Here is a 230686-nt window from a genome sequence, read left to right on the forward strand (position 1 = left end):
AGAAGTACAAAAACATAAAGAATGTCCACACTGCAGAGCTTGGGCCAAATACTCCGCGTATTGCCGTATGCTCATCTTCCATTTCCACCCTTAAGGCGAGGCAGGGCTTCCAGTAATTATCATTTTCTGTTTTCACCCAGATGGTAGCAACCTCCTTGTTGATATTTCCTGAAAACTCATCTTTATGCTCTTCCATATATTTTTTCAGGTTTTCAGCATACTCTTCTTTGGTAAGATGAGTAAACATTTTAAATCTGGGTCTGGTTCTGATTCTGTCTAAGGTGCTTTCTTCAGTATTCATATTTTATTCTTGATAAGGAATTGGGTCTTCAAGCATGAAGCGGAATGTAAGTTCTTCATTTTTCCTCTGAATGATCATGGTAATATTTCTGCCTTCGCTGGACTTCATAAGTTCCATGATCTTTTCGAGAGTCATGTCTGCAGTGCGTTCTCCGTTAATGCTCAGAACTTTGTCATCTTTTTTAAGGCCTGCTTCATAGGCTGGAGAGTCTTTTCTTACGCCTGCAATGGAGAATATAGGTTTCAGACTGAATTTATATTGAAAAGCATCCTTATAAACTTCATTTACTGCCGTAGCAGATTTTTGGGTCTCAATATTTATCTTGTCCTGATGCCATTCCAATCCGTCTTGTCTGAAATCCAGTCCGCTCATATTAAAATGAAAAGGATCGTCAAAGTTTCTGTTCTTCTTAAGATATAACTTTTGATTGGGATAATCAAAAACTACGGTAAATCTACGCATAATCTCGCTGCCTATGGAACCTTTTCTGTTTTCTACCAAATTAACATGCTGTATAGAAAATTCATCCGGCATAGCAGTAAGTGGCTTTTCAAATTTAAAATCTCCGAGATAAAAATTATGAATTCTGCTTCTTTTGCCGTAGATGTCTCCATTGAAACCGCGGCCAAGGAAATCATCAATATTAGGCCTGTTGTAAACGAAATTTTTAATAAGAGTAGGGAAGAGCCAGATCGCATCACTGTTTCCAAGGTCAATCAGTAATTTTGAATCTTTCTTTTCATTGGTCATTTCTACATCGGCATGCAGATAAGGCTTATTCTTTTCAATAGTAATGGGAAACTCTTCAAACCGTCTGATTTTCTTTTCCAGGAGGGCCGTATTTTCATAAATGGTTATTTTCTTTGATGAATAATCTATATAAATAGGATGATCTTTAAAAAAATGATACCCGATCACTCCATTTACAGGAATTCCTACATGAGGCGAAATATTAAATTCTTCATCAATAATAATGTAAAGAGACATAGAGGTATTGATAATTGCATCTCCTATTTTGCCAATATTGCGTTCCGATTTCAGGCCATCAATACTTAAACTTCCTCCAAGACCTGAGAACTTTACTTTTTCAACATTGCTGAGTTTGACCTCCTTATTTTCCAGGCTAAAAAGTATGGTTTCCGAAACTCCGGTATCCAGCAGAAAGGTAAGCTCAGCACCATTAACATTGACAGGGATAAAGATAAGATTGTTGATAAACTTAAATGGGATAACCGCTTTTTTAGTATTGATCAGTTCAAAAGTATTCTGGGCACTTACAAAAATGCTAAGCAATAATCCCAGTAAAAACAATCTAAATTTCATTTACTGAATTTACTGAATTTATCTATATGATAATAAAAAAACATTCCAAAAGCTGGAATGTTTATATAAACTACAATAATGTAGGTTTTTTTGTTGAATTTATTTCAAAACAGTCTTTGTTTATTTTGAAAAAAAGTCCATCAAATCCATATAATTTTTCTGATTGACGCCATGTCCGCTCATATACTCTCTGAACGTAAAGTAACAGCTGAGATCATAAAGCAGATCTGCGGCTTTTCTTCCCCACTCAAGCGGGATCACAGCATCATCCGTACCATGAGAAATGAAGAAACGAAGTCCTTCCAGTTTCTTTTTATCTTTTACAATACCGTCAAGAATTTTTTCTTCAGGATAACTGCTCATACAGGCAACACGATTGAAAAGTTCAGGATGTTTTAAAGCCAGAGCGTAGCACAGTATTCCTCCCTGGCTGAAGCCGCACAGGTGAGCTTTGCTTTCCGTAAGTCCATAGTGGTTAATAATCTTTAACATGCTTTCCAGAACTGCATGTAAAGATTCATTGGCCTGTGGGACATCGATAAAATTTTCGGGATCATTAAAATTGATGTCATACCATGAGTATCCTTCAAACTGAGTATCACGAGGAGCTCTGAAACTTACAATGATCCAGTCATTGGGAAGCGTTTCTCTAAAACTGAAAAGATCCTGCTCATTGCTGCCATAGCCATGAAGCATAAAAAGAATGGGAGTTTGGGAAGTAATATTTTCCGGCTCTCTTACTAGGTAATCTAAATTCATACAGCAAAGATAATTAAATTACATACAGAATCTTAACTTTTATTATTCATACAATGAACTTCTGCTGCATGATGATGTATGTGCAATGATTAATTATCTGAAGTATATTTTTGAACTTTTCTGTAATTTTTTATTTTTTATTGATTTGATATTATTTGGAAATCTTTATTGGAAAATTTTCATAAAAGTTATTTTTATATTAATAAAAAACTTATATTTGAAACATTAAAAAATCTATTTGGAGAAATGAAGCAATTTTACAATTCAAAAAGTTTACTTAGACTTTCTTTTTTATTCGTTTTATTATTTTCTGTAATCACCGTTGTTAATTCTTGTAAAAAAGATGATGATGATGAATTTCAGGATCACGTGGTTCAATTCGAAGTGAAGACAACTTCCGGAGGAGAAATAATAAGTGTTGTAACACAGGTAGGTACCACTCAGAACACCATATACAATACTCCGCAGTCTCCGGTAACTTCGCCTTGGACAAGTGGAGAATTCTTTGTAAATTCCAGCCAGGCACAGCTGAACCTTGATGCCAACGCATCAATGCCGGATGATAACTCTGAATTAACAATCAATCTATACATCGATGGAGAAGTAGTAAGAACTGTTAAGAAAAAAGGTAAAGGTGTATTAGTTGCTTCTATTGATTACAGCTTCTTGGAACCGTAAATTATTTTAAACATTATATAAAAGAAACCGCTTTCAAAGCGGTTTTTTTATTCTTCAATCATGCCTTGCTGTACAGCCAGACTGATCAATTCTGTTGAGTTCTTTGCATGAAATTTCTGCAGCAGATTCTTGCGGTGGGTGTCTACGGTAAGAGGACTTAAAAAAAGTTCTTCAGCAATTACATTACTTGTTTTCCCCTGTGCTACCATCTGTAGAATTTGTTTCTCCCTTTTAGTGAGCCTCGGAACAGGAAGGATATTCTGAGAAGGAAGGCTGATTATCTGCTTGGTTTCATTGCAGAAAACAATATCCCCGGAAAGCGCCCCTCTTATAGATATCACAAGATCATCAATGGACGTATTTTTGAGAAGATAGCCGCTTGCTCCGTTTTGTATAGACTGCATAATAATACTTCTTTCCGAACGGTTGCTGAACATAATGACAGAGGTATTGGGTGATATTTTTTTTATTTCTCTGCAGAGATCTGTACCGTTGGAATCAGGGAGCGAAATGTCCAGAAGAACAATATCTACCATTTCCGACCGGATAAAACCCAGTGTTTCTGCCCCGGATGCAAAACTTCCTGCTATATTAAAGAAAGGCTGGCTTTTCAGCATCATTCTTAATCCTTCAATGACAATAGGATGATCATCTACAATGACAATATTTATTTTTTCATTCTCCATGGATATTGAGTTCTATATTAATTACTGTTCCCTGATCATCAGAATTGATTTCCATTTTTCCTTTCAGGTAATTGACTCTGTTTTTCAGATTACGAAGCCCCATACTTTTGGTAGTGTTTTCTATATTTTTATCAAATCCTTTTCCGTTATCTTCAATCGTGATCAGAAAATTTTCGCCGGATTGTGAACATTGTAGCAGAATACTGCTGGCTTCAGCATGTTTTACAGCATTGGCCAATAACTCCTGTACAATCCTGTAAATATTAAGCTGGATATTTAAAGGTAATGATTTGTCAATATCAATAGCCTGAAAATCAATTTCAAGATTTTTTCTGCTGTAAAATTCACACAAATCATGTATGGCGGTTTCCAAACCAAAATTAAGCAATGATTCAGGCATTAAATTTCTCGCTACATGACGAAGTTCACTTACAGAGCTGTCCAACTGACCTAATATTTTATAAAATTCCTGATCTTTTTCAGGGTTTAAATGACTGGAAGACCAGGTAGAAAAATTGATTTTCACACCCGCAAGCATTCCTCCAAGGCCATCATGAAGATCCCTTGCAATACGTTCTCTTTCTCTTTCTTCGCCATCAAGAATGGCTTTGGTTAATGATAATTCTTCTATTTGCTTTATTTCATTGAGCTTCTGCTCGTTTATTTTTTTATTTTTTCTGAAAATAATAAACAGGAAGATCAGAAGGCTTAAGGCTAGCAATAAAACCAGCCCCATTCCCCATAAATAAGAATTTTTCTTGTTGACTTCCAGGTCTTTTTGATTCTTTTCAGCATTTAAGGTTGCTATTTTTCTTTCTTTTTCAGCGGTATTGAATTTAGTTTCGAGTTTGTTGATTTCAAGCTTTACATTTTCTGTATTCAAACTATCGTTGAGTTTGGAATATCTTTGTTCCCATAGGAGCGCTTCTTTAGTATCTCCCAATTCTTCATTAAGCAGGGAAAGCTGCTTATAAAAAGTTTTTCTGTTATTAAGATCAATAGCCAGGGATTTTTCCGTTAAAACATCTTCCAGGGTAGTCTTAGCTTCCTTATATCTTTTAAGTTTCTTTAAAATGTCAAACTTGTTGAAATAAAACATTTGTGCCAGGAGATTCTGATTGTACTTTCTGGTGTAAAAAATTCCTTTTTCTATTACAGGAAGAGCTTCCTCATTTTTCTGCCGGGTAATATACAGCAGGGTTTTGCTGTAATAATAAAAAGCATTGGATGAAGATTCAGGATATGCCCTGATAAGCTTTTCGGCTTTATTCAAATACTTTTCAGCCTGGTCTCCATTGGCCTGATAACAGAAATTGTTGGCAGAATTGAGATAGGTAAAAAATAGCTCAGCAGAATTCGGATATTGTTTTTCAAGAATTTCCAGGGCTTTGGTATTATAACCTTCAGCTTTTTTAAACTGGGCATTATAAGTAAGAATCACTGCAAGCTGAGTATACAGGAACCCCAGGTTTCTGCTGTTCTTATATTTTTCAACCAGCGGGATACTCTTTTCAAGCATGATTTTAACCAAAGGAATATAACCCTCTTTATCCTTTTGCGAAACTCCGTAGCTGTACCAGGCAAGAGCCTGAAGAAAATCGGATTCTTCATTTTTGAATTTTGATAAAGACTGAATAGCCTGCTGATAAGAAACAGCAGCTTTCTTTTTATTCCTGTCCAGATTATACTGTCCTTCGTAATAATAATATTTGGCAGAAATAAAAGGGCTTTGCGCCAGTAATTTTCCGTTGGAAAGATATTTCCTGCTCAAAACAGAATCATTGTTCCTGTAATAATTGGATAATAGGAAAAAGGCCGTTGCTTTTGAAGTATCAGGATGATTTCCCTTTGTAATACTTTGTAAGCTGTCTATATAAGATTTCTCATTAAGCGGAATGATTTGCTGGGATTGTAATGCTAAAGACAAAAACAGGCTTAACAGGACAAGTAATCTCTTCATTATGGATCAATTCTGTAAAATATTTTTTTAAACGCTCAATTTAATTAAAAATTTTAGCATAAAAAATACCGGAATTTAGGTAGAAAAAATTACTGGTTTTTCAGGATTGATAAACGTAGGTGATGCTCCTAGCTTTGCAGATATCAAATCATGGATCATAGAATATTCAATATAGTAACTAAAATTTAAACAAAAGATTATGAAAAAAATGAGTATGAATAAGCTGTTAAGAGGGGCATTCGTTGCCGTACTAGCAGCAATGCTTATTGGATTTACAGCGTCATGCAGTAACGATGATGACGACAACAATGTGAATGGAGCAGGGAAAAGTCATAAAGTGGTCTTTAAAGCAATCGCTTCTTCAGGCAGTAATATTGAAGTAGCGGTGTACGGAATTGATGGTAACCCTACCACTGCAACAAGTCTTAGCGGAACAACATGGAGCAGCCCTGAGGTAACATCAGAACCGGGAGCATACAATGCCACTGTTGGAGTAAACGCTGTCGGACCGGATGCTTCTGCAACTTTGAAAGTTCAGATCTGGGTAGACGGAGAACTGAAGAAAGAAGGAACTTCCAGCGGACAGTATTTGTCGGCTACTACAAGCTATACATTTTAATATTAAATTTATTTAGGAAATGAAACCGGCGCTGAGATTCATCTCAGCGCCGGTTTTTTATGTATTTTCTACTAGTTTGCTCTTACAATAAAGTAGCTTTTCTTACCTTTTTGAAGCAATAAAAATTTACCATCAATAAGATCTGTTTCATTGGCTGTAAAAGTATCATTTACTTTTTGTTTGTTGACAGAAATTGAATTTCCTTTAATCTCTCTTTGTGCTTCACTTTTAGATTTCAAGAACCCTGATTTTTCAGAAAGAAGATCAATAATATTTACTCCTAAAACATCAGATTTTGCAATTTCTTTTTGAGGAACACCATCAAAAACTTCCAGGAAAGTTTCCTCATCAAGGCTTACAAGATCTTCAGCAGTAGAACGTCCGAAAAGAATTTCAGAAGCTTTCAATGCTTTTTCATACTCTTCTCTTCCATGTACCCAAACGGTAACTTCTTCTGCAAGTTTCTTCTGAAGCTTTCTTTCGTGTGGAGCTGTTTTGTGTTCTTCAATTAAAACTTCAATTTCTTCTTTTCCTAAGAAAGTATAGAATTTGATGAATCTTTCAGCATCCTCATCCGTAGCATTCAGCCAGAACTGGTAGAACTTGTAAGGAGAAGTTTTCTTTTTATCCAGCCAGTAATTTTCCCCGCTTTCAGACTTTCCGAATTTGGAACCGTCTGCTTTCGTAATTAAAGGAACTGTTAAAGCAAAAGCTTCACCCTGAGCTTTTCTACGGATCAATTCTGTTCCTGTAGTGATGTTTCCCCACTGGTCAGAACCTCCCATTTGAAGCTTCACATTATTGTTTTGGTATAAATGAAGGAAATCATATCCCTGGATGAGCTGGTATGTGAATTCTGTAAAGCTCATTCCGTCTGCACCGGATTCTCCTGAGAATCTTTTCTTTACAGAATCTTTTGCCATCATATAATTGACCGTGATATTCTTTCCGACATTTTTAGCAAAATCAAGGAAAGAAATATTCTTCATCCAGTCGTAGTTGTTCACCAGCTCAGCTTTGTTTGGCTCATTTCCTTCAAAATTAAGGAACTTTGAAAGCTGTTTCTTTAAACAGTCTACATAATGTAAAAGAGTTTCCTCATCCAGAAGGTTTCTTTCGGCAGATTTCCCGGATGGATCCCCGATCATTCCTGTAGCGCCTCCTACCAGAGCAATAGGCTTGTGGCCATGCAGCTGGAAGTGAGCCAGGATTTTTATCTGGATAAGACTTCCGATATGTAAAGAATCGGCAGTAGGATCAAAACCAATATATGCAGTAGTTACCTCTTTATTCAGTTGTTCATCGGTTCCTGGCATCATATCGGCAAACAGACCACGCCATTTCAGTTCTTCTATAAAGGAATTCATTGATTTTTAACTTTAAAATTTTAAGATGCAAAGATAATAAATTCCGAAGTATTAAGGGAAAGCCTTTTTACCATTTTAGCTTTCCTATACTTTGTTTTTCAGCCCAAATAATCTATATTTGTTATTAATGAACGACGAACAGCTATTCCTGCTCATCCAGAAGGCCAAGGATAAAGACCAGAAGGCCCAGACTAAACTCATCAATGTTTTTTGGGTGGATGTTTTCTCCTTTGTTATGAAGAAAGTGAGAGATGAAAATGATGCCGATGAAATTACTGTCAATGTTTTTTCAAAAGTACTGTCAAAACTGGATATGTTCGATCCTCATTTTCAGTTTAAAACCTGGGTACTGACCATTGCCCAGAATACCGTTATTGATTTCTGGAGAAAGAAAAACCGCGACAACGAAGACGCTGTTGAAAATCTTGATGAGGTCAAAAACCAATACGCAAAATCACCGGAAGAACTGCTTATTTCCGAAGAAGAACAGAAGAAAATCATCAAAACCATAGAATCCCTGGATGCCAATTATCAGGACATTATCAGATTGAGATTTTTTGAAGAAAAAAGCATCAAAGAAATTGCTGATGAATTGGGAATTTCAGTCGCCAATACCAAAGTAAGAGTCATGCGGGCCAAAAAAGTCCTGGCAGAACTGTTGAAGAATAATGAATTTGATGATCATTAAATTCAATAATATTATTCAATAGAAACGGACTTGTCATTCTGAACGAAATGAAATGGAGTGAAGAATCTCTTACATCCCACGACTTTTATTTAGAAATAAACCTCTTCTTTTGTTTTTGGAAGAATTATTTTCTGCTGCTTTTCCTGATTCCTGTTTTGCAAATTAATTTTCAGCCCTTTTTTAATATAAGTTTCCTTTAAGGATTTACCATATTCAGCTGTATTTTCTACTTCTTTGGAATAGTTCAGCTGTCCTGTTGAAAGGTTAAAATCTATATCTTTCCAGTAATCGCCCGGTCTTCCGGAAGTAGAGGAGGTTCCTATCAGTTCAAAATGTCCGTTCTGAAATCTGTATTTGTCTGTAACATCCCATTTCCAGCTGCTTCCGCCGTTTTGAGAAATAATCAGAATTCCTTTTTCTATTTTCGTTTCTCCATAAGGATCACCCATCATCCCTCCGCCATTGCTTTCCATAACAGCGTTTCTGGATTTTTCAAGGATTGTCCATGCTCCGCCAACCTTTTTCAGAATCTGAATTTCACGGATGTTTCCCATATCAGTCGTATCCTTTGTATTGTAAATAATTACTTTCTCAGGAATTTTATCACCATCAAGATCTCCGTCTACAGTTTCAATAACCGTGGAACCTGCAGGCTGAAATTGTTTTTGGGCAAGAGAAAACGTTCCGTATATTGCGAATAAAAGGAAGAATATTTTTTTCATAAGAATATTTTGAGGATATAAATATACAAATGATATTTTGAATGATCAGTTTCATCAATATATCCGGTTGATGGTTTCCATTAAAAAATCCTTAACTTTGAACTTCAATTTTAGAAATGGAAAATTCAGTTCAAGACACTACCGTTCAAAAACCAAAATGGATCCGCGTAAAACTTCCTACCGGAAAGAATTACAGAGAGCTGAGAACTTTGGTTGATAAATATAAATTAAACACCATTTGCCAAAGCGGAAGCTGCCCGAACATGGGAGAATGTTGGGGTGAAGGTACAGCTACTTTCATGATTTTAGGAAATATCTGTACGAGAAGCTGTGGATTCTGTGGCGTAAAAACAGGAAAACCCCTTGATGTAAACTGGGATGAGCCTGAAAAAGTAGCAAGATCTATCAAGTTAATGAAGATCAAACATGCCGTGCTTACTTCCGTAGACCGCGATGATCTGAAAGATATGGGATCTATTCTTTGGGGAGAAACAGTGAATGCCGTAAGAAGAATTTCCCCGGGAACCACAATGGAAACATTGATTCCTGATTTTCAGGGTATCACAAAACACCTTGACAGATTAGTAGAAGTTGCTCCTGAAGTAATCTCTCATAACATGGAAACCGTAAAACGTCTGACCAGAGAAGTAAGAATTCAGGCAAAATATGAAAGAAGTCTTGATGTATTAAGATATCTGAAAGAAGCCGGACAAAGAAGAACCAAAACAGGAGTAATGCTTGGATTGGGAGAAACTAAAGAAGAGGTCTTCCAGACCATCGAAGATATCAGAAATGCCAATGTAGATGTCATCACCCTTGGACAATATCTGCAGCCGACTAAAAAGCATCTTCCGGTAAAGAAATTTATCACACCTGAAGAATTTGATGAGTTTGGGGATTTTGCAAGAAGCTTAGGTTTCAGACACGTTGAAAGTTCTCCTCTTGTAAGAAGTTCTTACCACGCAGAAAAACATATTCACTAAAATACAGACCGTTCAGCAATGAGCGGTTTTTTGTTTTTTTAGGTAGCAGATTATAGGTGATAGGCTGCAGGTATCAGATGTTAAGCATTAGCTAAGGAATGTGGCAATCTTTACAATAACGGTCGCCATCATTCCCATCCTTTGGAGGGGTGTTAAAAATTCAAAGAATTTTTGACGGGGTGGTTCATAAAACACTCACAAAAGCATCCACAGCAGTGGACTTTAGTCCGCAACCACAAAAGTCACTTAACAAGTCGTATCCTTCTTAATCACTCCAATCTTCCCATTAATTTCAATCGGTCTGAAATGTTTCTTCTTAAACTCAGAAGGCGTTTCTCCCGTATGCTGCTTAAACAGTTTATTAAAATAAGAAAGACTTTCAAAGCCTACCTGAAAACAGACTTCCGTTACAGACTGATCTTTCAGCAGGAATATTTTAGCCTGATTGATCCTGTAATTGTTAACAAAATCAGTAAAAGTCATGTTCGTCTGCTTTTTAAAATACCGGCAGAAAGCAGGAGTACTCAAGCTGACAACCTGGGCCACTTCGTTTACGTTGGGTTTTCTGTCATAATTTTCGTGGATATAATCGTAGATGGTTCCCATTCTGATTTTATCATTCAAAAACCATTTGATCCGGGTATCTTCCTTATTCAGTTCTTTCACTTCGGCGGAATGGGCCAGGATTTGCAGAATTTCAATCAGCCCAACCAGGGATTCAAAAGAGTTTTTATCTTTAATAGCCTGTAGTTTTTCAACAACTGTAATTTTGGTTTCTCCGGAAAATGAAAGTCCGAGATAGGACCGTTCCAAAAGGTTCTTAATATTTTCAAATTCCGGAACAGGAAGAATAATGTCCTGAAGGAAGCTTTCCCGCATCTGTAATACAAGCTGCCTGCATTCCGTCTGAATACCATAGTCAAAATTAAGGTGAGGAACGTTGGAACCAATCAGTAAAAGATCACTGTCTGTAAAGCCGGAAATGTTTTTACCAACGTGGCGGATTCCGTTCACAGCTTCTACATATACCAGCTCAATTTCCGGATGATAATGCCAGAAAAAACAGTTTTTCAGAGAAGGAGAAAATAGCTTGAAGGATTTCCCTTTTTCAAACTCAATAATTTCTTTCTGGATCTTCATTTTGTTCTTATTTGATTGTTTCTGAATTTAAAATTAATTAAAAAGGTTAATATGGAGCAAATTTTTATCATTCAAGTAGGAGTGAAATTCAAACTTTCTTGCGATTTTTGCACTTTCAAAATAAAGATACTCAGGTGATCCTTTAACTTGAACGAAATTAATTCAGAAAAAGATTTAGAGACAATGAAGATTGATAAAAGAATAATACCACTGGCAATTGGTGGTTTAGGGATAGGAACAACGGAATTTACCGTTATGGGACTGCTGCCGGATATTGCCAAAACATTACAGATTACGATTCCGCAAGCCGGACATTTGATTTCAGCATATGCCATGGGCGTGGTTATCGGAGCTCCAATCCTGATTGGATATTCTGTAAAATTCCCTCCGAAAAAAGTCCTGATGGCTTTTATGATCCTTTTTACATTATTTAATGCCCTTTCTGCTATTGCTCCGGGATACAACAGTATGCTGGTTATCCGTTTTATGTCGGGGCTTCCGCATGGAGCCTTTTTCGGTGTAGGAACAGTAGTGGCTTCAAGAATGGCAGGAAAAGGAAAAGAAGCATTTTATATATCGATGATGTTTACGGGGCTTACGGTTGCCAATCTCGCAATGGTGCCGCTGGTAACCTATATCGGACATACTTTCCATTGGAGACTGTACTTTGCGATTGTAGCAATGATTGGTCTTTTTGCCATTTTATTTTTAAAAATGTGGCTTCCCAATCTGGAATCCAACCAGAATACCCATTTCATGGAAGAACTGAAATTCCTTAAAAATAAACAGTCGTGGCTGGTATTGGCTATTACAGCCATTGGATTTGGAGGATTGTTCACATGGCTGAGCTATATTACTCCTTTAATGACTGTTGTTGCCGGGATCAAAAGCAGCCAGATGGCTTATGTAATGGTACTTGCCGGAGCCGGAATGGTAGTTGGAAATCTTGTGGGAGGAGTTGTTTCAGATAAATTAGGTCCTGAAAAAACCTGTGTACTCCTGATCTTCCTGATGATGATTTCTCTTGGGGGTGTTTTCTTCCTTGCAGAATATAAAAATATTGCTTTGGTACTGACGTTTATGTGTGGCGCGCTATCCATGTCTATTGCATCACCTATCAATATTATGATGATGAAAGCAGCCCCGAAAAGTGAAATGATGGCCGCAGCTTTTATGCAGGCCGGTTTCAATATTGCCAATGCAATGGGAGCTTTCCTTGGAGGAATTCCTTTGGAATATGGGTACTCATTCAACTATCCATCGTTGGTGGGAGTAGGGATGACCTTTATCGGACTGGTTATAAGTGTAAGATATATGTATCTGTATGGTTCAAAAACTGAGAAAGAAGAAATGGCTGCAAAATGCGTATCATGTGATAAATAAAAAAGGAGTCACCGTTAAAAATAACATCGCCTGTTTCAGTAAGAAACAGGCGATTTTTTATCAAATAAATGTTATGCCTCTACCTCATCTCCGTTTTTACACCAGTAGAGGGCATTGTATAAATTTTCTTTGGGGAAAGATTTGAACTCTCCCGGCATCAGAACACTGAAAACACTGGTGAAATTCCGTATCCCTTCTTTATCCGTAACAATGGCTGAGCGGTTCCAGTTGGTAAGATTTTTCAGTCCCAACAATAAATCTTCAAGCCATGCACCCATGGTAAAATTATCCAGATCGGTATCCAAATACAATAAATAATTCAGCTCACCGAACTGCTCTACCTTCTCTTTTACACGCGGAATTACCAGTTTTTCAAAATCCTCTTTCGTTACTTCACCCGTCGCATTGAATGCCGCAACATTCTCCGGGGCTTCTGGAATAATTGTTATCATAATAAATATTTTATGGTGGTTCAGTTTAAAAGAATAACAATAATTACACCATAATTTAGTGGAAAATTGTTAAAAAAGGTATAAATGTTGTTAGTTTCAGTGTAAAATATTAATATGAATCTCAAATCAAATGAACCTTTCTGGCTTATAAAAAACGGATTGTTAGCATCTTATCCATCGTTAAAATCAAATGAAGAATGTGATGTTCTCGTCATAGGAGGTGGGATTACGGGAAGCCTGATTGCTCATCAGATGATAAAAGACGGGTACAAAACCATCCTGATTGATAAACGCGAACTTTGCAATGGAAGTACTTCCGCCACCACTTCAATGTTACAGTACGAAATAGATGTTCCTCTGTATGAGCTGATAGATCAGATAGGGAAAAAAGGAGCGGTCTTAAGCTATAAAGCGTGTAGTGATGCTATTGATACTCTGGAAAAAATCACAAAAACCATCAGATCCAAAGCAGGTTTCAAACGCAAAAAATCATTGTATTATGTCTCGAAAAAGAAAGATCTGGAATGGCTGACAAAAGAATACGAGGCGAGAAAGGCTGCCGGATTTGAAGTAAAGTGGCTGTCTTCAGATCGTGTTCTGAAACAGTTCGGCTTTGAAAATACGTATGGCGGAATCTTATCAAAACAAGGTGCAAGCATTGATGCTTTTCAATTCGCTCATGAGCTTTTCATGTATAATGTAAAGAAAGGATTGAAGGTATTTGATAAAACTGAAATGGTAAAAGTGGAGGAGCATAAAGGATTTAATCTTGTTACCACAGACAGCGGATATCAGATCAAAGCAAAAAAAATGATCTACTGTATAGGGTATGAAAGTAAAAACCTGATCAAAGAAAACTTTGTCAACCTGAAAAGTACCTACGCGGCCGTTTCTGAAATTGATAAAGACAAATTCAAAAACATCAGCAGGACATTAGTATGGAATACCGATACTCCTTATCTCTATATGCGGACTACCGATGACGGAAGGCTTTTGATAGGAGGCGAAGATGAGGATTTTTATAATGCAGAAAAGCGTGATGCTATTTTAGATCAAAAAGAACAAAAGATCATCAAAACATTAAAGAAAATAAAACCTGATTACCATTTCTATACAGACTTTGTATGGGCAGGAACTTTTGGTGAAACAAAAGACGGTTTACCCTATATCAGCGAGCATAAAAAATTTAAAAATTCTTATTTTGTGTTGGGCTTCGGAGGAAACGGAATTACTTTTTCGGTAGCAGGAATGGAAATGGCCTCTCTGTTTATGAAAGGCAAAAAGCATCCTTTGTCAAGGTATTTTAAATTTGGGCGGTAAATTTTCAAGCTTTGTCTTACATGACAAATACTCCAATTGTTGTGCTCAATTCCCTTCCTGTGGAGGGGTGGCAAAAATTCAAAGAATTTTTGACGGGGTGGTTTAAAAAAGCAGGCAGTTACAAAAAGACTGCCTGTTCAACTACAAACTATACCTATTCTTTTTCGCAAGTTCAACAATAGAACTCTCAATGGCTTTTCCCAAATCGTCAGAATCATCATTTCCTCTTTTTTTCATTTCGGAATCAATATAAGTCTGGCGTTTTTTGGAAAGTTCTTCTATTTCCTTTTGAATTGTATCACGTGCTGCTGATTTGGCAGCAATCGTTTTTTGAATTTCTTCCTTACTTTTTCCTTTTAATTCAGCAGGAAGTTCGCTTTCTTTTACAGAGGCAATAAATCCGGCATCTTTTTCAGCTTTATCTACCAGATCCCAGTGATCATTTTTGTAAGCGTTCTTTTTGGATTTGGCAACTGTTCTTTCCACCAGGTTGGATGCCGATTGTGCTTCTGCATTTTTATCCTGTGTGATCTGTTTAAGCCTGTATTCTGAGCCATGATTTCCGTAGTAGATATAAGTATCATTTAACCTGGCATTGCATTCGGAAATTCTTTTGTCGTAAGGGGTTTCAATATACATCACTTTTCTGTCGCTGTCGATATTGAAATATTTTCCTCCTCCCAGGGATGCTCCGTTTTGCCAGAAGGTCTGGATTCCCTCTTCGCGGCTTCCACAGAAAATGGTGTTGGTGTAAATATTTTTAGCTTTTGCTTTTGAAACAACCTCTTTATAATTTATTTTTCCCTGATCAAATGCTTCGTTACCGGCAATATAAATCAGTTTCATACTTTTTTCATTCCCATCCCAGTTAAGGTTGGCAGAGGCATCACGGATCACTGCACCGCAATATTCACTGCCTCCATTGGTTCTTAAGGCAAATAACTTTTCAGAAACAAGATCCAGATCCTGAGTGAGAGGCGTTACCTGGCGGATGTAATTTTCATCACGGATTCCGTCGTTGCCATATTCATAAAGGGCAATTTCGATTTCGGGAGCCTTTCCGTTGTACTTAAGAGTAGTCAGCGTATTCACAATATTCCACAGCCTGGATTTTGCCTGATCAATCAATCCGTCCATACTATTGGAAGTATCCAGGAGAAGAGCAACCTGAATTTTATTGTCTTTTACCGTTGAGGTTACCGGAATTAATGTTGTTTTTTGTAACGGTAAATGATTGTCAGTATTACTATTTGCAGAACGGTTTCCCTGAATGTTTCCGGAGCTTAACAAAGCTGTACCGGCTGCAAGTGCTAAGATTTTTAACGTTGTCATATTGTTGTTTTTTTATTGGTTATTTGTTGTAATCGGAAATCTTTAAATCCTTATTATTTTAAATTCCTGAAGTAAAATTATCTTTATTTAAGGCTGGAAATCGGGAAACTTGGTGAACGGAAGGTTTCACTTGGTGGATATTAAAAACGGAAGGATCTGATTATATGTTATAGTAATAATCTAATGTGTCATTTCAATACTGTCCGGCTGAGCGGAGTCGAAGCCTTTACCATTCGAAAAACTTTAATAGATCGACAGGTATTTTTCTTCAGTCAAAAACGAAATGACCCAATAGTACAAAACAAAAAAACTGCCCAAAAGGCAGCTTTCTTAAATCTGTTATTTTAAAGGATTTCGTATTTTGTTTTAATGCTGTATTTCAGCTTGATGTTTTCAATATTATCAAAAGAAAAATCTACCGTAGCATCAGCCATTTCCAACTGGATATTGCTTGCTCTTCCTTTGTAGGCTACCGGCATAATCATATCGCTGGTGTAATCTTCTATCTCTACAATTTCAAGGGCATTTCCTGTCTTTTTACCCATACTTTCCAGTAAGTAGTCTGCTTTCTCTTTGGCTGCTTTCAAAGCGTTGATCTTCACTGCTTTTCTGAAATCTGCAATTTTGGTATTCTTTACCTCCGCGATATTCAGGCTGCTTACCCACTTTTGATTCAGGTCTTCAAAGATTTTGCTGAGGTTTGATTTTGTACCGGCTTTAAAGTGATAGTTTTTAGAAAACTTAGCGGTTTTAGAGTAAATATTCTGATACATGGATTTGAATTTGATATCCTCGTTCTTTACCCCTGCATTTTTCAAAATATCAAATAATTTCTTTTCATTATCTGCCAGATCGTTTTTATTATCAGCTTTTATCCCGATACTGAAGATAATTTCATCCGGCTCCACTTCCATTTCTGCCACTCCTGTTACTTCAATTGCATTTTTCTTGACTTCCTGAGCGTTTACAAAACTTCCAAGAGTTAAAATTCCGATTAATAAAAAATGTTTCAATTTCATAATTTCCTGTTTTTAAATTTTTAATTCTGATGTAAAATTACACAGATCAGTAACCGAAATCCGGTAGACTTGGTGAAATGGAACTTTCACTTGGTGAATAGTTTTTGAGCAGACTATATATATGTATATCTTTGTTTTATGAAAATGCTTAAACTCTTTACTCTATTCTTACTGGTGCTTTCGGGAAATACAATCTTTTCCCAAACCACTACTAACAGCAGTTCTGCTGTGGAAGAAGTGCAGGTAGAAACAAAGAAGCTGAAAAGAGCAATGGACACCAAAAATGAACCTGCCCAGGCAGATTCTTATTATAACATCGGTGAAACATTTTTCAATAGCGGAAACTTTCCCAAAAGTGAAGAGTATTATACAAAAGCGAAAAAGCTGTATGAAAAACTCAATGATAAGCCCAATATCGAGAAAGCAACCCGAAGATTAGCCCAGTCACAGGAGAAGCAGAATAAAATAACTCCTGCCATCAGTAATTACAGCATGGCAGCACAGGTAAGTTACAGCGAAAAAAGTAAAGCTGTGAATTCTAATGATGCGGCAAGACTTTCTTCTCCTACCCCCGAGCTGAAAGCAGAAGCGATTCAGAATAATATCAATCTGACTAAAAAAGAAAATGAGCAAGGCGATCTTGCAGAAAGCTACAGTCAGCTGGCAGATGTTAACCTGAAACAGAAAGATGTTTCCAGTGCTGAAGAAAACCTGAATACAGCCTATAAAATTTCTAAAAAAGAAGCTCCTCAACAGGCGCTTGCCATCAATCAGAAGCTGGCAGACCTGTATGTGGAAAACAAAAACTTCGAAAAAGCTATTGAAGCCAAGAAGAAAGTTTTGAAAGAAGACTTTGTAAAAGAAAACTCGCAGGAAAAAGTCAATCAGATTCAGGAACTGGCAGATATCTATATTAAAAAAAATGATCCGGAGGAAGCCGTAGATCTTTTAAAAAATGCCTATGGAATTGCGCTGGACAAAGGTCATACACTGGAAGCACAAAAAAGTGTAAAAAAGCTGGACAGCCTTTATGCGATCTCAGGAAATATTGATGCCTCTGTTCAGTTATACAGAGACTTTTTGGGAAAACTTCCGAATCTTGTTTCCAAAGACAGAAGCCTGGTTGATAATAAAATTCTGGAAGATACAGAACAGCGGATTTCACAGCTGGAAAAAGAAAAAGAGTTGAAAGATGAACTGATCAGAAAGAAAAACGTCTTTAATTACAGTCTGATCGGAGCGTTGATTGTACTCACCGGACTCATTATTTTCATTTTCAGAATGCTGAAAAAAGTTCAGATTAAAAATAAGAAAATAGCTCTTCAGTCGCTGCGAAGAGAGATGAATCCTCATTTTATTTTTAACAGTTTAAATAGTGTCAACCATTTTATAGCCACCAATAATGAGCTTGAAGCGAATCAGTATCTTACAAAATTTTCGAAGCTGATGCGCGGTGTAATGGAAAATTCTACCGAAGATTTTATTCCTTTTCAGCAGGAGCTTGACCTTTTGCAAAATTATCTGGCGCTTGAAAAGACCCGTTTTGCAGATAAATTCGATTACGAAATTGAAGTAGATGAAAATCTGAATATGCAAAACCTTCAGGTTCCGGGAATGCTGATACAGCCGTTTCTGGAAAATGCTGTCTGGCACGGACTCCGTTACAGAACCGAAAAAGGATTTTTAACATTAAGCTTTGAAAAAAGTGAATCGCACCTTAAAATCCTTATTGAGGACAATGGAATAGGGATTGAAGAAAGTAAAAAGCAGAAAACAGAACATCAGAAAACAAGAGAGGGCAGGGGAATGAAAAATACGCTGGAAAGAATTCAGCTCCTGAATGATCTGTACAAAAAAGACATCACCTGCTCTATAAAGGATAAAGAAAATAACAGTGGAGTTTTGGTGACTATCCGGATGAATCTTGCTTAGCAGGATTAAGGCGGACTGTAAGTTTTGGACCGATTGTACGATTGGTTAAATATTACTAATTTGCATCTGAAATCTGTTACCAGCCACCTAAAATCTTTTCAAATGAAAATAAAAGCTGTCATTGTTGACGATGAACTTATAGCAAGAGAAGTTTTACGAAGCTATCTTACCAAATACTGTCCGCAGGTGGAAATTCTGGGTGAAGCTGAAAATATCAAAGAAGCAGTTCCGTTAATTGCTGAAAAGCAGCCTCAACTGGTCTTTCTGGATGTAGAAATGCCTTTCGGAAATGCCTTTGATGTACTGGAAGCTACCAAAGATTTCTCATACGAAACTATTTTTATTACCGCATTTTCACAATATTCATTACAGGCTTTAAATAAATCAGCAAGCTATTATATTTTAAAACCTATCGATATTCAGGAACTGATTCTGGCAGTAAATAAAGTAGCGGAAAGTCTTGAGAAAAAAGAGGAACTCAACCGGAATAAGATTCTTCTTGAGAATCTGAAATTAAAACCTGAAAAACAGCAGCTGATTTTGCCGACTTTACAGGGATTTGACGTTGTAAAAACGGAAGATATTGTAAGACTCCAGGCGGATGGAAATTTTACTCAGGTATATCTTACCGATGGTTCAAAGAAGATGGTGTGCCGTTTTCTGAAGCATTTTGATGATCTTCTGGAAAACCCGTTTGTGAGGGTTCACCGTTCACACATCATCAATACGGGGTTTGTAAAATCCTATCATAAAAGCGGAACCGTGATGCTGTCAGATGATACGGAAATAGAGGTTTCAGGAAGCTTTAAAGATAATTTCCTGAAAGTATTTTCATAGAATTTATGGGTCCTTAACAGACCAAAGGCATTATTTTTGACGTTCTATCATAACCACATAAAATATTCCTGTCATGAAAACCATTCATAAAATTATACTTCCCGTTTCATTGGGAGCACTGGGGCTTATCATTTTCAATTCCTGTTCTGTAAGAATTCCCAGGGGAGCATCTGCGGTAAAGAATTTTAATCTTAAAAAATATCTGGGCAAGTGGTATGAGGTCGCCCGTTTCGATTACAGATTCGAGAAAAACATGGACAATGTTACAGCAGAGTATACAGAAAATCCGGATGGTACTGTTCAGGTAAGAAATAAAGGCTATGATTACACAAAAAAAGTATGGAATGAATCTATCGGGGAAGCAAAATTCGTAAAAGACCCTGCAGAAGCCCGTTTGAAAGTTTCATTTTTTAAGCCGATCTGGGCCGGTTACAACGTCATAGATATTGATGAAGACTATCAATATGCTCTTGTAGCAGGAAGCAGTTTAAAATATCTGTGGATCCTTTCCCGTACGACCAGCATTCCGGAAAGCATCCGTCAGCGTTTCCTCCAGAAAGCAAAAAAAATCGGCTATAACACCGATGAACTGATCTGGGTAAGGCATAATCAATAAAGAATAATCCAAATCGCAAAATAGCGGAAGGGCAAAAATGCAGATAAGTATATTATGTACAGTTTTGCCCTTTTATCTATTAGCTGTTAATATATTCTTTCCATTCTTCAAAACGGTGATCTATCACCTGTTTCATCAGATCATAATTTTCATAGGTATCTTCGATGTGATAAAAAGTTTCGTATTCGTAGTCACTTTCTTCTGCTTTAGCATCAAAAATATTCACATAATCATCAGCGAATGAGCTGTATCTGTTTCCAAAATCGGTGTCATCAGCATAATAATCTTTTGCAAAAAGATTTCCCAGTTCATTCAGGTCATATTCTGAGAATTTTCCGTCGCAGGAATCCATAATGAATTCAGCACCGGTTATTTCTCTTCGCTTTACTTTTTCTATTTCCTCTTCACCATCTTCCTTCAGTTCATCAGAGATCAGATCGTTATGGATACACCAGTTCAGGAACATTCCTGTATGGGTAGCCCCGTTTTTCTGAGGAAGGCCTTCCGGAAAATCACCGCCATAATGCCATGAAGCATCATCATATTTAGACATAATTTGTATTGTAGTTTTAGATAATTTCTTCAAAAATAGAAAAAATCAATTTATATTGCCGCTGCCACAGAATTTTCCGTCATTTGCATAGAATTTTTTTCAACAAAAAAATATATGGAAAAAGCTGTTCTGATTACTATCGGTGATGAAATCCTTTCCGGAAATACGGTAGATACCAACTCTAATTTTATTGCGACTGAACTTAAAAATATAGGAATAAAAGTCATTCAGATTCTTACGATCTCAGACGAAATTGAAACCATTAAAAATGCATTGAACACCGCCTTTGAAACCGGCGATTTAGTCATTACAACAGGAGGCCTCGGGCCAACCCGTGATGATAAAACCAAAAAGGCCCTGGCTGAATATTTTGATGATGAAATTGCTTTGGATGAGGTGACATTCAATCATTTGAAAGGCTATATGGAACGACGTGGAAGAGCAGATATTCTCGAAAGAAACCGCGAACAGGCATTTGTCCCTACCAAATCCATCGTTTTTCAGAACCATTACGGAACGGCACCATGTATGATGATGGAACAGGACGGAAAATTGTGCTACAGCCTTCCGGGCGTTCCCTATGAGGTGAAACCGCTTATTAAAGATCAGATTATTCCTTATTTACAGCAAAGATTCAGTCTTCATTATATCCATACCCGGATTGTTTCTGTGGTCGGAATTCCTGAAAGTATCCTGGCTGATAAAATTGAAGACTGGGAACTGGCACTTCCGGGAAATATTGCACTGTCTTATCTTCCGGTGGGAACCCGTGTAAAGCTTCGTCTGACTGCTTCCGGTGATAACGAAGAGCAGTTGAAACAAATAACAGAAGAAGAAATCCAGAAATTGCTTCCTTTGGTAGAAGGTCATGTTATTGCAGTATCTGAGGATAAAATTGAAAATATTCTGGCAGAAATGCTTACCGAAAGAAACATGACAATCTCCACAGCAGAGAGTTGTACCGGAGGTGAACTGGCAAAAATGATTACTTCAGTTTCCGGCAGCTCGAAATATTTCCTGGGTGGAGTGGTTGCCTATGCCACAGAGAAAAAGATTAAAATTTTAAATGTTTCCAAAGATACTGTAGAACAGTTTAAGGTTGTAAGTGAGCAGGTGGCCCAGGAAATGGCAAAAGGCTGTCAGGAATTGTTCGAGACTCATATTTCCCTTTCTACAACCGGTGTTGCGGGTCCGGGGAAAGGAGAAGACGGTAAGGATGTTGGAACAGTTTATTATACGATCAGAATCAATGATCAGGAAGTAACCTCAAAATTATACATGCCGCATCTGGAAAGATTAGATTTTATGAATTTTGTCTCCCAAAAAGTGATTCAGGATGTTGTAAGCCTGCTTGTAAACAGCTAGATAGGGAATTATTTTTTAATTTTTTTTTAATTAATTTTTATACAGTTTTTCACGCTTTTTGACTGCCATTCAATAAATTTCAAAATCGTGGAAAATTCCAAACAGATTTTTCAGACCAGCAGCAAAAAACGCTGGAAAAGTGTGCAATGGGGAAGCCGTGTCTTTATTTTTATAGGAGTACTGCTTCTTCTTGCTTTAGGTCTGATGATGACCCTGGACAAAAGTCCTAAAATTCCTTTTAAAGAAGATTATAAAGCAGTAATTACAGCCAATAAACCTTATCTTCAGGAGAATAAAATTTCTAAAGAATATAAAGGTTTCAGAAGCTTTATTTCTGAAAAAACAATTCACACCAATCTCGACAAAATTGAGAAAGCAAGAGCAGAAAGATATAAAAATCAAAACAGAAACTGGGCTCAGTTTCCGGGAGGAATCCGTTCTGCATTTTATGTAGCCTGGGATCCTCAGTCTCTGATGTCTCTGAAAAGAAATATCAGACACGTGAATCTTGTTTTCCCGGAATGGTTTTTCCTTGATCCTAAAACCGGAGATCTGAAAACCAATGTGGATCCGGAAGGCTACAAAGTGATCAAGAGAACAGGTGTGGCTGCCATGCCGATGCTGAGTAATAACTTTGACAGGGAATTCCGTTCAGAAGGGCTGGCAAAAGTTCTTAATGATCCTCAGAAAAGAACCCGTCTGATCCAAAAAATCACTCAGCAATGTAAAAAATACCACTTCAAAGGAATTAATATTGACTTTGAAGATATGAACCTTAATTCTGATGAAAATCTGATTGCTTTTATGAAAGAGCTTTCAGAGACTTTCAAAAAAAATCAGTTACTGGTTACCATGGATATCATGACGGACAATGATGATTACAACATTCCAGGACTGAATCCTTATGTAGATTATTTTGTGCTGATGGCTTATGATGAGTATTCTGCAGGAAGTGATGCCGGCCCGGTTTCTTCTCAGAAATGGATCGAAGAACAGACAGGTAAAATTGTAAAACAAACCTCTCCGCAAAAAATAATTCTGGGCCTTGGAGCTTATGGCTATGACTGGAGCTCCAATCCGGATGACAATACTTCTGTTACTTATATGCAGGCAATTACGAAAGCCAGCGCCAGTAAAGCGGTTATAGATTTTAATGACAATACGTTTAATTTAAATTTTTCTTACACGGATTCCAAAAATCTTACCCACACTGTATTTTTCAATGATGCGGCTTCTATCTTCAACACAATGCGTTTCTCTTCAGAATATCCTTTGGCAGGAACTGCACTCTGGAGACTGGGAAGTGAAGACAGCAGAGTGTGGAACTTCTATGATAAAGATCTTACGTTTGCAGGGCTATCCAAACTGAACTTAAAAACATTGGAAAATGTAAAAGGGCAGACCATGGTGGATTATATCGGTGACGGGGAAGTACTGGATGTTCTGAATACGCCTCATGACGGAAAGATTGCATTGGAAGTGGATCCGAAAGAGAAAATTATCACAGACGAAAACTATGTTACCTATCCAAGTTCTTATGAAGTGAAGAAATATGGCAGTGCTCCTCAGAAAGAACTTGTGCTTACTTTTGATGATGGTCCGGATGAAACCTATACGCCACAGGTTTTGGATGTATTGTCCAGATATCATGTTCCGGCAGCTTTCTTTCTGGTAGGATTAAATGCAGAAAAGAACCTTCCGCTTGTTAAAAGAATTTATAGAGAAGGACATGAAATAGGAAATCACACCTTTACCCATGAAAATGTCGCAAAAGTAAGTCCGGAAAGAGCTTTGCTTGAAATGAAACTTACCCGTTTGCTCATAGAGTGTGTGACGGGACACAGTACAATCCTGTTCAGAGCACCATACAACGCAGACTCTGAACCTACCACTTCGGAAGAGATTATTCCGGTAGCTTTGGCCAGACAGCAGAATTATCTTGATATTGGAGAAAATATAGATCCTGAAGACTGGCAGCCGGGAATAAAAGCAGATGAAATTGTAAAAAGGGTATTAGCCGGTGTCAAACAGGAGCGAGGGAACATTATTCTTCTTCACGATGCAGGAGGAGATACCAGAGAAGAAACGGTAAAAGCTTTAAAGGTTCTGATTCCGACGCTTCAGAAACAGGGTTATCATTTTACGAACCTGACCAATATCTTACACAAAAGCAGAAGCGAACTGATGCCTGAAGTGCCTAAAACGAAGTCATATTACATTATGCAGCTGAACCTTGTTTTGGCTACCATTATCTATGGAGTAAGTCATTTTCTCGTGGCATTATTTACTATTTTCATTGTATTAGGATTGATCAGATTATTGCTGATGGCATACTGGGCTTTTAAAGAAAGAAACAAAGAAAGAAAGCTGGGCGAGTTTCCGGTTCCGAAATCTTATCCGAAAGTTTCCATCATAGTTCCTGCTTATAATGAAGAAGTGAATATTGTGTCTTCCCTGCAGAACTTATTGAAACAGACTTATCCCAACTTTGATATCATTATGGTAGATGACGGCAGTAAAGATTCTACTTATGAAAAAGCAAAAGCGGCATTTCCTGATCATCCGAAGCTGAAAATTTTCACCAAAAGAAACGGTGGAAAAGCAACTGCTTTAAATTTCGGAATATCACAGACCGATGCCGAATATGTAGTATGTATTGATGCCGATACCAAACTGCAGCAGGATGCCGTGAAATATCTTATTGCAAGATTTTTAAATTCTGATCCTGAAGAAAAGATTGCTGCAGTAGCAGGAAATGTAAAAGTCGGAAACAGAGTCAACTGGCTTACCAGATGGCAGGCTATAGAATATACAACGAGTCAGAACTTCGACAGACTGGCGTATGCTCACATTAATGCCATTACTGTAATTCCGGGTGCTATCGGGGCATTTAAAAGAGCAGTGGTTATTGAAACTGGAGGCTATTCATCCGATACGCTGGCAGAAGATTGTGATATAACCGTAAAAATTTTAAAAGCCGGATATACGGTGGCTAACGAGAATAGAGCAATTGCCGTCACGGAAGCTCCGGAAACCGCCAATCAGTTTTTAAAACAGCGTTTCCGATGGACCTACGGAATCATGCAGATGTTCTGGAAGCAAAGACAGACTTTCCTTAACCCCGGATATAAAGGATTGGGACTTTGGGCAATGCCGAATATTTTATTATTCCAATACATCATCCCATTTTTCTCGCCGATGGCAGATGTGATTATGTTCTTTGGAATTCTTTCCGGAAACGGAGACAAAATATTCACCTATTATCTGATCTTCCTTTTGGTGGATGCTTCCCTGGCTTTAGTGGCATTTATCATGCAGCGGGAAAAATTAACCAATCTGCTGTATATCATTCCACAGAGATTCGGGTATAGATGGCTGATGTATATTGTATTATTTAAAAGTTTAAGAAAAGCACTGAAAGGCGAAATGCAGTCCTGGGGAGTTCTGAAAAGAACCGGAAATGTAAAAGAGATAGCAACTTCATGATAACTGATAAAGGCTGGAAGCTGGAAGAATGAGGCTGGAAGTTCCGGATTTTCATAACTTCCAGCTCCCAACTCCCAACTTCCCACTTAAGATACTTTCATGTTATTTATTTAAATTTGTTTTTATAAAAAGTAACAAATTCAAAATAAATCATACATATTCTATAAATTGTTATCATAATGAAAAAAATAACGCTTTCTTTGTTTTTAATAGCAGGGATCTGTACTCAGACGACTATGAGCGCACAAGCAAAAGCTGCTAAAGTAGCAGTGAATAACACAGATAAAGGCTTAGACCTTAGCCTGATGGACACTTCTGTACGTCCTCAGGATGACTTTTACAACTATGTGAGTGGAACATGGATGAAAACAGCCAAAATTCCATCTGACAAACCAACATGGGGAAGCTTCAACAAACTGGCGGAGGATACGGATAACAATTCCATGACCATCCTGAATTCTCTTCTGAAAGATAAATTTGCTGACGGAAGTGAAGGGAAAAAGATTCAGGATCTGTATGCTACATACATGAACATGGAGAAAAGAAATGCAGACGGAATTAAACCAATCCAGGAAAACCTGAATAAGATTGATGCTATTAAAAACATGGCTGATCTTCAGAACTACCTTACTTCTGTAACGAAAGAAGGAGAGAACATTCTTTACGGATGGGGAGTGGATGCAGATCTTAAAGATTCTAAAATGAATGCTGTTTATTTAGGAAATGCCACTTTAGGTTTAGGAAGAGACTACTATCAGAAAGTAAACGAAAAAAATACAGAAGCTATTGCTGAATATCAGAAATATGTAGCTTCAATGCTAAAAGAATTAGGATATAAAAATGCTGATGAGGCTGCAAAAGGTATTGTAAACTTTGAAAAAAGTGTTGCAAATACCTATCTGACAAATGAACAGAGCCGTGACAACACCCTTCAGTACAATCCTAAAACAATGGCTGAACTTTCAGCATTGGTGAAAGGAGTAGACATCCCTGGTTACCTTAAAAAAGTAGGAGTAAATACGGATAAGGTCATTATCAGCGAATTGGGATTCTATAAAAATTTTGATAAATTGATCAATGCTCAGGACCTTCCTGTGATCAAAGATTATCTTAAATTCCATATGATCCACGGAAGTGCTTCTTACTTAAGCGAAAACTTAGGAAATATGAAGTTTGCTTTCTATGGCAAATACCTTAGAGGCCAGCAGGAACAGAGAGCTCTTAACAAGAGAGGATTTGAATTGATCAACGGTACTTTGGGAGAAGCTTTCGGAAAACTATATGTTGAGAAATATTTCCCTGCTGAAGCAAAAGCTCAGATGGTAGAACTGATTGACTATTTAAAGAAAAGTTTCGCTGTTCATATCAATAACTTAGCATGGATGTCTTCAACAACAAAGGAAAAAGCAATGCAGAAGCTGAACAAGTTCACTGTAAAAGTTGCTTATCCGGATAAATGGAAAGACTATTCAAAATTAAATATCGTTTCTGAAGCTAAAGGAGGAAACCTATATCAGAACCTTCAGAACATTACGGAATGGCAATACAACAAAGATTTAGCTAAAATTGGCAAGCCGGTGGATAAAACAGAATGGGGAATGACTCCGCAGACTGTAAATGCATATTATAACCCGGTAAATAACGAGATTGTATTCCCTGCTGCCATCCTTCAGCCGCCATTCTTTAACCCTAAAGCTGATGCTGCTGTAAACTTCGGAGGTATCGGTGCAGTTATCGGTCACGAAATGAGCCACGGATTTGATGATTCAGGTGCACAGTTCGATGCAGATGGTAACCTGGTAGACTGGTGGACTCCGGAAGATAAAGCCAACTTCGAAAAAGCAACAAAAGCCCTTGCTTCTCAGTATGACAAATATGAGCCTGTAAAAGGAACTTTTGTAAACGGTACTTTCACAAACGGTGAAAATATCGCTGACTTGGGAGGTGTAAACATCGCTTATGATGCTCTTCAGATGTATTTAAAAGACAAAGGAAACCCAGGAAAAATCAGCGGGTTCACTCAGGATCAGAGATTCTTCCTAAGCTGGGCAACCGTTTGGAGAACATTATCAAGTGAGAAATATATGGTGAATCAGGTGAAAACTGACCCGCATTCTCCGGGATATTTCAGAAGTTTTGGTCCACTTATCAACGTTGACGCTTTCTATAAAGCATTCGATGTGAAAAAAGGAGACAAATTATACAAAGCTCCGGAAGACAGAATCAAAATCTGGTAATAATAACAACCGCTCAGCAATGAGCGGTTTTGTTTTTTTAGGTAGCAGATGATAGGTTGCAGGTAGCAGGTTTTAGGGATTAGGGATTAGGGATTAGGGATTAGGCAAAATAGGTGATAAGTAATAAGTAATAAGTAATAAGTAATCGAAGGGAACAATTTTTACAATAACGGCTTCCATCATTCCCCTCCCACGGACTATCGTGTGGACACATCTTTAAATATTTTGTAAGCTTTGGCTATATCTTTAAAACATTTGAGTCCAATCCACAGGGTTGTAATACCCGGATGCCTGTTGCTTTCGTATCCTTTCCATCCTCCTAAGCGGGCAATGACCCATACATATCTTTTAAGATCGGTCTTTGAATAATTATTTTTTTGCTTTTGGGTACTGCCTTCCAGATCTTTCATGTATTCTTCCATCAGCTGCTGTTCTTCAGGATGAAAACAGGAGCCGGGAGTAATTTCTATCTCCGGCTCAGCATAGGCAAGGCGCATTAAGAACAGCTTAATGGTAACTTCCATAATCATTAAGCTTTGTTTTCGGACCGAAGAAGCATATTCCAGTTCTGAGGATTCAATGTCATAGCCTTCCTTTTTCAGAATTTTAAATATCTCTTCGATTCTCCAACGCCAGCTATACCACTCGATACAGTTCATGGCCATCTCCATATTATCTATAGATAGGGTAGTTAACAAACGCCAGCAGACCGCATCGCTGCCTTCATATTCAACCTCCCTGGCTTCTATAAAATATATTTTTAAGCTTTTAGGCGTATTTTCATTTATTCTTTTAGGGCTCTTTATTTCTACTTGTTTATAGCGGACTTCTACCTTGGCTGTTCTCTTTTTCCTCCCATTTCTGGCATCAATAAAAACCGAATAAACAGCAGGTATCTGCTCCTTGTCGATGCTGGAAAATAATTTTGTCCCATCTGGAAGTGAACGGTCTGCCCTTGCCCTGACCAATAAATCTACACCTTCTTGGGGAATCCTGGCAAACTGCTCATAAATATCACCCTCCCGATCTTGCACAATAAGCATGCCCGGAACTTGCGCCTTCAAAGCAGAGATGGTTTGCTCAGATACTTCGATCCATTTGTAGGATTCTTTTTCTTCGATAGGAAGATCACGGTAGTTTCTTTCATGTTTATTCGCAAAATTTTGCGAACGACTCCATAGCTTAACATTAGCAAAGCCATAGGGGGTACCGTTGGAAGCATCAAGAACAACCGATGGATGGATATAGAAACCCAGACCCAGATCCTTTTTGGAGGTGGTCGTGCCAATAAAGTGGTCTTTTTTTATCCTCCCTTTATGACTATAAAGATTAATTTCAGTAGTGTCCTGAATGCAGATCACATATTTGCCTTGACAGGCTTCAATACAGTTATAAGACATATTGCGGATCAGGTCTTCTTCACTGACACGATCATTCTGAAGAAAACGGTAATATCCCTTGGCGGAAGCTTCATCATCACTTAAACGGCGAATCGAATGAACGCTTTTGGAAAATAAATCATCTAAAATTTTATTGCCACGTTTAAGTAAACGTTTATCGGCTAATTCCCTGAAATTTCTTGTCATAATACTAAATAACAATAAATGTATAAAACTAGGAATAATTGTGTCCACACGATAGTCCCACGGAGGGGTGGCAAAAATTCAAAGAATTTTTGACGGGGTGGTTTTATACCTAATAACATCAAACATTAAACATTGAATTTTCACTTTTCACCATATATCAATTATCATTCACTACATATCATTAAAGTTTGTATATTTGGTAAGTTTGTGTAAAATCAAAAATTATCTTTAATGAAAAAGCTAAATATTGGAATACTTGCCCTTTCAGGTATTGTATTTCTTAATTCGTGTGGTACAGCTAAGACTGCAGGGACAGAGAATAAAACTGAAGCTACGGCAAAAGTAGCCGAACCGGTAAAAGAAGAAGCAAAAGAAGAGGGGATTAATTTATCATATATGGATACAAGTGTCCGTCCACAGGATGACTTTTTTAGCTATGTGAACGGAAACTGGGTGAAAACGACTCAGATTCCTGCCGATAAAGCAAACTGGGGATCTTTCAATGCTTTGAGAGAAAATGTAGATGATGCGTCATTAGATATTTTGAACAAAATTCTTACAGAATCATATCCTGCAGGATCAGAAGGACAGAAAATCCAGAATCTGTATGCCTCTTTTATGGATACAAATAAGAGAAATGCGGAAGGTCTGGCACCTATCAAAGCTGATCTTGCCAAAGTAGATGCTATTAAAACCCTTGGAGATCTTCAGAAATACCTTTTGGAAGCTACAAGATTAGGAGATAACTCTTTCTACGGATGGAGAGTAGGTGCTGATATGAAGAATTCCAAGATGAATGCGGTGTATCTTGGTGGTCCGGATCTTGGTTTGGGGAGAGACTATTACCAGAAAGTAAATGATGCCAATACTAAAACACTGGCTGAATATCAGACATATGTTGGAAAATTATTTGGAGTTTTAGGATATAAAAATACAACTCAGGCTGCACAGAATGTGGTAGACTTTGAAAAACAGCTTGCCAATTACTTGCTGACACTTGAGCAGAACAGGGATGCCAACTTAAGATACAATCCTAAAAATGTATCTGAATTATCAGGTCTTGTGAAAAACGTTGATCTTGCCAAATACCTGAAAGATGCAGGCGTAAACACAGACAGAGTGATCATTGGAGAACTGAAATATTACCAGAATATGGATCAGTTCATTACCCAGAAAAACCTTCCTTTACTTAAAGATTATCTGAAATACCATATCATCAACGGAAATGCAAGCAACCTGGATGACAATTTAGAGCAGATCAGATTTGATTTCTATGCGAAATATTTACAGGGGCAAAAAGAACAGCGTCCGATGAACAAGAGAGGGCTTACCCTTGTCAATGGTGTTCTTGGTGAAGCTTTCGGAAAACTGTATGTAGACAAATACTTCACTCCAGAAGCTAAAAAGCAGATGGAAACGTATATTGATTATCTTTTAAAATCATTCAAAACACATATTGCCAATATAGACTGGATGTCTCCGGAAACCAAAGTAAAAGCTCAGGAAAAACTATCCAAGTTTACTGTAAAAATTGCTTATCCGGATAAATGGAAAGATTATACACAGTTGAAAGTAGAATCTCCAAAAGAAGGAGCTACGCTTTATTCAAACCTTCAGAATGTTGCTGCATGGCAGTATCAGAGAAGTTTAGATAAAGTAGGAAAACCGGTTGACAAAACAGAATGGGGAATGTCTCCACAAACTGTAAATGCTTACTACAGCGGATCAAACAACGAAATTGTATTCCCGGCAGCTATTCTTCAGCCTCCTTTCTACAATCCTAAAGCGGATGCTGCAGTGAACTTCGGAGGAATCGGAGCCGTAATCGGTCACGAAATTTCTCACGGATTTGACGACAGTGGTTCCCGTTTCGATGGAGATGGTAACCTGAATAACTGGTGGACGGATGCAGACCGTAAAAATTTTGATGCAAAAGTAGGCCAGTTAGCCGCTCAGTACAGTGCTTACGAACCTGTAAAAGGAAGCTTCGTGAACGGTAAATTTACAAGCGGTGAGAACATCGGTGACTTAGGTGGAGTAGCAGTGGCTTATGATGCCCTTCAGATGTACTTAAAAGATAAAGGAAACCCTGGAAAGATCAGTGGATTTACTCAGGATCAGAGATTTTTCATGAGCTGGGCAACGGTTTGGAGAACGAAAGCTACCGATCAGTATATGATCAACCAGGTGAAAACCGATCCACACTCTCCGGGAATGTTCAGAGCATTTGGTCCGTTGGTCAATCAGGACTCATTCATCAAAGCATTTGATATCAAACCGGGAGACAAAATGTATAAAGCTCCTCAGGACAGAATAAAAATCTGGTAATTTTACCTTAAATTGTTAGACAAGAAAGAATCCGCCTCAAGTGAGGCGGATTCTCTTTTTAATATTCTTTCTTATAGTTCCGGAGCACAAACTTTATTCCGGTTTCCATAATATCTCCCATGGTTTTACAATACTTGAAATTGACATCGTAGGTCAGTTTTTGTAAGGCTGTCCTTAGTTCTATGACATTGGCTTCCGGCGCAATATTGTCTTTTTTCATAATAGAAATGAGCTCATAAAACCTGTTTTGGCTGCTCGTAACTCTTTTTACGATCTGCGAACGCACTTCCTTGCGGTACTGTTCTATAGAACTTGGCTTCAGCTTTTCCAGAACCATATTCACCATCTGATTGTTTTCCTTGAAATACTGGGGAAGATATACTTTCAGGTTTCCCTCATAAGTCTGCTGATCAAAATCGATGGGGCGGATTCTGTAAATCACCTGGTCGAAATCATGGATGGGAATCACCACATAATTATAAGAACGCATGTCCCCAAGAAGTCCGATAAGGCAGCGTTCATTGAATTTCACGAATTCCTTGGAGATCTGTGCTTTTTCCAGCTCTGTACAGTTGGGCAGATGTTTCTGAATAAAGACATCCCCGGGAATCCCTAAGATATGCTCTTCAATCAGAGTGTTTTTATAGACCAGAAAGTTAATCCGGTTAGGAGAAAGCAGATCTTCAAGTTCCAGTCCGAATATCCGGGAAGCATCAGCCTGTTTAATATAAAAATAGGTATAATTATCATTCAGTACATTTCTCACCCGGATCCGGAAAGGTTTTGAATTTCCGAAAGTACAAAAATCGATGGTATCCACTGTCAGATAAGGTAGCGTTGCGGTATCTCCATCAGAATGAAGGAGGGTGTAAATTTTATTTAAATTAGCTTCTATTTCTTTAAACTCATATTCAGAATACAGTACTCCAAGCCATAAGGTATCTTTTCCTTCCTTATCCAGAATACTTACACTGTCATTAAATCTCAAAAGATCTTCATACAGAAACTTAATTTTGGTGGTTCTGTTGTATTTTTCCAAATATTGCTGTAATGCTTCTGAAACTGGAAATATCGGTTTTCTGAACGCTATTTTTACATCTTTCATAACACGGTTCACTTTCTTTAAATATAAAGAATATTTTCTTGTAAAGTCTGAGGATTTCTTATTTTAACATTCATTTTACCATTTTGTACAGAGTACGGAGAACGAAAAATTATTTAATTTTTCTTGAAAGACTTTATTTATTTTTTCATAGCTTAGTGATATCGTAATACGGTGATTTTATGTTGAATAAATGCAGGAGAATTTTGATGATCCAAGAAAAATCTTAGTAAAATTTTGTATGTTAGAGTTTTTTTTTAAATTTAAACATTGGATTGGTAATTTATTTGATTCATCGGTAAATTACTCAAGGACAGATCCAAACCAAAATAGTAAATCTCAAAATAACAATAATATGGCAATGTTTAATTATGGTGTTGGCGGAAACGAGGTAAAAGTAGACGCTAATGAAGCTATTCAGGAAATACAGGAAAATAAATCACTGATAGTAAGCCAGCTTACAACAGAAGAGTCTTATACCCCTGAAATCGTAACAGGATTAAAAACAGTGGAAGACGTTTTCAGACATTTCCAGCCTTCAGTATCGGTACAGCACGAAACAGAAGATGGTGGAGTGGTAGAAGAAGAATTCCGTTTTCAAAACCTTGGAGACTTTACCCCTAAAAGCCTTACTCAGAAGTCTGATTATCTGCAGCAATTGAGCATGGAACAGGAGCAGTACAATAAAATAGTACGTCAGCTGAAAACAAACAAAATTCTACGCAATATGCTGGAGAACGATCAGACAAGAGCGGCGTTCATAGAGGTATTGAAAGAAGTGGCACAAGAACTTGAAAAATAATTAAAGACTTACATTAAATCATGGATAGCAAATTACAGGCACAAGAAAGCCAGCAGCAGGGTCAGCAGCAACACGCAGGGCAGCCGAAGGGCAACCCGCTTGCAGAGCTCAATAAAATGGGAGGATTTGGCTTTGTTGAATCCGTTGTAGACGGTATTGCCAATATGAACCCAACAAGAAAGGCAAGAAAAGAAATCTTCCTGAACGACAGCAATAAAGCAGAAGAAAGAAAAGAACTTCTTCAGAAGATCAACCTTTGGGTAAACCTTTTAGAAGGTAGCGAATCTGCTGATAAAATGGCTGATACGTGCAAAAGTAAAGCACAACAGGCCGACGAGAATTTAAAGAAAAACTTAAAAAATACACTGGATGCTGTTCGTATGCTGGAAACCAACTACAGAACAGTAGCTCAATTCTATAAAAATACAGAATTGGATAAAGTGGATAACGTAAGTATCGTCAATGCAAGCCTTGAGCAGGTTTCCGATCTGGATAATCCTCTGTTCATTGATGCTATTTCAGAAGAATTCAAAAATTATTATGACCGTCTTGACCTTAGAGATAACTACTCAATCCTTGCCATACCTGGATATTTAGGATCAAACAAGGTCATCGAGAAGTGGGCAAAAATCTGTAACGAAAACAAAGTAATGATGGTTACAGACTTCGCCAACCTTGATAAGCCGGATGATGTAGTAGACTTATTCCACTCTGCAAACCTTACAGGAGGTGAGCTTCACAGAAGTAACGTTATTATGACGTGTAACTGGCTGGTAGGACGTGGTAAAGCTGAAGAAGTAGGGGAAGAAGAAAACGTAGAGCTTCCGCCTTCCACTTCATTAGCCGGAAAAATCCATAAAACACTGATGTCTCAGGTGGCAGCAGGTAAAAAGCATGGTAACATCAACGAAGTAGACGCCGTAAAATTCGAACTGAAGAAAAGTGAAATTTCTCAGCTGGAAAAAATGGGTCTTGTACCAATGGTTAACGAGTACGGAAAAATTATGGCTTTCTCAGCGAAGACCTTATTTACAGGAGACAATATCGGTCTTCAGACGTATTCCGTAGTTCGTGTATTCGACTATGTAACTAAAGTATTACTTGATTTCCTTAACAGGAGAGCCTTCGAAAACTGGAATGCTAAGAATGAGGATGATTTGAGAAGACAGATTGTAACGTTCCTTGACAATATCAAAGGACCGGACAAGCTGATCGAGAAATTTAAAATTGTTCGTTTCGAGCAGGACAGAGTAAACAAAGACAGAGTATGGCTGGATATCCGCATGACCCCTTATTTCCCTACAAAAAGTTTCGTTATTAAACTGGACGGACATAAAGGAGATGATGGTAACGAATGGGATGCAGAATATACTCAGGAGTAACATAAACATACTTTACATAACAAAAACCGATGCAATATTACATCGGTTTTTTTTTAACCAACACCTATGAAATTGAATATGAATAAGAAACTTATCATTGGTTTACCAATGTTATCAATGGTTCTTTTGATAAGTTGTGAAAAAAAATACCAAAGTCCGGGCACTTACGAAAATGATCTTTTCGCACAGGAACGCCAGGAAGGAAAAGCATACATCATGAATGAAGATGAATGTTTTGATGGAAGTGAACTCGTACTTGCAAGTTCGGATGTAAAACTTTCAGACAGTTCAAAAGGCCGTGGAAAATCATTCTATCTTTATAAAGTGAAATCCGGAAAAGTATTGAAAACAGTAAGAGATTCTACGGTAGATATGCCGATGCTGTTTTTATCTCAATACAAATTAAAGATCAAAAATACAGATTCTATGTATGTGTATCTGAAGAAGCTTGAAGGGTATCGTTTTATAGCCAAAGACAGAAACCTTAAGTATCAGTGGTTAAAAGCGGCTCCGGTATATTCTGTTGAGAAAAATTAACTTTAAATTCAAGTTTTTTATATCACTATATCATGATTTTTTTTACTTTTGTTTTTGAACAAACACAAAAACAAAATGAAAAAGAATGTAACCCTGTATGAGGATATAATCCCTCATCCTCTCCTACAATTTAATCTGAAAAGTAATACCTGTCTCTATGGCTTTCAGCTGAAAGCTATTTAAATTCTATCAGCCATGACAGGGAATATTGCCGGGGATCAGAATCCTCGGGTTGGGATAGTGTGTTCCTACGAAATAAAGCCTTCAGGACTTTCATTCGTACTGAATGGGAACTATGAATGGTATCTTTTTAAGAAACAAAAGAACGGAAGCTGGAAAGACATCACCGGAAAACCAAAAACCGGTAAAAAAGTGACTTACAACTTTGGGGAAATAGCGCTGGGAGTAGAGTTTCAAATAAAAGCCTATGAGATTAAAAAAGGGATTTTACCCGGCCTTCCAGCCACCAGAAAACTGGTTGGCAGTCTTACAATAGTTCCTATCAGCAACAAGGTTCCGAAGATTGATAAAGTAGTCCTCTTTAACAGAGGAGCAAAAAATTTCAATACAGCCAGCTACCGTGATACCCTTATTGCGCAGGCTCACTGCATCGCGATGTTTAATAAAGAAATTGAGTTTCACCTTTGGGAAGATGACGCTCCTGGGAAAGGGCACGATGCCAGTATTAACAAAAACAACCGTCACACACGCAGCTACAAGGCTCGTGTCAATGAAAAAGGAATTGCGGAAGTCGCTATTCCTCTTATGTCTGATGAAAAAATCCTTCGTCAGATGGCCAATCGGTTTCTGATGAAAGGAGACAGAAATGAAGGCGCGAATCATGAATATTATGTTACGGCCACCTACTCCGGAAAAATTCAGGGAGCCAGCCAGGTGAATGTAGAGGTAGCCAACCCTGATTATAAGGGCCAGCCTCAACCCAAACTTAAGCCGCAGCCTGAGAAACACACACCAAAATTTCCTGTCAGACCAGAAGGTGGTCCCAAACAGCCGGATCCTAAAGGTAATATTATAGAAGCTGTTTTCATAGATGATACAGGAAAAGAGCTTTCCAAAGTAGCTTTAGGAGATAAAGTTAGGGTAAGAATTCACTCCAAAAATATGGTGGGAAAACACATTCAGTATGTCATCTGGAAATATGTTTCCACATCCACCCATGAAGTTTATAGAAGTGCAATGATTAAAATTCCTGCCGATGTATATGATACCCCAGGATTTATCATTACAAAAGTTAGTTCTGAAAAAGAAATAGGCTTTCCTATCGGCAATTCGAATTTCTATACACAAAACTATTTTATAGAAATTATCTCCACAGATCTTTCTGCAGAATCTCAGAAATTTGGGGTAAATTCGGATGGACTGATGGAAATGGAGAAGGTGAAGAGTGCGGTGGGGGTGGATAAGACACAGCTTTCTAATAAATCAACAGATGAAAAAGTATGTGAATGCGAAGCAAGAGTAAGAGCATTTATCAGAATGTTAAGAGTAAAAGAAGGTACAGATACAGAAAATGGCTACACTACTCAATATAGCGGAAAACAGTTCTCAGATTTAAGTAAGCATCCTGAAGAAGTAATTACATCTGGTAAATATTCATCTTCAGCTGCAGGTGCATATCAAATAATGACGGATACATGGAAAAATTTGACAGGATATTATCAGGACAAAAATAAAAATTGGCATTATTCTGAAAAGTTGGACTACTCAAAAAAATATAATATCACTAGCTTTGATCAAGAATCTCAAGATAAATTCTGCTTAGTAATTATGAAACACAATTATATCCAAGACCGTTCGGATAGCTTCTATAATCCTGTTGTGTGGAAAGATAAGAAAAAGAAGATTCGTGATACAGTAAAAGAAGAGAAATTAAAAGAATGGAGAAAAAGATTTAAAGGGAAACAAGGAGATATCATCCAAATGATTATTAATAATGATATTAAAAAAGCTGCTCTTATTTCTAGTTTATGTTGGGCAAGTTTACCAGACTCCCCATATGGGCAACAAAGTTCATCATATACTTTTGATATGGTAAAGGCCATTTACGAGAAAAACCTTAAAGAAGAATTAATTGAACCAAGTAAAGAATTACATTTAAAAAAAGGTTTTTTAAAAGAATTTGGATATGGATGTTGTGAATCAAATGATAATAAAGAACCTCAATCTAAAAATGAATGTCCAGAAGATTGTTCACAATGTTTTCATTATGCTGATGTATGGGAAAATCCCGAGATAAGTTCAGATAATGGAGGAAAAAATAATAATAGATTTGGATATAATTCTGCAAGAGGGCATAAAGGAATAGATATTCTTTCAGGTCCAACATATAAAGATGTACATTCTCTAATGTGTGGCGAAGTTACAGCTATAGTAAATACTTTTAAGACGAACGAATATAGATATAAAAGTTTAGGTAATACTTTAATGATAAAATCTAAAGATAAAGATGGGAAAACTGTATTTATCTTATATTGTCATCTTAATAAAATATATGTTAAAAAAGGGGAAAAAGTAAAACATGGTCAAAAAATAGCCCAATCAGGATCGACAGGAAATGCTTCAAGCAGTGAATTTCTAAATGGAGTAAAAGGCTCTGGAATTAACAAGAAATACTGGCATTGTCACATTGAAGCAGCAACAAAAGGTGATGGATATCTTAATTTCCGTGACCTAGGATCATACAGAGTAAAAGCAGAAGATTATATGAAAACAAAATTTGATAAAAATGGTAATCCGATTAAATAGTATAGTAACAATAATAAGTTTTTTATGTTTATTAGTATCATGTAGAAATGATGCAAAAGAAAAAAATATAACGACCAAAGTCATTAATAAAGAAATCACTCAGGTTGATTTTCTTAATAAGAAATATTTCAAAAGATATTCAATGTCTGTTGATGAATCAACACCAGCTGACCATCCTCATTACAATTATTTAGATTGTGAAAAAGAAGGCTATTTTTCTGTTCATTTCATTCCCCAGGATAAAACACTCATTTCTTTTTGGAAAGATCAATATTTTAAGGAAAATAAATATGAATATGATGATTGGGAAACTGAAAATAAAATTGTTTCTAAGCTTTTAAATGGTAAGTATGAATTATATAATATTTTTTGTTTTCAAATAACAAAAAAATACTTAGATACATCTTCGGGCTGCACAGAAGAAAGTATTAATATAAAAGAAGAAAATATTGCTGACTTATACCTTTATAATTTAAGAACAAAGAAATGGGATCTTTTAAAAAGCCTAAAAGTATCAATTTTACCACCTTTTGCAGATAATAATTTTTTCATAAAAAACTTTCCAGATCTTATTCATCAAATTGAAAATCAACCATCAACAGTAATAAAAGATTCTATAACAATTCCTAAATCTTCCATTTGGTCAACTGACTGTAAAGCTGATAAATTCATTAGTATTAAAACAGACATTAACAATATACAGTTTACAATACCTAACAGGTTTTCAATGAATGCTCAATTAAAAAAAGTGAGTAATAATAAATATGAATTTTATTTTACCGACTTTCCTTCAATCATTCCACTTCCTGATGAAATGCAAAACTGGGAAAATTTAGACAATAAAAAGGCTGTTGGTCATATTCAAATAATTGATGAATCTAAAATAAACTTAACATGGTTTGGTTTTTATAGTAAAAAAGCTAAAAAAAATATACAAACCGAAAATCCTTTCATTAAAGAACATAATGTTCCAGCAAGTCTCATAAAATGTCCTGAGTAATACAAAAGTCATGAAATATGCTTTAATCTTAGTATTAATATTTTTTTCTTTCTTTAGCAGCAAAAAGAAAATAGAAAATCCAAAACAAACACAAAACATTTCAAATTCTCAAAAGACAAATGTAGAAAATAGTAAATCTTTTGTTATTAGTTGTGGCTCCGGTTGTGCAATGACTTATATTGCTGAAAATATTCTAAAGAATGATGCTGCTTCATTAAAAGTTAAATTCAAAGTGAAAATGTATATTGACGAACAGCTAACTGATACCTATTATGAAACTTATCTTTTTTCCTACGATAAAAATAAAGAAATTGAAAAAATAACTATTGAAGGGAAGAATGAAAACATTCTAAGCAATCTTATGCCTGGTGCACAAGATTCTTTTAGAGAGTTTGCTACTGAAATTATTAATAAAAAACATTCATTTTTCAAAACAAAAAAAAACATAAATAAAACCTGTCAGCCAAGTACTAAATCATGTGAGTTTAAAAACCTGTCAAATAAGTATAAATTTATTTTAGAAGCCGAAGAATATAAAAATGAGAAGGAACAAAAATATCCAACTTCAGCGTGGATTATTGTAACAAATAAAAAGAACGGTAAATCCAAGGAGATTCATTATGAACCAAATTCATGGACATCTTATCAAGATTTGCCGTGTACCAACTTTTTTGTAAAAGATTTTAATTTTGACGGCTTAGAAGATTTTGCAATTGTTTGGGATCAGGGAGGCGTCGAAAAGTTGTATGAATATTATCTTCAAGATAAAAACGGAAATTTTTCTGCTTTAGCATCTTTCCCTTTACAGCATGGAATTTTAGCAGAAAATATTGATTTAGCAAACAAAACAATTACAACACAAAGTATTGTAGGATGTTGTCATATTAATATAAATAAATATAAACTTAATTCTAATACTACTTGGGAAAGTTCTTCGGAACAGCACGAACTAAAGAAAAAATAATTTATAATAGATGAAATATGATTAGTAACTGATGAAATCCTTTTTAACCTCATGATGATTTATATTTTTTTTGATATTCAAGTAAGTAGGAGGAGATAAGAGAAAAAAAATAAATTTATACAATAACAGATTCACAAAAAAACTCCTTCAACATCAAAAACAGGAAAAATAAAATAAACCTATCTTTGCAGCATAGAAACAATGTTCAGGATGAAGAGAAAATCATCTCTTCAATGATTTAAAATAAGATTGGTTTTTGGAAAAAAATAAAACAGATTCAGACTTCCTTCATATAGGAAACAGGCTTTTGGAGTGGTACAGAAATAATGCAAGAGATCTGCCTTTCAGACAGACAAAAGATCCGTACAAAATCTGGATCTGTGAAATTGTATTTCAGCAGACGAGAATCAATCAGGGATTGAATCATTATAATAACTTTATTAAACGATTTCCTGATGTAAAAACATTGGCAGAAGCTGAAGAAAACGAAGTTTTACTTTATTGGAAAGGATTGGGATATTATTCAAGAGCCATCAATATTCATAAAGCGGCCCAGCAGATCATGAACGATTATCAGGGTGTCTTTCCTCATGAATATGAAGAAATTTTAAAACTGAAAGGAGTAGGGAAATATACTGCAGCAGCTGTTTCAAGCATTTGTTTCGGTGGAAGAATGCCTGCGGTTGACGGGAATTTCTACCGTGTTCTGAGCCGTCTTTTTGCCGATGATTTTGATATTTCAAATTCAAGAGCGTTTACCTATTTTTCTGAACTGGCCGCCCTGGTAATGCCGGAAAATGTAGGAGACTTTAATCAGGCTATGATGGATATCGGCTCGGAAATCTGTAAACCCAAAAATCCGTTGTGCGGAGAATGCCCTGTAAATGAAGATTGTCTGGCACTTTCCATGCAAAAAATTTCAGATTATCCTGTAAAAACGAAAAAAGTAAAAGCAGAAGATCTTGCTTTGACTTATTATTTTGTTCATAGAAAAGGACAGTTTCTGATCCGTCAGAGAGCAGATGACTTCATATGGAAGAAATTATTTGAATTTCCAACAGCTATTCCTTCCGATATGGAATCCTTCATTACAGGTTCAAAAACAGTTACTCATAAACTGACTCATAAGAATTTAAGCATTGAAATTTGGAATGTCGAAGTTACTTCAGAAAGACAATGGAATGATTTTATCGCTGAAAATCAATACCTGATTACAGATCTTGAAGGCTCTCATGAAAAATCCTTTCCGAAACCTTTGGAAATTTACATTCAAAACGCACTGAAAGACTGAAATTTGTCTTCCGAAATCTGAAATCTAATTTGTACTTTTGCAAAATGATTAAAAAAGTCATTTTTATTTTTGTATCGCTGCTTTTAATTTCATGTGGAAAAGACCCTTCACCCAAACCTTATGGAGAACTGCGTCTTGAATATCCCGCACCGAAATACCAGAAGTTTGAAAACGATTGCGCCTATACCTTTGAGTATTCGGACTTTGCTTCCATAACGCCAGCCAAAAAACCTTGCTGGTTTTATCTGAACTATCCGAAAATGAAAGCTAAGCTTTTCGTTACTTATTATCCGATACAAAACGACTTTGCTGACCATATCAAGGAAGCTGAAAAAATGGTGTATGAACATACCATCAAAGCCAGTTCTATAGATACAAAATCCTTCGAATACCCTGAAAAGAAAGTATACGGGAACTTCTATGAACTGAAAGGGCAGAGCGCTTCCAATCTTCAGTTTTACATTACAGACAGTACGAAACACTTCGTAACTGCTTACTTATACTTTAATACGAGACCGAAACCGGACTCTCTTGCTCCTGCAGTAAATTATATCAAAAATGATATGAAACATCTGCTGGACACTTTTGAATGGAAAAAATAATTTACTTTTAATATACATTGAAAAATATATGAAACTTTTAGTTGTAGGAAGTGTTGCATTTGATGCAATTGAAACACCATTTGGTAAAACGGACAAAATTTTAGGAGGTGCAGCCACTTATATCGGGATCACTTCATCAATTTTAGGCGTTAAATCCGGAATTGTTTCTGTAGTAGGAGGAGACTTTCCACAGGAACATCTGGACATGTTCACAGACAGAGAGGTAAACATTGAAGGAATTGAAATCGTGAAAGAAGGAAAAACATTCTTCTGGTCCGGAAAATACCACAACGATCTGAATACAAGAGATACTTTGGCTACAGAAGTAAACGTATTGGAGAACTTTGATCCGAAAATCCCGGATTCAATGCAGGATGCCGAAATTTTACTACTTGGAAACCTACATCCTGGAGTTCAGTTATCTGTACTTGAAAAAATGAACAACCGTCCTAAGCTGGTTATCCTTGATACCATGAACTTCTGGATGGATTCTGCATGGGATATTTTAATGGATATGATTGCTAAAACAGATGTTATTACCATCAATGATGAAGAGGCAAGACAGCTTTCAGGAGAATATTCTTTAGTGAAAGCAGCTAAAAAGATCCACACTATGGGTCCTGAATATGTAATTATCAAAAAAGGAGAGCACGGAGCTTTACTTTTCCATGATAATAAAGTATTTGCAATCCCGGCACTTCCGTTAGAAGATGTTTTCGATCCTACAGGAGCCGGAGATACTTTCGCAGGAGGTTTCGCGGCATATCTTGCTAAAAAAGGAAAAATTGATTTCGAAACGATGAAGTCTGCTCTTATCGTAGGATCTGCAATGGCTTCATTCACCGTAGAGAAATTCGGAACAGAAAGGATAGAGGAAGTAAACGAAGCGGATATGTTCAGCAGATTGAGACAATTCAAAGAATTGACAACATTTGATGTTGAACTGCAATAAATAAGTCTTTTTAAGAAATATTTATAATAAAAAATTGAGTGAAATTCGTTAAGAATTCTAAATTTGCAACTTGTTAAAATAGTAAAATGACAAATAAACTAAAAATCACTTTTCTTCTTGGGATTTTCATCATGATATTCTCTTCAAATATGATGAATGCCCAGCTAAAACAAGGAGATTTGGTGGATGGTATTGCCGCTGTTATCGGGGATGAGATTGTATTGGAATCTGATGTAATCGAGCAGATGAATTATGGTAAACAACAGGGAGCTGCCAACACAGACAAATGTGAATTCCTGGAAAACCTTATCAGCAATAAACTTCTCGTATACGAAGCCAAAAAAGATACGTTAATTGAAAACCGTTCTGCAGCAATCAAAGAACAAGCTAATGCAAAATACCGTCAGATGCTTTCTCAGTTTCCGGATGAAAAAACAATGCTTGCAGCCTATAAGTTCAGAAATTCTTATGAACTGAAAAATGCTATTGAAAAAATAGATACAGACCAGTATTACGGACAGGCGAAGTACCAGAGAGTTACTGATAAAGCAGACGTAACTCCAAATGAGGTAACTGATTTCTACAATATGTATAAAACACAGCTGCCACAGGTAAAGGATGAAGTTACTTTAGCTCAGATTATGATCTATCCGTCACTTACAGAAGCTCACAAACAAGACCTTATCAACAGACTGAAAAAAATCAAGCAGGATATTATCGGAGGGGAAACTTTCGAAAGCCAGGCAAGAATTTATTCTGAAGATGAAGGGTCAGCAGCCAACGGAGGATTATATAAGAATATCAATAAAGGGCAGATGGTGAAGCCATTCGAAGCTGCTGCATTGAACCTTCAGGAAAATGAAATCTCAGATCCTGTTGAATCTGAATTCGGATTCCACATTATTCAGTTGGTGAAAAGATCCGGTAAAGTATATGATGCAAGACACATCTTGTTGAAAGCTGTTCCTACTGATGATGAGATCAAAACTGCAAAAGCAAAATTAGACAGTATCAGAGGTCTTATTATCGATGGTAAAATGACATTCAAAGATGCCGCTTTTAAATTCTCAGATGATAAAAGAACAAAGTTCAACGCAGGGATCATTCCTGGAGCTGATGGTTCTGATAAAATTGAAAGAGAAAGTATCCCTGGAACAATCAGCTACGAATTGGCAGGTTTAAACAAAGGTGATATCACTACTGCTTTTGAAGATGAAGAGAACAAGAGAAAACAAATCAAGATCATCAAAGTGGAAGATGTGATTCCTTCTCACCAGATTACGCTGGAAACAGATTTCAGCAGAATCAAGCAGATGGCACTGAATAAAAAGAAAAGTGAAATGGTTGAAAAGTTTGTCAACTCCAAGTTGCCGACAACCTTTATTTCAATTGACGGACGTTACGACAGCTGTAACTTTAAGTCTAACTGGAAGAAACAATCCTTAACAAAATAAAATCAAAACCTTCAGAATTTCTGAAGGTTTTTTTTATCATCGAAATTTATAAAGACGAAAATCCACGATGGAAAATATGGACAGATATTTCCCGGAAAACCATTGTTTTTAGTATTTTTACGCATGAGCAATTTTATAGATTTTAACGCTGCAAAAAAACTTCATGACATGGAGGCCACACACAATAGAATTTCACACCTTTTTACTATTAAATATCCCATTATCCAGGCTGGTATGATCTGGCATTCAGGATGGAGACTTGCTTCTGCCGTTTCCAACTGTGGAGGATTGGGAATAATAGGAGCAGGAAGTATGTATCCTGATATCCTGAGAGAAAATATCCGGAAATGTAAACTGGCAACAGATAAGCCATTCGGGGTAAATGTACCGATGTTATATCCTAATATTGAGGAAATCATTCAGATCATCCTTGAAGAAGGAGTGAAAATTGTATTTACATCAGCCGGTAACCCGAAAACCTATACGGAAACCCTTCAGAAAGAAGGAATAAAAGTAGCTCACGTTGTTTCTTCCACCAAATTCGCTGTAAAATGTGAAGATGCCGGGGTAGATGCCATTGTTGCAGAAGGTTTCGAAGCAGGAGGCCACAACGGAAGAGATGAAACCACCACATTCTGTCTTATTCCGAATGTAAAGAAACATATTTCTAAACCGTTAATCGCTGCCGGAGGAATTGCTTTAGGTTCACAAATTAAGGCTGCAATGATTCTCGGTGCAGATGGTGTACAGATCGGTTCCCGTTTTGCTGCTACCCACGAAGCAAGTGCCCATGAAAACTGGAAAAAGAAAATCACGGAACTGCAGGAAGGAGATACCCATCTTACGTTGAAAGAGCTGGCGCCTGTAAGAATGGTTAAAAATAAATTCTTCAATGAGCTGGAAGATATTTATGTGAACGGAAGAAATAAAGACGCTTTAATTGCCTCTTTAGGAAGAGCCAGAGCAAAAAAAGGAATGTTTGAAGGAGATATGGAAGAGGGAGAACTTGAAATAGGCCAGGTTTCTGCTTTAATTGATGAAGTTCTTCCGGTGGAAACTGTTTTCAGCCATCTTTTAAAAGAATTTGAAGAAACGAAAATGCCAACTTTTTAAATATAATTTTATTCAATGGCGGGAAGAATAATAGATGTAAAGGGACAAAAATTATATATCGAACACAATAATCAACTTCGAGACAGGCCTACCATTGTTTTTCTGCATGATTCATTAGGATCTGTGCAGCTTTGGAGGGATTTTCCGGCTAAGCTGGCTGAGATCACACAATGCAATACCCTTGCTTATGACCGGTTAGGATACGGAAAATCATTCCCCATGCCTACTCATGTAAGACCCGTAAATTATATGGAACTGGAAGCAGATCTGTTGAGTAATGTATTGGCTGAAATGAATATTGATAACGTTGTCCTGTTCGGGCACAGTGATGGGGGAACAATAGCCTTGATCACCGCTGCAAAAGATCCCGAAAGAATAAAAGCCGTTATCTGTGAAGCTGGTCATATTTTTGTGGAAGAGGTAACTTTAAAAGGAATTTACGACGCCTGGGAAGCTTACAAAACAACCAATCTTCCCGAACGTTTACAGAAATATCATGGTGATAAAGTAGAAATGCTTTTCAGAGCCTGGACAGAAACCTGGACACGGGATGATTACAGAACCTGGAATATAGAGTATTTACTAAAAGATATTACAGCTCCATTGTTATTTATTCAGGGAGAGGCTGATGAATACGGAACACTGGATCAGGTAGAAAAAACAGTGACTCAGGTCAGTGGAAGGTCGGAAAAATATATCATTCCCGGTATAGGCCATACACCGCATAAAGAAGTACCTGAACTTGTATTGGAGAAAGCGGCCGGATTTATCAGCAATTATTTCTAATATACAATATCAGACAAGGCACCTGTTAACGGGTGTCTTTGTCTTGTTAAATAAACAGATTGATCTATTTTTATTTCAATAACTGAAGTTCAGCCACAATATTTTCCTTTGCCCGGGCTTCATATCTTTCTTTAAAATATTCTGTTTTAAAGATACTTTCAAGTTCAAGGAAATGTTTGAGTACTTTTTTTCGTCCCGGTTTATACAGAAAATCAGGGTAGATGGAATACTCTTTTCTTATATTCTGAGTGTATTCCAGATAGGTTTTTAAATCCTTTCCCAATACAGAAAGATCAGCATCCAGAAGATAATTGGTATCGTCATCATCAGAGCGTTGGTGAGATTTTGTTGCCAGAATCTGCGAAGAAATGAGTGAAATTTTATTTCTATCTATATCAAGTTCTCCAAGCCTTTTTTCTGCTTTGGCCGCACTTTTTTCCTCATTAGACTTAGAAGAAGCATCGTAGATAACGTCATGGTAAAACACGGAGAAAGAAATGGCTGTAAAATCTGAAATATCGCTTTTCACAGCTTCAAGTTCACTGAACATATTTTCAAGATGAAGAAGATTGTGGTAGTGCCTGCCTTTTTCAGAATATCTGGTTTCAACTTCGTTCCACAGGCTGTCGATCAGCTGTTTGTTTTCGGTGAATGAAGAACAAAGCGTTTCAAAATAGTTTTTCAGATTCATAGAAATAAGATATAAAAAAAGGAACTTTTAAAAAGTTCCCTGATTTGCTTCCAGAACAGCCTTCAGCTCAGCCCAGCCTCCGCCGTTGTAACCGTCCTTTAATCCTTGACCGTTAAGATAATCCAATGCTTTTCCGCTTCTGTTTCCACTTCTGCAGAATAAGATAACAGGCTTTTCAATAGATAGGATCTCATCCTGTCTGTCTTCTACTTCGCCTAAAGGAATATTCTTGGCACCATCTATATTACCGTCCATTTCAAGCTCCATTGGCTCACGAACGTCGATTAATTCATAGTTTCCTGATTGTATTACTTCTATTAAAGACATAGTTGTTGGTTTAAACATTAAATTAGAAACGAAATTACGTATTTTTTTTTTGAAAAAAATCCTAATTAAAACATAATTTTTTCAGAAAAGAACCATCAGTGGGATGTACTTTCGCAGAAATCTGAAGATTGATAAAATAATCTTAATTTTGCAGTGTGAAATTAATGAATGCAGACGCTGAAAAATATTCCCAACTCATAAAATCCAGGGCAAAAAGTTTTGGATTCCAGAGTTGTGGCATTTCCAAAGCTGATTTTCTGGAGGAAGAAGCTCCCCATCTTGAAAAATGGCTGAAGAATAATTATAACGGCGAAATGAAGTATATGGAAAATCATTTCGACAAAAGACTTGATCCGAGACTATTGGTAGAAGGTTCAAAATCTGTAATTTCACTTTCTTACAATTACTTTCCTGAAGAAAAAATTTCTACGCTGGAGAACTTTAAAATCTCAAAATATGCTTATGCAGAAGACTATCATGAAGTAATCAAAGAAATACTCCGTGAAATGGTTGCAGAGCTGCAGGAAGAAATAGGGGAATTTGGATTCCGTGTCTTTGTAGATTCTGCACCGGTTCTGGAAAGAGCCTGGGCTAAGAAGTCAGGAATAGGCTGGGTAGGGAAAAATGCCAACCTTATTACCAAACAAAGCGGTTCTTTTTATTTTCTGGCCGAAATCATCTGCGATCTGGAGCTGATTCCTGACCACGCCACTACAGATCATTGCGGAAGCTGCAGAAAATGTATAGATGCGTGTCCTACAGATGCCATTGTTTCTGAGAAAATTATAGATGGAAGCCGATGCATTTCTTATGCAACCATAGAACTCAAAAATGAAATTCCGGATTATTTTAAGGATAAAATGGAAGACTGGATGTTTGGCTGCGATATCTGTCAGGATGTCTGCCCCTGGAACAGATTCTCAGCGCCCAATAAACAGAGCCGTTTCCAGCCCAATGAAGCCTTGAAAGACTTTAAAAAAGGAGAATGGAAAGAACTTACCCAGGAAATTTTCTCAGAAATCTTTAGAAAATCTCCCGTAAAAAGAACCAAGTTTGCCGGTCTCAAGAGAAATATTGAGTTTTTACAGAAGACTTCCGACTGATTTTTCTCTGAACTTTCGGTGACAATTCCTCTTTTGGAATTTTTTGAAGTTCCAAACCAGAGCTGATAATTGACCATTCCTTAAATTTTTCGCTTCAAGGAGGTGAAGATTTATATCAATAAGTTTCTTAAAAAGCCTTTCCTATAAAGAAAAATTGATTTTCAGGAGATCAGAATCTCACCGAAAATCAACGTCTTTTTTGTATTCTTTTAGGAGCAGTTTTTACTCTTATTTTAAACCTTTTTTGGGATTTAGTATTTTTACGCATATTTATGAATATTTCGTAACTAAATATAGCCATTTTTTCGATTAAAACAAATACTTTTACTAAAAATTAAAGATTAAATTTTATTAAAAAACATGACTATGAAAACGATATTAATGTATATCCTGAAAGTGCTAGGAATTATTTTAGGAATTGTGATTATTTACGTAATCCTTGGGCTGCTGATTCCCTATATTCCCGTTTCAGCAAAAGATGACGGACAGAAGAAAGAAATCCCAATCTATATTTATACCAACGGAGTGCATACCGATATCGTAATGCCCGTAAAAAATGACCTTCAGGACTGGAGCCGGAAAATTCCTTTTGCCAATACCAGATCAAAAAAGACAGATTATCAGTATATAGGAATAGGATGGGGAGACAAAGGGTTTTATCTTGATACTCCTACTTGGGCAGATCTGAAATTTTCAACAGCCATAAAAGCAGCATTCTGGCTAAGTGATTCCGCAATGCACTGTACCTATTATAATACGATGAAAGAAGGCGACGACTGTAAAATGATTATGATTAGCAGAAATCAATATCAGAATCTGGTAAAATTTGTAGAAGATAAATTTGACAGAGACCAGAACGGAAACTTCATGTTGATTCCAACAGATGCCGTGTACGGTGATAATGATGCCTTTTACGATGCAAAAGGAACTTACAGCTTTCTTTATACCTGCAATACCTGGAGCAATAACGCTTTAAAAGCTGCAGGACAAAAGGCCGCACTTTGGACCCCTTCAGATTTCGGAATTTTTCAACACTATAAATAATACATGAAGAGGATTTATCTGTTGTTCATTATCTTTTTGGTGGGTTCATGTTCCCAGGAAAGGAAAAGCAATACAATAATAACCAATAGACCTCTGGCGGCAGAAAAGAAACCTGAAGCCGATCTTTCCAAAATAAAAAGTAAAGCGAAAGAAGCATTGAAATTCTGTGATTCAAAGAATCTCAGCAAAGACTTCTGCATTCTTATTGATATGAGCCTTCATTCCGGTGTTAACCGTTTTTTTATCTGGGATTTTAAAAATAATAAGATTTCGAAACAATATCTGGTAGGACATGGCTGCGGTTCCAATTCATGGAGTAAAGATGATTCTAAAGCCAATCCGGCTTTCAGTAATGAAGACGGAAGCCATCTATCCTCTTTAGGGAAATATAAGCTTGAAGGAAGAGGCTACAGCGACTGGGGAATCAATATCAAATACCTGATGCACGGTCTCGAAGAAACCAACAATAATGCTTTAAAAAGATTTATTGTCTTTCATTCATGGGATATGATGAGCGATAATGAAGTTTTCCCAAACGGATCTCCCGAAGGATGGGGATGCCCGACTGTTTCCAACAACGCCATGAAAGAAATTGATCCGATGATTCAGAAATCGGGAAAACCTGTACTGATGTGGATCTATAATTAAATCTTTACCTTTGTTTCATAACAATCGTGTTAACTGATTCCACCTTATGAAACATACCCTTTTCCGCGAACAACAGCTCAATTGTGATATAGAAACGGCCTGGAAGTTCTTTTCCTCAGCCAACAATCTTTCAGAAATTACTCCGAAGGACATGGGCTTCATTGTATTGACAAAAATGGAAAACGATGAAATCTACGAAGGAATGCTCATCGATTATTATGTGTCACCATTGTTCGGTATCAAAATGAAGTGGCAGACCGAGATCACCCACGTTGATTTCCAGAAAAGCTTTATTGATTTTCAGAAAAAAGGACCGTACAAATTATGGAACCATCATCATGAATTTATTCCCAATGAAGAAGGTGTTCTGATGAGAGACACCATAGATTATGAACTTCCCATGGGATTTTTAGGTGAAATTGCCCATCGCCTTTTCGTCAGAAAGAAACTGGAACATATCTTTGATTACCGTTTTAGAATACTGAGCAAATTGTTCTAAATACTCAATAGAAATGGGCTTTAGCCCGTTTGGATAAAAAAAACAAAATTTAGAGTCAAAACTTAAAAGAGTCAATAATCAGATATATTACATCGCTTATTTTATTCTGAATTGCAGAGTATATTCTCTGCGGAATGGCAGACTGCATGAATAAACTTCGCGGTCAATTGCCATTCCGCAGGAATTCAAATACGAATGAGTAGAATTATTCACTAATTGTTTAAGTTTTTTTAACAATTCCATGGCCGGATTTTCCAGGAGAAATGCCTATTTTTGCACAACTATCGTTTTTACTGAAAAACTAAAGTATTCTGATTGACATGGCAGGTCTGAGGTCATTTTTCTTATTCTATATCATACTGGTTTTTTCCCTTTTCAATTCGAATTGGGCGGAAAAATCATTGAGAAATATCCCTCATGTTCCTCCTGTAACCAATATTCATGTTCTGGATGTTTACGAGGAAGCAGATATGAACACGCATGCGCTGCCTGCTGCCTCAAAAATTGTAAAACATTCAGTTAAAAAAAATGATTCTGCCATTGCAGACTTTTCAGGAATATTAAAAGTTATTCCAAAAATTTCCCTTCCTGAGATTGCGGTTTCCACTATTTGTGGTGTTAAATCCTTTCTCCATCTCCTCCAGCTGTATTAGGTTTAAGTTTCTGAATGCCAAATCATTTTAACGGAAATCTTATAACTTAAACATTTAAAAATGTATTTTAAAACTGTAATAATTTGCATTCTTGCAACATTATTCGCTGTGTCATGCAGTAAAGACAAGAAAAAAAACAATCAAAAAGATAAAGAAGTTCCCGTACTGGAAATCAAGGAAAAAGATACATTGGTGAGCAACCAGTTTGTCACTGATATCCAGGCTAAAAAAAACGTTGAAATGCGTTCCAGAATCGGAGGTATTATCCAGCATATCTATGTTAACGAGGGACAGTTTGTTCAGCAGGGACAGGCTTTATTCAAAATTAATGATGCTGAGCTGCAGATGGAACTTCTGAAAGCCAATGCAGCATTAAAACAGACTGAGGCAGACGTTCGTATTGCAGAAGTAGAGCTGAAGCAGATTCAGAGTCTTCATGCCAAGAAATTTGTAGCCAATAACGAGCTGGAAATGGTAAAGGCAAAACTGTCTTCAGCAAAGGCAAAACATGCCTTTGCCGATGCAGAAAAAAGAACCGTTCTTCAGAAAATAAGTTTTACAAGAATTACAGCACCTTTTGATGGAGTGATTGATGTGATTCCTCATAAAGACGGAAGTTTAGTGGAAAACGGAACTTTATTAACCACCCTTTCACAACTGAACGAGGTGTATGCTTATTTCTCCATTCCTGAAAACCTATACTTTGAACTTTTAGCTAACGATAAAATCGGAAATCATCAAAAAATTGAATTGACGCTGCCTAATGGAGTCAATTACCAGTTCAACGGAGCTTTGAAAACAGCCGAAGGGGAAATCGACAGAACCACTGGTTCTATTCGATATAAAGTGCTTTTCCCGAATCCGGACCGTTTGATCAAACACGGTACTTCCGGGAAGCTTATCATTTCCGAACAGCAGGATAATGCGATCCTTATTCCACAAAAATCGACCTTCTCCATTCAGGATAAGACCTATGTTTTTGTTGTGGATAAACAGAATAAAGTGAAAATGACCAATATTAAGATCGGAACTACCCTGAGAGATTCTTATATGGTGGAAAGTGGTCTTAAAAAAGGAGATTTAATCATTTATGAAGGAACTCAGTCTTTGAAAGATGGAGATATCATCAAAATCAAAAAGAAGTATTAACCTTTCATAATCTTTAAATCAATCAACTATGGTAGAAATGTTTATAAGACGAAAGGTTCTTTCGTTGGTTATTTCCATATTATTTGTATTGCTGGGAATTATGGCATTGCTGAAAATGCCGATCACCCAGTTTCCCGATATTGTACCGCCTTCAGTAACCGTTACAGCAAAATATACAGGAGCGAATGCCGAAGTGTCTGCCAATGCGGTGGCTCTTCCTTTGGAACGTGCGATCAATGGAGTGCCGGGGATGACGTACATGTCCACGGTAACCTCCAATGACGGTCTTACCCTTATCCAGGTGTTCTTTGAAGTAGGAACAGATCCTGATGTGGCAGCAGTAAACGTTCAGAACAGGGTAACCACTATTCTTGATGAACTTCCTGAAGAGGTAATCAGAGCCGGGGTAACTACTGAAAAAGAGGTGAACAGTATGCTGATGTACCTTAATATCACAAGTACAGATCCGAGCCAGGATGAACAGTTTATCTATAACTTTACGGATATCAACGTCCTTCAGGAATTGAAACGTATTGATGGAGTAGGACGTGCTGAAATTATGGGACAGAAAGAATATTCGATGAGAGTATGGCTGGATCCTCAGAAAATGGCAGCGTACAATATTTCTGCAGATGAGGTAATCACTTCCCTGCAAAAACAGAATATTTCAGCTGCCCCTGGAAAAGTAGGGGAAACCTCTGGTAAAACCTCAAGCCAGCTTCAGTATGTTATCAAATATAAAGGAAAGTTTTTTGAGCCCAAACAATATGAAGAAGTTCCCATCAGATCTGATGTGGACGGAACCATTTTAAAGCTTAAAGATATTGCGAAAGTGGAATTCGGAGCCATGAACTACGGAATGGTTTCCAAAACAGACGGAAGACCTTCTGCATCCATTATGATGAAGCAGCGTCCCGGTTCCAACGCATCTGAAGTGATTGAAAGCGTAAAGGCAAAAATGGAAGAATTAAAAGTCACTTCCTTCCCTCCCGGAATGGAATATAACATGGCTTATGATGTTTCCCGATTCCTTGATGCTTCGATCAGTGCGGTACTGACAACCCTTATTGAAGCCTTTATTCTGGTAGGAATTGTAGTATTCATCTTCCTGCAGGACTGGCGTTCCACATTAATTCCTGTACTGGCTGTACCGGTAGCATTGGTCGGAACTTTTGCATTCATGAATATGCTGGATTTCTCTGTCAACCTTTTAACCCTTTTTGCGTTGGTTCTGGCCATCGGAATTGTCGTTGACAATGCTATTGTCGTCGTTGAAGCCGTCCACGTGAAAATGGAAGAAGGAATGAATGCGATGGATGCCACCATCAGTGCCACCAAAGAAATTGCAGGAGCGGTAGTAGCGATTACGATCGTTATGTCTGCGGTATTTATTCCTGTGGCTTTCCTGGATGGTCCGGTGGGAGTATTTTACCGTCAGTTTTCATTAACGCTGGCCATCAGTATTGTCATTTCAGGGGTGAATGCATTGACACTTACTCCGGCACTTTGTGCTATTATTTTAAAACCTCATGACCACAATAAGAAGAAAACGATTATCGACAGGGCTTTCCAGAGTTTCAATACCGGATTTGAAAGACTGACGAATGGTTATGTAGGTATTTTATCAAAATTTGCCACAAGAACTACAGTAACTTTCGGACTGTTATTTCTATTTGTAGGACTTACTTTTGTGACCAGCAAATTCCTGCCGACAGGATTTATCCCAATGGAAGACCAGGGAATGGTATATGTAAGTGTTACCACTCCGCAAGGCGCTACAGTGGAAAGAACAGAAAAAGTACTCGATGAAGTAACGGTTATTGCCAAAAAAATTAAAGGAGTAGAAAACGTGACCACGCTTGCGGGGTACAGTATCGTAACTGAAATTGCAGGCTCTTCTTACGGAATGGCGATGATCAACCTGAAAGACTGGAAAGAAAGAAGTATTTCAGTAAATGATCTCATTGCAGAACTTTCTGATAAAACAAAAGGTATTGCTGATGCCCAGATAGAAATCTTTGCACCGCCAACCGTTCCCGGATTCGGGAATACCAGTGGTTTTGAGTTGCGTTTGCTGGACAGAACCGGAGGGACAATTGAAAATACAGATAAGATCACCAAGGATTTTGTTAAAAAACTCAATGAAGCGCCCGAACTGCAGAACAGTTTTACCAGTTTTGATGCCACTTTCCCGCAGTACATGATCAATGTGGATTATGATATGGCAGCGAAGAAAGGTGTTTCGGTAGACAATGCGATGTCTACGCTGCAGACGATGCTGGGATCTTACTATGCTACGAACTTTATCCGTTTCAGCCAGATGTATAAAGTGATGGTGCAGGCGAGTCCGGAACACAGGGATACACCTGAAAGTATTCTGAATTTATATTTAAAAAATGATAAAGGCGAGATGGTTCCTTTTTCCACTTTCATTACTATCGAAAGAGTATACGGTCCTGAAGTGCTTACAAGGTACAATATGTATATGTCGGCCATGATCAATGGAGAACCCGCAGACGGTTACAGCTCCGGGGATGCCATTGCTGCTGTGGAACGTGTAGCCAAAGAATCTTTGCCAAGAGGATTCGATATTGAATGGTCAGGAATGACAAGAGAAGAAATCCTATCAGGAAACCAGACCGTTTATATCTTCGCGATCTGTCTTTTATTCGTGTACCTTTTATTAGCGGCACAGTATGAAAGTTTCCTTCTTCCAATGCCGGTATTATTAAGCCTTCCGACAGGAATTTTCGGTTCCTATATCGCTTTGGTAATAATGGGCCTTGATAATAATATTTACGCCCAGGTGGCGTTGGTCATGCTGATCGGACTTCTGGCCAAAAATGCCATTCTGATTGTAGAATTTGCCGTGGCAAGAAATAAGCAGGGATTTGATATCATTCCTGCAGCTATTGAAGGGGCAAGGCAGCGTCTGAGACCGATTCTGATGACCTCTTTTGCATTCGTAGCAGGACTTATTCCTTTGTGTATTGCATCAGGAGCCGGAGCCATTGGTAACCGTTCCATTGGTACGGCAGCAGCAGGAGGAATGCTGATTGGAACCATCTTCGGACTGGTGGTGATTCCGGGACTGTATATATTCTTTGCAAAACTTGAAAATAAGAAGAAAAATGAAAAGATTAAATCATAGAAATATATTGTACGGAATAGCATCACTGAGCCTTGTTTCGTGTGCTGTTCCCAAAGTAACGGAGCTGAAAAAGGCTCAGCAATTACCAGAAGAGATTATTAAAGCAGATCAAAATAAAAACCCTGATGAGTTCCGGCAGATCAACCTGAAAGCTTACTTTACGGATCCGCAGCTGCTTGAGCTTTTTGATAAAGTAGTTCAGGCAAATCCCGATTTTCAGATTGCCCGGCAAAGGGTGGAAATTGCCAACAGCTTCCTTCAGAGATCAAAGATGGATCTGCTGCCATCCCTTGAAGTGGGAGCAGAGGTTTCCGGTAATCATTATGGAAAATATACAATGGAAGGTGTGGGAAACTATGATACCAATCTTTCGCCTAATATTACGGAAGACCAGAAAATCAATAGGGATTTTACTCCTAACTATTGGCTGGGAGCAAGAAGCAGCTGGGAAATTGATGCCTGGGGAAAGCTGAAAAATAAGAAGATTGCTGCGCAGAAGAAATATCTCGCTTCAACGGAAGGATTAAGATTATTGCAGGTAGAGCTTTTCACCGATATTGCGAATCTCTATTATCAGCTGGTTGCTTTAGATAACCGTCTTGCGATTTATCAGAAAAACTATAAACTTCAGCAAAGAGCCTTTGAAATTGTTCTGGCCCAGCGTGAAGTGGGAAAAGCTACGGAATTGGCAGTTCAGCAGTTTAAAGCCCAGAATAACAACTGGCTGGCAGAGATTGAACACATCAAAGTGGAAATCGTTACAGTAGAGCAGGCGATCACAACATTAACGGGAAGCTATGGCGGAGAGGTGAAGCGTGGTAAAATACTGATGCCTACCAATATGGAAGTATTAAATAAAACCATTAATGTAGAAAATGTGATCCATTCCAGACCGGATGTAGCTGCCAATTATTATGTTTTAGAAGCTTCTCAGGCTGATGCAAAGGCTGCAAGAGCTGCTTTTTATCCCAAGATTGATCTGGGGGCCGGTTTCGGACTGAATTCTTTTTCCGTTGAAACCCTGTTTAAACCAAGTTCACTGGCCGGACAATTGTTGGGAGGATTAATGGTTCCTGTTTTCAATAAAGGGCAGCTGAAATATGAATTTAAGGTAGCGAGCAAAGAGCAGGAAATTGCCTTTTTAAACTATCAGAAAAGTATCACAACAGCTTTTAATGAACTGCAGTCCATCCTGAAACAGACCAAGATCTATGAACGTGTTCTGAAACTGAAATCAGAAGAAGTAGGCTTTCTCGACCGTGGTGTTGAGGTTTCCAATGATCTGTACCTTACAGGATACGCCAACTATTTTGAACTGATCAATTCACAGAAGAGCAAATTAACTGCTGAACTGGATTTACTGCAGTTCCAGCATCAGAATACCAGAAATAACGTCCTGCTGTTTAAAGCACTGGGAGGGAAACTGGATTAATTTTACTTTTTTTACGATGAAGGAAGCTGTCTTTTCAGGCAGCTTCTTTTATAATGTAATCAAAGGTTACGGATTCCCGTAATGATCATTGAGATAATTCCGGCATATTGCGTTACAATCTAACTTTTTATAAGTTAACTTTTTTTTATATGTCCCTAAAAAAAGAGACTGTCCTAACGGGCAGTCTCTTTGTGTATGGTTTAAAATGAATCTGTTGTCAGAACAAAATCACTTTTAGTACATATTATTTAACAAGCTGAATTTCAACAGCAGAAAATCCTTTAGGAGATTTCTCTTTTTCGAAAGATACTTTGTTTCCTTTTTTTACAGGTTCTGCACAGTTGTTATTGTGGAAGAAGATGTTTTCTTTGGAATTATCTTCCGTAATGAAACCATATCCTTTTTCGCTCAGGAAAGTAACAATTCCTGTTTTTCTTGGGTCTTCTTCAATAATAGGTGCTGCACCCAACTGAATATCATCAAGATTTACTTCCTGTCTTTGTTCAGGGGGAGTAGATGTTAATCTTCCGAATTCATCCACGTACATGAATACATCCTCCATGTCCTTCCCTTTGTTGTTGTTCGTTTTACGTTCTTCGCGTCTTAGCGCCTTTTCTTTTTGCTTTTGAATTTTTTTCTTGAAATTTTCCTTTTTAGAAAAAGAATCTGCCATAAATTATTTTTAGTATTTAGTTTCTATAAATTAATTGGTTCAATCTGGTCTGCATCAGACCTATAAAGCCTGCCGATGTTTCCTGTCTTGGATATTTCCAATCATACAGAGCTTTAAAATTCCGACAAGTATTGTTCTTTAATAGAAGAATAAAAGTTAAAAAGATGGCTGCTCAAAAGGCAAAGACTGAATAAAAAATATTCGGGTCGTTACAGAAAACAAAGTAATGACTTGGTTTATTAATATGCAAATATACAACAATAAAATGAATAATCAGGTTTTAAATGATTGATTATCAGAAATGGTTTTAATTGATGCTTGTGTTCTGTATGAAGCAGTACATAAAATTGTAATAATAGCATAAAAAAATCCTCAGAAGTCTGAGGATTATAAAAAAATATATTAAAAATGAAGTGGTGGTGCGTGATACGGGAGGAAGGTATCAAATGTTATGCCTAAAATTGAGTCAGGTTTGGGAATTATATAGAAGTGTTTAACTGAAAAGACCTGTCCCGAAGTGTATCTGGTTGGTAAATAGCATTCTATTAAAAACTATTGTTTACATAAAATAATAAACATTTTTTATTCGGTTTAAATGAATAAATAAAAATTCCCGAAAATTTCACCATGTTGAGGCCATTTTTATTATTGACCTTTGTTTTATTAACATTTAAATATAAAAACATGTCAACACAAAATGTACAGGGAAAAGTGGTTTTAATTGCCGGAGGAGGTAAGAACTTAGGAGGATTATTAAGCAGAGATTTTGCCACAAAAGGAGCAAAGCTGGCTATCCACTACAACAGCGAAAGCTCAAGGGCTGAAAGTGAAAAAACATTGGCTGAGGTACAGGCATTAGGAGCGGAAGCATTCTTATTTCAGGGAGACCTTACCAAAGTAGATAATATCACGAAGTTTTTCGATGAAACTATTTCCCGTTTCGGAGGAGTGGATATTGCCATCAATACTGTTGGGATGGTATTGAAAAAGCCATTTTCCGAAACAACGGAAGCTGAATATGACACCATGTTCAATGTAAACTCGAAATCTGCGTATTTCTTTTTACAGGAAGCGGGTAAAAAACTAAACGATCACGGAAAAATCTGTACGATTGTTACTTCATTGCTGGCAGCATACACCGGGTTGTATTCTACGTATGCCGGAGCAAAAGCACCGGTAGAGCATTTTACAAGAGCGGCTTCCAAGGAATTTGGGGCAAGAGGTATCTCTGTAACGGCAGTAGCGCCTGGTCCGATGGATACTCCTTTCTTCTACGGGCAGGAAACTGACGATGCAGTCGCTTATCATAAGTCTGCATCCGCATTGGGTGGGCTTACCGATATTAAAGACATCGCTCCGCTGGTAGAATTCCTGGTAACAGAAGGCTGGTGGATTACCGGGCAGACGATATTTGCCAACGGCGGATACACAACAAGATAGTATTTGTAAATCCATTTAAAAAAAAGAAACTCACTGAAAACAACTTTCAGTGAGTTTTTTTATGGCAAAGAAATAAGGAAATTAAGTGGTTTTAACCTTTCCTTTCTCCAGTATACTTTTGATCATAAAGAATAATCCGAGAAGAACAAACGGAATGCTCAGAAGCTGTCCCATATTTAAGGTCATTCCATGTTCGAATTCTACCTGATCCACCTTGATAAATTCAATCAGGATTCTCATCATGAAGATCAGCAGAATGCTTATTCCGAAATAAAACCCTTTTCCGATCTTAAAAATATTCTTCCTGTAGATCAAATAAACAGAAAGGAAAATGATAAAATAAGAGATGGCCTCGTAAAGCTGGGCCGGATGTCTCGGAAGATCATCAACCTGACGGAAGATAAAAGCCCATGGAACATCGGTAGGAGTTCCTATAATTTCAGAATTCATAAGATTGGCCAGCCTGATAAAAGTACCACCCAGCGGAAGTACAATCGCTATGGCATCCAGAACGGTCATGAATGGGATAGAATATTTTCTTGCATAGATAAGAAGCATAATCACCAGACCAATACCGCCGCCATGGCTGGCAAGACCTGCAAATCCCGTAAAATGATAGACACCATCCGGCCCTTTCTGAATCGGTAAAAATATTTCAAGTGGATGTTGTGAATAATAATCAAAATCGTAAAAAAGGCAGTGTCCCAGTCTTGCACCCACCAGAATTCCTATTAATGCATAAGAGAATAAAGCTTCGTGAGCTTGTGAACTAAGGCCTTCTTTTTTATAAATTCTTTTTAAAATATTAAGTGATAAAACAAGTCCCGCAAGGAATAATAATCCGTAATATTTTATGGGAAGTCCAAAGATATTGACGATTTCGGGATTAATATCCCAGTTGATATATAATAAATTCATTGCTGCAAAGATAAGAAAATAGGATTTTCCGGGGAGAATGGTACTGCTCAGGAGTTCTATGATCTGAGTCATAAAGCGTTAGCGTGATGTTGTCTACATTTGATACTACACACACCACAAAATTTAATAGTATGAAATTCATTGTATTTGCCGGCTTTTTTGTCGTCAGCTGCAGCAAAAAAGAACCTCAGACACAACAGACCCATACAGATACCATTATGGCATCTGACAGCCTTGTTTCAGGCTCTGCCCGGATTTCACCGGATTCAGCAGATCAAACACCAACGGTGGACAGCTCTGCGTATGACGTAGATTCTATTAAAAAAAGTAAATAATCATATTTACAGCCACTGACGTTTTAAAAGACGGGACTGATCTCTGTTAAAAAAGGATCAGTAAAGAATTCTATTAAGAAAATAAACCAGAAAAGCATGATTCATTAACCCATAATAATACTGTTATGGCTGATATCTCATTATTTAAAGAAACCGGGATTCAGATTACCCTACTGCTTACTTTAATGGTCATTGTAGCGGGCCTTGTCATCGTTGTTCTTAAGTTTTTATCCATCTATGCTAAAATATTAAGACGGAAAGAATCTGCCGAGGCCAAAAAAGAAATAGAGAATCTTACCCCGGAAGAAGTAGCCAAATATGAGCAAAGGGAAAAAGAACTCAGCTTCAGGCTGCCGGAAAATGAGCTTTCCGGTACTTTACCTCCTGCAGATACAAAAGGCGTTGTACAAAATATCAATTCTGTAGAAGAGCTGAGGGTATTTCCTGACAAAAGAAGAACATCCTCTTTTCAGAAATATATTTCCCCTGAGTTGAGCCGTCTGATTCTTTATTTCCTGGGGACCGCTATTTTTTGGCTTGTATTGGGAACAACTTTCGGCTTGTATGCAGGGATAAAGCTTGTGGCTCCGGATATAGAGCATACCAGCTGGTTCAGCTATGGGAGACTCAGGCCGGGACATACCAATGCCGTATTCTGGGGTTGGGCATCTTTGGCCATGCTGGGGTTTGCACATTATGTCATACCTCGGGTAAGTAATGTGGAAAAATATAATATAAAACAAGGTTATCTCTCTCTTATTCTGGTTAATGCAGCTGTTCTTGCCGGGACAATATCTGTTCTTGCCGGGGTAAATAACGGAGGTGGTGAATACCGGGAATATATCTGGCCGATTATGATCACTTTCGGAATAGGAGTAGCCCTTTCCCTGCATAATTTCTTTAAACCTATCGCACACAGAAAAACCAAAGAAATTTATTTGTCTAACTGGTATATCGTATCAGGAACAATGTTTATTGTTATTGTGATTGTCATTGCTTACATTCCTATCTGGCAGGACGGGGTAGGAGAGACCATTATTCAGGGATATTATATGCATCAGGCTATCGGAATGTGGTTTATGATGATCAATCTGGGATTGATGTATTATTTTTTGCCGCAACAGCTCAATAAGCCTATTTATTCCTATAGCTTAGGGATTTTGGCTTTCTGGACCCATACGTTCTTTTATACCCTGATAGGAACCCATCATTTTATTTTCAGTGCGATTCCCTGGCGCCTGCAGACAACGGCTATCATTGCAAGTGCAGGAATGCTGATTCCGGTGGCTGCAGGTACAGCCAACTTTCTATTGACATTTAATGGCGCATGGTATCAGCTTAGAACAAGCTATACGCTTCCGTTTTATTTTATGTCTATCATATTTTATTTTACAGGATCATTCCAGGGAACAGTAGAAGCGTTCAGGTATACGAATCTTCTCTGGCATTTTACAGATTTCACTGTAGCGCATTCACATCTTACCATGTACGGGATCATCACATTTATGCTTTGGGGATTTTTTTATACGCTGGTTCCGCGGCTTACAGGAAAAGAACCTCCGAAACTTTTAGTGGGAATTCATTTCTGGTTTGCACTGATTGGATTGCTGTTTTATGTTATTGCTTTAATGATTGGCGGAACACAGACGGGAGAACTCTGGATCAGGAAAAAACCTTTTATTGAAGGAGTGATTAATATGGCTCCTTTCTGGCTATGGCGGGCTATCGGAGGAACATTGATGTGGGTGTCACATTTGATCTTTGCTTATAACTTCTATAGAATGGTAAGAAAAGAAGATCAGGTCAGAATTCCCGGAACGCCTGCAGAAATTCTTGCAGCGAAGAGACAATACGGAAACACAGAGTTTAATATGTAAAGACCAGCATCATGATATTTTTAAATGACCATCGAATCCTTTTCGGCTCTGCACTTTTACTTTTTGTTTCGCTTACGCTTTATATTGCCATATTGCCTGCTTTGGATAATCAAAGGATTAATAAACCTTTGCCAAGACAGTCGAAAATTCTGACAAAAGAGGAACAGGCGGGTAAAAGAGTTTATATAGACAACGGCTGTATTGCCTGCCATACCCAGCAGGTAAGAAATGTAGAAATGGATAATGTCTTTGGGAAAAGACCAAGCATACCTGCAGATTTTGCCATCAATACCCGTACAGATTTCTGGAGAAATACAGCCAATCTGATGGGAACCCAGAGGACAGGGCCGGATCTTACCAGTATCGGGGAAAGACAGCCCAGTGCAGAATGGCATCTGATTCATCTCTATCAGCCGAGAGCAGCCGTTGAAGAATCGGTGATGCCTGCCTATCCCTGGCTTTTTATAGAGAGGGATTATCTTCAGCCCGGAGATGTTGAGGTGAAAGTTCCTGAAAAATTCCGTCCCAGATATAAAAAAATTGTAGCGGGCCCGGAAGCCCTGTTGCTTGTTGCCTATCTGAAGTCCCTGAAACAAACAGATTATACAGATAAATCTATTGTTCCGGCTTTTCTCTATAAACAGAAAAAAGAAGAAGCTGCCCAGGGAGGCAATGCCGGTTTACCGGATGGAGAAGCACTTTTTACAGCAAACTGTGCCAGTTGTCATCAGGCGAACGGAGAAGGGGTTCCCGGTGCATTTCCGCCATTGAAAGGAAGTCCTGTTGTTGCAGGAGGAGATCTTGAATTATATGTCACCATTATCATGAAAGGCTATGACCCGAGACCGGAGTTTGCAACCATGCCGCCAGTGGGTACCAATGCTAATTTTACACCTGAAGATGTGGCTGCAATCATGAACCATGAGCGGACAAGCTGGGGAAATAATGCTAAAAAGGTAACCGCTGAAGAAGTGAAAACCATAATGGATAAAATAAAATAACAATGAGAGATTTTTTTAAAAATACAATCACATTCTCTGGAATAATGTTTACAACCTATGTATCTGCCTGTGATGCCTGTAAACTTCAGCAGCCCGAGGTGACAAGAAACTTTACCCACGGAACCGGTCCGGAAAGTAACTGGGACTGGTTTATCGTAGGATTTGTCGTATTGATAACTGTACTGGCTTTTATACTTTCTGCCAAATATCTGTTCAGACCTGGCGAAAAAGATAAATCCCATATCAAATACTCCGTTTTTTCAGGTGAAAATTCAAGATCATGACTAAAGATAAAAGCAAAGTTTTTTTATTTATTGATGATGATCCGGCTCCCATTGCAGAACTGGATACTCCCATTGTTTTTGATCTGGATACCCAAAAGCTCACAGATGGTGACCATACCCTTAAAATCATAAGCCATTCACCATCAGGAAAAGAAGGGATCAGGAGAATACAGTTTACCGTAGCCAATGGCCCGGCAATACGGATAGAAGGCCTTAAAAATAAAGATGTGGTGGACGGTACGCTTTCTTTAATGATCAATGCTTATGATAAAGGAAATCAGAAAAGTTTTCTGATCAATGGAAGTGAAACACCACAAACCATTCCTTTCTGGATATGGATCATTGTCATCGTGTTTGCAGCATGGGCAATTTATTATGAAATAACAAGTTACAATATTCAGTAATGTAGTCTTACCGGGGCTTTGTGTAGAAACCGTGTTAAGAACAATAAAAATGCTGGAAAGAAATAATACGGTTAAATTGAAAACCGTAAAATCTTCTTTTAGTTTAAATAGATTAGAGATTAATGTTGAAAACCGGTCATATGGAGCAATCTGTATGACTTGTTTTGACATAAGTAATTTTAAAAATAATAGTTATGATTAAAGATATTTTAGACAGATGGCAGAACTGGCCGGTGTATGTTAAAGGAACTGCTTTTTTAGGTATTGCAGGGCTTACCGTATTTTTTATCCGGAATGTACAGAATAAAGAGATAAAAGCACTTCAGGACCGGCTTGATGAATTGATGGCAGCAAGCAAAGACTCCCATAAAATAAAAGAAATACAACATCTTACAGAAGATGAACTGAAACAGCTTTATAAATTTTATGACGACCTGGAAAAACAGCGCAGAGAAAAAAATATTCCTGATAACGACAGGCCGGAAAATCAGCACATGGCTTACCATAGATATAAATAGATGATCATAGAGGTACATCCTATCTCATGAAAATGAATTTCATAAATCATGCTTCATGAAAAAATATCAGACACTGGCCTATGTTCAAATGATTTCTTTTCTGCTTACCATAATATGGCCATTTGTACACCTTGAAAGCTTTTTGAAAATTACCGGCCCCAAGACGGATATATGGCTGGTAAAAACGGTCAGCTTACTGCTTTTTCCTTATATCCTTCTTATTGTATATGTAGTAAGAATAAAGCAGAGCCCTTTGGTTATTCTCGCCATCATGCTCTGTTGTGCCGGGCTGGCAGGGATTGATCTTTATTATTATTTGAACAATGTGATCAAATGGACTTATATGATAGATTGTATTCTTGAAATACTATTTATAGTTTACTGGATTTTTATACTGAAAGTGGTATCAAAATAAATCCCTGATCATCGGATAAACTATTAAGCCTTTACCCATCATGAAATGTGGTAATTTAAATTGATTCTTGACGAAATATTGGGTAACTTTAGCCAGCCACCAAAAAGAAAAGTTATGCATCATCAGCTGGAAAAACATTATGTAAACAGGGTAGGCTGGCTAAGGGCAGCTGTATTGGGAGCAAATGACGGATTGTTATCCACCACGAGTATTGTCATCGGGGTTGCGGCTGCAGAACCGGAACGTCATATCATTATCCTTGCCGCATTAGCAGGTATGATTGCCGGGGCAATGTCTATGGCTGCCGGTGAGTATGTTTCTGTAAGCTCCCAGGAAGATACAGAAAAAGCAGATTTGCTCCGCGAAAAGCGTGAACTTGAGGAAATGCCGGAAATAGAGCTTAGAGAACTGGCCAAAGTATATGAAAAAAGAGGCTGTACCCAGGAAACGGCAATGCAGGTAGCTATTGAACTTACAGAACACGATGCGCTTGGAGCACATGCCCGTGACGAACTCGGAATTAATGAAATAACACAGGCCAAACCTTTGCTGGCAGCAATGGCTTCATTTGGTTCATTTGCTGTGGGAGCTTTATTGCCTTTTACCGTTTCTCTTTTGGCACCACTCAAACAAATGGTGTATTTTCAATATGGCTTTTCAATCATCTTTTTAATGCTGTTGGGTGCAATTTCTGCCAGAGCAGGAGGCTCCAGCATTAAGATAGCGGTATTAAGAATCTGTTTCTGGGGAACCGTAGCGATGGGAATTACAGCATTAGTGGGGCATATTTTCGGAGTTAATGTGGCATAAATGCCAGATAAAATGATTTTTGTTGTGAGATTAATAAAAATCCGTATATTTGCCCAGCAAAAAAAGAAAATGAACTTATCTAACCTTAAAAAAGCAAAGAAACAGAACTTACGTCGAACGTCGTGAGTCATTTTCCTTTGGTTAGAAACTAAAATATATCAGGAGCTTGTCATCACGACAAGCTCTTTTTTTTTGGAAAATATTTAACAATTTATATCTATTATGAAAGTATTAAAATTTGGAGGAACTTCAGTAGGAAGTCCGGAGAGAATCGAACAGTTATTACCGATCATCAGATCTCAGGCAGCAGATAAACACCTTGTTGTTTTATCAGCTGTTTCCGGAACTACAAACGATTTGGTAAAATTATCAGAGCTGTATGAGAACAAAGATATTGAAGCCGCTTACCAACATATTGATGTACTGTACGACAAATACAAAAAATTTGTCAATGAGCTATTTAAAACTGAAGAAGGTATTTCAGAAGCATTACTATTCATTGACAAAATATTTGATCTGTTTTATCAGTTTAAAAATAAAAACTTTAACTCCAGTGCAGAGCGTGTTATTCTGGCTCAGGGAGAAATTATTTCAACAACGCTTTTCCATTTACATTTAAAAGAAATTGAAATTCCGTCAGTATTATTGTCAGCGCTTGATTTCATGCTGATTGATGAAGATAAAGAACCGAATATCGATTATATCAGAGAACATGCAGAACGTAAAATTGCAGAATTCCCGGAGGAAACCTTATTTATCACCCAGGGATACATCTGCAGAAATGCTGAGGGTGAAATTGATAATTTACAAAGAGGAGGTTCAGATTATACCGCTTCATTACTAGGAGCAGCACTACAGGTTGAAGAAATCCAGATCTGGACAGATATTGACGGATTCCATAATAATGATCCGAGATATGTTCAAAATACAAAATCTATTGCCAGACTTAGTTTTGACGAAGCTGCCGAATTATCCTATTTTGGAGCTAAAATCCTTCATCCGCAAAGTGTTTTTCCGGCAAGAAAATATAATGTTCCCGTAAGATTGCTGGATACGATGAATTTAAGTGCGTCCGGAACTTTGATCTCCGGGGAAGCTACCAATCAAAATCAGATTGTGGCTATAGCAGCAAAGGATAATATTACGGCAATCCGTATTCAGTCTTCTAGAATGTTGATGGCTTACGGATTTTTAAGAAAGGTTTTTGAAGTTTTCGAACGTTATAAAACTCCTATTGATATGATTACTACTTCTGAAGTAGCTGTTTCACTTACCATAGACCAAACCGATTATCTTTCTGAAATTGTGAAAGAACTGGAATCTTTTTCAGCCGTTGAGATTGATAACGAACAGTCTATCGTTTGTATCGTAGGTGATTTCAGAAAAAACAACAACGGATATGCTACTATTGTTTCCGAGGCAGTAAAACATATTCCGATCAGAATGATTTCCTACGGAGGAAGTGAAAATAATATTTCACTGCTTGTTTCATCTGCATATAAGATAGAAGCCTTGAGATCCCTTCATAACAGATTGTTTTAGGAATTAAATAATTAATATTCAAATAATTGAAATAATCCAGACTACATCCCATGGTTATTTCATATGAACATTTTATAAACAATGAATCCCAGACTACAGGCTGGGATTTATTATGAAATGAAGTCACCCTGGCATGAAAGACATAAACCGTATCGGAGAATAAGATTGGGCTTAGAGTCAGCTGCAAAGGGATATTTTTGTATATTTAATATATACTATTAAAAATATTAACTAATACTTACAGATAACCTAATGAACGAATAACCAATGATACAGCAAGAATTCGCCAACAGAGCAAAAGAGATTTTAGAACCCGACGACAATGTTATTGGATTGGCTGTCGCAGGCTCCTGGCTTACCGATGAAATAGATGAATTTTCAGATCTTGATCTTATTCTTGTTACAAAACAAAAAATTTCCCATGATAAAAATGTAATGCTTGACTACGCCAGAAAGCTGGGGGATTTTTTATCAGGGTTTACCGGGGAACATGTGGGAGAGCCGAGATTGTTGATATGCCTGTATGACAATCCGCTTTTGCATGTGGATATCAAGTTTTTAACCCTTGAAGAATTTCAGAGCCGTATTGAAACTCCGGTTCTTCTCATTGATAAGGGTGGACAACTTGCAAACATCATTCACCATACAGAAGCCAGGTTTCCCTATCCGGATTATCAGTGGATTGAGGATCGTTTCTGGATCTGGATTCATTATGCACTGTTGAAAATAGGACGTGGAGAATATTTTGAAGCATACGGCTTTATGGGATTTCTGCGCATGGTTGTGTTGGGACCGTTACTCCACATCAAAAACGGAAATTTACCTCGGGGTGTGAGAAAAGTGGAAACAGTTTTAAAAGCTTCAGATTTTGAAAAATTAAAACTTACCATTTCAGATTATAACAGGCAATCCTTATTGGAAAGTCTGAGAAATGCAGTGTCATTATATCAACACTTAAGGGCAGAACTTTTTGACAGTAAGGTACATTTGCAAAACAACACTGAAGAAAAAGTGATGAAGTATTTTGAAGAAATAGAAAACAAGCATTAGTTAAGAATAATTTGCAGCGAACATCTAAATTCTATGTTTATACAGGAGTAATTATAAAAGCTGAATGTTATAGTAATAATAAACACAGTATAAACCATGCAGTACAAAAAAATAAAACCTTGTAAGGAATTAGAACCTTTTATTCATTTCTATTGGGAATTGAAAGAAAATCTGATAGAAAAACAATGGGAAAGGGTTTTCCCGGATGGCTGCGCTGGTATACTGATAAATTTGGGAAATAAATGTTTAACGGATAACGGCCTGTTCTCAATGGAATCAGGAAAGACTTATGTGGTAGGTGCCATGAATTCTTTCAAGGATAGTTTTATTGACAGCGAAACCCATTTAGCGGGAGTGTGTCTGAAACCTTCCACTTTTTCAAATTTTTACAGCTATGCCTCACAAAATGAATTGACAAATGCCACTGTTGAATTTAATAAGGCCCATTCCTTTAGTGTTGAGAAAACATCTGACAATCCTTTCCATTATTTTAACCAGTTTTTTTCCGATAGACTAAAAAACAAGAATATCCGGCTGCAGGAAGTTCTTAATCATATACATTCAACAAACGGAAAGGTGAGTATTAGCGAGCTGGCCAAAATAAATTGTACGACTGTAAGACAGCTGGAACGGAATTTTAAAAAACTCATCGGATTATCACCCAGGGAATATTCAAATATTATCCGGTTTCAGTATGCTATGAGTTTGATTAAAAATTCAGATCAAAACCGGAGCTTATTGGAAATTGCGTTTGAATGCGGCTATTATGATCATTCACATCTTACCAATGAAATCAAACGAAATACGGGACTTGCACCTTCATTGCTTTAATTTGTCGCATTTTTACAAAGTGCAGATCGTTGTGTAGAAGTAAATTTGCTGCTATATTAAAATCAAAATCAATGCGAAAACTATCACTTTTTATTGCTATGAGCTTAGATGGCTACATAGCCCAACCCAATGACGACCTGAGCTTTCTGAAAATAGTGGAAAAAGAAGGCGAAGATTACGGGTATGCAGACTTTACTGCCCAGATTGACACTGTAATTGTAGGTAGAAAAACCTATGATTATGTGATGAAAGAAATCGGCCCGTCTCATTATGACAATGGACAACGGGATGTTTACGTAATCACAGGAACAACAAGGCCGAAAGAGGGCAGAACGACTTTCTACACAGGAGATATAACAGAACTGGTTAACCATTTAAAATCCGGGGAAGGAAAGAATATATATTGTGACGGTGGTGCTGAAGTAATCAATGAATTATTGAAGCATGATCTGATAGACGAATTTATTATTTCTGTGATTCCGGTCTTATTAGGCGGCGGAACAAAGCTTTTTAAAGATGACCGCCCCGGGCAGGCACTCGAATATATTACTTCAAAAACATTTGAAACAGGATTGGTACAGCTGCATTATAATAGAAAAAAGGAATAGTTTTCCGATAAAACTGCGATAAGTAAAATGGGTATGGTTTTTAAAAATTTAATATATATTTAAGTATCTAAATTTTTCCTATGCTTAAAAACTTTGAATTTTATCTGTTCCTGGTTTTCTTAATTACCATGCTTATCATGCTGGCTAATAAGATTAAAGTAGCATATCCGGTTTTGCTGGTATTGGCCGGACTTGTCATCAGTTTTATTCCCGGAGTGCCGCCCGTTAAAATAGAGCCTGAATTACTATTTATCATTTTTTTACCTCCTTTGCTATACGAAGCTGCGTGGTCAACCTCATGGAAAGAACTTTGGAGATGGCGCAGGATTATTTTCAGCTTTGCTTTTGTTGTGGTTTTCTTTACTGCATTGTCTGTAGCAGCTTTTGCCAATTATTTTATTCCAGGGTTTTCTCTGGCTCTTGGTTTTCTATTGGGTGGGATTGTTTCTCCGCCTGATGCCGTGAGTGCCGGAGCAATTCTGAAATTTGTAAAGGTTCCGAAAAGGCTTTCTTCCATTCTGGAAGGTGAAAGTCTGCTGAATGATGCTTCTTCTCTGATTATTTTCAGGTTTGCTATGATTGCTGCTGCAACCGGACAGTTTGTGTGGCATGAAGCAGCCGGAAGTTTCGTATGGATGTGCTTCGGAGGTGTGGGAATCGGGCTTGCTATTGCATATATCTTTCTGAAAATACATAAGATGTTACCTACCGATTCAAATATAGATATTCTGCTGACTTTTATTGCTCCTTTTTCTATGTATCTGGCTGCAGAACAACTGCATGCATCAGGAGTCCTGGCAGTGGTAACCGGAGGGCTGTTTCTTTCCTATCGGAGCCATGATTTTCTCAGCAGTGCGTCCCGGATACGTACGGTAACAGTTTGGGAAAGTCTTTGCTTTCTGTTAAACGGGATTGTTTTTATGCTTATCGGGTTAGATTTACCGGAAATTGTTTCAGGCTTAGGCGACACAGATATTTATACTGCGATTGGCTATGGAATTGCCGTTACGATAGTCTTGATTATTGTCAGGATTTTAGCAGGATATGGAGCACTGGTTACTACCTTAATTATGAGAAATTTTATTACCGTTGCGGATCCACAGTCCCCAGGCTGGCAAACTCCCCTGATTATTGGATGGACCGGCATGAGGGGAGTAGTTTCCCTGGCAGCAGCACTTTCCATTCCTATGACTTTAGATGATGGATCTCCGTTTCCACAAAGAAATATGATCCTTTTTATTACATTTATTGTGATTCTGGTAACACTGCTTTTACAAGGACTTACGCTTCCTTTTTTACTTAAGAAATTTCCGCCGGTAGACCGTGATTTCGTAAGAAGTGCAAAAGAGATCGATTATGACATTCAGAACAGTCTGGCAAAAGTAGCGCTTGATAAAATCCGGAGCGACTATGCTGATAAAATAGACAGTTTTCCCGCATTGAAAGATCAGTTACAAAAATATGAAAACCAGTTGAGCAGTTCTGAAATTATTTTAAATTACGAAGAATACAGACATATTTATATTGACATTCTCGACACCCAAAGAAGCTGGCTTATCCATAAAAACCGTGAGGAACTGCTATTGGATGAAAATATTATCAGAAAACATCTGAGACTATTGGATTTGCAGGAGGAAAGATTGAATATGAAAGGCTGATACTGTTTGCATTACAATTGAAATTTGGAATAGAAAACGGATTCTTTTTTTGAACAATCCTTTTATTGGACCTCATTTCAGAGAATACTTTTCATGCAAGTAATTCTTATGGTCATTTTTTGATACAGATTCTCTCCTAATCAGGCACTTTTAAGTACTGAATTACTCCGTAAGCAATTTCAAAGCGATCGAACAAAACTGGAAATAGAGAGTAGAGAAATTGAAATTATATAAATAAAGTATTTTTTAGGATAGCATTTTTATAAAATAGAAATAGTTTATAGTTGTTAATATTAAGATATAAATCAGATGTGTAGTTTTTTTTTATATATATAGTTTTTTTTAAGTATTGGTTTTCAGTTTATTATCGTGTTGATGTATATGTGGTGTATGTGTGCTGTACTATTTATTTTAACCTGAAGATTGGCTTGTGCTTAATTTTAGCCAAAAATTATTTAAAAGCAATATATGACAAAAAGACTTTTACAATTGATGGTGCTAATGGCTTTTGGTAAAGCATATTCGCAAGTCGGAATTAATACTGCTAATCCAGCTTCTACTTTAGATATTAGCGCAAAAAATGCCACAGGTACTTCTACCACTGTAGACGGAGTTCTGGTGACACGGGTAGATCGGCAGAGAGCCCAAAGTATGACAGGAGTTCCCATTTCAAACTTAATTTATGTCAACAGTGTAGCCACCGGATCACAAACCGGAACCGCTGTCAATATTGATAGTGTTGGTTACTACTACTATGATGGAACAGCCTGGGTAAAACTGCACAATCCTACCAATTCAATAGCTGCTAATATTTACAATGCGGATGGTACCCTTACCGGAAACCGTACCGTTTCGCAGGCAGGTAATACATTAGCATTTACCGGAACAGCTACCAATGCTTTTTCAATAGATAACAACACGCTTTCAGTAGATGCTGCCAATGACCGCGTTGGAGTAGGAACAACCACTCCTGATACAAAACTTACCGTGAGTACTCCTGACAATAGTTATGGTTTGAACCATACCAATGGTACGATCAATCTGAAAACATATATCGGAGGTGGTGCTGGTTATATGGGGACCACTACGTCTCATAACCTGAATTTGATGACTAATAATGCAATAAAAATGACTGTTACTCCTACAGGTACTGTAGGTGTTAATACATCTTCTCCAAGCGCAGTGCTTGATATCCTGAGTAAAGGAACTACGAATGCCACCAAGGCTTTGGAGGTTAATGACAGTACAAATAAAGAATTAGTGGGGGTGCAAGATGACGGATCTGTTCGTCTTGAAAAATACAAAAATATCGGGGTATTAGGGACTGATACGAACGGTTTTCTGGTAGATGCGGGTAACTTGAATATCCCTGCTATTGCTACGATAGGTTTTGCTAATACATCTGCTAATCAGGCAGCACAAACTTCTTATAATGTAACTTTTACGATCAATAAAAATAGTGCAGCAAATATGACCTATAATAATGGTTCTTTTACCATAAATAAAGCAGGATATTACAATTTTTCAACATTTATAAGATATGATATCTCCATGAACAGCCCTACAGGAGGATCAGCTACTACAAGCCTCTTTAAAAATAACGTTTTGTTTTCATTTAATCTTTCAGGACATGCGGATGGAACAACAGGTGTAGGACATAACGTGGCAGGAACACAGTTTTGTAATGTTGGGGATGTTGTTACAATTACAGCCTCTTATAGCAGAATTTTTAGAATAATTCAGGGATCAATAACTATTGTATATTATGGTACTTAGTGCAATATTTCATTGAGTATAATATGTAAATAAAAACCTCTGAAAATCAAATGATTTCAGAGGTTTTTTGTACCCAGGACCGGGATCGAACCGGTACTCCTAAGAACTGGTGTTTGAGACCAGCGCGTCTACCAATTCCGCCACCTGGGCTTGATGTTGAATTCAAACGTGATGTTTGTTTCAAATTGGTGTGCAAATATAGGAACTTTTTTCAATGTTCAAAAGCTTTTTGAAGAATTTTTTTAAAAATTAAGTTCCAAACCATCGTAGGCAAGGTGTATTCCGGCCGGAAGCTCCTTATCTTCAATGTCATGCAGGCCTAAGTGATGGCTGATGTGGGTTAAAAATAATTTTTCAGGTTTTAGCTCTTCAAATAATTTAATAACATCCGGAAGGATAAAATGGGCAGGATGGGGATCAAATTTTCTGATACAGTTTAAGATCAGAACATCCAGATTCTTGAGTTTCTGCTTTTCCGTTTCAGAAATAAACCCGGCATCCGTAATATAGGCAAGCTTTTTAAACTTATATCCGAAAACGGTAATTTTATAATGAATCACCTCTACAGGAGTGATTTCCGTATCCAATACCTGAAAAGGTTTGTTTTCAATTTCATGAAGTTCAAAAGCAGGTGCACCCGGATATCTTACATCCGCAAAAGCATAAGGAAACCTGTTTTTTATCTCATGAGCCACCCTTGAATAGCAGTAGAGCGGAACATCTTTTCCACTTTTAAAAATCAGGGGCCGCATATCATCCAATCCGATAACGTGGTCATTATGTTCATGGGTAATCAGCGCAATGTCTACGGTATGTTCATGGTTGGTAAGCATTTGCTGTCTGAAATCCGGTCCGCAGTCGATCAGTATTTTTTTATTTTCCTCCGTAGTGATCATCACGGAAGAGCGTAAACGTTTGTCTTTGGGATTTTCCGAAGTACACACTTCACATGTACAGCCTATAACGGGTACACCTTGAGAAGTACCGGTTCCTAAAAATTTCAACTTCATTTTGTTTTGAGGTTGGTTTAATTTTGGTAAATTTACAAAAAATTTCATGTCCTAATGTATCAGAAACTAACTCCTAAACAAAAAGCATTAACAATTAATCTAGATCCTACTATTTATGGTACTTTCGCAGAAATTGGAGCAGGGCAGGAGACTGTTCGCCACTTTTTTAGAGCAGGGGGAGCTTCCGGTACGATTGCTAAGGCAATGTCTGCTTATGACAAAGATTTTAGTGATGCCATCTACGGAAAAGAAGTAAAAAACAGGTACGTTACCCAGAACAGGCTTCGCAAAATGCTTCGATATGAGGTAGCTTTGATTGAAGAAAGAATTTCAAGAGATAATAATCCGGATAGAAAATTCTTTTCTTATGCCAACACGGTAACAACCATCAATTTTGACAAAACTGTAAAAGGCCACGGCTGGGTGGGAATTCGTTTTCAGACCAAAGAAAATGAAGATTACAACGAAATCGTAATCCACGTAAAATTCAAAGAAAATGATGCTACTCTTCAGCAGGAAACTTTGGGGAACCTGGGCGTGAATCTTATTTTCGGAGCCTTCCATTATTTTGACAATCCAAGAACTTTGGTAGAATCTCTTTACGATGATATTGCTAAAGATAATCTGGAAATTGATATGATCGACTTCAGCGGACCTGCTTTTGCCTACGTTGATAACAGACTGATGTCTCTTCAATTGGTAAAGAATGGAATGACCGACGCGGTGATTTTCAATTCCCAGGGGAGCAACATGCTTCCGGCAGATGTTCTGTACAAGAAAAATATTTTCGCGGTAAGAGGAAGTTTCAGGCCGGTAACGAAAGTGAACATTGACATGCTTAAAAACGGGATGGATATGTTCTTCAAAGACGCTACCTGTACTCATGAAGAAACAGAGGTTCTTATTGAAATCACCATTTCCAATCTGAGAGCAGACGGCGATATTGATGAAAGGGATTTCCTGGATAGGGTAGATATTCTTGCAAAACTTGGGTACACGGTTATTATTTCAAACTTCTCTGAATATTACAGACTGATTGATTACTTCGCATCGTATACAAGTGGAGACATCGGAGTAGCTATGGGAGTAAATAATATGCTGATGGTATTCGACGAGAAATATTATAAAAATCTCTCAGGAGGAATTCTTGAAGCATTCGGTAAGTTTTTCAGAAATGGGATGAGAGTATATCTGTATCCTTACAAAGATCCGGAAACCCATCAGTTACTGGATTCTTCCAACCTGAAAGTGGAAGAAAACCTGAAAGAACTATACAAATACTTCAAACACAACAACCGTATTGTAGATATTACCAATTATAATCCTGAGTTTTTGGAAATTTATTCCAGAGAAATCCTGAGAAAAATTGCATGTTGTGTGAAAGGCTGGGAAACCCAGGTACCGGAAGGCGTAGCAGAAATGATTAAAGAGCGTGGAATGTTCGGATATAAAGAAGAACTTTCCCTAAAACAATTCTCTTAAAATATAAATACAATGTCAGAATTAAAGAAAAGACTTTCCTCAATTCTTGAAAGTCCTAAGCATAATACAGAAGAAAAACTTGAAAAAGTATGCCACCTGTTGGATCAGGAAATTCCTTATTTCAACTGGACAGGGTTCTATTTCAAAAACGGAGATAAGGATGAATTGATTTTAGGTCCTTATGTAGGAGCACCTACCGACCATACTATTATTCCTTACGGTAAAGGAATCTGCGGTCAGGTTGCCGTTTCCAATGAAACATTTGTTGTTCCTGATGTGCATGAGGAAAGCAATTATTTAAGCTGCTCCATTGATACCAAAGCAGAAATTGTAGTTCCTATTTTTAAGGATGGAAAAAATATCGGCCAGATTGATATTGATTCTCATACCATCGATCCTTTCACGCAGGAAGACCGCGAATTATTAGAATGGCTTTGTAATGAAGTTTCTAAGATTTTATAATCGAAACTCACTATATAAAATATAAACTCCGGCCATTTCAGCCGGAGTTTTTTATGGATTATTAGTAGTAATAACAAACATAATTAAAGGTTCATCTGCCGTATTTTCAATAGAATGATATCCTACAGAACTGATCGCTGTAATATCGCCTTTCTGCAGCACTTTCCTGCGTATCGGACCTTCTGTTCCGGTTCTTTCACGATATTCTCCGGTTCCGTGCACCACAACGTACAGCTCTTGTTCATTTCTCAGATTGTGCGTATGAAATCCGGATTCATCCCCTTTATTCAATAAAACCATATAGGCAGCCAGACGATTGTTGGCCAATTCTTTCTGATCGAACATCTGTATCATATACACAGTTCCGTTTCCTCCATACATGTTTTCACGTTTTTCCAGTCGTGTAATCGTCCTTTCTTCTTTTTCAAACGCCATTACATACAGGTGAATACATTTTGAAACTTCCTGTATTACGTGATCAAATTCTGCTCCTTCAGATAATATAACTGTACCGGACATATAAAGTTCAATGTTTAAGTTTAAAGTTTTGGGGTTAAAGTCGATGGTGAAAAATTAGCTCTGCTGCATGAGGTGAATTTCGGCCAGCAATTCTTTGAAATAATTTTCACATTTGGCAATATGGGTTCCATACCAGGAAAAGGCTTCACCATCTACAATCATAATCTTTTTATCCGGATAGAAAACCTGCAGTTCTTCAATATGTTTTTCTTTAAACGGAAAAGGTTCAGAGGAAAGCATAATAACATCAGCTTCTGCCAGATCTTCAGTAGTGATCTGTGGATAACGGGTTTTATCTTTAAAAATATTTTCAAAACCAATTTCAGATAAAATCCTGTGAATAAAAGTATCTGAGCCTATGGTCATATAAGGGCTCTTCCAGATAAGATAAGCCGTTTTTACGGGAACATCCAGTTTTGCCTGATTCAGAACATCATAAATTTTAAGATTGAAAAGCTGCGCTCTGTCTTCCTTTCCGAAAAGCTTTCCGAGGTTTTTAAGCAGGTAATAATTATCCTCAATGGTATCAATATTGGTGACCATTACCTTGTGCTCATCCATCAGAGCTTCCACCTGATCTTTTACATTCTCTTCCTTATTGGCAAGAATAAGATCCGGCTGTAATGCTTTAATTTTTTCAATATTAATATTCTTAGTTCCGCCGATTATGGGTACATTTTTTATTTTATCCTGAGGATGGATACAGAATTTTGTTCTTCCTACCACTTCATTTTCGGTCAGTCCCAGGTCAAATAAAGCCTCAGTAATAGAAGGTACAAGTGAAACGATTTTCATATTGGCATGTTAGATGATGCCTAAAATTACAAAAGTTTTCCGGTTAAGAAAAGTCCGGCTACGGTAAAATAGATAATAAGTCCTGTAACATCTACCAGCGTTGCTACAAACGGAGCAGAAGAGGTGGCAGGGTCAAGATTTAATTTTTTTAAGACAAACGGGATCATAGAACCTGATAATGTTCCCCACAACACAATAGCAATAAGGGAGACTGAAACACTCAATCCTACATATACCCAATATTGGCCGTAATCAAAAAGACCAATTTGCTGCCAGAGCATGATTCGTATAAACCCAATAATTCCCAAGATGGCTCCAAGACATAATCCGGAGATAATTTCCTTTTTCATGACATACCACCAATCCTTCAGATTGATTTCCTGAAGAGCCATAGCACGGATAATCAGGGTAGCTGCCTGGGATCCTGAGTTTCCTCCACTGGAAATAATCAATGGAACAAATAGCGCAAGAACAACGGCTTTTTCTATTTCCTTGTCAAAATATCCCATTGCAGAGGCAGTCAGCATTTCCGAAACAAACAGAATGATCAGCCAGGTGGCTCTTTTCTTGATCATCTCAGTCCACGAAGTCTGGGTGTAGGGAAGATCCAATGCTTCCAATCCCCCGAATTTCTGGATATCTTCCGTATTTTGTTGTTCAATCTGATCGAGAATGTCATCAATAGTCACAATTCCTACCAGAACACCTGCTTCTGTAATAATAGGAAGAGCACCACGGTCATACTTTTCGAAGTAGGTTACAGCATCCTCTTTGGAAGTTGTCGTTGTAATGGCTACAAAATGGTTATCGGTGATATCAGATACCAGAGTGTCTTCTTCTTCCAGCAGTAAAGTTCCGATGGCAAGGTCATCAATCAGGCGGTTTCTTTCGTCTACCACGTACAGATAGTTCATGGTTTCCACTCTTTTTCCTACCTTTTTGATCTGCTGAAGACATCTTTTTACCGTCCATTCCTTACGGATCTGAATATAATAAGGCGTCATCAGACGGGCAATAGAATCTGAGTTGTATCCAAGAAGCTTTAAAGCAATTCTTCTTTCCTGCGGATTAAGATGGTTGATGGAATACTTGATCAGCTCATCCGGGAAGTCCTCGAAAAGGGCCGTTCTGTCATCCGGAGTCATGGCATTCAGAATTTCAGACACTTCATCGCTTCCGATACTTCTGATGGTTTCCTCCTGGAAATCAGGATCAAGGTGTGAAAATACTTCTGCTTTGTATTCTTTCGGAACCTTCAGAAACGCGAGCAGCCTCTCATCAGCAGGAAGTTCGCTGAGAGTTTCGGCAATATCGGCAGGGTTGAAGATAAGTTCGTCTCTAGAATTCAAAACGTGAAATTTTTTGGATATGCAAAAATAATTCAAATTTTTAAGACTGAGCAATAAACTGACAAAATTAAGGATTAATTAAAGTTTATGGCTTCAGTATAAGAGCAAAAAAAACACCCGCCGAAACGGATGTGCAAAAATTAAATTTTAAATTCCAATATTCTTTACATTGGTTCGCATTCTGAGGTGGGAATGTAGATGCAGACAGCATTTGTACAGCATTGGTATGGTCCGCAATCTGAGTTGTCACCACACTTTTTTATTCCACTTCCTTTAATGTTTTTTTGTTCCAGCCTGTTGAGCTTCTTAAGATTTAAATTCTTCATCATGTATGATCATTTAAATTAAGGCTCAATCATACAGTCGTGATCAAGGCATTCTCCATTACAGCAATATCCGACAGAACAAGGTCTTGTGATGCTGCATCTGAACGGTCCGAGACCGCCATTAATTTGCTTGGCAGCTTCTCTGCTGAGTTTTTTTAGATTTTTCATAGCGTTATAGTTTAGATTTAATGCAAGACTAAAATAATAAATATTTCTATATTATTCATTTGCAGGTGAAAATATTTTATTATGAATCAATGTTTTATTGATGTGTTAAATAAAAACACCTACGAATGCAGGTGTCTGTAATGATCATATTTACTCCAGAGGACATGGATCGATAACACAGGTGTTGTGACAACATGACCCGCCCGGACATTCATAATGTTCTGTACATCTTTTGAAAGGTCCGCTGCCTTTAATTTCCTTTTGCACTTGTCTGCTGAGTTTTTTTAGATTTTTCATGAGATTTGATTTTTAAATGATTTAGTTTTATTCTTTATTCAATACAGATGAAGGGGGAACAGATTCCGAAACAGCACCATCCGACAGTACAAGGATTGGTTTCGCTGCATCTTTCCATAGATCCTCCATTAATTTGTTTTGCTTTTTCTCTGCTGAGTTTCTTTAGATTTTTCATAGGATTTTGGTTTTAATGTTGATCTAAAATAGTAAAAAATATTTAATAAATCCTTATTTGGTGAAAATATTTAATTGTTAATCAGTTGTTTATAGTGTATTTTAAATAAAAAAGCACCTGTTCGTAAGAGATGACAAGTGCTTTATTTATGTGAAAATATTTATAATGCAGGGCAGGGAAATACTTTATGAAAATATAAGGATGAATGATAAATGATAAATGATAAATGATAGACTTGTCCGGTAAGCCCAGGAATCTTCCTGACAAAATTCACCATTGACTTGCGAAGCAAAATTGACCATTGATGATATAAGGCTGTATATTCCAACCTTAAACCAGGAACTTTAAACCTTGAACCTTAAAGTTCCGCTTCCGTTGGCTTAAGCTTTCTCAGTTTTTTGATGATTCCTTTTATGGCACCTTCAGTACCTATTTTTACAGAATTGGTTGTGGATCCCAGAAGGCGCATGTTTTTCCGGTAGGTATCGTGATCGCTTTCGGTGACAAGATTGCCGTCAGCACCAAAAAGCTTCATACTTACCACCACCTGATTGGAGAAAACATACTTTCCAAATCCAACTTTGAAATACCTCACTTTAGAAACAATGGCAAAATCTGCATCATTGTTGAGACAGTAATCTACGATAGTCTGTTTATCAATGCTGTCATAGGGAACCTGAACTTCTGCACGGAGCATTTTATTTTTTCTGCCGCTGAAATTGTCGGTTACGGCATCAAAGAAAGCATTGTTGGTAGGGGCTTTTATTTCGTCAATATCAGGCTCTACCTCGGGATTGAAGTAAAGAACTTTTTTTATTTTATCATCGGCATTTTTCTGGGCTTTTACCGTTGTAAACCCGATGAATAAAAAAGTAGTAACCGCTGTAAAGAATATAATTTTTTTCATTTGTAATTCGAATGCAAAATTACTGCCTTTTCGTTGGATTGCATACAAATTATTAAGAAATTTTTAACATTTTTTTCTATCAAATTTGATATATGAAATCAATAATGTTTGCAGAATCAAAAAATAGTCGTAATTTTGCACCCGTTACATAATAATCATTAAACAATATTGGAATGTACTTAACAACAGACAAAAAGCAGGAAATTTTCGCAAAACACGGGAAATCTGCACAAGACACAGGAAGTGCTGAAGGACAAATTGCTCTTTTCACTTTCAGAATCAATCACTTATCTCAACACCTAAAGGCTAACCGTCACGATTTCAACACAGAGAGATCTCTAGTGAAATTGGTAGGTAAGAGAAAAAGTTTATTAGATTACCTTAAAAACAAAGATATCGCAAGATATAGAGCAATTATTGCTGAACTAGGTTTAAGAAAATAATCTATAAAGATTTTCAAAATAAAAAAGCAACTTCGAAAGAGGTTGCTTTTTTGTTTTTACACAGCAGGCGATTTTTAACCACAAAAGCCACAAAAGTTTTTTATTTGCTTGTTTTAAGTTACCACTAACTGTTTAAAAGTTCACAAGCTTTGAAAACCCTTATAACAGTTAAGATTCCTACGAAATGACAAACTGTATGGATAGGCCAATTCGCCAATTGTGTCATTCCGTAGGAATCCAGCCTGTATTATCTTGAAAAAATACTGAAGATGGTGACAACTGTAACAGCCATCCCAACTGAAGGTGTGATAATTCTTCCCCTCGGAGTGGCGAAAATTCAAAGAATTTTTGACGGGGTGGTTTTCAACATCACTATTCAGCCTTCTTCCCAATCTTCCCCAAATGCGTATTCTGAAAACTATCGGGATATTTCAATCCATAACCCAGAATCCTGTCAAACGCAGAGTGAGAAAACAAAATAGCGCCTATCATTTGTAAATAGGGCAGAGACAAGGCTGTTCCCACAAAATAAACAATGACAGCTACTCCGAAATGATGGAAGAGATTGTAGAAGAAAGCGCCTGCTTTATTATTCATGGTATATCCCAGCATAGAAATATCCGGTGCAAGGAAAAGTCCGGCAAACCACCACCAGGAATATCCTGTCTGTGCAAAGGCATAGATTCCTAACAGGAGAAATGCAGCGTATTCAAGCTTTAACTGTATTTTCATAATTTATTGTACTGACCTTTAAAATAAGTCAATTTTTTCATATGAAAGTTACATTTAGGATGGGAAAAAGAAAGCGGAATACCTTTGAGATATTCCGCCTTATACATTTTGATTTGAATTTGATTTTAATGCCCTGATTTGGCTTCTGTAGTTTCTACATGACCTAAATATTTGGTACAGTACGCTCCGAATATCAGAATAACAAGATAGCAGAATACAGGAATAATAAACGAATGCTGTACTCCAAACTGATCGGCAAGATATCCCTGGAAAATAGGAACAATAGCGCCTCCAAGAATAGCCATTACTACTAATGAAGATCCCTGGCTGGTGTATTTACCTAATCCTGAAATAGCCAGTGTGTAAATATTAGAGAACATAATAGAATTGAAAATTCCGATTCCTAAAATACTGTACATCGCCAGCTCACCATGATTTACCATCGCAGAAATTAACAAGGCAACATTGATCGCTGCAAAAATGGATAATGTTCTTGCCGGAGCTGCTTTACCCACGAAAAAGGCAATGAAATTAAGGATGATAAACACAATGAAAAAGCTGATCTGACTGAACGTAAGATTGACAATGCTGAAAATCACAAGGAACACAGCTGCTGCTGCTCCCAGCATATATAGAGCCTTTTTGCTTTTGCTTATGGATTGATTTAAAGAGATGGCTCCCAGAAAGCGACCGATCATCGCTCCTCCCCAATATAAGGAAAGGTAATTTTTACTGATGATCTCATTAAAGCCCATAATCTGTGGCTGCTCCAGGAAACTGATGATAAAACTTCCTACGGCAACTTCTCCGCCTACATAGCAGAACATAGCAAATACTCCGAATTTCAGGTGACTGAATTCAAGTGCTCCCCAGCCTTTTACGATTTCTTCTTCACCCATCTGGAAGGAAGGAAGCTTCACTCTGGAAATCAATAAAGCAACCAGTAAAAGGATACCTGCAAAAATAAGGTAAGGAATTCTTGTCGCTACCGCACTGAATGATCCGTCCGGAGATGAGAAAAATTCAAAAATCAGGTGACCTCCAAGTACCGGTGCAATGGTGGTTCCGAATGCATTGAATGCCTGAGTCATATTCAGCCGGCTGGAAGCAGATTCTTCACTTCCTAATAGCGAAACATAGGCATTGGCAGTAATCTGAAGTACCGTAAAGCCCAATCCTAAAATAAACAAAGCCCCAAGAAACAGCGGATAATATGAGAACGTAGCTGCCGGATAAAACAGAACGCAGCCAAATGCGGCCAGAAAAATTCCGAACAGGATTCCCTTTTTATACCCTAATTTATTGATGGGATCTCCCTTCGTGATGGAGATCATGAAATAAATCAGCGATCCGATAAAGTAAGCCCCGAAAAAACAGAACTGTACCAGCATGGATTCGAAAAAGGTAAGATTGAATAGTTGCTTCAGATAGGGAATCAGGATATCATTCATACAGGTGATGAATCCCCACATAAAAAACAGCAGGGTAATGGTAATCAACGGAACCGTATAATTCCTGCTTTGAGATTGTACTTCTTTATTAATCATAAACATTTATTTATCTGGATAAGGATAGTTCCTTAACTTTTTTAGCCTACAGCATTGTAATTGGTGAAGTAGGGCAAATATAGGGATCAGCCTATTGGTTTGCAATATTTTTACTAATTTTTAGAATGAAACAGATAATTTTTTCAGATGAATGTATTATTTTCATTTTTTGAGACAATAATACAAAAACGACCGGATTTTTCAATACATTATCCTCAAAAAAACACTTTTTTATTTTCATAAATGATGTATAAGTTCAGATTAGTGATGTAAATTTTCATACTTTCATCAATTGATAGCCAATTTTTTGTATTTTAAACGCCTATTAAAGCAATCGAAAAATTTAATATATCATTATTATATAGTACCTTTGCAAACGAAAATTTAAAGAGTTTAAATATTAATCATACTCAATACGGAGTATAAAGAAGCAAATTTATGAGTATACCTCAAGCGTTTACAGAAACGATTACCCTTGCAGACGGCAGGGAAATCACTATTGAAACGGGGAAGCTGGCTAAGCAGGCTGACGGATCTGTAGTGGTGAAATGTGGTGGAACAATGCTTTTAGCAACTGTTGTAGCCAATAAAGAAGCCAATCCTGGTGTAGACTTTTTACCATTAACGGTAGATTACAGAGAAAAGTTTTATGCAGGCGGAAGAATTCCTGGGAATTTCTTCCGTAGAGAAGCAAAACCATCTGATGATGAAGTGCTTACAATGAGATTGGTGGACAGAGTATTACGTCCTCTTTTCCCTGAAGATTTCCACGCGGAAGTACAGGTAATGATTTCATTGATTTCTTACGATAAAGAAGTAATGCCTGAAGCATTGGCAGGTCTGGCAGCTTCTGCAGCTATTGCGATTACAGATATCCCTTTCAACGGGCCAATGTCTGAAGCAAGAGTCGTAAGAATTGACGGACAATTGTCTGTGAATCCAAGCTATGAAAATTTATTAAAATCAGATATCGACATTATGGTGGGAGCTACTAAAGACTCCATCGTAATGGTAGAAGGAGAAATGAAGGAGATCTCTGAGCAGGAAATGCTTGAAGCCATCAACTTCGCTCACGCTGAGATCAGAAAACAGATTGAAGCTCAGGAGAGATTAGCTGAAAAAGTAGGAAAATCTTTCCCTAAAAGAGAATACAGCCACGAAGATCACGACGAAGAAATTCGTGAAAAAGTATGGAAAGAGTGCTACAACAAAGTATATGAAGTAGCAAAAACTCCATCCAATAAGGAAGAAAGAGGAGAAAAATTCAAAGCGGTTCTTGAAGAGTTTTTAGCACAATATGCTGAAGATGAAGAAGAACTGGCAAGAGTAACTCCTTTCGTTAAAGTATATTACCATGACGTAGAGAAAGAAGCAATGCGTCAGATGATTCTTGAAGACAATATCCGTCTTGATGGTCGTGATCCTCAGACGATCCGTCCAATCTGGTCAGAAATTGATTACCTTCCGGGAGCTCACGGTTCTGCAATCTTTACAAGAGGAGAAACTCAGTCTCTGACTGCGGTAACTCTGGGTTCTGTAAAAGATGCCAACATGATCGACAGCGTAATCACGCAGCACGACGAAAGATTCTTCTTACACTATAACTTCCCTCCATTCTCAACAGGAGAAGCAAGACCTTTAAGAGGTACTTCAAGAAGAGAAGTAGGACACGGAAACTTAGCTCAAAGAGCTTTAACAGCGGTAATTCCGGCAGAAAATCCATATACGATCAGAATTGTTTCCGATATCCTTGAATCTAACGGTTCTTCTTCAATGGCAACAGTTTGTGCTGGTACATTAGCATTGATGGATGCAGGGGTTCAGATCACAAAACCTGTTTCAGGAATTGCAATGGGTCTGATCACCGATACAAAATCAGGTAAATTTACCGTACTTTCTGATATCTTGGGAGATGAAGATCACCTTGGAGATATGGACTTTAAAGTAACAGGTACTGCAGATGGTATCACAGCTTGTCAGATGGATATCAAAATCCAGGGACTTTCTATGGATATCATGGAGAAAGCTTTGATGCAGGCTAAAGACGGAAGATTACACATCCTTAATAAAATTACGGAAACGATTTCCCAGCCAAGAGCAGACGTGAAGCCTCACGCTCCGAAAATGGTGGTAATGGAGATTCCAAAAGATTTCATTGGAGCTGTAATCGGGCCTGGTGGAAAAATTATTCAACAGTTACAGAAAGATACAGATACGGTTATTGCTATCGAAGAGATGGGAGAAATCGGACGTATCGAAATTGCAGGAACAGACAGAGAAAAAATCAATGCTGCTATTGCTAAGATCAATGAAATTACTTTCGTACCGGTTGTAGGCGAAGTTTACAAAGGTAAAGTAGTGAAAGTAATGGACTTTGGTGCATTCGTAGCAATTGCTAAAGGAACAGAAGGACTTCTTCACATTTCTGAAATTGAATGGGCTCGTCTGGACAAAGTTCCTTATGCAGAAGGTGATGAGGTAGAAGTGAAGTTCATGGGTTACGATGACCGTAAGAAAATGAAACTTTCCCGTAAAGTTCTTTTACCAAGACCTCCAAGACCTGAAGGACAAGGTAGACCTGAAGGGCAGAAAAGACCAGAAGGACAAAGAAGACCAGAAGGACAGAAACCACAAGGAGAAAGGCCGCAAAGCGAAAAACCAGTGGAAAATCAGAATCCTTCTAACGAAGCTTAATAAGATTCATTCTTAAACATAAAAAATCCCTCAGTTTTTGAGGGATTTTTGCTTTGCATACCATAAGTTATAAGTTGGAAATTGCAAAGGCGCAAAGGAATTTTAATTTTATATTGATTAGAGGCAAGAAAATCGAAAATCTTCAGCAAGCATATTGTTTTATTTTTTGCATTTGCTTTGCCTGCCTAATCGTGTGAGGGACTAAAATACAGGTATAGTAATTGGATGCTCAATTTTATCGAAGATAAAATTTTTGCGTCTTAAAGACCGTATTTTATTTCTCCTTCTTGGCGTCTTTGCGTTTTCCAACTTCTTACAATTAGCTTCCCACTCTCTGCTTCAGGTCCTCAGCACCGCCTGTTTTTCTGGGCTGTCCGTTTTTGGAAGAACCAAAATTGTAAGTATAGGAGAGGGTTGCCACACGGGTATCTCTTTTCACCGCGAAGTTCTCTAAATAATCATTATACACCGTCTGCCCTTTGATATTGCTGGTAAAGAAGACATCAGTGAAGGAAAGTTTCAGAACACTGTTGTTTTTAAACTTCTTCTGCGCTCCAACGTTGAGGTACCAGTTCGGGCTCACATTCAGATAAGCATATATTTCTCTGGCTTTGTAATTTCCTGTAAGTTCAGCAGTGAAACCATTTCCCAGCTTAAAGGAATTAATACTGTTGATGCTGAATGTAAAATTCCCTTTATTATTGATCTGGGTTCCGGAGACATTTCCGGTGTATGAACCATAATAGAAATTAGCACTGTTGTTCATATCCCACCATTGGGTCACCTTTACCGGAGCGATCAGGTTTAATCCGAAATAAGAAGCAGAATTCAGGTTTTCAATGGTCTGTACGGTTACGATCTGTCCGTTTTCTGTTACGGGTTTTAGGATGTCTGTAATGTTGTCAGAATTCCTGCTGTAGCTTAATGTGGCGAAATATTTATTACTCAGGCTGTAGGTTAATTCATAATTCATCGTGATTTGAGGGTTCAGATCAGGATTTCCGGCTTTCATTGTAGTAGGATCAAGATAGAATTTGAAAGGATTCAGCTGGTTGTAGCTTGGTCTTGTAATTCTTCTGCTGAGATTGATTTCAAGGTTGCTTTTATCCGTCAGATCATAACTCAGAACAGCGCTTGGGAACAGCTGGGTATAATTTCTTTTATTGATTTGATTGGTGGTAATCTGAGTTCCTTTTACATTGGTATTTTCAACTCTTAAACCTGCTGTAGCTTTGAATTTTTCCCATTTTTTGGACACATTTCCGTACACTGCATTGATGTTTTCCTCATAAATAAAATGATTGGTTTTCCCAAGATCCGGAACAGGAATACCTGAACTGGCGTTGAAAAATTTCAAATCATTATCTGTCTTTACAAAACTGGTTTTCACTCCGCTTTCCAGTTTCCAGTCGTTGCTGAAGTTTTTTGTAAGATCAGATTTTAAAGAGTAGATATTCAGTTTTCCGTCCATATCACCTTTAATAATGTCAAGGTTGTCTGTACCGCTGGAAATATCATGCGTTTTTGTATCAAAGCTCTGCAAAGATGAGTTGGCGTAATTGATGTAGTCAAAATCGGTAGAAATATCAGAACCCAGCGAATCAATCGTATATTTATGATTAAGGTTGAATGAAACATTGGTCCAGCGGTCATTCGATCTGTTGACTGTTGTAAAAGTACTTTCAGGAAGGTAGTTGCTGCCTAGTGTGACGTTGGAATTGTCTCCGTTGATGTTGAATTTGTTGGAAACAAGTCCCACAGAGAATCCAAGCACATTCTTGTCGTTCAGATAATAATCCATTCCCGCTTTCGCTACATGGCTGTTGAATTTGAATTTCAGATAATTATCCTGTACATAGGCTTTCTTAAAGGTATTGGCTTCATAGAAATTTCTGTCTAGAACCAATCCGTTGTAAGCTTCCCTGTAGGCAAAGCTGTAATTTCCGAAAATATTAATGTTTTTATTCCGGTGGTTGATGCTGAAACTGTTGTTGTTTTTTACATACTTACCCGATCCCAGGGAGCTGGAAATAGTTCCGTTAGTTCCTTTTCTCTGTTCCTTTTTAAGTTTAATATTAATGATGGCGGATCCTGCTGCATCATATTTTGATGAAGGATTGGTGATGAACTCTATCTTTTCAATGGTGGAAGAGGGGATTCCCTTCAGATAATTGGCAAGATCAGTTCCCGTCATGGGAGTATTTTTACCATCGATTTGGATCAGAAGGTTTCCTTTTCCGCGAAGACTGATATTGTCGTTATTGTCAATATTCACTCCCGGAGCCTTTTCGAGGACTTCAAAAGCGGAATTTCCGGTGCTGGCAATACTGTTTTCAACGTTCATGATCATTTTCCCATCCTGTCTTTCAATGAGAGGCTTGGTTTTGGTGATTGTTACTCCTTCAATCGATTTTACATTCAGGTCAATAGGATTGAGGGTCTTATTTTCGGTTAATGAAATATTTTCCGAGTGATAAACCTCAGTACCGTTTTTATTGATTTTTACCTGATAAGTTCCTTCTTTTAAATCATTAAAATTGAACTTACCGTTGTTATCAGCAATTTCTGTTTTGATCAATTTCTGATCGGCGTTAAAGAGATTGATTTCCATCTGCTCTGCTTTGTCGGATTTTATATTTCCTGACAAAGTCAAACTCTGCATTGCCTGCTGGGCAGAGATCCTGCTGTTGAACAGCATCAGCATACAGACAATAATAAGTGAGAATATTCTGGTCATAGCGTTTTACTTTTTAGGGTTGAGACAGTTTTCTGAAATTTTCAGTAAAGCTGAATACATCACTTCCAGTTGTTCATTGCTGATGCCCTTTAAAGCTGTTTTTCGGTTCTTTTCTACGATATTCTGAACCTCTTTAATCACTTTTACCCCGGAATCTGTCACTTCCAGCAGGGTTTTTCTTCGGTCTTCAGGATGAACTTTTCTGATGATGTATTCGGATTTTACCATTAAATCAATCATTCTCGTGACAGAAGCATTGTCCTTAAAAACCAGATCACCAATTTCATTCTGGGTAATTCCCGGGTTTTCCAGAATCGCTTTGATGATAAGCCACTGATCAATAGTGATCGTGTAACCATGCGCTTTCAGCTGGCGCTGAGCATAGTTTCTGTAAGATCTGATCGCTTTGTCTATGTTGTAGAATATGATTGAATTTAACTTTTCCATATTTTCAGATTTAAAATGATGTGTCAATTATTGATATGTCAACTAATTAGTAAATCATCATTTTATTTTGTTACAATTCCTGAAAAATATTTTCAAAAAAAATTAAAAGCTGTTACCGGATTCTTTGGATTTTGCCTTTGCAGAAGCAGTTTTAGACCCTGAAGTAAAAGTTATATTTTCTGTGGTTTTGAATAATCTGTCGATTTGTTTTCTGGTGGAAAGATCCGGAGCAGCGTTGTAAAACTCATTGATCAGATCCAATGACCCAGGTTTTTTGGGATATTGATTGTTATTGAGGAAATTTTTCAAAGCCAGGTTCACTTTATCTTCACCGATTAAGTTACTCAATTCTACCATTGCGGCAGCTCCTTTGGAATACGAAATATGGGGAACATCTCCGGTTGCTTTATAAATCGGAACATTTTCAGACAGCCCTTTTTCATTGTCATAGATCTGCTGATGTACGTTGATTCTTTCCATCATTTTTTCTCGACCATGCATTTTTTTGTAGAGCATCATTTCGGTATATATGGCGAGGGTTTCGGTTAGCATCACAGAACCTTCTCTGTCATCAGGATTAATCTGACTGTTGCCCCACCAGAGATGAGATAGTTCATGGCCTGCCAGTTCATTGATGACATCCTGTTTTTTATCGGCTTGAATGTTGGCGTGAAAAATCATGTCTTCTGGCATAAAGACAGCAGAAGGGTAGGCTGTTGCGGCAAAACCTTTGGTAAAAGAAGAAATCTCCGCAAAATTGATGCTTTTAAAAGGGTAAGTCCCGAAATTCTGCAGACAGTAATCTAAAGTAAGCTTTGTATTTTCAAGAAGGTGATTCACATTCTCAAAGTGTTTCTGATGATAAAAAATATTGATGGAAATTCCTTTATAGTTCACACTTTTGATCTTATACTCAGCAGAAGAAACGGCAAACCGGAAAGGAATCTGATCGGCTTTATACTCGAAATAATTGCGACCAGATTCTGACCATTTTCTGACAAGATCTCCTGTTCCAATGGCTGTCTGTTTCTTTTCGGTGGAAATCATCATGGTAAGATTGATAAAATCCTTTTTTGAAACTTCTGGAGCTTCCGGTTTTTTCAGTTTACCAAGTTTTCCAAGCTTGAATTGGCTTCTTTGTTTTTCATCCTGAATTTCATCATCTTTTTGATAACCGATGGTAGGATAATACCTGCTGATCCTCATAAAAGACCCGTTTTCAATAATAGCATTGAAAGACTGGTGTCCGTTGACCGCAAACCATTGATAAGATAATGTAAAATCAAGAGAAGCAGTCTTGCCCGGTTGAAGAGGTTTTTGTAATGAGACTTCTGTAATATGGTTATTAATTTTCGAAATTTCAATACCACACTTTATCACAGCAGATTCCAGTTTTAAATCCTCATTAAAATTGATCAGAATCTTATTGATAGGTTGATTGGTTTGATTTTTAAGGGTATATTTTCCTATAATCTGATAAGCATTGCTTGAAGGATACAGTTTAATTTCTGTCGCAATATCGGTGATATCCGGCTGTGGAAGTTTTTCATATTTTCTATAGTTTTTTTCATATGCTGCCGAGCTTAGAATAGCCTGATCTTCATTTTTGGGAATATAACCTTTCATAAACAATACTCCGGCAAAGATTCCTGTGATGAGCAGAATGATACTGAAGCCAGATGCAAATACAGGAACTTTTTTAATTTTTATAATACTGCTGAGCATCCATAAAATACTGATAATTCCCGTTCCGAATAATAGTCTTTGAGCAAAAGCTTCTTCATAGATTCCATAGCCGTTAAACTCACTGTAAGTCCCTTTAAAACCTGAGAATATTCTGAAAAGAGGGTAGGATATCAACTTTCCTGAAACCGGACCTGATACTATAAAAACGGCAAGGATGGAAACTCCAAGGGCTATGAATTTATGGGGAATTCTGTCATTCATCAAAAGAATCAATCCGGAAAACAGCATTAAAGGGAAAGTATTGAAAAGAAAAACCCCGAGATAAGCCTTCCAGTCTATATGAAAATATTGATAAGCTGCCTGAAAAATGATCCCCTGAATAATTAAAATTCCGGTAAAGAAGAACAGCAGAAAGCTGATGGAAAGAAAATGTCCGGTTAATCGGTTTTTGGAAAAATAAGTGCTGTTTTCAATCAGAGAAAATCCTGATGAAGAACTTCTCCAGTAAACATCGTTTAAAAAATAAGCGGAAATAAGAAGTCCAAGCAAATGAAAATTCTCTGAAATGGTGGTCGCCATAAGTCCTGAACTCGCATACTTCTGCGGAAGACGGATTCCTTTTTCAATTTCGGCATACATTTCCATTCCCACAGAGAATAATAAAAGAATAGATACAGCAGGAACGGCAATGCTTTTAAGCAAATAGGTAAGATCCGTTTGGGCAAATGAAAGTACAGATCGAAAAGAACTCCATCCATTGAATCTGGGTGTAACAGTGGAGTATTCTGCTCCATTTGTTTCCGAAAATATAAGAGTTTTTCCTGGTGTTTTTACTTTCTGTCCGGAGGAATTGGAGAAAGAAAATAATCTGTGCGAAAGCAGAAGAATTCCAACAGATATAAAAAAGAATAAAATTCTGTTAAACAAAAGATAACCAGAGAATGGTACCAGTTGAATATTTTTCTGATGAGCAGTCAAATCACGGGCTTCCATAAAATAAGCGGATAATCCAAAAGGATCTATTAAAGCCGAAAACTGTTGTGTTTCCAGTGACTGAGGAAGACTTCCCGCCATAAAGGGTGAATTGGAAAACAGCAGGATAATCATGTAAAAAACATACAGAAGCAGTCCACCTACTACAACCAGCAGTTTTTTCCTGACAATAAATGCAATGAGAAAAAGAAAACTGCAGACAAACAAACTGTTGATAAAACCGAATATGAATATAGGATATAGATAATGGACAATGTTAAAACTTTCCTGCATTTCACTTCCGGTCCGCATCATCTGACCTATGATAAATCCTGTCATTAGGAAACAAAAACTTAAAAACGTCTGTAAAAAATAGATGGAGAATTTCCCTTTCAGATAAGTAAATTTTGAAAAAGGAAATGAAAACAGAATACTGTCAAATTTTGAATCCTGATCTTTAAAAAGTAGCTGGAAAGCATAAACCGTAGCGAAAAAAATCACGGCAAGGCTCAGCATTCCGGTCATAAAACCAATGGTGTAGGGAGAGTTTAAATAAATCCCTTCTCCCACTGAAAGGTTGGACTGGTTTCCACAAAAGATGCCCATTCCTATTAAAAGTAAGGCCACAAGATAGGTGAGCCAGTGCTGGGAAGAGCGTCCGGCTTCAAATAAAAATATCGTATTCATGATTAAGGTTTTTGGGTGAGTGTATGGAAGTAAACGTGCTCCAGCAATGGGGTTACCGGACTGAAGTCTTTCGGAGGTTCTTCAGAAAATACAGTGATGTGAAGTTCTCTTTCCAAAAGCTGTCTGCTGATGATTTCATAACTGGAATGGTAGCTTTCCAGTTCATTTTTGTCAATGGGTTTTGACCAGATTCTATTGTCCAGCTCTGCAATCAATTTTCCCGGATTTCCTTTTCGAAGGATTTGCCCATGGTTCATCACCGCCATTTCTGAGCAAAGATTTCTTACATCTTCAACGAGATGGGTAGACAGAATAACAATAACCTCCTGACTGATATCATTGAGCAGTGTATTGAAGCGGTTGCGTTCCTCAGGATCCAATCCTGCTGTTGGCTCATCTACAATAATAATTTTCGGATCTCCCAATAAGGCCTGGGCTACACCGAAACGCTGTTTCATTCCCCCAGAAAAGGTATGAACTTCTTTTTTAGCAAAATCAGAAAGGTTGACTTTTTCCAGCAAGCCCAGAATTTGTTTTTTACGTTCGTTTTTGTCGGTAATCCCTTTCAATACGGCAATATGTTCCAATAGATCATACGCGGAAACTTTTGGGTATACTCCGAAATCCTGTGGGAGAAATCCCAGATTCTGTTTAATATAATCAGGGTTTTTGGCGATGTCCACTCCGTTGAAAAGTATTGTTCCGGAGGTAGGTTTCTGAAGTCCGACAATGGTTTTCATCAAAGAAGATTTTCCGGCTCCGTTGGGACCAAGAAGTCCAAACATTCCGTTTTTGATGTCGAGTGAAATGTTTTTAATCGCCTGAAATCCATTTTTATAGGTAAGGCTAAGATTGTTGATGGTTAATGTGTTCATAACGTTGTGTTTGGGTAATAGAAGGACAGGCGGCCATACGGCAGCAATTTTAGAAGTTAGAAATGGCTTGAGGCTGAAGGTAGGAAGCTAGATGCTGGATGCTGGAAGCTAGAAGTTAGAAGTGGAAGTTTTACAGATCATTCTCAAACGCTCTCACCCTCAAACTCTCCAACCCCGCAACTCGCACCCCGAATCCCGTTTACTCTTTAAATTCAAGAATATCTCCCGGCTGGCATTCCAGGATTTTGCAGATGGCTTCAAGGGTATCGAAGCGGACACCTTTGGCTTTGCCGGTTTTCAGGATAGAGAGGTTCACGGGCGTGATACCCAGTTTTTCTGCCAATTCTTTACTCTGCATTTTTCGTTTGGCAAGCATCACATCTAAGTTGACTATAATTGGCATTTTAAATAAATAGGTCTTGTTCGTTTTGCAAATGTAGTCCTTGCTTAAAGATATTCGCAAGAAACAGGCAGAAAATTCCAAGCATACAGTGAATAAACACCAGTCCCCATATGATACTTTCTACTTCCACAAAGAAACTCGCGACAATAACCAGTGGAAGGGGAATGAAAATATTATACAGGTAAAATCTCTTAAGCTGAGTGATATTTTCCTGAGTAAACAGTTTTTGTTGGAAAAACACTTTGAAAACCCTGGCAGATAACCAGAAAAAGATTCCATAAGTGATAAGCACCAACATAAAGGAAAAGATCATATAAGGATAATTGTTTTCGATATTCAGAAACGGTTGTTCTGTAAACGGATAATTGATGTGAAGGAACTGTCCTTCTTTATAAGGCGTGACCGCAAATCCGCTCATCAGACAGAATAAGGAATACCCAAAAGTGATCAGATATCCGGCCGAAAGTAAGGCACAGATATAAAATAAAATCCTTGAAATAATTTTGGTCTGGTTCATGGTATGAATTGTAATTACTATTGCAAATGTATAATTAATTATCGTAAAACAATAATTTATTTAAATAAAATTTTAATTTTTAAATTCTGAGATCATCAATAATATTAAAAAAATAACGTGTTAATCACAGTTTTTAATTAATTTTAATATAAAAAAGTTGATCAACTTATCCCTTTAATTAATACTCGAGCTTAATGATTAACAAAGGTTTTCTTATTGATACCCTTCGACAGGCTCAGGGTGGCAAACCGGAATACCAGCCGAAATTTTGAAGCGTTGTCAGGCTGAGCTTGTCGAAACCATTATTACTAAAAGGGATAGATCAAAAAAAATTGAAATCATGGCTTACAGTACAGAACTTGCCGACCGGGTACGTGAACGGCTTTCTATGGAAAATAATATAGAGGTCGAGGAAAAGAAAATGTTCAGCGGACTGTCTTTTCTGGTGAACGGAAAGATGTGCATCAACATCAGTCATGATAACCTGATGTGCCGTTATGATCCGGAGCTGGAAGATGAGGTTTCCGAAAAGAAAGGCTTTCTTCCAATGATCATGAAAGGGAAACAGTTAAATGGCTATTGCTATGTAGAACCCATCGGTTTTCAAAAACCTGATGACTTTGAGTATTGGATTAAAATATGTTTGGATTATAATCCCGTGGCAAAGGCGTCTAAGAAGTGAGTTTTCGGGTTTGAGTGTTTGAGAGCGGGAGCGTTTGAGGGTAAGTGAGTGTGGTGGAGAGTTGCGGGGTACGAGGTGCGAGTTTCGGGGTTTGATTGTGTGGATGAGAGTTGCGGGTTGCGGGGTACGGGGTGAGAGTGTTTGAGAGTGGGAGTGATGAAGTTCACCAATCCCACCATTCCCACCATTCATCATTCATTATTATACAGTTTTTCTCTGATCTGAATTAATATTTTTGTGGTTTTCTCCAGGTCCGGAGCGTCGGGTAGAGTGGTGGTAGAATAATGACTTTCTATGGATTCTATCATATTTTCTGCTTTTTGCATGACGTTTTCATACGACTGGTTTCCAGCTTTGATATTTAAGAGTTCGCCACGGTTATCTACACGGATTGTCAGTGACCCGGTTTTAAAAATCTGTTCACAGGACTGCAGCAGCCGGATGGTGTGCATCATATTCTTGCTGTCGTAATTCTGTCCGTGAGTCTGATTAACGTTGTAACGGTCTTCATTACGCTCAGCCACCCATTTCCAATATTCCCTGTAATCTTTGCAATACACAGAATACGCATCAAGATTGCAATACAGGTAAGCAACCGGTTTTTCCTCTTTAGGAACAGAGGATACAGAAACCTGATTCGCTTCTTCATTCTGAATAACTCCTTTATATCCCAATGTTCCCGATTCGTCATAAAATAAAGCGAACATTCCCTTGGTATGGTCAATGTTTATCAATCCGCATTTTTCCTGTGAGAGACCAGCCTCATCCAGCCATCTTTTCAATGGGACAGAACCTTGTCCTTCCAAAATAAAACAGAAGTCCAGGATCGATTTTCTTTCTTTATCAATCGGATTGACAATCTTTTTATTGAGTCCTTTTGCTTTTTTAATCTGGGAAACAGCATAACCTGCAAAGGTATCTTTGCACAGTTTTGAAAGAAAATCTTCTGTTTTCAATAAATCCATCAACGGATGCTTGTACTGAATACAATCTTTCGGACTTGCCAGAATTTCCAGAATATTAGGATTGTTTTTCTGAAGCAGTTCTACAAATCTCCCGATTTCATAATAGGTGATATCATTCGTTTCATTGGAAATCTGCGGAATATAATTCAGTCCAAAGAAATCTTCCTTCGGCAGATAATATACCCCGCGGATATCCGTATCAGAATTTTCCGTTGCAACCCGAAAGCTCTGCTTCCGGAAATGACTTCGAAGAGGAGGAGGTTTTTATTTTTTAGGTCTTGGATGGTCATTTATAAAATCAATATATATGTATTTTTGAGATCTAATTTTTAATGCAACTGTTTAAAATTACTTCCAAAGCTTTTTCTGCATCACAGGCATACAACCCGGAACACCATGCAGGATTTGCTTCAATTAAAGCCCAGCCTTTTCCTTTAATAATCCCGAAATCCAGAACGATTGCTTTTGGAAGTGTTTCAGCATATTGTGTAATAAACCTGCCGAAAAACTCAAACAAATCTTTTTGTTCCGGTTCAGAAAGCGGGTTGGTGTCGAAAGCATTATTTCTCCAATAAGAAGAATAAGTTTTAATTTCATTATTCAAAACAAAACATCTAACCTCAAGTTCCCATTCCACTACTTCAGAAGTGAAAACCATACTTTCCAGATCAAGTGTTTCAAAGCCTTTGATATTTGTAACTTTATCGAAAACTCCTGCTTTAAAGCTTTTAAAATCCGAACATTTGATAAAAATATTTTCTTCATGTACGAAGTCTTTCAACTTTCCGTAAACAATTTTCCGTTTTGTAAATTCTTCTGAAATGTTTGAGAGCCAGTTATCATTGGGCTTTGTTAATGTTAGATTACATTGCTCTGCTACAATTTCTGCATAAATATCTTCACCATAGACTGCTACTACATCCGCACGAAATTCCTCCGGAACATTCCATTTTGCATTGAAACGACTCAGTTCATAAGAAGAAGTGAGCGATGCTTTTTTCAAATTATTGCTATCTTCCGTATACATGGGAGAAAGAGCGATTATATTTTTCATCTGTATCTTTTATTTTTTTTTATGTAAAATAAGCTTTTTATGTTATTTTCTATTTTAATATCTCCCTAAAAAACCTCTCCATCCCCCCTTTATCCGCCTTTCCTCCAGGTAAACCTTTCGATTTTTCTTCATTTTCAGCGACTGTTCTCTCCAGAAAATCAAACAGTTCCCAATCGTTCGGATGGTAGTAAGATTCTCCTTTGGTTGCTTTTAAGGCAACAAGATCTTCTATTTTCCGTCTGGTTTTGTTATCTGTTAAAACAAGCAGCTCACTGAACAGTACAGGAGGAACCGTTCCTTTTTCTATGATCCATTTTCCTGTTAATGTGGTTCGTAAACAATAAAAGTAACTTTTTAATTTTACTTCATCATGTCTGCAGGCTTCCAGATATTTCTTGCTCATGCTCAGATAATGATAAGAAACCGCTACCGGAGAAAAGCAGGCATCAGCCAAAGGTTTAAAGAGTTCTACAAACCTTTCATTCGCTTTATATACGATAGGAGAATAGAACCAGCTCAGTAAAGCCGCATTCGATTTCAGCAAAAGATGAAAGGTCTTTCTCAGATCCCAACCGGAACCATCCAGATCATCTTCTGTCATAAATTCTATGGTTTCATCCTTATCCCAGGGAGAAAGATACCAATCTTTGTTGTGACGGTATATAAAACGTATATCATAATCACTGTCAGGAGACGCAAAACCCCAGGCTCTGCTCCCTGATTCTACAGCAAGAAGGACTTCCACGCCCCTTGCTGCTTCTATTTCTTTTATTTTTTCAAGTATTTTTGGTGTCATTGTTTTGTATTTATAGCGCAAAGTAAAAGATGAGGTACGCAATGTTCTTACGTTGTTTTTTTGTTGCGGGATCCGGGTTTCATGGGGACGGGTTTTAGGGTTTGAGTGTGGGAGAGTTTGAGAGTTGCGGGGTTCGGGTTTGTGAGTAAGTGAATATTGAGGGCTAAAATTTTTTGACTTTTGAAAATTGGGCGTTAAAAAAATAAATTTTGTGAACGTTAAGAAAATTCTCCTGTCTGAGTGCGACGAATATATTGATACAAAAAAGTAATAATGAATTCGCACGAGTTTAGAATTTTTAGAGAGCACATTTTATTTTTAGCTCAATTTTCAAGGTCTTGACCTTTTGTTTCTTTTGTGTCAAGACAAAAGAAAAAGACTCATTGAATTTTACTAATATTGCACTTTTCCATTTAACGTAACTATAAACATCCATGTTATCATCAGAATTACAGCATAAAATTGATTTTAAAACAAAACCGTTAGGCGCATTAGGACATCTTGAACATATTGCCCACAAAATCGGAATGGTTCAGAAAACCACTTCACCACAGTTATTGAATCCTCATATGGTAGTTTTTGCGGCCGATCATGGGATTGCTGTTGCAGGAGTAAGTGCTTATCCACAGGAGGTCACCTATCAGATGGTGATGAACTTCCTTGGCGGAGGTGCTGCCATCAATGTTTTTTGCAGACAGAATGGTATCAACATTAAAATTGTAGATGCGGGAGTGAACTTTGATTTTCCAGAAGGACTGAATCTCATTGATAAAAAAGTAAGAAAATCCAGTCGTAATATTCTGGAAGAACCTGCCATGACTCCTGAAGAATACCATCAGGCGCTTAAAAATGGAAAAGCAGTGGTGAATGATATTGCTAAGAAAGGCTGCAATATCATTGGCTTTGGAGAAATGGGAATCGGGAATACTTCCGCTTCTTCTTTGATGATGAGCAAGCTCTTTGATATTCCAATTGTCAATTGTATCGGACGTGGAACGGGACTGAATGATCATCAGCTAGACAATAAGGTCAGTATTTTAAAAGAAGCTATTGAAAAATATCCGGCTGAAATGACTGAGGATGAAATTGCCCAAACATTTGGCGGATTAGAAATTGCCCAAATGATTGGAGCCATAGAAGAAGCTTATCACCACAATATGCTGATCATGGTAGACGGATTTATCGCAACGGTTGCTGTAGCTACAGTCTGGAAAAAGAATCCTGAAGTGTTGAACAACTGTATCTTCTGTCATGTAAGCAATGAAAATGCCCATCCTCAGTTGTTGGGGTTAATGAGAGAGCAGGCTATTCTTAATCTGAATCTACGCCTCGGAGAAGGTACAGGTTGTGCATTGGCTTATCCGATTATTCAGAGTGCGGTTAATTTCCTGAATGAAATGTCAAGCTTTGAAGATGCTCATATTTCCAACAAATCATCTTAGTTTTATACAATAAAAGGGGCAATGAAGCCCCTTTTATTGTATAAAAATGAAAAATACTAGTAAGTTTTAGCAATATCTTTCCCTGTAAACATCATTCGTACGGGCTTATGTTGAATAGCATCCGAATTGAATTTATAGGTGTTAAATATCTGCATAGATGGAATATATCTGTATAACCCATCGTCAACCAAATATATTTTGCCATCATTGGTATTTTGTACAAGTTGGGTCGAAGAAGTGATATCAGCTCCTCTTTCTCCGGTGTATTCTTCTATATTCACTTTAGAAATCAGATAGGCTTTGCCCTGAACAGCAAACAGATTATTGATTACTGCAAAGGATTCAATACGTCTCAGGGTACTTTCAAATACGATGTAAAGACTTCCTGTACTGTTATCCTGGAAAAATTCTCCGTCACGGATTCTAAAATCTTTAGGTGGTGAATCTTTAAGGTAGAATGCAATCCCTTCATAAGCATAGCCGTCTTTTCCATCTCCCAATTCATTTTTATCTCTGGTGTAGAAGTGCGTCTTTTTATCACCATTGAAATACCTGTAAATCGGAAAACTTCCCGGCTCGTCACCATTATAACTGGTACCAAGGTTGCTTTCTTTCCAGTTGCTTTGTCCATTGATCTCATTAGGATTGGTTGTTAATACCTGATCATTAGTAATGGTATTGAACCATGCTGAAATTGCCGGGCCAGGCCCATCTGCAGAGCCTATTAATCTTTCCAGATAATAATAACTCAATCCTGAATATGATTTTGGAAGCATTTCTACCCGAGGAGAGTTAATGTACAAATGTTTTTTAGTATCGTTACTGTAAAACCCATAAATAGGATTAGTTAAAGAGAAAAATTTAGTCCAGATTCCTGCAGGAGGAGGAGTTGGGGTATCAGGAGTGTCTCTGAAGCCTCCTTTCGCTATTATGTTATTGCCGGATGCATTTAAGGCTTGGGCTTCATTTAAATTGTCCAGTTCATCACCGGGAGCCGAGCAGCTTACGATGGATATAAGACATAATCCAACGAAATACGCTTTTTTCATTTGTTATTTTTTCATGGTTATTAATGGAGCAAAAGTAAAAATACTTCAGAGATAAAAAGGACAGATTTAAGGTGATAAGATTCATGTTTTTAATTTTTTTCATTGATCTCTTTATCATTGTTAAAAGCTTTCCTAATTTTACGAAAATTGATTAATCCAGTTTTTGTATTAAAAAAGAACAGATGAAAATTCTCAAGAATGAACTGATTTACTTTGCTACGGCGTTAATGTTTTTCACAAGAATTCCGGTTCCGTTTACCATCCCGTACTCCAGTGAGATTATGAATAAATCCCAGAAATATTTTGCCTGGGTAGGCTTGATCGTAGGGTTTATTAACGCTTTGGTTCTTTATCTTTCTACACTGCTTTTTAATCTTGAAATCGGGATTGTTTTAATGATGATTTCTAATGTTTTGCTGACCGGAGCTTTTCATGAAGACGGCTTCACAGACATGTGTGACAGTTTCGGAGGCGGATATGGAAAGGAAAAAATCCTGACGATTATGAAGGACAGTCGGGTAGGAGCCTATGGTACAATAGGGATCATATTGCTTTTTGCTTTAAAATTTTATAGTATTCAGACCCTGGGAATGAGTAATCCGGTGGGCGTTTTACTCATTGTTATTTTAGGGCATACGGTAAGCCGTTTTATTGCAGGAACGATGATCTATACTCACCAGTATGTTACCGATATTGATGTAAGCAAATCAAAGCCTTTAGCCAATAAACCGTTGGATAAGATGGCGTTGCTGGTAGGATTTATCAGTGTTTTAATTGCATTTGCCCTGGTTCAGGACTGGCATTTGATTTTTGCTTTTGCTCTCGCGTATGTGGGGAAAATCTATTTGGGCTGGTATTTTAAAAAACATATCGGAGGTTACACGGGAGATTGTCTGGGTTCTGTACAGCAGGTTTGTGAAGTTTTATTTTATTTAGGAACAATCATCGTATGGAAATTCATCTGATCCGTCATACTGCTGTAGACAATCCGGAAAACCGGTGTTATGGTTTTGCGGAAATGCCTTTACGTAAAGATTTCACTGAAGATTTTACAATGTTGAACCTTGATGATAATTATGATGTAATTATTTCAAGTCCTTCTCAACGTTGCCGTCTTTTAGCTGATTTTTTTAAGCTTGATTATCAAACAGATGAAAGGCTTCGCGAAATGAATTTCGGGAACTGGGAAATGAAAAAATGGACGGATATTCCAGAAGAAGAAATCAATCCGTGGTACAAAGATTTTGTGAGTGTAAAAGCATCAGACGGTGAAAGTCTTCTGGAAATGCAAAAACGCGTTCTCAGCTTCTGGAATGAATTCATTCAAAGAAAAGATCTGGAAAAAGCACTTATAATTACGCATGCCGGAGTTATTCGTCTGATCTTTCAGGCGGTGCTTCAGTTTCCATTGGAGAATATGTTTGCTGTTCAGATTGATTATGGAAGGAAAGTGATTATTCAAGTGAATGAAGGAGTTTTTTCAGTGAAGAAGGTGAATGTATAATTACGGTAAAAGTTTTATTCAATAGGAACGGACTTTAGTCCGTCTGTTAAAGATTACACTTTGCAGGCTGGATTCCTGCGGAATGACAAACTGTGTGGATAGACCATCATTCTAATTGTATCGTTCCGTCGGAATCCAGCCACAATCCTGTAAAAAACATACACAGAAATAGTACAATCCCCACCATTCTCCCAACTGAATATGTGAAAATTTCCCTCCCCGCAGGGATGGCGAAAATTCAAAGAATTTTTGACGGGGTGGTTCTCAACATTTCCCTAACCATACCATTATAAAAAACGCCACCCGATACCATCAGATGACGCCATAGAATTTATTTAAAAATTCTGATAAAACTATCTTTTTCCAGGCTTTCCAGTGAGAAATCAAAATCAGCTTCCGCTTTTTCTGTCGTAATCTCACCACCAAGCTCTTTGATAAGCTCATTGAAAGGCATCGCTTCATACCATTGCTGGTATAATGCACTTGTTGCCATTGCAGAAATCTGGCTATTTCCTGAAACATGAGCATGTCCGGCTCCGAAATTCAACAGTACGAAACATTGTTTTTCATTCTTTGTCACCAGCATTCCCAGAATCATTTGCTTCTGAACAGAATTACATCTGGCTTCAGCAAAGAGATGATTAGGATTCATCATATAATCGTAGGAAATATCATCCCCTTTTCCGATCACAATTTTATATCCGCAGTTCGCATCTCCGCTGAAAACGTTGTTCATAACAAGGGTTGGCTCACAAAGACCTTTATTGGCATAAAGATATTCAACCGCACCGTTGGGAGCAGACGTCATATCTCCTGAATACATCAATTGTCCGTTACCATGGTTATAAGCGGCATTCCAACCTATTTTTCCTGCGATGTTCAATCCTGAAAGATCAAGGTCATTGGCACCCCATTGGTTTTCCCAATAAATACCTACAGCCAGCCTATCCGCATAAAAACGGGTTCCGGTAGGAATATTTCCAACAAACATCTTTTCAGAAGTTGGCAATGCGAATTCTATATTCTCAGGGAAATAGAATTTCTTTCCGGATAGGTTTTCATACTTCAGTTTCAAAAAGTCCAGAATGAAATCATAATTGAACTGATTCACGTAAGTTTCCTTACCTTTTTTAGTCCATGATTTTCCGTTTCGGATTCTGTAAACAAATGTATCCTGACCGTACATTCTTGAGTAGCATGCTGACAATGCTTTGAATAATGCAAACGGTGTCGCATTTTCCAGCCAGTGCCAATCGCTGTTTTCCAGTAATGTATTGGTAGCATCGTTCAGTGGGTTTGAAACCAATGGTTTATGATGAACCTTAGATAACTTTGATATTTTATTGATCGCTTTGGGTGCTCTGTTTTTATAAGCCAGAAATAATGGTTTGAATCTGTTGAAAATTTCCGCCATTTTTTCCATTCCAAAGCTTTCAAAAAGATATGTCGGATTGAAATTACTCTGCTTGATTAAATTAATCAAATCATCATTTTTGATTAAAAGCGTAGTGTTCGTCGTTTTATAAATGACATAACGCAAGAATTCAACAGGATTTTCAGGGTAAATATCATATAAGTCAGCAATTTTTATAATCGCTTCTTTATTTCTGATGTTTTCTTTTCCTGTAAAATCATATTCCAGCTCCGTATGTAAAATAGAAAGCAAATCATCAATGGTTTCTTCTTTTAAAGCAATTCCTGATCTTAAAAGAGCAAGACATTTTTCCTGCATTTCTTCCACAGAGCAGGCTTTGATAACTTTAAAAACCAGCTTCATATCAGGAACATCCAATATTTCATCGGGAATATAGATTTCACTTTGGAAATTACTTCCATACGTTGACATATAATGGGTGATCTGTTCAATCAATAAATCAATTCTGGAAGCTTTTTTTATTTTCTCCCAGGATTTATGAAAGGTCTTATTCAAATCATTTCCATTTAATTTTTCCTTTGCATAAAAAGAGATGATCTCATTTTTTGCCCATAGAGCATCCGGTTCAATCATGAAACCATCATCGGAAATAAATGGTTTTTCATCAGATTTTCTGGCCAGTACAGCATTGAATAATTGTAGTGTTTTCATTGTTTTAAGTTTAAAAAATAAGTGAGGAGTAGATTCATTAAAAGTGAAGGGTATAGGAACTCCTTTTACCTATAGTTTATAAAAAGCGGGGAGTATTTTTCCAAAAAATATAGGAACTCCCTTTGCCTTATAATTTGTAAAAAGGCGGAAAGTAAATCTGGAAATATAGGAACTTTCTTTGCCTTGAATTTTTTTTAAATAACTTTTTAGTGCTGTGAAATTTTGGTTATTGTTTTTGTTCAAACCTAACGGGTTTCTAAAACCCGTTAGGTTTGAATAGTAAGCAAGTTTTTAAATAAGTTTAAACAATTTTAAACATAAAAATTATGCTTTTCTGAATTTCTTCTTTTTCTTCCATGGAGCATTCTTCTGAACATCTCCTGCCATAATACATCCGTAAGGCATCACTTCATCCAGAACTTCACAAAGTCCGTATTCTTCTATTTGTGCTCTTACATTCTTCGCACTTTTATAAGCGCTCGGAAGTTCAGAAATATCAATCTCATTGGAATAGAAACGGATATCTAATCCTGCTGTTTCCTCATTGAAGATCTCCTCGGTCGTTTTATGAGCCAACGATCTCTTATGCTGGCTTCTGCTGAAATTTCTTCCTGCGCCGTGCGGAGCAAAACCTAAGTTTCTTTCATTGGTCTTTCCCTGAACAATCAATACCGGTTCTGCCATATTCAACGGAATCAGTCTTGGTCCGGTGATATCAGGCATGAACTTATCATCCAGCGGAGTAGCTCCTTTTGCATGATAGAACAGGTCTCCATCTCTGAAAACGAAGTTATGTTCGTTCCAATACCTGTTTTCCTTCTCCATTTCCAGCTTATTCAGCACGGCATCATGAAGGGAAGTATGATTTTCTTTGGTCCATTGTCTTATTAATTGAAGGGCTTCCCAATACGATTTACCTTCATCTGTATCATAAGGAATCCAGGCGTTTTCTCTTAATGTTTCAGGGGAGATTTCCTGTCTGAAACGGTTGGCGGTCTTCATTCCTTTATCATATAAGGCAGCACCCGGAGCTCTTGATCCGTGATGGGTTACCATCATTGTGTTTCCGGTATTTTTGGAAATTCCAACGAAAAGGAAATGGTTTCCGTCTCCCTGGGTTCCCATATGAGAACGGGCGATACTGATTAGTTTTTCATCATTTAAGAACTTATTTTCTCTGAAAGCATCCATCAGTTCCTGAGACATCGGCATCTGTTCGCCTCTTGGTCTTCCTCCGTATCCGAAATGAGTGATAGAATGTGCTGCATCCAGGACATCTTTAGGATTTGTCTTTCCAAAATCCGTCAGCATCACTGAACAGCAGATATCGGCGCTATGGAATCCCGGGTGAATGGCATTTTGAGCCACGACCACTCCTCCCACCGGAATCTGGCCTTCAGGACCTGTAGGGCAGGCGTCCGGCATTAAAGCTCCGCCAACCAGAGTGGGAGTTTTCATCAAAACTTTCATGGTTTTGATTACTTTGTCCACATTATCATTTTCACTTTCGTGTTCTGCACGTATATTGATTATAAAATCTTTAGCTGTTTCATGAAGCGGAATAAGATCTGGCTGTTTGAACTGTACCAGATATTCTGCGATCTGATGTTCATCCAATTTATTCTCGTTGATATAGGTAATGGCATCCTTAAACCATTTTGCCGGTCTATATCCTAATTCGATTAAATGATTTCCATTAAATTCCATATTGTTTCATTTTGATGATGCAAAGTAATATCATTATTGCGCAATAGTTTTGCGTAGATAAAGAAATTTTAATTATTTTTACAAAAATTTATTAAAAAGACGAAAAAGCACATTGGCAGACTCGTAAACATAGTATAAAATAAAAAACAAGGCTCATGGTATTATTAGAACAATTAAAACATTTCCCGGAAACCATCCAGTTTAATGATGTGATCGCTCATATTGATGAGCATTATGAATTTACTCCTACTGCATTTCAAAACGGTGATACCACCAACCAGGCCGGACAGAACAACGGTTCATGCAAGGTTTTCAGTTTTGCAAGCATTAAGGATCTGACAAAAGAAGAGACACTTTGGCTGTTTGGTGAGTTTTACAGAGAGGATGTCCTGAAAAATCCTGAAGGAACTGATCATCAGAATATCCGGAACTTTATGAAATCCGGCTGGGAAGGAATTACTTTTGATGCCAATGCTTTAAAAGAAAAATAATTATAAGAAAAGAGCAGACAAAAGTAATTTTTTATTTAAAACACCCAATCATTAAACACTAAGGTATGTCATCCAATAAAAATGCTCTGATCAGGTATAAAACATTAGATAAATGTCTTAAAAATAAATACAGGAAATACACGCTTGAAGATCTCATTGATGAATGCTCGGAAGCATTGTTTGAATTTGAGGGAAAAGAATCTTTTGTAAGTAAGAGAACCGTTCAGCTTGATCTTCAGAATATGCGGAGTGAAAAATTCGGGTATGAAGCTCCTATTGAAGTTTACGAAAGAAAATACTACCGTTACAGTGATCCGGAGTACAGCATTCATAATATTTCTGTGAATGAAAGTGATCTGAAAGCAATGAACAATGCAGTTCAGATTTTAAAACAATTTAAAGACTTTTCTATGTTCAAAGAAATGAATGGAGTGATCCAGAAACTGGAAGATTCTATTCATGCCACCAGCCAGAAATCTATTATTCATCTGGATAAAAATGAACAGTTGAAAGGGCTGGAACATATTGATATTCTGTATGAAAGTATTGCTAATAAAAAAGTACTGAAGATCCTTTACAAAAGCTTTACGGCAAGGGAATCCAATATTTTTACAGTACATCCGCAGCTGCTGAAGGAATTCAACAACCGCTGGTTTCTGATCTGTCTTTACAAACAGAAAATGTACAATCTGGCACTGGACAGAATGGAAAGTATTGAAACAGATGACAGTATTGTATATATTGACAAGGAGCTGGATGGCGATGAATACTTTAAAGATATTGTTGGGGTTACTGTTTCAGAATCAATGGATCCAAGGAATGTAGTCTTTTGGGTAGATTCAGGAAATGCCCCTTATGTGAAAACAAAACCGCTTCATAAAAGTCAGGAGATCATAAAGGAAGATCATGAGGGAACTCTTTTTAAAATATGTGTTCAGATTAATTATGAACTGGAAAGGCTCTTACTTGGATTTGGAGACTCTCTGATTGTACACAAGCCTAAAAAACTACGGCTGAAGATGGAGGAAAAATTCAATGCAGGATGTAAAAACTATCAGAGTCTGGTTGTTCCTGAGGAAAACTAACTTATTTAATGTGCAATTCATAAAGCGTTATTGCAGATTATTTATTTTGACATTTTATCTTGGCTTGGAAATTGTATTATTACCTTAACAATACCAAATTAATTATGAAATCAAGAATATTTAAAGCATTAATTGCAATCATAGCACCACTGGCGATAGAGTATATCGTTAAAAAAATATCTGAGAAAATAGATAAAAAACAGGAAGAGAAAGAGAACGAAAAAAAGCAGATTACGGCTTAAACGTAAAAGTAGTTTACATTTAAAATTATTGAAAAGAGACTGTCATAACCATGCACAGTCTCTTTTTTTGTTGGTAATGGATCTTTTTAATGAGTGCTGAAGACCACCCCGTCAAAAATTCTTTGAATTTTCGCCGCCCTCCGGAGGATGGGAATTTTCACGTCTTCAGTTGGTGTATTGGACAGGATTGTTCTTGTATTCCTAATAGCAAAGGCTGGATTTCTACGGAATGACAAACTGTGTGGATATATCATCATTCCAATTGTGTCATTCCTTAGGAATCTCAACATCTTTATTATTTAATTCTTACATAAAAACTTCTTTTAAAAAAAAACTTTTGTGACTTTTGCGGTTTCCCTACACAAAATCATAGATCCCTTCTTTCCATCCCAATACTTTGGAAGAGTCTGCTTTAAGCCAGTTTTTCAGGATTGTTGCGTATACTTTTCTGAAATCTTCCTTATAAATAAGATCGCCATCATTCAGATTCTGCAGATCAGGAAGGGCGTTCAATAATCCTTTTTTCTTAAGGTTTCCGCTGATAAAGAACATTTGATTGGCAGTTCCGTGATCGGTTCCGTTACTGGCATTCTGTGCCACACGACGGCCAAACTCTGAGAATGTCATTAGCAGGATATTTTTGAAGAGCCCATTACTTTTCATATCAGCAACAAACGATTTTACCGCTTCATTAATATCATTGAATAACTTTTTCTGCCGGTCATTCTGGTTGACGTGCGTATCGAAACTTCCGATCGAAAGATAGTATACCCGGGTATTAATGTCAGATTTTATTAAAGAAGCTACCGTTTTGAAGTCTTTTCCCAGCTGAGAACTGGGATAGGCTTGTTCCGTCTTTCTGGCTTTGCTCTTCTCAAAAATATAATCAGCATTATTAATGGTAGAGCCTAAAGTCTGATAAAGGTAAGATACCGTTTCATCATCGTGATGGTGGTCATAAAGAGATTTGAAATATTTTTCCTGGCTGGTCTGATAGAGTCTTTTGGGATCTTTAAAGGCAAAAGCTTTGTTATTTTCACCTTTTAGGGCCAGACTAAGCATATCATCTACTTCCAGTGCCTGTGTAGGATGATCACAGTGATAACATTCTTCGTCCAGAAAACGTCCCAGCCAGCCTGTTTCCAGAAACTGATCACTTCTGCTTGCCGACTGCCAGATATCCATGCTTCGGAAATGCGACTTATCCGGGTTGGGATATCCTACATTATTCATCACAGAAAGCTCTCCGTTATCAAAAAGTTCTTTAAAATAGGAGAGAGAAGGATTAATCCCTGCTTCATCCGTAAGTGGTATTGAATCCTGTATAGCCAGAGTCTTCCTTTCCCTGAAATAAATATCATTTTTTGCCGGAATAATAGTATTCAGCCCGTCATTTCCACCCGTAAACTGAAGAACGACCAGAATATTCTGACTGGGATTCAAAGCTTCATCCAGCGTCATCGCTTTTAAGAAATTAGGTATCAGCATAGAAGCCGTAGCCAGGGAACTTATTTTGAGGAATTCTCTTCTTTTGATTAACATAATTTTGCTTTTAGGGTTTTAAGGTGGCAGATGACAGGTAGCAGGTTGTACGTTACAGGACTGGGCTGCATTATATTTTAGAGCAGCAGAAAATAAATCAGGGGTAGCCAAGTTATTTTGCGACAGCTATTACCTGCAACCTAAAACCTTCACCTAACATAACTGATATTCCGGCGTAGACATCAGGTTGATGACATTCATTTTGATACTCTTGTCAGAAAAATTCCTTACAGAATTCATATCCAGAGTTTGAGTATTCTGCAAAAGATAATCTTCACAGTTTTTACTGGCGAAAATCTTTTCAATACGCTGCCAGTCGATGGTGATATTGGGATTTTTAAAACTTTTGTTTAAAGCTGTTTCCCGGGATTTCATTCCCATATCGATATCATCATCCTGGCGGGGACTGTATTCCAAAGGACGGAGTCCGGACCAGATCTGCGGAATCTGAAGCCTGAGCATCAGGGTAGAACTGTCAATCCATGCCTTGCCGTTCGGCCACCCTGCTACATTGGGCGGATAAAGCAGCATTTGCCCCAGTAATTTCTGATACACGATGAGGTTTTCAGGATTCTGAATATGCATAGGAAGGATTCGCATCATACCGGCCATCAGTTCTATAGGTGATTTTATCCTGTTTGCGATATTCTTCTGATCATAAAACCAGGTGCTTGAAAAGATCTCAGTCATCAGTTTTTTGATGTCATATCCTGAATTGTAGAAGTTTGTACTGAGTGTATGGACGATATCCTGATCCACTTTTTCATTCACAAAAAACTTATAGATCTTTGTGGTAATAAACTGAGCTGTTGTCTTTTGTTCCAGAATCATATGGAGCACATCGCTCCCGTCAAAGTTGCCTGTTTTTCCCAGGAAAGTTTTGCTGCCTTCATCATGGAGATTTTTTCTTTCTTTAAAATTTCCTTCTTTATCATAACTCCATCCTGTAAAAGCTCTGGCACCTTCTCTTACATCTTTTTCAGTGTAATTTCCTCTTCCCATGGTAAACAGTTCCATCACTTCACGGGCAAAATTCTCATTAGGATGGTCTTTTTTATTCTGTTGATTATTCAGAAAATTCAGCATGGCAGGTGACTGGCTTACTTCAAAAAGCAGATCTCTGAAATTGCCGAGTGCATTTTTCCTGATTGTATTTAAAAGCTGTTTGTTGAACTTTGGATTGATCACTCTTGAAGCAAAATGTCCATGCCAGAAAAACGCCATCTTTTCCCTCATCTGTTCCTTGCTGTTAACGATGGCGTTCAGGAAGTTCAGGTTCAGTTCGTTATTTTGTTCCCTGTTGATCCGCTGCATTTCTTTTTTCTTTTCCGCAGGAGCCGTACTGTTCATATAATCTGCTGCCGAAACCGGATCGAGAGTATCATAAGTGATCTCGCTGAAGCTTTCTTCTTTAAATAATTCATTCATCAACGTTTTAATGTTTTTATTTTTCAAATCATTAATTTGATTAACGCCAACACCAAAACCTGCCCGCCAGAGAAGATGCTTGTTTTTTACTAATGAATCTGCCATCATGGAGAATTTATTTTTTGATGTAATTCTAAGAAGAAGGTTAAAATTCATAACGGGTTAAGGATTGTTAATATTGTTTTTAGGCTGGAAGAGGGAAGAAAATGAAGCTGGAAGTTATGGTGTAAAGGAAGGAGAAATTTCTCTTTACTTTCATTATAACAAACGTGAATTTTCATATAAAAGCATATTACTTCTGGCTTCCATTTTCTTTCCTCCTTTCTTTTTTCTATAATTCACTTTTTGAGGTCAGTTTTTGATAAAATTTGTTAAACAAATATTTAATTTTTGTTAAAATTAAAGTGTTGACATTCATTATTTTATAAATTTTATTAATGTTAAAATCAATTGAATGTCTTGGCTTGGCATGATTTTTACATCCTCTTGTTTAGTAAAATTAAAAAATTAGAGTTATGAAAATGTTTAAACAAGCAATAGTACTGGCTGGTATTTTAACAGCAGGTATCGTAAGCGCCCAAAGTGCTCAAATGAACAATATGATCAAGGTAGGTGCAAATGTTGGTTTAGCAGTTCCCGCAGATAACCTTTCTGCAGCAGTAGGAGTGGATGTAGCTTACCAGAATCTGATTACACCGGGATTTGGGCTGGGTATCGCATCAGGATATACTCATTATTTTGGAAAAGACAACAACGGATATAAAAACAATGATGTAGGAATAGTTCCTGTAGCTGCTTTAATCAGAATTTATCCAAAACAAACCGGTTTCTATTTCGGAACTGATTTAGGATACGGATTTTTAGTTGGAGATAAAGCTGTAGCATCCAATACCAACGTTGAAAGAGCAGGCGGAGGTTTCTACCTTAAACCGGAGATCGGATACCACAACAGAGACTGGAACTTCTTCGTACAATACCAAAAGGTTTTTGTAGGTACTAAAGGAGATTTGCCAGGTCAGGACTATAATGTGGGGAATATCGGGGTAGGATTCGGTTACAATATTCCATTAGGAAAGTAGTTAGATTTAATATATAAACAATTATTAACCAAAACCTTTTCACGAAAGTGAAAAGGTTTTTTTGTTCTGTGCAGGATTTACAAAAACAATTATTATATTTGGTAAAATTTGAGGTTATGATTCTGAATCCAAAATTTCCACTTTATTTACCAGGAGTAGAGAACAGTAATAATGATAGTGTTTCTATCATTGGAGCAAGTCTCCGTGAAGATATAACAATCTTAGGCTATTTTGTTTCCGGGAACGGAGGTCTTGAGATAAAAGTAGAAAATACATATGCAACCAAAGAATATGCTTCCTTTTCAGATATTTTAAAGAAGTTTATTCAGGATAATCAGCTTGAAAATGTAAAACGTCTGGGAATGGCAGTGCCAGGTCCTGTATTGGACGGGAAAAGCAGTCCTGCAAGACTAGGTTGGCATTTAGATATTGCCGAATATACTCGCGATTTCGGGTTTGAAAGAGTAGATATGCTGAATGACCTGGAGGCTTCTGCTTATGGAATGGCTCTTCTTGAAGATAATCATCTTGAAGCGATCTATACAAGCGGACACCTTGAAAAAGGAAATGTAGCAGTTCTGGCTCCCGGAAACGGATTAGGAGAAGCCGGATATTTCTTTGACGGAAAATACCTGAGACCTTTTGCAACAGAAGGAGGGCACTCAGAGTTTTCGCCAAGAACCAACGTAGAAGTTGAATTTTACCAGTTCTTAAATAATATCTATGGTATTGTAAGCTGGGAAAATGTGCTATCCAAGTCAGGGTTATTCAATATTTACAGATTCCTGAGAGATGTGAAAAGACATCCGGAACCGGAATGGTTAGGAGAACGTCTTGCGCAGGGAAATTTTGTAGAAGAACTTTATAAAGCGGCTGTTGAGGAAAATGTACTGATCTGCAGAATCGCTTTGGATACCTTCCTTGAGTTCCTGGCTAGAGAGGCCAATAACTTAACATTAAAGTTAAAAGCTACGGGAGGATTACTGATTGCCGGAGATATTCCACAGATGATTGCAGAATATATTGATAAAGCGAAATTCTATGAGAAATTCAAGATCAGTGATAAAATGGAGGAAATGCTTAAAAACATTCCAATCTATCTGGTCAAGCAAAACCACACTGCATTAAATGGTATAGCACTTTATACGGCTTACTATCAGGTATAAAACAAAGCTCCGAAGGAATTCGGAGTTTTTTTATGAGATGATATTATTCATGAAAATTATAAATTTTATTGATATACATCAATGAAATCTATTGAATAAGATACCTACCTTTGTATTGTTAAATAAGTAAACAACTCTATTCAATGAAAAAAATATTTTTATTAGCAGTTTTAGCCGGAGGTTTAGCTTTCGGACAGTCAAAAAAAGTAGTAGCATCTGATGTACACTGGTGGGGATACAAAGTAGCAAAATCTGAGGCCAGCTCTCACGACGGTACTGTAAAAGTGAAGTCCGGAGATATGGTAATGAAAGGAAACCAATTGGTAGGTGGAAGCTTCGTATTGGATATGACTACTATCAGTTCTACTGATCTTACAGGAGAATACCAGCAGAAATTAAACGGGCACCTTAAGAATGGTGACTTCTTTGAGGTTGAAAAATTCCCAACAGCAACGTTCAAAATTACAGGAGTAAAGAAAAACAATGATAAAATCTACAACTCTCTTGTAACAGGAAACCTTACTGTAAAAGGAAAAACCAGCCCGATCTCTTTCCCTGCGAAGATTTCTTACAGCAAAGGAGTAGTAAGTTTAGTATCCAACAAATTCTCTTTCGACAGACAGAAGTTTGATGTAGCTTACAAGTCTACGATGCAGGACGTTTTTGTGAAAGATGATATTGATATGCTTGTAAAGGTAACTGCTCAATAAATTAATCAAAAAAAGATTATTAAAAGTGTAGAAGTTCTACACTTTTTTTTATTTTTGTTGAATTGTAAATAAAAAAGAATGAAAAGATTACTATTGTTTGCTATGGTGTGCGCAAGCATGTCATTTGTTTCTGCCCAGAAGAAATTTGATAAAGTGTCAAAAGTGACTTCATCAGAGATCAGATGGTGGGGGTATAAAGTGGTAAAAACTGAAGAAACTTCCCACTCAGGAACAGTAAAGCTGAAAAGTGGAAAATTTAACTTTGACCATACGGTCCTGGTGGATGGAGAGTTTATTATCGATATGAGAAGTATGATGGCGGGAGATGTTTCTGATGAGGATCAGATCAAGCTTACCAACGATCTGAAAAGCTCAAACTTTTTTGAAGTAAAAAAATTCCCCATTGCAAAATTCCATTTGACTAAAATTATTCCTTTGGCAAACAGTGAATACAATTCTACAGTGTACGGTGACCTTACCCTTAAAGGAGTAAGAAAAACAATTTCTTTCCCAGCGAATGTATACGTTACCCAGTTCACAACTTCTATTGAATCCGCGAAGTTCTCCCTGAACAGAAGAGACTTTAAAGTATTCTATCAGTCTTCATTGAAAGATTATTTCATTAAAAACGAAATGGACATTCAGTTTAAAGTTTCCACAGAAATGCTGGATAACGAGAATAGAGTTCCGAAAAAGAAAAAGTAAATATATTCTATTGATACAGAGGAGCAGTTCGTAAGGACTGCTTTTTTTATTTTCTTTATTTAAAGATCTGATCCCGCACTTCTCTTGTTTCTGTATTTTTTATAAATTAGTGGTATGAAAATTTATATCGTAAGCGGTCTGGGAGCAGACTTCAAGGTTCTTGAAAGAATAGAGTTTCCCAAACACTGTGAATTGATTTTTATAGACTGGCTGATTCCTGAAAAAAATGAGCCTTTCGATGCTTATGTTAAAAGAATGGCGGAAAAAGTAGATGATTCCGAGCCTTTCTGTCTGTTGGGGTATTCTTTCGGAGGGATTATTGTACAGGAGATTAATCAATTGAAACCTGCAGAAAAAGTAGTGATCCTAGGAAGTATAAAATCGGACAGGGAAAAATCCAGATTCATCAGGACAGGGGAGATTACCAAAATTCCAAGAATACTTCCTGTAGGTTTGTTCAACGACAAAGCAGCCAATGTATATGCCGTTGTCCGAAAGCTTTTTGATCCTAAAAACCCGAAACTCCTTCAATATTTTAAAGTAAGAGACCCTTATTACCTCAAATGGTCCGTAGAAAAAGTTTCCGAATGGAAATTTAAAGAGAATCCCAATGTCATTCAGATATTAGGTGATAAAGACATTGTTTTTCCCATCCGCTATTCAAATCCGAATTATGTGGTGAAAGGAGGAACACATCTTTTTCCGGCCACTAAATCCAAAGAAGTTTCCAAAATACTGGCAGAGATTTTTTCTGAAAAAACTGAAAAAGTAATGGATTAAATATTTTTTTAGGGGTGTTTGGTTTAAAAGTGTAGTTTTTATGGAATTTATATTTAAATTTGATAGGGTTAAATATAAATTTTATGAAAGTAGGATTAAAATGGATCGTTTCATTCTCTGTTATCGCAATCGTTGCAATTGGGGGATTATTCTGGAATCCGGCTGCCGATATTCCTGATACAAGGGAATTTTTAAGTGAAGATAAAATTGTTGGCGCTGATGTTGCCTGGATTCTGGCTGCGGCAGGACTTGTTTTGCTCATGACACCAGGGCTTTCCTTTTTTTACGGAGGAATGGTCGGAAGGAAGAATGTAATTTCTACCATGCTGCAGAGTTTTATTGCCTTAGGCGTTATCTCCATGGTTTGGGTAGTCGTAGGGTTTTCTTTATCTTTCGGCGAATCTATTGGAATTACGGTGGCGGGACAGCATTACGGAATCATTGGAAATCCACTCAGTTATCCCTTTTTTAAAGGAGTAGGAAATCTGCCCCATAAACTGATGGCTCCCACGATTCCTTTTATTCTTTTTGCCTTGTTTCAGATGAAATTTGCTGTTATTACTCCGGCTATTATTACCGGATCTTTTGCAGAAAGGGTTCGTTTTATATCTTATTTATTGTTCATTGTTCTTTTCAGTATATTTATTTATACACCGCTTTGTCATATGGTGTGGCATCCTGAGGGTCTTTTAAACAAATATTTCGGGGTAAAAGACTTTGCAGGGGGAACCGTTGTGCATATGAGTGCCGGCTTTGCTGCGCTTGCCGGAGCTTTGGTGGTAGGAAACCGGAAGAATCCTCACCATGAGCCGTCTAATATTCCGTATGTGCTTCTGGGAACAGGAATGTTGTGGTTCGGATGGTTCGGATTTAATGCCGGATCTGCTTTGAGTGCATCTGCATCTGCGGCTACCGCTTTTGGAACAACTACCATAGCATCTGCTTCGGCGATGATGACCTGGATCTTTTTTGACAGAATCAATGGGAGAAGCGTATCGGCTTTAGGAGCCTGTATAGGAGCTGTAGTAGGATTGGTGGCAATAACTCCAGGGTGCGGTTTTGTAAGCATTCAGGAAAGCCTTTTTATCGGATTTATCACAGCAATCGTTTCCAATCTGATGGTGAACTGGAAGGTTTTAAAAAAAGTAGATGATACGCTTGATGTTTTTGCCTGTCATGGAGTAGGAGGGATTATGGGAATGATTCTTACCGCCATTTTTGCTCATGGTGAAAAAGCAAGTCTGCTCCATGGCGGGGTTGATGTTTTTCTTCATCATATGGCAGCCCTTGTTTTGGTTTCTGTTTTTACTTTTTTAGGTTCATTAATTTTATATAAACTTACAGATTCCATGATCACATTAAGAGTTTCTGAAGAGTCTGAAAATAAAGGGCTCGATCTTTCGCAGCATGAAGAATGCCTGCAATAGCTTTTATATTGTGACGATATGTTGATATCATTAAAAATTTGAAGGTATATTTCAGGATTTATCATGTATCTTTGTTTCTGAGGAAAATGACGAATCATTTATGGAATCAATATCGGTTTTTGAAATTATTAAAGTAGGAATAGGTCCGTCCAGTTCACACACGATGGGACCCTGGAACGCAGCGGCAGCATTTATCAGGATTATAAAAAGAGAAAGATCAATAGAAGAAGTTAAAGAGGTTTTTCTTGAATTCTTTGGCTCACTCGCAAAAACGGGAATCGGGCACGGAACTGATATTGCGGGAATGCTTGGGTTGAATGGAGAGGATTTTAAAACGATCAATACTTCAAAAATTGATGAAAAGATAGATTACATCAAGAGTACTCAAACCATTAACCTTGGTGGTGAAAAGGTAATTCCATTCATCTACGGACATCATTTGATTTTAAATATGAAAAAGAGCCTTGATTTTCATCCGAACGGAATGATCTTCAGAGCTGTTTTCGAAGACGGAACTGAACTTGTGCAGGATTTTTATTCTGTAGGAGGAGGGTTCATTGCCAGTCAGGAAAAAAACTCTATTCAGAAGCAGTGTGTACGTACGCTGTATCCTTGTCATAAAGCTTCAGATATTGCAAAATATTGTGAAAAGCTGGGATTTGATAAAATGTCAGATTTGATTTTCATGAATGAAGAAAGCTGGAGAACCCAGGATGAAACGAGGCAGGAAGCACTTTATATCTGGCAGCAGATCAAAGAATGTATCTACAAAGGTGTCAATAAGGAAGGAGTTCTTCCTGGCGGACTGAATGTTTCCAGAAGAGCTGCAGGGATCAACAGAAAGCTGCTCGGAGATAAAATCTATAAAAACAAAGACGAATGGTTCCAGCAGGTGGTAGACGCTGAAGAGAACTTTACAAATATCAATAAATGGATTGCCTGCTTTGCACTGGCTGTGAATGAAGAGAATGCAAGCTTCGGAAGAATTATTACCGCACCTACCAATGGCGCAAGTGGAGTTATTCCGGCGGTATTGATGTATTCTCAGGCATTTACCCCATTTACGAGTGAGGAGGATATTATAAGATTCTTGCTTGTAGCGGGAGAAATCGGGACCTTATTCAAGAAAAATGCAACCATTTCTGCAGCGATGGGAGGATGTCAGGCGGAAATCGGAGTATCTTCTGCAATGGCAGCAGCCGGACTTACAGAAATCTTAGGAGGAAGTGTAGGACAGGTATTGATGGCGGCAGAAATTGCGATGGAACATCACCTTGGATTAACCTGCGATCCAATTAAAGGGCTGGTACAGATTCCATGTATTGAAAGGAATACGATGGGCGCGATGAAAGCCATTACAGCAGCCAATATTGCACTGGAAAGTGATCCCACGAAAGCAAAAGTAACATTGGATGAAGTGATTCTGACCATGTGGGAAACCGCTCAGTCGATGAGTGACCGTTTTAAAGAAACTTCGGAAGGCGGACTGGCCATTGCAGTCAACGTTCCGGAATGTTAATAGAAATCATTTTATTTCAAAATATAAAACCCTTAGCCACTATGACTAAGGGTTTCTTAATAAAATAAAAGTAAAAACCGTCGGGCTTTTAGTATCGTATAAGAATTTTTATCTTAAAATTCCTCTGATTCTGTTGGCGTTGGAAATCAACTCTTCCAGGTATTCATAGTTTTCTTTTTCAAGCGCAGATTTGAATTTTCTGAGCTGAGTAATATGTTCGTTCAAAACGTCCAGTACATTTTCTTTGTTTTGTTTAAAGATAGGAACCCACATTTCCGGATGCGACTTGGCAAGACGAACGGTACTTGAAAAACCGGAACTGGCAAGCTGGAAAATCGTTTCTTCTTCACGTTCTTTTTCCAATACGGTATTGGCAAGGGCGTAAGATGTAATATGGGAGATATGGGAAATATAAGCAGTATGAACATCATGATCTTCTGCATTCATGTAAATCATGTGCATATCGAGAGCATTGACTACTTTTTCAACGGTAGCCAGAGCATCGTCGGCCGATTCTTCTTTGTTGCAGATGACACCAGCTTTTCCCGAGAAACTTTCAGCAATAGCGGATTTCGGACCGTTGTTTTCCGTTCCCCACATCGGGTGGAACGCTACAAATCTTGACCGTTTCGGATGGTTTTTTACCGCATGTACAATGCCTGCTTTGGTGGAGCCTGCATCCATTACCGTCTGCTGGTCAGACACAAGATCCAGAACAGAAGGCAATAGTTTTCGTGCAGCGTCTACAGGAATAGCAAGAATAATCAGATCCGAATTTTTTATTCCATGTTCAAGATCTACTCCCGCATCAATGATTTTAAGTTCCAGTGCGTCATTGATATGCTGTGTATTGTTATCGATTCCGTAGATGAAGCTGGCCAGGTTTTTCTCTCTTAATTTCAAAGCCATCGAACCTCCGATTAATCCCACTCCAATAATACTTATTTTCATCTTTTTCTATTTTTTAAAATAAAAAAACCTCGTCCCTAGGACGAGGTTTTAAATTATATTCATAAGAATCCCTATCCCAGAGCTGAGGTAAAAATTCTATAATAATATGTTCCGTTGTTAAAATTCACGTAGCAAAGGTATAAATATTTTTTTAATGAGACGAAATTTCTTTTCTAAATTATATATAGATGGGGTGAATTGGTGTGTAGAGGGGTATTTTTAGGCTTACTTTATAGATATTATTTCGTTTTATCTAATTCTATCCATTCATTAAATGTAGCTTCACCTCCAACTCCTTTAATAAAATAGGTGTTGTTTTCTTTTTTTATTTTAAAATTAGGTATTGCTGATTTACAGTTTTTCTCGTTTCCTGAATAGTATAATTCTAAAATATCATTTTTTTCAAGAGTTTTATAATCACCATTGCAAATAATTGGTTCTTGATACGTTTCTGTTACTAAGATTGCCTTATCTTTTTTTATACTAAAAGAATATTTAATAAATGCAGTGCCCGTTGTTGTTTCCTCTGTTGCTTGTGTTACTAAAAAATGACCTATAAATTTGGAGTTTATAGTGTTTGAGTTTTCTGATTGATTAATATTAGAAAATTTATTTTTATTGTCATGAATTGGATCATCCGACACATTAAGTTTTGTTGCTGGGCTGTCATTTTTTTTAAGCGTTGATGTTTTAGTTTCATTGACTGTTTGGTTATGACTACTTTCTTTACATGTAACAAGTATAAAAGAAAATAAAATTAAAAAGTTTTTCATCATTTGTTTAAGTTACTTATTCAGATTTTATCCTGCTTTTATGAACATATCCTTTTTTACCTTCTTTAGAAACTACCAACCACCAATCTCCGCTTCGATCTAACACTTCAACCTGTTCACCTGTGTTGATCTTTTGTAGGATTTGGGAAGAAGAGTTTTTCTCCTTTCTTAAGTTGGTAAAACCATCACTATCCTGAATGATAAAATTGGTATTGCTTTCTTTTTGGTAAATGTATTTCACATAGTCTTTTAAAGTAGGTAAATCATAAAATTTATTTTTTTCCAGATTTGATTTATATGTTGGATTTTTATTTAAATAGCTTTCGATATCACCTTGTATTCCAACTCTTAATTCTCTCTCAAATAAATAAGATATTGTTTTTTCAGGTTCAAAATATTCTTTGGGAGATGATGATATTTTACTTATAATATCACCTATTCTTAAATAACCATCACCTTCTTTAGCATAAGAAAAGTCTTCAACTTTACCTTTATAAATAGTAGTTTCTATGTCATCAAATATTTGTTTTTTCAATTTTTTATACCCGCCAGAATCTATAAAAATTAACTGCTCCATATCGGAAAGACTATTAAAATCGAATTTTTTAAATACTGATTCTACAAGCTTTTTATCCTTATTGTATCCATAGTAAACAACTAAATCGTATAAAAGATTTGAATTGTTTGTTTGCAGCCAAACATAAGATACGGGAGTATTATAAAATATATAAGAATTAAAATGATACAACAAGTCAGGATTTATAAACTCTGGTTCGGCAGCACCAGCGTCCTGAATGAAAATAAATTTATTTTCTTTAATAGCTACCTCTGGAAACATTGCCGGACGTAAAGCAATTATGGAATTTTTATAATCTTTCAAATTGAAAGAAAATACATCCAAAATTTTTTGATTAAAGGTATTTTCATCAGGAAATTGAAATTTTCTTTGCTCTAATACTTTTTTTGCTTTATTGATAAATTTAGGAGACAGGTCATCATAGTTTGATTTTGTGCCGTCTCCTTCATCTGTAATGTTATAAGGTTTGTCTTTTAATGAGTTTATTTCTTTGATATTCTGCAAGTGAAGTTTACTTTCTTGTCCGGTGCAAGAAAATAGAAATGAATACATAAGAACTAAAGAAATGTTTTTCATTATTTGTGTTTATTTTAGAGTCCAGCAGTAGATCGCAGAAGTTCTCTTTCTTTCTTTCTTCTGTTCACATGAGTATGATAGAAATATGAGTGATAGCAAAATGAAAATGTATTTTATCAAGATGTATATTTTTTGTGAACTAGTTTATATTTATTGGCGATTTATTGATAATCATCATCCTGGGGCGAAGTTGTACTCTCGTTTTGTAGATCTCCCCCTTCAATATATTTTTTTAAATATGGATAACCAAAGTAGTTGTGTTTTTTTAAAATATCTAGTACTTCGGGGTGATTCATTGTATTTTTATTTTGAAGGTAGAATAGTGTAGTAGCTTGCGAGTTCCAAGAATCTGTGCTTAAACCTTTATATTGATTGAATGCGGGGATTTCTATATTGGATATATTTGCCACAATCTCAGCTTTCTCGTCTGGTGAGAATCGAGATTTTATACTGTCGTTATAAAGTATATCAATCACATAATTTGATAAAGCAGAGATATATTTATCATTATTTTTAGTTGTGTTTTTTTCTATATACTTAAGTAAATTTTTTCTAATAATTAGTTTTCCCTCACAATTTTTTACAAATAAAATATTTCCTATTTTTTGAGAGGGTTCTGACATTTCTTTGGAATATTCTTGAAATAGATCATTTAGAACTACTTCATTTATTTTTTCTTCTTTATCAAAGCCAAAATTTACAAGTAATATTTTTAAAAAATCCTTGTCATTGGCTAATAACCAAGCTAAGTCTCCTTTACTGTTGTTAAATAAATATTTGTTTCTAGCAATAATGTTTTGATTTAAATTTACTTTCAAATTATTATTTTTTAAGTCCACAATATCATTTAAAAGAGGCAGATCTGTTAAAATTTTAAAATTGGGATAAACATATATATGATCATAAGTGTAATCAAATTCTGTTTGTTTAATATTTTGTTCCTGTGATGGATTGACAAAATAAGTAGTAAAATTGTGATGCTCCTTTACTGAGGTACATGAACAATCTTCCTGTGTTTCAAAAATATCTTTAATTTGCTTTGAAAAAGAGCTGTTTTCAGGTACGTGATAACCATTTTCTTTCAATCCTTGTAAGGTTAACTCTCCACCTAATTCTAAATCTTTATCTGTTAGCTTATACTGATTTAATGTATTTGTGTCATTTTCAGAAAGCTCAATTTTTTCTTGAAGCTTCATATGTTTTTTTATTAAATCTATATCATTATTTATATTTTTGATTGTTGTATTTTTCTCTTTATTTTGACAGCAAATAAGACTTGTTGCTGAAAAGAAAATGATTACAAATTTTTTCATGTTTTATTATTACTAAATTATCTATATCCTATATGAAAATGATCTTGATGAACACCAGTAGCTTTGCCAGTTGTGTTCTTTATTCCCTTTTTATATGCGTAGTTCTTTATAAATTTCCATTTGACAGCTACATCTAATATATTTTCTAAATCTTTAATGAATGCTTCTTCATTTTTATATGTTTTCATAGCATCCTTCCAAAGTGTTTGTGCACCATTTGTACTTCCCGGATATCTTATATCAACATCATTTCCTGCTATATTGTGTCCCGCATGCCCAATATTTCTTCCATCGTTAGCCGAAATATCATTAAAATATAATGCTTTTGAATACTTATTTAATGGTAAAGAGTAAAAGAAACCTAATAATGCAGCACAGACTTTTTCATTTACCCAGTTATCTCCACCTTTATCTCTTGTTCCAAACCTTCCCCAATTAGGTCCTGTTTCAGGAAAAGGTAAAAGATTGTGACTGTTTTTTTTGATATTATAAGTTTTGATTTTTTGCCCTGATTGATAAATGTTATATTCATAATCCATGCTATCGGGTTTTGTGGTTATTTTTTTAACTTCAAAAGTATCTACATTAATATCATATTGATTTTTATCTCCTTTTTCTGTGTTATTATCTTTCTTTCCATATATACATTCGTTTACTCTAAATAAAATAGATGTTATTTCATCGAATGATTTTTTCTTTCCCTTCCAATCTACATCTGTTCCAATTAATTTTGAAATTAAATTTACATTTTTTTCTCCATTAGCTTTTTTTTGAATAGTTCTTTCATCTGCAACCCAGTATCCCATACAAGCTAGCATTGCAACTTCTGCATTTGTGCCTACTTTATTAGCGCCTTCATCAGATATAATTTCAATATTAGCATATTTTTCAGTGTATTTACTAGCTGCTGTATAATTATTTCTACCTGTTAGTTGAATGAATCCCCTTCCTCGATATCTCCAACCATCTCCATCTTTTGTATTTCCTAATTTTGCTTTAACTGGGCGGTTCTTATCATCATATACTAAATTTGCTATCATCTCCTGATTAGCTTTTTGTATGCCATTATCATTCGCTTTATTTAAATCTTTTCGACCATATTTATTCGCATCTTCTTTATGAGTGTCAAAATATGAGAAAGGCCGACTTTTAAATTCTCCATCAAGATAATAACCACCTATTTTTTTTATTGGATCTCCTTTAACCCAATTTTTACCTTTATATTTGTCGCCTTCAATTAATCTCTTAACAGAATAATTTAGCCCTTCATCTTTAATATGTAAAGATGTTCCTGCTTCTATTCTGGTTTGCGCAAAAAAATGAGCTTTATTCCAACATGTATTCATTTGAAATTTTGACATATATTTATTATATGCTTCCATGACTGATTTAAGTTTAGTTTCATCCTTACAGTCAGGGAATATTTTTTTCATTTGATCTAAAGTAATATCTTTATCACAATTCGGACATTTTCCGTTTTCTGGTTTGGGATCTTGCGTTTTTTGCACCCCCGCCGCACTCTTCACCTTCTCCACCTGCATCAGTCCTTCCGAATTTACCCCAAATTTCTGAGATTCCGCAGAAAGGTCTTTGGAGATAATTTCAATGAAATAATTTTGTGCATCGGAATCCGGATCGCCGATATGAGAGTCTATTCCTTTTCCGAATATGTCTTTGGTAATGATAAATCCTGAAGTATCACATACATCGGCAGGAATTTTAATATTTCCGCTTCTGTAAACTTCATCATTGGAAGTGGTATCATATTCCCAGATAACATATTGGATGTGTTTTCCCACCATATTTTTGGAATGAATCCTGACCCTTACTTTATCTCCTACAGCAACTTTGGAAAGTTCTTTTCCTGTATCATCAATGAAAAGAGCTTCTATAATATTGCCTTTAGGATCCGGCTGTTTGGGACCACCTCCTTGTCCGGCCGGGAATTTTGGCGTGTGTTTCTCAGGTTGCGGCTTGGGTTTTGGCTGGTTTTGAGGCTGCCCTTTATAATCAGGGTTGGCTACATCTACATTCACCTGGCTGGCTCCCTGAATTTGCCCTGAATAAGTGGCTGTAACATAATATTCATGATTCGCGCCTTCATTCCTGTCACCTTTCATCAGAAACTGATTGGCCATCTGACGAAGGATTTTTTCATCAGACATCAGAGGTATTGACACTTCTGCAATCCCTTTTTCATTGACGCGAGCCTTATAGCTGCGGGTGTGACGGTTGTTTTTGTTAATACTGGCATCGTGCCCTTTTCCAGGAGCGTCATCTTCCCAAAGGTGAAACTCAATCTCTTTATTAAACATCGCAATACAATGAGCCTGCGCAATAAGAGTATCACGGTAGCTGGCTTTATTGACGTCTTTTGCTCCTCTGTTGAAGAGTACTACTTTATCAATCTTCGGAACTTTGTTGCTTGTTGGTATTAATACACAGCTTCCAGCCAGTTCTCTGGTGGAGGGAAGACCAGGTAAAATACCTTTCTTAGTTTCATAGACTTTCATTTGAAACTCTATTCCCAGCGCAATTTCCCCAAAGTTGTACGTCACCTTTTCACCGGTCTTGGGCTTTCCGGTGATGTCTTTCCAGCTTCCGTTCTTTTGTTTCTTAAAGAGATACCATTCATAATCACCTTTAAGACCAAATGAAAGGCCTGAAGGTTTTATTTCGTAGGTATAAGTTGTTCCTACCAGAGGATTCTGATTCCCGATAATAGTTCCTGTCATGGCTTAGCTATAATAAAGTTGGTCTGTATCTTTTGTATCTTCCTTGAATTCATCAAAATCCACAACGGGATTATAAACCTGCTGTTCCTGCGTACTTGCTTTGGCAACCTGGCTTTTACCGACTTCGCTTTGCTGTCCGTGTTTGAGAATGGTTATTTTCCCTCCCGTACTGCACATGAGTTCTGAGATTTCCGTAAGACAGCTTTTTCCCATCACTTTTACTTTTTCATACGTCTTCTGCCATTTTCCGGCTGGAGCATAAGCACACGGAAGATATCCTCCTGAAGTTGGCTTGAGCTTGCATTGTCCAAACGGCTGTGCCGCAGGATCGAGCTGAAGATCATCCTCTGTTACGGCCAGATAATCAGCGTTTCCTTCTTCATCATTCCAGTAGTGTTTCTGATGGCTGGTCACTTTAAATTTTGGAAATTTAAATCCCTGATTACATTGCACGGTTCCTTTCTGCACAATGAAATATTTTCCTTCATGAGGACTGGAACCACTGTCTTCTTTTTGATCTTCCTTTTCTTCTTTATCACTTTGTTGTTTCGTTTTTCCGGATGACTGCTCTTCATTTTGTGAAGTTTCTTCCGTTGAATTTCCTTCATCAGAACCTACATTTTCTGTAGATTCCTCCTGGGAAGATGCTGCTATATTTTGAGGTTCTGTTTCCTCAGCCATGAGCTGTGGATCTTCCGGAATCAAAATTGTTTTGCCCGGAACAGGTTCCTGCATGACATCTTCCGGCGGACAGTGGAGATTATGGTAAGTTTTTAAAATACCTTCATTTTTCAGCTTAAACTGCCGGGCCAGAGAACTGAAAGTATCGCCTTTTTGTGTGACATAATTTTTCATATTATCCTTGTGTTATATTGATGTGATGTTGGTGTATCAATACCTCTTCATGACTGAGTAAAACCGAGGCTTTAGCCTGAAGAAGATTCTTATTTTTAGTGTGAGTGGTGTATTCTAATACAATATTTCCTGAAGCAGGTCTTGCAGCCGGTTTTTTGAGCCTGATCCCGCGCATGATCTCCTGTGAGGTACATAATTCAGTGATTTTTCCGCTTAAAATAGTCAAAACAGAGTCCTCTTCTTTATTTTTATGTTCAGGTTTAATTTCACAGGCTACCGGAAATGAATTCTGTACAAAATAAAAAGGTTCTGTCCACTTTATTTTTCTCCTGAACCAGTCTGTTTGGGGAAACAGAGTCTGAAACAGCAGTGTACTCTGAAATTGCTGTAATAAAAATGCTTCATTGCTGATGTTCCTTTCAAAAGAATCCATATAATTTCGAGCGACTTCACCTACATAAAACTCTTCAAGATCTTTACGTTGTCTGGTAAAAGTGTCCGTGATTTTTTTATGATTTGCCAATCCTTTTATCCTGCCTTGTTCATTAAGAATAAATTCAAGTGGCATAATACTTTTCATGCAAGCTATCGAAAGGCTGCTTACCTTATCATCCGGTTCATTTCCTCCGGATTTAAAGTCTCTCTGACTGTAGCTAAGGATATACAGACCTGTGTTTTTGTCTTTTCGGAGATTTATATCAATGGTATAACCGATGTTAACCGAAGATTCGAAAGACGTTTCAAAAGTCTCATTAATGCTATAAGTTTGGGCCCAAAAGGAATCGGAGAACTGGCCGGGAAGACTGTTATTCCTTTCATTTTCCTTCTGCGATTCTGTTTTAAAATGAGTAGGGACAAAAATATTTTTAACGTCATTAAGGTTTTCAAACCAGACTTTATCCATTTTCGGGCAATGAGAATTATGAAACAGCTTAAGCTCCTCACTGGTCATACCCAGCCGGGAAGCGATGGAGGTAAGCGTGTCTCCGTTTCGTACCTTATATTGTAAGAAATCAATTTCCATCCAATGTGAATTATCAGATAAAGCTATTAAAAAACTCTGTTGGAAATGAATTTTTGGGGTTAAATTTTAAAAATTGTAGTAGAATTACGACATGAAACTGATGGTGTGAAGAAACCACCCCGTCAAAAATTCTTTGAATTTTCACCACCTCTCCGGAGGATGGGAATTGCACGTCTTCGGTTGGCATGGTGGCCAGATTTGTGACTTCTGATGTTTTTTAATGCAAGCCTGATTTCTACGGAATGGCAAACTGATGGTAAGACAAGTATTCCAATTGTATCATTCTGTAGGAATCTTAGCTGGTATAAGGATTTTCAAAGCTAAAACAGTTATTTGTAACTTTTGTGGTTTCATTATATGCAGTACAACCAAAAGTTATGATTAATTTTAAAGCTATAAAAAAGAAAATATGAAGAATAGATTCTTGCATGGAGTTTTCATAATATTGATCAGTTTGAGTTTTGCATATGCTCAGAAGTCCGGAGATCAGTCGCCTGTTTTTTTCACTATCCAAGCACAGGATACTGTAAAGATGGGAGAAGCATACAATGAGAAAGATACAACAGGAAACAAGAGTTTAAAAAATAGGATAAAACCTATTCAGACAAATTTTAAAAGAATCAATTCCGTGACAAAATGGACTGCTGTCAAAAAGAAAGATATTGAAGGAGAATCTGCAGAAGGCGGGGAAGCCACATTTTATTACACAGATAAAGGTCTTCAAAAAGTAATTGCGAAAAATTATGGAGAAATCGGGCAGAAGCTGACAGAATATTATCTTCTTAACGGACAGCTTTCTTTTGTTTTCGAAAAAGAGTATAGGTATAACCGGCCGCTTTTCTATGATGCTAAAGCAATGAAAGAAAATAATGACACGGAAGCATTTGACCTGAAAAAATCAAAGATTACAATGACCAGAAATTATTTTGAAAACGGAAATATCATTATGATCACCAATACTACAGGACGTAGATTTAGTATCGGTGAGGATTACCCCGCTGAGCAGGAGGAGAAGATCAGAGAAGATTTTAAAAGGCTTCTGAAGCTTGTAAACTAGAGTCGCGTTATGATTGATCAGCCTTGATGATATTCAGTCTTTCCTCAACCTCCTTGATTCTTTTAAGCCAATAGTTAATACCTTCCTGATTGGTCACTGTTTCTTTGAAAGCATTACGGTTGACGGCCCATAGATGTGAGCTGTTTTTCTGATAGTCCAGTTCACGTTCTTTTTTATTTTCAGGCTCTGTGCGGTATCTCCAGAATACCAGAGATTTCATGTATTCTGAACGGACTTTTTCCAGATAATCAATAATAGCCTTGCGGTCCTGTGGAATATATCCGGGACCAGAGCATCCACATGAATGAAAAGTGATTCCAACCGTATACAAATCCCGGATGTGCGCCCATTGCTTGTCATCATTTTTGGGAGGGGATTTAAAGTCAAGTCCCATATTGGCCATCAGATTCCCACATTCCGGGCATTTGGCTTCCACAGAGGTCTGAGCATCCCGGTCCACATCTTTCAGGTGGCGGCGCTTGAATGTTTTCTGGCAGTTGAAACAGGCATAATGACCTTTGTAAACCATCATGGCATATCGGCACATAGTGTTCTCTTAATCTTTGGTTATAAGTTATTTTGTATTTGTTTTTTCCTCTTCATTAAAACTGATTCCCATAAAGCTGCTGGCACTTCGTGGATCGTAGACCGACCATACATTTCCCCAGAGAAATTTGAAGGTACAGCTTGGGTAAGGTGTTTTCTTTTTTTGGGTGGGTGATATTCCAAGGACTTTGGTCAGGAAAGTATTATTCCGGCGGAAAACATTCATTTCTTTTTCCTCTGTCCATTCATTCCAGTCTTTGGCATCAGTCTTTTCAGAGGTATTCATATGGATGGTATCCAGCTGATCTTTAAAAAAGCACAGACTGAAAGATACCTGATATCCTTGTATTTCTACAGGTTTACAATAATACCAAAAATATCCGGTTTTTACATCCCACAGATCATGATACTTTTCTTTATAAAAATCAGACTGTTTCAGCTGGTCAAGACTCATTCCTTTATAAAGTGTGGTAGCAAAGGCTTCCAGCTCAATAACTCCATTTTCACTGTTAATCAGCATGTCCCAAAAAATTGAAGCTATAAATATACCCGTTTTTTCTTTACAGACAACGAATAATATTTACAGCTTCAACAGAAATAGAAATATCGGTGTGTGTTATTGTGTTATGGATTTGATATTATTAATGTGGATGGGATATCAGACAGCCATAGACTTTTTGTATCGATCAGGTTTTTCCAGCTTTTACTGCTGATGAGCATCAGGTCATGAGAATTCAGGAATTCTTTCTCAATCTTCTTCTCATTGTACAGCGTAATGTGATTAGGGGCTACCTGTTCAATACTTCTGATCAGTTCTTTTACCTCAATATTATTTCGGATCTGTCCTGCCGCATCCAGAATGATAATCTGGGAATTATTGTTATTAATCAGCCTTTTCGCATATTCAAGAAGGTAAAAATCACTCAGATTGAAGATCGGAACAAATACTTTGTCGGCTGCTTTAAAATCTTTTTCCACCAAAATTCCTACAGGAATATTGGTTTTGTCGAGAATCTGAAGGGTAAAATCGTCAAAAGGAGAATTGTTGAATATATTTCCTTTGCCTTTTACCGTGTTCAGAAGTTTTTCAGGATTAATAATTTTGGTGGTAAAGCCTAATAGCCTTCCCAATAAACTACCTTCATACATAGATTTCCCAAGCATGATCAGGAGAAGATCATAATGGCCTTTGTTGGTAATGCTGGTAAGATCACTTTCGATATCAGTAGACGCTTTGAAGAGGGTAGTGACTTCCAGATTCAGATCGTGAGAGGTTTCAATGACATTCTGAAACTGCGACTCCTCATACTCGTTGATGTCATAGGCATGCATTTCATCTACCGGAGCAATATTCATCGCAGTGATGCTTTTATTGCCGTTCATTTTATGAGTGAAATTGTGTGCAAGTTTCAACAAAGTACTTCCGGATTCCGGTTTATCAAATGAGAGAAGAACGCGGTATTTGGAATCATTATCCTGAACAGACTCGTCCTGATTCTTTTTAGATTTAAAAATAAAATTAATAAAGTCTAACGCAGGGCCTGTCATGAAAGTGGTGAAAAGTGCCATAATCACAAGCATTGCAAAAATTTCAGGACTTAAAACTCCAAGATCATATCCGATGTTCAGAACAATAAGTTCCATAAGACCTCTGGTATTCATCAGAGCTCCTATCGTTAAACTTTCTTTCCAGTTAATGCCTACAAATCGTGCCGTCAATGCACTTCCTGCAAATTTTCCAAGAACAGCAGTCAGAATAATAAATCCGGCGGTCATCCACAAATGGCTGTCATTCAGAAGTCCGATCTGCGTACGAAGTCCTGTAAATACAAAGAATAACGGAAGTAAAAGTACCAAAGCCACATCTTCTACTTTATCAATAAAAAGCGTACGGAATTTTGTATTCTCAGGCATAATGGCACCCGCCATAAAAGCTCCGAATAAAGCGTGAATTCCGATTACTTCAGTAGCATATGCAGACAAAATAAGGGTTAGAAAGAAAATAGCCACCATGGGTTTGCTGATCGTATTTTTTCCGGCCTGAAGGTCTCCGACTCTTTTCAGGAAAGGTCTTACAATTTTAATCATTAAAAAAACATAAGCAACCGCCATGATAATCACATAGATAGAGCTTGCAAAAGAACCTGCTTTTACAATAGCAATTACAGCAGCAAGAATACACCATGCGGTAATATCATCGGCCGCAGCACAGGTAATAACAATCGTTCCCAGTTTGGTTTTCTGGAGGTTTCTTTCCTGTACGATTCTCGCCAATACCGGAAATGCTGTGATACTCATCGAAATGGCTATGAATAAAGCAAAAGACGTAAACTGAATACCATCCGGAGCAAATTCCTGATACACAAAATAAGAAAGTCCTATTCCTAACGCAAAAGGAATAATAATACTGGCATGGCTGATGACAACCGCATCATGAGCTTTTTTCCTTAATACACTCAGATCCAGCTCCATCCCAACAATATACATGAACAGGATAAGACCTATCTGGCTCAGAAACTGAAGGTTGCCTAATGATTCTTTAGGAAAAAGAAAGGCGGAAAACTCGGGAAAATACATTCCTACAAGTGATGGCCCTAATACAATACCGGCGATCATTTCTCCAATGACCGTAGGCTGTTTTATTTTCATACAAATCCATCCAAAAAGCCTTGCTGTCATAATAATAGTGACAATTTGCGCCAATAATAAGGCAAGCGGATGGTGAAGATTGGTTTTAAAGGATTCCAGGAAATTATCCCAGGTAGAGCCGCTGCTGGTGTTAGCAATAATATTTTCCTTTACTTCCAGCGTCTGCCCTTCAATGATGAAATAATACATCAAAGCGGAAAAAACGGCTATGGTCGTAATATAGAAAATTAAATTTTTGTATTTCCCCAAATTCATGATTCCAATATTTTATGCAAATTTGATAAGAATATAGTTATGTTAAATATCCTTTTTTTTAAAATGTAACGAATGCTCTGAAAAATGTAATAAAATCTATATGAAAGAATATTTCATTATAAAATCAAATAAATTTATGCAAAAGTAAAGGGATCACTTACTGAAAAAGGGGAGTTGTAATAAAGGACTTATATTCTGTAATGAAACCGGAAAGATCTGGAAAAGGACTATTTTCCGAACAGTTCCATCAGTGAACTTTTGTAGGCCTCACCGATCTGAAGTTTCAGAAAACCGTGATCTTCCGCAGGAATGGTGGTAATGATTTCGTTGGTTGAAAATACTTTGATGGAAGACAGCGCAATGATTTCCTTTTTATTCACCTGAGCAAAATCTTTTGATGGCAGCATTTCCAGAAGGTTTTTAAAATTCAGGTTTTTTAATACGATGGTTGTTCCGTCAATAAGCATAATATCTTTATCCCTGCTGTCGATTTCAGAGGTTTTGATATAGGAAATCTGTTCTGTGAATATAACGGTTTTTCCAATATTGGTATTCCACTCGATAAAAGTCTTTTTAGGGGGATTTTCCACCAGTTCTTTAGCCTTTTCGAAAGCCTGGATTAATCTTTCTTTTTTGATGGGTTTCCTTACATAATCCACCACATTCAGATCGAAAGCTTCGGCTGCATATTCTTTATAAGCCGTGGTAAAAATGATCTTTTTGGAACCTGAAATAATCTCAGCTACCTGAAGCCCTGTCATTCCGGGCATTTCAATATCCAGAATACACAGATTACAGTCGAGGCTGTCTATTTCATTCAGAAAAATTTTAGGATCATTGAATGCTTTTACCACCTCTACATTCTCAATCTGCTCGCATAGAAGTTTTAAATAGCTGATGGCCAGTAATTCATCATCCAGAATAACGCATTTTATCATAGAATTCTCCTAAATTGATTTTTAATTCCGCCGTAAATATTCCGTTTTTTGAGCTTCTTTCCAGCTGATAATACGTACTGTAGATCATTTTAAGTCTCTGATCAAAAGACTGGCTTCCAAAACCGCTTTTTTCTTTTTCCAGAATATTTTTCAGAGAAGCTTTATTACTGACTTTCATAGTGAAAATACCGTCCTCAAGCTCCATATAAATAGAAATAAAAGAGTCCTGAGCCAGGAAATCCGTATGTTTGAAGGCATTTTCAATAAGATCCACAGAGATCAGCGGAGCAAAGACCTTTTCTTCATACAAAGCATCAGATTTATTGATCCTGGATTTAATTCTGAAGTCAAAAAGAGGATTGATCTTGATTTTATTAATCTCTATAAGGCTTAAAGCAAAATTAAGCTCTTCTTTCGGGCTTACATACTTATTGTTGCTTTCGTATAAAATATAATCCAGCACATTCGCCAGCTTATCCAGTGACATATACGTCTGATACGCGTGAGACTGCACTGAGTTCAGAATATTTTTAAACAAATGCGGGTTCAGCTTTGTCCCGATATGTTCCAGACGAACTTCATTCAGGCGCTGCTCAATAAGTTTATTGGTTTCTGTTAGTTTAGTGTTTCTCTGTTTCAGCTTTTGATTCTGGCTGTAGAGATAAATGCTTATTGTCAGAAACAGGAAAATGGCAAAAACTCCGATGAATATCAGATAATCATGAATCATGTAGTAATTGCCGTCCATAGCTTGTTTTTGAAAACTATTTAAGTTTCTTAAGACCGTTCACTGTCACGGTTTCTTCGCACTTTTCAAAAGTGATCTCGTAAGACGGATTTTTTTCAGGATAAGTGATAAGATAATCCGGACATGGTTTTTTCTGAGCATGACTGCGGTCAAAATCTACTTTTCCGTTGGTAATGATGCTGTCTTTTATAAATTTCTCATCAATCTTGTAGGTCGTCATTGCGTTTTTAGCTTCTTCAGAATATTTGAATTCTTTGGAAAGACTTTCAGCAATCACACGGCTGTTCGGTAAATATCCGCTGCAGCTTGCCCCTTTTTTGTTTAAAATAAAAAATACGATCAAAAGCCCCGGAACGAAGCCTATTGCATAAAATTTCAGTTTCTTCATTAGAAAATTAAAAGATTGATATCGTGGTACGTAAGTCCGAAACGGTCGCAGATGATCTTCTTGGTATGTCTTCCTTTGTACATATATAAGCTCTGCTTCATTTCATTTTTGCGGATCAGCATGTTTTCAAAGCCGCCCTCTTCGTCATAATTTAAAATATAGGAAAGGAAGAAATTCGAGATAGCCTTAGTGGTAGTTCTCGGCATTCTTGAGGTAAGATTCGGAAGTCCGCAGTGGATGACACCGTGTTTGATGACATAAGGATCTTCCATGGTGGTAAGCTCTGAAGTTTCAATCACTTTACCGTTATCTATGGTAATATCGATAATGACACTGCCTTTTTTCATTTTCATCACCATATCTTCAGTAACGATAGGGGTCATGTTCAATCTTGGAAGTGCTCCGATTACTACGTCGGCACGTCTAAGACTTTTGCTGAGTTCTTTAGGATCAATAATAGAAGTCGGTACACGGCTGTCAACAATCGTGTGAAGCCTTCTAAGCTTGGATAAAGAATTATCGAAAACTTTTACACTTGCTCCTAAACCAATCGCTGCTTTTGTAGCAAACTCACCTACAATTCCGGCTCCAAGGATAACAACTTCTGCGGGTCTTACTCCTGTAATTCCTCCCAGCATTAAACCGTTTGATAACGCTAATAATTCGGAAGCATATAAGATTGAAACGGTTCCTGCAATTTCACCAACCAGTCTTACCAAGGCCAGCTGCTTGTATTCATCAACGATAAATTCAAAAGCGATGGCGTTTATTTTTTTCTCTGCAAGCTTTAAGAAATAATCCTTGTCTCTAAGATTAATCTGAAGTGCTGAAACCAGATACGTATTAGGTTTCATGTACTCAATTTCATCTTCTGTAGGAGGGTTCACCTTCAGGATAAGATCCTGCCCGAAAGCTTCTTTGGGATCATTGGTGATTTTCGCCCCAGATTCCGAATACTGTAAATCTGTAAAAAACGAACCTTGTCCGGCACCTGATTCAATAATGATTTCATGGCCGTGCTCTACCAACACCTGTACGGCGTCAGGAGTAATGCAGGTTCTCCTTTCGTTGAGACAGGTTTCTTTAGGAATTCCAATACTGAATTGTTTTCCTTTCTTTATAACCTCCAATTTTTCCTCTTTCGGCATTAATTCTTCTTCTGTGAAAGGAGTAAAAATATTTGTACTCATCCTTAAATTAAATTATGTCTTACAGATTGTTTTTTTACACTCAATTAATGAGCAAAGATACATAATATTTAATCGAATGAAATTTCTCTGTTTTCACCCGTATTCACAATACTCATTGTGTGGTACTTAAGACCATAAAGCTCCTCTTCATACACTTCCGGCCACTCGATGATGCATAGAAAAGAGTTATCCAGATACTCTTCAATTCCGATATCATACACTTCTTCAATGTTTTTCAGACGGTAAAGATCAAAATGATATACTTTTCCTTTTTCAGTATTGTATTCATTCACAATAGAATACGTGGGAGAGTTTACTTCGTCATTGCTGCCCATATTTTTAAGCAGAAATTGAGTGAAGGTTGTCTTCCCGGCTCCCAGATTTCCTTTTAATAAAAGAATATTATGTTGTAATTGAGGAATGATGGTGTCAACAACTTCCTGCCAGTCTTCGATTGTATTGATAGTGAACTGCATATGCTAATTTGTTTTGCAAAAATAATGATTTATGAGTTTTAAATGAGAAATTAGAAGCTAGAAGTTAGAAATTAACGGTTGAAAGTTAGAAGCTAAATGAGCCCTTTTAAACCTCAAAACTAGATCAATCGGATATTGAAATTCTTTCCTCAAATACTCTCTAACCCTAAAAACCCCTCAAACTCTCAAACCCAACAACTCGAATCCCGAATCCCGAATCCCGAAACCTGAAACCCGCACCGAAATTCTCAGCCTCTTCCAACTTCCCTATAAATTACTTAATTTTACAGCATGATTTCCAAACAGACCATTGATAAAATATTCTCCACGATCCGCGTTGAAGAGATTGTGGGCGAATATGTGCAGTTGAAAAGAGCAGGGTCTAATTACAAGGGGCTCAGTCCTTTTCATGATGAAAAAACACCCAGTTTTGTAGTTTCTGCCAGTAAGCAGATCTGGAAGGATTTCTCTACAGGAAAAGGAGGAACAGCCATTTCTTTCCTGATGGAAATTGAGAACTTTACGTATCCTGAAGCACTCCGCCACGCTGCAAAAAAATACGGAATTGAAATTGAAGAAGACCAGCGGGAAATTTCTGAAGAAGCAAAAAATGCCCAGACAGAAAAAGATCTGCTGTATAAAATTCATGAGGTTGCCAATACGTATTTTCAGGAGATCCTTTGGGATGATCAGGAGGGCAGAAGCATAGGACTTTCTTATTTCAAAGAGAGAGAACTAAGGGATGATATTATTAAAAAATTCCAGCTGGGATATTCTCCGGAGAAAAAGAATGCTTTCACGGCTTATGCGCTTGAAAAAGGTTATAATAAAGAAATTCTTGAGAAATCCGGACTTTCCATCTTCCCGGAAAATACACCTGCAGGGGTTGACCGTTTCAGGGAAAGGGTAATTTTCCCTATTCACAGTTTTTCAGGAAGGGTTTTAGGTTTCGGAGCAAGAATCCTGAAGAATAATGTCAAAACAGCAAAATACCTCAATTCACCGGAAACAGAGATCTACCATAAATCCAATGTTCTTTATGGATTAAACCAGAGCAAGCAGGCGATTTCAAGAAAGAATGCCTGTCTTTTGGTGGAAGGGTATATGGACGTGATTTCCCTTCATATGTCCGGAATTGAAAACGTAGTGGCAAGTTCCGGAACGTCTTTGACGACAGAGCAGATCAAACTGATTAAGAGGCTTACGGAAAACGTAACGATTCTTTTTGATGGTGATAATGCCGGTATCAAAGCCAGTTTCCGAAGTATTGATATGCTGCTGACTGAGGGAATGAACATCCGTGTCTTGCTTTTCCCTGATGGAGATGACCCGGATTCCTTTGCCAGAAAACATCCGCAGGAATACGTTGAAAAGTACATCGAAAATGAAGCGATGGATTTCATCGATTTCAAGGCGGAAATTCTCCTGAGAGATATCGGAAATGATCCGATTAAAAAGGCTGAAGCGATCAGAGATATTGTAAAATCTGTTTCTTTCGTACAAAATGCCCTGAAAAGAGAGGTTTATCTTAAAGAGGTTTCCAATAAATTCGGACTATCCGAACAGAGTCTTTTCAATGAGTTGGATGTTCAGAAGCAGATCACCCAGAATCAGACGCATCATGTTCAGCAGCAGCAGAAGGAAAAAGCAGCAGCTCCGAAAATGGAGATTGTTCCTTTGGATAAAGAAAAAGAGGATCCTTTTCTGTATGATGTATTATTCATGGAGAATAAACTGGTAGATCATATGCTGATGTTCGGAGATATTGTTCTGAAAAGGAAGAATGAAAATAATGAGGAATATCAGATTACTGTTATCGAAGAAATTCTTCATCATTTTGAAGAAGAGCAGTATACATTTTTAGTCAAAGAAAATGAGATTATTATCAACCAGGTGAGAGAAGGAATTCAAAAGGATGAACTCAGAAGTGGAAACTTTTTTGTATCTTTTATGGACGAAGAGATTACCACAAAGGTTGTAGATGCTTTAATCCCGCTGGATGAACTTGAAAACTGGGCTTCAAGAAATATCTATCCTCCCAATTATGGTGATAAAGTGGCAGATCAGATCCAGGGAGATGTTCTGTTACATAAGTACCGGTATATTGATTATCTGATTAAGGAAACAGCCAAAGAACTTGATCAGTACAGCAATACGGATGAGGTAAAATATTATGAGCTGATCAAAAAAATCACGCTTTTAAAGCAGGCTTCCATACGGTTGAGCAATATCATCGAATATTCACCGATCAAAGGGATTTATGTAGATAGGAAGAGATAAACAAGAGTCAGATTTTTGGATATTCTGTGACAAAAAGTCCTATAAAATTTTAGGAATAAATATTGTAATTTAAACTTCGAGAATATTTTAAAAATAATACATAATAGAAATATGGACATTAAAAAGGAATTCAGAGACTTCTCTGTAAAACATTTAGGAAACAACGGTTTGGTTACCGATCAGTATATGGGAATGTATGGCCCAACGAATCTTACTCCGTACATCATGGAAGAAAGAAGATTAAACGTTGCTCAGATGGACGTTTTCTCGCGTTTGATGATGGACAGAATTATCTTCCTGGGAACAGGTATTGATGATCAGGTAGCAAACATCGTGACGGCTCAGCTTTTATTCCTGGAAAGTGCTGACCCTTCAAAAGATATTCAGATCTACATCAACTCTCCTGGTGGTAGTGTATATGCAGGTCTAGGTATTTATGACACCATGCAGATCATCAAGCCCGATGTAGCAACTATCTGTACAGGTATGGCTGCTTCAATGGGAGCTGTATTATTAGTTGCAGGAGAAAAGGGAAAACGTTCTGCACTTAAACACTCAAGAGTAATGATTCACCAGCCTTCAGGAGGTGCTCAGGGAGTTGCTTCTGATATGGAGATCAACTTAAGAGAGATGCTGAAATTGAAGCAGGAGCTTTATGAAATCATCGGTCATCACTCAGGACAAACGTATGAGTGGGTAGAAAAATCTTCTGACAGAGATTACTGGATGACTTCTGAAGAAGCTAAAGGTTACGGAATGGTAGATGAGGTTTTACAAAGATCTACTGAGAAAAAATAATTGATGATACAATCATGAGAACCGCACCCATCTGGTGCGGTTTTTTTGTTGGATTTATGTTTTTAAATGTTTAGATTCTGCGGAATGACAAACTGTATGGATAAACAATCATTTCAATTTTATCATTCCGTAGAAATCCAGAACAATGATTCGAGAACAGATATTAGAGAAAAATTACAACCTGTCCAAATTCCAACTGAACACGTTAAAATTCCCATCCTCCGCAGGGGTGTCAAAAATTCAAAGAATTTTTGACGGGGTGGTTTTAAATGGCACATCCACTCAGTATTGTTAAAAAACAATTATCATTATATTTAAGATCAGTTTACAATCGATTTATACTTTCGCTGCCATAAAAGTGAATATGAAAAAATTACTATGGTCTGCAGTCGTGCTGGCAGTATTGGTTTCATGTAAAAGTGATGATGATACAACCATAATTAATCAGGATATTAATTATTCCAAACTGCCTCAGGAGTTTCCATTTACCAAACTGTCTACGATAAACGGAGTAGATGTTATCAACGGCGGATTTGGTTCCGGTGCTGCCGCTCATCCAACAAGAAAAGGTGAGTTCTATGTCATTACAGACAGAGGTCCCAATACGGACTTTCAGAATGGTAAAAAATTCCTTGCCCCCGGCTTTACACCCACCATTATGCATTTTAAAATCAATGCAGACGGGAATATAGAGGTCATCAGATATATTAAACTTAAAAATCCTTCCGGGCAGCCTATTACAGGTCTTCCAAACCCTGCAGGAATGGGGAGCACAGGGGAAGTCGCATATGATGCTTCCGGAAATGTTTTAGGAACAGATCAATATGGTTTAGACAGCGAAAGTATTGTTGCTGCTGCTGATGGTACATTCTGGGTTTCCGACGAGTACGGACCGCATATTGTCCACTACAGTGCAGATGGAGTGGAGATGGAAAGAATAAGCCCGATTGGTGTAAATACAGGTTCTCGAAAACTGCCTGCTGTTTTAGCGAAAAGAAGAGCCAACAGAGGAATGGAAGGTCTTTGTATAAGTCCGGATGGAAGAACTCTGGTAGGAACCATACAGTCGATGATGTATGTTCCCAGCAAAGCACTGGCTACCAATAAAACTTTAACGAGAATTGTTACATTTGATACGGTTACAGGCCAGACTAAACAATTTTTATACAAACAGGATGGAGGTGCTTCTGATTCGGTTTGTGATATTACAGCAATAAGTAACAGTGAATTCTTAGTCATTGAAAGAGATGGAAATTTCGGTTCCCAGGGCGGAATCAAAAAAGTATACAGAATCAATCTGAGCAATGCAACAGATGTAAACGGAGCCGATATTACCGCTGTTGACGGAATGAAAATCAATGGAAAAGCTTTAGAACAATGTTCATGGGATGAAATTACCAATGCCGGAATAAAAGCTGTTACTAAAACATTAGCCGTAGATCTGGTGGCAAAACTGGGGTATGAACATGATAAATTTGAGGGAATTGTTTATCTGGGAAATAATAAACTGGCTGTTTTCAATGATGATGACTTTGGAGTGGTAGATGATGGAAACGGAAATCCAAAATCCAAAATTTTACCTAAAACGGGTAAAGTAGACAAGGGAACAATGTATGTAGTCGATATTCAATAATTAGATTTTTTTAACGGAAAACGGCGGAATCGAAGATTCCGCCGTTTTTATTGTTAGATCAATGATTTCTAGTTAAAAGCTTCAATAATCTTAGAGAAATCCTCTAATTTCAAAGCTGCTCCTCCGATAAGACCTCCGTCAATATCCGGCTGAGAGAAAATTTCTTTTGCATTGTCTGGTTTTACAGAACCTCCGTAAAGAATAGAAACTTCGTCAGCAACTTCCTGTCCGTATTTTGCAGCAATAATATTTCTGATGTGAGCATGGATTTCCTGAGCCTGCTCCGGACTTGCCGTTTCTCCTGTTCCAATAGCCCAAACCGGTTCATAAGCGATCACAACTTTCTTGATTTCTTCAGCAGAAAGCGTGAAAAGAGCTACTTCAGTCTGGTTTTTTACGACTTCAAGATGCTGTCCTGCTTTTCTCTGCTCAAGAGTTTCTCCATTACAGTAAACAGGAATAAGACCTTTATCAAGAGCCAGTTTGATCTTTCTGTTACAGTGAGAATCTGTTTCTCCGTGATATTGTCTTCTTTCAGAATGCCCGATCAAAGAACCTGTAGCATCAATGGATTCCAGCATATCTGCAGAAATTTCACCTGTGTAAGCACCGCTTTCATGCTCGCTCATATCCTGAGAAAATACTCCGATTTCATCCTTTTCAAAAACGTCTTTTGCCATCATCAGGTATAATGCCGGTGGAGCAATCCAAACTTCACAGTTGGTAGCGTTATTGTTTTTATAGCTTAGTAACTGAATCATCAATTGCTGTGCATCAATTACATTTTTGTTCATTTTCCAGTTTCCTGCAACTATTTTTCTTCTCATAAAATTTAAATATAGATTTATTTTATTTTTTCGTTGTTGTTTATAATCCCCAAAGGTTTTTCAGCAGAACATAAAATGTATGTTCCTCTTCCGTTACTTTATTGTCCGCTTTGATTAAAGATTTTGCAAACTGAACAAATTTCACACGTTCATCCTCAGTAGAATCGTCATGGAAACATCTTGCATGGAATTCAAAATGATCTTTCCATTCTTCAGGCTGTAAAAGGGCCAAAGTATCCAATTCATTATCAAGGTTCATTCTGAAAGGAAATTCATCCGCCAGGTATTGCTGTACCAGCATTCCTTCTTCAGGGGCAAACTCTCCGTCTACAGAAGAAAGAATCATTAATAAATGATAACCGGCGATTGATTTATTTGATTTTTGCATGAGCTTTTATATGTTTAAGTTTAGTGTTTAAATTTGATAATAGATAATAGATAATAGATAATAGATAATAGATAATAGATAATAGATAATAGATAATAGATAATAGATAATAGATAATTGATCCACGATTAGCTTTCGTCAAAAAATCATTCATCATTTATAATTAATTAACGTAGTCCTTCGCAGGTTGTTTATCTACAATTTTTCCATTCTCAAGAATCAGTACAAACGGGTTGCTTCTTGCTATTGTTTTAATGGCAGTTCCGTCCATTAGTACATTTTTAATGGTTTTAAAAGTATTAGGCTCTGTAGAAACTCCGTAGATAAGGGCGCCTTTCTGGGCATTTACTTTTGCCTCCACTTTCTGAAGCAGGTCAGCAGGGATTTCTTTTGGATGATAGGAAAACACCAGAACAGCTTTTGGAGCGTTGATGATCTCATTGGTAACTTCCATTCCTGTAGGATCTTCAATCTTAAATTTTACAATTTCAGATTTGTAACCTTCCTTGATCAATACAGATTCATTTTTTCCATCTTCAATTTTCCATGGAGAACCTTCTGCCCAATATTCTGTTTTTTTGATATAATCATCCTGATTTACCTTTACTACCTGTCCTGTTTTGTCATTTTTCAGGGAGTAAAATGTCTTATATTCAGAAGGGTTTTTGTCAATTTTAGCTTTTTCACCTTTAATATCTGTCCCGATTTTATAATCACGGAAATCAATGATCGGTTCATGCATGATTCCCTGTGCCATAACATAAATCATTCCCAAAGAAAAGACTGTTAAAAGAATATATTGGAACGTATGGGAAGACTCTTTTGAAGTAACTCCATACTCATCTTTTTTACGGAAATCTTTTCTGTAAAGGACGAATAAGATAATCAATCCTACCAGCAGTACAACATCTTTTAAGAAGCTCTGCCAGGGAGTGAATTTGATGGCGTCTCCAAAACATCCACAATCTGTTACCACATTGAAATAAGCCGAATAAAACGTCAGGAATCCAAAGAAAATACAAAGTGCAATTAATAGGGATAAGGTAAATTTAAGCTTTAACTTAAGAAGCAGCATAAATCCTAAGAAAAGCTCCAGTACTACCACGATAATGGAAAACAGCAGGGCAAACTTTTCAAAAAACGGCATATTGAAAACAGCAGGAGAGAAATATTCTTCCATTTTGAAAGAAAAACCTACCAGATCCACGGCTTTCACAAAGCCTGAAAGGATAAAAATGACAGCAATAATAAAGCGTAATAAACCTTTGAGCATATTAAATATTTTTGGGTTCGAACTGATTTTCTTTTTCCGAGAACTTGATCAGACAGAAGACGGCATAATTCAGCATGTCGAAATAATTGGCATCGAGACCTTCCGAAACGATAGTTTGTCCCTGGTTATCCTCAATTTGCTTGGTTCTCAGTACTTTCTGATAAATAAGATCTGTAATCGAAGAGATTCTCATATCTCTCCATGCTTCACCGTAATCATGATTTTTTCTTTCCATCAAAGCTTTCGCTTCGTTGGCATATTGGTCATACAGACCTAAAATTTCCTCTTTATTTTCGTTGAAATCATTGGAAAGACCTTTTTCCAACTGAATAAGTCCAATGATAGAATAGTTCACAATGGCGATAAATTCATCTTCTTCACTCTCATCCACCATTTTTTTATCAGTCATCTGCAGCGTACGGATCCTGTTGACTTTAATATAAATCTGATCCGTAATGGAGCTTGGTCTTAAAACCCTCCATGCCGCACCATAATCCTGCAATTTTTTGCCGAAAAGATCACGGCACTGACTGATAACTTTCTCAAACTGTACTGATGTTTTTAACATAAATCTTCTTAATCTTCCAAATATACGAATTCGGTTTTAGATTTTTCAATTTGATAAGCTGAGTTTGTGAGGGAGAGGGTGGGAGAGTTTTAGAGTTTCGGGATTCGGGATTCGAGTTGTTGGGTTTGAGAGTTTGAGGGGTTTTTAGGGTTAGAGAGTATTTGAGGAAAGAGTTTCAATATCCGATTGATCTAGTTTTGTGGTTTAAAAGGGCTCATTTAGCTTCTAACTTCTAGCTTCTAATTTCTCATTTAAAACTCATAAATCACTAATTTTGCACTACAAAAATCATTCATCAATTATCATTCATCATTTATAATCTACCCTCATCAATAATAATCTCATGTTCTCCAACCCTAAAACTCTCCCACACTCAAACCCTCCAACTCATTCAATCAACTGCAACGGTCGTTTAGTACAACTGGACACCCCGAAAATCATGGGAATCCTCAATATGACCCCGGATTCCTTCTCTGATGGCGGAAAGTTTAATAATGAAAAATCAGCATTAAGACATGCTGAAAAACTTTTGAAGGACGGAGCTGAAATACTGGATATCGGACCACAGTCTACACGTCCCAATGCAGAATTTTTAAGTGCTGAAGAAGAGATCAGCAGAATCGGAAATACCATCTCTCTGATTAAAAAAGAGTTTCCGGCAGCCCTGATTTCCCTGGATACTTTTTACGCAGAAACTGTAAAATTCGGATTTAATGAAGGAATTGATCTGATTAATGATATTTCTGGAGGTCAGTATGATACGGAAATGTTCAATACAGCTGCTGAAACGAAACTTCCTTATATTCTGATGCATGTAAATCCTTCTTACGAAACCATGCATGATAAAATAAAGTTTGAAGATATTACACTGGAAGTGAACCAATATTTTTCAAAAAAAACAAAAGAACTTTTAGAAAAAGGAGTGAATGATATCATTCTTGATCCCGGTTTTGGTTTCGGAAAAACAGTGGAAGACCAGATGAAAATGATCCATGAAGTTGAATACCTCGGGTTCGGAAAATTTCCTCTGCTGATAGGGATTTCCAGAAAGTCATTTATCTACAGGCCTCTGGGAAAATCACCGCTGGACATCAATGAGGAAACACAGAAACTGCACATGAAAGTATTGGAACAGGGAGCTAAAATTTTGAGGGTTCATGATGTGGCTGAAGCAAAGGAAACACTGAACCATTTTTTACGAAAAAAATAAAAAGTACAAAAAAAACTTGTGAGTAATTAAAAAGTTTATACATTTGCAATATGAATTTTACGAATCAGAAAAATATTATTGTCATTTCTATTATTGCTGTTGTCATTAACAACAGTAAGGAAACGGCATTTTAAATAGATTTTAATTTAAATTATATATAAAACCGTTTCAAACTATGAAACGGTTTTTTTGTTTTTAATTTTTTATAGTATAAAAGTATGTATCAGTTATTATCAGTAATTATTATCGTCATTATTATTCCCTTACGGCTGTGAGAAGGAAGGTGTATGACTGTACATATATTGAGCCCTCTCACAGCGTGAGAGGGCTTTTTTTATTTCCATTTGTTAATTTTTTAAACTTCTATAACATGTATTACAACGATGACACAACCATCTACTTTGACGGAAAATTTATGAAAGCGAAAGATGCGGGGACTGATCTTTACAGCCAATCACTTCACTATGGTTACTCTGTTTTTGAAGGCATTAAATCCTACAGCACAGATCATGGAACTCAAATTTTCAAAGCAAAAGAACACTACGAAAGACTGAAAAGATCATCAGAACTCATGCATATTCCTTTTGATTATTCCGTAAATCAGCTTACAGAACTTACCTATGAACTTCTGGATCGTAATGGGTTTACAGATGCATACATCCGTCCGTTGGTTACGTGTTCGCCCAATATGTCACTTTCAAAAGGACAAAAATCTTATCTGTCTCTTCTTGCATGGGAATGGAACAACGGCTATCTGGCGGATAAAATGAAAATCATGACTTCCCCCTTTCAACGTCCTAATCCTAAGGCCTTCAAGGTGGAAGCCAAAGTAGGAGGACATTATGTAAACTCAATATTGGCCTGCCAGGATGCGAAAGACAAAGGTTATGATGAAGCGCTGGTTCTTGATGAAAACGGAAATGTTGCCGAAAGTTCAGGTGCCAATGTGTTCTACGAAAAAGACGGAGTTTTATATACTCCGGCCAAAGGAAGTATTCTTCCGGGCATTACAAGGCAAACCGTTATGGAAATTTGTAACGAGCTAGCTATTCCGGTAAAGGAAACTTTTTTCAAACCTGAAGAAATGAGAGGTGCAGATGCAGGCTTTTTCTGTGGTACGGCAGCAGAAATTGTTGCCCTGGATTCACTTGATGATGTTCCATTTTCCAAAAATTGGGAAAATACGGCGAGCAGGAGAGTACAACAGGCATATTTGAAATTAGTAAGAGTTCTGTCATTGTAAATTTTAAGAATATAAATATTTGGTTATCAAATAAATAAATTCATTTTTTAAACAATTGAATATTGTAGTTTTTGGAAAAAACGAAAATGAAAAGAATATTACAAAATGTAGTTTTGGATCAAAATTTAGTAAAAAACTCTATTTGAAGAAGAGAAAAGAATAGAAAATGTAGGAAAAGTATGTTAAATAAATATTCAAAAACATTCACGCAAAACAGTGAACAACCCGCAGCCAAAGCCATGTTGTACGGGATAGGATTTACAGAAGAAGACATGCACAAAGCTCAGGTCGGAATTGCCAGTATGGGCTATGACGGAAACACCTGCAATATGCATCTGAATGATCTTGCCCAGGTCGTAAAAAAAGGAACATGGAACCACGGATTAGCCGGATTGATTTTTAACACCATCGGAGTAAGTGACGGAATGAGCAATGGAACAGATGGAATGCGTTATTCTCTGGTAAGCCGTGATGTGATTGCCGACAGCATCGAAGCCATCTGTGGAGCGCAATACTACGACGGATTGATCGCATTGCCAGGCTGTGATAAAAATATGCCGGGAACTATCATTGCAATGGGAAGGCTGAACAGGCCATCCATCATGGTATACGGAGGAACAATTGCTCCAGGCTGCTATAAAGGAGAACAGCTTAACATCGTTTCAGCTTTTGAAGCGTTGGGGAAAAAGATTGCAGGAGAAATTACCGAAGAAGATTTTGATGGAGTTGTAAAAAATTCCTGCCCAGGAGCCGGTGCATGTGGTGGAATGTATACAGCCAATACAATGGCTTCCGCGATAGAGGCTTTAGGAATGAGCCTTCCGTATTCTTCTTCCAACCCGGCTTTAAGCAAAGAAAAACAGGAAGAATGCCTTGAAGCAGGAAAATACCTGAAAGTATTACTTGAAAAGGACATCAAACCTTCGGATATCATGACCCGCAAAGCTTTTGAAAATGCGCTGCGTATGATTGTTATTCTTGGAGGAAGTACCAATGCCGTTCTGCATTTTATAGCTATGGCAAAAAGTGTGGGAGTACCGCTTACTCAGGATGATTTTCAGAAGATGAGTGATAAAACTCCGGTACTGGCAGATTTAAAACCAAGCGGAAAATACCTGATGCAGGATCTGTATGAACACGGAGGAATACCATCCGTCATGAAATACCTTTTGAATCAGGGATTATTACATGGTGACTGCTTAACGGTAACCGGAAAAACAGTAGCAGAGAATTTAGAAAATGTTCCCGATCTGGATTTTACTACTCAAAAAATAATCAAACCATTATCAGAACCTGTAAAAGAGACAGGGCACCTGAGAATATTATACGGAAATCTTGCAGAAAAAGGAAGTGTAGCCAAAATTACAGGAAAAGAAGGCGAACGTTTCGTAGGTAAAGCCCGTGTATTTGATGGCGAAAAAAATCTGATCAGAGGAATTCAGGATGGAACCGTCCAGCATGGCGATGTGATTGTCATTCGTCATGAAGGTCCGAAAGGCGCTCCCGGGATGCCGGAAATGCTGAAACCTACGAGCGCGCTTATCGGCGCTGGACTGGGAAGCAGTGTCGCTTTGATTACTGATGGAAGATTCAGCGGAGGAACTCATGGTTTTGTAGTAGGACACATCACTCCCGAAGCTCACGAAGGAGGTCTGATCGCTTTTGTCAACGATAATGATCTGATTGAAATTGATGCTGTCAACAACACCATACAGCTCAAAGTTTCAGAAGAAGAAATAGAAAGAAGAAAAAAAGGATGGCAAAAACCAGCTCTTAAAGTACAGAAAGGACTGCTTTATAAATATGCATTAACCGTGTCATCAGCCGCAGAAGGCTGTGTAACAGACGAAATCACTCAATAAAAATATGGAAAACCCGAATTTATCAACAGAAATACAACTGAGCGGAAGCCGGATCATTCTTGAAGCCTTTCTTCAGGAAGGAGTGAAAACCGTTTTCGGATATCCGGGAGGTGCTATTATTCCTATTTATGATGCCCTTTACGATTATAAAGAAAACCTGAAACATATCCTTGTACGTCACGAGCAGGCGGCAGTGCATGCAGCACAAGGTCTTGCAAGAGTCTCAGGAGAAGTCGGTGTTGTATTGGCTACCAGCGGCCCGGGAGCAACTAATCTCGTTACGGGACTGGCTGATGCTTTACTCGATAATACTCCCCTGGTATGTATTACGGGACAGGTTTTTGAACACCTTCTCGGAACTGATGCCTTTCAGGAAATAGATGTTATGAACATTACAAGTCCGGTTACCAAGTGGAATTATCAGGTGACGGATGCTCATGAGCTTCCCGAAGTATTGGCAAAAGCATTTTACATTGCAAAGTCAGGCCGTCCCGGGCCCGTCGTGATTGATGTGACTAAAAATGCCCAGCTGCAGTCTGTTGCTTATAAAGGCTATTCACCATGCCACACATTACGCAGCTATAAACCGGATCCCGATCCATGTATGGAAAATATCGGAAAAGCTGCAGCGTTGATCAATAATGCAGAAAAGCCATTTGTCATTGCTGGACAGGGGATTATGCTCGGAAAAGCTGAAAAGGAGTTTTTACAGTTTGTAGAAAAATCAGGAATTCCGGTAGCATGGACGGTTCTGGGAATGAGTGCTATTCCAACTCATCATCCACAAGCGGTAGGAATGGTAGGAATGCATGGAAACTATGGCCCGAATATATTAACCAACGAATGTGATGTTATGATTGCTGTAGGAATGCGGTTCGATGACCGTGTGACCGGAAGATTGGATCAGTATGCGAAACAGGCAAAGATTGTTCATCTGGATATTGACAATGCGGAGATCAATAAAAATGTAAAAGCAGATGTTCCCGTTCTGGGAAACTGCAAACATACGCTTCCTCTTCTTACAGAAAAGATCGTAAAAAGAGAACATCATCACTGGCATAAAAGATTTAAAAAATGTCATGAAATTGAAAGCATCAACCTGATTCATACGGAGCTCTACCCTGAAGAAGGTGAAATTACAATGGGAGAGGTGATCCGCCAGTTGAATGAGATAACAGCAGGTGAAGCAGTAATTGTAACAGATGTAGGACAGCATCAGATGGCGACATGCCGATACTCTCAGTTCAAACATTCCCGAACCAATGTCACAAGCGGTGGGCTGGGAACCATGGGATTCTGTCTTCCCGCTGCAATAGGAGCATCTTATGCAGAAACAAACCGTCCTGTTATTGCTGTGATGGGAGACGGAGGAGCTCAGATGAATATTCAGGAACTGGGAACCATTATGCAGTATCATCCGGAAGTGAAGATTTTAATTCTGAATAACTGCTATCTGGGAATGGTAAGGCAGTGGCAGGAATTGTTTCACGAAGAAAGATATTCCTCCGTAGATATCCAGAGCCCCGATTTTGTCCAGGTGGCAAAGGGATATAATATTCCCGGAAAAAAAGTATCCGAGAGGGAAGACTTAAAATGGGCCCTCCGTGAAATGTTGGATCACAAAGGATCTTTCCTTCTTGAAGTAATGACAGGAAAAGAACACAATGTATTTCCGATGATCCCTCAGGGAAAAAGTGTTTCGGAAATTGTATTAAATAATAAATAAAATTTAAAAATAAAAAAGATGAAAACAGATCATAAAGAATATACCATTACAGCGTATACAGAAGATTATTTAGGATTAATCAGCCGCATCAATGCTATTTTTTCGAGAAGAAGAATCTCTATGGTGACCTTTAATGTTGGTCCTTCAGAAATGGAAAAAGTAAAAAAGTTTGTTATTGTTATCAGAGAAACAGAAGATTCTGTTCAGAAGATCAGCAGACAAATGGAAAAGCAGGTAGACGTTCTGGAAGTACATTACCACAGAAATCCATATCTGACCGCAGTAGAATATGCTAGTTAAGCGCAAAAAATTAAACATCAATAAATAAAATCAAAAAAAATGGCAAAATTGAATTTTGGAGGAGTAGAGGAGAACGTAGTAACAAGAGAAGAATTTCCGTTGGAAAAAGCTCAGGAAGCACTAAAAGATGAAGTTGTAGCAGTAATTGGGTATGGAGTACAGGGGCCTGGGCAGGCTTTAAACCAGAAAGACAACGGAATTAATGTGATTGTAGGGCAGAGAAAAAACTCCAAATCTTGGGATAAAGCAATAGCAGACGGATTTGTACCGGGAGAAACATTATTTGAAATTGAAGAAGCATTGGAAAAAGGAACCATTATCTGCTATCTTCTGAGTGATGCTGCACAGATTGAATACTGGCCGAAAGTAAAACAGCATCTTACTCCAGGGAAAGCGTTGTATTTTTCTCATGGTTTCGGAATTACGTTCAGCGAGCGTACAGGAATCGTTCCTCCAGCTGATGTAGATGTATTTCTTGTAGCTCCAAAAGGTTCAGGGACATCCTTGAGGAGAATGTTTTTGCAGAACAGAGGTCTGAACAGCAGTTTTGCCGTATATCAGGATGCTACAGGAAAAGCCAGAGAAAGAGTGACAGCATTAGGTATCGCGATCGGAAGCGGATATCTTTTTGAAACCGATTTTAAAAAAGAAGTATACAGTGATCTAGCCGGAGAACGTGGAACTTTGATGGGTGCTGTACAGGGAATATTTGCTGCTCAGTATGACGTATTGAGAAAAAATGGGCACAGCCCTTCTGAAGCCTTTAATGAAACCGTAGAAGAACTGACTCAGTCATTGATGCCATTGGTAGCCGAAAACGGAATGGACTGGATGTATGCCAACTGCAGTACAACCGCTCAGAGAGGAGCTTTGGACTGGTGGAAACGTTTCAGAGATGCTACTTCGCCTTTGTTTGAAGAGCTGTATGACAATGTAGCCAAAGGAAATGAAGCTCAACGTTCCATTGACAGCAACAGCAAACCGGATTACCGTGAAAAACTGGAAGCTGAACTGAGTGAACTAAGAGAAAGCGAAATGTGGAAGGCCGGGAAAACAGTAAGAAGCCTGAGACCAGAAAATAATTAATAAGTAAACGGATGATGAAAGAGGGAGTAAGTTCCTCCGTTTTAGAGAATGTCTATAAAGCGGAGGAACGATTAAAAAATGTAGTGGTAAAAACACCTTTGGCTGTCAATAACAATCTGTCAGCTATTTATGAGTCGAATATTTATTTTAAAAGAGAAGATCTTCAAAGGGTTAGATCCTATAAAATAAGAGGTGCCTATAACAAGATGGCCACCATGTCTGAGGAAGAACTTTCAAAAGGTGTTGTGTGCGCCAGTGCCGGAAATCATGCGCAGGGAGTTGCATTTGCATGCCAGACCATGAAGGTGAAAGGAACGATTTTCATGCCTTTGCCAACTCCCGGGCAAAAGCTTGAACAGGTGAAAATGTTCGGTGGAGAATACATTGATGTTGTTTTATTTGGAGACACATTCGATGAATCCAAAGATGCTGCGATGAGGTTTTGTAAAGACCATAACAGCGTATTTATCCATCCTTTTGATGATCCGGCGATTATTGAAGGACAGGCAACAACAGCACTGGAGATTCTGGAACAGACAGAAGGTGTGGTTGATTATCTTTTTGTACCGATCGGCGGCGGCGGACTGGCAGCAGGAATCTGCACAGTATTTCAGCAGTTGTCTCCGCAAACAAAGATTATCGGGGTAGAGCCCTCCGCAGCAGCAAGCATGAAAAAAGCCCTTGAAAAGGGAAAACCTGTTCTTCTTGAAAAGATCAGCCGTTTTGTAGACGGAGCAGCCGTACAGCAAGTGGGAGATATTACATTTGAACGCTGTAAAGATATCCTGTACGATATGGCTACAGTGGATGAAGGACTTGTCTGTGAAACCATATTATCTTTGTATAATAAAGATGCTATTGTTGTTGAACCTGCGGGAGCGCTTTCAGTAGCAGTATTGGAAAAATACAGGGAGGAAATAAAAGGTAAAAACGTAGTATGTATTATCAGCGGGAGCAATAATGATATTACCCGGATGGAAGAAATCAAGGAAAAAGCATTGCTTCATGCAGGATTAAAACACTATTTCCTGGTCAGATTCCCACAGCGTCCCGGAGCATTGAAAACCTTTGTAATGGATGTACTGGGGCCTGATGACGACATCACTTATTTTGAATACACTCAAAAAAATTCAAAAGAAAAAGGCATTGCAGTCGTAGGAATTGCTCTGAAACAAAACAAAGATTTCACCCCATTAATCGATAAGATGAAGCAGTATGATTTCTTTGTTAACTATCTGAACAATGATCCTTCGCTGATGAATCTACTTATTTAAAATCATATTCAATATTAAATTATTTCGTACACAAATCAGATTCTAAAAACACAATGATGAAAAAGCTTCACAATCAGTGAAGCTTTTTTGTTTTTGGCAATATCCAATGACATAAGAAACTGAAGCGTTAAGAAAATGAATTCTGTGAACGTTAAAAAACTCTAATGTTTGAGTACGGGACAACCTATGATTCTAAACATAGATCGTTTCCGCACGAGTTTAGAGTTTTTAGAGAACAGATTTCATTTTTAGTGGAAGTTTCTAAGTCTTGAATTTTTGATTCTTTTGTTTCAAGACAAAAGAAGTATAATGATTAAAAAAAATTAACGGTATCCAATCATATTCAATATTAAATTATTTCGTACACAAATCAGATTCTAAAAACACAATGATGAAAAAGCTTCACAATCAGTGAAGCTTTTTTTGTTTTTTTGACAAAATCCAATGACATAAGAAACTGAAGCGTTAAGAAAATGAATTCTGTGAACGTTAAAAAAACTCTGGTGTTTGAGTGCGGGACAAAATATGATTCTAAACATAGATCGTTTCCGCACGAGTTCAGAGTTTTTAGAGAACAGATTTCATTTTTAGTGGAAGTTTCTAAGTCTTGAATTTTTGATTCATTTGTTTTAAGACAAAAGAAGTATAATGAATAAAAAAAATTAACGGTTTGCAATCATATTCAATATTAAATTATTTCGTATACAAATCAGATTCTAAAAACACAATGATGAAAAAGCTTCACAATCAGTGAAGCTTTTTTTGTTTTTTTGACAGAATCCAATGACATAAGAAACTGAAGCGTTAAGAAAATGAACTCTGTGAACGTTAAAAAAACTCTGGTGTTTGAGTGCGGGACAACCTATGATTCTAAACATAGATCGTTTCCACACGAGTTCAGAGTTTTTAGAGAACAGATTTCATTTTTAGCTGAAGTTTCTAAGTCTTGAATTTTTGATTCTTTTGTTTCAAGACAAAAGAAGTATAATGAATAAACAAAATTAACGGTATCGAATCATATTCAATATTAAATTATTTCGTACACAAATCAGATTCTAAAAACACAATGATGAAAAAAGCTTCACAATCAGTGAAGCTTTTTTGTTTTTTGACAGAATCCAATGACATAAGAAACTGAAGCGTTAAGAAAATGAATTCTCTGAACGTTAAAAACTCTGGTGTTTGAGTGCGGGACAACCTATGATTCTAAACATAGATCGTTTCCGCACGAGTTCAGAGTTTTTAGAGAACAGATTTCATTTTTAGTGGAAGTTTCTAAGTCTTGAATTTTTGATTCTTTTGTTTCAAGACAAAAGACTGTTTCCGCACGAGTTCAGAGTTTTTAGAGAACAGATTTCATTTTTAGCTGAAGTTTCTGAGTCTTGAATTTTTGTTTCTTTTGTTTCAAGACAAAAGAAGTATAATGAATAAAAAAAATTAACGGTTTGCAATCATATTCAATATTAAATTATTTTGTACACAAATCAGATTCTAAAAACACAATGATGAAAAAGCTTCACAATCAGTGAAGCTTTTTTTGTTTTTTTGACAAAATCCAATGACATAAGAAACTGAAGCGTTAAGAAAATGAATTCTGTGAACGTTAAAAAAACTCTGGTGTTTGAGTGCGGGACAAAATATGATTCTAAACATAGATCGTTTCCGCACGAGTTCAGAGTTTTTAGAGAACAGATTTCATTTTTAGTGGAAGTTTCTAAGTCTTGAATTTTTGATTCTTTTGTTTCAAGACAAAAGAAATATTGTTCTTTTTATAAATTATCTTTCAAGCGAAAAATTAGAAATTACCTTCGGACGCTCTGCTTCATTAGCAACCTTCCAGGATGTTCTGTACATCCATTCCGTCATTTTATACAGCTTTTTGTAATTGATATTTTCTGATTCATCCTGCGGGGTATGGTACTGATCATGCAGAACACTGGTAAAGAATACAGCAGGAATGCCAATTTTAGCATATGGAAGATGGTCACTTCTGAAATAGAAATACTCAGCATGGCTTGGAGAATCCCAATCCTTCAGATATTTGAACTTTGTGCTTTCGTTATTGGCATCTTCAGCCATTTTAACAAGTTCTTCAGAATTTTTGTGTGGAGTATTTCCTCCTAATAGAGCAGCTTCATTATTGTCATTTCTTCCGATCATATCACCATTCAGAACGGCTACAATTTTCTCTTTCGGAACAACAGGATGTGCTGCATGCCATCTTGAACCCAGCAATCCTCTTTCTTCAGCGCCATGGAAAACAAACAGGATACTTCTTTTTCCCGGCTGTTTTTTGTAAGCTCTGGCCATTGCCAACATGGCAACACAGGTGCTTGCATTATCATCAGCGCCGTTATAGATGGTGTCGTTTTTTACAGGATGTCTGATCCCGTCATGATCCTGGTGTCCGCTTAGTAAAACATATTCATTCTTAAGAACAGGATCTGTACCTTCTATTTTTCCGATAATATTAACGGATGGATATTTATAGGTTTCAGTGATCAGGTTTAAAGATGCTTTCGGATTGTTTTTTACCCAGTTGGCATTTTCTCTTTTGATCCACAGAACAGGAATATTATTGGTGATTTTTTCTCTTAATCCTTCCACTCCGTAGCTTCCTCTTGTCATTTGAGGCAGTACTTCTACCCAGCTTTGCTCGGAAATATCATCGGTGATGAAAATAATGGCTTTTGCTCCCAGTTCAGCGGCTTTATTGTAATATTTATTTCTTACAAATCCAGGATATCTCCTTACAAAAAGAGTCATATCCTTAGAAATATTTTTGTCGGATGCGTTTACTGCAATAACTTTCCCTTTGATATTCAGTTGGGCAAGATCTTCCGGCTCTGTATTTCCGGCATATACAATTTCAGCATCTACAGAAGCATTTACAGGTTCTGCAACCAGAAAATCCTTCCATAATTTTAAACTGTTGTCTCCAATTTTCAGGGTGCTTTGCGGGATCACCTGATGTCTGTACATATCAAAGAACTGGAAAAAAGTTCCGTTATCTCCGGAAGGTTTCATGCCGGCTTCTTTAGCTTTGTCAGCCAGCCACATAGAGACTTTCAATTCATCCAGAGTTCCTGCTTCACGGCCCCAGAACTGGTCTGCAGCAAGCTGATACATATCGGTGCGGAGATCAGATTCTTTGATAGCAGAAACTAAAGGTTTTTTATAGTTCTGAGCATTTCCGAGGGTAAACAGGAAAAGGCTTAACAGAGAAAAAACATAATTTCTATTCATAAGAACTCTTAATTGAAGTTAGCCAATTTCTCTGAAAACTGTTTTGAAAATTCTTTTCTGTCTTCTTCCAGTTTTTCCTGTGTAGAAGGTAGAATATAATTAAAAAGGATCTTGTCTTCATGGTCTAAAAAGATAATTTCCTTTTCATTTCCATCAATCATCTGTGAGAAAATCTCCCACATCGGAGTGTCTTTTAATTTTAATAATTCAAAAAACTGTTCTGCTTTGATTTCGATTTTCTGCATGTTCTTTTTTATATAGTATCGTTGAATATTTCTGAATTCTGATTCAAAAATAAAGATTTTGTATGGTAAAGCGTATTAAAACTCGAGAAACTTCAGCTTAAACTGAATGGCGAAGTTTTCCTTGAAATGAGGGGTTGCATAATAGCCCACTCTGTAGAATACCCCAAGATTGAAATAGCTGGAAAGGAAATTGTTCCATTCCACACCGACTTCCTGATACAGGTGATCCAGTTTTCTGAATTTAAACTGGTGGTATTCCGGATGTTTCATATCTCCGATAGTTCCTCGTAAGACAAAATCAAAGCTGGAAACATTGTGTCCGAAACTTTTCAGATACCATGGAAGTTTATGCGTAAAGTAATACGCTATGAATCTGTCATTATAGTATTTTCCGCCTTCCAGTGTGGCAAACCCAAGATAAGATGTAAGGTTAAAATTGAAGTCTTTACCGGGAGAGGCAAGTCCATTCATCGTAAAGTTTTTCCAGATAGGCGCTCCGCCCAGCACAAGACCTCCGTACAATCTGAAGCCGGTAGTCCCGATCGGTGTTTTGAAATTGTGAACAAACAAAGCATCAAAACGGGAATAATTAAAATTCCCCTGCAGTATTTTGTAGCTCTGCTCATAATTAAAATACAGTTCAGGATATTTCTGATCGATCAGGGATTTTCCCTGAGGTGTCATAATATTGGTAGAATTCGGAGAATATTTCAGGGTGAAAAGGGTATTGAAGTTTCTGTAAGATGTTCCCCGGTCTCTGAACTGATAATCGAATTCAGCTTCTTCTGTATTTCTTCTTACAGCAAGAGCAACGGTAAGTCCGTTGGTGACATCGTTCAGGTAAGATAATGACATTCCTTTAAAGTGGAAATACCGGTCATTGTTCAGATTATTCCCGAAATTCATCATTCTCATCTTGAAATTCCACATTTTTCGGTTGAATTCTCCGGATGCTGTCATATCATCATACACTTCAAATCTGAAAAAGGAATTCTTTTCCAGTGTGGTTTTCATATCAAGTCCCATCCCGTACTTCCATTTTCGGTCTTTCACACCATATGCAAAATAGTAGTCTGGTGAAAAATAAGGGTTGAAATTTTCATTCAGCTTGGCTTTTAAACCTAATCTGAAACCTTCATAGGAGTTATAATTGACAATTTCATCCACAGCAAAGTCTACAGAACCGACTCTGATCTGTCCGTTCAGTAAACCTGATAAAATCTGTGCTTTGCTGTCGATTTTATATTTTTTACCTAAACTGTCGATGGTTTTATAGGTATTTTGTTCCCTTTCGGTAAGAGGATCTGTCCTGTAGCGGTCCAGAGATTGGCCGTCAATATTTTTTACCGAGAAAGTATAGCCTTTGAAATCCTTTGGATCTTCTTCAATAGGAGATTCGAAATCAAAATACTTTGAGGTAAGGAAAGCATAGGTTCCGAAGCTTTTTTTGTCTTTCTTATCATCGGCATGCACTTTGTCATCCATGGCCATTTTACCCATTTTAAGCTTGGCTTTTTCATGGGCAAGGAACCATTTATTATTGTAGAATACCCAGGTACTGGTAATAATTCCTTCGTTTTTATTTTTACTGAAATTCTCGATTTTTTTGATTCCGTACGTTTCGGTGTCTACATAAATAGCACCGTTATACTTTCGTTTTCTGTCAGGCTTTTTGTAATTTACCTCACGGAAGCGGATCACAAAGTTTTTCCTTCCGTCAAGGGTAACAGTATCTGAAAGAAAAAATCTGTACAGCCCTCTGTTTTCGGGCTTTATCTGTTCGGGAACAACATCCCTGTTACTTTGCTGGAGTGCGATCATTTCGTAAATAGGCTGCTTCAGACCGGAGATTCTGTTGTCCAGAATATTGATCTTTTCCCCATACTTTTTGGAGTACAAAAACTCCTGAGCTCTTTCCCAAAGGAAGAGTTTACTTTTTGAAAATATTTTTCTTGCGTTGATATTATTCAGCGAGTCTTTTTCCCTTTTTTTCTTGAAAATGTTTAAATCATTAAAGTACTGATTAAACTGCGAAAGACTGTCCTCATCAATATCCAGAGAGATTTTTTCGTAGGATTTGTAAGAATAGGATCCTAAACTTTTGGGTGAGTTTTCTTTGAATAATTTATTGACTTTTTTAAGAATTTCCAGAGCCCTGGGATCACTTTTGTCTTCAATAACAACCGCTTCAATGTTGGTTGTCTTTGATGTTTTTTTAAGAAGGGAAACTTCCATGCTGCTCTCAACTGTGATACTTTCTCTCTGATAAGAATCTGCATCTATATCAATGTTTTTGCATCCGGTTTTAAACTCCAGAATACCCTGTTCATTCGTATATCCGATAACTGCATTGTCACAGGATACCTTTGCTTTATAGACAGGCTTTTGGCTGGCGTCATCCACAACCTTAATTTTTGATTGTGAATACCCCAAAAAGCAGATCAGAAAAAATAATAACAGTAAACCCCTTTTCATGTAAAAAAACTACGTCAAAAATAATGATATTTATTGTTGTAAAAAAGTTTTTAACAGAGTATAACATTGATTTAATCTAATGTTTTCATGGACTTTCCAAAGGTAAAATCAAACAAAGAAATGAGCCGCATAGTCTTTCTGTTTTACCTGAATTTCTAAATAAAAAACTCCTTTGCAGTTAAAGCCCAGGAGTTTTAATGGTTTTTCGTTGTTTTGTGTTTTAGAATCGTATTTATTGATCATCCAGCGCTTTCATAAATTCAATAATATCATCAATTTCCTGATCGGTAAGCTGTAACGGTGCGTCGGAAAGTGTCTGATTTTCCAGTTTAAATCCAAAAGCTTTTCCTCCGCCTTTGTTATAGAAATTCATCACTTCTTTCAGGGTTTTATACCCGCCGTTGTGCATATAAGGAGCTGTTTTGTTAATATTTCTAAGTGTGGGTGTTTTAAAGGAATGCTGCAGGGAAGAAACTGTCTCATGGAATTTTCCCCGTCCCGGATCTGTGTCAAATGTTTTATTTTCTCCGTTCATTGCTGTTCCCAGGACTTCCTGTTCAGTTTTTTTGAAATTCGGAGGAACCGTTCCATTAAATAAGGGAAGGAAATGACAGATGGCACATTGGGCTTTTCCCACAAAAAGATTGAAACCGCGCTTTTGATTGTCTGTCATCGCTGATTTATTTCCTCTCATATATTCATCAAAATCAGAATTGAATTTTGCCAGAGAGCGGATATAGCTCGCCAATACATTCTGAAGCTGCCAGACCTCGGTTTTTTGTGAATGATAGATCTTTTTAAATGCGGCCTGATAGTTTTTATCCTGATTGATTTTGGCAAGAATAACATTCAGATCACCGTGCATTTCTTCTTTGTTGGAGATTACATCAGAGCTCTGTCCTTCCAGGTCATCCTTTCTCATATCCCAGAACTGGCCATGCTGATAGCCTGCATAGTTGAGCGAAGGAGTATTTCTTGCCAGTTCCGAATTTTCAAGGGACATTGCTTTGCTCAGTCCGTCTGTAAAAGCTTTCTCAGGAATATGACAGGTGGCACAGCTCCGGTTGTTATTATTCGACAAAATTTTATCATTAAAGAGTTGGTGCCCAAGAGCCGCTTTTTCTTCCGAATAGGTATATTCTTTTCCAGGAGTGAAAGCATTAGGATTAAAAGCATTTTTAGAAAAAAAAGTAGCTGCATTTTTGTTTAAAGCGGTCGTTACGTCAACATCGGGAATGTTCTCCTGCTTTTTAAAATCAAGCATCAAAGTTGTGATTCTATTCAGATGATCCGGAATGAAATTCACGTAATCAAATGTGTTTTTGTCTGTATTTTTCTTCAGTACGGTAATGGTTGAACTGATCTCTGCCACGATACTTTTTAAGGCTTTATTTTTCGAACGATCAGTGGAGATCTGTTCCAAAGTTTCTTTTATTCCTTGCAGAGAAAATGGCATTTCCTGTAAAAATGTTCCCGAAAGCGGAGTGTCAAAACCTGAAATTCCCAGGCTGGAAATTCTGAAAGTCTCCTGTCTTAATGCATCAAAAACCTGGTCTTTACTGATGGTGATGACCTGAAAATTGGTATCAATGGTATTGCTTTTATTGATGAGCTTATTAAGCATCCGGGTTACTTCTTCTTTATTCGCTTTTTCGTAAGGGTAGAACATCTCTTCCAGCACCTGTAAGCCTTCAGGTTCTATTTCAGTATGTTCATCCATTTCTATTTCGGGAAGGGCCGGGCCATTGATAAACCTTGCAGAGTGGGGAAGGAAGTATTCTACAGCCCATTCCATTTTTTTGTAGGTTTTTCGGATATCCTGGAATTTCTCCTGAAGAAGTTTTTCATCAGCATCTTTAGCAACAAGAGCCTTCAGTTCATTGATCTGTTTTTCAAAATCAGCATTGGTTTTGATGATCCTGTTTTTTACAGAACCAAGATCTTCGTATACGGGCTGCTGCTTATCATTTTTGCAATGGTAAAGCGTAAAAAGTGCTGCTGCACAGTATAAGAAAAGGAGTATCGGGTATTTTGAAAGTTTACTCATAAGTATGAAAAAGTATCAACAGAGGTTTTCTATTGATACTTTAATTGAATTTGATATGAAGGAATTAAAACTATTTTTCTACGTTTCTGATGATAACAATCTGTCCGCCTTCTTTGTTGGCGTTGATTCCGGAACCGTCAGGATTTTTGAATTTATCCAGCTGCCAGGTATGAGAATGGATATTCACCGAGAAGGTATTCGGAATTCCGATAATGTCTGAAATATCAACCATTGCCCCGAATTCCCATGCCCCGAATTTCTGAAGGTCTCCGGATTGGTTGTAAGCAGTCTGCCATGCAGAGTCACCTCTGTTGTGCCTCATGTTCAGCCATGGTTTGTATTGTTTGGTGGCAATATTCAGCTGCCAGATATAAGAATCGTGTTTTGCATTTTTGTAATAAGAATCTCCGTCTTCCTGGATGTATACAAAGTTTTCAGTTACACATAAGTTGTCAGGATTGATCAGATTATTTCCCGGATTAGAGTCTCCTTCAGCCACCACTTCCAGTTTTCCTGTCAGCATATTATTGGCGTTCAGAACAAGTTTGTAAACTCTTCCCCACATGGTTAATCCGGCTTTGGGATTGATCCCGTCGGAAGATTCACCGGTAGCAGTAAAGTAGATTTCTCTTCCTTTTCCAGCTCCTTTTCTGTAATCTACATCTTCCACTCTTGAAAAGCGGATCGCATTATTGTCAATATTTTTCTGGTTGATCTGAGCTCCGGTAAGGTTTTTAGCGTTCGGAATTTCCACGAATTCTACATCATAGCTGCTTCCTTTCGTCATATCTGTTTCCGTATAGTTGCTGTTGGTTCTTTTTAAAGAATACAATTTACCGTTATCAAGATCTCCCTGTGTATCGGCTACATACATGATCAGCTGTCCTGCAGACTGGTGAGAAGAAGAATAAGACTGGTCTTCACCAATAATGATATAGGTTTTTCCGTTGGAAACATCTTTAGGAAGCGGAACCGCATTTTCCATAGAAGCCTTTCCTAATGCCGGTTTTACCCTTGTTTTATCAGTTGCCTGAGACACGGGTGCCAAAGGGTTTAAAGCATGTACCATACTTTCTTCACCTGATTCTCCTGCGGTAAGGAATGCACTGAAACCATGAGTTTCCGGAGTTGCCAGCGTAGCGGAGCATAATCTTGTCATTCCTCCGGTTCCGTTTAAGATATATTCTCCTTTTACAGGCTTAAAAGTTTTGTCTAAATAGACTCTTGATACCGATTGCTTGATCTCATGGTTGGTAATCATCAGGTAACCGTCAGAGTTTGGATCTTTCATAAGTCCCATTCCGTCCGGCTGTCCTCCGAAAACGAAATCCGGTGAACCTGGAAGCACATCGGAACTGGAAATAAGGGTGGTTATGTTTAAATTTTCAAAACCCTGCATTCCATAAACGAAAGCGGGTTCTTTAGAAAAGTTTTCAAGTTTGATTTTATCATTGACAGGAGTGTCCGAGTTACTGTTGTTGTCATCATTGCAGCCTTGAAATACAAGAGAAGCAAAGACCAGAGCTCCAATAGTTTTGTTAATTTTCATAATTACATTTTTTGAATTTCGATTATGGCAAAACTAAAGGTCTTGTATTAACTGAGTTTTAAAAAGATAAAACAAATAGTTTAAGATTAAGTAATGGTTTGTTAAGATAAGATCAATAATTAGAACGGGTATAAATAAAAAAGACTGTGATGAAATCTTAGGAATAAAGAATAGTATGGTATAGCGCAGAGTACGCAAAAGTTCTATTTCCTGCTTTTTTCGATCGCAAAGGCATTCCATTTAGCAAAAAACGCAATCATTTCATAGCTGAGTGTAACGCCTTTGCGAACGTAAATATTGATGATAGCATGAGCGTTTCTTTGTGATCCTTGGCGTTAAATAAAACCTATATCCGGCTTGTGTAACCTTTTCCTAAATTATTTTATTTTAATCTCCCACGGATTTCACGGATGACACAGATGTTTATGGGAAATTTGCTTTATCTGATGGAAGTATAATTATTACTCACGCTTAGTCAGAATCAATGAAGTTGATTCCCTTCTTTGCTCCCTTCAATACGAAGTGCTATACGAAAAACTTTGCGTTAAGAATATAATGGTAAAACAACTCCGGCTGTCTCAATTTTGAGACAGCCGGAGTTAAAATTTATAATAGAGGTTTCTATTTTAGATATTCAATGCTTTTTGGTAAGCGTTTTCTAACCCTTCAAGGTTTTTACCACCAGCAGTAGCGAAACCTGGGTTTCCACCACCACCACCTTGGATTTCTTTAGCAAGGTCTTTTACGATAGCTCCAGCCTGGTAATCTGCAGCCAGATCATCAGAAACTCCAACAGTAATCATTGGTTTTCCGTCTGCATCAGAAAGAATAATCGTTACTGAAGTCGGGATTTCTCTCTTCAACTGGAAAACGATGTCTTTTACAGAACCTGCATCCAGAGAAGTTTTCTTCACAAGAAGCTGCTTGTTGCCTTTCTGCTCATAAGCATTCTTCCATTCTCCGATTTCTCCTTTTGCTTTTTCCTTTTTAAGAGCATCTACTTCAGCCTTCAATGAAGTGTTTTCTTCGATCAGTTTTTCGATCGATCTTACCACATCTTTAGACTTTAATAGCTGGGAAAGCTCAGTGATCTGTTTTTCAAGATTGTTGAAATACTCTTCGGATTTATCTCCCGAAATAGCCTCAATCCTTCTGATTCCTGCAGCAGCAGAACCTTCGGAAGTGATTTTAAAGTGACCAATTTCGCTGGTGTTTTTTACGTGAGTTCCTCCGCAAAGTTCTTTTGAACTTCCAAACTGGATCATTCTCACATTGTCACCATATTTTTCACCAAACAAAGCCATCGCTCCTTTGTCCAGAGCTTCCTGAATCGGAATATTTCTGAATTCCTGTAAAGCAATACTTTCTTTGATCTTTTTATTTACTTTTTCTTCAATTAATGCTAATTCTTCTTCCGTCATTTTGTTGAAATGAGAGAAGTCGAAACGAAGATAATCAGGACCTACATAAGAACCTTTCTGTTCTACGTGAGTTCCTAACACCTCTCTTAAAGCCTCGTGCAGAAGGTGAGTTACAGAGTGGTTAGCCTGAGAATTTTTTCTTTCGGAAGCGTTTACTTTAGCATAGAAAACAGCACCGGCATCTTTAGGAAGACCGTTGATCAATGAAATGATCAGTCCGTTCTCTTTTTTCGTTTCCAGTACTTCAAAGCTCTCAACAGCGTTTTCAAGAATACCTTTGTCTCCAACCTGTCCACCTCCTTCAGGATAGAAAGGAGAGCTGCTTAATACCACCTGATAGAATTCTCCGTCTTTGTTTTCTACCTTTCTGTATCTTGTAATATAGGTTTCAGATTCAAGCTGATCATATCCTACAAAGTTTTCATCTCTTTCCTCCAAAGTAACCCAGTCGTAAACTTTCTGGGCAGAATCTGCTTTTGAACGAAGCTTCTGTTTCTCCATTTCAGCTTTGAAACCTGCTTCATCAATTGTTAATCCTTTTTCTTCTGCAATAATTCTTGTTAAATCATCAGGGAAACCATAAGTATCATACAGTTCAAAAACTTCTTCACTTGGTAATACTTTCTGGTTATTGCCAATGGTCTGCTGGATCAGTTTTTCAACTCTGATCAGGCCATTTTCAATAGTTTTTAAGAAAGAATCTTCTTCACTTTTGATCACTTCAGCAACAAGTTTTCCCTGTTTTTCGATTTCCGGGAAGAAGGTTCCCATCTGCTCCTGCAGTACAGCCACCAGTTTGTAAAGGAAAGGCTCTTTCATATCCAGGAATCGGTAAGAATAAGAAATTCCTCTTCTTAAAATTCTTCTGATAACATATCCCGCACCTCCGTTGGAAGGTAATTGTCCGTCTGCAATAGCAAAAGAAACCGCTCTGATGTGGTCTACCACAACACGGATCGCAATATCTTTTTCGTCTTGTAAAATTCCGGTATATTTTTTACCTGAAAGTTCCTCAACTTTAGCAATAAGCGGAGTGAAAACATCGGTATCATAATTGGAAGACTTCCCTTGAAGCGCCATACAAAGACGCTCAAAGCCCATTCCCGTATCTACGTGCTGAGCAGGAAGCTTCTCTAAAGATTTATCTGCCTTTCTGTTGAATTCCATGAAAACCAGGTTCCATACTTCCACAACCTGCGGGTGGTCCTGATTCACAAGGGAAATTCCCGGAACTGCTGCTTTTTCTTCAGGAGTTCTCAGGTCAATATGGATTTCCGAACACGGTCCGCACGGTCCGCTTTCACCCATTTCCCAGAAGTTATCTTTTTTATTTCCGTTGATGATTCTGTCCTCTGAAATGTGAGATTTCCAGAAGTCATATGCATCCTGGTCTCTGTCCAGATTTTCTGAAGCATCCCCTTCAAAAATCGTTACGTATAAATTTTCTTTTGGAATTCCGTATACTTCAGTCAGTAATTCCCAGGCAAAAGCAATAGCCTCTTTTTTGAAGTAATCCCCGAAAGACCAGTTTCCTAACATCTCAAACATGGTGTGATGGTAAGTATCTCTACCTACATCATCCAGGTCATTGTGTTTCCCTGAAACTCTCAGACACTTTTGGGTATCGGCAATTCTAGGGGCGGTAGGGGTTTTGTAGCCAAGGAAGAAATCCTTGAACTGCGTCATTCCGGAGTTGGAAAACATAAGGGTAGGATCGTCTTTCAGCACAATAGGAGCTGAAGGAACGATCAAGTGCTCCTTACTTTTAAAATAATCTAAAAATTTTTGACGTATCTCTTGTGATGTCATAGTATTGCTTTTGCTTTTTTAAATATCAAATTTTTGATAAGATGCAAATTTAAGATTTTTAAGCGATTTGTAATAATTTTATGCTATGTTTTGAATGATAACGAGTTTGGGTATTGGATGCGTGGTAAACCTTACAGGTTTTCGAAACCTGTAAGGTTTGAGATGGCATATTTGTAATGACTGTAATCAATAATAATCGATCTCATTTTGCAATTTTCCATTTAACTTCCTACCTTCGTTGCGATCTGAAAAAAGACAAAAAATCCTTCCAATGACAAAAGATGAAGAACTGAAAAGCTGGATAGAACAATATTCAGGGCCGCTTTTGAAGCGGGCACTGTACGTACTTTCAAATAAAGAAGATGCACAGGATGTTGTTCAGGAAGTTTTTCTCGCTGCTTACTCAGCTTATGATTCTTTTGAAGGGAAAAGCAATGCGCTTACATGGCTGATGGCCATTCTGAATAGAAAAGTGGCCGATTTTTACCGTAAAAAATACAAATCTGAACCCAATATCCGACTCGATCATTTTTTTGATGAAACAGGATCATGGAAACACAATGATGTTTTAAATGACTGGAATGTATCAGGAGAAGGGAATGAGCTTTTAGACAACAAGGATTTTAATAAAACACTCGAGGAATGTATTGAGGAATTGCCCTCCAAATGGAAGATTCTCTTGAAAATGTATTATATTGAAGAAAAAAAAGCACCGGAAGTCAGTCAGGAATTGAATGTTTCCACGACTAATCTATGGAAGATTTTGCAGAGAAGCCGTATGCAGCTCAGAGAATGTCTGGAGTTCAACTGGTTTTCAAAATCATAAGAAATCATGATACGAAGAATACTACATATATTATTTTTACCGTGCAGTGAAGCTACTTTACTGATGGAAAAGAGGAATGCCCAATCCATATCTGCCAGAGAAAACAGGATGCTGAGCATGCACCTGATGATCTGTAAATGGTGCAGAATGTACAATGAAAAACTGGCACTTCTGGATAAAGCTTTTAAAAAGACTTTTTCTGAAAAAGAAACTGAAATTAATGATTCTGAAATTCAGGATTTTAAAAATAAAATGATCGATAAATTGAATTTCTGATAAAATTTCTGTCAGGATTGTAAAAAAGCTCCGACTATACTTTTGAAAACGATAAAGTATTAACTAAAATCTTAAAATATGGTCGGAACAATACAGGAATCAAAAAAACAATCAGCCCGAACCGGGTATTATATCTCCCTTTTTGGAGCAGCTCTTATTTTGCTGTGGATTGGCATCTTCAAATTTACGCCTACGGAGGCTGCAGCAATAAAACCTTTGGTGGAAAACCATTTCTTAACTTTTTTCGTATATAAGATTATGAGTGTCCAGGGAGTGTCAAATCTTATCGGAGTGATAGAAATTATCATTGCCTTACTCCTGATATTTAGTGCGAAATTTGCTGTACTGAAAAAGTATGCAGGGGTAGGAATGATGGTGACTTTTCTGGTAACATTAAGCTATTTATTGACAACACCGGGAATGTGGAAAATAGTGGACGGGGTGCCTGTGACGGATTTCTTTATTCTGAAAGACCTTATGTTTTTAGGATTTGGAGTAATGATCATTCAAAATAATAAGTAATGAATAAAAAAGTAAAAATGAAGAATATATTAATTGCACTCGGAATCATTCTGGGTATAGCAGTATTTGCTGCGGAATCAGGACTTTTCAGAAAAGCAAAGTCCAATGTAGTGGAAATAAAAAAAGAAAATGAGGAAATTATGGATAACAAGAACGTTAAAGAGATTTATTTTGCAGGTGGATGTTTCTGGGGAACAGAACACTTTTTTCAACAGATTCGTGGCGTGGTAGGAACAGAAGTTGGTTATGCCAACGGTAATACCAAAAATCCTACTTATGAAGAAGTCGTAAGCCATACAACAGGTTTCGCAGAAACCGTAAAAGTAAAATATGATCCTGAGCAGGTAGATCTGAAACTATTGATTGATCTGTATTTTAAAACCATTGATCCTACAAGCAAAGATCAGCAGGGAAATGACAGAGGAAACCAGTACAGAACAGGAATCTATTTCACTGATAAAACAGATGAAGCGGTGGTAAAAGCGGAAGTTCAGAAGCTGGCAAAGAATTATCATAAACCAGTAGTCGTAGAAACTATTCCATTGAAAAATTTCTACAGGGCTGAAGACTATCATCAGGATTATCTGGATAAAAATCCAGGCGGTTACTGTCATATTGAACCGGGACTTTTTGAAATGGCCAAAAAAGCCAACCCGCTTCCAAAACCGGCTTACCAAAAGCAGGATAAAAAAGTTTTAAAAGAAAAACTGACTGCAGAACAATATAATGTTACCCAGGAAAACGGTACCGAAAGACCTTTCCAGAATGAGTACTGGAATGAAACCCGTGAAGGAATTTATGTAGATATTACAACAGGGGAACCTTTGTTTGTCTCTACCGATAAATTTGAATCCGGATGCGGATGGCCAAGTTTCTCAAAACCGATTACCAAAGGTTTGATTGAGGAAAAACTGGATCGTTCGATTGGTATGGACAGAGTGGAAGTAAGAAGTAAAACGGGGGATGCCCACTTGGGACACGTTTTCACAGACGGGCCGCAGGATAAAGGTGGACTTCGTTACTGTATCAACAGTGCTTCGCTGAAATTTATTCCAAAAGCGGAAATGGAAAGCAAAGGATACGGAAAATATCTTCCGTTGTTAGATAAAAAGTAATATGAAAAGAAGGCTGCCGTTGGGCAGCCTTTTTATATTGAATTAATGATGTAGTTGAAATCTTTCTTTGATGCTGAACATGGAGATATTCAGAAATAGGAGAAATCCGAAAACGAACCACTTAAAAATAATCTTTAAATATTTTAATTTTTTAAATCTTTAAATCCTAAATATAGCCATCTACCAATCCCTTTTTCTCAGAATCCAGTACGAACCGAATATAAAAATAGCACACCATACCAGACAGGCGATAAGACTTTCCGTAGGGTAGTGGAACTCATATTTTAAGCCCATCATTTTAGCCATATTTAATCTCATCATTGGGTTAGGAATAAGGCTTGACATGCTTTCAAGCGGTAAAAGGTGCGAGATAAAAAAATCATTCTGAAGAACCTCATTTCTTTGCGGTCCCTGCATTCCCTTTACTTTTGAATACGTTTCAAGAGCAGTTAAAATTCCTTCGCCAATCCAGAAAACGAAAAGGGCAAGAAAAACAAAAACAGATTTTCTCAGTAAAATGGAAAGGAACATTAAGAAGCAAAAGAACGTAAATAGCTTCACAAAATAATTTCCAATAAAGAACATTTCAGCAAAAGCCTTGGTAGAGTCCGTTGTATTCGAATATTGATAGCCCAGAAACAACGTAATTCCCAACACAATGGCTGTCGAAACAATAGTGAAAATGCTTATCGTCAGCAATTTTGAAGTGATGAATTCCTTTCTGCTCAATCCGTCAATCGTATTCTGCTTGAACATGCGGTTGCTGAATTCCTGTGAAATAGAGAAAACAATGATCAGTCCCAGGAAAATTTTCAGCAAAGCAACAATCCATGTGGTGAAATTCCAGATTTCCGGGAAATTATAAATTCCCTGTTCTTTTAAATTGATCGTTCCTCCAAAAATATCAAAGTCAACCAATCCAATGAAAAGTAAAGCAATAAGAATGGCGAAATAAAGTATCGTGAAAACTCTGAACGGTGTATAGTTCAGGTTTTTGTAATATTCAAGTTTTAATAATTTGATCATGATTAATTGGTGTTTTTTACAAGTTCAAGGAATTGAGATTCTAGAGACAGTTTTTTCTTTGTTAAATGAGAAAGATAGATTCCTTTTTCAGCCAGTTTCTGATTCATTGCCGAAGCTGAAATAGAAGCGTCATCACGGATCTGAGCTTTGATAAGATCACCTTCCTGATTGATGGATGAGAACCACTGAAGTTCGTTCAACGCATTTAAAAGTAAGGTGTTATTATCAGCTTTCAGCTCAAAATATCCGTTGTTGGAAGTCATTTCATCCACTCTTCCGCAGTAAATGGAATTTCCTTCCTTCAAGACAATGACATGGCTGCAGATTTTTTCAATTTCATCCAGAAGATGGCTTGCAATGATAATGGTGATTCCCTGCTTGGCAATATCACTGATAATTTCTCTGATCTGAATAATTCCTTCAGGATCCAGTCCGTTGGTCGGTTCATCCAAAATTAATACTTCCGGATTGTTCAGCATGGCAGAAGCAATCGCCAGACGCTGTTTCATTCCTAAAGAGAAAGTCTTGAAAGTATCTTTTCTTCTTTCATACAGATTAACCGTTTTCAGAACTTCGTCAATCCTTGAGTAGGGTGTTTGCTTAATTTCAGCGACAATCTTAAGATTGGTTTCTGCACTTAGATAAGGATAAAAGTTAGGCTGTTCAATAATCGCTCCGATCTTTTTTAAGGTGTCAGGATCAGTTCCTTTCTTGCCAAACCAGAACCAATCTCCGCTGGTGGGATTGATGGTTGAAAGCAGCATGCCGAAAGTAGTGGATTTTCCGCTTCCGTTCGGTCCCAAAAGGCCATAAACATTTCCTCTTTCGACATCAAAAGAAATATTGTTGACCACAACTCTTTTGAATTTTTTCGTCAAATTTTTTACTGATAAAATCTTTTCCATGTAATTTGTTTTACATAGTAGTAGTCTATATAAATTAGAGAATGTTACAGAATTATCATAAATCAATATTAATTTATTGACAAATACATTAAATTTGATAGAATTAATCAACAGTTATGAAGCTAATTGAACTGGCAGAAGAATTAAATGTATCTGCAGAAGCCATAAAACAGTTTATTCAGGATTTTGATCTTGAACTGGTAGATTGTATCAGTACCAATTTTGAGGTAAAAAAAGATTTTGAAAAATTTGCCCGCGAAAATGTAGATTTTTTAAGACTTTATGAAAAAGATCTTGATAAGAATAAAACCCTGGAGCAGATTGCCGAAGTCATTAAGCAGCCAAAAGACAAGGTTGAAAAGGTGATCAAAGACAATAATCTCAATATTTTCGATAATGGTTTTTACAAATCCTCCATATCAAGCTATGGAATTGATAATAAACTGGGAGGGAATTATCAGTTTGTCTACGATTATTTTGGGCATAAAACCAGCCTTCAGCAAAGAGATTTTATTGGATACAGAGACCTGTTTTTTTATACATCCACTGTTTTGGAACCCTTCCTGAATCCGCAGCAGATCAAAGACTGGGGCATCAACAAGCCTGCAGGGATTATTCTGTACGGACCTCCCGGAAGCGGTAAGATATTCTGGGCCAACAAAATTGCTGAAATTATCGGATATCAGTTTAAGGAAGTCAAAAAACATTATTTGGGAACTTCGCTGATTGATGGAAATGAGATTAATTTCAGTGATTTCCTGGTGAGTATGATGAAGGAAAACAAAATGCTTCTTTTTATGGATGATTTTGATGAAATTATGATGCAGAGAAGAGCGGAAACAGACATTGCTTCCTGCAATCTTGAGGCTCAGGAACTGATTCTTCACTACATCGGAAAGTTTGAAAAAGAAGGTGTTTTAATGGTAGGTTCAGCTAATTCTGTGGCTGAAATTGATGAGGAAATTCTGGCACCCGGAAGATTTGATGTGCTGATTCCTATTTTTCCACCCAATGCTTCTGAGCGCTCGGAAATCATTCTTTATGCCATGACCAGAGGATTGGAAGAAGATTCTTTACTCTATAAAATACTTAAAAACAACAAGGCTGATAAAGTTCCATTCTGGCATGAAATTTCTTCAAAGATGAAAGCATTCAGTAATACCATGCTGATAGACTTTACGCAAAGCCTAAAGAAAAGAATCAAAAACCTGTATCAAAGGACCAGAAACGAAAAGCTGAAAATTGATCAGAAAATTTTAGACAGCGCATTAAGGGATGCAGGATCAAAACTTACTGAAGAATATCTTGATCAGGTAGCACGATTTCTTGCGGATGCCATTATCAATAATTTTGATGACTTCAGGTTTAGGATTCAGGCTCTGAAAAATGAACTGGAAACCTACAGAGTTGTCGAAGAGCCGCAAAGAGCAATCGGATTCCAGCATAATGAAGAAGGAGATAAAGGATAAACCGTTTAAAGCTTTATAAAAATTACTCATTACCTATTTATTACTCATTATTTATGAACAGTATTTGGGAACTGGATACTTTCTACAGAAAAAGAGACATCATCATTATTGGTGCGGGGTTTTCCGGGCTTTGGACAGCTATATCCATAAAGGAGAAGTATCCTGAAAAATCTGTTCTCATTATTGAGCGGAATGCAATTCCATTGGGTGCTTCCACAAGAAATGCAGGGTTTGCGTGCTTTGGAAGCCTTACCGAAATTATTGCCGATTCTGAGAAGATGGGCTGGGAAAAAACACTGGAGCTTGTTACAATGAGATTTATCGGACTTCAGAAAATCCAGCATTATTTTAAACATGATGAAATTGATTTTGAATTGAATGGAGGTTATGAAATTGTAAATAATGAAGACCCTTTATCTCATATTGAAGTAGTCAATGAAAAACTGAAAACAATAACTGGGTTGGATCAAACCTATACTTTAAAACAGAATAAAATAAAGGAATTCGGACTCGGAAAATCTGAATTCCTGATTGAAAATCCCTGTGAAGGAGGTCTGCATTCAGGAAAATTATTACAAAAGCTTTTAGAAAAGTGTCATGAACTTAAAATCGAGTTTTTATTTGGAACGGAAGTTCAAAATATTGAAGAAACGGACAAAGTTGAGGTGCAGCTTTCAACAGATCTTTCTGTAATCGCCGAGCAGCTTATTTATTGTACCAATGCATTCACTTCAAAGTTTCTGAAAGAAGAAACTATCGTTCCTGCCCGCGGACAGGTTCTCCTGACTGAGCCAGTAGATGAATTGAAACTTAAAGGAACATTTCATTATGACGAAGGGTATTATTATTTCAGAAATGTAGGAAACCGGATATTACTAGGTGGCGGGCGAAATAAGGATTTTAAAACAGAAGAAACAACGGCTTTTGAAACAACAGAGTTTCTGCAGAATCACCTGGAAAACTTTTTAAGAGAGATCATTCTTCCTCATAAAGACTTTAAAATTGCTCTTCGCTGGTCGGGAATAATGGCTATGGGTGAAGAAAAATCGCCCATTGTAAAACAACTTTCAGAAAGACAGTTTTGCGCGGTAAGACTTTCAGGAATGGGGGTGGCCCTGGCTCCAAAAATTGGAGAGATAATAGCAGAAATGATATAAATATCAAGTTGATACCCATGAAATACTTACCATTTGAACGTATTACTTACAAAACAAATTTGTCTGAAAAGGAAGTATTAACAAGACTTTCTGGTTTTGTAGAACCTAAAAAATTTGGTTTGGGAAAGAATTATATAAAAGATTATGAAGGATCTGTGGATAATAATAGCTTTGAAATAAGCAGAGTGATACAATACAGAAACTCATTTCTTCCTCAGATCAATGGTAAAATTCAAAATGGAAATAATGGAACCCAAATACAGGTGACCATGTCATTAAATGCTTTTGTCTTCTTTTTCTTAATAGTCTGGTGCTCATTTGCCCTGATTTTCTTCATAGGTGTCTCTATAAAAGCTATAAGGGAAAAAGAAATAGCAGTAGAACTTTTTCTTCCTCTGGGTATGCTCTTGTTTGTCTACGCTTTAACTATGGTAGGATTCAAATCGGAAAGTAAACAAGCAAAAGAATATCTTAGAAGAAGCTTTGACGCTGAAATTGTTAAGGAATAGTTCTCCTAAATCAGATCCTGAACCTCTATTAAATTTCCAAAAAAAATCAAGTATTCGAAAAACTCGAATCCCGAACCCCGAAAACTAAAACCCCGCACCTCTCCACTCTAAAAGAATTCCTTATTTTTGCAAAAAAGAAAAACTCGTGATTAACAACGACCAGATAAAAGAAGTTCAATCCAGGATTGAAGACTTACACAGATACCTTCAGATTGAAAAAAAGAAGATTGAAATTGCCAATGATGATGAAAAAACTGCAGCACCGGAATTTTGGGACAATCCCAAAACAGCTGAAGCTTTTTTAAAGCAGCTTCGTTCCAAGAAAAAATGGGTAGAAAGCTATGACGAAATTCAGACACAGTTTGAAGATCTGCAGGTTTTGGCTGATTTTGCTAAAGAAGATCCGGATTCTGAAAAAGAACTGGATGAAACATTCCCGCAATTGGTGGAAAAAATTGAAGACCTGGAATTCAAAAATATGCTTTCCAATGAAGGTGATGAACTTTCTGCAGTCCTTCAGATTACAGCAGGAGCAGGAGGAACAGAAAGTTGTGACTGGGCAGCTATGCTGATGAGAATGTATACCATGTGGGCAGAAAAACAAGGCTATAAGATCCGTGAACTGAACTTCCAGGAAGGGGATGTGGCCGGAGTGAAGACTGTTACCCTTGAAATTGAAGGTGAATTTGCTTTCGGATATTTAAGAGGTGAAAATGGGGTGCACAGATTGGTGAGAATTTCCCCGTTTGACAGTAATGCGAAACGCCATACCAGTTTTGTTTCGGTATATGTTTATCCTTTGGTGGATGATACCATTGAAATCAACATCAATCCTGCCGATATCAGCTTTGAAACGATGAGAGCTTCCGGAGCAGGAGGACAGAACGTAAACAAGGTAGAAACCGCTGTACGTCTTCGCCACGCTCCTACAGGAATTATTATTGAAAACTCAGAATCCCGTTCTCAGCTTCAGAATAAAGAAAAGGCAATGCAGCTCCTTCGTTCAAGACTCTACGAAATGGAATTGGAAGAGCGTATGAAAGCCAGAAACGAGATTGAAGCCAACAAGATGAAGATCGAGTGGGGAAGCCAGATCAGAAACTACGTCATGCATCCTTACAAGCTGGTAAAAGATGTACGTTCAGGTCATGAAACGTCAGATGTAGATGCCGTAATGAATGGTAATATCACTCCTTTCCTGAAAGCATTCTTAATGGCCGATGGAACCGCAGTTTCCGATGATGATCTCGACTTATAAAAATCATGTTTGAATTTTAGTTAAAATCTTATAATTAATTTTTGTTTCAGACATTTTAGACTTACTTTTGTTGTTCATCGATATTTATGGAAGATTTCAATAGCTGGAAGGATTTATTAAACCCGGAGTTTTATATAAAAATGGGAGGGTTTTGGCTGATTTTATTTATTGTTTTTGCTGAAACGGGTCTTTTTGTAGGATTTTTTCTACCTGGAGATTCTCTACTTTTCGTTTCAGGAATTTATGCCGTTGAAATCATCAAAGAGACTTTTGGCTCTACAGGGAGCGATTTTTTAGATACCACCTTATTGGCTTCAGGAGTAGCTCTTGCCGCTATTATTGGAAATGAAGTAGGATATTACTTCGGAAGAAAAGCAGGACCAGCTTTGTATAAGAGACCGGATTCAATGCTATTTAAGAAAAAATACCTTTACCAGGCACACGATTTCTTTGAAAAACACGGAGCTTTAGCCGTTATTATGGCAAGATTCTTACCGGTTGTAAGAACTTTTACTCCTATTGTAGCAGGTATCGTAAAGATGGATAAAAAAGAGTTTTTAAGAGATAATATTATTGGTGCTGTATTATGGTCTTTCATTCTGATCTTTGCAGGACATTATCTTGACAAGCTTTTTATGGAGCAGTTTGGCATCAACCTGAAAGAAAAACTGGAATACATCATTATTGTAATCGTATTGGTAACAACACTTCCGGTAATCATTAAATTTGTTTTCGGGAAAAAAGAAGATCTTTCCAAATATGAAGATCAGGACTTTGAATAAATAAGAAATTCAATCAAAAATATAGAGCCGTTTCATTGTTGAGATGGCTTTTTTGTTTATATAAGTATTTTTACCACGCAAAGCTCGCAAGGTTTATTATTATGATCTGTTACTTTTCGTTCGCAGAGGCATTTCATTTAGCTAAGTAACTCACCTCGCTGAACGAAGTGCCTTTGCGACCACAGAATATAAGCCTTACAATTTCTTTGCGGACATAGCGTTTTAAATATATCCACCAAACAAAAATTATTTTTTATGCTGGATATTAAAAAAAATTCTATGAACGGATTGTTTAAAATAGGAGTTTAATTATATGTTCTGTGAATTAAATAGGTAACTATTCTTTAATCCATTCCAGAATATTAGGATAGATAATGCTGTCTCTTTTTCTTTTACTGAAGAATCTGGGGGCATGCCCGGCTCCTTTCATGAAAATGAATTTATGCGGAATATTCATTTGGGTAAGCGCTGAATCCATGGCGATTCCCTGATGCTGGTTGACCAGTACATCATTGTTTCCCTGAAACAACAATGTGGGAACATTGGTAATATTAGCAATAGGACTGGCTTCTTTGAAGGCTTCAGACATATTTTTCCGGTCAAACTTAGTCCCTACTACTTTTTGAAAAGTAGGAGAAGTATATTTTGAATAAAATGATTTAAGATATTCTGAGCTGTAAAAATCTGTTGGCCCGCTTAAAGAGATGATTTTTTTGATCTGCTCGGGATGCTGATAACCGTAAAGTAAGGCGAGATGTCCGCCGGCACTTTCTCCCAGAAGAATGTAATTATTGGGCTGAAGCTCTGCTTTTTCCGCTAGAGAATTGAATTTTTCAATGGCAAGGGCAATATCTTCAAGCTGTTGTTTATAAGTGATTTTTTCCTTTGGAGAAACCAGCCTGTAATTCATATTGATGCTTGGAATTCTATTTTCAAAAAGCATCTTCTGAACCTGGATCATATGTTCTTTTTTACCCAAAGTCCAGGCGCCGCCATGAACGATAAGGACTACAGGGGAATTTTCAGCATAATCTTTGGGAAGAAAGATATCCATTTTCTGTCTTTTATGCTCACCATATTTCAGATTGTAAATCTTCTGCTGGCCTCCGGGACCTACCCAAACCCTGAATTTCGTATTACAGGACTGCAGCACGAAGCCAACACATCCCATAGCGAAAAAATGATACCGGAGAATGAGCTTTTTCATAAAGTAAAAATAAAAAAAATATTATTACAATTCATTATGCAGACCCTTGGCATAATTGTAAACAGACCGGTTGTATCTTGGCAGATGGTGGGAAAGTGCCTTTAAAGTTAATGATAATGCTTCCTCATATTTCCCGGCTGAAGAAAGGGACAACGCTAAAAAAGAATCTACTGCATCATTTAGCTCATCAGAATAATGAGCTTTTTCTTCCCTTAAAATATGAATGCTTTCTTCTGTTTTTCCATTATTTCTTAAGGTACTTGCCAGTTGGATTCTTGCTCTTCTTCTTCGTAAGCCGGTTAATCCGTGATCCAATGCCGATCTGTACAAAGGCTCTGCTTCCTTTTCATGTCCGGTGGAATCAAAAGCGCAGGCTCTTTCAAAATCGGCAACAGCCTGGGAATTGTTATCTGTAAGTAATTCTACATGATTTTTAATGTGCTGAATAAATGCTTCATTGCTTATCGTTCCCAGTTGTAGCCATAAACTTTGTAATTGGTCTTCCCAGTTTTTATCCATTGAATAGGTTTTAAACAAAGATATAAAATATTGAAAGTGAAGGATTGCTTAATGATTCTCATAATTTTGAAAATTATTGTCATATTATGAATCCAAAAACGGAATTAAATAATTATTTTTGCTGGACTTAACAAAGATTAAAAAATTATTAAAATATGGCATCAGGCTTTTTTGCTATTTTGGATGATATTGCAGCATTGATGGATGATGTAGCAGTTACCAGTAAGATTGCTACACAAAAGACAGCAGGAATTTTAGGGGACGACCTGGCTGTAAATGCAGAAAAAGCCACCGGCTTTCTTTCCTCCAGAGAACTTCCGGTTCTGTGGGCTATTACCAAAGGATCATTTATCAATAAACTGATCATTCTTCCTATTGCCTTTCTTCTCAACTGGCTGTACAAACCGGCTATTGAAATGATTCTTATTTTAGGGGGAATATATCTTGCCTTTGAAGGAGTAGAGAAAATTATAGAATTCCTGTTTCACCGTTCCAAAAAAGGGCACGAAGTCATCAAAGAAAGTGACGAAGAAGAAAATTCTGAAGTTTCTGAAAAAGCAAAAATAAACTCAGCGATCAGAACAGATTTTATCCTTTCTATTGAAATTGTAATTATTGCATTGGGAACGGTTATCCAGCAGGAACATCCGCTTCTTACACAGATTTTAACGGTAACTTTTGTATCATTTATTGCAACAGTAGGAGTGTATGGAATTGTTGCATTGATCGTAAGAATGGATGATGCAGGTTTCAGTTTGATTAAAAAGAGTCATGACAAAGGATTCTTCTCCAAGCTTGGTCACTTATTGGTAAAGGCATTGCCAGTTATCATCAAACTTTTAGGAGTTGTAGGAACAATTGCTTTGATCCTGGTTTCAGGAGGAATTTTTGCTCATAATATTCATTATTTACACGAGCTGCTTCCAACGTGGCCGTCTATGCTGAAAGAGTTTACTTTCGGTCTTGTAGGGGGAATTGCTGCAGTATTGGTTTTCACTTTAGGAAAAGGAATCTATTCCCTGACAACAAAAAAATAAAACAGAATTAAAATTAAATAATCAAAAAGTCCTGTATTCGAGAGAGTACAGGATTTTTTATTTATAGAACTGTTTAATATTACTGAAATTTGATATTTACTATATTAAAATCTATGTTTTTAACGCAAAGTCTTAATCTTACTATTTTTTATTAACAGGAAGCAAAGATGAAATCAATAAATTGATTTTTAATGAGCAGACGGTTTTATCCACAAAGCTTTCTCAGCGACAAAGTCGCTATCCTTTGCCTTCTTTAATAAAACATGTGAACTAGTTTTTCTTTGCGTTAAAACTAGGTGTTTGTTTAAAGCAAAAAAGAGACTTTTTACAAGTCTCTTTTTTATATTAATTGAATAAATCTTTTACTTTATCAAAAAAAGTTTTTTCCTTTCCGGATGGTTCTGCAACCATTTCTCCGCTGGACATCTGCTTTTCAAAGAATTCCTTCTGCTCTTTGGTAAGCTTTTGCGGTGTCCATACATTGATGTGGATGAACATATCTCCTTTACCATAGCTGTCGATGCTCGGAAGTCCTTTTCCTGCCAATCTTAAGATTTTTCCGGACTGAGTTCCCGGATCAACGGTAATTTTCACTTTTCCGCCAACGGTAGGAATTTCTTTCTTGGTTCCTAAAGCAGCTTCAGCAAATGAAACATATAATTCCTGGTGAAGATTATCACCTTCTCTTTTGATCGTTTGATCTACTTCCTCTTCAATAATCACCAATAAGTCTCCCGGAACACCTCCAAATGGGGCATCATTTCCTTTTCCTCTTACATTAAGCTGGATACCGTCTCTTGCACCTGCCGGAATGTTGATGGTAATTTCCTCTTCATCTTTAATAAGACCCTGTGCATTCGCCCCTGCAGGAATTTTGTCAGCAACTTTTCCAATTCCCTGACATGTACCGCAGGTAGTTTGAGTCTGCATCTGACCGAACATCGTGTTCATCACTTTTAACTGAACACCGGAACCGTTACAGGTAGGACATGTTTTTGAAGTGGCACCTTCCGCCATCTTCATTTTCTTTACTTTGATGGTTTTCTGAGTACCGTTTACCATTTCCTCAAGGTTCAGCTTGATTCTGATTCTTAAATTAGAACCTTTCACCTGCTGACGGCCTCCACCGCCACCGCCGAATCCTCCGAAACCGCCACCGAAAATATCTCCAAACTGGCTGAAAATATCCTCCATATTCATTCCGCCTCCGAAGCCTCCGCCTCCGAAACCGCCATTTCCACCCATTCCGGCATGTCCGAACTGGTCGTATCTGGCACGTTTCTGATCATCGCTCAGAACCTCATAAGCCTCAGCAGCTTCTTTAAATTTTTCCTCAGCCTCTTTATCCCCTGGATTTTTATCCGGGTGGAATTTGATGGCCATTTTACGGTATGCTTTTTTTATTTCGTCGGCTGATGCAGATTTGCTGATCTCAAGAACCTCGTAATAATCTCTTTTTGACATGACAATTTTATAATTGATTGTTGATAAATGATAAAAGATATTCTAAAGCTAATAAGTGAAACATTCAATTATCACTCATCATTTATCATTTATGAATTTTAATTTCCTGTTACTACTTTTGCAAAACGGATTACTTTATCATTTAAAGTGTACCCTGTTTCAATAACGTCTACGATTTTTCCTTTCAAATCTTCCGATGGAGCAGGGATCTGGGTAATCGCTTCATGGAAATCAACATTAAAGCTGTCACCAGCCTTTACTTCCATTGTTTGTAAGCCTTTTTCGGTAAGTTTATTCTTGAATTTCTGATAGATAAGCTCTACACCCTGAAGATCAGCCGGATTTCCGTTTTTAGCGATTTCTTTTAAAGCTCTTTCAAAATCATCCAAAACTCCTAACATTGAAACCATCATCTCCTGGTTGGCATACTGGAAGAATTCCATCTTCTCCTTGCTTGTTCTTTTTTTATAATTTTCGAATTCAGCATACAGTCTGATGTAACGGTCTTTCTCTTCTGCCAAAAGTTCCTCCGGAGAAGGTGCAGCTGTCACATTGTCCTGTGATGTTGCGTCATTCTGAACATTGTTTTCTTCCTGATTATTGATGCTTTCTTCGTTAATATCCTGGTTTTCCATAATTCAATATTTATTTACTGATTGTTTGACAAAGAGTCTGCCAAATCTAAAATCTGGACATTAAGGCAGAAAAAAGAAGTAATGGTAAATGAATACGTCAATGCGCTTCGCTTGTGAATTTATTGTGGAGTAGGGTAAAAAATTGACTTTGCAAAGCAAAAATTGACCATTAACCATTCACTTAATAATGTCCAACAGTCAATTTAAAAACTGTCATTGTACCTTTATTCTCCTGTAAATGTCTGATATAACAGATAAAGGTTTAAAACAATAATAATAATGGAAATAATCCATACACAGATTTTCAGGAATGGTTTATTGACAAATTCACCCATTTTGGCTTTATCATTGGTAAACATTACCAGTGGAACAACGGCAAAGCTCAGCTGCATGGAAAGAATTACCTGGCTTAAAACCAATAATTCAGTTGTTCCCTGTTCACCGTAAAGAATGGCAACAATAAGTGCTGGGATTACAGCGATAAGTCTGGTGATCAGTCTTCTCAGCCATGGTTTTAATCTGATATTCAGGAAACCTTCCATGACGATCTGCCCGGCAAGAGTTCCTGTTAATGTGGAGTTTTGCCCGGACGCCAATAATGCAATCGCAAATGCAATACTAGCCATAGAAGCTCCTAAAATTGGGGTTAACATTTTATAGGCATCATGAATATCCGCCACATGTTCGTTTCCTGTAGTATGGAATGTAGCAGCAGCCAGAATAAGGATTGCAGCATTGATGAAGAAAGCCAGCATTAATGAAACTGTACTGTCTATAGTGGCAAACTTTATGGCCTCTTTTTTTCCTTCAGTATTACGGGGATAATCCCTGGTCTGCACAATACTGCTGTGCAGATACAGGTTATGCGGCATGACGGTAGCTCCTAAGATCCCGATCGCAATATAAAGCATGGCAGGATTCTGAATGATTTCCTTTTGTGGAACCAAACCTCCCAGAATCTCATTGAAAGCAGGCTTTGAGATAACGATTTCATATACGAAACACGCCAGAATAATGAAGATAAGTCCTCCTACAATACTTTCGATCCATCGGAATCCTTTTGCCTGAAGTAAAAGGATGATTAATACATCTACTGTTGTAATAACAATTCCCCAGGTCAGCGGGATATGAAATAGCAAATTTAACGCAATAGCAGAACCAATAACCTCGGCAAGATCACAGGCGGCAATGGCGATTTCGCAGAATACCCATAGAATAAAATTCGTGGTAGGACTGAAGTGGTCTCTGCAGGCCTGGGCAAGATCTCTTTCTGCAACTACCCCCAGTTTAACAGATAAGTGCTGCAAAACCATGGCAAAGATATTTGAAATAAGAATTACTGAAAGGAGGGTATATCCAAACTGAGCTCCCCCAGCAATATCTGTTGCCCAGTTTCCCGGGTCCATATAACCTACAGCAATCATCAGTCCTGGTCCTGCAAATGCAAGATACTTTCTCCAGAAAGTTGCATTTTTAGGGACTTTGATTGATGAATAAACCTCTGACAGGGAATGGTTTGTTTTATCTTTTCGCCAGGCGCTTTTTATATTGAAGTTCATAAATGTTAGAAATGACTAACAAATTTAATTAAATAAATGTAAACAGAAAAATCATCGCATAAAAAAATCCCGGAAATTTGCTTTCCGGGATATAATTTTTATTCAATCTAAAGATTATTTAGCAAATCTTACAGCCATTTTTCTGTCTGCAGCTCTTTCAGCATCAGAAGCTGTAGCATCAACTTTAGCAAATTTACTTCCATAGCCCTCAGCTTCTAAAACCTGAGCACCAACTCCTGCTTTTACTAAAGCAGCCTTGATATATTCAGCTCTGGCTTTTGATAGTTTTACATTGTTGGCTTCGTTTCCGGTTTTATCCGTATAACCCCCGATTTTGATTTTTGCATCTGGGAAAGCCTTAAGGATCGCCACTAGGTTATCCAATTGCCCTTGTGAACCTGCCTCAAGTTCAGTAGCACTTCCCATTTTGAAATTTACGTGATCGAAGTCGTACCACTTATCTTTCAATGCTGCATCATCAGCTGCATTTTTATAGTTTCCGGATTTCAGGAATGTAATCATCTGATCTTCCATTCCTCCTTTATAACCTTTTAACATCACTCCGTTAAGATCAATGTCTTCATCTGTTTTAGCTGTTGCCGGAGCAGGTGTTGCTGTTCCCGTTGTAGCAGCAGTATCTGTTGCTGTACTGGTTGCTGCTGAGTCAGATGTTGTGGTAGTAGTGGTAGTCGTCTGCTTTTTCTCACACTGTTTCCATAAGAAATAAGCAGCAGCTATCAATAATAAAAGCGGAAGCAACCATTTCCAGATTGAACCTCCGCCTTGATTATTGTTGTTATTATTTTCAAATCGTTCTCTTACTTCTCTTGCTCCTTCTGAAACATTTTCTCTTGCTGTAGCAACACCTTCAGCGATGTTATCTTTAGCAGTAGACGTTACTGAAGAAACCGTTTCTTTAGCCTGTCCAAACCAATTCTCAGCTCCTAATCCAAAGGATGCCAAAGAAAGACCTGCCGGCAGTAAAGAAGAAACAATGCCTTTCTGATCATGCAGTAAGCTGGAAATACCTGAAGCACCCAGATTATTGTCTGCTGCATATTTTCCAATAGTGCCTACTGTAGCTCCAGTCACCAGGTTTAACAAAGAACCTGCAGAGGTATTGCTGACACCTGAAAAACTGGCAATGGAATTCACTAACGCACCTACTTTATCTCCAAAAATGGAAGACAACAAGTTTGAAATAACAGGACTGCTGGACGAACCTCCTAATAAATTTCCTAAAATTCCACTTGAAGAGGCTTGTGTAATTGCATCCACAACGCCAGGCTTATCTGCATTATTGGCTAATCCACCTACTACAGCAGGTAATAATCCGCCAATTGCTTTAGAAATACCGGATTCACTTTCTCCAAACTGTGATGCAGCCTGTGAAACCAATGCGGGACCTAATTGTCCTTTAATTAAATCAATGACATTTAAAGACATAATAATAAATTTTTTTGATTAATGTTGAGATAAATTTAAACAAAAATCCGTCCAAATGTCACTTTTTTTTGAATATTTCTTTAAATATTAACGATTTTTTTCCAAATCATTAATATTTTTAATAGGCTTTTGCAAATAATACGCGTCTCTTAGATGGTTTTCCTGAGATCAATGAAATTCCTTCTTCTACATCATCATCCAAAGGAATACATCTGATGGTTGCCTTCGTTTCATCTTTGATCTGTTCCTCTTCTTCAGCTGTCCCATCCCAGTGTGCATAGATGAATCCACCTTTTTCTTCCAGAACTTTTTTGAATTCTTCATAAGTATCCACTTTCGTGATATTATTTTTTCTGAATTCAAATGCTTTGTTATAAATGTCCTGCTGAATCGTTTTCAACAGATCTTCGATATAAGAATCAAGTCCTTCAATAGAACGAACTTCTTTAGTCAGGTTATCTCTTCTTGCAATTTCCACAGATTTATTTTCAAGGTCTCTAGGTCCCATAGCAATTCTTACAGGAACTCCTTTCAATTCATATTCTGCAAATTTCCATCCTGGTTTGTTCTGGGTGTCATTATCAAACTTCACAGAAATTCCTTTTGCTCTCAGTTTAGCCTGAATATCCAAAGCCACTTCACTGATCTGCTCCAGCTGCTCTTCTCCTTTAAAGATAGGAACAATCACGACCTGGATTGGAGCAAGGGTAGGAGGCAGTACCAATCCGAAATCATCAGAGTGGGTCATGATTAATGCTCCCATCAGACGGGTAGAAGTTCCCCATGAGGTAGCCCATGCATGTTCAATTTTTCCTTCTTTGTTGGTGAATTTTACATCAAATGCTTTTGCGAAATTCTGTCCTAAGAAGTGAGAGGTTCCAGCCTGTAAAGCTTTTCCGTCCTGCATCAATGCTTCAATACAATAAGTCTCATCGGCTCCTGCAAATCTTTCAGAAGGTGTTTTCAACCCCTGAATAACTGGAATAGCCATAAAGTTTTCTGCAAAATCAGCATATACTTTATTCATTTTCTCTGCTTCTTCCACAGCTTCATCTTTTGTAGCGTGCGCGGTGTGCCCTTCCTGCCATAAGAACTCTGCGGTTCTTAAGAAAAGACGGGTTCTCATTTCCCAACGAACAACATTCGCCCATTGGTTGATTAATATCGGCAAGTCTCTGTAAGACTGAATCCAGTTTTTATAGGTATTCCAGATAATTGCTTCTGAAGTAGGACGAACAATAAGTTCTTCTTCCAGTTTTGCATCCGGATCTACAATCAGTTTGGATGGATTGTCCGGATCGGTTTTTAACCTGTAGTGGGTAACAACAGCACATTCTTTTGCAAAACCTTCTGCATTTTTTTCCTCAGCCTCAAACAAGCTCTTGGGCACAAAAAGCGGGAAGTATGCGTTAACGTGACCTGTTTCTTTGAACTTTTTATCCATTTCATCACGCATTTTTTCCCAGATCGCATAGCCATACGGTTTGATCACCATACATCCACGCACGCCTGAGTTTTCAGCTAAATCAGCTTTTACAACCAGCTCATTATACCATTTGCTGTAATCTTCGCTTCTTGAGGTTAATTTTGCCATTATTTTTTTTAATTTTTTTAACTTTTGTACATTATTGTTATCTAAAAATAAAAATCTATTTTTGATAGATTTTTTTACCAGTATTTTGGTACATTTTTGGTACAGATTGCAAATATAATTTAAATTAAAAATTTTTACGTTATCATGAAAAGAAATATACATAAAAATTTGCTTGGTCTGCTAAGATCCAAAGGGATATTGGCTGTATCGGGCGGATTATTACTTGTGTCTTGTGGTGCTCAGATGGGAGGGTATAGCGAGACAGATGGGGTGTATTACGACCCCAATAAGGATACGCTACCTGAAGGAGTTATCATCAATGATAGCGGAAACAGAGTAGGAGAATATTATGACTACTATCAGGATTCCAATGTCATTCAGAATGCACAGACGAATTCCAGAGAGCAGCAAAACAGATATAATGACTGGAGCAATACCAATCCAGACTGGAATTCCAATGCTACAGACTCAGATTGGGGACTTTATGCAGGTTCACAAACGAACTACTATGACAACTCATGGGGATGGGGATCTCCGTGGGGATGGTATGGTGGTTACAGCCCATATTGGGGCTGGGGCTGGAACCGCGGCTGGGGCTGGGGTGCAAGTATGTCCTGGGGTTGGGGCGGATCATTCGGATGGGGCTGGGGAGGCTCTTTCGGATGGGGAAGTCCATACTGGGGATACGGCTATGGCGGATACTATGATCCATTCTGGGGCGGATACTACGGTAACCCATATTGGGGATACGGTGGAGGTTACTGGGGTGGTGGCTACTACAACAGACCTGTTTACAGAAGAAGTGGTGTCAGCGGAGGCGGATTCCAGAATACAGGGGTAGCCAACGCAGTTTACAGAACGAATACCAACAATTCAGGTTTCAGAAATACGAATGGTGGTTTCAGAAATACCAATAACAATGGTGGTTTCAGAGACACTAATTCCAACGGAGGTTTCAGAAACAGTAACAGTAATGGCGGATTCAGAAACGGTAACTCCGGAGGTTTCAGAAATACACAGTCTAACGGTGGATTCCGTAATTCGGCACCACAAACAAGACCCAATTACAATTATCAGCAGCCACAGCCAAGATACAACAACAATAACGGAGGTTTCAGATCTAACGACTCAGGAGGTTTCAGATCCAGTGGTGGCTTCAACTCCGGAGGTGGAGGCTTCAGAGGCGGTTCTTCAGGAGGCGGCGGAATGAGATCCGGCGGCGGAGGCAGAGGAGGCTTCAGATAATTTTCAAATTAATAAACTATTTAAAAATAATGTTAAAAAAATCTTTAGTATTAATGAGTATTTCTGCTGCATTTTATGCACAGGCTCAGGATGTTTCTGTCATAAGAAATACAGTAGAGGTTTATTCAAGTACTCCTATGGTGGGATCAGCTAAGTTTAATGCGATGGCTGGTGCTAATGGTGCGCTGGGAGGTGATGCGAATTCTTTGCTTACCAACCCTGCAGGTTTAGGAGTCGCTATTTCAGGAGAGGTTTCAGGAACTTTATCTATTTTAGGAAATAAAAACACCAGTTCTCTGGCGGGATCTTCGATTGACTATAGCAAAACCAAAGGAGATTTAGGGAATGCCGGAGGGATCATTGCTTTTCCTTTGATGACAGAAACCGGCTGGAAATTCATCAATATTGGTATTAATTTTTCTAACCAGACGCTGGATAATGTAATCCAGACGCCGGGTAATAATAATATCGTTTATGCTTTTGATAAGGATGATATTACCAAAGACGCGGCATTGGCAGGGCATATGTATGAAAGATACGGTAACCTGTCAAAGATGAGTTTCGGGGTAGGTGCCAACTATAATCATAATTTATATTTAGGAGCAGGTTTCAATTTTTTCAATGCTTCATTGGATCAGTATGATAGTTTGTTTTACCGAAATCTGACCAATAATTCCACAGAAGGATTCAGTAAGCAGGATACTCCTTATTCGGAAAGATCATCAGGTTTTTCTGCTTCATTAGGGGTAATCGGTAAGCTAAGTCCTAATTTCAGATTGGGAGCATCTCTTGAAACGCCTACATTCTGGACAATAGACAGAAATTATTATTTCTATAACGATCCTGTGTATGGAGATGATATGGGAGCTGAAAACAGAAAGTTCACTTCACCGCTTAAAGCAACAGTGAGTGCTGCTTTTGTAGCGAGTAAAAATTTCTCATTGAACGTAGATTATACCCTTGGACTTACAAAGCCTGATTACAAGGTATATGGAGGTGCGGAAAGAGCTTTGAATGATTTCTTTAAAGAAAACTACAAAAATCTATCTGAAGTAAGAGTAGGAGCGGAGTACAGAGTACAGCAGTTCAGATTGAGAGGTGGTTACGCCTACCAGTCAACTCCTTTTGATGCCCTTACGATCAGCAGATTTAATGATGCAGGTACTGTAGGAGATCAATCATACAGCAATATGATGCTAAGTGACAGAAATACCCTTTCTTTTGGTATCGGGTATGACTTCAAATCATTCTATGTAGATGCATCTTATCAGAACATCTCATCTAAGTATACTAATCCTTTCATGAGAGGATATATGGATGGAAATTCTGATTCATCTTATTATTCTGCTAATAACATCTTTGAAAGTGATGCGTATGCGGCAAGTGAGGTGAAAAACAACAGAAATAATTTCTTCCTTACAGTAGGATGGAAATTCTAAGTTAAGATATCAAAATATATAAAGAGAGGCTGCCCATATTCAGGACAGCCTCTTTTTTGTTGGTTTGAAATTTTTGAATGCTGTTGATTTCCGTATTATTCTTAATCCGGATTCTGCACCAGGTTCGGCTGGATCTGGATCTGCTGTTCCGGAATATATTCTACCACTCTGTTATGGGTATAAGGTACTGTATAAAAAGCATTGCTTCCGCTTAAATGAGTTCCGGGATATTGTCTGTCGAGATCCAGTTTGTTTCTGAAGACATCGTATCTTCTATGCCCTTCAAAAGCCATTTCCAACCTTCTCTCCTGTAGAACAATGTCCAGAATAGTCTGCCCTGCAGGGACTGAATTATATACAGGTATTCCTGCTCTTGTTCTGATAGTGTTTATGTCTGCGAGTGCTGAGGCAGTATTTCCTTTTTTCGCATAGGCTTCAGCTCTGTTCAGGTATAGTTCTGCCAGTCGTACAATAACCGGCGACCATAACTGAGGAACCCCTTCCTGTAATGAACATTTTAAAACATAAAATTTAGGATATCCGTTTCTTTTATCCATATCATTATCAAGGTAGACATAAGTTTTCCCACCGTTTGCGTTAACAAAATAATAGTTTGTTTTATTAGGTGCTGCTTCAGATAGTACCTGATAATTGATATTATTCATGGTAAAATAAGTATTTCCATTCTGCTGGAAGGTTTTTTGGAACTGATAGCTGTAGGTTGCGGCGCCGGATGAGCTGGTTCCTTTTTGCACCCAATAGGCTACAGGAACTGCCGGACTGCTGTATTTTGGGGAAATAAACTTCAGCCTTGCGTCCTGAGGGTTCTGATTGATAAGATCCAGATAAGAGGAAGAAGCATACATTTCACCCCAACCTACATTCTGTATGGTGGCATACATAGAACCTATTGTATACCAGCCATCGCTATAGTCTCCATCTTTATTATATTTAAATGCAAAAATGGTCTCTGTATTGGTTTCCGGAGTTTTGGTGGCATAAGCAGGTAGTTCTGCTTTGGACAGAAGCGTATATTTTCCGGAATTGATGACTTTATCTGCATATTCTATCGCTTTATCATTATTTTCCATGTACAAGTAGACTCTGGAAAGTAAAGCCTGTGCTGCTTCTTTGGACGCGTATATGTTATCTTTATCTAGGGTCATCAGTTTTTCAGCCTTTAAAAGATCACTTACCACCTGATTATATATTTCTCCTACCGTGGCTCTTGCAGGCAAATCGTTGACATCGTCAGATAGTTTTAAGGGTACTCCGGGATTACCTGTTCCCTGATTATACGGTCTTCCAAAGACGTTGACCATAGAAAAGTATACATAAGCTCTCAGGAAATAATTTTCGCCTATCAGCTGATCTGTTTCTGTGTCTTTTCCTTCAGCAACCTTTGAGATCAATCTGTTGCAACCGATGATAGCTTTATATCCGGAGTTCCAGATGATATTGGTGCGGTAATTATTTTTAATGCTTTTATAATTATAATAATAAAAGAATGAATCGCTGGTCGTTCCGCTTATATCGACATTATCACCACCATATTCACTGATCCTGTACAGATTGTTATAAAAGCCGCCACCGTCAGCATCACCTTTAAGCAATGCATAATTTCCTAAGGTGATAGTCTGCAGTCCCGTTGCGTCTGCCAGAACCACATCAGACTCTTTTGAATCATATGGCGAACGGTCTATGTTGCATGCCGTTAACGATATTATAAGAATGGGAATAAGTATTTTTTTCATAATTATTTTTTTAGAAAGTAAAGTTTAAGCCTAATGAAAATCTTCTTGGAATAGGGTAGATAGCTCCTGCATTGCCGGAATAGACACTTTGGCTATCTGCATTACCAACTTCCGGATCTACTCCGGAGAATTTGGTGATGGTGAATAAATTTTCACCCATAATATAAATATTAGCTGATTTTATTTTCATCTTTTCTGTTAGAGATGCCGGAAAATTATATCCTATTCTCAGTGATCTTAATTTGACAAAGCTGGCATCTTCAAGATAACGTGAAGAAGGCTTATTTGTTAATGAATTATTGTTGTATACAGCAGCCGGATGGGTTGCGATATCTCCAGGCTTTTCCCATCTTGTCCATCCGTTTTCCAAAACCATCTGGTTGTAATATGGATAGGCACCGTCTGAATCAAATAATTCCCTGTACGAGTTATATACTTGCCCACCCTGTGAGAAATAAAGATTTGTGGCAAGGTAAAAATTTCTGATAGTAAGATTAGTACTTACAGAGCCGTAATAATCTGGTGTGGCTGCTCCTACTACCTGTACGGTAGCCAGGTTATATTTTGAGGTTGCACTTCTGCTTCCGTCCGGGTTGATTACTTCCCATTGTGCTTCACCATTGTCCGGATTTACCCCCAGCCACTTTCTCATATAGAAAGAGTTAACGTCATACCCCGGTATGGCTACATGGTAATTACTTAATACTTGTGTGCCATTATTTCGGGTCGACAGTACATTGTTTTTATAAGTACTGATATTGAATCCAAGATCCCAGCTGATATCTTTTGAGCGAATAATGGAGTAATTTACATTGAATTCCCAACCTTTGTTTTTGACATCACCAATGTTCAGATACTGTCTGTCAACCCCTGTCAGTGATGGAAGGGTAACAAGCATCAGTAAGTTTTTTGTTTTATTGTTAAAATAATCAATGTTTAAAGTCAGTCTGTTGTTAAATGCTCTGATATCTGTACCGATATTATTCTGATAGATAGATTCCCAGGTGAGTCCAGGGTTTCCGAGTTGATACCATGTTGCTCCTATCTGTCCGTTATATTTCTGTGTAAGACTGTAGAGATCCTGCCATCCATAATTGGGGCTTGGAGTATTTCCCACAAGACCCCTGCTCGCTCGTAATTTCCATTCATTAATAGGTTCTATCTTGAAAAAGTTTTCTTTATGAATATTCCATCCTACACTGTAGGCATAGAATAAGCCGTTTCTTTTATTGGCACCGAATGCAGAAGATGATTCGTTCCTTAAAGACCCTTGAACGAAATATTTTTTATTAAACACATATTCAACGTTAAACAGAAAAGCATTATAAGCTCTATCTGATTTAGTTCCCGATGGTTTTTCACCTGTTGTGGCACCTGTGTTGAAAATATCTGTACCCGGTACTACCCCATAAACACCTGCTTTTGAGGCTTTGTAGAATCTGTCGGTATATTCATACGCGGCTAATGCATTGATATTATGATTTCCAAAATCTTTATCAAACCTCAGCATCTGGTTGAAAAATTTGCTGATATCTTTTTGATAGTTTTCTGTTAGTTCCCCCTTATTACTTGTTCCACTGATTGATCTTGGGTCGGTATAGTACATATCATCATAGTTTTTGTAGGTGACATTGTTTGTACTAATGAATTTGAGATAATCGGTAAACAGGATTTCAGCATCTATATTTCCTATGAGATCAAGCTGATTACTTTTGCCATAGTTCCATTGAAGGTCATACAGATAGCTGCTTTTATCTCTTCCATACCAATCTGTATAATCCTCATCCACCCGGATCAGATTTCCATTAGCATCTCTGGGATTGTCCCATGGCATATTAAGGTACATCTGATAAAGGGAAGCCTGAGTATCTTTTCCCGTGGTATATGATAAGCTGACTTTGGGTTTCAGTATCAACCAGGGCTTTATAGTTTGTTCATGATTAATTCTGAATGAAAGCCTGTTGTATTCATCTCCTTTTATTGTTCCGGTTTCATTATAATAATTTCCTGAAATATAGGTTTTGGAATGGTCTGATCCACCTTTGAAATCAATAGTGTAATTTTGTACAACTCCTGTCTGTGTACCGTCTTTCAGCCAGTTGTAGCCATCGTTTCTAAGAGTTTTTGGGATTTCAGGTGCTCCTTTTAATGAAGTAAAATAATCATACAGCTGCGTTCCGTTCATAAGCTTGAAGCGCCCGTTGTTAAACACATTAAAAGAATTATTAAGAGATGCACTTAATGTGCCTTTTCCTGAATTTCCTGATTTGGTAAACACCTGTACAATACCATTGGCAGCTCTGGAACCATACAGGGCTGTAGAAGCAGCATCTTTCAGGATGTTGATGCTTTCAATCTGATTGGGATCCAGATTGGGAGTATAGGGCATTACTACGCCATCCACTACCCAAAGGGCAGAACTGGGACCATTAATGGTGGAAGTACCCCTGATTTTTACAGTGGCTGATGAACCTGCAGCCCCGCCATTGGGCAAAATCTGGACACCGGCAGCTTTTCCCTGCAGAAGACCGGAAACGCTTGGAGTATTGGAATCCTGAAGTTTTTTGTCGGAAATAACAGAGATAGCGGCGGTAAGACTGGATTTCTTCTGTGCTTTGTAGCCGATAATTACAATGTCATCAATTTTTTTTTCTTCTAAAGAATCTGTTTTCTTTGTGACCTGGGCTGCCATAAAACCCGTCATTAAAAAAAAACAGACTGATGTCGTTAAGTTTTTTTGTTTTTTCATACAATTTTTAGATGATGGTAATATGGCTAATGTACGAAAAACAATGTATTGTTGTTAATAGTTTGTTAAAAAATGTTAAACAATATATTTTATTGTGTTTTTAAATGTAAATATTTAATTTTTGTTTATTTTTTAATGTAAAAAATTTTTTAAAAAACAATTTTTAATTTATTTGTCTAAAATGCTATTGAGTAAAGATCGACGGTATGATGGGGAAAAATGAATTATTAATACCGGCTAAAATGAAAAAGCTTCGAAATCCGAAGCTTTTTTATATTTAATGAGAATGAGCAGTGGGATGTTGATGGAAAACATGCATCATCAACGCGAGTGAAACTCCTAAAACAACCAGTCCGATTTTTACCCAATCAATATTGTGATTTTTATTGCTTTCAAAAATGATCACGGATGAGATATGAAGAAAAATCCCGCCTACAATAGCCAGGAAATAAGGCTGAAGGTTAGGATTGAAATAATTTCCTAATAACATTCCCATTGGAGAAGCCAGTGCGAATAAGGCTACAATGAGAATAGAAGGATAAGATGAAGAACTTTTTGATTCCCCCTTTCTGTTAAATAAAAATGCTCCCAGAATAAATGAGATCGGAAGATTGTGAAACACAATTCCCCAAAGGTAAGGCGACATTTCGTGTTGCTCGTTAGCTAAAGGAATTCCTTCAATAAAAGCATGAATGAATAATCCTACCATTAAAGCAACAGGAAGAATATTGTGTTCGCTATGATGATGAAAGTGCCCGTGTTCAAAACCTTTGGTAAGAGCTTCCAGGATCATCTGCAGCAGAACTCCCGCGATTACGAATATCCCAAGGCTGTTGCTTCCTGAAGAGGTATACACCTGAGGGAAGACTTCGTTGAGACAGATTGTAATCAAAAAACCGGCACTCAGTATCAATAGATTTTTGGCCAGCTTCTCTTTTTTACCAAAGTGTTTTCCAAGAAATACGCCTGTTACGACACTTAAAATCAGTAAAAGTACTGTTGTCATTATTTTTTCTTAAATAAATTGATGCAACGCGGGGAATTTTCTTTTTTAAATTCATTCAGCTGATAATCTCCCCAGATTTTTATTCTTTCAAACCCACATTCCGAAGCATAGGCATGAATGGCTTCCAAAGTATGGAGTTTTACTTTTTCAAAGAAATGAAACGGCTTACCGTCAGCCTCAAAACGGATGTCTTTGATGACGTGTCTGCCTTCGATTTTCTTTAGGATTCTGAACTCAATATTCCCTCTCGTGATCGTTGTTTCAGGAACTAAAGTGCTTCTTACAAATTCCTCATTCAGGTAGTCCAGTACAAAATATCCTCCTGGTTTTAAAGCATTGTAAACGGATTGAAATACTTTCTTATCATCATTTTCATTGTCAAAATACCCAAAACTGGTAAACAGGTTGAATACAGCATCCATAGGATCTGCATCAATAGGGTTTCTCATATCATGAACTTCAAAAAGCAGCGTTTGATTTTCATATTGTTTGTCGGATTCAATACTTTGTCTTGAAAGGTCCAGCCCCAAAACATCATACCCTAATTTATTAAGGAAAACAGAGTGTCTTCCCTTTCCGCAGGCAAGATCTATGATTTTCGACTGAGGCGGAAGCTGAAGATCCGCTGTGAGCTTTGTAATGAAGTTTTCAGCTTCAGTATAGTCTCTGTTGCTATAAAGCAAATGATAATAAGGGGTATCAAACCAAGATTCAAACCATTCCATAATGCAAAAATAACTAAATTTGTGCGGTTAAAAGCAAAGTATTTTACAACATTAAGAGATTGAAAAATTCAATTGGATAAGAAATTGAGTGGTTAATCTTTTAATTTTTAAAGCTTTAAATCTTTTAATACATACTTATGGATACAGAAAATATTAAAATACAGATAAAGACATTCTTCGGATTGGAGCAGATTCTGGCGGAAGAAATCAAAAAATTGGGCGGAAGAAATGTTGAAATTAAAAACAGAGCGGTAAATTGTGAAGGAGATCTGGGTTTTCTTTACAAGATCAATTATTCTGCAAGAACAGCATTGAAAATCCTGGTACCGATTCATGAGTTCAAGGCTTTCAATCAGCATCAATTCTATGACAGGTTGTTCAAATTTGAATGGGAGAACTTTATGGATGTTGATCAGTCTTTCTCTATTGATGCTACGGTCAATTCTGAAACGTTCAAGCATTCTCAGTTTGTGACTTTAAAAATGAAGGATGCGATCGTGGATTATTTCCAGGAAAAATTCAAAAGACGTCCTAATGTAGAAACGAGAAATCCGGATATCAAATTCCATCTTCATATTGACAGGGAACTGGTGATGATTTCAATGGATTCTTCAGGAGATCCTTTGTTTAAAAGAGGGTACAGGAGAGAACAGGGAGAAGCGCCTATCAACGAAGTATTGGCAAGCGGAATGCTTCAGCTGGCAGGCTGGGACGGAAAAGGTAATTTCCTTGATCCGATGTGCGGTTCAGGAACATTATTGATTGAAGCAGCAATGATTGCAATGGATCTTCCGGCTCAGATTTTCAGAAAAAGGTTCGGATTCCAGAACTGGAATAACTATGATGCAGACCTGTTTGCAAAAATTAAAGAATTCAGAATCAATAGAATCAGACAATTTGATGGAAAAATTGTTGGATATGACATCGATGCAAGAATGCTGAATGCGGCAAGAATGAACGTGGAAGCAGCGGAAATGGAAGATGTGATTGAGATTAAAAAACAAAACTTCTTTGATTCTAAAAAAGAGCTGTTCCCTTTATTAATGGTATTCAATCCGCCATACGATGAGAGAATTTCCATCAATGATGATGATTTCTACAAGAAAATAGGAGATACCTTTAAAACCCATTACCCCAATACATTAGCCTGGCTGATCTCTTCCGATCTGGAAGCGGTGAAGAAAATCGGTTTACGTCCTTCAAGAAAGATCAAACTTTTCAACGGAAAACTGGAAACAAGATTTTTGCAGTATGAAATGTATGAAGGAACGAAAAAAGTACATAAACTGGAAGAGAATAAGTAGGATTTAAAATAATAAACTGATGTTTTTAGATCTATTAAGCATAATTTTGGACGCATTGGGGTTGCTTAGCTCGGGCTCAGGCTTGTCAAGTTCAACCTCTGACAGAAAGAGTCTTAATTATAATGAAAAACCTCTAAAAAAGGAATCAAAAAGATCTAAATATTTTACTGAGAAAGTAAGTGCTGTAGCTTTGGCGTTAGCGGCATTTGGGCTTTTTATTGTTTTTAAAGATCCTTTACCGGTACAAAACTATACACAAACCTTAATAGTAGCTTCTTTAATAGGAATTGGTATTTCGCTGTTAGTGTTTTTTATTCTCTATGTTTTGGAACTTTATTACTTTAAAACCCTGTTCAAATTACTTCTTTTCAGTTGCTCAGTAATCACTTTTTTTGTTTCGGCAGTATTATATATCTACTTTAGATCGGGATTTTTTATATAATAGGACAAAATAGTATGAAGGAACGAAGAAAGTTTATAAATTGGGAGATAATAAATAATAACCTCTGAGATTAGAAATGTCCTGGAATTTTTTTGACATATTTGATGTAATTTTTGATTTACTAGATCTGTTGGGTTCTGGATCAAAATCGTCACGTTCAAAATCACCTTCAAAACCTGAAAGAAAAGCCCTAAATCATAATATAATATCTCAAAAGAAGGAATCAAAAGATCCAGGTAGTTCGCAGAAAAAATAATTCCAGTAGTAATAAAAAAAGGTTGTACCACATGAGTACAACCTTTTTGTTTTTATCGTGCCAGTGATGGCGCAAACCCATACTGTTTTTTAAAAGCATGCGAAAAATGGGAGAGGTCTTCAAAACCTACTTCCAGAAAAACATCGGAAGGCTTTTTATTTTTTTCGGATAAATGATAATAGGCCAGTTCAAGACGTTTTTGAGTAAGCCACCGCTGTGGTGTCATTTGAAAAATCTTTCTGAAATCTCTGTTGAAAGTAGATAAACTTCTTCCTGTCAGATATCCGAACCGTTCCAAAGGCATATTGAACATATAATTTTTTTCCATAAAATTGATCAGATCTACTTTTCCCGGCTCATCAAAATCGGCGAGTATGTAATCTATATCCGGATCAATTTCCCTTACAATACTGATCGCTTCAGTGATTTTTAAATGGGCAATATTCTCAGGAAGCGGACCTTCCATTTCAAAATAAGGTATGAGCGACGCAAGACAGCTGTTCAGAAGCGGATGACTGCTGAAACTATGAATGCTGGCTTTGTGATTTCCTGTTTTCCTCTGCTCATCAACAGAACTGTAAAAATTCTTCAGACGTTCTGTGGTAAGATGCATAACTACTGCTTTATGCGGAAGCCCGTCTTTAGGATAATTGATAATCGTTGCAAGATGGTTTCTTGGAATAAGGAAAATATCTCCAGCTTTGAAAACATAGGTTTTATCTGCCTGAATAATTTTCGTTTCTCCTGATATGAACCAAACCAGCATATGGTATTCAAAAACTGTTTCCGTTTTGAAGAGCTTGTCATCATAACTGGAAAGCTTGATATCCGGCGTAAGGTATTGTATCTGGAAATCCATTGTCAAAAGTTTTTCATTACAAATGTATTTAATATAATTTTACGCTTTGCCATTGATGAAGTCGAATCTTTGATTTCTGATGAAGGAAGAATCTCATGTATAGCTTAGATTCTTCATTTCATTACGTTACATACAGAATGAGCGTTATAATAATAAGATAGCAGGATTTGTAAAATTGTATATAATTGCCTAAAAACAGTTATTGGGTATCAAAGCTGAATCCCAGCATTTCTTCACTTAATTTCCATAAACGGGCAGCATTGTTTTTGTCGATGGAATAAGGTTGTACCCCGCGAATTGTAGCCGGTTCATCAAATCTGTGCTCAATTTGCCCTCTGTCTACCTCTGCAATATCACAGTTTTCACAATACACTCCGCCAATTCCGTTAAGTTGAGGCGTCACAGCACACCAGACTGTAGTAGCAGCCCCTTGTGGAATGGTTTTTAATCGGGCTTCAACTTCAGGTTTTATATTTCCGTTTTCGTCATGCGTTCCAAGCTGTTTAAAAAGCTCAACAGGTTCTTCTCTGCCCAGATCAGTACCATATACAGAACCGGGATGGAGAGAATAAGCTCTGATATTGAATTCTTTTCCTTTTTCATCGAGTTCTACGGCAAACAGATTACAAGCTGTTTTGGATTGTCCGTATCCGGAAAGGGTATCGTAATCTCTTTCCTCAAAGTTGGGGTCTTCAAAGTTAAAAGGAGCCATCTGATGTCCATACGAAGAAACACTGATAACTCTTGCTCCATTTGCTTTCTTCAGAGCCGGCCATAATTTTGAGGTAAGATGAAACTGTCCAAGGTAGTTCGTTGCCAGTTGAGATTCAAAACCTCTGCTGTCCCTGCGGAGCGGTACCCACATAATCCCGGCATTATTAATAAGAAGATCCAGTTTTCTGCCTGATGAGACAAATCTTTCTGCAAAGGCATCAATGGATGCCGGATCCATCAGATCCATTTTTTCAAGTTTGATATTTTCAATTCCTGTAAGATTTTTTCCTGCCTTTTCAATATCTCTTGCAGGAATAATGACATGGGCTCCGGCTGAAGTAAGTACTTTTGTAGTTTCAAGACCGATTCCTGCATAGCCACCGGTAATGATCACTGTTTTTCCGGTAAGATCAATTCCCTGAATAACTTCCTTTGCTGTTGAATAAGCATTAAAGCCTGACTGAACGGGTTGCTGTAATGTGCTGATAATGGGTTCCATTTTTTGTTGGTTTAAATTTCTATAGCAAAATTAGGAGGGATTCCGGACGTTTATTTTGTTTAAAATGCCAAATTACTTGGTTCAGAATTTCATTGGTAAAATGCATACAGTGAGAAGAATACAAGGTAACTTCGTTAATTTCTCTGAATAAGCTGTTAAACTGTTTGTAGGTTGTTCTGCGAATAAGTAATTTTGAAAAATTTTCAATTTGAAGCCTACTATTTCTATTGTCGTTGCCATTTACAACCGAAAAGATGAACTTTTTGAGTTGCTGACTTCTCTTACTCAACAGACAGATAAGGAGTTTGAGATCATCATCGTGGATGACGGTTCTCTGATCGATCTGAAACCTACTATCAAAAACTTTGAACAGGGATTGGATATTAAATATTTCAGAAAAGATAATTCAGGGCCGGGACTGACAAGAAATTACGGAGCAGCAAGAGCCGCTAACGAATGGCTGGTATTTGTAGACAGTGATGTGATTGTTGAAAAAGATTATATTGAGCATATTAAAAATGATATTCTGACCATTCCCTGTGATGCGTTTGGCGGGGCTGATAAAGCGCATAAAGGATTTAATCTGATGCAGAAAGCTATTTCGTATTCCATGACGTCTGTATTTACTACCGGAGGAATAAGGGGAAGTAAGAAAGCGGTTTCGAAATTTCAGCCCAGAAGTTTTAATATGGGGGTGAAAAAAGAAGTCTTTAAAAAAGTAGGCGGATTTTCCGAAATGAGAATTGGTGAAGATCCGGATCTTTCCATGACCCTATGGGAAAACGGTTTTACTACTGCTTTTTTTGATGATATCGCTGTATATCACAAACGTAGGGTTGATTTTGGAAAATTCTCCAAACAGGTCTATCAGTTTGGCTGTGCAAGACCGATTCTTAACCAGAGACACCCGAATTATGTAAAGATTTCCTTTGCTTTTCCTACTTTATTTATGCTGGGATATGTGATGGGCTTTCTGGAGTATTTTATTATGGGAAGAGGAATCATCCTTGCCTTTTATGGATTGTATACCTTTCTGGTGTTGTTTCACGCTTTATTGCTGACAAAAAATATTAGTATTGCCGGAATGGCAGTTATTTCCACTTATATTCAGATGTTTTCTTACGGATACGGATTCTTAAAGTCCTGGGTTTTGCTGAATGTTTTCAGAATGAAGCCCGAGGATGCTTTTCCGCATCATTATTATAAGAAATAGCAGGGATCATTACCTGTAAAGAAAATTCAATAGGAATGGGCTTTAGCGCATTCATCAAATAAATACATCTTAGATTGATAAATAAAAAAGGCTGTTTCTCACAAATGAAACAGCCTTTTTACAATAAATTTAGGAAATGGAAATGTTTTCATGGTGGTTAAGAACTCCAACTTTCAGCATGCATTCCTTCATTTTTTGGTAAGTTCTTTTGATATCGTGGTCAAGACCGATGGAGAACCTGATCAGTCCGTCTGAAATTCCTATAGATGCTCTTTCTTCTTCAGGGATTTCAGATGAGGTAGATTTTCCTGAGCATGAGAATAAGGTCTTATAGAACCCTAAGCTCACAGCAAGATACCCCAGGTTTTCTGTCTGCATCAGTTCCATCAGTTCGTTTGCTTTTTCTGTTGTTCCGGCATCCAGGGTCAGTAATCCTCCGTATCCGTATTCTTCATGAATCATACTTTTCATTAATTCATGGTTTTTGTGGGATGGTAAACCCGGATAAGATACTTTTAAGCCATCTTTTTCAAATCTTTCAGCCAGATACATGGCATTGTGGCTGTGCTGTTTGATTCTGATGTGTAATGTTCTCAGGTTTTTTAAGATACTTGAAGATCGTAAGCTGTCCATGGTTGGGCCAAGAAGCATACAAGCTCCGGAATTTACATTTTTGGTATCATCAATAAATGCCTGAGTGGCGCAATATACTCCTCCTACCGTATCACTGCTTCCGTTGATGAACTTTGTGAGGCTGTGAATCACGACGTCTGCCCCAAATAATGTCGGAGAAATTGAAAGAGGGGAGAAGGTATTATCTACAATCAGTTTCAGGTTGTGTTTCTTACAGATTTCGGAAAGCTTTCTAAGGTCTGCTACTTCAAGCAGCGGATTGCTCACACTTTCACAATAAATGACTTTAGTATCGGCAGTAATTGCTTTTTCTATAGATTCAAAATTATTGATATCTACAAAAGTGGTCGCTACATTGAACTGAGGGAAGAAATTTTTTAGAAAAGCATAGGTTCCCCCGTAGATAGTCCGGCTTGAAATAATATGGTCTCCACTTTTGCACACCTGCATCAAAACAGAAGTTATTGCTCCCATTCCGGATGCTGTAACGTTGGCAGATTCTGTGTTCTCCATCTTGGCAAGAGCCTGGGCCAGATAAAGATTCATCGGTGATGAATGTCTGGAGTACAGATAGCATCCTTCCGCATTGCCTTCGAAAGTATCAAACATTGTCTTTGCAGAAAGGAATGTATAGGTAGAGCTGTCAGAGATAGAAGGATTCACTCCCCCGAATTCACCAAAATACTGGAGATCCTGGATCTCATTGGCTGCGTTAAAGTTTTCCATAAATATTGTTTTTATTTTATGGTTCTAATTTGCATTAAATTGTTAATTATTACAACATAAATTTGAATTTATAGAATATAAAACTGTAAAATATTGTTTATTTAGAAAAAATATTTAGTATCTTCGATAGTATTAAATTTTTACCAAAAAATTATCTATGGAACTTGACGAAACTGATAAGAAACTTTTGTCTTTTTTACAGGAAGACTGTAAACAAACCACCAAAGAACTGTCCGCCAAGCTTGGATTGTCCGTTACAGCAATTTATGAGCGTGTAAAAAAGCTTGAAAATGCTGGGGTTATTTCAAAATATGTAGCCTTGCTGGACAAGAGTAAAGTTAAGAAAAATTTTATCGTTTTGTGTCATGTGAAACTAAGCCAGCATAAAAAAGAATTTGTCCTTCAGTTTGAAAAAGAGGTAATGGACCTTCAGGAAGTTACGGAATGTTTCCATGTAAGCGGAGATTATGATTATATCCTTAAAATAGGAGTGAAAGACATTGAAGATTACCGCAGTTTTATGCTGACGAAACTTACAACGCTTCAACACATTGCAAGTACGCACAGCTCATTTATGATTTCCGAAGTTAAAAATACGACGGCGATTGTATTGTAAGCTTATCACAGGTTTTTTGATTTAAACTGTGTGGAAGATCAATGTTTATAAATATCTTCTTTGGTCATTTTGTCGATAAAATAGTGAAGTCTTTTAATCTCGCTTCTGCCTCTGTTTTTGTCATTCAGAAAGCAGGTCGTCACGATAACCATTTTTAAATCAGGAATGATGCAGATAAGCTGTCCGCCATATCCGGTAGCCACAAAAGCCTGATGTCCGTTGGTTTTTCTCCGCCACCAGTAATAGCCGTATCCATTGGCACCCGGCATCACATCCCAGGAATCCAGTTTGACATGCTCAGCTGTCGATTCCTGAATCCATTTTGAGGAAACAATCTGTCTGCCTCCCAGTTTTCCGTTATTCAGAATCATCAAACCAAATTTCAGCATATCTTCAGGTTTCATAAACATTTCCGAACCTGCAATATTCCTGTTCATGGAATCTGTATCCCATCGGGGAACATTGATCTTTAGTGGTTTAAAAAGGTTTTCTGCTGCAAATTGTTTCAGATTGGTTTTCACAATTTTTGCCAGTGCTGCCCCGAAAAGGTGGGTTTCACCGCTGTTATAATTAAATACGGTTCCCGGATACTCTTCAAAAGGAAGATCCAGTACAAATTTTACAGGATCACCGGAAAATGACATGGCTGTTGATATTTTTGAATTTTCAATCCAATCGAAACCACCTTGCATGGTCAGCAGATTTCTTAACGTTAACGTATTTCTGATCGAATCATGAGCTACCTTTCCTTCGATATTGGAGATATTTTTGAAACTGCTTCTTGAGACATTGTATTCCGGAAGAATTTTTAAAACCGGTGTATTGAGATTGGGAAGTATGTTTTTATCTTGAGCAATACCTGCCAGAACAGAGACGATACTCTTGGTAACGGACTTTATGCTGAAGATGGTTTCTTTGTTGGCTCCGTGGGAATAATACTCATAAATCAGTTTGTCATTTTGGGAAACAATGAACGATCCGAGAGAAGGGATACTGTCGTTGATCTCCTGGGTGAAGTGATCTGTAAATTCTTTTGGTAACTCTTTATTGAAAGCCGCCTGCGACTTCACATTAGGGCAGAATAGGGTAAGGCACAGCATTGTGATAGCCTGCAGAAGTTGCCTGGATCTCATTGTTTACAAAGAAGGGATAAATTATTAGCTGATCGAAAAAGTAACAACAATACTGATCCGGATGAATTAACATAGCTGATGCTTTCAAAGCCCTAAATTATGAAAAACAATGAACTTTTAAAATATATTTTGCCTTTTATTGCAGTTTTGTTTTAATAAATGATCCTCAGGAATTATACTAATACTCCGTTTTTGGAAGCTATAGGATCCGGAAGATCTGTTTCTCCGCTCATCTGAAGAAGGTCTATTTCAATCGTTCTGCAGATAGACAGCATAGGGACGTCAAACATTAATCCAGCAAAAGGATTTTCAGAATAATCTCCTACCAGTTCCATGATGATATAAATCCATCCAATGATGATACAGAAAGGAATAGAAGTCCATATTCCCCAATCTCCCAATTTGGCAAACTCGTTCACTAATCCCAGTGGAAGAAGCATGATGAACAGAATATTAAAAACAAAAGCTGTACTCGCAAACTGTCTTGGAGAAGGAAACTTTTTGATTCTCTCTGCCTGTCCCTGGAAATTGTAGAATTCATTCAGGCTGTTTTGAAGCTGAGTCTGATTGAAATCTGTAATGGCATTCATATTTTTCAGCTCGTTGATGTCTTTTGCCTGCTGGGCTATCAGATAGGTAGCAAAATTTTTATAATCATTTTTAAGATCATATTCTTCTTCTGACAGATATTTGTGCAGGAAAATAGGCGCTCTTCCGTAGTCAGGAAAACCGGCTTTTATTAATCTGTTTCTTCTCAGGTTAATATTCCCGAATTTATTATTTTCTGTACTGATATGCTCCCATTCTGTAGGAATCAAAAGCTGTTCCCGGAAAGTATATAACCATGCTATGTGACGGTAGACGATTCTTTTTTTACGGTCTTCAAGATCAAAAACACCAATTTCTTCGTTTTTAGTATCGAAGGCATACACCATAGAGGCAAATGAACGGCTGGAATTCACAATTCCACCCCAGATTTTTCTGGCTTCCCAAAGTCTGTCATAAGCCTGATTGTTTTTAAAACCTACAAGGAATGCTTCTGCCGTACCAATCAAAGCTACAGGAACCCATGGAATCGTCATCCACTGCCAATTGAAAAAATAGAATAGGACAGCGATCAGCGTACACCAGATTGAAATCAGTATAAGATGAAAACCTGATAAATTGAGAACCTGCTTATAATTGACATATTTAGTAGTGATCATAAAGAAGTATGGAATTTTTGGTGCATATCAACAAAATAGATACCAAAATGAGGCATCTGTTCTGTTGATTAAAATTAATAAAAAAAAACCTCTGATTTTTCAGAGGTTTCAATTATTTAATATTTCAGCATTTCTTCGATCTTACTGCTGAGCTTTTCAGCATTTGGAAGCATTTCTTTTTCCAGAACAAGGTTGATAGGAACAGCAGGCACATCCAGTGATCCCATTGTTTCTACCGGTGCGTCAAGATACCTGAAGCAATTTTTGGAAATACGGTGTGCAAAAGCTTCTGCAAAAGAGTTGTTTAGCTGTTCTTCTGTCAGAACGATGCATTTTCCATGCGCTTTCACTCTTTCGAAAACAAGTTCTTCATCAAGAGGAATCAATGTTCTTAAATCGATCACTTCAACTCTTCCGTTGAAACTCTTAGCTGCTTCTTTGGCCCAGTAAACTCCCATTCCATAAGTAACTATCAATAAAGTTCTGCCTTTTTCGGTTTCATCCTTATCTGCTTCAATAATTACTTTACCTTTTCCAAATGGAAGAACATAATCTTCAGCAGGCTCTATCGTTTTGGCATCTTCAGTTCCCGGAACTTTACTCCAGTACAATCCTTTATGCTCCAGCATCACTACCGGGTTCGGATCATAATAAGCTGCTTTTAGCAAACCTTTAAAATCTGCAGCATTACTTGGGTATGCTATTTTGATTCCTTTGATATTGGCTAAGATACTTTCCACACTTCCACTATGGTAAGGACCGCCGCCGCCATAGGCTCCGATAGGAACACGGATGATATTGCTTACCGGGAATTTTCCGCCGCTTAAATAACTTGATTTTGAAATTTCCGTAATCAACTGGTTGATTCCCGGATAAATATAATCAGCAAACTGAACCTCAACAATTGGCTTCAGTCCAACTGCACTCATTCCCGCTGTAGATCCAATGATATAAGCTTCCTGAATGGCTGTGTTAAATACTCTTTTGCTTCCGAATTTTTTTCCTAAAGTAACCGTTTCACGGAAAACTCCACCAATTCTTTCCCCTACATCCTGCCCGTAAAGAAGTGCTTCAGGGTGTTTCCACATCAGTTCCTGGATGGCATGGATAGCAGCATCCACCATTACAATTTTTTCTCCGTTCGCAGGTTCACGTGTTCCTGTCTCCTCAGTAATAGGAGTTGGAGCAAAAACGTGCTGCATTACGGTTTCAGGCTTTGGATCCTCTGCATTTTTAGCTTTTTCAAAAGCTTCTTCTGCTTCAAGACGCGCCTTTTTAGTGATTTGCTTTAAAAGATCTTCATCAACACCTGTTTCCAGTAAATGTTTTCTGAGGATCTCTCCCGGATCTTTGGCTCTATGTTTTGTTAAATCTTCTTCGTCCCTATAGAATTCTCTTCTTACTCCTGAAGTGTGATGACCAATCAATACCGTTTTTGCACAGACAACAAGAGGCTTTCTTTCTGTTCTTACAAAATCTACGGCTTTTTTCATGGCTTCAAAACTTTCCACAAAATCAGTTCCGTCTACTCTCATTCTGCTTAGCCCAGTGAATCCTGCTACAAAATCGTATGCATCACAGGTTCTTGCTTCGTCTTTCGTTACGGAAATTCCCCATTCGTTATCCTGAACAAGGAAGATGATCGGAAGCTGATGCAGAGCAGCAAACTGTAAAGCTTCACTCACTTCACCTTCTGTAACGGAATTGTCTCCAAGACTGCAAACCACAACAGGATTGTTTTCAAATTGCTGAAGATTGAAATCCTGAATGTACTTGATTCCCTGTGCAACTCCTGTCGTTGGGATAGTCTGCATTCCTGTAGCGGAACTCTGGTGAACGATTTTTGGTTTGTTTTCATCCCTGCTTGAAGGATGGGAGTAATAAGATCTTCCTCCCGAAAAAGGATCATCAGCTTTTGCCAGTAGTTGAAGCATTAGTTGATAAGGTTCAAAACCGATTCCTAAAAGAATGCTTTCGTCTCTGTAATAGGGAGAAACCCAGTCTTCTTTTTTAAGCTGATAGGCTGTCGCAAGCTGGATGGCTTCGTGACCTCTGGAAGTACTGTGAACGTATTTGCATACATTTCTGTTTTCTTCGTAAATGTCAGCCATTGCCTTGGCCAGCATCATATGATTATACGCTTTGAGTAATATATCCTGAGAAACTTTTTCGTGAAGTGCATTTTCCATAGGAAGCAAATATACATAAAAAAACAAAATACTAACAACTGTTAGTATTTTGTGAAAAATCTTTGTTTATATAAGTTATTCCTTGATCACTTTTTTAGAAATAACATCTTTGTCTGTTTTTATTTCAATGATGTAAATTCCCTTGGTGTAAGTGGATAAATCTATTGGTTCTTTGTCATTGTTAATGATTCCGGTCTGTAATTTTTTACCTGAAAGATCATAGATCGTAAAAGTAGACTTTCTAGGCGCTCTTAATATATTGGTAAAGTCTTTTACAACAGTTGGAGCTACGGTTAAAGCATCCGTTGCAGATGCTGTTCCTTTAGTTCCCAGTACTTCGGTAAATCCTGTTACGAGCACGGAGTAGTTTTGAGGAGAAGTAACACTCGGAGAAGCGTTATTTTTTAATGTTCCTTTATGAGAAATCTCAATTCTGTAAACAGCTCCTGGTGTCGGGTTATCAATAACTACCTGTTCTACATTGTCTACGGTGTTGTCTCCTTTTGTAGCAGGGGTCATTGGATCTAGTGCATTTAATTTCCAAGGCTGATAAATGATGCCTGTTCCGGTATCTATAATTCGTACATCCAAATCGTTTATCAATCTGGAAGTTCTGTTATTATAGGCTTCTGTCCATGTTATGCTGGCAGGGACCACATATTCCGGGTCAACCCAGGATAAGGTTACTTTTAAGGGCTCAGATCCGGATGCTTTTACTGTTTGGGTATTAACTGACCCGTTATTTAAGGTTTCATCATTAAATAGTACGGTATTATTGGATTTTCCTACAAGAAGTTCAGCTCCTTTTTTTGCATTGATGTATCCCCAGCCATTCCATGGATCCGGGCCGACAGTTCCTGCTTCAGATGCGGAGTGGATCATTAAGGTTTTTGCAGAGGCTGCATTAAGTTCAAGAGCAGGATATAGCTGCTTATAAATCTGCATCCATACTCCTATGATTCCGGTAACAATAGGCCCAGAAAAAGAAGTTCCACTGCCTATGCTAGCTGAACTGCTGCCCGTTGTATTTTCGGCTGTGGATGCATAGGCTACATTCGTTCCTGTAGTAATGATATCCGGTTTTATGGCACCATCATCTCTTGGACCTGCGCTGCTGTAGCTTGATTTTATCACATCAGTAGCAGAGGAGTATCTTTTGTCACTAGTAGTCAGAATATCAGAAGCTCCTACTACGATAATATTTTTTGCCAAAGAACCAACACCAATACAGTCATATCCTAAAGCGCAGTTGTTTTGTGGTAGTGTGTCTGTAGCTGCAAATTGTACATAACTTCCCGCGCTGTTTTTATAATATTTAGCTAAGGTGTTTCCTGTTGGCCCCATTCCATATGAATTTCCTGCTGATTTCACGATAACATAGGTGGGATTATTATACACGATATTGTCATAAGTCTGGTCGCTATCAAGATAGGTTCCCTGTAGATCAGCAGTGGTTCCAGGGCTTGTGAACTGCCCTCCCCATACCCAGGCAACTCCATAAAGGCTACTCCAACCAGGGTTTGTGCCGTATGAATGATTGGATATTTTGGGCTGTGCGAGGACTATTTTTTCAAATACTGTACTGGGAGCAGAAGCTCCGGCTAATGTTGTAGTGGCAAATGCATAATTGTCAAAAGTTGAATTTTGTGCTATTCCTCTGAAATTAACATCCCGTGTTGTTCCATTGGTAAATGTAAATGTATAAGAATAGTCTTTGGCGCCGATAAATCCGGTAACACCGGTGGAGTGCGAACTGTAGTTCATGGTGCTGGCTTCTTTATTATTAACCCTGCCTGCTGCGTTGTTAAACAGTTCATGCCCTTCAAATGCTCTTCCACCGTCGAAGATGGTATATTTAATATTTTCGCCGTTGAATGAACCTGTCAGCCCTGTAATGTTGCCATCCTGTAAAAAGTCTGCATTGGAGTTTTTTATCTGATCCAAATCATGAGATTGATAGAAATACGGTTTTCCATCCGGATCAAATCCCGCCAGGTTTTTTCGCTGTTCCTCAAGTTCGTTAAGAGACTCGGGGTTTTTACCAGCTGCCAGGTATTTTGAGAGATAAAGATCAAATTTTTTGTTGTTTTCTATTCTTTGACGTTCTAAATCTCTTTTTAAAATTTCATTACTGTTTTGAGCATTTATGACAATAGTTGTCAGCATACTGATCGAAATAAAGATTTTTTTCATTGTGATGTTTTTTTAGGTTTTGTGTTGATAAATATATAAACAAAACGCTTTTATTTTTAATTATAGTCATTGAAAGTGCTTTTTTATTAATGTTTTTAATTTTTTCTGTCTTACTTCATGAATAATTTGATACTCCTGTTTATAGTTGTAGTTTTTATTTTATGTCATTTACAGGTATAATGTCACTATTTTGTGAGAAAATAGCCGAAAAAAATCTCGAACCAGCCACCTGTCTCATCAAAGTTTTAATTTTTTCTTGGAAGAGTGTTTGATTAGAAAAGTAAAATCCTGGTGCAGTAAATGAAATGAAGACCCTATAATTAAAAAAAGCCGGACATTTATATAGTAAAACAAGAGTGCTGATTAGAAAAAAATGAAGTAACTTTACATTCTCTTTTTATAAAAAAGTTAGAACATTATATGTATTTAATTTTTGACACAGAAACAACCGGTTTACCAAAAAATTTCAACGCTCCGCTTTCAGACTCGGATAACTGGCCCAGAATGGTCCAGATTGCATGGCAGGTGCACGATGATGATGGAAACTTGATTGAAAACCAGGATTATATAATAAAACCTGAAGGGTATGATATTCCCTTCAACGCAGCACGTATTCACGGAATTACAACCAAAATTGCCAATGAAGAAGGCCGTGATCTTCAGGAGGTTCTTGAGGAATTCTCTACCGTTCTTGAAAAAATCAGGGTGGTTTCCGGACATAATGTGGAATTCGATTACAATATCGTAGGAGCAGAATTTTACAGAAAAAACCTGAAAGATAACCTTCAGGAAAAGCCTAAAGCGGATACCATGATTTTGGGAACCGACTTCTGCCAGCTGGGCGGGGGCCGGGGAGGCCGTTTTAAACCTCCGAAACTTGAAGAATTATATGAAAAGCTTTATGGGAACAAATTTGATGAAGCCCATAATGCTGCAGCCGACGTTAATGCGACGGCCAGAGCTTTCTTTGAAATGGTAAGAATTGGCGTAGTTCCTGCTGAAACGTTAAAGATTTCAGAAGATCAGCTCGCATATTTCAGAAGTCTTTATCCGGACCCGATCAAGCCTTTCAATATTGTCATCAGAAGACAGGTTGCTGATTTTCATAATAAGAAAAAGCAGCAGGATTTCGGAAGCATTGATGAAATTGATTTAGGTAAATATTTCAATTTTGATAACCATAGTGTTTTCTCTACACTTACGGCTACCTCAAGCATTAATGACCTCATTAAAAAAGCCTCTGAAGAAAATTTCCCAGCTGTCGGAATGGTGGATCTTGGAAATATGATGGGAGCTTTCAAATTCGTCTCGGCAGTAGAAGGAGCTAATGCAGACAGAGCGAAAAAGCATAAAGAATATCTGGCAAAAAAGCAGGAAGCAGAAGAAAACGGAACAGAATTTACTGAAGAAGAGCCTGTTTCAGAACCGCTTATTCCTGTAGTGGGTTGTGAGTTTTATATTTCAGACCGGTACGAACAAAAGCAGTTTACCAAAGATGATCCGGACAGAAGAACACAGGTTGTGCTTTTGGCGAAAGATTTTAATGGATATAAAAACCTGGCAAAACTCTCCAGTATAGGATTCCTGAAAGGGTTCTATTTTGGAGTTCCCAGGGTGAGCAGGGAGTTGATTGCTCAATATAAAGAAGGAGTCATAGCTTTAACATCCGGAATTATGGGAGATATTCCCGATGCGATCTTAAATACGGGTGAGCAGAAAGGAGAGGAGCTTTTCAAATGGTGGAAAGACACCTTTGAAGATGATTTTTATGTGCAGATTCAGAATCACAAACTGCCTGAAGAAGAACATTTAAATGAAGTTCTTTTGTATCTGGCAGATAAATATAATGTGAAAATTTTAGCTCAGAACGAAACCTTTTACACCAATAAAGATGATTCTAATATTCAGGACATTGTAAGCTGTATCAAAGATGGTGAAAAGCTTACTACGCCTATTGGAAAAGGATTCGGTAAAAGAAGAGGGCTGACGACAGGCGAATATTACATCAAAAATTCTGATGAAATAAAAGAAGCCTTTTTAGCCTATCCGGATGCTTTTGATGCATATGAAGAATTTACAGCAAAATTTAAACCTTATACCTTAAAAAGAGACGTACTTCTTCCTAAATTTGATATCCCTGCGGAATTTATCCATGCAGAAGATGAGGTAGATGGCGGGAAAAGAGGGGAGATGGCTTACCTTACCTATCTTACCTATGAAGGTGCTAAGAAAAGATATGGAGAGGACGGTATTACCGACGATATCAAAGAACGTCTTGACTTTGAGCTTGAGGTAATTGCCAATACCGGTTATCCGGGGTACTTCCTTATCGTTCAGGACTTCTGTAATGAAGCCCGTAATATGGGCGTTTGGGTAGGCCCGGGAAGGGGTTCTGCTGCAGGATCTGCTGTGGCGTACTGTATCGGAATTACCAATGTGGACCCCATTAAATATGATCTCCTTTTTGAGAGATTCCTGAACCCGGAAAGGGTTTCCATGCCCGATATTGATATTGACTTTGATGATGAAGGGCGGGATAAAATTATCAAATGGGTGGTTGAAAAATATGGAAAAACTCAGGTAGCACAAATTATTACCTATTCGGTGTTGGGAGGAAAATCTGCCATTAAAGATGCCGGAAGGGTTTTGGATGTGCCTATTCCTGATACCAATAATATTGCCAAGCTGATTCCTCCAAGTCCCGGGATGAATATTGCAAAAGCTTTAGCGAAGTATGATAAATTAAAACCGGAAGAACAGATGCTCGTTGATGAGATGAGATATGTTCTTGAAAGTCCTGATGATGCACGACACGGAGTTTTAGCAAGTGCTAAAAAAATGGAAGGCTGTATCAGAAACACCGGAATTCATGCCTGCGGGGTGATTATTACGCCGGAAGATGTGAGTAATCTTGTTCCGGTTACCATTGCAGCGAAAGATGCTGATATCTTGGTGTCGCAGTTTGATAACTCTGTTGCGGAAAGTGCCGGTCTTCTGAAGATGGACTTTCTGGGGCTGAGAACGCTGACTATCATTAAAGATGCATTGAAGCTTGTTAAAGCAAGATATGGAGTGGATATTGATCCGGATCTTATTCCGCTGGATGATGCCAAAACCTATCAGCTGTTTAAAGAAGGAAGGACAGTCGGGATTTTCCAGTATGAAAGTCCGGGGATGCAAAAATACATGAGAGAGCTTAAACCGACGGTTTTTGCCGATCTTATCGCCATGAATGCCTTGTACCGTCCTGGTCCGATTAAATATATCCCGAACTTCATCAACAGAAAGCACGGAATTGAAGAGATCGTCTACGACTTACCGGAAACAGAAGAATATTTAAAAGAAACATACGGAATTACCGTTTATCAGGAGCAGGTAATGCTTTTGTCCCAGAAACTGGCCAACTTTACCAAAGGTGAAGCCGATACGTTAAGAAAAGCAATGGGTAAAAAGCAGATTGATGTTCTTAATAAAATGTACCCGAAATTTATTGAAGGAGGTAGAAAAAACAACCTTAATGAAGAAAGGCTGGAGAAGATCTGGAACGACTGGAAAGCCTTTGCAGAATATGCCTTCAATAAGTCCCACTCAACGTGTTATGCATTCATCGCTTATCAGACCGCCTATTTAAAAGCTAATTATCCGGCAGAATACATGGCGAGTGTAATGAGTAATAACATTAACAATACGGATTCAATCACTATGTTCATGGAAGACTGTAAAAGTATGGGCGTGGATGTTCTGGGACCGGACGTGAATGAATCTCAATACAAATTCTCCGTAAACGAAAAAGGACAGATCCGCTTTGGGTTGGGGGCAATAAAAGGAATTGGGGAAGGACCGAGTGAAGCAATTACAAGAGAGAGAGAAAACGGAAGGTTCAAAAATATTTATGATTTCTTCGAAAGAATACTGCCTTCACAGATGAACAAAAGGGTAGCGGAGAGTTTGGTGCTTGCAGGTGCTTTTGATGAATTGGATACTTTCCATAGAGGGCAGTATTTTGATATTGACATGGCAGGAAAGACCAATCTTGAAAGACTGATCAGATACGGGCAGAGTTTCCAGGAAAGCAAAAACGAGATGGAGCACTCTTTATTTGCGGATTTTGCAGAAGAAGTTCAGATTGAACAGCCGAAACTGGCTCCATGTCCGGAATGGCCTAATATGCATAAGCTTAATAAAGAAAAAGAGATCATTGGCTTCTATCTTTCTGCTCACCCGCTGGACGAATTTAAATATCAGTTCCAGTTTATGCAGGGGCAGCTTTCTAAAAAAGCGGTTCTTGAGAAAAATGAAGAAGACAAGGCAGTTACCGATGAAGCGCCTGTTTTGGAGCAGGATGCCCTGGAAGATGCTGTGGATCTTACGGAAATTGTTTCAGATGATGTAGTAGCAGGAGAAGAGGAAGTGGTAGAAGAAGTTACTAAGAAGGCAGAGCCAAAAGGGAATTTCTTATTCCTGAATCTGGATGAGGTGGATGCTTACAAAGAACAGGCTTTCTCTAATAAACAGGAAGAGTTGTTTGAAGAGAAAAAGAAAGACTGGAAAACCCTTCAGAAAGAAAGAGAAAATGGCGGTGGTGGTAAAGAATATACTGTAGCCGGTCTTATTACCGAATACAGGGTTCAGGACGGTTTCAGAAGCGGTGAGAAAGTAGCTTTTGTTACACTGGAAGATTATTCCGGATCCTATTCATTCAGGCTGGGAGACAGGGATTATATGAGATTGAAAGAAAAGCTGGAAGTTCAGAGATTTGTTATTTTTAAGATAAAATTTGCTCAGGTAAAAGATGGCAGGGTCTTCGTTAATGTAAATGATGTCATTGAACTTCAGGAAGCATTTGAAAGATTTGCAAAAAGTATATCATTGGTAATGGATGTGATGGATGTAAGACCTGAAGATCTCGACTTTTTCAGAACGGTTCTCGACAGAAACAAAGGAAACCAAAAATTGAAATTCTTTATCAAAAACCTGGAAGATGACTCCCATATTGAAGTTCAGTCTATGAAACATTCGGTGGATCTGAATGGTGATCTGATAAAAGAAATTCAACTTCTTAATAAATATGAATTTTATTTAAACTAGAAAAATACATGATAAAGAAAGGAGTGGCTTTTGCCACTCTTTTTTTTGTTTATATATTATCAGTATTGATGAAAAATTTTAAATAGTTTTTCGGTTAAAATAGAAAAATTTACTGAAGTCTATTTTGGTTATATAGTAGTTAAGTCTCTGTTATTTAATTAGTTGTTATTTTTCATCATATTGCGAAATAATTATATAATTTAAATAAATTTTTAATTATATAATGTTTTAATAGTGTTTTTTATTGTTTTTGTATAAAAATTTATGATATTTTCTAATATTTCATTTAAAATTTAAATTAATATTTATACATTTACCGCCCTAACTGTTATTATTTACTATTTTATGAAGAAATTACTACTTTCGTGTCTGGCTTCCCTGAGTATGGGAGTCTATGCGCAAACCGACGTCGCCAACTATACTTTTTCAAAAAGTACCGGGGTAGCTTATACTTCCATTACCGGAGGTACAAAATTGTTCCCTTCTGGGACTAATACTACTTATGACAATGATGTATCCGCAGCAATTCCATTGTCTTCTCCTTTTAATTTCGGTGGTGTTGCCATGACCACATGTTATGTGAGTGCCAATGGATTTATAACGTTTGGAGCAGCTCCTTCCGGGACAAACTACACTCCAATGTCAAGTCTGGGATCAACTACAGGGGCAATTTCCGCTTTTGGGCAGGATGGAGGCTTTTCATCATCAGATGCAACACAACCAGCGGGAAATCATGAAGTGAGGTATGAGGACCTGGGAACTGAATTTGTTGTACAGTGGCAGGATCATGCCAATTACTTTAACAGATCTACTGAAAAGTTAAATTTTCAGATCAGATTGGTTTATGCTACCGGTGAAATAAAGATCATTTATGGAAGCTGTACAGATCCGGGTACCAGCACTTCTGGCAGTACTCCACAGGTAGGGATAAGAGGAAACAGTACTACTTATGCGTCCAATGTAAATTCCCTGATGATCGGAAACGTGCCGTCCGGAACTACCTGCGATTGGTCTAAAGCTGTTACCGGTAATGCTGGTAGCAGTACAATGCTTTTTTCCAGCACAACCAATGCAAGTGTTAAAATCCCTGCCGGGCTGCAATATAAATGGACACCAGGCACACAGGCTCCGGTAAGGACTTTTGCAGCTGCCACTGCAATTACCAATAATGCTGCTACTGTAAACTGGACGGCTCCGACAGGTGCAACAGCTTACAATGTTCAGTATAGAGAAGTCGGAAACTGTGATTGGACAGACCTTGTTGGTAATCCGGTTTCTGCTGCAACTGCTACAATTACAGGGTTAACTCAAAATACAAGCTACCAGGTTCAGGTTCAGGCATTAAACGGATCAGTAAAATCTATCTATTCTCATATTCCAAACGCAGCCGGAACGGGGAATGGATATGCCTCATCAGGGTCTTTTACCACTACACCTAACTGTGCAAGTACGGTAACCGGTCTTTCTTCTTCTGCTCTGACTCCTGAATCCGCAACAATAAGCTGGACAGCTTCTACAATACCTCCGGGTAATGGATATGAGTATTATTATTCTACATCTTCAACAACTCCGCTTGCAACGGCTACGCCTTCAGGATCTGTAGGTGCCGGGGTAATAACAGCTGATTTATCCGGTCTGACTCCTTCAACTCAATATTATTATTGGGTAAGAGGAAACTGTAATGGAACAGATAAAGGAAATTGGTCAAGCTCTGCAAACTTTACAACACCAGGTCTTTGTCCTACCGTTACCGCTCCTGCATCCAATGCTACAGGAGTAAGTGTAACCCCTACGATTACATGGAATGCAATAAATGGCGCTGCCGGGTACAAACTGAAAGTTGGAACTACCTCAGGAGGAAATGATATTGCAGATATGGATATTGCAGGCGGAACTAATAATTCTTATACTTTCGCAGCTCCTTTAAATTTTGGTACTGCGTATTATTATTCTGTAACTGCTTATACAGCCAATATTGCAGGGCCTGCTACCGCATGTACGGTAAGATCATTCCAGACGGTATGTAATTCATCTAATTTACCTTATACTTTAGATTTTGAAAACGTTACAACACCTGCATTGCCAATTTGTACAACAGTGGTAAACAGTGGTTCCGGAAATTCATGGAAAACAGCAACTGCTCCGGCTGGATTTACAGGGAAAGTGCTTAATTATTCCTATAATAGTTCTAATGCTGCCAATACATGGTTCTTTACCCAAGGTTTAAATCTTACTGCAGGCGTTAGCTACAGAATCAAATATAAGTATGCCAATGCAACAGGAACCACCCAGTATCCTGAAAAATTAAAAGTTGCTTATGGATCTTCTGCTGCAAGTGCTTCAATGACAAATACTTTAGCTGACCACGCCAATATTACAGGTGGAACTGCTACATATGCGTTTGTAGACTTTACACCAGGTGCAACAGGAGTTTATTATTTCGGATTCCAGGCTTATTCTGCAGCTAATATGAACCAGATTTATGTTGATGATATCAATATAGATGTAACCCCTAGCTGCTCTGAACCATTGGCTGTTACTGTTTCAGGAATGACAACCAATGGAGCAAATGCTTCCTGGACTGCTCCGGCAACTGCTCCTGGAAGTGGATATGAGTATTACTATTCTACAAGCAGTACAGCTCCTACAGCGTCTACTGCAGCTTCCGGAACCAGCGCTACCACTTCGGCTCCTTTGTCCGGATTATCTCCTTCCAGTACTTACTATTTATGGGTGAGATCGGTATGTAGTTCTTCCGATAAGAGTGCGTGGAGTTCTCAGGCTGCTGTTTTCAATACACTTTGCGGAACAGCTATGGCTCCTTTTGCTCAAAACTTTGATAGTGGAGCAGCACCCAACTGTTGGAGCAGTATAAACCCTACGGCAACAGGTACCGAAGCTAATCTGTTCTGGAAGTTCTCAGGGTCTGCAGATTATGGTGCAAGTCCGGCTAATAACCAAAAAGCGGCAGGTACATATGCATGGGTAGATGCAAGTTCACCATATAATGGAGCGGGTGCCAACACGGTTCAGCTGGTTACTCCTCCTGTAAATTTAACAGGATTAACCGCACCTCTTGTTTCTTTTGACTGGTTTAAAAACCATTCTACCACTTCTTCTACTACGGTTTCACCTTCCACTTATGATAATAACAAGCTTACGGTAGAAGTAAACGATGGAAACGGATGGGTAGTTATTTTTAGTGATAATACCAACTCAAACCAATGGAGAACAGTTGCTGTTCCTTTGGCGGCTTCTTACATCGGAACTACTATCCAGGTGAGATTTACTGTAGATAAAAATGTGAATGGTAACGGATATTACTATGATGATGTTCTATTAGATAATGTTGAAATAAAACAAAATCCTAATCTGGCAACGTCTGAAACTGCAGTAAAAGAAAACAAGATTAATATATATCCTAATCCGTTTACTGATATGCTGACAATTTCTGATGTATCCAAAGTACAGTCTGTTTTAATTGTTGATGTTTCCGGAAGGTTGATTAAGACCATTGATAAACCATCTTCAGAGCTTCAGCTGAGAGATCTGAAAGAAGGGTTATATTTAGTGGTTCTGAATATGAAAGACGGATCTAAACAAACCCTTAAAGCAATTAAGAGATAAAATAGTTTCTTGAAAAACAGGAAATAGAGAGGCTGCTCAATTTGAGCGGCCTCTCCTTATATAGGTTAAATTGTCTTTTATTAAAGAAAAAGTTTAATTCATTGTGATATAATTAAATAAATATTTTTTTTATTGCTGATTTTCACTAGATTTGATTAACTAATACTGTTTTTATATGAGAAATTTTTTACTTGTTGGTTTCTTAATGGCCGGCTTTTTATCTTCTGCACAGACTTACTGTACACCTGCTTTTGCCAGTGGGTGTAGTGGAGGAGATATGATAGATTCTTTTGCAATTCCGGGTGCCGGATTTGATCATCCTAATACAGGGTGTTCTACTGATGCCTATGGAGATTATACCTCTATGACGATCAACCTGAGTGCAGGTTTGAGTTATGATTTTAGTGTTAAACATGATTACAGCGATCAGAATGTCCGTATCTGGATAGATTTCAATAACGACGGAACTTTTGATGATGCCGCTCCTGAACTTGTAGCTACGGCAAGCAGTACTCTTGTAGGAGCCAATAATATTACGGCCGGACTTATAACCATTCCTGCTACCGTTACTCCAGGTACTTACAGGATGAGAGTAGGCGACAGGTTCTCCAGTGATCCTATACCTTGTAATACGGATGGGTACGGAGAAGCACATGATTATACGGTAAACATCGGCGCGGTTCCGACCTGTTTTGCACCATCTGCTTTAACGGTATCTGCTGTTACGGCCAATTCTGCCCAGATCGGATGGACAGCTCCTTCTTCTGCGCCGGGAAGCGGTTACGAATATTATTATTCAACTTCCGGTACATACCCTACTGCTGCGACAGTTGTTTCCGGATCTATCAATGGATTGACTACAAATCTGCCATCCCTTGCACCAGCCACTACCTATCATGTATGGGTACGCTCTGTGTGCAGTACTTCGAACAAAAGTGCATGGTCCCAAATGGCAACATTTACGACATCATGTGTCGCTGTGGGGGTACCTTACGCATTGGATTTCGAAAGTATAACTCCACCTGATATGCCGAATTGTACTTCGGTAGTGAATGATGGTGCCGGAAATATGTGGGAAACAGGTGATCTGGATGCCCAGGGATTTACAGGGAATGTTCTTCAGTATTCTTACGATTATGCTAATAATGCCGATACCTGGTTTTTTACCAATGGAATCAACCTTACCGCAGGAACTACCTACAGAATTAAATATAAATATGCCAATGCAGAAGGAACTGTATACGCAGAAAAATTAAAAGTAGCCTATGGAATTTCAGCTACCAGCGCTGGAATGACCAATACACTGGCGGATCACCCGAATATTGTTACCAGTACAGCAACGAGCTCTTTTGTGAACTTTACGCCAGCAGCTACAGGTGTTTATTATTTTGGATTCCAGGCGTATTCTGATGCTAATATGAATCAATTATATGTTGATGATATTAAAATCGATGTAGCACCGGCTTGTAGTGAACCTAATGCATTAGCTGTTTCAAACATTACTGCTGCAGGCGCTACCGTTTCCTGGGCAGCAGCTACTCCCGTTCCTGCAAACGGATATGATATTTATTACAGCACAACCAATACGGCACCTACAGCAACAAGCACACCTAATTTTACAGGAGTTACAGCAACTACCTATAATATTCCAGGTTTAGCTTCTTCATCTGTGTATTATGTATGGGTGAGATCTGCATGTAGCACAACGAGCAAAAGTGCATGGAGTGATTCTGCCACATTTACAACATTATGTTCAAGTGCAAACCTTCCTTATGTTGTAGATTTTGAAAATGTTACTGTTCCGGAGCTTCCAGGTTGTACAATGAATGTTAATGCAGGGGCTGCAAATGACTGGGAAACAGCGGATCCTCCTTCTGACAGCCAGGGATTCACTACCAATGTGCTGAAATATCAGTACAACTCTTCCAATTCTGCCGATGCATGGTTCTTTACACAGGGATTGAACTTAACAGCAGGAGTACAATATACAATCAGTTATCAATATGGTAATAATTCATCAACTTATGCTGAAAAACTGAAAGTAGCATATGGTACTTCTCCTGATGCGGCCGCTATGACGGGCTCTATAGCAGATTATCCTTCAATTAATGATGGAATTGCTCATACCGAATCTATAACATTTACAGTTCCTGCAACAGGGGTGTATTTCTTTGGATTTAATGCTTATTCAGATCCGGATCAGTATAATCTGTATATAGACGATATCAGTATTAACAATGCCAACCTGGCAACATCCGAAGTCGCTGCAGCGAAGAATAATATCCAGATTTATCCTAATCCATTTACAGATGTGTTGAATATCTCCGATGTGAAAAATGTGAAAAATGTATCTGTGACAGATGCTACGGGAAGATTAGTGAAAACTATTGGTACCCCTGAATCTACGATCCATTTAAGGGATGTAACGCAGGGAGTTTATCTGATAACGCTTGAAATGAAAGACGGATCTAAACAAACGATCAAAGCCATTAAAAAATAATTCATCATTTAAATAAAAAAAGGAAGACGGGTCATATGTGATCCGTCTTTTTTATTGAGATTAAAGAGTATTTGAAAATCTTGATAAAAAAAGATGAGTGAAATGTTCAGCTCATCTTTTTATTTTATCCGGGTTCGCGATGATTGTAAATTGTTTATCGTCGACAATTGCACATCACTCATCATTTATCGGGTACTGGCTGTATATCGCCTGTATTCATAAGATCAAAAACAGCAGGGAAGAACATTACTAATATAAAATAAATGATGACCATCAGTACAATCAGTGCAAAAAGAATAATTACTAAGCTATTGGGTCTGTTTTTCTTTTTTGGTTCCATGATTTTGTGGTGTTTGATTAATGAATTTTACTTATATCAAATATTAAGCTAATTTCTTGCCACATTTCTTACAATACCTCGCGTCATCATCAATATCGTCGTTTCCGCAGCGTTCGCATACCATTTCCAGGTTTTGTCTTTTGTTTCTCATTTCTGCGGTTACAATACCGGTAGGGACTGCGATAATAGAATAACCGGCCAGCATAAGAATAACCGCAAAAAACTTGCCTAAGGGCGTAATAGGAGATACATCACCATATCCTACAGTAGTTACCGTAACAACGGCCCAATAGATAGATTGCGGTATCGTTTCAAATCCAGGTCTTCCACCTTCTACCATAAACATAAGTGAGCCTACAATGACTGAGAAAATGATCAGGAACAGAAGGAAAATGTAAATTTTTCTCGAACTGTTCTTTAAAGCCCTTACAATGAAATACCCGTCATTCATAAAATCCAGTAAATTGAAAATCCTGAATATTCTCAACATTCTCAACATTCTGAAAATCAGAAAATACTTGGTAATCGGAAAGAAAAAACTGAGAAAAAAGGGAACCAGAGCCAGAAAATCTATAATTCCGAAAAAACTGAATATATAGTTCCGCTTATTTTTTACCACTGCAATCCGCATAGAATATTCCATTGTAAAGAAAATGGAGATGATCCATTCAAGAATCAGGAAGGTATAATGGAATCTCTTATCAAGCTTAGGTACACTTTCCATCATGATAATAGCAGTACTTGCAAGAATTAAAGACAATAATATGATATCGAACAGTTTTCCAAGCTTCGTATCAGATCGATAAATTATCCGGTAAAGGAATCTTTTCCAGAGAGTGTCCTCAGGAATAAGATTATGTTCTCTTTCCATTTAGATAGGGGTATTTCACAGCGAAGTTAATAATTTATATAAAGAATAGGGTAAATATATGATTGTTAAAAGAATCTTGCAAATGTTAAAATAAAATTCATCATTAAAAAGTGAATTATTGTGTGTTAATTTGATGATTTTCAATATTTTATAATTAACAAAATACGGATAAAATATGACATATAAAAATGTTTTTTTTAACATTTTTATCGTTCAAGTTTGTAATTTTATTCTACAAAAGCTTTATATCATGAGAAAAATTTTAACCTTTTTAATGCTGTTTTTAATAAACAGTATTACGTATGCTCAGGTTGGGATTAATACTGTTACACCAAATAGTGCTTCAGTACTGGATATAGTTTCCAACCAGAAAGGAATTCTCATTCCTCGTCTTACTGATACTGACCGGGATACCAACCTGGCTGATAATGACGTTTCCACAGTGCCTCCTGCAGGTGTAGTAAACGCTAATCTTACTGCAGGAACTCTTATTTATAATACGACAACGAATAACTTCCAGTATTGGGATGGTACCCTCTGGAGACAGCTTTTTGTTCCCACATCTTCTCAGGCTGGTAACGACGGTGTCGTTAAAATCAATTCTGGAAACGCAAATGTAAAACCCTCATTCAATTTAACGGCATCAGGAAGCGGCTATGGCCCGAGACAACAGGTGCTTTATGCCACACCGCTGGTTTTTGCTGCAAGCCCTACTACAAGCTGGCCGGAAACTACCGTTCCATTTCCGGGAGTTACGAGCAATATCTATATTTCGGCTACCGGTAAATGGAGAGAAAATGAAATTAACGGGCAGGTTCATTTTTGGAGAGCAATCGCTACAATTACTCCAGGTTCCAACTCTTCAGGATCCATAAAAGCTACTTTTAAAAATCCCGATTCCGGTTTTGAAATCAATTCTATCCAGCTGGTTCCAAGCGGCTCCAGTGGAACAGGTAACATTCTTACCTTTTATTTCTATACCATTGCGGACCCTGCGAGTCTTGATCCGGGAAGAGGGTATCAGCTTTTTATGGAATCTGATATCAACTGTGGCGTAGTAGTAGATTCTTTTACAAGAGTATCGCTTTTCAAAGATTAATAGTCTTATTGAGTTCTTTTTTTTATATCAAAGCAAAACCGGTTGAAGAAAGCCGGTTTTTTATTGTAAATTTTTCCGGGTTTTTGGTAAAATTAATATCTTCGCTGTAACCGTAAAATATAAATTAATGAAGCTAAAAACTGTAATTGCAAAGATTGAAGAAGAAATAAGCATCAGGCAGGCAGAAGATTTTGATAATGTAGGATTGCTGTGTGGTGTTTATGATCGTGATGTGTCGGGAATTCTGGTTTGTCATGATGCGCTGGAAAATGTAGTAGATGAAGCGATTGAGAGAAATTGTAATCTGATTGTATGTTTTCATCCCATTATATTTTCCGGGTTAAAATCTTTGACAGGGAAGAATTATGTAGAGCGGGCTGTTTTAAAAGCTATTGAAAATAAAGTGGCGATCTATGCTATCCACACTGCATTTGACAATGATTTCTTTGGAGTGAACCATGGTATATGCAGTCAGTTAGGATTAAAGAATATGAAGATTCTTCAGCCCAAAGAAAATAATTTAAAGCAGTTAACGGTTTTTGTTCCTAAAGAGTATTCGGAAAAAGTAAAAGAAGCCATGTTCTCAGCCGGAGCAGGAAATATAGGATTCTATGATGAATGCAGTTTTACAGTGAATGGTAATGGAACATTCAGACCTGTGGAAGGTTCAAATCCGTTTTCGGGACAGCAGGGCATTCGTGAAAATGCAGATGAAGATATGATTTCTGTAATTTTTGAAGGTTTTAAACAAGGGCAGATTGTAGGCGCTATGAGATCAGCACACCCTTATGAAGAAGTCGCCTATCAGGTTTATAGTCTGGATAATAAAAATCATCATGCCGGATTGGGAATGTATGGTGATCTGGAAGAGGAAATGGATGAAAAAGATTTCCTTGGGTTTGTAAAAGAAAAATTTGGGCTGGAGGTGATCAAACATTCTTCTTTTAACAATAAAAAAATCAAAAGAGTAGGGGTTCTCGGAGGCTCGGGGGCAAGCGGGATAAGATCTGCAGCGGCCAGAAAATGTGATGCTTACCTTACAGGAGATCTTAAATATCACGATTATTTTTTAGCAGAGTCTAAAATGCTGATCTGTGATATAGGACATTATGAGTCCGAACAATTTGTTGCTCAACAATTATTTGAAATTTTATCACAAAAATTTAGTACATTTGCAATTTCAAAATCTATTGAAAAAACAAACCCAGTAAATTATTTCATTTAAATATGGCAAAAACCAACGATATTTCAGTTGAAGAAAAATTAAGAGCTTTATACGATTTACAGATCATTGATTCAAGATTGGATGAAATCCGAAATACTAGAGGAGAATTGCCAATTGAAGTTGAAGATCTTGAAATCGAGATTGAAGGTCTTGAAAAAAGAGCTGAAAAATTTCATGCTGATATCAAAGATCAGGAAGATCAGATCAAAACAAAGCATGAAGTAATTAACCATGCTAAAACTTTAATTGAGAAATACAAATCTCAGCAGGATAATGTAAGAAACAATAAAGAGTTTGAAGCATTAGGAAAGGAAATGGAATTCCAGGAGCTGGAAATTCAGCTTGCTGAAAAAAGAATTAAAGAATTCGGAGCTAAAATTGCTCACAAAAACGAAACTTTAGCTGAACTGAATGCAAAGATCGACGATTTGAAAAGCCACTTGAAATTCAAGAAAGAAGAATTGGATGGTTTGATCTCTGAAACTCAGAAAGAAGAAGAATATCTTTTAGAGCAGTCTAAAGAATTTGCAGCTAAAATTGATGAGAGATTATTGGCTTCTTACAACAGAATCAGAACAAACTCTATCAACGGTCTTGCTGTTGTAGGATTAGAAAGAGGAGCTCCAAAAGGATCTTTCTTCACGATTCCTCCTCAGAAGCAAATGGAAATTGCTCAGAGAAAGAAAATCATCATTGATGAGCACTCTGGAAAAATCCTTGTGGATGATGAGTTGGTAATGGAAGAAAACGAAAAAATGAAATCTGTAATTAAATTCTAGTTATTGATTTTTAAGTCATACGAAAGCTGTTTCAGAAATGAGACAGCTTTTTTTATGGAATATAGTGTACAGTATTTTGATACTGGTTGATAAAAGAGAAAATAATACTTATTTTTCCTATTTTTTATTAATTATTTTAATTTTAATTAATAATATTAAATTATTACCAACATAATGTTTTTATATGTATATTTACTGTAATCAAAAGACGTGATGATTAAATAACTTACAGAGCTTCAGCAGGAGATATAGGAGGTAAGGCTTTATGGTTACAATAAAAGCAGACACATCCATTAACTATAGCTTTTGACCCGTTCAAAATGAATTTTTATAAATGATATCGTTTGGATATTCTGCTATTCAATTTAAGCACAACAAGAAAAATTATATATCATGAAAAAATTATTTATGGGGTTTTTATCTCTTTTAAGTTATTGCTTGCTAGGGCAATTTGGGAATGTTGGTATTAATACAGTCACTCCTGGAAGTACTTTGGAAATTAACGGAAGTCTTGCCGCACAGTACCGGCTGGTATCAGCGGATTACAATATGAGTATTACAGATTATTATGTAGCCTATAATAGCAGTTCAGTCGGTACCATAACACTGCCGGGAGCTATTGCCGCTTATCCTGCACAGGGACATATCAAGGGACGCGTATATTATATTAAAAATACAGGAAGTTTCAATGTCAATATAACAGCCAATGGAAGTGAGCTGATAGATAATCAGCCGGGTGCTGCCGTATCATCTATAGGGCTTGGGCAGGGATGGGCAGCGATACTGATTAGCAATGGCAATGCTGGTTCCGGGGTAACCTGGGAAGCTGTAGTGATCAATCCTAATAATGCCATCAATACCATTATTGGTATGTCATCAAGCTCAACGTATAGTTTACCTTCTACGGCAAACTTTAATTCGGGTATTCCGCAGGTGCTGCCTTTTACAGCCGCTGAAGTACAGGTTAACCAGGGTTCAACTGCTTCGTGGGATGCTGCAAACAACCGTTTTGTTATTAATGAAACGGGTGTCTATGAACTGGATGCTTTGTCCTATTTCGGAGCCGGAGGGACTACAGGGTCAAGCAATTATATTGGTGTTAATCTGGGTATTACAAAAAATGGAACGGCTGCTGCCAACCTTATTGCCGGTACCCGCTCAAATATAGGGCAGCTTATTGCGGGGGCCGGGAATACACCTATTTCATTCCATTGTCTTGTCAATTTAGTTGCTGGTGATATTATTTATTTAACGATGTATAGAGGTGCTTTTGACAATGCTACAGGAACAGTGCAGTCGCAGGCACCTGCGGGTGTTTCTGAGGCCCGTCATTTCAGTCTGAAGAAATTATAAGGATGAAGAAAAATATGTTCTTGTCAATAAAAAAACCGCTTCAATAATGAAGCGGTTTCTGTTTTTTATTCATGATGATCATACATCTTATTGTATAAAGCGATAAATTTTTCTTTTACGGCTTTTCTCTTCAGTTTTAACGTTGGAGTAAGCAGTCCGCTTTCGATGCTCCATACTTCAGGAGTAAGCTCAATTTTTTTGATTTTCTCCCAGTTTCCAAGGTGTTCATTGATGCCTTCGATTTCCTTTTCAATTCTTTGCTTCAATTCAGGGCTTTTTGCAATTTCTTCAGGAGTTGAGCCTAAATTCAGGTTATTTCTCATAGCCCAGCTTTTTGCAAATTCAAAATCAGGCTGTACTAAAGCGCATGGCATTTTTTCACCATCACCTACCACCATAATCTGCTCAATAAATTTTGAAGCTTTTGCCAGGTTTTCAATAGTCTGGGGAGCAATATACTTTCCACCGGAAGTCTTGAACATTTCTTTCTTACGGTCTGTGATCTGTAAAAATCCGTCACTATCGATATGTCCGATATCCCCGGTCTTGAAGAAACCATCCTCTGTGAAAGCTTCTTTTGTCATTTCCTCATTCCGGAAATATCCTTTGAATACAGAGGGCCCTTTTACTGTAATTTCACCATCTTCCTGAATTTTAACCTTTAAATTGTCTAATGGAATTCCTACGGTTCCCACTTTCATCTTATCAAAACTGTTCACAGAGATTACAGGTGATGTTTCTGTTAAGCCATAACCTTCCAGAATTGGAATTCCGGCATTCTGGAACATTAAATTAAGTCTTGCAGATAAGGCAGCAGATCCTGAAACCAAAGTCACGATTTCACCACCTAAACCTTCTCTCCATTTAGAAAATACAAGCTTGTCTGCAATGATTTCCTGAAGTCCGGATGGCTTTGAAATGGTTTTCTTTTTGGTGATCAGATTCAATGCCCAGAAGAATATTTTGGATTTTAATCCTCCGGCTGAAGAACCTGTATTATAGATTTTGTCATATACTTTTTCTACCAGTCTCGGAACTACGGTCATGTAATGAGGTTTCACTTCTTTTACGTTTTCACCCATTTTCTCGATACTTTCTGCGAAATAAAGAGAAAAACCATTGTACTGATAAAGATAGAACAGCATTCTTTCAAAAATATGACAGATAGGAAGGAAGCTTAATGCTCTGGCATCTTTGTAATCAAAGCCTCTCTTTTTTGGAATTCTTGGAATAGATCCCAATATGTTTGAAACAATATTGTTATGGGTAAGCATTACTCCTTTAGGTCTTCCGGTGGTTCCGGAAGTATAAATGATCGTTGCCAGATCTTCTGTATTGATCGCATTAGAAAGATCATCCACTTCAATTTGTGTAGATTCATCCTTGCCCAGATCAAGAATTTCTCTCCAGTTGGCAGCCCCGCTGATACTGTCAAAAGTAAAAATTCCCTGCAAACTCGGGATATTATGTTTTACTTTCATTACTTTATTCAACAGTTCTTTATCAGAAACAAAACAATACTGGATTTCAGCATTATTGAAGATGAATTCATAATCTTCAGGAGAAATACTAGGATAAACCGGTACTGAAACAACCCCGATCTGAGAAAGCCCGAAATCCATAATAGCCCATTCTGTGCGGGAATTGGTTGTAATCAAAGCAATTTTATCACCTGGTTTTATCCCAAGCTTCAATAATCCTCTGGATATCTTATTTCCCTCATTAATAAACTCCTGTGTAGAAGTTTTTTTCCACTCCCCATGATATTTGGTTACAAACATATCCGTTTTAGGATATTTTTCTAAAGCATAGTGTGGAATATCGAATAATCTCTTGATCGTCATGATTTTTTACGTAATTTATAAAGAAATTTAAATATAAGCATTTTTTTTAATTGAAACTATCCGAAGGTAATAATTAGAAATTAGTTAAATGCTTACCATAATAGTTTGAATCAAAAAGGAGACCGGAAGCCCTGCAGTAGGGATTTTATATTTTCAATGATTCTTTTATAGTGGTTTATTTTTCTCCAGGTTTTTTATATTGTCTTTTTAACCCATGATCTCGGATCCCGAAACGCATATCCATTATCATAAAATCTCCCCAAACCTGCCTTTTTCCCGCTTTTAATTTATTTTTTCAGATTTGCTTAAAAAGTGTAAATTTACGGCTATCTAATTATTTTTTTTATGGACTTTAATTTATCGGAAGAACAGCTGATGATTCAGCAGGCAGCAAGAGACTTTGCACAGAACGAACTTTTACCAGGAGTGATTGAAAGAGACCGTGACCAGAAATTCCCTGCTGAACAGGTGAAGAAAATGGGAGAAATGGGACTTTTAGGAATGATGGTAGATCCAAAATACGGCGGTGCAGGTATGGACAGCGTTTCTTACGTGCTTGCTATGGAAGAAATTGCAAAAGTGGATGCTTCTGCAGCTGTTGTAATGTCTGTAAACAACTCATTGGTTTGTGCCGGTCTTGAAAAATTCGCTTCTGAAGAGCAAAAAGTAAAATATCTTACTCCACTGGCCAGCGGACAGGTAATCGGAGCATTTGCATTATCTGAGCCGGAAGCTGGTTCTGATGCTACTTCTCAGAAAACTACTGCGGAAGACAAAGGAGATTACTATCTTTTAAATGGTATCAAAAACTGGATCACGAACGGTGGAACAGCTACTTATTATATCGTAATTGCACAGACAGATCCTGAGAAAAAACACAAAGGAATCAATGCTTTTATCGTTGAAAGAGGATGGGAAGGATTTGAAATCGGACCTAAAGAAGACAAATTAGGAATCAGAGGAAGTGATACTCACTCTTTGATCTTTAATAACGTAAAAGTTCCAAAAGAGAACAGAATCGGTGAAGACGGGTTCGGATTCAACTTTGCTATGGCAGTGTTGAACGGAGGAAGAATCGGTATTGCTTCTCAGGCGTTGGGTATTGCTTCAGGGGCTTACGAACTGGCATTGAAATATGCTAAAACAAGAAAAGCTTTCAAAACTGAAATCATCAACCACCAGGCGATTGCATTCAAATTGGCTGATATGGCTACTCAGATCACTGCTGCAAGAATGCTGTGCTTCAAAGCTGCGTGTGAAAAAGATGCAGGAAAAGATATCTCTGAAAGCGGAGCGATGGCAAAATTATACTCTTCTCAGGTGGCAATGGATACTACTATTGAAGCAGTACAGATCCACGGAGGATATGGATACGTGAAAGAATACCACGTAGAAAGATTAATGAGAGATGCGAAAATCACTCAGATCTATGAAGGAACTTCTGAAATTCAGAAAATCGTGATTTCAAGAAGCATCGCAAAATAACATTTATAAAACACACTACCTATGAAAAAATCTTTGTGGATCACCCTCGGTGTCGTACTGCTGTTACTGGGCGTATTTGTATGGTATAAGTACTATTTCGTTTTCGGAGAAGGAGTAAAGTCCGGATACCTGAACTATGCGATGAAAAAAGGTTATGTTTTCAAAACCTATGAAGGTAAGCTGATTCAGGAAGGTTTCGGGAGAGGAAAAACAGGAACTATTACAAGCTATGAGTTTGAATTTTCCGTAGATGATCCTGAAGTTTTCAAACAACTGGAAACCAACAGCGGTAAAACTTTTGATCTGCATTACAAAGAGTACAACGGGGCTCTTCCGTGGAGAGGAAATACAAAATTTATCGTAGATAAGGTAGTGAATATGAAATAAAACAAATAAGGCTCTCAATATGAGGGCCTTATTTTACACCAAATCACAAAATATTAATATATGAAATAAAATTTCCAAATTTATTTGAACCTCGTCCGATCGGAGATTCATTGCATTTTGCTTATACTTAAAGTTAAGAGTTATTTTTCTAATAAACAACACTTCTGTTGAATATTTGGTAAAATTAAACATAAGAATCGAACACCAATTCCAAACCTCATTAAAAAAAAATTAAAAAATCTAATGAGAATCACGATCAGCGGCGTTCCTGTTCTTCTTTTTATAGAAATAATATCCAATGCCGGCAATAAGAAATAAAGGCCACAGCGGCAGGATAAACAGGAATATAGAAGTAATAACATTCCAGCCGGATTCAATGGCTGCCAGGGATTTTCCACTGAAGGTTTCAGGTTCTTTTTCTGTTTTAGCTTTCTCACTGATATTTACATTGATCGTACAGATTGCACTGTCCGTATAGTTTCGCCCTGAAACCTGAATATCTTTTGTATCAATATCTCCAATATTGCTATTTATGGCATCCATTAGCTCATCAAAATGCTGCATAGGAACTTTGATATCCAGACTGTATACTTTTTGATTTTCCCCATGAAGATAAGCGGATTCCACATAAGACAGATTTTCACTTTTGATATACCCGTTATTTCTGTTCGCTTCTTCCCGGATAATTTCCTTTACCGTTTCCACATTCTCCGCTGTTATAGAAAGATATCCTGATTTTACCATTTTATCTTGTGGCATATTCAGTTCATAACTGTCGTTCTTAGGCTTTTCTTTATAAATGATTTTGGTTTCTTTAATAACCTTAGGGGCCGGAGTTTTTACTGCAATCTTTTCAGTCTTCTTTTCTACCGAATCCTTTTTATCTATTTTGGACTCCAGTTTTGTATTCGCAATTTTATCCGATAAAGAATCTACCATCTTGGAAGTGTTTTCTATCTTTTGACGGATGTCGTTTTTCGAATTTTCAAAATCTTTTATTTTAATACTGGCCGAGTCAATGACTTTATCTGCCGTTTTACTGACATGATCTATGGTTTCTGTAGCAACAGTGGCAGCACTGTCCGCCGAATGGATGGCTTCATTGATTCTATCCTGGGTAGCTTCTGCTTTTTTGCACATAATGAAAGTGCTTGCTACAGCAGTGAGTAATATGAACTTTTTCATAAGATTAATTTTTTTGATGAAGTAAAATTAGAAGGGAAGCTCTTGTAAAGATTGTAAATGAAATGTATTATGCTGGTAAAATACTAACTCTTATATTCTCAGGGTTTTGTATTTGTTTTACAAAAGATTTACAAAGCGTTTTTCTGAGTTTAGGGTATTGAAATGATTCGAAAGCTTTGTCGTTTTACCAAATATGAGTTGGGAGATCTAAAAATTCCCATCCTCCGGAGGGGTGGCAAAAATTCAAAGAATTTTTGACGGGGTGGTTTCATAAGATATATTATAAAAAAATCCGCAGAAATTTCTGCGGATCTATATTGTAAACAATTTCGGTTTGCCTGATTGTTTCTTAGTTTTCTCTGAATTCACTGATAAAATGCAGTTTCACATTCGGGAATTTCTCCTGCGTCATATGAATGGTGAATGAAGAATCCGCCAGGAATACCAATTGATTGTATTTATCTCTCGCCAGGAATCTCTGCTTCAATCTTGCAAATTCTTTGAACTCTTCAGACTTTTCATCAGCTTCTACCCAGCAAGCTTTGTGCATAGATAGAGGTTCATAAGTACATTTTGCACCATATTCGTGTTCAAGACGGTACTGAATAACTTCATACTGAAGGGCTCCTACTGTTCCAATGATCTTTCTTCCGTTCATTTCAAGGGTAAACAGCTGTGCAACCCCTTCATCCATCAGCTGGTCAATACCTTTCGCCAATTGCTTGGCTTTTAACGGATCGTTGTTATTGATATAACGGAAATGCTCAGGAGAGAAGCTTGGAATTCCTTTGAAGCTTAATTTTTCTCCACCAGTCAATGTATCTCCGATTCTGAAACTTCCCGTATCATGTAGACCAACGATGTCACCAGGGAAACTTTCTTCCACCACTTCTTTTTTATCGGCAAAGAATGCGTTAGGAGAGGAGAATTTCATTTTTTTACCTTCTCTTACAAGCAAATAGTTTTCGTTTCTCTTGAAAGTTCCTGAAACAATCTTTACGAAAGCAAGTCGGTCTCTGTGCTTAGGATCCATATTCGCATGGATTTTGAAAACAAATCCTGTGAAAGTACTTTCCTCAGGTTTTACCAGACGGGTATCACTTTCTTTAGGCTGCGGCATCGGAGCAATATCAATGAAAGCATCCAATAGTTCGCGTACTCCAAAATTATTTAAAGCAGAACCGAAAAATACCGGCTGAAGATCACCTTTCATATAATCGTCACGATTAAATTCAGGATAAACAGACTGGATCAGATCAAGCTCTTCCCTTAAATTTTTGGCCGCTTTTTCACCAATAACATCATCAATTGAAGTATCATTGATATCATCAAACTTAATAGAATCTCCAACTTTCTGTTTTTTCTCTTCCAGAAATAACTGAATATTGTTTTCCCAGATGTTATAAATTCCCTGGAAGTCACTTCCCATTCCAATCGGTAAAGAAAGCGGACAAACGGTTAGTCCTAATTTTTGTTCTACTTCATCCAGCAGATCGAAAGCATCCTTACCTTCACGGTCCAGTTTATTAATGAAGACCAGCATCGGAATGTTTCTCATTCTACACACCTGAACCAGTTTTTCCGTCTGTTCCTCAACCCCTTTTGCAACGTCGATGACAACGATTACAGAGTCTACGGCTGTTAATGTTCTGTAGGTGTCCTCAGCAAAGTCTTTGTGACCCGGAGTATCCAGAATGTTGATTTTATGATCTCTATATTCAAATGCCAATACGGAAGTCGCTACAGAGATTCCTCTCTGTCTTTCAATTTCCATAAAGTCGGAGGTAGCTCCTTTTTTTATTTTGTTGGATTTTACCGCACCCGCTTCCTGAATTGCTCCCCCGAAAAGAAGTAACTTTTCTGTAAGAGTTGTTTTTCCGGCATCCGGGTGGGAAATGATCCCGAAGGTCTTTCTTTTTTGTATTTCTTTGATTAAGTCTGACATATCGTATTTTGAAGTTGCAAAAATCGTGATTTTTTACGAGGTTTTCAAATTTAAATGAAGACAATATTCATTACGCAGAAGAATAGAAGGATAACCGCATTTGAGAATGAAAGATATGGCTATAAACTCATCCGTAATTGGCTTTGCGTCAACATTACTTATCAGACAAACATTTTAATCAGCAATATAAAGACATAAACCAATCCGGCAGCAAACAGTATAAAAACTGCAGACATGATGTATTCAAATATTCCAAATTCTGTTTTTTGTGGTTCTGAACTAAGATTGTACTGATCAATCGCTTGCTGACTTATTTTCAGATCCGGACGAAAGTGTTGAATGCCTTTAAGAAAATGACGGTATAGCTGATATTGGTTGCGTAGAATTACTAAGTTAAAATTAAAGTCTACCGTTGAAGGCATAATTTCCCCAGCTTTATTTTTCAGGTAAACCTGCAATGTCGTTTTGCCGTATTTTACGGTCTGGGTGTTG

At 37.5% G+C, this 230686-nt stretch carries 195 protein-coding genes, 1 tRNA gene and 1 pseudogene (2 of these 197 only partly in view); 102 read left to right on the top strand and 95 right to left on the bottom strand.

What is annotated here, in order from left to right; translation table 11 throughout:
* The 3 genes from V0410_RS21250 to V0410_RS21260 all read right to left on the bottom strand — a co-directional run.
* Positions 1 to 301, bottom strand: the 5' portion of a protein-coding gene (locus V0410_RS21250) for a hypothetical protein (RefSeq protein ID WP_330745532.1). It extends 227 nt beyond the left edge of the window; 301 of the gene's 528 nt are visible here — the first part of the coding sequence; the start codon lies at positions 299 to 301; its stop codon lies beyond the left edge, outside the window.
* 3 nt (positions 302 to 304) lie between these two features.
* Positions 305 to 1624 (bottom strand): PDZ domain-containing protein, encoded by a 1320-nt coding sequence (locus V0410_RS21255; protein ID WP_330745533.1) that lies wholly within the window; start codon positions 1622 to 1624, stop codon positions 305 to 307.
* 120 nt (positions 1625 to 1744) lie between these two features.
* Positions 1745 to 2383, bottom strand: a complete 639-nt coding sequence (locus tag V0410_RS21260) for an alpha/beta hydrolase (RefSeq protein WP_330745534.1) — start codon at positions 2381 to 2383, stop codon at positions 1745 to 1747.
* A 246-nt stretch (positions 2384 to 2629) separates the two neighbouring features.
* Here V0410_RS21260 and V0410_RS21265 point away from each other — a divergent pair, with 246 nt between their 5' ends.
* Positions 2630 to 3061, top strand: coding sequence for a hypothetical protein (locus V0410_RS21265; protein WP_330745535.1), 432 nt, complete (start codon positions 2630 to 2632; stop codon positions 3059 to 3061).
* Positions 3062 to 3108: 47 nt separating this feature from the next.
* Here V0410_RS21265 and V0410_RS21270 read toward each other — a convergent pair whose 3' ends face one another.
* Both V0410_RS21270 and V0410_RS21275 read right to left on the bottom strand, forming a co-directional pair.
* Positions 3109 to 3747, bottom strand: a complete 639-nt coding sequence (locus V0410_RS21270; RefSeq protein ID WP_330745536.1) for a response regulator transcription factor — start codon at positions 3745 to 3747, stop codon at positions 3109 to 3111.
* Positions 3737 to 5707, bottom strand: coding sequence for a tetratricopeptide repeat-containing sensor histidine kinase (locus V0410_RS21275; protein ID WP_330745537.1), 1971 nt, complete (start codon positions 5705 to 5707; stop codon positions 3737 to 3739). Before V0410_RS21275 ends, V0410_RS21270 begins: the two co-directional genes overlap by 11 nt.
* Positions 5708 to 5906: 199 nt before the next feature.
* Between V0410_RS21275 and V0410_RS21280 the strand changes: the two genes are divergently transcribed.
* Positions 5907 to 6326: a hypothetical protein gene (locus V0410_RS21280; protein WP_330745538.1), complete on the top strand. Its 420-nt coding sequence runs from the start codon at positions 5907 to 5909 to the stop codon at positions 6324 to 6326.
* Positions 6327 to 6397: 71 nt separating this feature from the next.
* Here the strand turns inward: V0410_RS21280 and tyrS are convergent, their stop codons facing one another.
* Complete coding sequence (gene tyrS / locus V0410_RS21285; RefSeq protein ID WP_330745539.1) at positions 6398 to 7693, bottom strand: tyrosine--tRNA ligase; 1296 nt, start codon at positions 7691 to 7693, stop codon at positions 6398 to 6400.
* 127 nt (positions 7694 to 7820) lie between these two features.
* Here tyrS and V0410_RS21290 point away from each other — a divergent pair, with 127 nt between their 5' ends.
* The gene (locus V0410_RS21290) at positions 7821 to 8381 is read left to right on the top strand and encodes an RNA polymerase sigma factor (protein ID WP_110010746.1); all 561 of its coding nucleotides are present in this window, start codon (positions 7821 to 7823) and stop codon (positions 8379 to 8381) included.
* An 89-nt stretch (positions 8382 to 8470) separates the two neighbouring features.
* Here the strand turns inward: V0410_RS21290 and V0410_RS21295 are convergent, their stop codons facing one another.
* Positions 8471 to 9103, bottom strand: coding sequence for a hypothetical protein (locus V0410_RS21295; RefSeq protein ID WP_330745540.1), 633 nt, complete (start codon positions 9101 to 9103; stop codon positions 8471 to 8473).
* 116 nt (positions 9104 to 9219) lie between these two features.
* Between V0410_RS21295 and lipA the strand changes: the two genes are divergently transcribed.
* Positions 9220 to 10086, top strand: a complete 867-nt coding sequence (gene lipA / locus V0410_RS21300; RefSeq protein ID WP_330745541.1) for a lipoyl synthase — start codon at positions 9220 to 9222, stop codon at positions 10084 to 10086.
* Between the two features lie 246 nt (positions 10087 to 10332).
* On the opposite strand, the gene V0410_RS21305 is transcribed toward lipA, so the two are convergent.
* On the bottom strand, positions 10333 to 11226 hold the full coding sequence (locus V0410_RS21305; protein WP_202839727.1) for an AraC family transcriptional regulator: 894 nt from the start codon (positions 11224 to 11226) through the stop codon (positions 10333 to 10335).
* Positions 11227 to 11409: 183 nt separating this feature from the next.
* On the opposite strand from V0410_RS21305, the gene V0410_RS21310 reads away from it, so the two are divergent.
* Positions 11410 to 12609: an MFS transporter gene (locus V0410_RS21310; protein ID WP_330745542.1), complete on the top strand. Its 1200-nt coding sequence runs from the start codon at positions 11410 to 11412 to the stop codon at positions 12607 to 12609.
* Positions 12610 to 12680: 71 nt separating this feature from the next.
* On the opposite strand, the gene V0410_RS21315 is transcribed toward V0410_RS21310, so the two are convergent.
* Positions 12681 to 13061 (bottom strand): STAS/SEC14 domain-containing protein, encoded by a 381-nt coding sequence (locus tag V0410_RS21315; protein WP_110010742.1) that lies wholly within the window; start codon positions 13059 to 13061, stop codon positions 12681 to 12683.
* A 114-nt stretch (positions 13062 to 13175) separates the two neighbouring features.
* On the opposite strand from V0410_RS21315, the gene V0410_RS21320 reads away from it, so the two are divergent.
* A complete protein-coding gene (locus tag V0410_RS21320) occupies positions 13176 to 14381 on the top strand; it encodes an NAD(P)/FAD-dependent oxidoreductase (RefSeq protein WP_330745543.1) in 1206 nt (401 codons plus the stop codon).
* Between the two features lie 141 nt (positions 14382 to 14522).
* Here the strand turns inward: V0410_RS21320 and V0410_RS21325 are convergent, their stop codons facing one another.
* Positions 14523 to 15713 (bottom strand): vWA domain-containing protein, encoded by a 1191-nt coding sequence (locus V0410_RS21325; RefSeq protein ID WP_330745544.1) that lies wholly within the window; start codon positions 15711 to 15713, stop codon positions 14523 to 14525.
* Positions 15714 to 16057: 344 nt separating this feature from the next.
* On the bottom strand, positions 16058 to 16732 hold the full coding sequence (locus tag V0410_RS21330; protein ID WP_330745545.1) for an SIMPL domain-containing protein: 675 nt from the start codon (positions 16730 to 16732) through the stop codon (positions 16058 to 16060).
* 138 nt (positions 16733 to 16870) lie between these two features.
* Between V0410_RS21330 and V0410_RS21335 the strand changes: the two genes are divergently transcribed.
* The 3 genes from V0410_RS21335 (at position 16871) to V0410_RS21345 (ending at position 20117) form a co-directional block, all read left to right on the top strand.
* Positions 16871 to 18664, top strand: coding sequence for a tetratricopeptide repeat-containing sensor histidine kinase (locus V0410_RS21335; RefSeq protein ID WP_330745546.1), 1794 nt, complete (start codon positions 16871 to 16873; stop codon positions 18662 to 18664).
* A gap of 102 nt (positions 18665 to 18766) precedes the next feature.
* Positions 18767 to 19501 (top strand): LytR/AlgR family response regulator transcription factor, encoded by a 735-nt coding sequence (locus tag V0410_RS21340; RefSeq protein WP_047432960.1) that lies wholly within the window; start codon positions 18767 to 18769, stop codon positions 19499 to 19501.
* Between the two features lie 73 nt (positions 19502 to 19574).
* Complete coding sequence (locus V0410_RS21345; RefSeq protein WP_330745547.1) at positions 19575 to 20117, top strand: lipocalin family protein; 543 nt, start codon at positions 19575 to 19577, stop codon at positions 20115 to 20117.
* Between the two features lie 79 nt (positions 20118 to 20196).
* On the opposite strand, the gene V0410_RS21350 is transcribed toward V0410_RS21345, so the two are convergent.
* Positions 20197 to 20670: a DUF7832 domain-containing protein gene (locus V0410_RS21350; protein ID WP_330745548.1), complete on the bottom strand. Its 474-nt coding sequence runs from the start codon at positions 20668 to 20670 to the stop codon at positions 20197 to 20199.
* Between the two features lie 114 nt (positions 20671 to 20784).
* On the opposite strand from V0410_RS21350, the gene V0410_RS21355 reads away from it, so the two are divergent.
* From V0410_RS21355 to V0410_RS21365, 3 genes are all read left to right on the top strand, one after another.
* Positions 20785 to 22035, top strand: a complete 1251-nt coding sequence (locus tag V0410_RS21355) for a CinA family nicotinamide mononucleotide deamidase-related protein (RefSeq protein WP_330745549.1) — start codon at positions 20785 to 20787, stop codon at positions 22033 to 22035.
* Positions 22036 to 22122: 87 nt separating this feature from the next.
* Complete coding sequence (locus V0410_RS21360) at positions 22123 to 25521, top strand: polysaccharide deacetylase family protein (protein WP_330745550.1); 3399 nt, start codon at positions 22123 to 22125, stop codon at positions 25519 to 25521.
* A 179-nt stretch (positions 25522 to 25700) separates the two neighbouring features.
* On the top strand, positions 25701 to 27758 hold the full coding sequence (locus V0410_RS21365; protein ID WP_110010726.1) for a M13 family metallopeptidase: 2058 nt from the start codon (positions 25701 to 25703) through the stop codon (positions 27756 to 27758).
* Positions 27759 to 27955: 197 nt separating this feature from the next.
* Here V0410_RS21365 and V0410_RS21370 read toward each other — a convergent pair whose 3' ends face one another.
* Positions 27956 to 29344: an IS4 family transposase gene (locus V0410_RS21370; protein ID WP_330745551.1), complete on the bottom strand. Its 1389-nt coding sequence runs from the start codon at positions 29342 to 29344 to the stop codon at positions 27956 to 27958.
* Positions 29345 to 29575: 231 nt separating this feature from the next.
* Between V0410_RS21370 and V0410_RS21375 the strand changes: the two genes are divergently transcribed.
* Positions 29576 to 31672, top strand: coding sequence for a M13 family metallopeptidase (locus tag V0410_RS21375; RefSeq protein ID WP_330745552.1), 2097 nt, complete (start codon positions 29576 to 29578; stop codon positions 31670 to 31672).
* Between the two features lie 58 nt (positions 31673 to 31730).
* On the opposite strand, the gene V0410_RS21380 is transcribed toward V0410_RS21375, so the two are convergent.
* Positions 31731 to 32777, bottom strand: a complete 1047-nt coding sequence (locus V0410_RS21380) for a hypothetical protein (protein WP_227944041.1) — start codon at positions 32775 to 32777, stop codon at positions 31731 to 31733.
* Between the two features lie 352 nt (positions 32778 to 33129).
* Here V0410_RS21380 and V0410_RS21385 point away from each other — a divergent pair, with 352 nt between their 5' ends.
* The 12 genes from V0410_RS21385 to V0410_RS21440 all read left to right on the top strand — a co-directional run bounded on the left by V0410_RS21385 (position 33130) and on the right by V0410_RS21440 (position 46423).
* The gene (locus V0410_RS21385) at positions 33130 to 33576 is read left to right on the top strand and encodes a type VI secretion system contractile sheath small subunit (protein WP_041461881.1); all 447 of its coding nucleotides are present in this window, start codon (positions 33130 to 33132) and stop codon (positions 33574 to 33576) included.
* A 20-nt stretch (positions 33577 to 33596) separates the two neighbouring features.
* Positions 33597 to 34958 (top strand): DUF5458 family protein, encoded by a 1362-nt coding sequence (locus V0410_RS21390; protein ID WP_062676366.1) that lies wholly within the window; start codon positions 33597 to 33599, stop codon positions 34956 to 34958.
* 78 nt (positions 34959 to 35036) lie between these two features.
* On the top strand, positions 35037 to 35495 hold the full coding sequence (locus V0410_RS21395; RefSeq protein ID WP_330745553.1) for a hypothetical protein: 459 nt from the start codon (positions 35037 to 35039) through the stop codon (positions 35493 to 35495).
* Positions 35496 to 35690: 195 nt separating this feature from the next.
* On the top strand, positions 35691 to 38261 hold the full coding sequence (locus V0410_RS21400; protein WP_330745554.1) for a peptidoglycan DD-metalloendopeptidase family protein: 2571 nt from the start codon (positions 35691 to 35693) through the stop codon (positions 38259 to 38261).
* Positions 38242 to 39261 (top strand): hypothetical protein, encoded by a 1020-nt coding sequence (locus V0410_RS21405; protein WP_330745555.1) that lies wholly within the window; start codon positions 38242 to 38244, stop codon positions 39259 to 39261. Before V0410_RS21400 ends, V0410_RS21405 begins: the two co-directional genes overlap by 20 nt.
* Positions 39262 to 39271: 10 nt before the next feature.
* A complete protein-coding gene (locus V0410_RS21410; RefSeq protein ID WP_330745556.1) occupies positions 39272 to 40225 on the top strand; it encodes an FG-GAP repeat domain-containing protein in 954 nt (317 codons plus the stop codon).
* A gap of 256 nt (positions 40226 to 40481) precedes the next feature.
* A complete protein-coding gene (gene mutY / locus V0410_RS21415; protein WP_330745557.1) occupies positions 40482 to 41516 on the top strand; it encodes an A/G-specific adenine glycosylase in 1035 nt (344 codons plus the stop codon).
* A gap of 44 nt (positions 41517 to 41560) precedes the next feature.
* Positions 41561 to 42118, top strand: a complete 558-nt coding sequence (gene gldD / locus V0410_RS21420) for a gliding motility lipoprotein GldD (RefSeq protein ID WP_110009162.1) — start codon at positions 41561 to 41563, stop codon at positions 42116 to 42118.
* Positions 42119 to 42146: 28 nt separating this feature from the next.
* Positions 42147 to 43070 carry a PfkB family carbohydrate kinase gene (locus tag V0410_RS21425; protein WP_034692120.1) on the top strand — a complete coding sequence of 308 codons (924 nt, stop codon included), beginning with the start codon at positions 42147 to 42149 and terminating at the stop codon, positions 43068 to 43070.
* An 86-nt stretch (positions 43071 to 43156) separates the two neighbouring features.
* Positions 43157 to 44524: a peptidylprolyl isomerase gene (locus V0410_RS21430; protein WP_137906169.1), complete on the top strand. Its 1368-nt coding sequence runs from the start codon at positions 43157 to 43159 to the stop codon at positions 44522 to 44524.
* A gap of 168 nt (positions 44525 to 44692) precedes the next feature.
* Complete coding sequence (locus tag V0410_RS21435) at positions 44693 to 45637, top strand: NAD(P)H-dependent flavin oxidoreductase (protein ID WP_330747736.1); 945 nt, start codon at positions 44693 to 44695, stop codon at positions 45635 to 45637.
* Between the two features lie 15 nt (positions 45638 to 45652).
* Positions 45653 to 46423: an alpha/beta fold hydrolase gene (locus tag V0410_RS21440; protein ID WP_330745558.1), complete on the top strand. Its 771-nt coding sequence runs from the start codon at positions 45653 to 45655 to the stop codon at positions 46421 to 46423.
* Between the two features lie 70 nt (positions 46424 to 46493).
* Here the strand turns inward: V0410_RS21440 and V0410_RS21445 are convergent, their stop codons facing one another.
* Together V0410_RS21445 and V0410_RS21450 are read right to left on the bottom strand one after the other, a co-directional pair.
* Positions 46494 to 47114 carry an HD domain-containing protein gene (locus V0410_RS21445; RefSeq protein ID WP_330745559.1) on the bottom strand — a complete coding sequence of 207 codons (621 nt, stop codon included), beginning with the start codon at positions 47112 to 47114 and terminating at the stop codon, positions 46494 to 46496.
* A gap of 27 nt (positions 47115 to 47141) precedes the next feature.
* Positions 47142 to 47441, bottom strand: a complete 300-nt coding sequence (locus V0410_RS21450; RefSeq protein WP_330745560.1) for a rhodanese-like domain-containing protein — start codon at positions 47439 to 47441, stop codon at positions 47142 to 47144.
* Between the two features lie 164 nt (positions 47442 to 47605).
* Between V0410_RS21450 and queG the strand changes: the two genes are divergently transcribed.
* The 8 genes from queG to V0410_RS21490 all read left to right on the top strand — a co-directional run bounded on the left by queG (position 47606) and on the right by V0410_RS21490 (position 57120).
* Positions 47606 to 48544 carry a tRNA epoxyqueuosine(34) reductase QueG gene (gene queG, locus V0410_RS21455; RefSeq protein ID WP_330747738.1) on the top strand — a complete coding sequence of 313 codons (939 nt, stop codon included), beginning with the start codon at positions 47606 to 47608 and terminating at the stop codon, positions 48542 to 48544.
* A gap of 366 nt (positions 48545 to 48910) precedes the next feature.
* Positions 48911 to 49588 (top strand): TIGR02117 family protein, encoded by a 678-nt coding sequence (locus V0410_RS21460; RefSeq protein ID WP_330745561.1) that lies wholly within the window; start codon positions 48911 to 48913, stop codon positions 49586 to 49588.
* Between the two features lie 3 nt (positions 49589 to 49591).
* Positions 49592 to 50236 (top strand): murein L,D-transpeptidase catalytic domain-containing protein, encoded by a 645-nt coding sequence (locus tag V0410_RS21465; protein ID WP_330745562.1) that lies wholly within the window; start codon positions 49592 to 49594, stop codon positions 50234 to 50236.
* A gap of 46 nt (positions 50237 to 50282) precedes the next feature.
* Positions 50283 to 50735, top strand: coding sequence for an SRPBCC family protein (locus V0410_RS21470; RefSeq protein ID WP_330745563.1), 453 nt, complete (start codon positions 50283 to 50285; stop codon positions 50733 to 50735).
* Between the two features lie 401 nt (positions 50736 to 51136).
* Positions 51137 to 51388, top strand: a complete 252-nt coding sequence (locus tag V0410_RS21475; protein WP_330745564.1) for a hypothetical protein — start codon at positions 51137 to 51139, stop codon at positions 51386 to 51388.
* A gap of 60 nt (positions 51389 to 51448) precedes the next feature.
* Positions 51449 to 52537 carry an efflux RND transporter periplasmic adaptor subunit gene (locus V0410_RS21480; protein ID WP_110009172.1) on the top strand — a complete coding sequence of 363 codons (1089 nt, stop codon included), beginning with the start codon at positions 51449 to 51451 and terminating at the stop codon, positions 52535 to 52537.
* 28 nt (positions 52538 to 52565) lie between these two features.
* Positions 52566 to 55688, top strand: a complete 3123-nt coding sequence (locus V0410_RS21485; protein WP_330745565.1) for an efflux RND transporter permease subunit — start codon at positions 52566 to 52568, stop codon at positions 55686 to 55688.
* Positions 55669 to 57120, top strand: a complete 1452-nt coding sequence (locus V0410_RS21490; RefSeq protein ID WP_137905889.1) for a TolC family protein — start codon at positions 55669 to 55671, stop codon at positions 57118 to 57120. The genes V0410_RS21485 and V0410_RS21490 overlap by 20 nt, the downstream gene beginning before the upstream one ends.
* A gap of 244 nt (positions 57121 to 57364) precedes the next feature.
* Here V0410_RS21490 and V0410_RS21495 read toward each other — a convergent pair whose 3' ends face one another.
* A complete protein-coding gene (locus V0410_RS21495; RefSeq protein WP_002981005.1) occupies positions 57365 to 57793 on the bottom strand; it encodes a cold shock domain-containing protein in 429 nt (142 codons plus the stop codon).
* A gap of 684 nt (positions 57794 to 58477) precedes the next feature.
* Here V0410_RS21495 and V0410_RS21500 point away from each other — a divergent pair.
* Positions 58478 to 59233 carry an SDR family oxidoreductase gene (locus V0410_RS21500; protein WP_227944156.1) on the top strand — a complete coding sequence of 252 codons (756 nt, stop codon included), beginning with the start codon at positions 58478 to 58480 and terminating at the stop codon, positions 59231 to 59233.
* A gap of 81 nt (positions 59234 to 59314) precedes the next feature.
* Here V0410_RS21500 and lgt read toward each other — a convergent pair whose 3' ends face one another.
* A complete protein-coding gene (gene lgt, locus V0410_RS21505; protein WP_330747739.1) occupies positions 59315 to 60151 on the bottom strand; it encodes a prolipoprotein diacylglyceryl transferase in 837 nt (278 codons plus the stop codon).
* Between the two features lie 131 nt (positions 60152 to 60282).
* Here lgt and V0410_RS21510 point away from each other — a divergent pair, with 131 nt between their 5' ends.
* The 14 genes from V0410_RS21510 (at position 60283) to V0410_RS21575 (ending at position 73260) form a co-directional block, all read left to right on the top strand.
* Positions 60283 to 60486, top strand: coding sequence for a hypothetical protein (locus tag V0410_RS21510; protein ID WP_330745566.1), 204 nt, complete (start codon positions 60283 to 60285; stop codon positions 60484 to 60486).
* Between the two features lie 125 nt (positions 60487 to 60611).
* Positions 60612 to 62363 carry a cbb3-type cytochrome c oxidase subunit I gene (locus V0410_RS21515; protein ID WP_330745567.1) on the top strand — a complete coding sequence of 584 codons (1752 nt, stop codon included), beginning with the start codon at positions 60612 to 60614 and terminating at the stop codon, positions 62361 to 62363.
* 11 nt (positions 62364 to 62374) lie between these two features.
* Positions 62375 to 63364: a cbb3-type cytochrome c oxidase subunit II gene (locus tag V0410_RS21520; RefSeq protein WP_330745568.1), complete on the top strand. Its 990-nt coding sequence runs from the start codon at positions 62375 to 62377 to the stop codon at positions 63362 to 63364.
* Positions 63365 to 63366: 2 nt separating this feature from the next.
* Complete coding sequence (locus V0410_RS21525) at positions 63367 to 63648, top strand: hypothetical protein (RefSeq protein WP_330745569.1); 282 nt, start codon at positions 63367 to 63369, stop codon at positions 63646 to 63648.
* A complete protein-coding gene (locus V0410_RS21530) occupies positions 63645 to 64052 on the top strand; it encodes a cytochrome C (RefSeq protein ID WP_110009181.1) in 408 nt (135 codons plus the stop codon). Before V0410_RS21525 ends, V0410_RS21530 begins: the two co-directional genes overlap by 4 nt.
* Positions 64053 to 64246: 194 nt before the next feature.
* Entirely contained in the window at positions 64247 to 64570 is a 324-nt protein-coding gene (locus V0410_RS21535) for a low affinity iron permease family protein (protein WP_330745570.1), read from the top strand.
* 55 nt (positions 64571 to 64625) lie between these two features.
* Positions 64626 to 64985, top strand: a complete 360-nt coding sequence (locus V0410_RS21540) for a hypothetical protein (protein WP_330745571.1) — start codon at positions 64626 to 64628, stop codon at positions 64983 to 64985.
* Between the two features lie 114 nt (positions 64986 to 65099).
* Positions 65100 to 65795, top strand: coding sequence for a VIT1/CCC1 transporter family protein (locus V0410_RS21545; protein WP_110009184.1), 696 nt, complete (start codon positions 65100 to 65102; stop codon positions 65793 to 65795).
* Positions 65796 to 66017: 222 nt separating this feature from the next.
* Positions 66018 to 67337, top strand: a complete 1320-nt coding sequence (locus V0410_RS21550) for an aspartate kinase (protein ID WP_330745572.1) — start codon at positions 66018 to 66020, stop codon at positions 67335 to 67337.
* Positions 67338 to 67604: 267 nt separating this feature from the next.
* Complete coding sequence (locus V0410_RS21555; RefSeq protein ID WP_330745573.1) at positions 67605 to 68387, top strand: hypothetical protein; 783 nt, start codon at positions 67605 to 67607, stop codon at positions 68385 to 68387.
* Between the two features lie 96 nt (positions 68388 to 68483).
* Positions 68484 to 69218 carry a helix-turn-helix transcriptional regulator gene (locus V0410_RS21560; protein ID WP_330745574.1) on the top strand — a complete coding sequence of 245 codons (735 nt, stop codon included), beginning with the start codon at positions 68484 to 68486 and terminating at the stop codon, positions 69216 to 69218.
* A gap of 71 nt (positions 69219 to 69289) precedes the next feature.
* Entirely contained in the window at positions 69290 to 69826 is a 537-nt protein-coding gene (locus V0410_RS21565) for a dihydrofolate reductase family protein (protein ID WP_330745575.1), read from the top strand.
* A gap of 80 nt (positions 69827 to 69906) precedes the next feature.
* Positions 69907 to 71484, top strand: a complete 1578-nt coding sequence (locus V0410_RS21570) for a Na+/H+ antiporter (RefSeq protein WP_330745576.1) — start codon at positions 69907 to 69909, stop codon at positions 71482 to 71484.
* A gap of 468 nt (positions 71485 to 71952) precedes the next feature.
* Positions 71953 to 73260 (top strand): hypothetical protein, encoded by a 1308-nt coding sequence (locus tag V0410_RS21575; RefSeq protein ID WP_330745577.1) that lies wholly within the window; start codon positions 71953 to 71955, stop codon positions 73258 to 73260.
* A gap of 70 nt (positions 73261 to 73330) precedes the next feature.
* Here V0410_RS21575 and V0410_RS21580 read toward each other — a convergent pair.
* A tRNA-Leu gene (locus V0410_RS21580) sits at positions 73331 to 73410 on the bottom strand.
* A 92-nt stretch (positions 73411 to 73502) separates the two neighbouring features.
* Positions 73503 to 74270 (bottom strand): MBL fold metallo-hydrolase, encoded by a 768-nt coding sequence (locus tag V0410_RS21585; RefSeq protein WP_330745578.1) that lies wholly within the window; start codon positions 74268 to 74270, stop codon positions 73503 to 73505.
* Positions 74271 to 74324: 54 nt separating this feature from the next.
* On the opposite strand from V0410_RS21585, the gene V0410_RS21590 reads away from it, so the two are divergent.
* Together V0410_RS21590 and V0410_RS21595 are read left to right on the top strand one after the other, a co-directional pair.
* Positions 74325 to 75752 (top strand): hypothetical protein, encoded by a 1428-nt coding sequence (locus V0410_RS21590; RefSeq protein WP_047432722.1) that lies wholly within the window; start codon positions 74325 to 74327, stop codon positions 75750 to 75752.
* Positions 75753 to 75764: 12 nt separating this feature from the next.
* The gene (locus V0410_RS21595; protein ID WP_062671360.1) at positions 75765 to 76214 is read left to right on the top strand and encodes a GAF domain-containing protein; all 450 of its coding nucleotides are present in this window, start codon (positions 75765 to 75767) and stop codon (positions 76212 to 76214) included.
* A gap of 51 nt (positions 76215 to 76265) precedes the next feature.
* On the opposite strand, the gene V0410_RS21600 is transcribed toward V0410_RS21595, so the two are convergent.
* From V0410_RS21600 to V0410_RS21635, 8 genes are all read right to left on the bottom strand, one after another.
* Positions 76266 to 76733 (bottom strand): cupin domain-containing protein, encoded by a 468-nt coding sequence (locus tag V0410_RS21600; RefSeq protein ID WP_330745579.1) that lies wholly within the window; start codon positions 76731 to 76733, stop codon positions 76266 to 76268.
* 54 nt (positions 76734 to 76787) lie between these two features.
* Positions 76788 to 77528, bottom strand: a complete 741-nt coding sequence (locus V0410_RS21605) for an ABC transporter substrate-binding protein (protein WP_330745580.1) — start codon at positions 77526 to 77528, stop codon at positions 76788 to 76790.
* 26 nt (positions 77529 to 77554) lie between these two features.
* Positions 77555 to 78877, bottom strand: coding sequence for a magnesium transporter (mgtE, locus tag V0410_RS21610; RefSeq protein ID WP_202839636.1), 1323 nt, complete (start codon positions 78875 to 78877; stop codon positions 77555 to 77557).
* Positions 78878 to 79041: 164 nt separating this feature from the next.
* Entirely contained in the window at positions 79042 to 79206 is a 165-nt protein-coding gene (locus V0410_RS21615; protein ID WP_330745581.1) for a hypothetical protein, read from the bottom strand.
* Between the two features lie 15 nt (positions 79207 to 79221).
* On the bottom strand, positions 79222 to 79371 hold the full coding sequence (locus tag V0410_RS21620; RefSeq protein WP_181397941.1) for a bacteriocin-like protein: 150 nt from the start codon (positions 79369 to 79371) through the stop codon (positions 79222 to 79224).
* A gap of 150 nt (positions 79372 to 79521) precedes the next feature.
* Entirely contained in the window at positions 79522 to 79668 is a 147-nt protein-coding gene (locus V0410_RS21625; RefSeq protein WP_171006356.1) for a bacteriocin-like protein, read from the bottom strand.
* Between the two features lie 34 nt (positions 79669 to 79702).
* A complete protein-coding gene (locus V0410_RS21630; protein ID WP_171006355.1) occupies positions 79703 to 79843 on the bottom strand; it encodes a bacteriocin-like protein in 141 nt (46 codons plus the stop codon).
* Positions 79844 to 80201: 358 nt separating this feature from the next.
* Positions 80202 to 80750 carry a pyruvate decarboxylase gene (locus V0410_RS21635; RefSeq protein WP_330745582.1) on the bottom strand — a complete coding sequence of 183 codons (549 nt, stop codon included), beginning with the start codon at positions 80748 to 80750 and terminating at the stop codon, positions 80202 to 80204.
* A gap of 173 nt (positions 80751 to 80923) precedes the next feature.
* On the opposite strand from V0410_RS21635, the gene rpsO reads away from it, so the two are divergent.
* A complete protein-coding gene (gene rpsO, locus V0410_RS21640) occupies positions 80924 to 81193 on the top strand; it encodes a 30S ribosomal protein S15 (protein WP_034692246.1) in 270 nt (89 codons plus the stop codon).
* Positions 81194 to 81565: 372 nt separating this feature from the next.
* Here rpsO and V0410_RS21645 read toward each other — a convergent pair whose 3' ends face one another.
* Together V0410_RS21645 and V0410_RS21650 are read right to left on the bottom strand one after the other, a co-directional pair.
* Positions 81566 to 81925 (bottom strand): DUF4260 domain-containing protein, encoded by a 360-nt coding sequence (locus V0410_RS21645; RefSeq protein WP_330745583.1) that lies wholly within the window; start codon positions 81923 to 81925, stop codon positions 81566 to 81568.
* 125 nt (positions 81926 to 82050) lie between these two features.
* Complete coding sequence (locus V0410_RS21650; protein ID WP_330745584.1) at positions 82051 to 83472, bottom strand: sugar MFS transporter; 1422 nt, start codon at positions 83470 to 83472, stop codon at positions 82051 to 82053.
* A 438-nt stretch (positions 83473 to 83910) separates the two neighbouring features.
* Between V0410_RS21650 and V0410_RS21655 the strand changes: the two genes are divergently transcribed.
* Positions 83911 to 86166: a polyribonucleotide nucleotidyltransferase gene (locus V0410_RS21655; protein WP_330745585.1), complete on the top strand. Its 2256-nt coding sequence runs from the start codon at positions 83911 to 83913 to the stop codon at positions 86164 to 86166.
* 319 nt (positions 86167 to 86485) lie between these two features.
* Here V0410_RS21655 and V0410_RS21660 read toward each other — a convergent pair whose 3' ends face one another.
* The 6 genes from V0410_RS21660 to V0410_RS21685 form a co-directional block, all read right to left on the bottom strand.
* Complete coding sequence (locus tag V0410_RS21660; RefSeq protein ID WP_330745586.1) at positions 86486 to 88903, bottom strand: TonB-dependent receptor; 2418 nt, start codon at positions 88901 to 88903, stop codon at positions 86486 to 86488.
* A 6-nt stretch (positions 88904 to 88909) separates the two neighbouring features.
* Complete coding sequence (locus tag V0410_RS21665) at positions 88910 to 89350, bottom strand: MarR family winged helix-turn-helix transcriptional regulator (protein ID WP_330745587.1); 441 nt, start codon at positions 89348 to 89350, stop codon at positions 88910 to 88912.
* Positions 89351 to 89452: 102 nt separating this feature from the next.
* Positions 89453 to 92695: a M1 family aminopeptidase gene (locus V0410_RS21670; protein ID WP_330745588.1), complete on the bottom strand. Its 3243-nt coding sequence runs from the start codon at positions 92693 to 92695 to the stop codon at positions 89453 to 89455.
* A 2-nt stretch (positions 92696 to 92697) separates the two neighbouring features.
* Positions 92698 to 93570, bottom strand: a complete 873-nt coding sequence (locus tag V0410_RS21675) for an ABC transporter ATP-binding protein (RefSeq protein WP_330745589.1) — start codon at positions 93568 to 93570, stop codon at positions 92698 to 92700.
* Positions 93571 to 93769: 199 nt separating this feature from the next.
* On the bottom strand, positions 93770 to 93973 hold the full coding sequence (locus V0410_RS21680) for a helix-turn-helix domain-containing protein (RefSeq protein ID WP_002980904.1): 204 nt from the start codon (positions 93971 to 93973) through the stop codon (positions 93770 to 93772).
* A 1-nt stretch (position 93974) separates the two neighbouring features.
* On the bottom strand, positions 93975 to 94490 hold the full coding sequence (locus V0410_RS21685; protein WP_330745590.1) for a DUF2975 domain-containing protein: 516 nt from the start codon (positions 94488 to 94490) through the stop codon (positions 93975 to 93977).
* Positions 94491 to 94830: 340 nt separating this feature from the next.
* Between V0410_RS21685 and V0410_RS21690 the strand changes: the two genes are divergently transcribed.
* Positions 94831 to 95172 (top strand): TfoX/Sxy family protein, encoded by a 342-nt coding sequence (locus V0410_RS21690; protein WP_330745591.1) that lies wholly within the window; start codon positions 94831 to 94833, stop codon positions 95170 to 95172.
* Positions 95173 to 95363: 191 nt separating this feature from the next.
* On the opposite strand, the pseudogene V0410_RS21695 reads toward V0410_RS21690, so the two are convergent.
* The 3 genes and pseudogenes from V0410_RS21695 to V0410_RS21705 all read right to left on the bottom strand — a co-directional run bounded on the left by V0410_RS21695 (position 95364) and on the right by V0410_RS21705 (position 97987).
* Positions 95364 to 96427 (bottom strand): annotated as a pseudogene (locus V0410_RS21695) (nucleotidyltransferase domain-containing protein).
* Positions 96428 to 96459: 32 nt separating this feature from the next.
* Complete coding sequence (locus V0410_RS21700; protein ID WP_330745592.1) at positions 96460 to 97191, bottom strand: ATP-grasp domain-containing protein; 732 nt, start codon at positions 97189 to 97191, stop codon at positions 96460 to 96462.
* A gap of 49 nt (positions 97192 to 97240) precedes the next feature.
* Entirely contained in the window at positions 97241 to 97987 is a 747-nt protein-coding gene (locus V0410_RS21705) for a nucleotidyltransferase domain-containing protein (protein WP_330745593.1), read from the bottom strand.
* Positions 97988 to 98421: 434 nt separating this feature from the next.
* Between V0410_RS21705 and cobT the strand changes: the two genes are divergently transcribed.
* Positions 98422 to 99429, top strand: a complete 1008-nt coding sequence (gene cobT / locus V0410_RS21710; protein WP_330745594.1) for a nicotinate-nucleotide--dimethylbenzimidazole phosphoribosyltransferase — start codon at positions 98422 to 98424, stop codon at positions 99427 to 99429.
* A gap of 56 nt (positions 99430 to 99485) precedes the next feature.
* Here cobT and V0410_RS21715 read toward each other — a convergent pair whose 3' ends face one another.
* Positions 99486 to 100478 (bottom strand): hypothetical protein, encoded by a 993-nt coding sequence (locus V0410_RS21715; RefSeq protein ID WP_330745595.1) that lies wholly within the window; start codon positions 100476 to 100478, stop codon positions 99486 to 99488.
* A 182-nt stretch (positions 100479 to 100660) separates the two neighbouring features.
* On the opposite strand from V0410_RS21715, the gene V0410_RS21720 reads away from it, so the two are divergent.
* Positions 100661 to 101443, top strand: coding sequence for an adenosylcobinamide-GDP ribazoletransferase (locus V0410_RS21720; protein WP_330745596.1), 783 nt, complete (start codon positions 100661 to 100663; stop codon positions 101441 to 101443).
* On the top strand, positions 101428 to 101982 hold the full coding sequence (locus V0410_RS21725) for a histidine phosphatase family protein (protein ID WP_330745597.1): 555 nt from the start codon (positions 101428 to 101430) through the stop codon (positions 101980 to 101982). Before V0410_RS21720 ends, V0410_RS21725 begins: the two co-directional genes overlap by 16 nt.
* Positions 101983 to 102313: 331 nt before the next feature.
* Here the strand turns inward: V0410_RS21725 and V0410_RS21730 are convergent, their stop codons facing one another.
* Together V0410_RS21730 and V0410_RS21735 are read right to left on the bottom strand one after the other, a co-directional pair.
* The gene (locus tag V0410_RS21730) at positions 102314 to 104068 is read right to left on the bottom strand and encodes a hypothetical protein (protein WP_330745598.1); all 1755 of its coding nucleotides are present in this window, start codon (positions 104066 to 104068) and stop codon (positions 102314 to 102316) included.
* Positions 104069 to 104392: 324 nt separating this feature from the next.
* Positions 104393 to 105775 carry an RtcB family protein gene (locus V0410_RS21735; protein ID WP_330745599.1) on the bottom strand — a complete coding sequence of 461 codons (1383 nt, stop codon included), beginning with the start codon at positions 105773 to 105775 and terminating at the stop codon, positions 104393 to 104395.
* A 155-nt stretch (positions 105776 to 105930) separates the two neighbouring features.
* On the opposite strand from V0410_RS21735, the gene V0410_RS21740 reads away from it, so the two are divergent.
* From V0410_RS21740 to V0410_RS21750, 3 genes are all read left to right on the top strand, one after another.
* Positions 105931 to 106266, top strand: coding sequence for a HopJ type III effector protein (locus V0410_RS21740; RefSeq protein ID WP_227944084.1), 336 nt, complete (start codon positions 105931 to 105933; stop codon positions 106264 to 106266).
* 65 nt (positions 106267 to 106331) lie between these two features.
* Complete coding sequence (locus V0410_RS21745) at positions 106332 to 107351, top strand: helix-turn-helix transcriptional regulator (RefSeq protein WP_330745600.1); 1020 nt, start codon at positions 106332 to 106334, stop codon at positions 107349 to 107351.
* A 104-nt stretch (positions 107352 to 107455) separates the two neighbouring features.
* Positions 107456 to 107593, top strand: a complete 138-nt coding sequence (locus V0410_RS21750) for a hypothetical protein (RefSeq protein ID WP_167348772.1) — start codon at positions 107456 to 107458, stop codon at positions 107591 to 107593.
* A 357-nt stretch (positions 107594 to 107950) separates the two neighbouring features.
* Here V0410_RS21750 and V0410_RS21755 read toward each other — a convergent pair whose 3' ends face one another.
* On the bottom strand, positions 107951 to 109135 hold the full coding sequence (locus V0410_RS21755; RefSeq protein WP_330745601.1) for a DUF1501 domain-containing protein: 1185 nt from the start codon (positions 109133 to 109135) through the stop codon (positions 107951 to 107953).
* A gap of 153 nt (positions 109136 to 109288) precedes the next feature.
* Positions 109289 to 110719, bottom strand: a complete 1431-nt coding sequence (locus tag V0410_RS21760; protein WP_330745602.1) for a DUF1800 domain-containing protein — start codon at positions 110717 to 110719, stop codon at positions 109289 to 109291.
* 359 nt (positions 110720 to 111078) lie between these two features.
* Between V0410_RS21760 and V0410_RS21765 the strand changes: the two genes are divergently transcribed.
* The 7 genes from V0410_RS21765 to V0410_RS21795 all read left to right on the top strand — a co-directional run bounded on the left by V0410_RS21765 (position 111079) and on the right by V0410_RS21795 (position 117949).
* On the top strand, positions 111079 to 111642 hold the full coding sequence (locus V0410_RS21765; RefSeq protein ID WP_330745603.1) for a hypothetical protein: 564 nt from the start codon (positions 111079 to 111081) through the stop codon (positions 111640 to 111642).
* 116 nt (positions 111643 to 111758) lie between these two features.
* On the top strand, positions 111759 to 112808 hold the full coding sequence (locus V0410_RS21770; protein WP_330745604.1) for a glucokinase: 1050 nt from the start codon (positions 111759 to 111761) through the stop codon (positions 112806 to 112808).
* 143 nt (positions 112809 to 112951) lie between these two features.
* The gene (locus V0410_RS21775; protein WP_202839591.1) at positions 112952 to 113518 is read left to right on the top strand and encodes a YceI family protein; all 567 of its coding nucleotides are present in this window, start codon (positions 112952 to 112954) and stop codon (positions 113516 to 113518) included.
* A 78-nt stretch (positions 113519 to 113596) separates the two neighbouring features.
* Positions 113597 to 114223: a YceI family protein gene (locus V0410_RS21780; protein WP_062671303.1), complete on the top strand. Its 627-nt coding sequence runs from the start codon at positions 113597 to 113599 to the stop codon at positions 114221 to 114223.
* Between the two features lie 114 nt (positions 114224 to 114337).
* Positions 114338 to 115003 carry an alpha/beta hydrolase gene (locus V0410_RS21785; protein WP_330745605.1) on the top strand — a complete coding sequence of 222 codons (666 nt, stop codon included), beginning with the start codon at positions 114338 to 114340 and terminating at the stop codon, positions 115001 to 115003.
* A gap of 83 nt (positions 115004 to 115086) precedes the next feature.
* Positions 115087 to 116430 carry an ammonium transporter gene (locus tag V0410_RS21790; protein ID WP_330745606.1) on the top strand — a complete coding sequence of 448 codons (1344 nt, stop codon included), beginning with the start codon at positions 115087 to 115089 and terminating at the stop codon, positions 116428 to 116430.
* Positions 116431 to 116530: 100 nt separating this feature from the next.
* Positions 116531 to 117949, top strand: a complete 1419-nt coding sequence (locus V0410_RS21795; protein WP_110009219.1) for an L-serine ammonia-lyase — start codon at positions 116531 to 116533, stop codon at positions 117947 to 117949.
* A 108-nt stretch (positions 117950 to 118057) separates the two neighbouring features.
* Here the strand turns inward: V0410_RS21795 and V0410_RS21800 are convergent, their stop codons facing one another.
* The 7 genes from V0410_RS21800 to V0410_RS21830 all read right to left on the bottom strand — a co-directional run bounded on the left by V0410_RS21800 (position 118058) and on the right by V0410_RS21830 (position 126753).
* Positions 118058 to 118900: a prephenate dehydrogenase gene (locus V0410_RS21800; protein WP_330745607.1), complete on the bottom strand. Its 843-nt coding sequence runs from the start codon at positions 118898 to 118900 to the stop codon at positions 118058 to 118060.
* Between the two features lie 239 nt (positions 118901 to 119139).
* A complete protein-coding gene (locus V0410_RS21805; protein WP_330745608.1) occupies positions 119140 to 119676 on the bottom strand; it encodes a hypothetical protein in 537 nt (178 codons plus the stop codon).
* Positions 119677 to 119689: 13 nt separating this feature from the next.
* On the bottom strand, positions 119690 to 120826 hold the full coding sequence (locus tag V0410_RS21810) for an SH3 domain-containing protein (protein ID WP_330745609.1): 1137 nt from the start codon (positions 120824 to 120826) through the stop codon (positions 119690 to 119692).
* A 161-nt stretch (positions 120827 to 120987) separates the two neighbouring features.
* Entirely contained in the window at positions 120988 to 122139 is a 1152-nt protein-coding gene (locus V0410_RS21815; RefSeq protein ID WP_330745610.1) for a hypothetical protein, read from the bottom strand.
* Between the two features lie 17 nt (positions 122140 to 122156).
* Positions 122157 to 124874: a glycoside hydrolase family 19 protein gene (locus V0410_RS21820; RefSeq protein WP_330745611.1), complete on the bottom strand. Its 2718-nt coding sequence runs from the start codon at positions 124872 to 124874 to the stop codon at positions 122157 to 122159.
* Between the two features lie 3 nt (positions 124875 to 124877).
* Positions 124878 to 125729: a DUF4280 and LysM peptidoglycan-binding domain-containing protein gene (locus V0410_RS21825; RefSeq protein WP_330745612.1), complete on the bottom strand. Its 852-nt coding sequence runs from the start codon at positions 125727 to 125729 to the stop codon at positions 124878 to 124880.
* Between the two features lies 1 nt (position 125730).
* Positions 125731 to 126753, bottom strand: coding sequence for a LysM peptidoglycan-binding domain-containing protein (locus V0410_RS21830; protein WP_330745613.1), 1023 nt, complete (start codon positions 126751 to 126753; stop codon positions 125731 to 125733).
* 409 nt (positions 126754 to 127162) lie between these two features.
* Between V0410_RS21830 and V0410_RS21835 the strand changes: the two genes are divergently transcribed.
* A complete protein-coding gene (locus V0410_RS21835; RefSeq protein WP_330745614.1) occupies positions 127163 to 127810 on the top strand; it encodes a hypothetical protein in 648 nt (215 codons plus the stop codon).
* 7 nt (positions 127811 to 127817) lie between these two features.
* On the opposite strand, the gene V0410_RS21840 is transcribed toward V0410_RS21835, so the two are convergent.
* From V0410_RS21840 to tsaE, 8 genes are all read right to left on the bottom strand, one after another.
* Positions 127818 to 128357, bottom strand: coding sequence for a hypothetical protein (locus tag V0410_RS21840; protein ID WP_330745615.1), 540 nt, complete (start codon positions 128355 to 128357; stop codon positions 127818 to 127820).
* Positions 128358 to 128384: 27 nt separating this feature from the next.
* Positions 128385 to 128876: a hypothetical protein gene (locus tag V0410_RS21845; RefSeq protein WP_330745616.1), complete on the bottom strand. Its 492-nt coding sequence runs from the start codon at positions 128874 to 128876 to the stop codon at positions 128385 to 128387.
* 104 nt (positions 128877 to 128980) lie between these two features.
* On the bottom strand, positions 128981 to 131260 hold the full coding sequence (locus V0410_RS21850; protein ID WP_330745617.1) for a cation:proton antiporter: 2280 nt from the start codon (positions 131258 to 131260) through the stop codon (positions 128981 to 128983).
* 227 nt (positions 131261 to 131487) lie between these two features.
* A complete protein-coding gene (locus V0410_RS21855; protein WP_330745618.1) occupies positions 131488 to 132198 on the bottom strand; it encodes a LytR/AlgR family response regulator transcription factor in 711 nt (236 codons plus the stop codon).
* Positions 132173 to 132946, bottom strand: coding sequence for a histidine kinase (locus V0410_RS21860; RefSeq protein WP_227944065.1), 774 nt, complete (start codon positions 132944 to 132946; stop codon positions 132173 to 132175). The genes V0410_RS21855 and V0410_RS21860 overlap by 26 nt, the downstream gene beginning before the upstream one ends.
* A 16-nt stretch (positions 132947 to 132962) precedes the next feature.
* Positions 132963 to 133334, bottom strand: a complete 372-nt coding sequence (locus V0410_RS21865) for a DUF4258 domain-containing protein (protein ID WP_034692291.1) — start codon at positions 133332 to 133334, stop codon at positions 132963 to 132965.
* Positions 133334 to 134524, bottom strand: coding sequence for an alanine dehydrogenase (locus V0410_RS21870; protein WP_227944064.1), 1191 nt, complete (start codon positions 134522 to 134524; stop codon positions 133334 to 133336). Before V0410_RS21870 ends, V0410_RS21865 begins: the two co-directional genes overlap by 1 nt.
* 68 nt (positions 134525 to 134592) lie before the next feature.
* Positions 134593 to 135000 (bottom strand): tRNA (adenosine(37)-N6)-threonylcarbamoyltransferase complex ATPase subunit type 1 TsaE, encoded by a 408-nt coding sequence (gene tsaE / locus V0410_RS21875; protein WP_330745619.1) that lies wholly within the window; start codon positions 134998 to 135000, stop codon positions 134593 to 134595.
* A 291-nt stretch (positions 135001 to 135291) separates the two neighbouring features.
* Here tsaE and dnaG point away from each other — a divergent pair, with 291 nt between their 5' ends.
* From dnaG to V0410_RS21890, 3 genes are all read left to right on the top strand, one after another.
* A complete protein-coding gene (gene dnaG, locus V0410_RS21880) occupies positions 135292 to 137280 on the top strand; it encodes a DNA primase (RefSeq protein ID WP_202839532.1) in 1989 nt (662 codons plus the stop codon).
* Positions 137281 to 137391: 111 nt separating this feature from the next.
* The gene (gene clpP, locus V0410_RS21885) at positions 137392 to 138078 is read left to right on the top strand and encodes an ATP-dependent Clp endopeptidase proteolytic subunit ClpP (RefSeq protein ID WP_027373257.1); all 687 of its coding nucleotides are present in this window, start codon (positions 137392 to 137394) and stop codon (positions 138076 to 138078) included.
* Between the two features lie 364 nt (positions 138079 to 138442).
* Positions 138443 to 139711, top strand: a complete 1269-nt coding sequence (locus tag V0410_RS21890; RefSeq protein ID WP_330745620.1) for an esterase-like activity of phytase family protein — start codon at positions 138443 to 138445, stop codon at positions 139709 to 139711.
* 68 nt (positions 139712 to 139779) lie between these two features.
* Here the strand turns inward: V0410_RS21890 and tpiA are convergent, their stop codons facing one another.
* The 4 genes from tpiA to V0410_RS21910 all read right to left on the bottom strand — a co-directional run bounded on the left by tpiA (position 139780) and on the right by V0410_RS21910 (position 142767).
* Positions 139780 to 140538: a triose-phosphate isomerase gene (tpiA, locus tag V0410_RS21895; RefSeq protein ID WP_110009237.1), complete on the bottom strand. Its 759-nt coding sequence runs from the start codon at positions 140536 to 140538 to the stop codon at positions 139780 to 139782.
* A 40-nt stretch (positions 140539 to 140578) separates the two neighbouring features.
* Positions 140579 to 140926, bottom strand: a complete 348-nt coding sequence (locus V0410_RS21900) for a TerB family tellurite resistance protein (RefSeq protein ID WP_142719433.1) — start codon at positions 140924 to 140926, stop codon at positions 140579 to 140581.
* Positions 140927 to 141089: 163 nt separating this feature from the next.
* Positions 141090 to 142199 (bottom strand): BT_3928 family protein, encoded by a 1110-nt coding sequence (locus tag V0410_RS21905; RefSeq protein WP_330745621.1) that lies wholly within the window; start codon positions 142197 to 142199, stop codon positions 141090 to 141092.
* Between the two features lies 1 nt (position 142200).
* A complete protein-coding gene (locus tag V0410_RS21910) occupies positions 142201 to 142767 on the bottom strand; it encodes a DUF1599 domain-containing protein (RefSeq protein ID WP_110009240.1) in 567 nt (188 codons plus the stop codon).
* A gap of 343 nt (positions 142768 to 143110) precedes the next feature.
* On the opposite strand from V0410_RS21910, the gene folP reads away from it, so the two are divergent.
* The 7 genes from folP (at position 143111) to ilvA (ending at position 151468) form a co-directional block, all read left to right on the top strand.
* The gene (gene folP, locus V0410_RS21915; protein ID WP_442879160.1) at positions 143111 to 143977 is read left to right on the top strand and encodes a dihydropteroate synthase; all 867 of its coding nucleotides are present in this window, start codon (positions 143111 to 143113) and stop codon (positions 143975 to 143977) included.
* Between the two features lie 370 nt (positions 143978 to 144347).
* Positions 144348 to 145220: a branched-chain-amino-acid transaminase gene (gene ilvE, locus V0410_RS21920; protein ID WP_330745623.1), complete on the top strand. Its 873-nt coding sequence runs from the start codon at positions 144348 to 144350 to the stop codon at positions 145218 to 145220.
* Positions 145221 to 145399: 179 nt separating this feature from the next.
* Complete coding sequence (gene ilvD / locus V0410_RS21925; RefSeq protein WP_120233124.1) at positions 145400 to 147082, top strand: dihydroxy-acid dehydratase; 1683 nt, start codon at positions 145400 to 145402, stop codon at positions 147080 to 147082.
* 4 nt (positions 147083 to 147086) lie between these two features.
* Positions 147087 to 148808, top strand: a complete 1722-nt coding sequence (gene ilvB, locus V0410_RS21930) for a biosynthetic-type acetolactate synthase large subunit (RefSeq protein ID WP_330745625.1) — start codon at positions 147087 to 147089, stop codon at positions 148806 to 148808.
* Positions 148809 to 148826: 18 nt separating this feature from the next.
* Positions 148827 to 149108 carry a hypothetical protein gene (locus V0410_RS21935; protein ID WP_110009245.1) on the top strand — a complete coding sequence of 94 codons (282 nt, stop codon included), beginning with the start codon at positions 148827 to 148829 and terminating at the stop codon, positions 149106 to 149108.
* A 39-nt stretch (positions 149109 to 149147) separates the two neighbouring features.
* The gene (gene ilvC, locus V0410_RS21940; RefSeq protein WP_110009246.1) at positions 149148 to 150194 is read left to right on the top strand and encodes a ketol-acid reductoisomerase; all 1047 of its coding nucleotides are present in this window, start codon (positions 149148 to 149150) and stop codon (positions 150192 to 150194) included.
* Positions 150195 to 150205: 11 nt separating this feature from the next.
* Positions 150206 to 151468: a threonine ammonia-lyase IlvA gene (gene ilvA / locus V0410_RS21945; protein ID WP_330745626.1), complete on the top strand. Its 1263-nt coding sequence runs from the start codon at positions 150206 to 150208 to the stop codon at positions 151466 to 151468.
* A gap of 1776 nt (positions 151469 to 153244) precedes the next feature.
* Here ilvA and V0410_RS21950 read toward each other — a convergent pair.
* From V0410_RS21950 to alaS, 6 genes are all read right to left on the bottom strand, one after another.
* On the bottom strand, positions 153245 to 154714 hold the full coding sequence (locus V0410_RS21950; RefSeq protein ID WP_330745627.1) for a M20/M25/M40 family metallo-hydrolase: 1470 nt from the start codon (positions 154712 to 154714) through the stop codon (positions 153245 to 153247).
* An 8-nt stretch (positions 154715 to 154722) separates the two neighbouring features.
* Positions 154723 to 154959, bottom strand: coding sequence for a hypothetical protein (locus V0410_RS21955; RefSeq protein ID WP_110009324.1), 237 nt, complete (start codon positions 154957 to 154959; stop codon positions 154723 to 154725).
* A 75-nt stretch (positions 154960 to 155034) separates the two neighbouring features.
* Positions 155035 to 157362 carry a hypothetical protein gene (locus V0410_RS21960; protein ID WP_330745628.1) on the bottom strand — a complete coding sequence of 776 codons (2328 nt, stop codon included), beginning with the start codon at positions 157360 to 157362 and terminating at the stop codon, positions 155035 to 155037.
* A 304-nt stretch (positions 157363 to 157666) separates the two neighbouring features.
* Positions 157667 to 159481: a cytochrome-c peroxidase gene (locus tag V0410_RS21965; protein ID WP_330745629.1), complete on the bottom strand. Its 1815-nt coding sequence runs from the start codon at positions 159479 to 159481 to the stop codon at positions 157667 to 157669.
* Between the two features lie 70 nt (positions 159482 to 159551).
* Positions 159552 to 161030 carry a hypothetical protein gene (locus V0410_RS21970; RefSeq protein WP_330745630.1) on the bottom strand — a complete coding sequence of 493 codons (1479 nt, stop codon included), beginning with the start codon at positions 161028 to 161030 and terminating at the stop codon, positions 159552 to 159554.
* A 626-nt stretch (positions 161031 to 161656) separates the two neighbouring features.
* Positions 161657 to 164260, bottom strand: coding sequence for an alanine--tRNA ligase (gene alaS / locus V0410_RS21975; RefSeq protein ID WP_330745631.1), 2604 nt, complete (start codon positions 164258 to 164260; stop codon positions 161657 to 161659).
* Positions 164261 to 164531: 271 nt separating this feature from the next.
* On the opposite strand from alaS, the gene V0410_RS21980 reads away from it, so the two are divergent.
* The 4 genes from V0410_RS21980 to msrB all read left to right on the top strand — a co-directional run bounded on the left by V0410_RS21980 (position 164532) and on the right by msrB (position 166999).
* The gene (locus tag V0410_RS21980; RefSeq protein WP_330745632.1) at positions 164532 to 165086 is read left to right on the top strand and encodes a sigma-70 family RNA polymerase sigma factor; all 555 of its coding nucleotides are present in this window, start codon (positions 164532 to 164534) and stop codon (positions 165084 to 165086) included.
* A gap of 6 nt (positions 165087 to 165092) precedes the next feature.
* On the top strand, positions 165093 to 165362 hold the full coding sequence (locus V0410_RS21985; protein ID WP_062671232.1) for a hypothetical protein: 270 nt from the start codon (positions 165093 to 165095) through the stop codon (positions 165360 to 165362).
* 78 nt (positions 165363 to 165440) lie between these two features.
* Positions 165441 to 165884 carry a DUF417 family protein gene (locus tag V0410_RS21990; RefSeq protein WP_330745633.1) on the top strand — a complete coding sequence of 148 codons (444 nt, stop codon included), beginning with the start codon at positions 165441 to 165443 and terminating at the stop codon, positions 165882 to 165884.
* 17 nt (positions 165885 to 165901) lie between these two features.
* Entirely contained in the window at positions 165902 to 166999 is a 1098-nt protein-coding gene (gene msrB / locus V0410_RS21995) for a peptide-methionine (R)-S-oxide reductase MsrB (RefSeq protein ID WP_330745634.1), read from the top strand.
* A 180-nt stretch (positions 167000 to 167179) separates the two neighbouring features.
* On the opposite strand, the gene V0410_RS22000 is transcribed toward msrB, so the two are convergent.
* Positions 167180 to 168025, bottom strand: coding sequence for an ABC transporter permease (locus V0410_RS22000; RefSeq protein ID WP_330745636.1), 846 nt, complete (start codon positions 168023 to 168025; stop codon positions 167180 to 167182).
* A 2-nt stretch (positions 168026 to 168027) separates the two neighbouring features.
* On the bottom strand, positions 168028 to 168930 hold the full coding sequence (locus tag V0410_RS22005; RefSeq protein WP_330745637.1) for an ABC transporter ATP-binding protein: 903 nt from the start codon (positions 168928 to 168930) through the stop codon (positions 168028 to 168030).
* A 116-nt stretch (positions 168931 to 169046) separates the two neighbouring features.
* Between V0410_RS22005 and V0410_RS22010 the strand changes: the two genes are divergently transcribed.
* The 5 genes from V0410_RS22010 to V0410_RS22030 all read left to right on the top strand — a co-directional run bounded on the left by V0410_RS22010 (position 169047) and on the right by V0410_RS22030 (position 174105).
* Positions 169047 to 170399 (top strand): ATP-binding protein, encoded by a 1353-nt coding sequence (locus V0410_RS22010; RefSeq protein WP_330745638.1) that lies wholly within the window; start codon positions 169047 to 169049, stop codon positions 170397 to 170399.
* A gap of 53 nt (positions 170400 to 170452) precedes the next feature.
* On the top strand, positions 170453 to 171556 hold the full coding sequence (locus V0410_RS22015; RefSeq protein WP_330745639.1) for an NAD(P)/FAD-dependent oxidoreductase: 1104 nt from the start codon (positions 170453 to 170455) through the stop codon (positions 171554 to 171556).
* 17 nt (positions 171557 to 171573) lie between these two features.
* The gene (locus tag V0410_RS22020) at positions 171574 to 172065 is read left to right on the top strand and encodes a hypothetical protein (protein ID WP_330745640.1); all 492 of its coding nucleotides are present in this window, start codon (positions 171574 to 171576) and stop codon (positions 172063 to 172065) included.
* A gap of 145 nt (positions 172066 to 172210) precedes the next feature.
* Positions 172211 to 173323, top strand: a complete 1113-nt coding sequence (gene prfB / locus V0410_RS22025) for a peptide chain release factor 2 (protein WP_062671212.1) — start codon at positions 172211 to 172213, stop codon at positions 173321 to 173323.
* A gap of 86 nt (positions 173324 to 173409) precedes the next feature.
* Complete coding sequence (locus tag V0410_RS22030) at positions 173410 to 174105, top strand: DedA family protein (protein ID WP_110009261.1); 696 nt, start codon at positions 173410 to 173412, stop codon at positions 174103 to 174105.
* A 337-nt stretch (positions 174106 to 174442) separates the two neighbouring features.
* Here the strand turns inward: V0410_RS22030 and V0410_RS22035 are convergent, their stop codons facing one another.
* Together V0410_RS22035 and V0410_RS22040 are read right to left on the bottom strand one after the other, a co-directional pair.
* Positions 174443 to 175312: an alpha/beta hydrolase gene (locus tag V0410_RS22035; RefSeq protein ID WP_330745641.1), complete on the bottom strand. Its 870-nt coding sequence runs from the start codon at positions 175310 to 175312 to the stop codon at positions 174443 to 174445.
* A gap of 24 nt (positions 175313 to 175336) precedes the next feature.
* Positions 175337 to 175831, bottom strand: a complete 495-nt coding sequence (locus V0410_RS22040) for a tetratricopeptide repeat protein (RefSeq protein WP_330745642.1) — start codon at positions 175829 to 175831, stop codon at positions 175337 to 175339.
* Between the two features lie 155 nt (positions 175832 to 175986).
* Here V0410_RS22040 and V0410_RS22045 point away from each other — a divergent pair, with 155 nt between their 5' ends.
* Positions 175987 to 176868 carry a DUF808 domain-containing protein gene (locus tag V0410_RS22045; RefSeq protein ID WP_330745643.1) on the top strand — a complete coding sequence of 294 codons (882 nt, stop codon included), beginning with the start codon at positions 175987 to 175989 and terminating at the stop codon, positions 176866 to 176868.
* A 345-nt stretch (positions 176869 to 177213) separates the two neighbouring features.
* Here the strand turns inward: V0410_RS22045 and dnaJ are convergent, their stop codons facing one another.
* The 5 genes from dnaJ to proS form a co-directional block, all read right to left on the bottom strand.
* Positions 177214 to 178332, bottom strand: a complete 1119-nt coding sequence (gene dnaJ / locus V0410_RS22050; RefSeq protein WP_202838550.1) for a molecular chaperone DnaJ — start codon at positions 178330 to 178332, stop codon at positions 177214 to 177216.
* A gap of 98 nt (positions 178333 to 178430) precedes the next feature.
* Positions 178431 to 178970, bottom strand: coding sequence for a nucleotide exchange factor GrpE (locus V0410_RS22055; RefSeq protein WP_395974916.1), 540 nt, complete (start codon positions 178968 to 178970; stop codon positions 178431 to 178433).
* Positions 178971 to 179191: 221 nt separating this feature from the next.
* Positions 179192 to 180526: an Nramp family divalent metal transporter gene (locus V0410_RS22060; protein ID WP_330745644.1), complete on the bottom strand. Its 1335-nt coding sequence runs from the start codon at positions 180524 to 180526 to the stop codon at positions 179192 to 179194.
* Between the two features lie 114 nt (positions 180527 to 180640).
* Entirely contained in the window at positions 180641 to 181972 is a 1332-nt protein-coding gene (locus V0410_RS22065; RefSeq protein WP_110009269.1) for an OmpA family protein, read from the bottom strand.
* A 118-nt stretch (positions 181973 to 182090) separates the two neighbouring features.
* Positions 182091 to 183566, bottom strand: a complete 1476-nt coding sequence (gene proS / locus V0410_RS22070; protein ID WP_110009327.1) for a proline--tRNA ligase — start codon at positions 183564 to 183566, stop codon at positions 182091 to 182093.
* Positions 183567 to 183710: 144 nt separating this feature from the next.
* Between proS and V0410_RS22075 the strand changes: the two genes are divergently transcribed.
* Together V0410_RS22075 and V0410_RS22080 are read left to right on the top strand one after the other, a co-directional pair.
* On the top strand, positions 183711 to 184811 hold the full coding sequence (locus tag V0410_RS22075; protein WP_330745645.1) for a prolyl-tRNA synthetase: 1101 nt from the start codon (positions 183711 to 183713) through the stop codon (positions 184809 to 184811).
* A 53-nt stretch (positions 184812 to 184864) separates the two neighbouring features.
* Positions 184865 to 186250: an OmpP1/FadL family transporter gene (locus V0410_RS22080; RefSeq protein ID WP_227943975.1), complete on the top strand. Its 1386-nt coding sequence runs from the start codon at positions 184865 to 184867 to the stop codon at positions 186248 to 186250.
* A gap of 101 nt (positions 186251 to 186351) precedes the next feature.
* Here the strand turns inward: V0410_RS22080 and V0410_RS22085 are convergent, their stop codons facing one another.
* From V0410_RS22085 to V0410_RS22100, 4 genes are all read right to left on the bottom strand, one after another.
* Positions 186352 to 188004 carry a RagB/SusD family nutrient uptake outer membrane protein gene (locus V0410_RS22085; protein WP_330745646.1) on the bottom strand — a complete coding sequence of 551 codons (1653 nt, stop codon included), beginning with the start codon at positions 188002 to 188004 and terminating at the stop codon, positions 186352 to 186354.
* Between the two features lie 10 nt (positions 188005 to 188014).
* Positions 188015 to 190753 (bottom strand): SusC/RagA family TonB-linked outer membrane protein, encoded by a 2739-nt coding sequence (locus tag V0410_RS22090; RefSeq protein ID WP_330745647.1) that lies wholly within the window; start codon positions 190751 to 190753, stop codon positions 188015 to 188017.
* A gap of 277 nt (positions 190754 to 191030) precedes the next feature.
* Positions 191031 to 191759, bottom strand: a complete 729-nt coding sequence (locus V0410_RS22095) for a ZIP family metal transporter (protein WP_330745648.1) — start codon at positions 191757 to 191759, stop codon at positions 191031 to 191033.
* On the bottom strand, positions 191759 to 192484 hold the full coding sequence (locus V0410_RS22100; RefSeq protein WP_202838539.1) for a class I SAM-dependent DNA methyltransferase: 726 nt from the start codon (positions 192482 to 192484) through the stop codon (positions 191759 to 191761). The genes V0410_RS22095 and V0410_RS22100 overlap by 1 nt, the downstream gene beginning before the upstream one ends.
* Positions 192485 to 192621: 137 nt before the next feature.
* Between V0410_RS22100 and V0410_RS22105 the strand changes: the two genes are divergently transcribed.
* Together V0410_RS22105 and V0410_RS22110 are read left to right on the top strand one after the other, a co-directional pair.
* The gene (locus V0410_RS22105) at positions 192622 to 193788 is read left to right on the top strand and encodes a THUMP domain-containing class I SAM-dependent RNA methyltransferase (protein WP_227943971.1); all 1167 of its coding nucleotides are present in this window, start codon (positions 192622 to 192624) and stop codon (positions 193786 to 193788) included.
* Positions 193789 to 193807: 19 nt separating this feature from the next.
* Positions 193808 to 194230 (top strand): branched-chain amino acid ABC transporter substrate-binding protein, encoded by a 423-nt coding sequence (locus V0410_RS22110; protein ID WP_330745649.1) that lies wholly within the window; start codon positions 193808 to 193810, stop codon positions 194228 to 194230.
* 308 nt (positions 194231 to 194538) lie between these two features.
* On the opposite strand, the gene V0410_RS22115 is transcribed toward V0410_RS22110, so the two are convergent.
* Entirely contained in the window at positions 194539 to 195345 is an 807-nt protein-coding gene (locus V0410_RS22115) for an AraC family transcriptional regulator (RefSeq protein WP_330745650.1), read from the bottom strand.
* A 199-nt stretch (positions 195346 to 195544) separates the two neighbouring features.
* Complete coding sequence (locus tag V0410_RS22120; protein WP_330745651.1) at positions 195545 to 196558, bottom strand: SDR family NAD(P)-dependent oxidoreductase; 1014 nt, start codon at positions 196556 to 196558, stop codon at positions 195545 to 195547.
* Between the two features lie 208 nt (positions 196559 to 196766).
* On the opposite strand from V0410_RS22120, the gene V0410_RS22125 reads away from it, so the two are divergent.
* The gene (locus V0410_RS22125) at positions 196767 to 197771 is read left to right on the top strand and encodes a glycosyltransferase (RefSeq protein ID WP_330745652.1); all 1005 of its coding nucleotides are present in this window, start codon (positions 196767 to 196769) and stop codon (positions 197769 to 197771) included.
* A 129-nt stretch (positions 197772 to 197900) separates the two neighbouring features.
* Here the strand turns inward: V0410_RS22125 and V0410_RS22130 are convergent, their stop codons facing one another.
* Positions 197901 to 199130, bottom strand: a complete 1230-nt coding sequence (locus tag V0410_RS22130; RefSeq protein ID WP_330745653.1) for an aminotransferase class I/II-fold pyridoxal phosphate-dependent enzyme — start codon at positions 199128 to 199130, stop codon at positions 197901 to 197903.
* Positions 199131 to 199287: 157 nt separating this feature from the next.
* On the opposite strand from V0410_RS22130, the gene V0410_RS22135 reads away from it, so the two are divergent.
* The gene (locus V0410_RS22135; protein WP_110009280.1) at positions 199288 to 199746 is read left to right on the top strand and encodes an Lrp/AsnC family transcriptional regulator; all 459 of its coding nucleotides are present in this window, start codon (positions 199288 to 199290) and stop codon (positions 199744 to 199746) included.
* 38 nt (positions 199747 to 199784) lie between these two features.
* Here the strand turns inward: V0410_RS22135 and V0410_RS22140 are convergent, their stop codons facing one another.
* The 4 genes from V0410_RS22140 to V0410_RS22155 all read right to left on the bottom strand — a co-directional run bounded on the left by V0410_RS22140 (position 199785) and on the right by V0410_RS22155 (position 206466).
* Entirely contained in the window at positions 199785 to 200879 is a 1095-nt protein-coding gene (locus V0410_RS22140; protein ID WP_330745654.1) for a serine hydrolase domain-containing protein, read from the bottom strand.
* Between the two features lie 173 nt (positions 200880 to 201052).
* Entirely contained in the window at positions 201053 to 202084 is a 1032-nt protein-coding gene (locus V0410_RS22145; RefSeq protein WP_330745655.1) for a bestrophin family protein, read from the bottom strand.
* A 116-nt stretch (positions 202085 to 202200) separates the two neighbouring features.
* Positions 202201 to 204273 (bottom strand): alpha-ketoacid dehydrogenase subunit alpha/beta, encoded by a 2073-nt coding sequence (locus tag V0410_RS22150; protein ID WP_227943591.1) that lies wholly within the window; start codon positions 204271 to 204273, stop codon positions 202201 to 202203.
* Between the two features lie 75 nt (positions 204274 to 204348).
* Positions 204349 to 206466 carry a S8 family peptidase gene (locus V0410_RS22155; protein ID WP_330745656.1) on the bottom strand — a complete coding sequence of 706 codons (2118 nt, stop codon included), beginning with the start codon at positions 206464 to 206466 and terminating at the stop codon, positions 204349 to 204351.
* 420 nt (positions 206467 to 206886) lie between these two features.
* On the opposite strand from V0410_RS22155, the gene dnaE reads away from it, so the two are divergent.
* The 3 genes from dnaE (at position 206887) to V0410_RS22170 (ending at position 217681) form a co-directional block, all read left to right on the top strand.
* Entirely contained in the window at positions 206887 to 211554 is a 4668-nt protein-coding gene (gene dnaE / locus V0410_RS22160) for a DNA polymerase III subunit alpha (protein WP_330745657.1), read from the top strand.
* 345 nt (positions 211555 to 211899) lie between these two features.
* Positions 211900 to 215181, top strand: a complete 3282-nt coding sequence (locus V0410_RS22165) for a fibronectin type III domain-containing protein (RefSeq protein ID WP_330745658.1) — start codon at positions 211900 to 211902, stop codon at positions 215179 to 215181.
* Positions 215182 to 215356: 175 nt separating this feature from the next.
* The gene (locus V0410_RS22170) at positions 215357 to 217681 is read left to right on the top strand and encodes a GEVED domain-containing protein (protein WP_330745659.1); all 2325 of its coding nucleotides are present in this window, start codon (positions 215357 to 215359) and stop codon (positions 217679 to 217681) included.
* A gap of 181 nt (positions 217682 to 217862) precedes the next feature.
* Here V0410_RS22170 and V0410_RS22175 read toward each other — a convergent pair whose 3' ends face one another.
* A complete protein-coding gene (locus V0410_RS22175) occupies positions 217863 to 218021 on the bottom strand; it encodes a hypothetical protein (RefSeq protein ID WP_171006318.1) in 159 nt (52 codons plus the stop codon).
* A gap of 43 nt (positions 218022 to 218064) precedes the next feature.
* Positions 218065 to 218892, bottom strand: coding sequence for an ion transporter (locus tag V0410_RS22180; protein ID WP_330745660.1), 828 nt, complete (start codon positions 218890 to 218892; stop codon positions 218065 to 218067).
* A gap of 250 nt (positions 218893 to 219142) precedes the next feature.
* Here V0410_RS22180 and V0410_RS22185 point away from each other — a divergent pair, with 250 nt between their 5' ends.
* The 4 genes from V0410_RS22185 (at position 219143) to V0410_RS22200 (ending at position 223348) form a co-directional block, all read left to right on the top strand.
* Complete coding sequence (locus V0410_RS22185; RefSeq protein WP_330745661.1) at positions 219143 to 219991, top strand: hypothetical protein; 849 nt, start codon at positions 219143 to 219145, stop codon at positions 219989 to 219991.
* Between the two features lie 127 nt (positions 219992 to 220118).
* Positions 220119 to 221216, top strand: coding sequence for a Nif3-like dinuclear metal center hexameric protein (locus tag V0410_RS22190; protein ID WP_330745662.1), 1098 nt, complete (start codon positions 220119 to 220121; stop codon positions 221214 to 221216).
* A gap of 2 nt (positions 221217 to 221218) precedes the next feature.
* The gene (locus V0410_RS22195) at positions 221219 to 221995 is read left to right on the top strand and encodes a zinc ribbon domain-containing protein (protein WP_110009291.1); all 777 of its coding nucleotides are present in this window, start codon (positions 221219 to 221221) and stop codon (positions 221993 to 221995) included.
* 393 nt (positions 221996 to 222388) lie between these two features.
* Positions 222389 to 223348, top strand: a complete 960-nt coding sequence (locus tag V0410_RS22200) for a hypothetical protein (protein WP_330745663.1) — start codon at positions 222389 to 222391, stop codon at positions 223346 to 223348.
* 65 nt (positions 223349 to 223413) lie between these two features.
* On the opposite strand, the gene V0410_RS22205 is transcribed toward V0410_RS22200, so the two are convergent.
* Complete coding sequence (locus tag V0410_RS22205; RefSeq protein ID WP_330745664.1) at positions 223414 to 225192, bottom strand: AMP-dependent synthetase/ligase; 1779 nt, start codon at positions 225190 to 225192, stop codon at positions 223414 to 223416.
* Positions 225193 to 225537: 345 nt separating this feature from the next.
* Between V0410_RS22205 and V0410_RS22210 the strand changes: the two genes are divergently transcribed.
* Positions 225538 to 226677: an acyl-CoA dehydrogenase gene (locus tag V0410_RS22210; protein ID WP_110009295.1), complete on the top strand. Its 1140-nt coding sequence runs from the start codon at positions 225538 to 225540 to the stop codon at positions 226675 to 226677.
* 21 nt (positions 226678 to 226698) lie between these two features.
* Entirely contained in the window at positions 226699 to 227064 is a 366-nt protein-coding gene (locus V0410_RS22215; protein WP_034695305.1) for a hypothetical protein, read from the top strand.
* A gap of 240 nt (positions 227065 to 227304) precedes the next feature.
* On the opposite strand, the gene V0410_RS22220 is transcribed toward V0410_RS22215, so the two are convergent.
* The 3 genes from V0410_RS22220 to V0410_RS22230 all read right to left on the bottom strand — a co-directional run.
* Positions 227305 to 228249 carry a DUF4349 domain-containing protein gene (locus V0410_RS22220; protein ID WP_330745665.1) on the bottom strand — a complete coding sequence of 315 codons (945 nt, stop codon included), beginning with the start codon at positions 228247 to 228249 and terminating at the stop codon, positions 227305 to 227307.
* Positions 228250 to 228598: 349 nt separating this feature from the next.
* Positions 228599 to 230194: a peptide chain release factor 3 gene (locus V0410_RS22225; protein ID WP_330745666.1), complete on the bottom strand. Its 1596-nt coding sequence runs from the start codon at positions 230192 to 230194 to the stop codon at positions 228599 to 228601.
* A gap of 161 nt (positions 230195 to 230355) precedes the next feature.
* On the bottom strand, positions 230356 to 230686 hold the 3' end of the coding sequence (locus tag V0410_RS22230) for a hypothetical protein (protein WP_330745667.1). 380 nt of this gene lie beyond the right edge of the window; the window shows 331 of its 711 coding nt (coding positions 381-711); the start codon falls outside the window, past its right edge — the gene reads right to left on this strand; the stop codon is at positions 230356 to 230358.

Origin of the sequence: Chryseobacterium sp. CP-77 (assembly GCF_036362765.1) — a bacterium.
Taxonomy (GTDB): Bacteria; Bacteroidota; Bacteroidia; order Flavobacteriales; family Weeksellaceae; genus Chryseobacterium; species Chryseobacterium cupriresistens.

What these genes read in the sequence shown, in the direction of transcription:
- V0410_RS21355 (WP_330745549.1), top strand. Translation starts at nt 20,785, where the DNA reads ATGGAAAAAGCTGTTCTGATTACTATCGGTGATGAAATCCTTTCCGGA.
- V0410_RS22000 (WP_330745636.1), bottom strand. Translation starts at nt 168,025, where the DNA reads ATGATCAAATTATTAAAACTTGAATATTACAAAAACCTGAACTATACA.
- V0410_RS22150 (WP_227943591.1), bottom strand. Translation starts at nt 204,273, where the DNA reads ATGGAAAATGCACTTCACGAAAAAGTTTCTCAGGATATATTACTCAAA.
- V0410_RS21725 (WP_330745597.1), top strand. Translation starts at nt 101,428, where the DNA reads ATGGAAATTCATCTGATCCGTCATACTGCTGTAGACAATCCGGAAAAC.
- V0410_RS21330 (WP_330745545.1), bottom strand. Translation starts at nt 16,732, where the DNA reads ATGAAATTGAAACATTTTTTATTAATCGGAATTTTAACTCTTGGAAGT.
- V0410_RS21290 (WP_110010746.1), top strand. Translation starts at nt 7,821, where the DNA reads ATGAACGACGAACAGCTATTCCTGCTCATCCAGAAGGCCAAGGATAAA.
- V0410_RS22020 (WP_330745640.1), top strand. Translation starts at nt 171,574, where the DNA reads ATGAAATACTTACCATTTGAACGTATTACTTACAAAACAAATTTGTCT.
- V0410_RS21765 (WP_330745603.1), top strand. Translation starts at nt 111,079, where the DNA reads ATGAAAATGTTTAAACAAGCAATAGTACTGGCTGGTATTTTAACAGCA.
- V0410_RS21680 (WP_002980904.1), bottom strand. Translation starts at nt 93,973, where the DNA reads ATGCCAATTATAGTCAACTTAGATGTGATGCTTGCCAAACGAAAAATG.
- V0410_RS22095 (WP_330745648.1), bottom strand. Translation starts at nt 191,759, where the DNA reads ATGACAACAGTACTTTTACTGATTTTAAGTGTCGTAACAGGCGTATTT.
- V0410_RS21985 (WP_062671232.1), top strand. Translation starts at nt 165,093, where the DNA reads ATGATACGAAGAATACTACATATATTATTTTTACCGTGCAGTGAAGCT.
- V0410_RS21315 (WP_110010742.1), bottom strand. Translation starts at nt 13,061, where the DNA reads ATGATAACAATTATTCCAGAAGCCCCGGAGAATGTTGCGGCATTCAAT.
- V0410_RS21690 (WP_330745591.1), top strand. Translation starts at nt 94,831, where the DNA reads ATGGCTTACAGTACAGAACTTGCCGACCGGGTACGTGAACGGCTTTCT.
- V0410_RS21335 (WP_330745546.1), top strand. Translation starts at nt 16,871, where the DNA reads ATGAAAATGCTTAAACTCTTTACTCTATTCTTACTGGTGCTTTCGGGA.
- V0410_RS21790 (WP_330745606.1), top strand. Translation starts at nt 115,087, where the DNA reads ATGAAAGTAGGATTAAAATGGATCGTTTCATTCTCTGTTATCGCAATC.
- V0410_RS21700 (WP_330745592.1), bottom strand. Translation starts at nt 97,191, where the DNA reads ATGAAAAATATAATCGCTCTTTCTCCCATGTATACGGAAGATAGCAAT.
- ilvA (WP_330745626.1), top strand. Translation starts at nt 150,206, where the DNA reads ATGATGAAAGAGGGAGTAAGTTCCTCCGTTTTAGAGAATGTCTATAAA.
- V0410_RS21585 (WP_330745578.1), bottom strand. Translation starts at nt 74,270, where the DNA reads ATGAAGTTGAAATTTTTAGGAACCGGTACTTCTCAAGGTGTACCCGTT.
- V0410_RS21370 (WP_330745551.1), bottom strand. Translation starts at nt 29,344, where the DNA reads ATGACAAGAAATTTCAGGGAATTAGCCGATAAACGTTTACTTAAACGT.
- V0410_RS21865 (WP_034692291.1), bottom strand. Translation starts at nt 133,334, where the DNA reads ATGAAGAAACTGAAATTTTATGCAATAGGCTTCGTTCCGGGGCTTTTG.
- V0410_RS22005 (WP_330745637.1), bottom strand. Translation starts at nt 168,930, where the DNA reads ATGGAAAAGATTTTATCAGTAAAAAATTTGACGAAAAAATTCAAAAGA.
- V0410_RS21510 (WP_330745566.1), top strand. Translation starts at nt 60,283, where the DNA reads ATGAAATTCATTGTATTTGCCGGCTTTTTTGTCGTCAGCTGCAGCAAA.
- V0410_RS21855 (WP_330745618.1), bottom strand. Translation starts at nt 132,198, where the DNA reads ATGATAAAATGCGTTATTCTGGATGATGAATTACTGGCCATCAGCTAT.
- V0410_RS21525 (WP_330745569.1), top strand. Translation starts at nt 63,367, where the DNA reads ATGAGAGATTTTTTTAAAAATACAATCACATTCTCTGGAATAATGTTT.
- V0410_RS22130 (WP_330745653.1), bottom strand. Translation starts at nt 199,130, where the DNA reads ATGGAAAACTTTAACGCAGCCAATGAGATCCAGGATCTCCAGTATTTT.
- ilvD (WP_120233124.1), top strand. Translation starts at nt 145,400, where the DNA reads ATGTTAAATAAATATTCAAAAACATTCACGCAAAACAGTGAACAACCC.
- V0410_RS21485 (WP_330745565.1), top strand. Translation starts at nt 52,566, where the DNA reads ATGGTAGAAATGTTTATAAGACGAAAGGTTCTTTCGTTGGTTATTTCC.
- V0410_RS22165 (WP_330745658.1), top strand. Translation starts at nt 211,900, where the DNA reads ATGAAGAAATTACTACTTTCGTGTCTGGCTTCCCTGAGTATGGGAGTC.
- V0410_RS21500 (WP_227944156.1), top strand. Translation starts at nt 58,478, where the DNA reads ATGTCAACACAAAATGTACAGGGAAAAGTGGTTTTAATTGCCGGAGGA.
- V0410_RS21495 (WP_002981005.1), bottom strand. Translation starts at nt 57,793, where the DNA reads ATGGCAGATTCTTTTTCTAAAAAGGAAAATTTCAAGAAAAAAATTCAA.
- V0410_RS21615 (WP_330745581.1), bottom strand. Translation starts at nt 79,206, where the DNA reads ATGATGAAGAATTTAAATCTTAAGAAGCTCAACAGGCTGGAACAAAAA.
- V0410_RS21365 (WP_110010726.1), top strand. Translation starts at nt 25,701, where the DNA reads ATGAAAAAAATAACGCTTTCTTTGTTTTTAATAGCAGGGATCTGTACT.
- V0410_RS22140 (WP_330745654.1), bottom strand. Translation starts at nt 200,879, where the DNA reads ATGAGATCCAGGCAACTTCTGCAGGCTATCACAATGCTGTGCCTTACC.
- V0410_RS21425 (WP_034692120.1), top strand. Translation starts at nt 42,147, where the DNA reads ATGAAACTTTTAGTTGTAGGAAGTGTTGCATTTGATGCAATTGAAACA.
- V0410_RS22145 (WP_330745655.1), bottom strand. Translation starts at nt 202,084, where the DNA reads ATGATCACTACTAAATATGTCAATTATAAGCAGGTTCTCAATTTATCA.
- V0410_RS21385 (WP_041461881.1), top strand. Translation starts at nt 33,130, where the DNA reads ATGGCAATGTTTAATTATGGTGTTGGCGGAAACGAGGTAAAAGTAGAC.
- V0410_RS21670 (WP_330745588.1), bottom strand. Translation starts at nt 92,695, where the DNA reads ATGAATACGATATTTTTATTTGAAGCCGGACGCTCTTCCCAGCACTGG.
- V0410_RS21440 (WP_330745558.1), top strand. Translation starts at nt 45,653, where the DNA reads ATGGCGGGAAGAATAATAGATGTAAAGGGACAAAAATTATATATCGAA.
- V0410_RS21620 (WP_181397941.1), bottom strand. Translation starts at nt 79,371, where the DNA reads ATGAAAAATCTAAAAAAACTCAGCAGAGAAGCTGCCAAGCAAATTAAT.
- V0410_RS22065 (WP_110009269.1), bottom strand. Translation starts at nt 181,972, where the DNA reads ATGTCTTTAAATGTCATTGATTTAATTAAAGGACAATTAGGTCCCGCA.
- V0410_RS21555 (WP_330745573.1), top strand. Translation starts at nt 67,605, where the DNA reads ATGATACAGCAAGAATTCGCCAACAGAGCAAAAGAGATTTTAGAACCC.
- V0410_RS21540 (WP_330745571.1), top strand. Translation starts at nt 64,626, where the DNA reads ATGAAAAAATATCAGACACTGGCCTATGTTCAAATGATTTCTTTTCTG.
- V0410_RS21850 (WP_330745617.1), bottom strand. Translation starts at nt 131,260, where the DNA reads ATGAATTTGGGGAAATACAAAAATTTAATTTTCTATATTACGACCATA.
- V0410_RS21935 (WP_110009245.1), top strand. Translation starts at nt 148,827, where the DNA reads ATGAAAACAGATCATAAAGAATATACCATTACAGCGTATACAGAAGAT.
- V0410_RS21535 (WP_330745570.1), top strand. Translation starts at nt 64,247, where the DNA reads ATGATTAAAGATATTTTAGACAGATGGCAGAACTGGCCGGTGTATGTT.
- V0410_RS21375 (WP_330745552.1), top strand. Translation starts at nt 29,576, where the DNA reads ATGAAAAAGCTAAATATTGGAATACTTGCCCTTTCAGGTATTGTATTT.
- folP (WP_442879160.1), top strand. Translation starts at nt 143,111, where the DNA reads ATGTTCTCCAACCCTAAAACTCTCCCACACTCAAACCCTCCAACTCAT.
- V0410_RS21750 (WP_167348772.1), top strand. Translation starts at nt 107,456, where the DNA reads ATGAAATCAAGAATATTTAAAGCATTAATTGCAATCATAGCACCACTG.
- V0410_RS22135 (WP_110009280.1), top strand. Translation starts at nt 199,288, where the DNA reads ATGGAACTTGACGAAACTGATAAGAAACTTTTGTCTTTTTTACAGGAA.
- dnaJ (WP_202838550.1), bottom strand. Translation starts at nt 178,332, where the DNA reads ATGTCAAAAAGAGATTATTACGAGGTTCTTGAGATCAGCAAATCTGCA.
- V0410_RS21480 (WP_110009172.1), top strand. Translation starts at nt 51,449, where the DNA reads ATGTATTTTAAAACTGTAATAATTTGCATTCTTGCAACATTATTCGCT.
- dnaE (WP_330745657.1), top strand. Translation starts at nt 206,887, where the DNA reads ATGTATTTAATTTTTGACACAGAAACAACCGGTTTACCAAAAAATTTC.
- V0410_RS21545 (WP_110009184.1), top strand. Translation starts at nt 65,100, where the DNA reads ATGCATCATCAGCTGGAAAAACATTATGTAAACAGGGTAGGCTGGCTA.
- V0410_RS21340 (WP_047432960.1), top strand. Translation starts at nt 18,767, where the DNA reads ATGAAAATAAAAGCTGTCATTGTTGACGATGAACTTATAGCAAGAGAA.
- V0410_RS21530 (WP_110009181.1), top strand. Translation starts at nt 63,645, where the DNA reads ATGACTAAAGATAAAAGCAAAGTTTTTTTATTTATTGATGATGATCCG.
- V0410_RS21720 (WP_330745596.1), top strand. Translation starts at nt 100,661, where the DNA reads ATGAAAATTCTCAAGAATGAACTGATTTACTTTGCTACGGCGTTAATG.
- V0410_RS21450 (WP_330745560.1), bottom strand. Translation starts at nt 47,441, where the DNA reads ATGTCTTTAATAGAAGTAATACAATCAGGAAACTATGAATTAATCGAC.
- V0410_RS22085 (WP_330745646.1), bottom strand. Translation starts at nt 188,004, where the DNA reads ATGAAAAAAATACTTATTCCCATTCTTATAATATCGTTAACGGCATGC.
- V0410_RS21730 (WP_330745598.1), bottom strand. Translation starts at nt 104,068, where the DNA reads ATGAAAACACTACAATTATTCAATGCTGTACTGGCCAGAAAATCTGAT.
- V0410_RS22035 (WP_330745641.1), bottom strand. Translation starts at nt 175,312, where the DNA reads ATGAAAAAGCTCATTCTCCGGTATCATTTTTTCGCTATGGGATGTGTT.
- V0410_RS21275 (WP_330745537.1), bottom strand. Translation starts at nt 5,707, where the DNA reads ATGAAGAGATTACTTGTCCTGTTAAGCCTGTTTTTGTCTTTAGCATTA.
- V0410_RS21825 (WP_330745612.1), bottom strand. Translation starts at nt 125,729, where the DNA reads ATGAAAAATTATGTCACACAAAAAGGCGATACTTTCAGTTCTCTGGCC.
- V0410_RS21785 (WP_330745605.1), top strand. Translation starts at nt 114,338, where the DNA reads ATGAAAATTTATATCGTAAGCGGTCTGGGAGCAGACTTCAAGGTTCTT.
- V0410_RS21305 (WP_202839727.1), bottom strand. Translation starts at nt 11,226, where the DNA reads ATGAAGATCCAGAAAGAAATTATTGAGTTTGAAAAAGGGAAATCCTTC.
- V0410_RS22200 (WP_330745663.1), top strand. Translation starts at nt 222,389, where the DNA reads ATGAAAAAATTATTTATGGGGTTTTTATCTCTTTTAAGTTATTGCTTG.
- V0410_RS22195 (WP_110009291.1), top strand. Translation starts at nt 221,219, where the DNA reads ATGGCAAAAACCAACGATATTTCAGTTGAAGAAAAATTAAGAGCTTTA.
- V0410_RS21575 (WP_330745577.1), top strand. Translation starts at nt 71,953, where the DNA reads ATGACAAAAAGACTTTTACAATTGATGGTGCTAATGGCTTTTGGTAAA.
- V0410_RS21395 (WP_330745553.1), top strand. Translation starts at nt 35,037, where the DNA reads ATGAATAAGAAACTTATCATTGGTTTACCAATGTTATCAATGGTTCTT.
- V0410_RS21570 (WP_330745576.1), top strand. Translation starts at nt 69,907, where the DNA reads ATGCTTAAAAACTTTGAATTTTATCTGTTCCTGGTTTTCTTAATTACC.
- V0410_RS22090 (WP_330745647.1), bottom strand. Translation starts at nt 190,753, where the DNA reads ATGAAAAAACAAAAAAACTTAACGACATCAGTCTGTTTTTTTTTAATG.
- V0410_RS21770 (WP_330745604.1), top strand. Translation starts at nt 111,759, where the DNA reads ATGATTCTGAATCCAAAATTTCCACTTTATTTACCAGGAGTAGAGAAC.
- V0410_RS21820 (WP_330745611.1), bottom strand. Translation starts at nt 124,874, where the DNA reads ATGACAGGAACTATTATCGGGAATCAGAATCCTCTGGTAGGAACAACT.
- V0410_RS22030 (WP_110009261.1), top strand. Translation starts at nt 173,410, where the DNA reads ATGGAAGATTTCAATAGCTGGAAGGATTTATTAAACCCGGAGTTTTAT.
- V0410_RS21595 (WP_062671360.1), top strand. Translation starts at nt 75,765, where the DNA reads ATGTCAGAATTAAAGAAAAGACTTTCCTCAATTCTTGAAAGTCCTAAG.
- V0410_RS21605 (WP_330745580.1), bottom strand. Translation starts at nt 77,528, where the DNA reads ATGAAAATCGTTTCACTTGTACCTTCTATTACTGAGGCTTTATTTGAC.
- V0410_RS21430 (WP_137906169.1), top strand. Translation starts at nt 43,157, where the DNA reads ATGACAAATAAACTAAAAATCACTTTTCTTCTTGGGATTTTCATCATG.
- V0410_RS22115 (WP_330745650.1), bottom strand. Translation starts at nt 195,345, where the DNA reads ATGGATTTCCAGATACAATACCTTACGCCGGATATCAAGCTTTCCAGT.
- V0410_RS21390 (WP_062676366.1), top strand. Translation starts at nt 33,597, where the DNA reads ATGGATAGCAAATTACAGGCACAAGAAAGCCAGCAGCAGGGTCAGCAG.
- V0410_RS21260 (WP_330745534.1), bottom strand. Translation starts at nt 2,383, where the DNA reads ATGAATTTAGATTACCTAGTAAGAGAGCCGGAAAATATTACTTCCCAA.
- V0410_RS21910 (WP_110009240.1), bottom strand. Translation starts at nt 142,767, where the DNA reads ATGTTAAAAACATCAGTACAGTTTGAGAAAGTTATCAGTCAGTGCCGT.
- V0410_RS22100 (WP_202838539.1), bottom strand. Translation starts at nt 192,484, where the DNA reads ATGGAATGGTTTGAATCTTGGTTTGATACCCCTTATTATCATTTGCTT.
- V0410_RS21810 (WP_330745609.1), bottom strand. Translation starts at nt 120,826, where the DNA reads ATGAAAAACATTTCTTTAGTTCTTATGTATTCATTTCTATTTTCTTGC.
- V0410_RS21435 (WP_330747736.1), top strand. Translation starts at nt 44,693, where the DNA reads ATGGAGGCCACACACAATAGAATTTCACACCTTTTTACTATTAAATAT.
- V0410_RS21520 (WP_330745568.1), top strand. Translation starts at nt 62,375, where the DNA reads ATGATATTTTTAAATGACCATCGAATCCTTTTCGGCTCTGCACTTTTA.
- V0410_RS21890 (WP_330745620.1), top strand. Translation starts at nt 138,443, where the DNA reads ATGAAAAAATTACTATGGTCTGCAGTCGTGCTGGCAGTATTGGTTTCA.
- clpP (WP_027373257.1), top strand. Translation starts at nt 137,392, where the DNA reads ATGGACATTAAAAAGGAATTCAGAGACTTCTCTGTAAAACATTTAGGA.
- V0410_RS22105 (WP_227943971.1), top strand. Translation starts at nt 192,622, where the DNA reads ATGGATACAGAAAATATTAAAATACAGATAAAGACATTCTTCGGATTG.
- V0410_RS21845 (WP_330745616.1), bottom strand. Translation starts at nt 128,876, where the DNA reads ATGCTGATTAACAGTGAAAATGGAGTTATTGAGCTGGAAGCCTTTGCT.
- V0410_RS21800 (WP_330745607.1), bottom strand. Translation starts at nt 118,900, where the DNA reads ATGAAAATAAGTATTATTGGAGTGGGATTAATCGGAGGTTCGATGGCT.
- tpiA (WP_110009237.1), bottom strand. Translation starts at nt 140,538, where the DNA reads ATGAGAAGAAAAATAGTTGCAGGAAACTGGAAAATGAACAAAAATGTA.
- V0410_RS21990 (WP_330745633.1), top strand. Translation starts at nt 165,441, where the DNA reads ATGGTCGGAACAATACAGGAATCAAAAAAACAATCAGCCCGAACCGGG.
- V0410_RS22175 (WP_171006318.1), bottom strand. Translation starts at nt 218,021, where the DNA reads ATGGAACCAAAAAAGAAAAACAGACCCAATAGCTTAGTAATTATTCTT.
- msrB (WP_330745634.1), top strand. Translation starts at nt 165,902, where the DNA reads ATGAAGAATATATTAATTGCACTCGGAATCATTCTGGGTATAGCAGTA.
- lgt (WP_330747739.1), bottom strand. Translation starts at nt 60,151, where the DNA reads ATGAATTTATTATATATCAACTGGGATATTAATCCCGAAATCGTCAAT.
- V0410_RS21265 (WP_330745535.1), top strand. Translation starts at nt 2,630, where the DNA reads ATGAAGCAATTTTACAATTCAAAAAGTTTACTTAGACTTTCTTTTTTA.
- V0410_RS21310 (WP_330745542.1), top strand. Translation starts at nt 11,410, where the DNA reads ATGAAGATTGATAAAAGAATAATACCACTGGCAATTGGTGGTTTAGGG.
- V0410_RS21380 (WP_227944041.1), bottom strand. Translation starts at nt 32,777, where the DNA reads ATGAAAGATGTAAAAATAGCGTTCAGAAAACCGATATTTCCAGTTTCA.
- ilvB (WP_330745625.1), top strand. Translation starts at nt 147,087, where the DNA reads ATGGAAAACCCGAATTTATCAACAGAAATACAACTGAGCGGAAGCCGG.
- V0410_RS21760 (WP_330745602.1), bottom strand. Translation starts at nt 110,719, where the DNA reads ATGAATTTTAACCTTCTTCTTAGAATTACATCAAAAAATAAATTCTCC.
- V0410_RS21630 (WP_171006355.1), bottom strand. Translation starts at nt 79,843, where the DNA reads ATGAAAAATCTAAAGAAACTCAGCAGAGAAAAAGCAAAACAAATTAAT.
- V0410_RS21295 (WP_330745540.1), bottom strand. Translation starts at nt 9,103, where the DNA reads ATGAAAAAAATATTCTTCCTTTTATTCGCAATATACGGAACGTTTTCT.
- V0410_RS22010 (WP_330745638.1), top strand. Translation starts at nt 169,047, where the DNA reads ATGAAGCTAATTGAACTGGCAGAAGAATTAAATGTATCTGCAGAAGCC.
- V0410_RS21590 (WP_047432722.1), top strand. Translation starts at nt 74,325, where the DNA reads ATGTATCAGAAACTAACTCCTAAACAAAAAGCATTAACAATTAATCTA.
- V0410_RS21445 (WP_330745559.1), bottom strand. Translation starts at nt 47,114, where the DNA reads ATGAATCTGAAAAACTATTTTGAAACGCTTTGTTCTTCATTCACCGAA.
- V0410_RS21465 (WP_330745562.1), top strand. Translation starts at nt 49,592, where the DNA reads ATGAAGAGGATTTATCTGTTGTTCATTATCTTTTTGGTGGGTTCATGT.
- V0410_RS21860 (WP_227944065.1), bottom strand. Translation starts at nt 132,946, where the DNA reads ATGGACGGCAATTACTACATGATTCATGATTATCTGATATTCATCGGA.
- tyrS (WP_330745539.1), bottom strand. Translation starts at nt 7,693, where the DNA reads ATGAATTCCTTTATAGAAGAACTGAAATGGCGTGGTCTGTTTGCCGAT.
- V0410_RS21350 (WP_330745548.1), bottom strand. Translation starts at nt 20,670, where the DNA reads ATGTCTAAATATGATGATGCTTCATGGCATTATGGCGGTGATTTTCCG.
- ilvE (WP_330745623.1), top strand. Translation starts at nt 144,348, where the DNA reads ATGTATTACAACGATGACACAACCATCTACTTTGACGGAAAATTTATG.
- V0410_RS21320 (WP_330745543.1), top strand. Translation starts at nt 13,176, where the DNA reads ATGAATCTCAAATCAAATGAACCTTTCTGGCTTATAAAAAACGGATTG.
- V0410_RS21740 (WP_227944084.1), top strand. Translation starts at nt 105,931, where the DNA reads ATGGTATTATTAGAACAATTAAAACATTTCCCGGAAACCATCCAGTTT.
- V0410_RS21405 (WP_330745555.1), top strand. Translation starts at nt 38,242, where the DNA reads ATGGTAATCCGATTAAATAGTATAGTAACAATAATAAGTTTTTTATGT.
- V0410_RS22075 (WP_330745645.1), top strand. Translation starts at nt 183,711, where the DNA reads ATGAAAAGAAATATACATAAAAATTTGCTTGGTCTGCTAAGATCCAAA.
- V0410_RS21795 (WP_110009219.1), top strand. Translation starts at nt 116,531, where the DNA reads ATGGAATCAATATCGGTTTTTGAAATTATTAAAGTAGGAATAGGTCCG.
- rpsO (WP_034692246.1), top strand. Translation starts at nt 80,924, where the DNA reads ATGTACTTAACAACAGACAAAAAGCAGGAAATTTTCGCAAAACACGGG.
- tsaE (WP_330745619.1), bottom strand. Translation starts at nt 135,000, where the DNA reads ATGCAGTTCACTATCAATACAATCGAAGACTGGCAGGAAGTTGTTGAC.
- V0410_RS21870 (WP_227944064.1), bottom strand. Translation starts at nt 134,524, where the DNA reads ATGAGTACAAATATTTTTACTCCTTTCACAGAAGAAGAATTAATGCCG.
- V0410_RS21550 (WP_330745572.1), top strand. Translation starts at nt 66,018, where the DNA reads ATGAAAGTATTAAAATTTGGAGGAACTTCAGTAGGAAGTCCGGAGAGA.
- V0410_RS22155 (WP_330745656.1), bottom strand. Translation starts at nt 206,466, where the DNA reads ATGAAAAAAATCTTTATTTCGATCAGTATGCTGACAACTATTGTCATA.
- V0410_RS21460 (WP_330745561.1), top strand. Translation starts at nt 48,911, where the DNA reads ATGAAAACGATATTAATGTATATCCTGAAAGTGCTAGGAATTATTTTA.
- V0410_RS21775 (WP_202839591.1), top strand. Translation starts at nt 112,952, where the DNA reads ATGAAAAAAATATTTTTATTAGCAGTTTTAGCCGGAGGTTTAGCTTTC.
- V0410_RS21655 (WP_330745585.1), top strand. Translation starts at nt 83,911, where the DNA reads ATGAGTATACCTCAAGCGTTTACAGAAACGATTACCCTTGCAGACGGC.
- V0410_RS22045 (WP_330745643.1), top strand. Translation starts at nt 175,987, where the DNA reads ATGGCATCAGGCTTTTTTGCTATTTTGGATGATATTGCAGCATTGATG.
- dnaG (WP_202839532.1), top strand. Translation starts at nt 135,292, where the DNA reads ATGATTTCCAAACAGACCATTGATAAAATATTCTCCACGATCCGCGTT.
- ilvC (WP_110009246.1), top strand. Translation starts at nt 149,148, where the DNA reads ATGGCAAAATTGAATTTTGGAGGAGTAGAGGAGAACGTAGTAACAAGA.
- V0410_RS21955 (WP_110009324.1), bottom strand. Translation starts at nt 154,959, where the DNA reads ATGCAGAAAATCGAAATCAAAGCAGAACAGTTTTTTGAATTATTAAAA.
- V0410_RS22120 (WP_330745651.1), bottom strand. Translation starts at nt 196,558, where the DNA reads ATGGAACCCATTATCAGCACATTACAGCAACCCGTTCAGTCAGGCTTT.
- V0410_RS21830 (WP_330745613.1), bottom strand. Translation starts at nt 126,753, where the DNA reads ATGGAAATTGATTTCTTACAATATAAGGTACGAAACGGAGACACGCTT.
- V0410_RS21280 (WP_330745538.1), top strand. Translation starts at nt 5,907, where the DNA reads ATGAAAAAAATGAGTATGAATAAGCTGTTAAGAGGGGCATTCGTTGCC.
- V0410_RS22015 (WP_330745639.1), top strand. Translation starts at nt 170,453, where the DNA reads ATGAACAGTATTTGGGAACTGGATACTTTCTACAGAAAAAGAGACATC.
- proS (WP_110009327.1), bottom strand. Translation starts at nt 183,566, where the DNA reads ATGGCAAAATTAACCTCAAGAAGCGAAGATTACAGCAAATGGTATAAT.
- V0410_RS21705 (WP_330745593.1), bottom strand. Translation starts at nt 97,987, where the DNA reads ATGACACCAAAAATACTTGAAAAAATAAAAGAAATAGAAGCAGCAAGG.
- V0410_RS21625 (WP_171006356.1), bottom strand. Translation starts at nt 79,668, where the DNA reads ATGAAAAATCTAAAAAAACTCAGCAGACAAGTGCAAAAGGAAATTAAA.
- V0410_RS22080 (WP_227943975.1), top strand. Translation starts at nt 184,865, where the DNA reads ATGAGTATTTCTGCTGCATTTTATGCACAGGCTCAGGATGTTTCTGTC.
- V0410_RS21600 (WP_330745579.1), bottom strand. Translation starts at nt 76,733, where the DNA reads ATGTCCGGTACAGTTATATTATCTGAAGGAGCAGAATTTGATCACGTA.
- V0410_RS22215 (WP_034695305.1), top strand. Translation starts at nt 226,699, where the DNA reads ATGAAAAAATCTTTGTGGATCACCCTCGGTGTCGTACTGCTGTTACTG.
- V0410_RS22040 (WP_330745642.1), bottom strand. Translation starts at nt 175,831, where the DNA reads ATGGATAAAAACTGGGAAGACCAATTACAAAGTTTATGGCTACAACTG.
- V0410_RS21650 (WP_330745584.1), bottom strand. Translation starts at nt 83,472, where the DNA reads ATGATTAATAAAGAAGTACAATCTCAAAGCAGGAATTATACGGTTCCG.
- V0410_RS21905 (WP_330745621.1), bottom strand. Translation starts at nt 142,199, where the DNA reads ATGCTCAAAGGTTTATTACGCTTTATTATTGCTGTCATTTTTATCCTT.
- V0410_RS21400 (WP_330745554.1), top strand. Translation starts at nt 35,691, where the DNA reads ATGACAGGGAATATTGCCGGGGATCAGAATCCTCGGGTTGGGATAGTG.
- V0410_RS22210 (WP_110009295.1), top strand. Translation starts at nt 225,538, where the DNA reads ATGGACTTTAATTTATCGGAAGAACAGCTGATGATTCAGCAGGCAGCA.
- V0410_RS21805 (WP_330745608.1), bottom strand. Translation starts at nt 119,676, where the DNA reads ATGATGAAAAACTTTTTAATTTTATTTTCTTTTATACTTGTTACATGT.
- V0410_RS21345 (WP_330745547.1), top strand. Translation starts at nt 19,575, where the DNA reads ATGAAAACCATTCATAAAATTATACTTCCCGTTTCATTGGGAGCACTG.
- V0410_RS21470 (WP_330745563.1), top strand. Translation starts at nt 50,283, where the DNA reads ATGAAACATACCCTTTTCCGCGAACAACAGCTCAATTGTGATATAGAA.
- queG (WP_330747738.1), top strand. Translation starts at nt 47,606, where the DNA reads ATGAATGCAGACGCTGAAAAATATTCCCAACTCATAAAATCCAGGGCA.
- lipA (WP_330745541.1), top strand. Translation starts at nt 9,220, where the DNA reads ATGGAAAATTCAGTTCAAGACACTACCGTTCAAAAACCAAAATGGATC.
- V0410_RS22220 (WP_330745665.1), bottom strand. Translation starts at nt 228,249, where the DNA reads ATGAAAAAGTTCATATTACTCACTGCTGTAGCAAGCACTTTCATTATG.
- V0410_RS22180 (WP_330745660.1), bottom strand. Translation starts at nt 218,892, where the DNA reads ATGGAAAGAGAACATAATCTTATTCCTGAGGACACTCTCTGGAAAAGA.
- V0410_RS21660 (WP_330745586.1), bottom strand. Translation starts at nt 88,903, where the DNA reads ATGACCAGAATATTCTCACTTATTATTGTCTGTATGCTGATGCTGTTC.
- V0410_RS21645 (WP_330745583.1), bottom strand. Translation starts at nt 81,925, where the DNA reads ATGAAAATACAGTTAAAGCTTGAATACGCTGCATTTCTCCTGTTAGGA.
- V0410_RS21745 (WP_330745600.1), top strand. Translation starts at nt 106,332, where the DNA reads ATGTCATCCAATAAAAATGCTCTGATCAGGTATAAAACATTAGATAAA.
- V0410_RS22185 (WP_330745661.1), top strand. Translation starts at nt 219,143, where the DNA reads ATGAGAAAAATTTTAACCTTTTTAATGCTGTTTTTAATAAACAGTATT.
- V0410_RS22060 (WP_330745644.1), bottom strand. Translation starts at nt 180,526, where the DNA reads ATGAACTTCAATATAAAAAGCGCCTGGCGAAAAGATAAAACAAACCAT.
- V0410_RS21950 (WP_330745627.1), bottom strand. Translation starts at nt 154,714, where the DNA reads ATGAATAGAAATTATGTTTTTTCTCTGTTAAGCCTTTTCCTGTTTACC.
- V0410_RS21325 (WP_330745544.1), bottom strand. Translation starts at nt 15,713, where the DNA reads ATGACAACGTTAAAAATCTTAGCACTTGCAGCCGGTACAGCTTTGTTA.
- V0410_RS21685 (WP_330745590.1), bottom strand. Translation starts at nt 94,490, where the DNA reads ATGAACCAGACCAAAATTATTTCAAGGATTTTATTTTATATCTGTGCC.
- V0410_RS21635 (WP_330745582.1), bottom strand. Translation starts at nt 80,750, where the DNA reads ATGAAAAAAATTATATTCTTTACAGCGGTTACTACTTTTTTATTCATC.
- gldD (WP_110009162.1), top strand. Translation starts at nt 41,561, where the DNA reads ATGATTAAAAAAGTCATTTTTATTTTTGTATCGCTGCTTTTAATTTCA.
- V0410_RS22205 (WP_330745664.1), bottom strand. Translation starts at nt 225,192, where the DNA reads ATGACGATCAAGAGATTATTCGATATTCCACACTATGCTTTAGAAAAA.
- V0410_RS21840 (WP_330745615.1), bottom strand. Translation starts at nt 128,357, where the DNA reads ATGTGCCGATATGCCATGATGGTTTACAAAGGTCATTATGCCTGTTTC.
- V0410_RS21490 (WP_137905889.1), top strand. Translation starts at nt 55,669, where the DNA reads ATGAAAAGATTAAATCATAGAAATATATTGTACGGAATAGCATCACTG.
- V0410_RS21270 (WP_330745536.1), bottom strand. Translation starts at nt 3,747, where the DNA reads ATGGAGAATGAAAAAATAAATATTGTCATTGTAGATGATCATCCTATT.
- V0410_RS22110 (WP_330745649.1), top strand. Translation starts at nt 193,808, where the DNA reads ATGTTTTTAGATCTATTAAGCATAATTTTGGACGCATTGGGGTTGCTT.
- V0410_RS21675 (WP_330745589.1), bottom strand. Translation starts at nt 93,570, where the DNA reads ATGAACACATTAACCATCAACAATCTTAGCCTTACCTATAAAAATGGA.
- V0410_RS22170 (WP_330745659.1), top strand. Translation starts at nt 215,357, where the DNA reads ATGAGAAATTTTTTACTTGTTGGTTTCTTAATGGCCGGCTTTTTATCT.
- V0410_RS21560 (WP_330745574.1), top strand. Translation starts at nt 68,484, where the DNA reads ATGCAGTACAAAAAAATAAAACCTTGTAAGGAATTAGAACCTTTTATT.
- V0410_RS21780 (WP_062671303.1), top strand. Translation starts at nt 113,597, where the DNA reads ATGAAAAGATTACTATTGTTTGCTATGGTGTGCGCAAGCATGTCATTT.
- V0410_RS21715 (WP_330745595.1), bottom strand. Translation starts at nt 100,478, where the DNA reads ATGAAAAAAGCGTATTTCGTTGGATTATGTCTTATATCCATCGTAAGC.
- V0410_RS21835 (WP_330745614.1), top strand. Translation starts at nt 127,163, where the DNA reads ATGAAGAATAGATTCTTGCATGGAGTTTTCATAATATTGATCAGTTTG.
- V0410_RS21515 (WP_330745567.1), top strand. Translation starts at nt 60,612, where the DNA reads ATGGCTGATATCTCATTATTTAAAGAAACCGGGATTCAGATTACCCTA.
- V0410_RS22225 (WP_330745666.1), bottom strand. Translation starts at nt 230,194, where the DNA reads ATGTCAGACTTAATCAAAGAAATACAAAAAAGAAAGACCTTCGGGATC.
- V0410_RS21900 (WP_142719433.1), bottom strand. Translation starts at nt 140,926, where the DNA reads ATGCAAAAATCAAATAAATCAATCGCCGGTTATCATTTATTAATGATT.
- V0410_RS21980 (WP_330745632.1), top strand. Translation starts at nt 164,532, where the DNA reads ATGACAAAAGATGAAGAACTGAAAAGCTGGATAGAACAATATTCAGGG.
- V0410_RS21735 (WP_330745599.1), bottom strand. Translation starts at nt 105,775, where the DNA reads ATGGAATTTAATGGAAATCATTTAATCGAATTAGGATATAGACCGGCA.
- V0410_RS21970 (WP_330745630.1), bottom strand. Translation starts at nt 161,030, where the DNA reads ATGAAAATTAACAAAACTATTGGAGCTCTGGTCTTTGCTTCTCTTGTA.
- V0410_RS21410 (WP_330745556.1), top strand. Translation starts at nt 39,272, where the DNA reads ATGAAATATGCTTTAATCTTAGTATTAATATTTTTTTCTTTCTTTAGC.
- V0410_RS22190 (WP_330745662.1), top strand. Translation starts at nt 220,119, where the DNA reads ATGAAGCTAAAAACTGTAATTGCAAAGATTGAAGAAGAAATAAGCATC.
- V0410_RS21755 (WP_330745601.1), bottom strand. Translation starts at nt 109,135, where the DNA reads ATGTTAATCAAAAGAAGAGAATTCCTCAAAATAAGTTCCCTGGCTACG.
- cobT (WP_330745594.1), top strand. Translation starts at nt 98,422, where the DNA reads ATGTTATCATCAGAATTACAGCATAAAATTGATTTTAAAACAAAACCG.
- V0410_RS21665 (WP_330745587.1), bottom strand. Translation starts at nt 89,350, where the DNA reads ATGGAAAAGTTAAATTCAATCATATTCTACAACATAGACAAAGCGATC.
- V0410_RS21815 (WP_330745610.1), bottom strand. Translation starts at nt 122,139, where the DNA reads ATGAAAAAATTTGTAATCATTTTCTTTTCAGCAACAAGTCTTATTTGC.
- V0410_RS21965 (WP_330745629.1), bottom strand. Translation starts at nt 159,481, where the DNA reads ATGAGTAAACTTTCAAAATACCCGATACTCCTTTTCTTATACTGTGCA.
- V0410_RS21565 (WP_330745575.1), top strand. Translation starts at nt 69,290, where the DNA reads ATGCGAAAACTATCACTTTTTATTGCTATGAGCTTAGATGGCTACATA.
- V0410_RS21255 (WP_330745533.1), bottom strand. Translation starts at nt 1,624, where the DNA reads ATGAAATTTAGATTGTTTTTACTGGGATTATTGCTTAGCATTTTTGTA.
- alaS (WP_330745631.1), bottom strand. Translation starts at nt 164,260, where the DNA reads ATGACATCACAAGAGATACGTCAAAAATTTTTAGATTATTTTAAAAGT.